General features: G+C 43.9%; 205 protein-coding genes and 1 pseudogene (2 of these 206 cut by a window edge). 112 read left to right on the forward strand and 94 right to left on the reverse strand.

The features are described 5' to 3' along the window. The 3 genes from BCU07_RS05595 to BCU07_RS05605 form a co-directional block, all read left to right on the forward strand. Nucleotides 1-3044, forward strand: partial view of an SbcC/MukB-like Walker B domain-containing protein gene (locus BCU07_RS05595; RefSeq protein WP_102428728.1) — the 3' portion only. 673 nt of this gene lie to the left of the window's left edge; the window shows 3044 of its 3717 coding nt (coding positions 674-3717); the start codon falls outside the window, past its left edge; its stop codon occupies nt 3042-3044. A 305-nt stretch (nt 3045-3349) separates the two neighbouring features. Then, nucleotides 3350-3493 carry a DUF2256 domain-containing protein gene (locus tag BCU07_RS05600; protein WP_017090249.1) on the forward strand — a complete coding sequence of 48 codons (144 nt, stop codon included), beginning with the start codon at nt 3350-3352 and terminating at the stop codon, nt 3491-3493. A gap of 93 nt (nt 3494-3586) precedes the next feature. Next, nucleotides 3587-4471, forward strand: a complete 885-nt coding sequence (locus tag BCU07_RS05605; RefSeq protein WP_029221996.1) for a PA4780 family RIO1-like protein kinase — start codon at nt 3587-3589, stop codon at nt 4469-4471. 147 nt (nt 4472-4618) lie between these two features. Here BCU07_RS05605 and BCU07_RS05610 read toward each other — a convergent pair whose 3' ends face one another. The 3 genes from BCU07_RS05610 to BCU07_RS05620 all read right to left on the reverse strand — a co-directional run bounded on the left by BCU07_RS05610 (nt 4619) and on the right by BCU07_RS05620 (nt 7646). Further along, nucleotides 4619-5359: an SDR family oxidoreductase gene (locus BCU07_RS05610; RefSeq protein WP_102428727.1), complete on the reverse strand. Its 741-nt coding sequence runs from the start codon at nt 5357-5359 to the stop codon at nt 4619-4621. Beyond that, a complete protein-coding gene (locus BCU07_RS05615; RefSeq protein ID WP_102428726.1) occupies nt 5359-6930 on the reverse strand; it encodes a cryptochrome/photolyase family protein in 1572 nt (523 codons plus the stop codon). The genes BCU07_RS05610 and BCU07_RS05615 overlap by 1 nt, the downstream gene beginning before the upstream one ends. A 293-nt stretch (nt 6931-7223) precedes the next feature. Beyond that, complete coding sequence (locus BCU07_RS05620; RefSeq protein ID WP_017063967.1) at nt 7224-7646, reverse strand: universal stress protein; 423 nt, start codon at nt 7644-7646, stop codon at nt 7224-7226. Nucleotides 7647-7881: 235 nt separating this feature from the next. Between BCU07_RS05620 and BCU07_RS05625 the strand changes: the two genes are divergently transcribed. The 9 genes from BCU07_RS05625 (at nt 7882) to BCU07_RS05665 (ending at nt 15664) form a co-directional block, all read left to right on the forward strand. After that, a complete protein-coding gene (locus BCU07_RS05625) occupies nt 7882-9012 on the forward strand; it encodes a PcfJ domain-containing protein (protein ID WP_102428725.1) in 1131 nt (376 codons plus the stop codon). Nucleotides 9013-9236: 224 nt separating this feature from the next. Next, a complete protein-coding gene (locus tag BCU07_RS05630) occupies nt 9237-9671 on the forward strand; it encodes a GNAT family N-acetyltransferase (RefSeq protein WP_017059203.1) in 435 nt (144 codons plus the stop codon). 242 nt (nt 9672-9913) lie between these two features. Then, complete coding sequence (locus tag BCU07_RS05635) at nt 9914-10168, forward strand: DUF3297 family protein (RefSeq protein WP_017059204.1); 255 nt, start codon at nt 9914-9916, stop codon at nt 10166-10168. Between the two features lie 505 nt (nt 10169-10673). After that, nucleotides 10674-12047, forward strand: a complete 1374-nt coding sequence (gene glpT / locus BCU07_RS05640; protein ID WP_029235560.1) for a glycerol-3-phosphate transporter — start codon at nt 10674-10676, stop codon at nt 12045-12047. 77 nt (nt 12048-12124) lie between these two features. Then, nucleotides 12125-13180, forward strand: coding sequence for a glycerophosphodiester phosphodiesterase (gene glpQ, locus BCU07_RS05645; protein ID WP_102428724.1), 1056 nt, complete (start codon nt 12125-12127; stop codon nt 13178-13180). 262 nt (nt 13181-13442) lie between these two features. Further along, nucleotides 13443-13907: an ASCH domain-containing protein gene (locus BCU07_RS05650; protein WP_102428723.1), complete on the forward strand. Its 465-nt coding sequence runs from the start codon at nt 13443-13445 to the stop codon at nt 13905-13907. Nucleotides 13908-14037: 130 nt separating this feature from the next. Further along, nucleotides 14038-14532: an HAD family hydrolase gene (locus BCU07_RS05655; RefSeq protein WP_102428722.1), complete on the forward strand. Its 495-nt coding sequence runs from the start codon at nt 14038-14040 to the stop codon at nt 14530-14532. A gap of 121 nt (nt 14533-14653) precedes the next feature. Next, nucleotides 14654-15034, forward strand: coding sequence for an STAS/SEC14 domain-containing protein (locus BCU07_RS05660; protein ID WP_102428721.1), 381 nt, complete (start codon nt 14654-14656; stop codon nt 15032-15034). Nucleotides 15035-15262: 228 nt separating this feature from the next. Continuing rightward, a complete protein-coding gene (locus tag BCU07_RS05665) occupies nt 15263-15664 on the forward strand; it encodes an NUDIX hydrolase (protein ID WP_017059210.1) in 402 nt (133 codons plus the stop codon). A gap of 53 nt (nt 15665-15717) precedes the next feature. Here the strand turns inward: BCU07_RS05665 and BCU07_RS05670 are convergent, their stop codons facing one another. After that, nucleotides 15718-16119, reverse strand: a complete 402-nt coding sequence (locus tag BCU07_RS05670) for a YkgJ family cysteine cluster protein (RefSeq protein WP_102428720.1) — start codon at nt 16117-16119, stop codon at nt 15718-15720. Between the two features lie 208 nt (nt 16120-16327). Between BCU07_RS05670 and BCU07_RS05675 the strand changes: the two genes are divergently transcribed. The 22 genes from BCU07_RS05675 to BCU07_RS05780 all read left to right on the forward strand — a co-directional run bounded on the left by BCU07_RS05675 (nt 16328) and on the right by BCU07_RS05780 (nt 29241). Continuing rightward, nucleotides 16328-16489, forward strand: coding sequence for a hypothetical protein (locus BCU07_RS05675; RefSeq protein ID WP_012604036.1), 162 nt, complete (start codon nt 16328-16330; stop codon nt 16487-16489). Then, entirely contained in the window at nt 16489-17187 is a 699-nt protein-coding gene (locus BCU07_RS05680) for a pseudouridine synthase (RefSeq protein ID WP_102428719.1), read from the forward strand. The genes BCU07_RS05675 and BCU07_RS05680 overlap by 1 nt, the downstream gene beginning before the upstream one ends. 78 nt (nt 17188-17265) lie before the next feature. After that, a complete protein-coding gene (locus tag BCU07_RS05685; RefSeq protein ID WP_102428718.1) occupies nt 17266-17640 on the forward strand; it encodes a VOC family protein in 375 nt (124 codons plus the stop codon). A gap of 306 nt (nt 17641-17946) precedes the next feature. Then, complete coding sequence (locus tag BCU07_RS05690; protein ID WP_017059216.1) at nt 17947-18360, forward strand: GFA family protein; 414 nt, start codon at nt 17947-17949, stop codon at nt 18358-18360. Nucleotides 18361-18589: 229 nt separating this feature from the next. Continuing rightward, nucleotides 18590-18841, forward strand: coding sequence for a hypothetical protein (locus BCU07_RS05695; RefSeq protein WP_017066550.1), 252 nt, complete (start codon nt 18590-18592; stop codon nt 18839-18841). A gap of 331 nt (nt 18842-19172) precedes the next feature. Continuing rightward, nucleotides 19173-19919 carry a hypothetical protein gene (locus BCU07_RS05700; RefSeq protein WP_017061792.1) on the forward strand — a complete coding sequence of 249 codons (747 nt, stop codon included), beginning with the start codon at nt 19173-19175 and terminating at the stop codon, nt 19917-19919. Nucleotides 19920-20037: 118 nt separating this feature from the next. After that, the gene (locus tag BCU07_RS05705; RefSeq protein WP_017061793.1) at nt 20038-20898 is read left to right on the forward strand and encodes an NAD-dependent epimerase/dehydratase family protein; all 861 of its coding nucleotides are present in this window, start codon (nt 20038-20040) and stop codon (nt 20896-20898) included. Nucleotides 20899-21057: 159 nt separating this feature from the next. Continuing rightward, nucleotides 21058-21546: a GNAT family N-acetyltransferase gene (locus tag BCU07_RS05710; protein ID WP_017061794.1), complete on the forward strand. Its 489-nt coding sequence runs from the start codon at nt 21058-21060 to the stop codon at nt 21544-21546. Nucleotides 21547-21563: 17 nt separating this feature from the next. After that, the gene (locus BCU07_RS05715; protein ID WP_017061795.1) at nt 21564-22409 is read left to right on the forward strand and encodes an MBL fold metallo-hydrolase; all 846 of its coding nucleotides are present in this window, start codon (nt 21564-21566) and stop codon (nt 22407-22409) included. A 56-nt stretch (nt 22410-22465) separates the two neighbouring features. After that, nucleotides 22466-22882, forward strand: coding sequence for a nucleotide triphosphate diphosphatase NUDT15 (locus BCU07_RS05720; RefSeq protein WP_017061796.1), 417 nt, complete (start codon nt 22466-22468; stop codon nt 22880-22882). Between the two features lie 25 nt (nt 22883-22907). Then, nucleotides 22908-23345 (forward strand): NUDIX hydrolase, encoded by a 438-nt coding sequence (locus BCU07_RS05725; protein WP_017061797.1) that lies wholly within the window; start codon nt 22908-22910, stop codon nt 23343-23345. Between the two features lie 87 nt (nt 23346-23432). Continuing rightward, a complete protein-coding gene (locus BCU07_RS05730) occupies nt 23433-23840 on the forward strand; it encodes a bleomycin resistance protein (protein WP_017066549.1) in 408 nt (135 codons plus the stop codon). Between the two features lie 77 nt (nt 23841-23917). Continuing rightward, complete coding sequence (locus BCU07_RS05735; protein WP_029235822.1) at nt 23918-24352, forward strand: GNAT family N-acetyltransferase; 435 nt, start codon at nt 23918-23920, stop codon at nt 24350-24352. Between the two features lie 89 nt (nt 24353-24441). Further along, complete coding sequence (locus BCU07_RS05740) at nt 24442-24798, forward strand: hypothetical protein (RefSeq protein WP_102428717.1); 357 nt, start codon at nt 24442-24444, stop codon at nt 24796-24798. Between the two features lie 36 nt (nt 24799-24834). Next, complete coding sequence (locus tag BCU07_RS05745) at nt 24835-25305, forward strand: GNAT family N-acetyltransferase (protein WP_017066546.1); 471 nt, start codon at nt 24835-24837, stop codon at nt 25303-25305. 88 nt (nt 25306-25393) lie between these two features. Further along, entirely contained in the window at nt 25394-25738 is a 345-nt protein-coding gene (locus BCU07_RS05750; RefSeq protein WP_017066545.1) for a VOC family protein, read from the forward strand. 118 nt (nt 25739-25856) lie between these two features. Beyond that, the gene (locus BCU07_RS05755; RefSeq protein WP_102428716.1) at nt 25857-26273 is read left to right on the forward strand and encodes a VOC family protein; all 417 of its coding nucleotides are present in this window, start codon (nt 25857-25859) and stop codon (nt 26271-26273) included. Nucleotides 26274-26402: 129 nt separating this feature from the next. After that, on the forward strand, nt 26403-26984 hold the full coding sequence (locus tag BCU07_RS05760; RefSeq protein ID WP_102428715.1) for an HD domain-containing protein: 582 nt from the start codon (nt 26403-26405) through the stop codon (nt 26982-26984). A gap of 203 nt (nt 26985-27187) precedes the next feature. Next, a complete protein-coding gene (locus tag BCU07_RS05765) occupies nt 27188-27445 on the forward strand; it encodes a hypothetical protein (protein WP_102428714.1) in 258 nt (85 codons plus the stop codon). Between the two features lie 181 nt (nt 27446-27626). Continuing rightward, complete coding sequence (locus BCU07_RS05770) at nt 27627-28091, forward strand: DUF302 domain-containing protein (RefSeq protein WP_102428713.1); 465 nt, start codon at nt 27627-27629, stop codon at nt 28089-28091. A 259-nt stretch (nt 28092-28350) separates the two neighbouring features. Then, a complete protein-coding gene (locus BCU07_RS05775) occupies nt 28351-28866 on the forward strand; it encodes an adenylate kinase (RefSeq protein WP_017063925.1) in 516 nt (171 codons plus the stop codon). A 132-nt stretch (nt 28867-28998) separates the two neighbouring features. Then, nucleotides 28999-29241 carry a hypothetical protein gene (locus BCU07_RS05780; protein ID WP_029235167.1) on the forward strand — a complete coding sequence of 81 codons (243 nt, stop codon included), beginning with the start codon at nt 28999-29001 and terminating at the stop codon, nt 29239-29241. A 104-nt stretch (nt 29242-29345) separates the two neighbouring features. On the opposite strand, the gene BCU07_RS05785 is transcribed toward BCU07_RS05780, so the two are convergent. After that, nucleotides 29346-29678, reverse strand: a complete 333-nt coding sequence (locus BCU07_RS05785) for a PBPRA1643 family SWIM/SEC-C metal-binding motif protein (RefSeq protein ID WP_017068336.1) — start codon at nt 29676-29678, stop codon at nt 29346-29348. 255 nt (nt 29679-29933) lie between these two features. On the opposite strand from BCU07_RS05785, the gene BCU07_RS05790 reads away from it, so the two are divergent. From BCU07_RS05790 to BCU07_RS05820, 7 genes are all read left to right on the forward strand, one after another. Continuing rightward, on the forward strand, nt 29934-30650 hold the full coding sequence (locus BCU07_RS05790) for an HAD family hydrolase (protein WP_102428712.1): 717 nt from the start codon (nt 29934-29936) through the stop codon (nt 30648-30650). A 51-nt stretch (nt 30651-30701) separates the two neighbouring features. Further along, nucleotides 30702-31085 (forward strand): nuclear transport factor 2 family protein, encoded by a 384-nt coding sequence (locus BCU07_RS05795; protein ID WP_102428711.1) that lies wholly within the window; start codon nt 30702-30704, stop codon nt 31083-31085. A gap of 89 nt (nt 31086-31174) precedes the next feature. Next, complete coding sequence (locus BCU07_RS05800) at nt 31175-31906, forward strand: glucose 1-dehydrogenase (protein WP_017066537.1); 732 nt, start codon at nt 31175-31177, stop codon at nt 31904-31906. Nucleotides 31907-31999: 93 nt separating this feature from the next. Further along, on the forward strand, nt 32000-32632 hold the full coding sequence (gene catB / locus BCU07_RS05805) for a type B chloramphenicol O-acetyltransferase (protein ID WP_102428710.1): 633 nt from the start codon (nt 32000-32002) through the stop codon (nt 32630-32632). Between the two features lie 170 nt (nt 32633-32802). Continuing rightward, nucleotides 32803-33054, forward strand: a complete 252-nt coding sequence (locus BCU07_RS05810) for a Rho-binding antiterminator (protein ID WP_017068339.1) — start codon at nt 32803-32805, stop codon at nt 33052-33054. Between the two features lie 8 nt (nt 33055-33062). Then, a complete protein-coding gene (locus BCU07_RS05815; RefSeq protein ID WP_102428709.1) occupies nt 33063-33296 on the forward strand; it encodes a hypothetical protein in 234 nt (77 codons plus the stop codon). Nucleotides 33297-33363: 67 nt separating this feature from the next. Next, entirely contained in the window at nt 33364-33813 is a 450-nt protein-coding gene (locus BCU07_RS05820; protein WP_102319784.1) for a GyrI-like domain-containing protein, read from the forward strand. 223 nt (nt 33814-34036) lie between these two features. Here the strand turns inward: BCU07_RS05820 and BCU07_RS05825 are convergent, their stop codons facing one another. After that, nucleotides 34037-34627 (reverse strand): glutathione S-transferase, encoded by a 591-nt coding sequence (locus tag BCU07_RS05825; protein ID WP_017061817.1) that lies wholly within the window; start codon nt 34625-34627, stop codon nt 34037-34039. A gap of 173 nt (nt 34628-34800) precedes the next feature. On the opposite strand from BCU07_RS05825, the gene BCU07_RS05830 reads away from it, so the two are divergent. Beyond that, nucleotides 34801-37056, forward strand: coding sequence for a peptidase U32 family protein (locus BCU07_RS05830; protein ID WP_017063916.1), 2256 nt, complete (start codon nt 34801-34803; stop codon nt 37054-37056). A gap of 187 nt (nt 37057-37243) precedes the next feature. Here BCU07_RS05830 and BCU07_RS05835 read toward each other — a convergent pair whose 3' ends face one another. Together BCU07_RS05835 and BCU07_RS05840 are read right to left on the reverse strand one after the other, a co-directional pair. Beyond that, nucleotides 37244-37708 (reverse strand): acyl-CoA thioesterase, encoded by a 465-nt coding sequence (locus BCU07_RS05835; protein ID WP_017061819.1) that lies wholly within the window; start codon nt 37706-37708, stop codon nt 37244-37246. A gap of 149 nt (nt 37709-37857) precedes the next feature. Beyond that, on the reverse strand, nt 37858-39681 hold the full coding sequence (locus BCU07_RS05840) for an ABC transporter ATP-binding protein/permease (protein ID WP_102428708.1): 1824 nt from the start codon (nt 39679-39681) through the stop codon (nt 37858-37860). Between the two features lie 583 nt (nt 39682-40264). Between BCU07_RS05840 and artP the strand changes: the two genes are divergently transcribed. From artP to BCU07_RS05865, 5 genes are all read left to right on the forward strand, one after another. Beyond that, nucleotides 40265-40993: an arginine ABC transporter ATP-binding protein ArtP gene (artP, locus tag BCU07_RS05845; RefSeq protein ID WP_032545343.1), complete on the forward strand. Its 729-nt coding sequence runs from the start codon at nt 40265-40267 to the stop codon at nt 40991-40993. 120 nt (nt 40994-41113) lie between these two features. Beyond that, the gene (locus BCU07_RS05850) at nt 41114-41845 is read left to right on the forward strand and encodes a lysine/arginine/ornithine ABC transporter substrate-binding protein (RefSeq protein WP_004733839.1); all 732 of its coding nucleotides are present in this window, start codon (nt 41114-41116) and stop codon (nt 41843-41845) included. A gap of 3 nt (nt 41846-41848) precedes the next feature. Then, nucleotides 41849-42535, forward strand: a complete 687-nt coding sequence (gene artQ / locus BCU07_RS05855; RefSeq protein ID WP_017063912.1) for an arginine ABC transporter permease ArtQ — start codon at nt 41849-41851, stop codon at nt 42533-42535. Next, nucleotides 42532-43200, forward strand: a complete 669-nt coding sequence (gene artM, locus BCU07_RS05860; protein WP_017087151.1) for an arginine ABC transporter permease ArtM — start codon at nt 42532-42534, stop codon at nt 43198-43200. The genes artQ and artM overlap by 4 nt, the downstream gene beginning before the upstream one ends. A 344-nt stretch (nt 43201-43544) precedes the next feature. Further along, a complete protein-coding gene (locus BCU07_RS05865; protein ID WP_102428707.1) occupies nt 43545-43823 on the forward strand; it encodes a hypothetical protein in 279 nt (92 codons plus the stop codon). Between the two features lie 381 nt (nt 43824-44204). Here BCU07_RS05865 and BCU07_RS05870 read toward each other — a convergent pair whose 3' ends face one another. Continuing rightward, on the reverse strand, nt 44205-45230 hold the full coding sequence (locus BCU07_RS05870) for an IS110-like element ISVisp6 family transposase (protein ID WP_413286082.1): 1026 nt from the start codon (nt 45228-45230) through the stop codon (nt 44205-44207). A 112-nt stretch (nt 45231-45342) separates the two neighbouring features. Here BCU07_RS05870 and BCU07_RS05875 point away from each other — a divergent pair, with 112 nt between their 5' ends. From BCU07_RS05875 to BCU07_RS05885, 3 genes are all read left to right on the forward strand, one after another. After that, a complete protein-coding gene (locus tag BCU07_RS05875; protein ID WP_102428450.1) occupies nt 45343-45591 on the forward strand; it encodes a hypothetical protein in 249 nt (82 codons plus the stop codon). A gap of 9 nt (nt 45592-45600) precedes the next feature. Beyond that, nucleotides 45601-45882 (forward strand): hypothetical protein, encoded by a 282-nt coding sequence (locus tag BCU07_RS05880; RefSeq protein WP_102428451.1) that lies wholly within the window; start codon nt 45601-45603, stop codon nt 45880-45882. Nucleotides 45883-45995: 113 nt separating this feature from the next. Further along, nucleotides 45996-46448 carry a GNAT family N-acetyltransferase gene (locus BCU07_RS05885; protein ID WP_241910056.1) on the forward strand — a complete coding sequence of 151 codons (453 nt, stop codon included), beginning with the start codon at nt 45996-45998 and terminating at the stop codon, nt 46446-46448. Nucleotides 46449-46501: 53 nt separating this feature from the next. On the opposite strand, the gene BCU07_RS05890 is transcribed toward BCU07_RS05885, so the two are convergent. Continuing rightward, nucleotides 46502-46798, reverse strand: a complete 297-nt coding sequence (locus tag BCU07_RS05890) for a hypothetical protein (RefSeq protein WP_133154771.1) — start codon at nt 46796-46798, stop codon at nt 46502-46504. A gap of 249 nt (nt 46799-47047) precedes the next feature. Between BCU07_RS05890 and BCU07_RS05895 the strand changes: the two genes are divergently transcribed. Beyond that, complete coding sequence (locus tag BCU07_RS05895; RefSeq protein WP_413286083.1) at nt 47048-47272, forward strand: hypothetical protein; 225 nt, start codon at nt 47048-47050, stop codon at nt 47270-47272. Here the strand turns inward: BCU07_RS05895 and BCU07_RS05900 are convergent. Continuing rightward, a protein-coding gene (locus BCU07_RS05900; RefSeq protein ID WP_413286081.1) for an IS3 family transposase occupies nt 47269-48803 on the reverse strand; the annotation gives its coding sequence in 2 pieces (ribosomal slippage) (nt 47269-48350 and nt 48350-48803; 1536 coding nt in all). The genes BCU07_RS05895 and BCU07_RS05900 overlap by 4 nt on opposite strands. Before the next feature lie 88 nt (nt 48804-48891). On the opposite strand from BCU07_RS05900, the gene BCU07_RS05905 reads away from it, so the two are divergent. The 6 genes from BCU07_RS05905 (at nt 48892) to BCU07_RS05930 (ending at nt 52062) form a co-directional block, all read left to right on the forward strand. Then, nucleotides 48892-49374 carry an AAA family ATPase gene (locus BCU07_RS05905; RefSeq protein ID WP_102428876.1) on the forward strand — a complete coding sequence of 161 codons (483 nt, stop codon included), beginning with the start codon at nt 48892-48894 and terminating at the stop codon, nt 49372-49374. A gap of 207 nt (nt 49375-49581) precedes the next feature. After that, complete coding sequence (locus BCU07_RS05910) at nt 49582-50004, forward strand: hypothetical protein (RefSeq protein ID WP_102428875.1); 423 nt, start codon at nt 49582-49584, stop codon at nt 50002-50004. Between the two features lie 26 nt (nt 50005-50030). Then, nucleotides 50031-50483: a hypothetical protein gene (locus BCU07_RS05915; RefSeq protein WP_102428877.1), complete on the forward strand. Its 453-nt coding sequence runs from the start codon at nt 50031-50033 to the stop codon at nt 50481-50483. A 104-nt stretch (nt 50484-50587) separates the two neighbouring features. Then, nucleotides 50588-50992 carry a DUF1801 domain-containing protein gene (locus BCU07_RS05920; RefSeq protein ID WP_102428874.1) on the forward strand — a complete coding sequence of 135 codons (405 nt, stop codon included), beginning with the start codon at nt 50588-50590 and terminating at the stop codon, nt 50990-50992. Between the two features lie 194 nt (nt 50993-51186). Continuing rightward, nucleotides 51187-51468, forward strand: coding sequence for a hypothetical protein (locus BCU07_RS05925; protein ID WP_017063905.1), 282 nt, complete (start codon nt 51187-51189; stop codon nt 51466-51468). Nucleotides 51469-51546: 78 nt separating this feature from the next. After that, nucleotides 51547-52062: a GNAT family N-acetyltransferase gene (locus BCU07_RS05930; protein ID WP_102333317.1), complete on the forward strand. Its 516-nt coding sequence runs from the start codon at nt 51547-51549 to the stop codon at nt 52060-52062. A 253-nt stretch (nt 52063-52315) separates the two neighbouring features. On the opposite strand, the gene BCU07_RS05935 is transcribed toward BCU07_RS05930, so the two are convergent. The 17 genes from BCU07_RS05935 to BCU07_RS06015 all read right to left on the reverse strand — a co-directional run bounded on the left by BCU07_RS05935 (nt 52316) and on the right by BCU07_RS06015 (nt 72130). Continuing rightward, on the reverse strand, nt 52316-52975 hold the full coding sequence (locus BCU07_RS05935; RefSeq protein WP_017063903.1) for a sugar transferase: 660 nt from the start codon (nt 52973-52975) through the stop codon (nt 52316-52318). Between the two features lie 9 nt (nt 52976-52984). After that, nucleotides 52985-54172, reverse strand: coding sequence for a glycosyltransferase family 2 protein (locus tag BCU07_RS05940; RefSeq protein ID WP_102428873.1), 1188 nt, complete (start codon nt 54170-54172; stop codon nt 52985-52987). After that, nucleotides 54169-55269: a glycosyltransferase gene (locus BCU07_RS05945; RefSeq protein WP_017059582.1), complete on the reverse strand. Its 1101-nt coding sequence runs from the start codon at nt 55267-55269 to the stop codon at nt 54169-54171. The genes BCU07_RS05940 and BCU07_RS05945 overlap by 4 nt, the downstream gene beginning before the upstream one ends. Nucleotides 55270-55667: 398 nt before the next feature. Beyond that, a complete protein-coding gene (locus tag BCU07_RS05950; RefSeq protein WP_017063900.1) occupies nt 55668-57092 on the reverse strand; it encodes a GumC family protein in 1425 nt (474 codons plus the stop codon). After that, nucleotides 57089-58207: a glycosyltransferase gene (locus BCU07_RS05955; protein WP_017059584.1), complete on the reverse strand. Its 1119-nt coding sequence runs from the start codon at nt 58205-58207 to the stop codon at nt 57089-57091. Before BCU07_RS05955 ends, BCU07_RS05950 begins: the two co-directional genes overlap by 4 nt. After that, nucleotides 58200-58985, reverse strand: coding sequence for an acyltransferase (locus BCU07_RS05960; protein ID WP_017059585.1), 786 nt, complete (start codon nt 58983-58985; stop codon nt 58200-58202). Before BCU07_RS05960 ends, BCU07_RS05955 begins: the two co-directional genes overlap by 8 nt. A 92-nt stretch (nt 58986-59077) precedes the next feature. Continuing rightward, complete coding sequence (locus BCU07_RS05965) at nt 59078-60454, reverse strand: O-antigen ligase family protein (RefSeq protein WP_102428872.1); 1377 nt, start codon at nt 60452-60454, stop codon at nt 59078-59080. 252 nt (nt 60455-60706) lie between these two features. Further along, the gene (locus BCU07_RS05970) at nt 60707-61813 is read right to left on the reverse strand and encodes a glycosyltransferase family 4 protein (RefSeq protein WP_102428871.1); all 1107 of its coding nucleotides are present in this window, start codon (nt 61811-61813) and stop codon (nt 60707-60709) included. Further along, nucleotides 61794-63305: a sigma-54-dependent transcriptional regulator gene (locus BCU07_RS05975; protein WP_102428870.1), complete on the reverse strand. Its 1512-nt coding sequence runs from the start codon at nt 63303-63305 to the stop codon at nt 61794-61796. The genes BCU07_RS05970 and BCU07_RS05975 overlap by 20 nt, the downstream gene beginning before the upstream one ends. 223 nt (nt 63306-63528) lie before the next feature. After that, entirely contained in the window at nt 63529-63933 is a 405-nt protein-coding gene (locus BCU07_RS05980; protein ID WP_017059589.1) for an Hpt domain-containing protein, read from the reverse strand. 364 nt (nt 63934-64297) lie between these two features. Beyond that, the gene (locus tag BCU07_RS05985) at nt 64298-65530 is read right to left on the reverse strand and encodes a quaternary amine ABC transporter ATP-binding protein (RefSeq protein ID WP_017059590.1); all 1233 of its coding nucleotides are present in this window, start codon (nt 65528-65530) and stop codon (nt 64298-64300) included. Beyond that, entirely contained in the window at nt 65523-66422 is a 900-nt protein-coding gene (locus BCU07_RS05990) for an ABC transporter permease (protein WP_017059591.1), read from the reverse strand. Before BCU07_RS05990 ends, BCU07_RS05985 begins: the two co-directional genes overlap by 8 nt. A gap of 147 nt (nt 66423-66569) precedes the next feature. After that, on the reverse strand, nt 66570-67562 hold the full coding sequence (locus tag BCU07_RS05995; RefSeq protein WP_102428869.1) for an ABC transporter substrate-binding protein: 993 nt from the start codon (nt 67560-67562) through the stop codon (nt 66570-66572). A 554-nt stretch (nt 67563-68116) separates the two neighbouring features. Further along, on the reverse strand, nt 68117-68806 hold the full coding sequence (locus BCU07_RS06000) for a tyrosine-protein kinase family protein (protein ID WP_102428868.1): 690 nt from the start codon (nt 68804-68806) through the stop codon (nt 68117-68119). Further along, the gene (locus tag BCU07_RS06005) at nt 68806-70905 is read right to left on the reverse strand and encodes an SLBB domain-containing protein (RefSeq protein ID WP_017067079.1); all 2100 of its coding nucleotides are present in this window, start codon (nt 70903-70905) and stop codon (nt 68806-68808) included. The genes BCU07_RS06000 and BCU07_RS06005 overlap by 1 nt, the downstream gene beginning before the upstream one ends. Continuing rightward, on the reverse strand, nt 70902-71738 hold the full coding sequence (locus BCU07_RS06010; RefSeq protein ID WP_102428867.1) for an OmpA family protein: 837 nt from the start codon (nt 71736-71738) through the stop codon (nt 70902-70904). The genes BCU07_RS06005 and BCU07_RS06010 overlap by 4 nt, the downstream gene beginning before the upstream one ends. A gap of 62 nt (nt 71739-71800) precedes the next feature. Continuing rightward, on the reverse strand, nt 71801-72130 hold the full coding sequence (locus tag BCU07_RS06015; RefSeq protein ID WP_102333326.1) for an STAS domain-containing protein: 330 nt from the start codon (nt 72128-72130) through the stop codon (nt 71801-71803). Between the two features lie 311 nt (nt 72131-72441). Here BCU07_RS06015 and BCU07_RS06020 point away from each other — a divergent pair, with 311 nt between their 5' ends. After that, nucleotides 72442-73284 carry a DNA ligase gene (locus tag BCU07_RS06020; RefSeq protein ID WP_102428866.1) on the forward strand — a complete coding sequence of 281 codons (843 nt, stop codon included), beginning with the start codon at nt 72442-72444 and terminating at the stop codon, nt 73282-73284. Between the two features lie 101 nt (nt 73285-73385). Here BCU07_RS06020 and BCU07_RS06025 read toward each other — a convergent pair whose 3' ends face one another. Next, nucleotides 73386-74756, reverse strand: coding sequence for an MATE family efflux transporter (locus tag BCU07_RS06025; RefSeq protein WP_102428865.1), 1371 nt, complete (start codon nt 74754-74756; stop codon nt 73386-73388). Between the two features lie 161 nt (nt 74757-74917). On the opposite strand from BCU07_RS06025, the gene BCU07_RS06030 reads away from it, so the two are divergent. Next, nucleotides 74918-75526 carry a riboflavin synthase subunit alpha gene (locus BCU07_RS06030; protein WP_102428864.1) on the forward strand — a complete coding sequence of 203 codons (609 nt, stop codon included), beginning with the start codon at nt 74918-74920 and terminating at the stop codon, nt 75524-75526. Nucleotides 75527-75711: 185 nt separating this feature from the next. Here the strand turns inward: BCU07_RS06030 and BCU07_RS06035 are convergent, their stop codons facing one another. Together BCU07_RS06035 and BCU07_RS06040 are read right to left on the reverse strand one after the other, a co-directional pair. Then, the gene (locus BCU07_RS06035; protein WP_004733789.1) at nt 75712-75915 is read right to left on the reverse strand and encodes a CPXCG motif-containing cysteine-rich protein; all 204 of its coding nucleotides are present in this window, start codon (nt 75913-75915) and stop codon (nt 75712-75714) included. A gap of 92 nt (nt 75916-76007) precedes the next feature. Further along, nucleotides 76008-76874: a fructosamine kinase family protein gene (locus tag BCU07_RS06040; protein ID WP_102393724.1), complete on the reverse strand. Its 867-nt coding sequence runs from the start codon at nt 76872-76874 to the stop codon at nt 76008-76010. Between the two features lie 585 nt (nt 76875-77459). Here BCU07_RS06040 and BCU07_RS06045 point away from each other — a divergent pair. Continuing rightward, nucleotides 77460-77804, forward strand: coding sequence for a DUF3802 family protein (locus tag BCU07_RS06045; protein WP_010440912.1), 345 nt, complete (start codon nt 77460-77462; stop codon nt 77802-77804). A 107-nt stretch (nt 77805-77911) separates the two neighbouring features. On the opposite strand, the gene BCU07_RS06050 is transcribed toward BCU07_RS06045, so the two are convergent. Further along, nucleotides 77912-78397, reverse strand: a complete 486-nt coding sequence (locus tag BCU07_RS06050) for a C40 family peptidase (protein WP_102428863.1) — start codon at nt 78395-78397, stop codon at nt 77912-77914. A gap of 104 nt (nt 78398-78501) precedes the next feature. On the opposite strand from BCU07_RS06050, the gene BCU07_RS06055 reads away from it, so the two are divergent. Then, entirely contained in the window at nt 78502-80547 is a 2046-nt protein-coding gene (locus BCU07_RS06055; protein ID WP_102428862.1) for a methyl-accepting chemotaxis protein, read from the forward strand. A 206-nt stretch (nt 80548-80753) separates the two neighbouring features. Here BCU07_RS06055 and BCU07_RS06060 read toward each other — a convergent pair whose 3' ends face one another. Further along, complete coding sequence (locus BCU07_RS06060; RefSeq protein ID WP_102428861.1) at nt 80754-81557, reverse strand: sterol desaturase family protein; 804 nt, start codon at nt 81555-81557, stop codon at nt 80754-80756. A 68-nt stretch (nt 81558-81625) separates the two neighbouring features. Here BCU07_RS06060 and BCU07_RS06065 point away from each other — a divergent pair, with 68 nt between their 5' ends. Further along, nucleotides 81626-82372 (forward strand): tRNA-uridine aminocarboxypropyltransferase, encoded by a 747-nt coding sequence (locus BCU07_RS06065; protein WP_017080483.1) that lies wholly within the window; start codon nt 81626-81628, stop codon nt 82370-82372. Nucleotides 82373-82535: 163 nt separating this feature from the next. Beyond that, nucleotides 82536-83444: an N-acetylglucosamine kinase gene (gene nagK, locus BCU07_RS06070; RefSeq protein WP_017068179.1), complete on the forward strand. Its 909-nt coding sequence runs from the start codon at nt 82536-82538 to the stop codon at nt 83442-83444. 179 nt (nt 83445-83623) lie between these two features. Here the strand turns inward: nagK and BCU07_RS06075 are convergent, their stop codons facing one another. The 6 genes from BCU07_RS06075 to BCU07_RS06100 form a co-directional block, all read right to left on the reverse strand. Further along, nucleotides 83624-83890: a DUF2960 family protein gene (locus BCU07_RS06075; protein WP_004733780.1), complete on the reverse strand. Its 267-nt coding sequence runs from the start codon at nt 83888-83890 to the stop codon at nt 83624-83626. Between the two features lie 281 nt (nt 83891-84171). After that, the gene (locus tag BCU07_RS06080; RefSeq protein ID WP_102428860.1) at nt 84172-85989 is read right to left on the reverse strand and encodes a bifunctional molybdopterin-guanine dinucleotide biosynthesis adaptor protein MobB/molybdopterin molybdotransferase MoeA; all 1818 of its coding nucleotides are present in this window, start codon (nt 85987-85989) and stop codon (nt 84172-84174) included. Beyond that, entirely contained in the window at nt 85989-86573 is a 585-nt protein-coding gene (gene mobA / locus BCU07_RS06085) for a molybdenum cofactor guanylyltransferase MobA (protein WP_004733776.1), read from the reverse strand. The genes BCU07_RS06080 and mobA overlap by 1 nt, the downstream gene beginning before the upstream one ends. Next, nucleotides 86551-87270 carry an energy-coupling factor ABC transporter ATP-binding protein gene (locus tag BCU07_RS06090; RefSeq protein ID WP_004733775.1) on the reverse strand — a complete coding sequence of 240 codons (720 nt, stop codon included), beginning with the start codon at nt 87268-87270 and terminating at the stop codon, nt 86551-86553. Before BCU07_RS06090 ends, mobA begins: the two co-directional genes overlap by 23 nt. Nucleotides 87271-87280: 10 nt before the next feature. Then, entirely contained in the window at nt 87281-87979 is a 699-nt protein-coding gene (locus tag BCU07_RS06095) for an ABC transporter permease (RefSeq protein WP_102428859.1), read from the reverse strand. Nucleotides 87980-88189: 210 nt separating this feature from the next. After that, the gene (locus BCU07_RS06100; RefSeq protein ID WP_017068185.1) at nt 88190-88996 is read right to left on the reverse strand and encodes a substrate-binding domain-containing protein; all 807 of its coding nucleotides are present in this window, start codon (nt 88994-88996) and stop codon (nt 88190-88192) included. Between the two features lie 302 nt (nt 88997-89298). Here BCU07_RS06100 and BCU07_RS06105 point away from each other — a divergent pair, with 302 nt between their 5' ends. Beyond that, a complete protein-coding gene (locus tag BCU07_RS06105) occupies nt 89299-90762 on the forward strand; it encodes a sigma-54-dependent transcriptional regulator (protein WP_065584417.1) in 1464 nt (487 codons plus the stop codon). Continuing rightward, on the forward strand, nt 90752-92779 hold the full coding sequence (locus BCU07_RS06110) for a cache domain-containing protein (protein ID WP_102333335.1): 2028 nt from the start codon (nt 90752-90754) through the stop codon (nt 92777-92779). The genes BCU07_RS06105 and BCU07_RS06110 overlap by 11 nt, the downstream gene beginning before the upstream one ends. 368 nt (nt 92780-93147) lie before the next feature. Here BCU07_RS06110 and BCU07_RS06115 read toward each other — a convergent pair whose 3' ends face one another. Continuing rightward, the gene (locus BCU07_RS06115; protein ID WP_017063876.1) at nt 93148-94035 is read right to left on the reverse strand and encodes a mechanosensitive ion channel family protein; all 888 of its coding nucleotides are present in this window, start codon (nt 94033-94035) and stop codon (nt 93148-93150) included. Between the two features lies 1 nt (nt 94036). Next, entirely contained in the window at nt 94037-96382 is a 2346-nt protein-coding gene (locus BCU07_RS06120; RefSeq protein WP_102428858.1) for an ATP-binding protein, read from the reverse strand. Nucleotides 96383-96844: 462 nt separating this feature from the next. Between BCU07_RS06120 and BCU07_RS06125 the strand changes: the two genes are divergently transcribed. Next, entirely contained in the window at nt 96845-98428 is a 1584-nt protein-coding gene (locus BCU07_RS06125) for an ABC-F family ATPase (protein WP_009846736.1), read from the forward strand. A gap of 222 nt (nt 98429-98650) precedes the next feature. Here the strand turns inward: BCU07_RS06125 and BCU07_RS06130 are convergent, their stop codons facing one another. Beyond that, nucleotides 98651-99472 (reverse strand): formate dehydrogenase accessory sulfurtransferase FdhD, encoded by an 822-nt coding sequence (locus tag BCU07_RS06130; RefSeq protein WP_017068189.1) that lies wholly within the window; start codon nt 99470-99472, stop codon nt 98651-98653. A 397-nt stretch (nt 99473-99869) separates the two neighbouring features. Between BCU07_RS06130 and BCU07_RS06135 the strand changes: the two genes are divergently transcribed. The 11 genes from BCU07_RS06135 to cobB all read left to right on the forward strand — a co-directional run bounded on the left by BCU07_RS06135 (nt 99870) and on the right by cobB (nt 111442). Next, a complete protein-coding gene (locus tag BCU07_RS06135; RefSeq protein ID WP_102428857.1) occupies nt 99870-100331 on the forward strand; it encodes a DUF3305 domain-containing protein in 462 nt (153 codons plus the stop codon). Continuing rightward, nucleotides 100321-100989, forward strand: coding sequence for a DUF3306 domain-containing protein (locus BCU07_RS06140; protein WP_102428856.1), 669 nt, complete (start codon nt 100321-100323; stop codon nt 100987-100989). Before BCU07_RS06135 ends, BCU07_RS06140 begins: the two co-directional genes overlap by 11 nt. Before the next feature lie 299 nt (nt 100990-101288). After that, nucleotides 101289-102956 (forward strand): 4Fe-4S dicluster domain-containing protein, encoded by a 1668-nt coding sequence (locus BCU07_RS06145; RefSeq protein WP_102428855.1) that lies wholly within the window; start codon nt 101289-101291, stop codon nt 102954-102956. A gap of 9 nt (nt 102957-102965) precedes the next feature. After that, nucleotides 102966-103604 carry a molecular chaperone gene (locus BCU07_RS06150; protein WP_017059621.1) on the forward strand — a complete coding sequence of 213 codons (639 nt, stop codon included), beginning with the start codon at nt 102966-102968 and terminating at the stop codon, nt 103602-103604. 76 nt (nt 103605-103680) lie between these two features. Further along, a complete protein-coding gene (locus BCU07_RS06155) occupies nt 103681-103881 on the forward strand; it encodes a twin-arginine translocation signal domain-containing protein (RefSeq protein ID WP_004733728.1) in 201 nt (66 codons plus the stop codon). Nucleotides 103882-103891: 10 nt separating this feature from the next. After that, nucleotides 103892-106747: a formate dehydrogenase subunit alpha gene (locus BCU07_RS06160; protein ID WP_102428854.1), complete on the forward strand. Its 2856-nt coding sequence runs from the start codon at nt 103892-103894 to the stop codon at nt 106745-106747. A gap of 11 nt (nt 106748-106758) precedes the next feature. Continuing rightward, complete coding sequence (fdh3B, locus tag BCU07_RS06165; RefSeq protein WP_004742271.1) at nt 106759-107367, forward strand: formate dehydrogenase FDH3 subunit beta; 609 nt, start codon at nt 106759-106761, stop codon at nt 107365-107367. A gap of 13 nt (nt 107368-107380) precedes the next feature. After that, entirely contained in the window at nt 107381-108454 is a 1074-nt protein-coding gene (locus tag BCU07_RS06170) for a formate dehydrogenase subunit gamma (protein WP_017068194.1), read from the forward strand. Next, on the forward strand, nt 108438-108854 hold the full coding sequence (locus tag BCU07_RS06175; RefSeq protein WP_010440849.1) for a hypothetical protein: 417 nt from the start codon (nt 108438-108440) through the stop codon (nt 108852-108854). The genes BCU07_RS06170 and BCU07_RS06175 overlap by 17 nt, the downstream gene beginning before the upstream one ends. Before the next feature lie 376 nt (nt 108855-109230). Further along, nucleotides 109231-110451, forward strand: coding sequence for an ammonium transporter (locus tag BCU07_RS06180; RefSeq protein ID WP_102428853.1), 1221 nt, complete (start codon nt 109231-109233; stop codon nt 110449-110451). Nucleotides 110452-110707: 256 nt separating this feature from the next. After that, on the forward strand, nt 110708-111442 hold the full coding sequence (cobB, locus tag BCU07_RS06185) for a Sir2 family NAD+-dependent deacetylase (protein WP_017063867.1): 735 nt from the start codon (nt 110708-110710) through the stop codon (nt 111440-111442). 94 nt (nt 111443-111536) lie between these two features. Here the strand turns inward: cobB and BCU07_RS06190 are convergent, their stop codons facing one another. From BCU07_RS06190 to potA, 5 genes are all read right to left on the reverse strand, one after another. Beyond that, complete coding sequence (locus tag BCU07_RS06190) at nt 111537-112574, reverse strand: extracellular solute-binding protein (protein ID WP_017059627.1); 1038 nt, start codon at nt 112572-112574, stop codon at nt 111537-111539. A 210-nt stretch (nt 112575-112784) separates the two neighbouring features. Next, entirely contained in the window at nt 112785-113819 is a 1035-nt protein-coding gene (locus BCU07_RS06195) for an extracellular solute-binding protein (protein ID WP_017059628.1), read from the reverse strand. Between the two features lie 149 nt (nt 113820-113968). Next, nucleotides 113969-114739 (reverse strand): spermidine/putrescine ABC transporter permease PotC, encoded by a 771-nt coding sequence (gene potC, locus BCU07_RS06200; protein WP_017059629.1) that lies wholly within the window; start codon nt 114737-114739, stop codon nt 113969-113971. After that, complete coding sequence (potB, locus tag BCU07_RS06205) at nt 114739-115596, reverse strand: spermidine/putrescine ABC transporter permease PotB (protein ID WP_017059630.1); 858 nt, start codon at nt 115594-115596, stop codon at nt 114739-114741. Before potB ends, potC begins: the two co-directional genes overlap by 1 nt. Next, nucleotides 115580-116695, reverse strand: coding sequence for a spermidine/putrescine ABC transporter ATP-binding protein PotA (gene potA / locus BCU07_RS06210; protein ID WP_017059631.1), 1116 nt, complete (start codon nt 116693-116695; stop codon nt 115580-115582). Before potA ends, potB begins: the two co-directional genes overlap by 17 nt. 329 nt (nt 116696-117024) lie before the next feature. On the opposite strand from potA, the gene BCU07_RS06215 reads away from it, so the two are divergent. The 4 genes from BCU07_RS06215 to ttcA all read left to right on the forward strand — a co-directional run bounded on the left by BCU07_RS06215 (nt 117025) and on the right by ttcA (nt 120680). Then, nucleotides 117025-117852 carry a hypothetical protein gene (locus tag BCU07_RS06215; protein WP_017059632.1) on the forward strand — a complete coding sequence of 276 codons (828 nt, stop codon included), beginning with the start codon at nt 117025-117027 and terminating at the stop codon, nt 117850-117852. Continuing rightward, a complete protein-coding gene (locus BCU07_RS06220) occupies nt 117845-118693 on the forward strand; it encodes a glucosaminidase domain-containing protein (protein ID WP_102428852.1) in 849 nt (282 codons plus the stop codon). The genes BCU07_RS06215 and BCU07_RS06220 overlap by 8 nt, the downstream gene beginning before the upstream one ends. A gap of 122 nt (nt 118694-118815) precedes the next feature. Further along, nucleotides 118816-119466 carry a DUF2987 domain-containing protein gene (locus tag BCU07_RS06225; RefSeq protein WP_102428851.1) on the forward strand — a complete coding sequence of 217 codons (651 nt, stop codon included), beginning with the start codon at nt 118816-118818 and terminating at the stop codon, nt 119464-119466. A gap of 320 nt (nt 119467-119786) precedes the next feature. Next, complete coding sequence (gene ttcA, locus BCU07_RS06230) at nt 119787-120680, forward strand: tRNA 2-thiocytidine(32) synthetase TtcA (protein ID WP_017059635.1); 894 nt, start codon at nt 119787-119789, stop codon at nt 120678-120680. 103 nt (nt 120681-120783) lie between these two features. Here the strand turns inward: ttcA and uspE are convergent, their stop codons facing one another. The 10 genes from uspE to ccoN form a co-directional block, all read right to left on the reverse strand. Then, nucleotides 120784-121734, reverse strand: a complete 951-nt coding sequence (gene uspE / locus BCU07_RS06235) for a universal stress protein UspE (protein WP_017070547.1) — start codon at nt 121732-121734, stop codon at nt 120784-120786. A 132-nt stretch (nt 121735-121866) separates the two neighbouring features. Continuing rightward, nucleotides 121867-122613 (reverse strand): FNR family transcription factor, encoded by a 747-nt coding sequence (locus BCU07_RS06240; protein WP_017059637.1) that lies wholly within the window; start codon nt 122611-122613, stop codon nt 121867-121869. Nucleotides 122614-122699: 86 nt separating this feature from the next. Then, nucleotides 122700-123374 carry a sulfite exporter TauE/SafE family protein gene (locus tag BCU07_RS06245; protein ID WP_102428850.1) on the reverse strand — a complete coding sequence of 225 codons (675 nt, stop codon included), beginning with the start codon at nt 123372-123374 and terminating at the stop codon, nt 122700-122702. After that, entirely contained in the window at nt 123364-123600 is a 237-nt protein-coding gene (gene ccoS / locus BCU07_RS06250; protein WP_017059639.1) for a cbb3-type cytochrome oxidase assembly protein CcoS, read from the reverse strand. The genes BCU07_RS06245 and ccoS overlap by 11 nt, the downstream gene beginning before the upstream one ends. Beyond that, nucleotides 123600-125972 (reverse strand): heavy metal translocating P-type ATPase, encoded by a 2373-nt coding sequence (locus tag BCU07_RS06255; protein WP_102428849.1) that lies wholly within the window; start codon nt 125970-125972, stop codon nt 123600-123602. Before BCU07_RS06255 ends, ccoS begins: the two co-directional genes overlap by 1 nt. Before the next feature lie 5 nt (nt 125973-125977). Beyond that, nucleotides 125978-126457, reverse strand: a complete 480-nt coding sequence (locus tag BCU07_RS06260; protein ID WP_017059641.1) for a FixH family protein — start codon at nt 126455-126457, stop codon at nt 125978-125980. Nucleotides 126458-126565: 108 nt separating this feature from the next. Beyond that, nucleotides 126566-127540: a cytochrome-c oxidase, cbb3-type subunit III gene (ccoP, locus tag BCU07_RS06265; RefSeq protein WP_017063857.1), complete on the reverse strand. Its 975-nt coding sequence runs from the start codon at nt 127538-127540 to the stop codon at nt 126566-126568. Then, nucleotides 127540-127713, reverse strand: a complete 174-nt coding sequence (locus BCU07_RS06270) for a CcoQ/FixQ family Cbb3-type cytochrome c oxidase assembly chaperone (protein ID WP_004733679.1) — start codon at nt 127711-127713, stop codon at nt 127540-127542. Before BCU07_RS06270 ends, ccoP begins: the two co-directional genes overlap by 1 nt. 9 nt (nt 127714-127722) lie before the next feature. After that, nucleotides 127723-128343 (reverse strand): cytochrome-c oxidase, cbb3-type subunit II, encoded by a 621-nt coding sequence (gene ccoO, locus BCU07_RS06275; protein WP_017059643.1) that lies wholly within the window; start codon nt 128341-128343, stop codon nt 127723-127725. An 11-nt stretch (nt 128344-128354) separates the two neighbouring features. Continuing rightward, nucleotides 128355-129788 (reverse strand): cytochrome-c oxidase, cbb3-type subunit I, encoded by a 1434-nt coding sequence (gene ccoN, locus BCU07_RS06280; protein WP_009846707.1) that lies wholly within the window; start codon nt 129786-129788, stop codon nt 128355-128357. Between the two features lie 252 nt (nt 129789-130040). Here ccoN and BCU07_RS06285 point away from each other — a divergent pair, with 252 nt between their 5' ends. The 6 genes from BCU07_RS06285 to BCU07_RS06310 all read left to right on the forward strand — a co-directional run bounded on the left by BCU07_RS06285 (nt 130041) and on the right by BCU07_RS06310 (nt 137413). Next, nucleotides 130041-130406, forward strand: a complete 366-nt coding sequence (locus tag BCU07_RS06285) for a hypothetical protein (RefSeq protein ID WP_102428848.1) — start codon at nt 130041-130043, stop codon at nt 130404-130406. A 114-nt stretch (nt 130407-130520) separates the two neighbouring features. Further along, on the forward strand, nt 130521-131705 hold the full coding sequence (locus BCU07_RS06290; RefSeq protein WP_017059646.1) for an FIST signal transduction protein: 1185 nt from the start codon (nt 130521-130523) through the stop codon (nt 131703-131705). Beyond that, nucleotides 131705-133426 (forward strand): ATP-binding protein, encoded by a 1722-nt coding sequence (locus BCU07_RS06295; protein WP_017059647.1) that lies wholly within the window; start codon nt 131705-131707, stop codon nt 133424-133426. Before BCU07_RS06290 ends, BCU07_RS06295 begins: the two co-directional genes overlap by 1 nt. Nucleotides 133427-133708: 282 nt before the next feature. Next, entirely contained in the window at nt 133709-135055 is a 1347-nt protein-coding gene (locus BCU07_RS06300) for an ISNCY family transposase (RefSeq protein WP_102427886.1), read from the forward strand. A gap of 814 nt (nt 135056-135869) precedes the next feature. Next, complete coding sequence (locus BCU07_RS06305) at nt 135870-136472, forward strand: porin family protein (RefSeq protein WP_017059668.1); 603 nt, start codon at nt 135870-135872, stop codon at nt 136470-136472. 338 nt (nt 136473-136810) lie between these two features. Then, nucleotides 136811-137413, forward strand: a complete 603-nt coding sequence (locus BCU07_RS06310; RefSeq protein WP_017059669.1) for a DUF2971 domain-containing protein — start codon at nt 136811-136813, stop codon at nt 137411-137413. Between the two features lie 100 nt (nt 137414-137513). Here BCU07_RS06310 and BCU07_RS06315 read toward each other — a convergent pair whose 3' ends face one another. From BCU07_RS06315 to matP, 4 genes are all read right to left on the reverse strand, one after another. Next, entirely contained in the window at nt 137514-138734 is a 1221-nt protein-coding gene (locus BCU07_RS06315) for a hypothetical protein (RefSeq protein ID WP_102428954.1), read from the reverse strand. A 144-nt stretch (nt 138735-138878) separates the two neighbouring features. After that, complete coding sequence (locus BCU07_RS06320) at nt 138879-139190, reverse strand: hypothetical protein (protein ID WP_017059671.1); 312 nt, start codon at nt 139188-139190, stop codon at nt 138879-138881. A gap of 105 nt (nt 139191-139295) precedes the next feature. Then, nucleotides 139296-139604: a DUF3634 family protein gene (locus tag BCU07_RS06325; protein ID WP_017059672.1), complete on the reverse strand. Its 309-nt coding sequence runs from the start codon at nt 139602-139604 to the stop codon at nt 139296-139298. 23 nt (nt 139605-139627) lie between these two features. Next, nucleotides 139628-140083 carry a macrodomain Ter protein MatP gene (gene matP, locus BCU07_RS06330; protein WP_102321156.1) on the reverse strand — a complete coding sequence of 152 codons (456 nt, stop codon included), beginning with the start codon at nt 140081-140083 and terminating at the stop codon, nt 139628-139630. A gap of 189 nt (nt 140084-140272) precedes the next feature. Between matP and BCU07_RS06335 the strand changes: the two genes are divergently transcribed. Next, complete coding sequence (locus BCU07_RS06335; protein ID WP_048615970.1) at nt 140273-141925, forward strand: AAA family ATPase; 1653 nt, start codon at nt 140273-140275, stop codon at nt 141923-141925. Nucleotides 141926-141995: 70 nt separating this feature from the next. After that, nucleotides 141996-142511, forward strand: coding sequence for a bifunctional 3-hydroxydecanoyl-ACP dehydratase/trans-2-decenoyl-ACP isomerase (gene fabA / locus BCU07_RS06340; RefSeq protein ID WP_017059675.1), 516 nt, complete (start codon nt 141996-141998; stop codon nt 142509-142511). Between the two features lie 252 nt (nt 142512-142763). Here the strand turns inward: fabA and rmf are convergent, their stop codons facing one another. The 14 genes from rmf to BCU07_RS06410 form a co-directional block, all read right to left on the reverse strand. Further along, entirely contained in the window at nt 142764-142937 is a 174-nt protein-coding gene (gene rmf / locus BCU07_RS06345) for a ribosome modulation factor (RefSeq protein WP_017059676.1), read from the reverse strand. 161 nt (nt 142938-143098) lie between these two features. After that, entirely contained in the window at nt 143099-144790 is a 1692-nt protein-coding gene (locus BCU07_RS06350; RefSeq protein ID WP_102428953.1) for a DUF3466 family protein, read from the reverse strand. A gap of 9 nt (nt 144791-144799) precedes the next feature. Then, a complete protein-coding gene (locus tag BCU07_RS06355; protein ID WP_017063849.1) occupies nt 144800-146716 on the reverse strand; it encodes an ABC transporter ATP-binding protein in 1917 nt (638 codons plus the stop codon). Beyond that, nucleotides 146694-146954: a glutaredoxin family protein gene (locus tag BCU07_RS06360; protein ID WP_019823251.1), complete on the reverse strand. Its 261-nt coding sequence runs from the start codon at nt 146952-146954 to the stop codon at nt 146694-146696. The genes BCU07_RS06355 and BCU07_RS06360 overlap by 23 nt, the downstream gene beginning before the upstream one ends. Nucleotides 146955-146979: 25 nt before the next feature. Further along, nucleotides 146980-149100 (reverse strand): bifunctional 23S rRNA (guanine(2069)-N(7))-methyltransferase RlmK/23S rRNA (guanine(2445)-N(2))-methyltransferase RlmL, encoded by a 2121-nt coding sequence (rlmKL, locus tag BCU07_RS06365; protein WP_102428952.1) that lies wholly within the window; start codon nt 149098-149100, stop codon nt 146980-146982. A gap of 507 nt (nt 149101-149607) precedes the next feature. Continuing rightward, complete coding sequence (locus tag BCU07_RS06370) at nt 149608-150156, reverse strand: cell division protein ZapC (RefSeq protein ID WP_017063848.1); 549 nt, start codon at nt 150154-150156, stop codon at nt 149608-149610. A gap of 206 nt (nt 150157-150362) precedes the next feature. Further along, a complete protein-coding gene (gene pyrD / locus BCU07_RS06375; RefSeq protein WP_017063847.1) occupies nt 150363-151373 on the reverse strand; it encodes a quinone-dependent dihydroorotate dehydrogenase in 1011 nt (336 codons plus the stop codon). A 330-nt stretch (nt 151374-151703) separates the two neighbouring features. Then, a complete protein-coding gene (locus tag BCU07_RS06380; RefSeq protein ID WP_102428951.1) occupies nt 151704-156545 on the reverse strand; it encodes an NAD-glutamate dehydrogenase in 4842 nt (1613 codons plus the stop codon). A gap of 228 nt (nt 156546-156773) precedes the next feature. After that, nucleotides 156774-156992, reverse strand: coding sequence for a DUF2835 domain-containing protein (locus BCU07_RS06385; RefSeq protein ID WP_004733645.1), 219 nt, complete (start codon nt 156990-156992; stop codon nt 156774-156776). A 219-nt stretch (nt 156993-157211) separates the two neighbouring features. Then, complete coding sequence (pepN, locus tag BCU07_RS06390) at nt 157212-159818, reverse strand: aminopeptidase N (protein WP_102428950.1); 2607 nt, start codon at nt 159816-159818, stop codon at nt 157212-157214. 218 nt (nt 159819-160036) lie between these two features. Continuing rightward, entirely contained in the window at nt 160037-160720 is a 684-nt protein-coding gene (locus BCU07_RS06395) for a hypothetical protein (protein WP_017630022.1), read from the reverse strand. 322 nt (nt 160721-161042) lie between these two features. Next, on the reverse strand, nt 161043-163037 hold the full coding sequence (gene prc, locus BCU07_RS06400; protein WP_102428949.1) for a carboxy terminal-processing peptidase: 1995 nt from the start codon (nt 163035-163037) through the stop codon (nt 161043-161045). Nucleotides 163038-163054: 17 nt separating this feature from the next. Next, entirely contained in the window at nt 163055-163678 is a 624-nt protein-coding gene (gene proQ / locus BCU07_RS06405) for an RNA chaperone ProQ (RefSeq protein WP_017057223.1), read from the reverse strand. A 97-nt stretch (nt 163679-163775) separates the two neighbouring features. Next, nucleotides 163776-164267, reverse strand: a complete 492-nt coding sequence (locus BCU07_RS06410) for a GAF domain-containing protein (RefSeq protein WP_017059689.1) — start codon at nt 164265-164267, stop codon at nt 163776-163778. Nucleotides 164268-164356: 89 nt separating this feature from the next. Between BCU07_RS06410 and BCU07_RS06415 the strand changes: the two genes are divergently transcribed. The 4 genes from BCU07_RS06415 to rsmF all read left to right on the forward strand — a co-directional run bounded on the left by BCU07_RS06415 (nt 164357) and on the right by rsmF (nt 171706). Continuing rightward, the gene (locus BCU07_RS06415) at nt 164357-166153 is read left to right on the forward strand and encodes an ABC transporter ATP-binding protein (protein ID WP_017059690.1); all 1797 of its coding nucleotides are present in this window, start codon (nt 164357-164359) and stop codon (nt 166151-166153) included. A 54-nt stretch (nt 166154-166207) separates the two neighbouring features. After that, entirely contained in the window at nt 166208-167491 is a 1284-nt protein-coding gene (locus tag BCU07_RS06420) for a paraquat-inducible protein A (protein ID WP_065585048.1), read from the forward strand. Next, the gene (locus tag BCU07_RS06425; protein ID WP_102428948.1) at nt 167478-170135 is read left to right on the forward strand and encodes an MlaD family protein; all 2658 of its coding nucleotides are present in this window, start codon (nt 167478-167480) and stop codon (nt 170133-170135) included. Before BCU07_RS06420 ends, BCU07_RS06425 begins: the two co-directional genes overlap by 14 nt. 149 nt (nt 170136-170284) lie before the next feature. Further along, nucleotides 170285-171706, forward strand: a complete 1422-nt coding sequence (gene rsmF, locus BCU07_RS06430; protein ID WP_102428947.1) for a 16S rRNA (cytosine(1407)-C(5))-methyltransferase RsmF — start codon at nt 170285-170287, stop codon at nt 171704-171706. Nucleotides 171707-172005: 299 nt separating this feature from the next. Here the strand turns inward: rsmF and BCU07_RS06435 are convergent, their stop codons facing one another. After that, nucleotides 172006-172914, reverse strand: a complete 909-nt coding sequence (locus tag BCU07_RS06435; protein WP_017059694.1) for a S1 RNA-binding domain-containing protein — start codon at nt 172912-172914, stop codon at nt 172006-172008. 28 nt (nt 172915-172942) lie between these two features. Between BCU07_RS06435 and BCU07_RS06440 the strand changes: the two genes are divergently transcribed. After that, entirely contained in the window at nt 172943-174298 is a 1356-nt protein-coding gene (locus BCU07_RS06440) for a hypothetical protein (RefSeq protein ID WP_017063834.1), read from the forward strand. A gap of 108 nt (nt 174299-174406) precedes the next feature. Here BCU07_RS06440 and BCU07_RS06445 read toward each other — a convergent pair whose 3' ends face one another. Next, nucleotides 174407-174892 (reverse strand): PaaI family thioesterase, encoded by a 486-nt coding sequence (locus tag BCU07_RS06445; protein WP_017059696.1) that lies wholly within the window; start codon nt 174890-174892, stop codon nt 174407-174409. A gap of 159 nt (nt 174893-175051) precedes the next feature. Then, on the reverse strand, nt 175052-175939 hold the full coding sequence (locus BCU07_RS06450; RefSeq protein WP_050621296.1) for a putative PEP-binding protein: 888 nt from the start codon (nt 175937-175939) through the stop codon (nt 175052-175054). Between the two features lie 207 nt (nt 175940-176146). Here BCU07_RS06450 and BCU07_RS06455 point away from each other — a divergent pair, with 207 nt between their 5' ends. After that, nucleotides 176147-177205, forward strand: a complete 1059-nt coding sequence (locus BCU07_RS06455; protein ID WP_017059698.1) for a 3-deoxy-7-phosphoheptulonate synthase — start codon at nt 176147-176149, stop codon at nt 177203-177205. A 12-nt stretch (nt 177206-177217) separates the two neighbouring features. Continuing rightward, nucleotides 177218-177700 carry a YajQ family cyclic di-GMP-binding protein gene (locus tag BCU07_RS06460; RefSeq protein ID WP_017063832.1) on the forward strand — a complete coding sequence of 161 codons (483 nt, stop codon included), beginning with the start codon at nt 177218-177220 and terminating at the stop codon, nt 177698-177700. Between the two features lie 185 nt (nt 177701-177885). Here BCU07_RS06460 and BCU07_RS06465 read toward each other — a convergent pair whose 3' ends face one another. Then, entirely contained in the window at nt 177886-178827 is a 942-nt protein-coding gene (locus BCU07_RS06465) for a bifunctional precorrin-2 dehydrogenase/sirohydrochlorin ferrochelatase (protein ID WP_017059700.1), read from the reverse strand. Between the two features lie 480 nt (nt 178828-179307). Here BCU07_RS06465 and BCU07_RS06470 point away from each other — a divergent pair, with 480 nt between their 5' ends. The 6 genes from BCU07_RS06470 to BCU07_RS06495 all read left to right on the forward strand — a co-directional run bounded on the left by BCU07_RS06470 (nt 179308) and on the right by BCU07_RS06495 (nt 184937). Beyond that, nucleotides 179308-180336: an amino acid ABC transporter substrate-binding protein gene (locus tag BCU07_RS06470; protein ID WP_017059701.1), complete on the forward strand. Its 1029-nt coding sequence runs from the start codon at nt 179308-179310 to the stop codon at nt 180334-180336. A 71-nt stretch (nt 180337-180407) separates the two neighbouring features. After that, nucleotides 180408-181613: an amino acid ABC transporter permease gene (locus tag BCU07_RS06475; RefSeq protein ID WP_017066316.1), complete on the forward strand. Its 1206-nt coding sequence runs from the start codon at nt 180408-180410 to the stop codon at nt 181611-181613. A 1-nt stretch (nt 181614) separates the two neighbouring features. Further along, entirely contained in the window at nt 181615-182712 is a 1098-nt protein-coding gene (locus BCU07_RS06480; protein ID WP_017066317.1) for an amino acid ABC transporter permease, read from the forward strand. 22 nt (nt 182713-182734) lie between these two features. Beyond that, complete coding sequence (locus tag BCU07_RS06485) at nt 182735-183499, forward strand: amino acid ABC transporter ATP-binding protein (RefSeq protein ID WP_017059704.1); 765 nt, start codon at nt 182735-182737, stop codon at nt 183497-183499. A gap of 282 nt (nt 183500-183781) precedes the next feature. Next, nucleotides 183782-184447: a Bax inhibitor-1/YccA family protein gene (locus BCU07_RS06490; protein WP_017057206.1), complete on the forward strand. Its 666-nt coding sequence runs from the start codon at nt 183782-183784 to the stop codon at nt 184445-184447. 160 nt (nt 184448-184607) lie between these two features. Next, the gene (locus tag BCU07_RS06495; protein WP_017057205.1) at nt 184608-184937 is read left to right on the forward strand and encodes a TusE/DsrC/DsvC family sulfur relay protein; all 330 of its coding nucleotides are present in this window, start codon (nt 184608-184610) and stop codon (nt 184935-184937) included. 59 nt (nt 184938-184996) lie between these two features. Here BCU07_RS06495 and yccX read toward each other — a convergent pair whose 3' ends face one another. After that, a complete protein-coding gene (gene yccX, locus BCU07_RS06500; RefSeq protein ID WP_017059706.1) occupies nt 184997-185284 on the reverse strand; it encodes an acylphosphatase in 288 nt (95 codons plus the stop codon). A gap of 88 nt (nt 185285-185372) precedes the next feature. On the opposite strand from yccX, the gene BCU07_RS06505 reads away from it, so the two are divergent. Further along, nucleotides 185373-186758, forward strand: coding sequence for a methyl-accepting chemotaxis protein (locus BCU07_RS06505; protein ID WP_102428946.1), 1386 nt, complete (start codon nt 185373-185375; stop codon nt 186756-186758). A gap of 129 nt (nt 186759-186887) precedes the next feature. Further along, nucleotides 186888-188081, forward strand: coding sequence for a class I SAM-dependent methyltransferase (locus BCU07_RS06510; protein ID WP_017059708.1), 1194 nt, complete (start codon nt 186888-186890; stop codon nt 188079-188081). Between the two features lie 84 nt (nt 188082-188165). Here the strand turns inward: BCU07_RS06510 and BCU07_RS06515 are convergent, their stop codons facing one another. Next, on the reverse strand, nt 188166-203762 hold the full coding sequence (locus BCU07_RS06515; protein ID WP_413286084.1) for a tandem-95 repeat protein: 15597 nt from the start codon (nt 203760-203762) through the stop codon (nt 188166-188168). Nucleotides 203763-204164: 402 nt separating this feature from the next. On the opposite strand from BCU07_RS06515, the gene BCU07_RS06520 reads away from it, so the two are divergent. The 4 genes from BCU07_RS06520 to BCU07_RS06535 all read left to right on the forward strand — a co-directional run bounded on the left by BCU07_RS06520 (nt 204165) and on the right by BCU07_RS06535 (nt 208765). Further along, nucleotides 204165-205472 carry a TolC family outer membrane protein gene (locus BCU07_RS06520; protein WP_017062307.1) on the forward strand — a complete coding sequence of 436 codons (1308 nt, stop codon included), beginning with the start codon at nt 204165-204167 and terminating at the stop codon, nt 205470-205472. Further along, nucleotides 205472-206089 carry an OmpA family protein gene (locus tag BCU07_RS06525; protein ID WP_017062306.1) on the forward strand — a complete coding sequence of 206 codons (618 nt, stop codon included), beginning with the start codon at nt 205472-205474 and terminating at the stop codon, nt 206087-206089. Before BCU07_RS06520 ends, BCU07_RS06525 begins: the two co-directional genes overlap by 1 nt. Nucleotides 206090-206224: 135 nt before the next feature. Further along, a complete protein-coding gene (locus tag BCU07_RS06530) occupies nt 206225-206575 on the forward strand; it encodes a DUF2750 domain-containing protein (protein WP_010438559.1) in 351 nt (116 codons plus the stop codon). A gap of 162 nt (nt 206576-206737) precedes the next feature. Beyond that, entirely contained in the window at nt 206738-208765 is a 2028-nt protein-coding gene (locus BCU07_RS06535; RefSeq protein ID WP_102428956.1) for a diguanylate cyclase, read from the forward strand. Here the strand turns inward: BCU07_RS06535 and queC are convergent. Continuing rightward, the gene (queC, locus tag BCU07_RS06540) at nt 208725-209420 is read right to left on the reverse strand and encodes a 7-cyano-7-deazaguanine synthase QueC (protein WP_017063822.1); all 696 of its coding nucleotides are present in this window, start codon (nt 209418-209420) and stop codon (nt 208725-208727) included. The two genes, BCU07_RS06535 and queC, sit on opposite strands and share 41 nt — an antisense overlap. Before the next feature lie 58 nt (nt 209421-209478). After that, complete coding sequence (gene queE / locus BCU07_RS06545; protein ID WP_346762947.1) at nt 209479-210147, reverse strand: 7-carboxy-7-deazaguanine synthase QueE; 669 nt, start codon at nt 210145-210147, stop codon at nt 209479-209481. A gap of 184 nt (nt 210148-210331) precedes the next feature. On the opposite strand from queE, the gene BCU07_RS06550 reads away from it, so the two are divergent. Next, entirely contained in the window at nt 210332-211141 is an 810-nt protein-coding gene (locus BCU07_RS06550; protein WP_102428957.1) for a Cof-type HAD-IIB family hydrolase, read from the forward strand. Between the two features lie 100 nt (nt 211142-211241). Here the strand turns inward: BCU07_RS06550 and BCU07_RS06555 are convergent, their stop codons facing one another. The 11 genes and pseudogenes from BCU07_RS06555 to BCU07_RS06605 form a co-directional block, all read right to left on the reverse strand. After that, on the reverse strand, nt 211242-212654 hold the full coding sequence (locus tag BCU07_RS06555) for a bifunctional NUDIX hydrolase/phosphatase PAP2 family protein (RefSeq protein ID WP_102428958.1): 1413 nt from the start codon (nt 212652-212654) through the stop codon (nt 211242-211244). 86 nt (nt 212655-212740) lie between these two features. Next, nucleotides 212741-213220, reverse strand: a complete 480-nt coding sequence (locus BCU07_RS06560; protein ID WP_009846623.1) for a GNAT family N-acetyltransferase — start codon at nt 213218-213220, stop codon at nt 212741-212743. A 215-nt stretch (nt 213221-213435) separates the two neighbouring features. Next, the gene (locus BCU07_RS06565; protein WP_017062298.1) at nt 213436-213837 is read right to left on the reverse strand and encodes a glycine zipper domain-containing protein; all 402 of its coding nucleotides are present in this window, start codon (nt 213835-213837) and stop codon (nt 213436-213438) included. Nucleotides 213838-214073: 236 nt separating this feature from the next. After that, nucleotides 214074-214520, reverse strand: coding sequence for a hypothetical protein (locus BCU07_RS06570; protein WP_050648228.1), 447 nt, complete (start codon nt 214518-214520; stop codon nt 214074-214076). Between the two features lie 147 nt (nt 214521-214667). After that, entirely contained in the window at nt 214668-216572 is a 1905-nt protein-coding gene (locus tag BCU07_RS06575) for a propionyl-CoA synthetase (protein ID WP_017063816.1), read from the reverse strand. 116 nt (nt 216573-216688) lie between these two features. Beyond that, entirely contained in the window at nt 216689-217861 is a 1173-nt protein-coding gene (prpF, locus tag BCU07_RS06580) for a 2-methylaconitate cis-trans isomerase PrpF (protein WP_102428959.1), read from the reverse strand. A 9-nt stretch (nt 217862-217870) separates the two neighbouring features. Beyond that, a complete protein-coding gene (gene acnD / locus BCU07_RS06585) occupies nt 217871-220507 on the reverse strand; it encodes a Fe/S-dependent 2-methylisocitrate dehydratase AcnD (RefSeq protein WP_102428960.1) in 2637 nt (878 codons plus the stop codon). A 101-nt stretch (nt 220508-220608) separates the two neighbouring features. Next, nucleotides 220609-221822 (reverse strand): annotated as a pseudogene (gene prpC / locus BCU07_RS06590) (2-methylcitrate synthase). Nucleotides 221823-221968: 146 nt separating this feature from the next. Continuing rightward, on the reverse strand, nt 221969-222865 hold the full coding sequence (gene prpB, locus BCU07_RS06595; RefSeq protein ID WP_017071740.1) for a methylisocitrate lyase: 897 nt from the start codon (nt 222863-222865) through the stop codon (nt 221969-221971). Between the two features lie 100 nt (nt 222866-222965). Then, the gene (locus tag BCU07_RS06600) at nt 222966-223685 is read right to left on the reverse strand and encodes a GntR family transcriptional regulator (protein ID WP_102428969.1); all 720 of its coding nucleotides are present in this window, start codon (nt 223683-223685) and stop codon (nt 222966-222968) included. Between the two features lie 391 nt (nt 223686-224076). Next, entirely contained in the window at nt 224077-227250 is a 3174-nt protein-coding gene (locus BCU07_RS06605) for an HD domain-containing phosphohydrolase (RefSeq protein ID WP_102428962.1), read from the reverse strand. Nucleotides 227251-227700: 450 nt separating this feature from the next. Here BCU07_RS06605 and BCU07_RS06610 point away from each other — a divergent pair, with 450 nt between their 5' ends. The 3 genes from BCU07_RS06610 to BCU07_RS06620 all read left to right on the forward strand — a co-directional run. Further along, nucleotides 227701-228672 carry a tripartite tricarboxylate transporter substrate binding protein gene (locus tag BCU07_RS06610; RefSeq protein WP_017080798.1) on the forward strand — a complete coding sequence of 324 codons (972 nt, stop codon included), beginning with the start codon at nt 227701-227703 and terminating at the stop codon, nt 228670-228672. Nucleotides 228673-228917: 245 nt separating this feature from the next. Continuing rightward, on the forward strand, nt 228918-229418 hold the full coding sequence (locus BCU07_RS06615; protein WP_004733594.1) for a tripartite tricarboxylate transporter TctB family protein: 501 nt from the start codon (nt 228918-228920) through the stop codon (nt 229416-229418). Nucleotides 229419-229428: 10 nt separating this feature from the next. Further along, nucleotides 229429-230686, forward strand: the 5' portion of a protein-coding gene (locus BCU07_RS06620; RefSeq protein WP_004733593.1) for a tripartite tricarboxylate transporter permease. It continues 263 nt past the right edge of the window; 1258 of the gene's 1521 nt are visible here — the first part of the coding sequence; it begins with the start codon at nt 229429-229431; the stop codon falls past the right edge of the window.

A 230686-nucleotide genomic window follows, 5' to 3' on the forward strand; every position in this document is an offset into this window, starting at 1 on the left:
GTGAAACGCTAGAAGTAGAGCAGAAGCGTTTAGCCGAGCAATTAAAAGAGTGGCAAGTGCATCTTAGCTGGTGGAAAGACGTGACCAAAGCTGAGCAAACTATTGCGGCCAGTGAGCTCGATCTGAAAACCGCTCAAGATGAACTAGACCGTAACCAACCGTCACTAGAGCGCTTGGCAAACAGTGAGCCGGCTGAAAAGCTGCGTCCAGTACACAAAGATTTAAAGCGTTGCGAACAAGAGGTGAACACTACTCAAGCTCACCTAGATAACAGCACCAAGTTACTTGCCGTTCGTGATGCAGAAATGCAAGACGCGCAAACTAAACTGACTCAAAGCAGTGCGATTGTCGAACAGGTAAAAGCCGAACAGCAGGATCAAGAGAAGATCATCGAGCAGGTTCGCCCGTTAGATAACCAAATTGCCGTACTCAAAGATAAGCAAACTGCGGCCGTTAGTGCAGCGAATACGCTTAACGAGCAACATACGCAGCAGCGTAATCAACAGATTGTTTTAGTCCAAAAAACAGATGCACTGAAGCAACAAGATAAACTCAGCACTGAGTACCTAAATACGCATCAAGCTGACCAACATCTGGAAAAATACCTAGGTCAGTGGCAAGCAAAGGTCGAGCAAGTTCGTACTCTAGAGCGCCAGCATTCAGAGCAGTTGAATTCAGCGAAGCAAGCTTTGTCTGCAGTTGATGCACAGCAAACGATCATCAAATCCGCGCAAGATGCTAAAGCAACGCAAGACAAAACTTTAAGTGAATTGGTTGTGCTAGAGAGTAGTGCAAAGCAACAGTGGGAAGCATTGCAAGGCAACATCAGCGAACAAGTATTGAATGCGCAAAAAGATCTGTTGGAGTACTGGAATCGCAATACGCACTCATTACTTGAGATCAACCGTGGTTTCCTAAATGCCCAGCAACAGCTGCACGCAAAAACTCAGGCACATCAAACCAACACCCAGTTGGTCGACAAGCTTTCGAAAGAGCGTGAAGTGTTGCTTCTGCGATACCAAGAAAAAAAGACCTCACTTGAACGTTTAGTTCGCTTAATTGATCAAGAAGGTGACCTTGCGAAATACCGAGCGTCATTGAAGCCAGGTATGGATTGTCCATTGTGTGGTTCAACAGACCATGCGATCGAACAATCACAAAGTTCGAAGGATTTGAATGCCCAGAAAGAGCTTGAGGAACAAGAATTAGCAGCGATTCAGAAAGAAGGCCAAGAGCATCGTCAGCAGTTAGATTCTCTTACCCTTGTGATTGTGGCGCTTAACGATGACATTCAACGTGCGCAAGCGGATATTCAACAAGCTCAGCTGAATTGGCAAGGCGTTGTCGGCAAGCTTCAACAGAGCTTATCGGATTTCGTTGGCACGGCTCCTGAACTGGCACTGCTAACGATTAACGATTTAGGCAATGAAGCTACAGTCGCGACCTTTGCTCAGCAGTGTGAACTTCAACTAAGTCAGAGCGCGCAGCAACTCAAAGCGTTGGGTGATGCTAAAGCGCATTACGCTGAAGCTGAGAAACAACGCCTGTCTGTAAGTGTTATGGCTGACAAGGCGCAGTCTAATCTCGAGTTGGCCGAGCAGCGCTTAGCGGATCTGAATAAGCAAAACCAAGTCGCAAACGAACAAGTGACTCAGATAACTCAAGCGAAAGAGCAGCAATGGAACGCTTTGAAAGAGAGCATTGTTCAAACTTCTATCGAAGCGCCTGAACTTGAACATATCGATGATTGGTTTACTGCGAAATCGCAAGCATCAAGCACATGGCAGCAAACCAAACAGCAACAGGCCGATATTGAGAAGCAACTGATCACTCAAAATGCCGAATTGAAAACCTTAGATGACAAGCTAAGCAGTGTTGAGAAAGAGCTCGCGACACTGAAGCAAGAGAGTGAGTCTCTAGTGTTAGAGCTGACTCGTGTAACGGCTGAAAGAACAGAATTGTTTGGTGATAAAGACATTCAAGCCACCAGCAATGCGATGAAGCAAAAAGTCACTGAAGCGGTAAATGCATTTGATGCTGCGCAGTTAGTGCTTAACCGTTGCGAGCTGGAACATCGAACCGAGCAAACCAAACACACTGGTTTCTCGGACGAGTTAGTCAGTAAGCAATCGAGCTACATACAAGCGTCGAATGCTTGGTTAGCAGCGCTGAAAACCAGCCCATTCGAAGATGAGGCTAATTTTGAAGCAGCGTTGTTAGATGAAGAGGTTAGAACTCAACTTCAAAGCTTGAAGAAGTCTTTAGACGAAGCGATTGTCAGTGCGCAAGCTAGGTTGAACACCGCCACAGCGACACAAGTGGAGCTACAAAATCACGAAAATGCGAAAGCATGGCAAGAGCAAGACCAACAGCAAGTTGAAGAAGCGACTACTGAGTGTCAAAACGCACAGCAAAGCCATGCGACAAAGATCGGTGCAATTTCCGCCAATCTTGAAACGGATAGCCAGAACCGCAGTAATCAGCAAGATCTGTTCAAGCAGATCGACGAGCAGCAGGTCGAGTTTGATGATATTTCACGTCTGAATTCACTTATTGGTTCTAAGAACGGCGACAAGTTCCGTAAGTTTGCTCAAGGTCTAACACTGGAAAACTTGGTGTACTTGGCGAACAAGCAGCTACAGCGTTTGCATGGTCGTTACGAGCTAAAACGTAAAGCCGATGATGGCTTAGAACTGCAAGTGCTTGATACATGGCAGGGCGATGTGATGCGTGATACTAAGACCTTGTCAGGTGGTGAAAGCTTCTTGGTTAGCTTGGCGTTGGCATTAGCGCTTTCTGATCTTGTGAGTTACAAAACCAGTATTGATTCTTTGTTCTTGGATGAAGGTTTCGGCACGTTGGATAGTGACACCTTAGACATTGCTTTAAACGCGCTCGATAACTTGAATGCATCAGGCAAGATGATCGGCGTAATCAGCCACGTTGAAGCACTGAAAGAGCGTGTGCCCGTTCAGCTTAAAGTAACAAAGCATTCAGGCCTTGGCGTGAGTGAGATGGAGAAGCAGTACAAGGTTGTTGCTTAGGTTCTAGCTATATTCCATCAGCGCAGAAATAGAAACAGAGCTGGGTTAAGCAGATCCCCGATTCAGTCGTTCCTCCTTCTCGAGGATGACGGAGTTTCGGGGGGCTGTTATCAATCACTCCGCCGTCACGTTCTGCAGTAAAGAACGATTAGAGTAGCTGCCGCTATTCCCTAAAATGAGGCGCGAGCGTAACAGGGAATCTGAGTTTGTTGGTATTGCCTTCGTCACTCCCTAGAGCGAGGAATGAACCTAATAGAGAATCTCTAGTAGACGCAGGAAGTGGACTCATCAAAAAGGAAACGGCCATGCACAAGAAGTCTCATTTACCAACTAAGACATGTCCTATTTGCCAAAAGCCTTTCTCATGGCGTAAAAAGTGGCAGCGCTGTTGGGATGACGTGATCTACTGTTCTGAACGTTGTCGTCGTCATAAGCCAACTTTGGCGTAATTTCTGTTCGTTTTTAGAACACGTTAATAGTTTCGTCATTCATTTCTTAAGTTAATATTTCTATCTGTAAGACAACTAATGTATAAAGGCGGCATGAAGATACCTAAAAGAATACAGCCCTTAGTTGACGATGGTTTAGTCGACGAGGTGACAAGCCAATTAATGAGTGGCAAAGAAGCATCGGTGTACATAGTACGCTGCGGCGATACGATCCGTTGTGCCAAGGTATATAAGGAAATAAGCCAGCGCAGCTTTAAAAAAGCAACGGCGTATCGTGAAGGACGAAAAGTCCGAAACAGTCGCCGTGCCAGAGCGATGGAAAAAGGCTCTGGTTTTGGTCGAGAACAGCAAGAGAAAGTGTGGCAAAGCGCTGAAGTGGATGCCTTGTATAAACTGGCCGAAGCGGGTGTTCGTGTGCCTGTGCCTTATGGCTGTTTTGATGGCGTGCTGCTTATGGAGCTAGTCACTGATGATGACGGTTATGTTGCTCCAAGATTGAACGATGTTGTGATGCCGCCAGAACAAGCGATTGAAGATCATGCGGTGATGATGACTTACGTGGTTAAAATGCTTTGCGTTGGTTTGATCCATGGTGACTTGTCTGAGTTTAACGTATTGGTTGATGAATACGGCCCTGTAATTATCGACCTACCACAAGCTGTCGACGCTTCGGCTAATAACAACGCTGAGTGGATGTTGGCTCGTGACATCAATAACATCCGTGATTATTACGCTCAGTTTGCCCCTGAATTGGCGAAAACCGAGTATGCCAAGGAAATGTGGGCTTTATACGAGAAAGGCGACTTAAAGCCAGACAGCAAACTGACGGGCGAGTTTACGGAAACTGACGATTTGGCTGATATCGAAGCTATTATGCAAGAGATAGACGCTGCGCGAATTGAAGAACAACACCGACGCGAGCGTGTTAAAGAAGAAAAAGAAGGTGTAGACGACAGCAAGTTCAATTGGGCTGAGTAGTCGTGAACATCGTTTTTGATCTTTCGTTAAATGTCAGTCATAACGCCTTAAAAAACTAAGACGTTCTTTCAAAAAATAACCCAATAGAGCCTCAACTCTGCTGGGTTATTTTTTTTAGCACTCATAAAAGACGGCCACTGGTATTAACTACCACTTTAACTGCTCACCATCGTAAGCGTAGAAGTGCCCACTTTTATCCGGCGTGGCAGTGCGAATAATATCGACCAATTGATGGGCGACATAGCTCGACTCAAACAACTTACCTTCAGGGACATTGGCCTGAAAAGGCTTCGATAGAGCTGTGTCTGTTGTGCCCGGGTGTAGCGCTAATACCGTGCCATTCTTAATGGTGCGTTGCCATTCGATCGACATGGTTTTGATGAACATATTTAGGGCTGCTTTCGATGAGCGGTAGCTATACCAACCGCCTAATCTGTTGTCTGAAATACTACCTACTTTTGCGGATACCACAGCAAATTTTGGATTGTCACTCGCTCTAAGAATCGGCGTGAAGTGCTTTGCCAATAATAAGCTCGGTAGGGTGTTCACAGAGATGTTTTTGAGGAAAAAATCAGGGTCGATGGACGACAAGTTTTTCTCCGGTCCAAGATCTGGAGTGTGGAGCATACCCACGCAGTTGATCAACCAATCAAGTTGTTCAAACTCAGAACTCAAACGCTTGATATCAGCTTCATTGGTCGCGTCGACTTTGTGCCAGGTCAAGCGATTGTTTTCTAGTTCCGGCTGTTGAGAGTGGTAAGTCGCGTCTACATGCACATCAAGAAAATCAAACCGAGAGAGCTCAGATAATAGGTGTTTAACCACAGCGAAACCAATACCGCCGCTCCCACCGACCACCAATATGTGTAATCTGAGTTGCTCCACCATTATAAGTTCTCCAAGTTTGTGATTCGTTGTTCAGCAGTATCGAGAATCGCTTGTTGTGATTGCTCATCCATGTTGTCCCAAGAGCGATATAACATGCCCATACGTGGGTTGCGGTTTAACGCATCGCGGTGCTGGTCCATAAAGCGCCAATACAAGCTATTGAAAGGGCAAGATTGCTCGCCGCTGCGTTCTTTTATCTTGTAGTGACAGCCTTTGCAGTAGTCACTCATGCGGTTGATATAGGAACCGCTGGCAGAGTATGGTTTGGTTCCTACGATCCCGCCATCCGCAAACAGTGCCATACCTCGCGTATTTGGCATTTCAACCCACTCAATCGCGTCGACGTAAATACCGAGGTACCAACTATCGACTTGGTCAGGGTCTATACCCGTGATTAAACAGAAGTTGCCAGTGATCATTAACCTTTGGATGTGGTGCGCGTAAGCAAACTCAAGAGACTGGTCAATCGCATGCTTCATGCAGTTCATCTTGGTTTGTCCGTCCCAAAAGTAATGGGGCAGGTTATTATGTGCTGAGTAATGGTTTTTGTTGGCGTAAGCAGGCATGTTTGCCCAATAGACGGCGCGTATGTACTCTCGCCACCCCAGTATTTGGCGTACAAATCCTTCGACCTGTGCAATATCGATGCTTGGCTTATCTGGTGAGCTGTCTCGAAGACAGGATGCTTGGTAGGCCGACAGTGCTGCATCAATCACTTCTTTAGGGCTCAGCAGTTTACTGTTCAGCGAGAACGATATACGGCTATGATACAAGCTCCATTTAGAGTCGTGCTCTGTCGTCATCGCATCTTGAAACTGCCCAAATAACGGCAAGCAGACTTGGCAGAAATGAGCGAGTAGAGACAAGCTTTGTGCGCGGTTCACCGGCCATAGTAACTGGTTACCGACTTGACCAATGGTTTGTACTTGGTGACGTTCGATACGTTGCAAAATGTCGGTTATATCATTGGTAAACATCAGCGGCTGAGGTAGGTTTTCGATGTCTTGTTTCTTGAGCTTATTTCGATTGTTCGCGTCGTAATTCCATTTTCCGCCAACGGGCTTTCCGTCTTCTAGCAAAATGTCGAAACGTTTTCTCATTCGGCGATAGAAGTGTTCCATCATGATGTGTTTGTCTTTTGGAAACTGTTGTTCTATCTCCTCGAATGGAAAGAGGAAGTGTTCTGTATCACAACAACCTTTGGTCGCATTGGTCAGCTTGAGCTTGTTCATCTGCTCTAAGAGGCGATATTCATCTGACCTTTGATATTCGAATTTCTCTGCGCCGAATTCGTGTACATAGTGCTTTAAAAGTGTGTCTAGGTTTTCAAATTGCGTTGTGTCGTCAAGAGTAAGGTGGAGTACTTGATGACCTTGTTCTTTGAGTTCGTTAGCGAAGTAACCCATCGCACAGAAAAACGCGGCCACTTTTTGAACGTGAGAGGCAACATAATCTGTTTCTTGTTTTAGCTCAGCAATGATGTAAATAACGTCATCGTTAACCTGTCTAAACCATGAATGCTCAATGTTGAGTTGGTCACCTAATACAAGTCGTACCGTTTTAAATTTCATAATGCGTCCTGGTTTGTGAGGCTTGTTGTGACTGCGTTACCGCCTGTCCATTGATTGATGAAGGCATGGTCTGGGTCGTACATTTCAGTACGTTGATTCAAATCGAAATGACGTGATTTGTTAATTATTAGACGCTTACGAGTTGATAGGCTGACAAGATCACAAATGACTACTCTAAGTGGGAAATAGGAGATTTCGATCAGGATGAGTGTGTTGAAGAGGATATCAAGCCAACCAATAATACCGATAGAGGTTGGCAATGCCGGTTATTTTTGAGTGTCGAACTGGAGCTTCTATTCCATTGGAACAACGAGAATATCGATAGGGGAAGTATCGATGATCTGTTTAGAATGGGAGATGAGCTTATGCCAAAAATCATGGTGATGGCCGCATAGCAATAGGTCAACGCCGTTGGCTTCGATGGCATTTTTGAGCTTATCGTTCAAATCACCCGTTCCCACGAAAATGTGCTTGATTGGGTGCTTGGCGTAGGCTTCAAACTCTTTCAAATGCTTAACGGCATCTTCATTGATGGGTAAATCACCGTCATTTCCCTGAATATCAACGAGCTCTGGATAAATTTCTCCATGCGTACCATCGATATAAACAAATGAAATGCCAGCCTCCAGTTTATCAGCGAAGAAGGTCGCTCTATCAATGAGAATCTTGGTGTCGTCAGACAGTTCAAGTGCGACCAGAATATGTCGGTAATCCATAATTAAAGCCTCTTGTTGTGAGTTATGTAACAAGCATAGTTTCTGTTGACGCAAATGATATCGAAGAGATCTCATATTCCGTAAAATCATCATTCAATGTTCTTCTAAGCACTATCGTATTTATATCGCTTTGATTGGTAAGAAATTTACAAAAGGTTGATATAGTGGTTGAAGCGCTAGCTTATGCTGTTAGATAGGCTTGATAGTTCAATGCGCCAATAACGAAGAGGCATCAATGACAGCACTACTAACCATTCCCACTCGAACATTAGGTTTCGACTACGATATTGAGATCCGAGACTGGTCTCAAAAGCTCGTCGGCTTTCATGTGTTTGAAGATGGTAGACGACCGCTTGATGGAGGCATTGGGCTGAGCCTCAACCTTGTTGAACAGTTTGACGTGAATGGTCGTTGGCTAAATTCATTACCTGCGCGTTATCGTGAAATCACCGACGACTTTCCAGAATACCAATACCAGATGTTGTGGCTTGCTGCGAATACTTATGAAGCCGCGCAATTGCTTGAATTAAGGCCTGTTATTTTGGCTTTGATCTGCATGAAATACAGTGTCGACAACAAGAAAGCACTGGCACTAAGTCGCTTAGGGCAGAAGAAGATCCTTACCAAGTTGGGCTTAGACGGCAGCAAGGCGACACTCAAATTCATCGACAAGCTAGAGCTTCATTACAATGTTGGTGATGAACTCGACCACATTGTTCGTATTCTCGAACCGCTGCAAAGACGAGTCCTTAAGTTTAAGCATTACTCAAAAGTTGGATACACAGCCCTGCGTTTGGACCAAGTTCATCCATTTCTAACTGGTAGCAGGCTAGGGATTGCAATGGTGGAAGAGGGCAGACTTAACGCACCGTCGAAGATGGCGATGTTCCAAGATGCGATATTGTTAGGACTAGATTTGGAGATGGATGATCCACTGCGCGCGATTACCAGTCAGAACTCTTTTGCGATGTTTGAACAACTCCATGACCGCTGGACGGAGCAACGCCAATTACGTCGTTTGGAGGGTAACTGCCCAATGGATAAAGACATCCCTTATCCCGTACCTTTACTCGGTAATGACAACATTCATCCGCTCACGGATTATTACGACCTTGAACACGAAGGCATCGAGCAGAAGCACTGTATTGGCGTGTATCACAACCGAATCATGAGCGATCGTTATGTGGTGTTCCGCATGCTCAAGCCTCAGCGTTTAACCATAGGTTTACGCCGCGTCCCGAGCAAAGCATTTCCTTTTGAAATAGACCAAATCTGCGGAAAACGAAATGCTCCTCCATCAGAATCCGCTCGCCAAGTGATTCACGACTGGCTAGAAGCGAGTAAGCAAAAATATCCTAAGCAATAGCCATTAAGTAGAAGGAATACAGGATGTTTCAACAAGGCGATCTTTGCCCTCATTGTTGTTTGATTATTGTGATGCCTACGGATCTGCAAGGCGAATGCCTAGGATGCGGCGAATAAATTAATCAAGACCCAGCAGACGATTACGACGAAGAAGAGTAGCTTTACCTACACTTAGATTAAACAAGGCTAGGATAGCCGAATTACTCTCTTTAAAAGGACGGAAAAATGCAGAAAGTAATCTTTAGAAATTGCGATGAAAACTCACCTTATTGGCATGAGTTAGAGGGCTTATTTCAAAGTGAATGGTCTGATTTCAAGTTTAAAGATACATATAAAGAAAACGTACAACTCCCTCCAGTAATAACAGTACTTCGCGATAATGTGGTCATTGGTGGCTTGGCGTATTCCTATTTTCAAGAACCTCACCAAGTTCGTGATGTAGTGTGGATCAACGCTGTGTTTGTCGACCCTCAATGGCGCGGTCAAGGCATTGCCAGTGAACTGATTAATCGTGGTGTCAGACAGGTTTCTTCTGCAGTGCAAACTCAACTCTACGCGTACACCAATATCATGGGTCTCTACCAAGGGCTAGGTTGGTCAATCGTAAATATCGAATCAGAACCGAACCATAAAGTGATGAGTATTGAGCTTAATCGATAAGCTCGGAATAAAAGCCTGATATTAGTTTATCTGCCGTTCGAGTAATGAATTTCTCCCTTTCATCCATAATGCATAAACCTGTTAAATTTTCGTTGAAACTCATGCCGATATCGCCTTTAAATCAAACAACTAGCTGTTGATTAAAACGATCAAGACGATTTATTGCAGCAGTTGTTGAGCACAAAGCCTATATTGACTAGAATGACGCACTTTTTTTATTTACGTACATACAGGTAATGAACATGAGCGATACTAATTCAAGACCAGCTTTACCAGATCATCTTGCAGGCAACCCACGCAGCCCACACCACGTTGCTGAGTGTTTCGAATACCCAATCGGCATTCGTCTAAATGGTAAAGAGCGTACTGATGTTGAAGAATACTGCATCAGCGAAGGTTGGGTTAAGATCCCTTCTCCAAAAGCGCTAGATCGTTTTGGTCAGCCAATGCTTATTACTCTAAAAGGCACTGTAGAAGCTTTTTACATCGACGCATAGTCACGTCGTGTGGCTAGCTAATACTTCGAGTAATTAGCTAATGTTTGCTTAATTAGCCAACATCAAGCCACCAAGCGTTATTACCTTAAAGGGGCTAGAGAAATCTAGACCCTTTTTGTTTGCATTGATTTTAGCGAACTTCTTTAACCAATAGCCCAAACCACCTTCATAACTCCACAGATTCAACCAAAATTGTTGTTATTCACTATGCATTCGCAGTAATAACAAAGTTGTTGTTGGTTGATTTATGTTCGCTCGCTCTTTTTGGATTTATTCGTACTCGAAAGTTCTGATGTTTAATTAAACAGATACAAACAAAAATATGAAGCGCAGTCTAATTAAATGAAACTAATATGCTGTATTTAAAGTTATTTTTTGTTAATAACTACCTCTATCACAGAAATTAATCCTGAAGCACATACAATTCCCTTGATTTCGAATGAGCGCTAAATTTTTTCGTTCGAGCATTTAAATTCTTCCTTCGCCCAATAATTATGAGGTTCCTATGTTTGGAATATTCAAACCTATGGCGCATATCGATCGCTTGTCATCAGATAAGATCGATAGCACCTACACACGACTACGATGGCAGCTGTTTCTTGGCATCTTCGTTGGCTATGCGGGGTACTACTTAGTCCGTAAAAACTTTAGTTTGGCGATGCCTTATCTCATTGAACAAGGTTTTAGCCGTGGAGAACTAGGGGTTGCATTAGCGGCGGTATCTATCGCTTACGGCTTATCTAAGTTCTTAATGGGCAGTGTTTCTGACCGTTCTAACCCTCGTTACTTCCTCAGCGGTGGCTTGTTAATGTCGGCGTTGGTGATGTTCTGCTTTGGCTTCATGCCTTGGGCAACAGGCAGCATCACTGCGATGTTTATCCTGCTGTTCTTGAATGGTTGGTTCCAAGGTATGGGTTGGCCAGCTTGTGGACGAACCATGGTTCACTGGTGGTCACGAAAAGAACGTGGTGAGATAGTGTCAGTATGGAACGTTGCTCACAACGTGGGTGGCGGTTTGATTGGCCCAATGTTCTTGTTGGGGCTGTGGGCTTTTAACGACGATTGGCGAACCGCTTTTTATGTTCCTGCATTTTTTGCCACTCTCGTTGCTGTCTTTGTTTGGTTTACTGTAAGAGATACACCTCAATCTTGCGGCTTACCACCGATTGAAGAACACAAAGACGATTACCCAGACGACTACGATACGTCTCATGAGAAAGAAATGACGGCGAAAGAGATCTTCTTTAAGTACGTTTTCTCTAACAAACTGTTGTGGTCAATCGCTATTGCCAATGCGTTTGTTTACCTTATCCGCTATGGCGTACTCGATTGGGCTCCAGTTTACTTAAAAGAAGCAAAAGACTTCTCTGTAGATAAATCATCTTGGGCTTACTTCTTGTATGAGTGGGCAGGTATCCCTGGCACCTTATTGTGTGGTTGGATTTCAGATAAGTTATTCAAAGGCCGACGTGCACCTGCAGGTATCTTGTTCATGGTTCTAGTGACAGTCGCTGTGTTGGTATATTGGCTGAATCCAGCAGGTAACCCAACGGTTGATATGCTGGCACTGGTTGCGATTGGTTTCCTTATCTATGGTCCTGTAATGCTGATCGGTTTGTATGCACTGGAACTTGCGCCTAAGAAAGCAGCGGGTACAGCGGCTGGTCTAACGGGTTTGTTTGGTTACTTAGGTGGCGCGGTTGCTGCGAACGCAATACTCGGCTTTATGGTTGACCATTACGGCTGGGATGGCGGCTTCATTATTTTGGTCGGCGCTTGTGTGGCTTCAATCATCTGTCTGCTTTACGCCTTCTTAGGTGAGCGTGCGCACCATAAACAAAAAGATCTCGAACGAGAGAAAGAAGCGTTAGCTCAGTAGTGTATTTACTGAATCACATCTATAAATAACAACAGAGGCAGGTATATCCTGCTTCTGTTTTATCAAGGGAAACAATAATGAAAACAACGTCACTGTCTCTGACCTTATTAGCACTAAGCTTATCTGCAAATGCATTAGCAGATCCTTTAGTGATTGCGCATCGCGGCGCTTCTGGTTATTTACCTGAACACACTTTACCCGCTAAAGCGCTCGCTTACGCAATGAAACCCGACTACATCGAACAAGATGTCGTGATGACCAAAGACGACCAATTAGTGGTTTTGCATGATCATTATCTAGACCGCGTCACCGATGTCGCGGATCGCTTTCCAACACGCGCTCGCGCAGATGGCCGCTACTACGCGATTGATTTTACGCTCGCTGAGATTAAATCCCTGAAAGTGACCGAAGGCTTTAACCTCGATGACCAAGGTAAAAGAGTGGCAGGGTACCCAACGCGCTTCCCAATGTGGCAGTCTGATTTTCGTGTCGCTACCTTTGCAGAAGAGATCGAGCTGATCCAAGGCCTAAATAAGACCTTAGGTTATGACGTCGGCATCTATCCTGAAATTAAAGCACCTTGGTTCCATCGTCACGAAGGCAAAGACATCTCCAAAGCGGTACTTGCGACCTTGCATCAATATGGTTACCTATCGAAAGACGACAAAGTGTATTTGCAGTGTTTTGACGCCAATGAACTTCAACGCATTAACGATGAGCTCATGCCAGTGATGGAAATGGATCTTAAGCTCGTTCAGTTGATGGCCTATACAGATTGGAATGAAACCATGACCTACCAAGGTGACAAAGCAACGCCGTACAGTTACGACTGGATGTTTGAAGCTGGTGGCATGGAAAAAGTGGCGTCTTATGCGGAAGGAATAGGCCCTTGGAAGCCAATGTTGGTGGACGATGCATCGACCAAAGATAACATCATTATTAAACCGTTAATGAAGTCAGCAAAAGACGCGGGCTTAGATGTTCACCCGTACACGTTCCGTGCTGACCCAGGAAGAATCCCAGCTTATGCTGATAACTTTGATGGCATGTTGGATGTCTTCTACAACCAAGTCAAAGTTGATGGTGTGTTTACCGACTTCCCAGACAAAGCGGTCGACTTCTTGAACCGTTAATACCCCGTCAGTTACGAGCTATTAGTAACGAGATACTAAGAGCCAAAAGCACCGACTAAAGGTGCTTTTGGCTCTTCTTTCACTTTTTGGATCTCCTTGTACTGGCCTCGAAATCCTACCTATATTCTTCTTTCTCAGCCCACATTTTGATATTCACTCGGTTTACAGCTATAACCTGACTTGATAGGTTACTCCCAATGCAGCCAGATGCTTAATCTATAAGTGTTTATCGGCTCAACCTGATATTGAATTTGGAAAGATCATGGAAGAAAGAAGCAAAGCTTATCTTGATAGCTACCTCAACACATTACCAGCAGACGTTGCTTCGCAATACACCTCTTTTAGTGCCGACTATTACTGTGCTGATGAATACAACGCCAACCTCTGCGCCCAGTTAATTGTCAAGGGTGAAAAACAAGCGTCTTGCAGCCTTGAATATTGGTACAGCCATGAAGGCGAGACGAGACCAGTAGTTGGTCACTTGCAAGTCGTCACTGACTGGGATGGCAAGCCAGTTTGCATTGTAGAGATCACTTCAGTCTCACAGTGCAAATATAACGAAGTGACGGCGGAGTTTGCTGCTGCCGAAGGCGAGGGTGACAAAACACTCGAATGGTGGAAAGAAGCTCACTGGAACTTCTTCTCTCGTGAATGTGAAGAGCTCAAGATCTCACCAAGTGAAGACATGCTACTTATGTTGGAGCGTTTCAAAGTGGTTTATCAATAAAGGGTATTTTGTGTTTAGAAGATCGTGCTCCATAAACAGTAACAAGGTTGTCCATAATGAGCCTAACCGTCCGAGAAGTTTTTATAGGCTCGCTTAAACATTAGATAATTCATCGTATGCAGGAGGCAAGATGACAAAGCTAATCGAATTAACAGAAATAGTCTTATTCGACTGGGGCAATACGCTGATGGTCGATTTCCCAGACGCACAAGGGAAGATGTGTGACTGGGAAACCGTACAAGAAGTGAGTGGTGCTCGTGCATTACTGTGGGAGTTGTCGAAAACTCATCTAGTTTATGTTGCTACCAATGCTGGTGATTCCAGTAAAGACGACATCATTCGAGCCTTTGAGCGTGTTGGCCTGTCTCAATATATCTTGGGTTACTTTTGTAAGGCGAGCATTGGCTTTTCTAAGTTCGAGTCGGGGTTCTATCCTGCCATTATTTCTAAGCTCGGTGTTTCACCACAAGAGATCACCATGGTAGGCGACACTCTAGAGAAAGACATTTACCCAGCACTTGAAGCGGGTTTGCAAGCGGTGTGGTTGAACACGGAAGGTGCTGAGCTTAAGTCACAGCATCCAGGTATCGTACAAGTTCAATCCCTAAGCGAACTGTTGGAGTAGCGCGATTAATTCTCTGATATTAAGTTCAGATAAAGCGCTTGTCCGTTTTGACGTAAACTTCTCATCTCTTTGCTGTTTAATCCTCTAAGCTAACTCTAGTTTCCACTATGAGGGCTAGGTTATGAGTGTCGAACGTCACGGAATATCGGTTGGAATTGAACGTGTTAGCGGTGAAACCATCGTTGTGTTCAAAGCGAAAGGCAAACTCACACACGATGACTATCAGGCAATGATGCCAATTCTAAATACCACGCTAGAAGAACTCGATTCATCTAAACTCAAGATGCTGGTCGATATCTCAACCTTAACAGGATGGGAGTTACGTGCAGCTTGGGATGATTTCAAATTGGGATTAGAGCTCAATTCGAAGATAGACAAAATCGCGATTTATGGTGATAAAAGCTGGCAAGAAATGGCATCAAAAGTCGGCAGTTGGTTTGTGTCCGGTGAGATTAAGTCATTCGAAGACCATGACTCTGCGCTTAAGTGGCTAGTCGATTGATTCTATCTACGAACGACTAGAAAGCAATCCGTAAACAACGCCGATGACAGTTGACGAGAATTGTCTCGAACGCTGTCATTTTTCGTTTTGGCGATGATATTTCCTATTCGATTCAATAGAGTATATTCCTTCCAGCGTGTAACATACCCAGGCTTTGTTTGGTCGCGACTAATGGTGTGGCTTGATTCAGTAAGAACGAGAACTAAAACAGAAATAAGGTCTAACGACATGCATAAGGTAATTGATAAGCTGGCTTGGATATTCATCAAAGACGGCAAGCTGTTGATGGTCAGATCAAAAGGCAAAGAACTGTTCTATCTACCGGGTGGTAAGCGTGAAGCTGGCGAAAGTGATGAGCAAGCACTGGTTCGCGAAATCAAAGAAGAGATCTCAGTTGATTTAGTGCCTGACTCCATCAAATACGTCGAGACGTTTACAGGCCAAGCTGATGGCAAAGCGGAAGGCGTATCAGTGCAATTGACTTGTTATCTTGCTGATTATACAGGCGAACTGTCTCCAGATGCTGAAATCGAAGAGCTTAAGTTTGTGGATGGCAACGACAGAGCGGTATGCTCATTGGCGGCACTGGTTGCGCTTGATTGGTTAGAAGCGAACCAGTATTTGGCTTAAGGTTTTAGCGGCTACTAGCTAATACTGAAGATTGATCTTCAAAAGATCATCGCTTACGAATAGCTTGAAGGGCGGCTGTCTTTCATCAATAGGTCGAGTTTCCTTTGAGCTTTCTTCGTGTTTTGTAAATCCACCACCTCAATCATTTCACACTCATCTCGTACCATCTCATTAATCAGACTTGGATAGTGTCTGCAATCTTCTGGTCGGTCTAAGTAGATGCTGCATGTGTACTTGGCTTGAGCCTTGGTGTCTTTCGTCGGAACTAGCTCCAGAAAAGGGCAGCGAGTTAAACGTTCGCCAGATTCAGGGTCAAACCATATCTCGCTTCCTCGAACATATTCAAAGATGTCTGGGTTGAACAACTCCCACAAATCGATCTCTTCTTGAGTCGCGGCAAGGTCGCCATCTCCGTATTTGATACAGCATTTTCCGCATTGATTACAATCTTTCATTATCGACTTCATAAGTTGGTGAGCTTTTATCATTTTACCACTGATAGCCGTGGCACGTTGACTTTGTTGTTCATGGTTAAGCCGTTACGGGGAGGGATCTTGGAATGGCGGTGCTTAAAATCAATTTATCTATTCACCACCACTCCAAACAAGGCTGTAAACAGTGATACAATTTGCGCCTAGCAAGTTATTAAAACAAGGCATAAAAATGAGAACCGTATACACCACCGAAGGCGACATCAACGCAAAGAAACAGAAAGACGCTTACCCAAAATTGGCGCTATGTGATAACTGCGTTCGAGACTATGTGGTGATTGCTCAAGGCGAACGTACTTATAAGCCATGCGCAAAATGTGGTGCTGACGATTAATGCGCCTTGATAAATACCTATGTAAAAGCACTGAACTAACCAAGCCTGAAGCAATTGAACGCATCCATAATGGCGAGGTGAACGTAAACAGTGAGACGGTCACCGATGAATCGACTCAGGTTCATGAAAGCAACACCATCTTGTTAAATGGCACGCCTCTTAAATTACGTGAATTTCGTTACCTCTTAATGCATAAGCCTGCGGGTACTATCTGCTCTAACATCGACGAAGTTTATCCTTCATTGTTCAACTACATCGAGATAGACAAAGCATCAGAACTGCACATTGCAGGGCGCTTAGATGCTGACACCACAGGCTTAGTCTTGATTACCGATGATGGGCGATGGTCATTCAACATCACTCTGCCAACCAAGTCGTGTAAGAAGGTGTATCGCGTGACATTGTCACGAGATATCAAAGACGATGTCGCTGATAAGTTTAAAGCGGGCATTCAATTGCAGGGCGAACAAAAACCGACGCGTCCGGCAGAGCTCGAAGTGATTACCAGTAAAGAAGTGCTGTTGACCATTACAGAAGGTAAGTTTCATCAAGTAAAACGAATGTTTGCTGCGGTCGGGAATCGAGTTGTTGGCCTACACCGTGAACAGATTGGCGATGTACGTTTAGATGTTGAAGCAGGTCAGTGGCGTTATCTAACTAAAGCCGAAGTCGACTCATTTCAGCAAGACTCTGAATAAGGGCTCTCAATAAACGCTGTAAACACTTAAAGCGTTAAGCGTGTCAGGAGCAGAATATCAACACTATAAGGATGTAGGATGGAAAACCTCAAAGTCTCAGAAACTAAGTCTTTTGTACCCGCGAAAGACTTCGATTTATCCAAGCGTTTTTACCAGTCAATCGGCTTTGAAGTGAAGTCTGAATTTCACGATATCGCCTATCTACGACACGGCAGTTGTGCGTTCCTTCTGCAAAATTTTTATGAACCTGCGCACTGTCACAATTACATGATGCACTTGCTGGTTGAAGACGTAAAAAGTTGGTATCAACACATCCAAAACTCTAATGTAGTGTCGGAATTTGAAGTTACCGTTTCCGAGGTTGTTGAGCAACCTTGGGGAATGCTTGAGTTTTGTATCACCGACCCAAGTGGTGTGCTGTGGCGTGTGGCTGAAAACATCAGGCCGCGTTAATTCATCCAACTTGCATTGATAGTATGTCTAGGTTCACGGTGCTTTTCTGTCCTATTTGCTAGAGTGACAATTCAATGAGCATGGAGGTTTTATAATGGGAACTGTAATCGGTTTGGTGATTTTAGTTGCTATAGATTGGTATCTTGTTCGTAAAACAGGGCTTCATATTCATAACTGGATCTCTAAAAAGTATGCCGTGTATTTGTCGGAGAAGGGAAACAAAAAATAGCCTTTCTTATTAAGTCATCGGTATAAAAAGCGTTATCGGCTATTCATTTTACACACATTGCAAAGATTGGAGGATTTATGAAAGGTAAAGGAAAGTGCCTATGTGGCTCGGTTAAGTTGGAAGTAGAGTACGCCAGTAATGAATTGGGGGCTTGTCATTGTAGTATGTGTAGAAATTGGTCGGGCGGTCCGATGTTAGCCATTGATTGCGCTGATTCAGTTAAAATATCAGGTGAATCGAATGTAGTTAGATATAAGTCGTCCGATTGGGCTGAGAGGGGTTTCTGCGGTAAATGTGGTACTCACTTGTTTTACTTTTTGGTGCCAAATAATCAGTATCACCTTCCTGTCGGTTTATTGATGTCTGGGGATGACTACAAGTTAACTCATCAGATATTCATCGATGAAAAGCCCGAATACTACGAATTTAAAAATGAAACAAAAAATATGACTGGTGCAGAAGTATTTGCCCACTTTGAAAGTGGAGAGTAGCACTTAGTTTTTATTAGCTTAAGACTAATTCACAACGCTCGGCATTTTTTAGTTTCGGTCGAGTTTTGTGTTTGCGGTGTAATGGTTTCGGTTAGGTGGTGCTCACGCCTAACATCCCAGCATCAACCCCCAACTTGAAGTACCTCGAAACTCGATTATGTGAACTCCTAATAGCTGAATAGTTACTCTAATATACAATGAGTTTTCTAATGGCTCTGAGGGGGCGGACATGACAGATATGGCAATATCAAGTTACCTTGGCTGGTTGTTACTTCTTATAGGTTGTTATCCTTTCTTGCTTGTTGGTGTCAGTATGTTTTTCTATGATGCAGAGCGTAAACAAGCATTAAGGTGGTTGAACGGAGTTAGTTTTCTATTGGCTGTATTCCTTCTTTACATGCATATGCAGACAGAAGTCATCTATGGTCGGGAACTGCTCGAAGCCTGGTATCATGATAACCCAGAAGATAGGCCTCAATAAAAAGTACATAACAAGTGTTTATTATCCATTTCGGTATATAAAAATGATGCTAAACGATTGGCATTTCCAGCTAGAATCAACTTTAGTGTTTTCGGCACAATGGGTGAGGTGAGGTGATCGCGATGTCAGCTACTTCAAGCGGCGATAACTCTTCTAACCAATAGTGCTTATCGGAGTGAACCATGTTCTCTTAACAAGTATAGCTCACCATTTTTGGCATCAACTACGTACGGTTTTTGACTGGTTAAAAGAGTTATTTAATGTTGGTAATTACTTAGGTTACTATTTAGCTCAGTATTGATTTGATATACAAAATTTTTGGACGAAGGTTATGAGAAAAATAATATTAAACATTGTCTTACTATCGGTGTTTGTTGCGTCTTTATTTCTAACAATTTCATCAGCAATAGACATTTCAAAAGAAGTGACAGTAAAGCTCCATGAGTTTGATTGGAGTGGTGTCTCCGGTGTAATGGATATGGTCATGGTTATTTTAACTTTCGTCTTACTGGTTGGACTGAAACAAGGTTCGAAATCTATTGAGGAATCGACCCGAAGTCGTAATGCCGAATTGTTGAATTGGGCGATGGAAGAGATGTCAGCATTAAAACCTGCGATTAGGTTGGTGACAGACGCTCACAAAAGAGAGCCTTATAGTCAGGTAACTAGTGACGTTAGTGTGGATTATGTATCGACATGGAGCAAAGAAGAATTACAAGCAGCTCAAGCTGTAAGTGTCGCGTTGCAGAGAATGGGGTACTTTGCTACTCATGATTTGGTATCAAAAAAGCATTTTCTGAATCTTTGGGGGCCTTTATATCTATCATGTTGGTATTCACTCGAAGGTTGGGTTAAACATAAGCGACTTCAACTTGATGAACCTTTTGATATCGCTGATGGTGCATACTCGAGACTGTACTTTGAAAAATACGCCATGTACTGTGAAGAAAAGTTACCGCCTTTGTTATTGAATAATACAAGAAAGCAGTTTGGCTTAGAGCCAATGGTTCAACCCAAAGCCCACATTAAGTTGGGCATAAAATTGAAAGCAAGGCTCACAGAAAAGGTTGATATCTAACTATTCACATCACAATACTTTTTGGAATCAAAGGGGCTTGTTAACGCGATCAACACATAAATGCCAAGAGTGTATTGGCTGAGCGTATATTGAAGAATGTTTCTTCAAAGGGAGATGCATGTCATTGGTTATGTGTAATGGAGAGAATAAGGGAATAACGAAAGTACTAATTGCGGGGGCTAGTGGATACATTGGTCGTCACGTTACATCGCTATTCACAAAAAGTGGCTTTGAAGTTTTTACATACGGTAGAGACAAAGTCGTCACTCCTCCTTTAGTTGGGTTAATAAAAGATAGAGCTGACTATGAAGGCTTCTTTGACGTGGTTGTGAATTGTGCGCGTCCACATTGGTCACAATTCTCCGCACATGAAATTGCCGATGTGGAGCAGGAATTGCTCTCTGAGTTAGACCTACTTGCTGCTAAAGGAGCAACAAAGATACATACATCAGGTGTTTGGCTATTTGGCAACGCCTCTAGCGCTGATTTGAGACAGTTTAGACTGAAACCCTTAGACGCCGTTAGATTAGACGTAGAAACGATACATAGCGCTATTAGAAACAGGTGGCACGTCGTTTACTGTCCTAGTTTGGTTTATGGCGGTGAGGATTGTCAGCTAAAACGAATTGTAGAATCTTTCGCTAGCCAAACGATTCAAGTAGGTGTGCCGTCTATCGGCTATAACCAATATGTTCATGTCTACGACATTGCGAAGTTCTATCTACTTTTGGCGCAAGGCCGAACCTTAGAAAAGCAGCATTTTATTGCTGAGACGCAAGGCTATAGTCCTGCAGAGTTCGCTCGACTCTTACTAGCTGCAAAAGCTGTAACAAAAGTAAGAAAGATCCGTTGGGAAGAGTTTGAGGTAGAAAACGGTTCGTTAGCTGTAGAAGTCGAGAAGATGAACCTTACACTTCCAATTAGTTATTCGTTTGAGGCTACTGAGTCAATTAGCGAATATATTGGAAATTACATATAGTTGAGTGCTTATTTCTGATTCCCAACCCTCGGTACTTTTAGTTGAGTTTAGTCTCTCCGGCGTATGAGCTTAAGTTAATCAGCAGCGTCATTTTTTAGTTAGCTCGCATTGAACGACAAGCGCGCTCCACACCTTTATACAGCATGAGGCTTACCAAACATGGAGAAGACCTTGATCGTACGGACTGCGACGAAAGAAGACTCAAGTGTCTTGTTAGAGTTTATTGAACAAAAAGCTGACTTTGACCGGAGTATGAGAGGGTTTAGTGGTGAAATCTCGACAACTATAGAGAAAATCGAACGCACACTATTTGGTGATTACGCATTTGCTCATGCATTAATATTGGAACGGAATTGTGAGCCTTTTGGCTTCGCACTGTATCACTATCGATATTCATCCTTCAGTGGAGAGCCATCAATCTGGCTTGACGACCTATTGGTAACAGGAAATCAAAGATCAAAAGGGTATGGCCATGAACTTATGTTGGCTTTAAAGTCACAAGCGGAGTCATCATATGCCTCTCACATCTCATGGACGGCAAGTCCACATAATAAGAAAGCGCATGATTTCTACAAAAGGTTGGGTGCAGAGGTTGAGCGAATGGATGGTCAAAGACCTTATTTCCGTTGGGCAATGTGCGATTCGTAAATGAATCAAAAGGAACTATGAAAATAACGACGCTGGTTGACAACTCTCGACTGGATAACAGGAAAGATTTAGCCGTTGAGCGCGGACTATCACTGCATATTGAAACTGAATCGCTAAAGATCTTGTTCGATATGGGAAGTGGCGATACGTTTTGTCAAAACGCACCATTACTGGGTATTGATATCAAAGATGTAGACCTCGCTGTCATATCACACAGGCATCATGATCATTGTAATGGCACCGCTGATTTTGTTGCTCATAACTCTAAAGCCAAAGTGTTTCTTAAAAATTGCGAACAGAAAAGCTATCATTTCCGGGCTTTCGGTTTCAAAAGTGATGTCGGGATCAATCCGGACTTACTAGAAAACAGCAACGAGCAGTTAGTCTTCGTTAATCGTACGACTGAGATCGCCTCAAATGTCTTTGCTATCACAGATATTAGCGTGAAACACGAACAACCTAAGGGTAATAAATACCTTTATACACAGTCGAAGAATCGACAGGAGCGCGACTCATTTGATCATGAATTACTGTTGGTGATTAAAGAGAAAGACGGTTTAGTTATATTTACTGGTTGTGCGCATAGTGGCGTTCTCAATATGGTTGAAACAGCGGTTACTATGTTCCCAGGAGCGAGAATAAAAGCCGTTGTCGGGGGCTTTCATCTAGTGGGGTTACCATTATTGAATAGTATTGGTGGCACAAAGCAAGACATTAGAGAGCTTGGATTGACGCTGTCTCAATACCCCATTGATAAACTGTATACAGGGCACTGCACAGGCAAGAAAGCTTATGGCCTGTTGAAAGAAGTATTAGGCGAGCGTTTGGAAGCAATGCCGACAGGTCGGCGTATTCATGTGTAGCGTTGGTCAAACCTTAGCTGTACGTTTGTCACTTGGTAAGAATTAAGGAGTTTTAAGTGAGTCAGGAAGTAAGAGTAGGTGTAGCTGCGGTTATTCTACGTGAAGGACGAGTACTACTTGGAGAACGAATTGGTTCTCATGGGGCTCATACGTGGGCAACGCCGGGCGGACACCTTGAGTGGGGTGAAAGTATCGAAGAGTGTGCCAAACGCGAAACACTCGAAGAGACTGGTTTAGTTGTTAGTGCATTTGAGAAGCTTTCTTTTACCAATGATATTTTTGAGAAAGAGAACAAGCACTATATAACGCTGTTTGTTGTTGCTTCTGACGCTAGCGGCGAACCAGAGATAACAGAACCTGATAAATGTAAGCAGTGGAAATGGTTTAAGCTCGATGAGTTACCAGAGCCATTGTTTCTTCCTCTGACGAATTTGCTTAACGATCCGGTCATCCTTGGGAAGCTAGCGCCGTAAACGTGAACGATTGGAGGGCATATCAATGAGATCACCTTTTCAAGTTTTAGTCTTTCCCTACAAAACAGTCGATAACAAATCTCGATTTTTAATCGCACGCAGAAGGGACAATGGTGTTTGGCAGGCAATATCGGGTGGTGGCGAAGACAATGAATCATTACTTGAAGCAGCAAAACGAGAACTCTCTGAAGAGACTCAGCTAGTCGGTTGTAATTGGCAGTTGCTCGATTCAATGTGCATGCTTCCAAAAGTCTTTTATGCAGGAAATCACAATTGGACTGAGCATCCATTCGTAATTCCTGAGCATTCCTTCTCAGTTAAAGTGACGAAAGATCCTCAATTATCAAATGAACACACAGATTACCGTTGGTGTGACTACCAAGAAGCTATTGAACTTCTAACATATGACTCGAACAGAAACGCGCTTTGGGAGATCAACGAAAGGCTTTACAAAGCTAGCTAAAGTATACAGATTAATTAAATCTATATTAGAGTAGAAATCCTGATTAGATTCTTACTAATCTCTCGCTATTTAGTGAATAGGTAAATCATGACATTACGAGTAGTTCCAGAGCTTTATTGTTTCGATATTAATGTGAGCAAATCCTTCTTTGTCGATGTGTTGGGGTTTGAAGTGAAATACGAGCGCCCAGATGAGGAGTTTGCTTATCTAACGCTTGATGGTGTTGATGTGATGCTTGAAGGGATTGCGGGCAAAAGTCGAAAATGGCTTTCAGGTGACCTGGAATTTCCTTTAGGGTGTGGCGTTAACTTTCAATGGGATGTTATCGATATCGAACCACTTTATCAGAGAGTTAACGAAAGCGCCGCTGATTCTATTTACTTAGCGTTAGAGTCGAAGTCTTATCAATGTGGGGGTTTGATCGCGACTCAGAAGCAGTTCATCGTTCAAACTCCTGACGGTTATCTCTTTAGGTTCTGCCAAGATATTCGTTAACACATAAGTATTATTAGCTACTCATTTATTACGAGAAACACGGCTAACTAAGTACCCGTATAAACAAGGAGAGTAGAGTGGTCAACATTCGGGAAATGGACATTTCAGACTACGACTCAGTGATCGCGTTGTGGTGCCAGACAGAAGGCATGAGTATTCGCGATGCCGATTCGAAAGAAAGCATTGCGAGCTATTTAGAGCGTAACCCCGGTCTGAGTTTTGTGGCTGAAAGTAACAACGAGATCATTGGCGCTGTGTTGGTCGGAACGGATGGACGTCGTGGGTATTTACAACATTTAGCTGTCTCGGCCAACTTCAGAGGGCAAAAGTTAGGTTGTAAGCTTGTTGCAGAGGCGGTCAACGCCCTTGCAGGGTTAGGCATCCCGAAGACCCACTTGTTTGTCTATAACGACAACATCAATGCTCAACAGTTTTACGAAAAGTTGGGCTGGTTTCCTCGAGATGAAGTTCGAATGTACTCGTTTAATAGTTCGGATAATAGTAACGTTTAGCTTTAAAGGTTCGCGCTGGCTGAGCTTGAATTTGTAACAGGTTCGCGCGCATCCGCCCAATATCAAAACAATCCTTGGAGTATTTAGAAATGTTGTTTTCTAGTCTGTCTAAACCATTGGTTCATAGCTCCGAGTTATGTTCTGAGCTGCTCAACTTCTTAACCGAGCATAAGAGTGATTTCGAAGAAAAGTTAATCCCAGACCTGTCATACATCGATGATATGGCACATGTGGTGAACGGTATCAAAATCAAAGACGTTCTACACATCAATGAGAATCAATACCGACTTCAATATTCGTTTGATTGGGAGTTGTTTCTAGGTTGTTCAGATAGGAACGAAACCGGTGTAGAGAATGGAAGTGTTCTATTCACACTTGAGGATGATAACGTTCTTAATATCAACTTCCCAAACTACGGTTCTCGAGACACTAGCGATGAGCTCTAGTCGGTTTTTCGTGGGTGCTATACAGAAGGAAGAGCAATGATAACTATCGAAAGGCTTGAAGAATCCCATGTGGCGTCAGTTCAGGCCATCCAACTCGCCGATGAACAGGTTAAGTTCGCTGGTACAGCTGCAGAGTTTTTATTAGACGGCAGTGAAACGACGCACTTGCACGTGATTAAGTCTGATCACGAAATTGTTGGTTTCTTTAAGCTGGATATCGCTTACGCAGAGCACTACCAATTCTGCCCTGAAGGAAGCATTGGGCTAAGAGCTTTTGTGCTTGATAAAAACCAGCAAGGTAAAGGTTTAGGAACTGGCACGGTCAAAGCTTTGTTTCCATATTTAAAAGCGAATTACTCAGCGTATCAGTCGATTTACTTAACTGTGAATTGCAAAAATCCCGCAGCATTTAACTGTTATCAGAAAGGCGGCTTCGAAGATACCAATGAACAGTATTTAGGTGGCGCAGCAGGCCCGCAATTTATCATGCGCGGTCGAATTGCTTAGTAATATGAAACCGATTAATTGTTGATGGGACACTCCTGAACAGCTATATGCAGGTTGAGAGTCTTAAAGAACACGAAAAGGAAATTTGATGAAGGTTCAATATCTTGAAGTGGTTACCCCGGAAGTCGATGTTGTTTGTGCAACATACGCTCAGCTCTACAACGTGAAGTTCAGTGGTGCAGATGTAAACCTTGGTGGGGCGCGCACTGCAAAGCTATCTAATGGTGGGGTAATTGGCATTCGAGCGCCGCTTCGTGAAACTGAAGAACCAACTGTTCGTCATTACACGCTGGTAGATGATATTCAGTCTGCAGTAAATGCCGCCGAGAAACTTGGCGCCGAAGTTGCGGTGCCGCCAATGGAGTTACCACGTCACGGGATGTGTGCCATTGTTATTCAAGGTGGCGTCGAACTCGGATTCTGGGAGTTATAGCTGATGAATAGCCTTTAGATTGTGAAGGACGAGATACTACGATTTATGATACGACACCTAGTGTCTTTACCTGCTTCATGGCATCATTCCCCGCAGTAAAACCCCAACAAGGTATGTTATGAAACAGAATATTGTCCACATTGCACTCGTGGTAAAAGACTACGATGAAGCGCTTGATTTCTATGTAAACAAGCTTAAGTTTGATCTCATCGAAGACACGTATCTACCACAAGAAGATAAGCGTTGGGTTGTTGTTGCTCCACCAAATTCAACCGGTGTTAGCCTGTTACTTGCTAGAGCTTCCAAGCCAGAGCAACTTGATTTCATCGGCAACCAAGCTGGTGGACGCGTATTCCTATTCTTAAACACCGATGATTTCTGGCGTGATTACGAACGTATGACGTCTTTGGGCATTAACTTTGTCCGAGAGCCCAAAGAGCAAGGCTACGGCACCGTTGCTGTGTTTGAAGATCTTTACGGTAACTTGTGGGATCTGCTTCAGTTAAACCCTGAACACCCTATGGCTAACAGGTAGATAAGCTTAGCCCACAACCATCGGGTGTTGCGTATTACAAAATGTCGGTTCATTGGGAGTAACGCTTCTCTTTCGTTAGGTTAACCCTCCGCACCGCTAAATCATCAACTTAAGTTAAGGAAGCTCATCGTGGAAGAAATCAAAGGCATTCTGCAATTCATGGTCGAGATTGAACAATTAAAGGATGTTCATCGACAGACAAAACCGGTTGGATTGGATCGATATGAAAACTCCGCTGAGCACAGTTGGCACGTCTGTTTGAGCGCTCTTATGTTGAAAGACTATGCCAATGAACAAATCGATATTACGCGAGTGATGAAGATGTTACTGATACATGACCTTGGGGAAATCGATGCCGGAGATACCATCATTTATGCCAGTGAAACCGCAGAAAACAAGCTCAAAGAGAGAAACTGCGTTGAGCGCTTGCTGAAATCATTACCGAGCCATTCAAGAAGCGAGTATTTGGATTTATGGCTTGAGTTCGAAGCAGGTGAGTCACCAGAAGCCAGATTTGGTAAGGCGATCGATAGAGTGCCGCCTTTGCTTCATAACATCCATGGTGGTGGTCACAGCTGGAAGAAGCACAACATATCCAAAGACAAAGTACTGACCTTCAATGGCGAGCGTATTTCTAAAGGCAGTCGTGCCTTATGGAAAGAGCTAGAAGTGCAACTTGAAGGTGCTGCGGAAAAAGGGCTATTAAAGTAAAAGTTAATTTCATACCTTAGCGTAAGAATAGCTTTAGCTTTTCAATGAGGGAGATCTCGATGGTAACTGATTCAAGATGCATGGCACTTACCTTGTGTCTCATTTCTTTCTAATAAAACTCTAGTGGACAACAATAAGTTCGAGAACCGAGTGATAAGTTGTTAGTATGTATCAAATTTATAAATATCAGTTGGCTTATATAAATGCTTGATAATAAGTATATTAAACACCCTTATCACTGTGAGCAGTGCGACGCACTTACCCCGCACCTTGCTGTTAGCGCTTCCGATGCTGAATCTAAAGCGGACGCTGAATCTGAAAAGAAACAATGGAAGTTAGGCGTGTTGATGGAATACCTGATGACGTTATTGTTTAGAGGTGACCATAAAGTTCCCGGTTTTTCTGTCGACAGTGATTACGAATACCAATGTGAGAAATGTGGAACCAAATCGTGGCACTGATCGTGTGTTTAACTTTTGAAAAAATCCCCACCTAAACTGATGATAATAAGACGCATTAGAAAAGTGATCCTCTCTGCAAACTGAGAATGGAATCGCGTCTATACTGACATGGGTTACGTCGCTGAATTTGGAAGTGGCGCTATGAATGTAAGTTTGATTAGGTTAAATCTCAGAGGTGACGATGAAAAAATTACTACCACTATGCGCCATTTTACTCTCGGCATCATTTTCAGCTGCGGCTTCTGATGGTTTGATTAAATACCAAAGTAATTATTCAGTGAAAGAGACCGCTGACCGCTTTGAAGAAATCGCCAAGAGCAAAGGTTTGACCTTGTTTGCGAGAATCGACCATCAGAAAAACGCGAGTAAGGTCGATCTTGAATTGAGACCAACGGAAGTCATCATCTTTGGTAACCCGAAAGTAGGGACACCATTAATGCAATGTGCTCAAGAAGTCGCGATAGATTTACCGCAGAAGGTGTTAGTCACTGAGGATTCTAATAAGAAAGTATGGTTGTCTTACAACGATCCTAATTACTTGGTAGACCGTCACGCGATCAATGGCTGTGACGAGGTCGTTAAGAAAGTATCGGGTGTACTAAGCAAGCTATCAGAAGCGACAGTGGCGAAAAAGAAAGCAAAATAACCAAGATCAATAAGCACTCATTAAGACTATTAATGGGTGCGATATGACGATGATATCGCCCATTAGTCATTGTGTTGACAACTAAGCAACAGTATATAAAAGTAGTTTTATGAAACTGAATTTAGCGCAATCTAACCAACGAATTATCATCATTCCATAGGAATGGTGGGATTGTTGATGCGCTTTGTTTATCGCACCCACCCGTAAGGTGGGTTTTTTGTCGCTGTCTTATGGGTTTTATCTGAATAGAGGAAGTCATATGAAAAAGATCGCGGTTTTTGGCAAGCCTGGGAGTGGAAAATCCACAGTCAGCAAGGCGTTAGCACTAGCTACAGGGATAGAGCTTCACCAGTTGGACTCTATTGTTTACAAGGCCAACGGAGAGTTTGTTGAACGTGAAGTATTTGAGGAGGCTCATGAGAGCATACTTAAGTCAGAAAGCTGGATCATCGATGGTTTTGGCCCTCTAGGCTCGTTCAACACACGTTTAGATGCAGCTGATACCTTGGTTTATATCGACCTTCCTTATTCAATTAGCTACTGGTTTGTAACCAAGCGAATGCTCAAAGGTCTATTCGTTAAACCTGAAGGCTGGCCTGATGGAAGTTCAGTTATAAAAGGCACGATACAAAGTTATAAGACACTAAAACTGTGTCCTAAATTTTGGAATGACGACTTTAAAGCGCAGTTAGAATTGCGCGCTAAAGAGAAAGAGGTTTACATCATCAGAAGCGTGACTGAATTGAATAACTTTGTTCATCAACACGTCACTTAACAGTCGAGAGCTTACCTTTCTTTGAAACGCTTTAATTTGCTCATAACTTCATGAAAATATATAGATTTAACTCAACATGTGGCATATTTGCCATGTGTTGAATTTGTGCTTTGAATTAAGGCTATAGATATTATGTATGGAAGTGAGAAGACGAGAGCGTTCTGCTGTAACTGTAAGGAACTTACACTGCATAGGTACACGATGTTCAGTAGCCAAGTGCAAAAGGCACCACAAGCTGAAGATAAAGAACCGAGCTTACTCCAACGAATTTTATCGGAGTTTCTATCTTTTGGTGTTACAGGTTCGGGCGCGACAGGTGATTACAAATGTACCCAATGTGGAACATATCTGAATACACCAGACAACCTCGACTGAGTTTGTGAGTTTGGCTTAGGCAAATAAAAACGGGAAGACCTCAATGATCTTCCCGTTAGATATTACTTAACTCATCGTGCTATTGGCAGTTTGAGTGAGAAGCCTTATGCACAACACTTCTTGTATTTTTTACCGCTGCCGCAAGAACACGGATCGTTACGGTTAGGGGTCTTTTCAAACGTCATCGTTTTTGGCTTGTTCAGTAGAGTATCAAGCTCGATGGTGTTCTCTTCTTTGTCTGCGTCGACTGTAACAGTAACGAAGATAGTATTTTCAGCGGCTAGTGCTTCAACTTCTGCTTTGCGCGCTTCAGTTTGAACCATTACTGCGATTGGAGATTCTTCAGTACCCGCTTTCACATCGCGGTTTACGTTGTAGCCAGCAAGAACGTGGTTCTGTCTTGTTTCGATACGGCCTTTGAAAAATAGTTTCGACATTGGGTACTCATTAAAAATGTTGAATGGCGCTATTTTTAACGACGATAGCGCAATGGAGCGGGGATTATACGCATATATTGCAATTGATAAAGCAGTGATGTGAACAAAGGCTGTTTGGTTATTGTTTGCTAGTAACGGTTTGCTCTCTAGCATTGTTCGGATTGGACTAATTTTCAAATTCAAGACAATAAGATTTCCCTAAATAGGCTTATGAATGATAAATTCAAATTATTAATCGAAACAAAGAGATAGTGTATGAAGTTAGATGCCATCCTGTGGGATTACGATGGAACCTTAGTCAATTCCGTTCCAAAGAATATCGCAATCACAAAAGATATTATCTCTTTAGTCGCGCCACACTTGTCAGGCGACAACTTACCTAAATATTTGCTTAGCGAAGCGCTTTATCATGAAGCCAACCACGGGGCTAAAAACTGGCAAGCCTTATATGTCGATTATTACGGTTTATCACACGATGAAATGTTGACCGCTGGTGGAATGTGGGCAGAGCATCAAGAGAAAAACCAAACAGCCGTTGCCTTGTTTGAAGGAATGGAAACCGTGGTTAATCAGTTTGCTCATCTTCCACATGGGATCTGCTCTCAAAACTCTCAATTGAATATTCGTGGTGTGCTCGACAGTTATGGCATTGGTGATTTGTTTAAATCGGTCGTGGGCTATGACGATGTCTCGAACGGTAACCAAAAACCCCATCCATTTGGTGGTGTGAAATGTGTCGAGAACATATTTGGCGCCGATCCGACTAACGAGCTTTGTTTGATGTACATCGGTGACCATGAAGCGGACACACAGTTTGCTCGCAATATTGAAGCCGCGCTGGGTAAAAACGCAAAAGTGATTGCCGTTGCAGCAGGTTATAGCCGATCGAAACCTGAAAATTGGCAAACCAAGCCCGATTACATTGCTAACAGTGTCGATGATCTTTTAACGATCATTAGCAAGTGCGCATAACGAAGCAGACATTTAAAAATCACCACACCTGAATGACTTTAAGGAAGAATAATGACACCAAAACAAGTGGTATTAGGTTTTTGGGATGCAATGCGCAGTAATGATTTTGCCAAGGCAAGCGAATGGCTAGCCGCAGATTTTGAAGGCTATTGGCCTCAGTCGTCTGAATTGACGGTAGGCCGCCACAACTTCACGGCAATCAACTCTGAATATCCAGCCAATGGTGTTTGGGAGTTCACGCTCAATTCGATTGTCTGTGAAGGTGATACGGTAGTAACGGACATTTCAGTTACTGACAGTGTGCTGAAAGACCGAGTGATCACCTTTCACACGGTTGTTGATGGTTTAATTCAAAAGCAAACTGAGTTTTGGCCAGAACCATTCGAAGCGCCGGCGTGGCGATCGCAGTGGGTTCAGATCGTATCGAACAATTAGTTTGTATCGATACGATCAGTTTGTCACGAACAACTAGGTCGTATCGAATAATCAGGTTGCACAGAATAAGTAAACATTAGGAGGTTTCATTGAGCAAGGTAGTGGTTGTAACCGGCGGAAGCCGAGGTATTGGCGCAGCGACGTCTAAATTGTTGGCCAGTCAAGGCTATGCTGTATGCGTTAACTTCATACACAATGAGTCGCGAGCTGAAGATCTAGTGAATGAGATTCGCGAACAAGGCGGAACCGCGATTAGTGTGCGTGCGGATGTGTCTGTTGAATCGGACGTGAAATCTTTATTTGAGATTGCTCGTAATAAGCTAGGTCCAGTGACGCACTTGGTCAATAATGCCGGGATCTTGTTTACCCAGTCACCGTTGGTTGATATTGAATTGGATCGCTTTGAAAAGGTGATGAAATCCAACGTATCAAGCTGCTTTCTGTGCAGTAAAGCCTTTATCAAACAAGCCGATGGCGCGGGTTCGATTGTGAATGTATCGTCTGCCGCTTCTCGTACTGGCGCACCGTTTGAGTATGTGGATTACGCAGCATCGAAAGGTGCGATGGATTCACTCACCAAAGGCTTATCGCTTGAATTAGCTTCACGCAATATCCGAGTGAATGGCGTAAGGCCAGGTTGTATTTATACTGAGATGCATGCAGACGGCGGAGAGCCAGATCGCGTAGACAGACTAGCTTCGCAGTTACCGTTACAACGAGGTGGCACACCAGAAGAAGTCGCTAACTCTATCGCATGGTTATTGTCAGACGAAGCTTCGTATGTCACCGGCTCGTTTATTGATATTGCAGGCGGCCGATAGGGCACGTTTGCCTTTACACTAATATAAACAAGTTACAACCATCAACACGCAACAAAAGTACCTAACTAAAAGAACGAAACTAAGAGTACAACCATGAAAAACTATTTTGAAAGCCCGTTTGTTGGAAAGTCACTCAAAGAACAAGTGACCAACCCAAACATCATCGTGGGCGAGCACAGCTATTACTCGGGTTACTACCATAACCACAGCTTTGATGACTGTGCGCGTTACCTATTACCGGATAGAACCGACATCGATAAGCTGATCATTGGCAGCTACTGCTCGATTGGTTCTGGCGCCGTGTTTATGATGGCGGGCAACCAAGGCCACCAAAACCAGTGGGTGAGTACCTTCCCGTTTTTCTATCAAGACGATGAGAAGTTTGAAGGTGCGATAGACGGCTTTGAACGCTCTGGTGATACCGTGATTGGTAACGATGTGTGGATTGGTACAGAAGCCATGATCATGAGTGGTGTTAAGGTTAGTGACGGAGCCATCATCGCAAGTCGAGCGGTTGTGACTAAAGATGTCGCGCCATACTCGATTGTCGGTTCAAACCCAGCACGCCATATCCGTTATCGTTTCAATGAGACTGAAATCGCTCAGTTGCTAGAAATGAAATGGTGGGAATGGAGCGAAGAACAAATCAAAGGCGCAATGTCGCTAATGTGTTCTTCAGACATTGGTGGTTTGTACCATTATTGGAAAGGATTCTTGAAGCCTTAAATTGTCGTTCACAGATGAAATGTGAATGGTGAGAACGAGATTAAATTTAACAAATTACTCAATAATCTGATTATGGCAATGCGATTGTGATACGAGTAACTTATTGATTGTAAAGATATTGCATAGTATGGCGTGTCGCATTAGCGTGGTGGATGAATTGGAGGGATATTATGATTAGTTGCAACGATTACGATTATATTGAAATTGTGTGCATGCACCGATACCCAATCAAGTTAACGCTGAAGTCTGGCGAGCAGATTGAATGTGTCGGGTTAGATACCCAGCGCAATGACAGCCGTGAAGAGTGCATTAAAGTCAGTACTCAAGGCGAGCAACAACTTGTCGTATTAACTCAAATAGCGACATTGGATGTCTGTGTCGACAACCCTCACTTTCAGCATGTTTCATTCAAAACGTCATAGGCTTTCAAATGAATAACACCATAGAACAATGCTATTGCACCGCGTGCAGAGAAGAGACACAACATGTTGTTGTGTTGGTCAGAAAGACGAGTGCGTTTGCAGACAAACCTAACCAAAAGCGAAGTGAGTTTTGGGCAGGCATGATAAAAGGTTGGTTCCTTGGCCCGTTTGTCGCGTCAATGGATGAGTTTTCTCGTCACCTTGTCTGTGAAAAATGTGGCCATAAAGAGATACAAGATTAGCATCGTTATCTTATAAAACATTGGATTCAATACAGTTAGATCGTCAATTGGCTTAGGAATAGAACGAATGAAAGTTGAAACGATAGAAGCCGTAAAGGCGTATGGTTTTTCAGTAAGAACCACCAATACCGATGAGATGGACCCAGCAAGAGCCAAGATAGGGCAATTGTGGCAGGGCTTTTTTGACCAAGCATTTCCGAAATTAACACCGGATTCAAAAGTGTATGGCGTTTACACTAACTACGAGTCTGACTTTACGGGCGAATTTGATGTTATCGCGTGTACTAATGCACTTACGGATCAGAATGTTGATACGCTTGTAGAAACCGAAATACAAGCAGGTAAATACTTAACGTTTTCTGCTGAAGGTGAATTACCACAAGCTGTGATCGACCTATGGGGTGAAGTGTGGGCGTATTTCAGCGCTGCTGACTGCCCACATGTGAGAACTTACACGACAGATTTTGAACTATACAAAGGTGAAACTGAAGTCGAGATTTCGATAGCGATTCAGTGATCAGGTTAAAATGAACAAAAGGCTTAGCTTAGACTGTGTTTGCCAGTTAAGAGACAGTAGTTATCGGTAAAGAGACAACGGAATCCCAGTTAAGCCTTTGAATATCTGTTCTTTACAAAGAAGATACAGTGTCACGTAACTACTTTAATACCTAGGAATTATCTATTCCAGAATTCCCCTAGATCACCCTAGATACCCTTAAGTCACCCAAAATTCTCTTAAGTTATCCAAAAAGACAATCTTGCTTGGTTTCATTCCACAAAGGGTATTGCTTCATGACTTGGGTGTAGAGCTTACTTTCAAGGTGCGCTCTTAACCAACGTCCTACGTTTTGATATTCCGATTTCACAAACCACTTCTTTTCGACTCGCACAAACTGACTGACGAAAGGCATCACCGCAAAATCGGCCAAGCTTGGGCTTTCTCCAAAAAAGTAGGGCTGATCGGTAAGTCGCACTTCTAACTGCTTAATGAAGGTTTCGCAGGCTTGTCGGCGTTGTTCAACATCGATGTTTCGGTAACGAACCGATGCACGATACCTTTCTAAGTGACCAATAAATTCTTCATCGTTGGTTTTAATGAGCTGCTGAACTTGTTCGCTAAGCGTTGGATTGCTTGAACGCAGAAGATCTTGAGGATCGTTTTGTTGAAGTGACCAGTTCATCACATCCAAGCTCTGTTCAATGACTTGTCCATTGGGTAACACCAATACAGGCACTGTTCCTTTTGGCGAACTGGCCAATAGTTCGCTAGGCTTGTCTTTGGTAACGATTTCTCGAAGTAACACTTTTTGCTGTGATAGTGCGATGCCCATTCGTCCGCGCATTGCATAAGGGCAACGGCGTAAAGAATAAAGGATAGGTAGATCGGATTCGTTCGGAATTATTGAGGTCATTTAGTTTGAAAAGTGTTGTACGGTGGTAAAGAGATCGTGATGTGGGTAGAATACGCGGCTTAAAAATTATAAGTAAGTGAGCGACTTCAAAAATGAGCAGAAAAATTGAGTTATTAGCCCCAGGTGGCGATGTAGAAGCGATAAAAGCCGCCATCGTAGCGGGTGCTAATGCAGTTTATTGTGGTTTAGACACATTCAACGCTCGTAACAGAGCCTCTAACCTGTCGTTAGACGAATTGAATGGTGTGATTCGCCTTGCTCATGAATACGGCTGTGAAGTGTTCCTGACTCTTAACGTTGTGCTACTGGAGCACGAGACCAAGAGCATCACCAAACTGCTGAACCAGCTTGTGAACACCAAAGTGGACGGCATCATTGTTCAAGACTTGGGTTTATTCAACCTGGTTAAGAAGCATTTCCCATCGTTAGACGTTCACGCGTCGACTCAGTTAACTACGCACAACGAAGGTCAGATTAAGTTCTTGTCTAAGATTGGCGCGACGCGCGTTAACTTGTCTCGTGAGTTGAACCTGCCTGAAATCAAGATGCTGACGGAAGTGGCACACGATCACGACGTATTAACCGAAGTGTTCGTACACGGCGCTCTGTGTATCGCATTCTCTGGTCAATGTTACTCAAGCTCAGTAAGTGTGGGTAACTCAGGTAACCGTGGTCGTTGTAGCCAAGCGTGTCGTGATGAGTACGAAATCACCAACGCGGGCAACAAGTTCCCACTTAACCTGAAAGATAACTCAGCTTACTACGACCTACCTGAATTGGTTGATGCGAAAGTCGACTCATTGAAAGTAGAAGGCCGTATTAAAGGCGCACACTACGTTTACACTGTGGTAGACACATGGCGTAAACAGATTGATAGCTTTGTAGAAAGTGGTTTGTTGATCGAAGACGATTCGAACCTACACAAAGTATTCAACCGTGATTTCACCAACTCTTTCCTAAAGGGCAACCTAACGAAAGACATGTTCATCGATAACCCGCGCGACAACAGCATGAACTACGCTGTTGAAAAAGCGACGGAGCAGAACAACGAAATCTCAGTTGTACAGATTCAAGAAGTGACCAACGAACTTCACCAAGCGAAAGACGTTCTTGGTAACGAAATGCGTGACAAGATCGAGTTCCTTGATATTCGCAAGACACCAGTAGCACTGTCGTTCAGCGCAAAAGTGGGTCAACCATTTACGGTGACTGTGAACACGCCAAAAGAGAACTTTACTCTTCAATCTAAATCGCTATTGAAAGCGGTTGAAGAGAAGGCGATTACTCAAGAGCTACTTGAGAAGCGCTTCAAAAACGTGAAGAGTGCAGTTCACACGCTAGAAAGCCACGACTTCAGTGAAGTGGATGCAGGCTTGTTGATTCCTCTAAAAGAAGTTTCAGACCTAAAAGACGAGATCGACTTCATTCTGAACGGCTCTGTGGAAGTGATTAAGCACGTTGAAGTGCCAGCACTGCCTCAGCACCCTAAAGTGAACGAGAAGCCGACTATGTCGATGCTTATCGCCGATGTAGAAGACTTACACCTGTGTGACGTGACTGACGCGGATGTTTACTTCAAACTTCCAGAAAGCTTCAAGAAGCGTTGTAACAAGTACATCGACATCTTGGCAGCAAACCCACGTTTGATTCCTTGGTTCCCAGCGGTATTGATCGGTAAAGATTACGACGAAGCGGTTCGTATTCTTGAAGAGATCAAGCCAGCTCGCATCGTAACCAACAACACGGGTATTGCTTACAAAGCTTACGAGATGGGTATTGAGTGGGTTGCAGGCCCGTTCATGAACACGACCAACTCTCACGCACTGGTTACTCTGAAAGAAGAGCTGAACTGTGCAGGCGCATTCATTTCGAACGAGATCAACAAAGGTCAGATTCGTCATATTCGTCGCCCAGAGAACTTCAAACTGTTCTACAGCATTTACCACCCAATCTTGATGATGACCAGCCGTCAGTGTTTCTTCCAAAGAACCGTGGGTTGTAACAAGCCAAGCATCGAAGCAGGTTGTATGTTGAAGTGTGAGAAAGCGACCACGATTACCAACGTGAAAGGCATCTCTTTTGCGGTTGATAAACAGAAGGGTGGCTACCCAAGCATTTACAACCACGAGCAGTTCTTGAACCACGACGCAGTAACTGACTTCTCTGGTCTGTTCGACGAGTTCTTCATTGACCTAACCAACATCGGTGCAGGTTCTAAAGAAGTGAAAGACAAAGTTGAGCTTATCAAGCATTTCGAAGCGCTACTGAACGGCGTTGAAGGTTCACAACAGAACCTAGAGCAGATGGTTGAAGTTCGAACTAATGCTCAGTACGTGCAAGGTCTATAGCGTACAAGGTTTATAGGGTTCAATGTCTATGGGCTGTAAGGCTTATAGCTTCTAACGCAAAGAGCGTTCAAGGTTTATAACGCTCAACCGCTTATAAGCACTCTGAACCAATAAACAAAAGGCCACTCAATCGAGTGGCCTTTTTAATGTCTGAAACTTTCTGAATCTTTCTCAACCAACGAATACGTTATTCTGTCACGGCTTCTTGTTTGAAGCATGGGCTTTTCAACGTGTTCATCTTTTCGATTTCATTGGTTAAGCGCAGCGAGAGCAGGGCTTTCTGGTTCGAAGCAAAATCAAACATCACGATAGTCGCAGTGCCAACGGTCGTCAGTTTCTGTTGAGCCTTACTGACAATCGCGTATTCCATGGTGAATCGGTCATCTTGAATATCGGTAACACGTGAGCCGACCATCAAGGTATCTGGATACGTGACTGGGCGGAAATACTTACAGTAAGTGTCACCAAGAACAGGACCAACTTTGGTAATCGCCATCTCTTCCATCAGCTCGACGTGCTTGAAAAAATCTAAGCGAGCGGTTTCGAAATAGCGAAAATATACAGCGTTGTTAACGTGATTGAGTGCGTCCATTTCTCCCCAAGCGACAGGGATTTCTGTTACTACCGGGTAGTCAGATAATAGTGCTTCCATGCGAACTCTCTTATTGTTATGTAGGGATAAGTTGTTATTGGAATAAAAACCCTACCGCTAAATTAACAAAACTGCAACACGCGTGATTTAAGTTTTTGAAGCTTGAAACCACACAATGTCAGTGACTTAGTTGCACATCCACTCAATGGTTACGCACTAAGGTGTTTGAATTGCAGCTCAACCAAGCGTTGGTACAATTCGCAGCTATTGATGAGAGACTGGTGGTCGCCGATGTCTACTAGTTGTCCTTTATCGAGCACCGCAATTTGGTCGGCGTGTTTAATTGTTGATAATCGATGGGCGATAATGATCGTCGTTCTGCCACGCATTAACTCTTCTAACGCTTGTTGTACGTGATGCTCACTTTCACTGTCTAGTGCGCTGGTTGCTTCATCCAACAATAGAATATTTGGATCTTTCAAGATGGCACGTGCGATAGCAATACGTTGTCTCTGCCCACCAGAAAGCCTTACACCACGTTCACCAAGAAAGCTGTTGTAGCCATCAGGTAGGTTTTGAATGAACTCGTGTGCGTGCGCTTTCTTCGCCGCTTCGATCACTTGCTCGTCTGTTGCCTGCGGGTTGCCGTAGCGAATGTTATGGAACACATCGTTACTGAACAGAGCAGGTTGCTGCGGCACCAATGCCATCTGCTTTCTTAGCTCGTTAGGATCAAACTGATTCAGTTCAACACCGCCTAAGGTGACCTTACCCACTTGTGGGTCGTAGAAACGTTGCAGCAGTTCGAACAGGGTAGTTTTACCTGCGCCAGACGGGCCAACCAGTGCCAACACTTTGCCTTCATGGGCAGTAAGCGTGAGGTTGCTTGTTGCGGGTTGGTCCGGTCTTGATGGATAACAGAAGGTCACATCATCAAATGCAACTTCTGGCGTTACGTTAGCAAGCGAAGTTGGATTCGCAACTGGCGCAACAATATGGCTTTCAACTTGTAGGATCTCGATTAATCGCTCGGTCGCACCTGCCGCGCGTTGCAGTTCACCCATCACTTCAGAAATCGTACCTAACGATGAAGCAACCATAATTGCGTAGAACACAAACGCCGCTAAGTCACCAGCCGACATAGTGCCGTTGATAACATCACTGCCGCCAACCCAAAGCATGCCTGCAATAGCACTAAATACAATCACGATAACGCCAGAAATAAGAATCGCGCGCTGTTTTACACGCTGGCGACCAATCTCATACGCCTTTTCCACTTCTACCGCGAATGATGCTTTCTCTTGCGCTTCTCGGCTATAGCTTTGCACCGTTTTAATGTGCTCAATCGCTTCACCTGCGTAAGACCCGACATCAGACATCGAATCTTGGCTTTGGCGAGATAAGGCTCTTACACGTCGACCGTATACCAAAATAGGAATCAGGATAAATGGCACCGAGGCCAATACAATCAATGTCAGCTTAATATTGGTCGCAAACAGCATGATGATCGCACCAATACACATCAACGCGCTGCGCATCGCCATCGAGAACGACGAACCTATGATGCTTTGAAGCAGAGTGGTATCCGTGGTGATTCGCGACATGATGTCGCCACTGCCATTGGTTTCGAAGTAACTCGGATGCAGCGTCACGACATGATTGAAAACCGACAAACGAATGTCCGCACTCACGCGCTCCCCAACAGAAGAAACCAAATAGAAGCGGAAGAAAGTACCAATCGAGATCAGCACGACCACGACCATGATGAACTGAATCGCGCTGCCTAAATCTGAGAGTGATTGTTGGCTAAAGCCTTGGTCGATAAGAAGACGAATACCGTGTCCGACTGAAAGGGTTAAGCTCGCCGTGAAGATCAACGCGATCAACGCAGCAATAACACAACCTTTATAAGGCTGAATGAATTTACTCAGCTCAAACAAAATACTGAGGCTTTTTTTCTCAGGTTTGGGTTCTGGCGCTTTTTGAGTCGAGCGCTGAGTTGAGTCGAGCGTAGAAGAGACATCGTTTTGCATATGACTGCCTTAATGTGTTGTCGCTTTAAAAATAGATGGCTTGTTGCTTATTGCTTATGACTAATTGCTTATGGCTTATGGCTTATGGTTTATGACTTATTGCCTGTACTGCCCGTTGTTCGCTGGGAAGTACTTGTTGTTGAGAATAGAACCCATTAAAGCATTTATTGCGCTGTGACGCTCCCTAGGAAACTCAATTTCCAATATTTCATCAACACTAAGTGAATAATTCGAAACGACCTTAAAGGAAAACTAAGCATCTTGATCCAGTCAGTTGGATAGGAAACTAAGCTATTTAACCCTAATTTTTATGCAAGTAAATTAGCGTTGATACGGGAGTGCACACATAAACAAGCAACCGTGCGATGATTTATAAATTGATAGAAAAACGTTTGCTTTTTATCTCGATACTAACCTTATCAATAGCTTGCAAATTTTAGTTGTAAGACCAGTTATAGCGACTGTTTTTTGTGGAATATTTGTTACAAAAATTCAACAAAGTAGTTTTTTATACATTTTTCTTGCATAAAACCTCGGATTGAATAGAATAACCAACAAATGACAATTAATGCAGTATTTTGGCATGAGTATTCAAGTAAAGAGCATCAACAAATCATACGGTGATACCCAAGTTCTTCACGACATCAGTTTCGACTGTGAGAGTGGCGAAACCTTGGTATTGCTTGGCCCAAGCGGCGCGGGCAAGAGTTCATTACTGCGTGTATTGAACCTGCTTGAAATCGCGGACAACGGCGAATTAGACATTGCGAATGAGCAATTCGATTTTTCAAGCCAAATCCAAGAGAAGCAGGGGCTTAAACTTCGTCGTAAAGTCGGCATGGTGTTCCAGCAATACAACTTATGGCCACACATGACGGTGATGGAAAACTTGATTGAAGCACCAACCAAAGTGGCGGGTTTGGATAAGCAAGAAGCGATTAAGCAAGCGCAAGAAGTCCTAAAGACACTTCAACTTGCCGACAAAGCAGACGCTTGGCCACTTCAACTGTCTGGCGGTCAACAACAGCGTGTTGCGATTGCACGTGCGCTGATGATGAAACCGGATGTGTTGTTGTTTGATGAACCAACAGCGGCGCTTGATCCTGAGATCACCAACCAAGTCGTGAGCATTATTAAAGAATTGAGCGGAACGGGCATTACCCAAGTGGTCGTGACGCACGAAGTCGATTTCGCGAAGAAGATTGCTAGCCACGTTCTGTACCTAGAGAAAGGGTACATCGTTGAACACGGCACCAGCGATTCATTCGTTAATCCGCAGACACCTGAGTTTGCCGAGTATCTGACTCATTAAGTAAGTCACTTATTAAAAGAAAGTTGACTCACTAGATCTAGCTAAACACAACATCAATTAAAACAATCAAATTATAAGAATGGCCACAGGCCGCTATTACACAGTATTCGGAGTAACAAAATGAAAAAGATTCTACTAGCTTCACTTATCGGCCTTGCTTCTTTTAACGCAGCAGCTCAAGAAGAAATCAAATTCGCGATGGAAGCAACGTACGCACCATTCGAATACATGGATGAGAACAACCAAATTCAGGGTTTTGACGTAGACTTAGCAAACGCACTTTGTGAAGAGCTGAAAGCAACGTGTACTTTCCACAACCAAGCATTCGATAGCTTGATCCCTGCACTTAAATTCAAACGTTACGATGCGGCTATCTCGGCAATGGACATCACAGAAGCGCGTCTTAAACAAGTGAACTTCTCTAACGCATACTACGATAACTCTGCAGCATTCATTTCTTTCGAAGGCAAAGTAGCAGACCAAGCAGCACTAGAAGGTAAGCGTGTTGGCGTTCAAAACGGTTCTACTCACCAGAGCTTCCTACTTGAGCAAATGACTGGCGTAACAGCGGTACCTTACTCAAGCTACCAAGATGCATTCATCGACATGAAGAACGGTCGTATCGATTCTGTATTCGGTGACACAGCCGTTGTAGCAGAATGGTTCAAGAAAGAAGACAACCTAACGTACGTAGGCGACCAAGTAACAAACCAAGAGTACTTCGGTAACGGCTTTGGTATCGCAGTAAACAAGAGCAACCAAGAACTTGTAGACCAGCTTAACGTTGCACTTGCAGCAGTGAAAGCGAACGGCGAATACGACAAGATCTTCAACAAGTACTTCGGTAAGTAATTTATGGAATTAACGGGTTACTCTTTAGGGCTCGTCGAAGCAAGCTGGATGACTGTTCAGCTTGCGTTCGTAAGCCTATTGGTTGGATTGGTTCTAGCAGTTTTGTTTGCAAGTGGTGAGATGTCTCGTCGTATTGCAATCAAATGGCCAACGACTGCATTTGTGACGATTGTTCGTGGTTTACCAGAAATTCTGGTCGTACTGTTTATCTACTTTGGTTCGACACAAGTTCTGTTCATGATCACTGGCGATTTCATAGAAGTGAGCCCGTTCTTATCTGGTGTTGTTGCACTGTCACTTATCTTTGCTTCTTACGCTTCGCAAACCTTGCGTGGTGCATTAAAAGCAGTAAGCAAAGGGCAGAGAGAAGCAGCAAGCGCGCTTGGTATTTCTCAGTCTCGTGCATTCTTTCGTATCGTGTTACCTCAAGCGGTAAGACACGCACTACCAGGGTTAACCAACCAATGGTTAGTGTTACTGAAAGATACCGCGCTAGTTTCGCTAATTGGCGTAACAGATTTGCTGAAACAAGCACAACTAACATCAGCGGCAACGCACGAAGCATTTACTTGGTACGCGACCGCAGCAGCAATCTACTTGGTCATCACTTTAATCACACAAAGATTGGTAAAAGTGATTGATGGTAAGTTATCTATTCAAGGTTTGGGTAACAAAGGGGCAATGGCATGAATCAACAATACCTCTCTCAAATGCTTGAGGGCCTAGCGACCAGCCTGCAACTCACAGGCGCTTCACTGCTGGTTGGTTGTATCTTGTCACTGCTGATGACGGTAACGCTAATCCTAAGAATACCGGCGATTCACTGGTTAACACGTGGCATCATCACGCTGTTCACCGGCACACCATTGTTGGTGCAGATCTTCTTGGTGTATTACGGACCGGGTCAGTTCGATTGGATTCGTGAAAGCTTCATGTGGACTTGGTTAAGCCAACCTTGGTTCTGTGCAATGTTAGCATTAGCATTGAACACCGCGGCATACAGCACGCTACTGTTCAGAGGCGCATTCAACGCCATTCCAGCAGGGCAGTGGGAAGCGTGTCGTGCACTTGGCATGGACAAAGTAGCAACGCTTAAAGTGTTACTGCCATACGCACTACGCCGCGCCGTTCCAGCTTACTCGAACGAAGTGATTCTAGTTTTCAAAGGTACGTCACTGGCAAGCACCATCACCATCATGGATTTGATGGGCTACGCTCAGCGTATTAACGGCCAAACATACGACACGCTAACCGTGTTCGGCATTGCTGGCGCATTCTACTTAGCAGTAAACGGCATATTAACGCTGATCTTCCGCCAAGTAGAGAAGAAAGCCCTCGCATTCGAAGCCGCGTAAGCTAGCCACTCACAAGCTTAACTAACGTATAAAGCCTGCCTTTATGTTCGCATAAATGGCAGGCTTTTTTGTGTTTTGTGTTTTGTGTTTTGGGCATGCGAAGGGGCACTGTGTTTATATCCAACTGCTCGGGGTTTTTACGAAAGTCATACTATATGGAAATATTCTGTATTTTATCATTCAATGAGTTTATCTATGTTTTAAGTCACTGAATTGCAGTGATTAATCGTGATAAATTGATCTAAATATGAAACTAGATGGAATGATTCTGTATTTAAATGCAGAATTTTTCGGTCTAATAGCTGTTAGGCGACAAGCGAGTTAAATACACCATAGGAATAGTTATGAAATATAGATTAGGTTTGAGAGAGATTACTGAGTCCGATATCAGGGTCGATTGCCCGTTTATGCCAGAACCTGAAGACTATCCGATGTATGTGGAAGCTTTTGTGGCTGATTTTAATAACCTTGAAATTGTTGATAATGCGTTTGAGGAGAATAACAGTGTAGTCATTGAATTGGCTGAAGGCGTCACTGGTGAGCAACTGCGACAAGCGAGCATATCAATACATCAAAATTATTGGAAAAAGCTAAGAACCACTGGATTCGATAAAATCGCCTAACAATAAATTTAAGAGTGATTCACAACGCTTGGCATTTTTCGTTCTATCGTTGGGTTACGTGTTTACGGTGGTAAGGTTTAGTTTTGTGGTAGCGTTGCTCACACCCTAATGCGGCTACATGGATTCCCCCGGTTGTCAAACATCCGCTAAACTTATGTTGATGGGTTTTGGACTGCCGCTCTACATTCGGCCTACTTATCGACGATTCGCATACGTCGTGGCCCTGATGACTTTGCGCGACTGCGGTGCCTTATTCGTTAGATGACATCTAGTGTGTCCGCCGCATTAACAGGCTCTCCGCAAGTGGTCTTAACCTATCTCCATCATTAGCGTCTGCAATGACCCGGTGGGTTTAACTCTTTATGCTGCTTAGTTTTTTACTTAAGCAGCATAGTTTTCGTATTCTGTTTGATTGTGTAAAAGCGACCATATAATTCGTGCGTTCTTCGCGGCAAGTGCCACTATCGCTCGGTTCATTCCTATTCGTTCTAGAACGCCTCGACACCACTGACTTAACTTATCTTGCTTGTCGCCAAGGTTGGCAATTACGGTCCTTGCGCCATGAACTAATAGTGTTCGTAAGTATTTATCGCCATGTTTGGTTATCCGACCTAAGCGTGGCTTTCCTCCCGTCGAATATTGTTTTGGTACGAGTCCTAGCCAAGCAGAGAAATCACGGCTTTTATCAAATTGAGAACCATTGCCTATCGAAGCAAGTATCGCAGTAGCGGTTTGCGGCCCAATACCTCGAACTTTCATCACTCGTTGAACATTAGCGCTGACCTTAGCAAAAGAGTCGAAGACTTGTTCAGTATCGGCGATACGTTGATTCAACTCTCCAAGGTGGTGATAAGCATCGGCAATCACCGTTCTTGCGAGATGTGGCAGTTCATTTTCTGCATCTTCAAGCATTAAGGGAACGTGTTTCATCAATGAAGAGCGACCAACGGGAATGATCAACCCGAACTCAGAAAGTAGGGCGCGCATGCGATTCATAAGCGCGGTGCGTTCACGAACCCAATGCTCTCTCATTCTATGTACCGATAAGATGGCTTGTTGCTCTGGTGATTTTACGGGCACAAAGCGAGTGGATGGTCGCTGAACAGCTTCGCAGATAGCTACTGCATCATTAAGGTCGTTCTTCCCTTTAGTTCGATAAGGAACCACGTATTTAACGGCCATGATGCGGGCGTCATGACCCAGTTTATTGAGTGTTCTTGCCCAATAATGTGCACCACCACACGCTTCAACGCCTATACGCATGAGTGGCATATTTGCTATTGTAGTCAGTAGTTTAGAGCGAGTTACCGACTTATGAAGTATGACCTTACCATTTTGGTCTACGGCATGAAGACTGAAGTGGTTTTTAGCTAGGTCGATACCGCAGAAATAAGAATAATCAGACATGGTGCCTCCGATGCATTTAAGTACCACATAAGTGTGGCAGATCCTCGGTAGGGGGAATCCATGTCATTCGTTATGCAATTTTAATATAAATAACTTATGTGAGAAAAATTTAATGACTAAAAATTCTTATTATGTTGAATTAGAAAGTAAAATTCGTGCGATGGATATCCCATCAATGTACAAATTAGACGATGCAGCTTATCGTGAAATGGTTAAGACTGAGCTTTTCTTTGTTGATAGCCATGATGTATTACGTGATGAAATTACGGGGCATCCCATTGCGACTTCGGTAGAACAGCTTGATATTCTTTTGGAGGAGTTGAATATTATGCGCTCAAGAATGGTATCTCGTAATAGTTAGGAATTTTTAATGTTTATAATTAATGTGTTTAAAAATAAATTTATTGATTCAGAAGATTTTTTAATGGCATTAAATTGTGCTCGTGGAGCGCTAGAAATGCTTCTAGATGATGAAAACCTTGAAATTGTAACAGATGAAAATCTTTCTCAAATTTCAGTCAGAGTAATCAGTGGCTTGACACCTGTAAAATCTTATAGTCTTCGTGAATTTGAAGAGTTAAGTAAATATGCATTTATGGAGAATGGTATTGTATATGAACAATTTGAAAGATTGGAAGCGCTGAAAATATAAGTGCATAACGCCTGCATCAACACGATTTACTACACTCGGCAATCTCAGTTTGCTGGGTGTTTCTCGTTTTAAGGCGTTAATTTTAAGTATAATAGCATAGTAGGAAGCGTTCTATGCAGGCGTTAGGAGTAAAATTGGAATTTAAGTACCTAGAAATTGATGACCCTAGAATTAAAGATGTGATGGCTTTATTCGAACAGGGTAAAGATAGTGGAGGTACATCTTCGATGAGTTTAGAGAGTGCTTTAAAAGGGCTCGCTACGTCTGTTGTATTGGTGTGCATCGATGATGAGCGAATTATTGGAGCTATTGAGTTCTCGCCAATTGATAGCGAAGAAGTCCGAATTAGAAATTTGGTCGTTGAAGAAAGTCGGCGAAGAGGTGGAATAGGTGGAGAGCTATTAGCTCGAGCTGAAACCAGAATTAAGTCTGATTACACTCCTGTATTTATTAAAACCATCCCTATGCCATATTCATATGCTTTGTTTTCAAAGTTTGGATACTCTTGGGATAGTAATAGTGAATATGACTGGTACAAAGCTTTTCACTCCATACAAAGCGTTTAACAGTGATTCTGTAGTTGACCCGAGCTAGTGGTGACATCCTTGTCGATATTGTTTTAGCCTTCAGTAACCTTTACTTTGTTGTACTCACGTAGAGCTCGCCCTCCGATCGGATCTATACAGGTTAAGTTGATTAAGTATTCGTTGGTTGAAAGCAGGTTGGCGGCCTCAGTCAGTGTAGACGCATATACCTTATTCTTAGCTTTGTTGGTCCTATTAGAATCGGTGGGCGTATGAACTTTTCCATTTAGTATATATTGACCATCGAGGTTCTGTTTTGCGACGAACTCTAGGCCTTTAACTTTACCGCGTGTACCTATAGCTGAGATTTTTATTACGTTCTTATATGTCATTTTGGGTTTCTCTGAATTGCATCCATAGATCATAAATTGCCAAGCCTGCATAATCAAAAAATAAATTAATACCTAAAAATCAGTAGGACAATGTGTGTTGTAACGAGCATGCAAGAAATTTAAAAGCGATGTCCAACGCTTGGTATTTTCGGCTTACTTCAGTTTAAACGTCTATGTCACAATGGATTAAATTCTAGTCATAACGTCACTCACACCCATACATAGTGTGCTTTCTACGAGGGAATGAACATGAAACAAGGAATTTTCAAGAACCTGAAGCTGGCATTAGGTGTTGGTTTTGGTGTTGCCATTCATCAGTACTTTTTTATGACGGATGGTGTGTTTGATTTCTATCGGCCAATGGTGGCGTTTGCTTTTACGTTTGTAGTGAGCAGTATTGGTACACTTCTAAAAGAAAGAATCATGCGTAACGGTGTTTTTCAAGGTAGTTGTCATCATTTGCTTACTTATTAAGCAGCTTCTCTTTCTGGATTTAGGTGAACGTCACCAACAGGCGCACAGTTCCTGATATCACCAGACCACCGCTCAGGCTTTCGCTGTTTTGCAGCGAGCAATACCTCTACACGACGCTTCAAGATCTCTTTATCTTTTCCATTGTGACGCTCTGAAGGCGTGACGTAATTTAGCTGACTGTGCTTGTGCTCGGTGTTGTACCAGCGTACGAAGGCTTCAACCCAACTTTGGCTACTATCGATTGTTTCAAAGCCTTTCGTTGGCCAGCTTGGCATGTACTTTACCGTGCGGAACAATGACTCAACATACGGGTTATCATCACTGACTCTTGGGCGACTATACGATGAAGTAATACCTAACTCTTCCATTTTTGCTTTGAACGTCAACGACTTCATCGGCGCACCATTATCTGAGTGAAGAACCAGTGCTTGATTGAAGCACTGCTCTCGCATCAACGTTCGTTGCAGAAGTTGTGACGCTAGCTCACCGCATTCATGCTCATACACTTCATAACCAACAATTTTTCGACTGTAGATGTCCTCAATGACATACAGGTAATAGTGTTGGCCTCGAACCTTTGAAGGTAAGTAAGTGATATCCCACGTATAGACTTGGTTTGAGTCCGTCGCTGTGTAACTGGTTGGCTTCGCTTGCTTCTGTCTGCTCCGCTGACGACCTCGCTTGTGAAGTTGCCCCTGCGTACTCAGTACTCGATAGTAGCTCGACTCAGAGGCGATATACTCACCTCTATCAAGCAGTGTCGGGACGATTTGAGTTGGAGGCAAGCTTGCGAACTCAGAGCGGTTACACACCTCGACAATCGCATCACGCTCTTCCTGAGACAGCTTGTTAGCAGGCTCAGGTCTGGTGCATATTGGCCTTTTGTCAGCTTGAACTTCTCCTTGCTGATACCAGCGACGATAGGTTCTCAAGTCAATTTGAACTTCATGGCAAGCTAGCTGTAAACGGCATCCGCATTGCTTCGCTTCAAGGATTAGAGTCACTATGGTCTGCCTTTCATCGGTTGAGGTTAGTCGTCCTCTGGCTCTTCCCCGTAAAAGGCTCTCAGCTTTTTTCTTAGTACCAAGAGAGCGGCCGTTTCAGCGAGTGCTTTTTCTTTGAGTCGTAAATCTTTCTTCAACTCTTTGATTTCAAGTTTGTCAGCTTTAGCCTGCTTCTTTGCTTCAGCTTCCTGCTCTTTACTCGACTTAAACCCTTGCATACATTCGCTGCGCCAGCTTTGGATTTGCTCTGGAAAAAGACCTTTTTCACGACAATATTGGCTGAGTTCACTTTCTGTCATTGAGTAGGTTTCAGCGACAATGGCAAGTTTAGTTTGAGCTGACCACTGCTCTGATGAAGTGTTGCTATTTGGCACGGCGGCTCCTGAACGTCTGAGTTGCTGGCGCCAATTATACAGGGTCGCAGTGCTAATTCCTTCCTCTTCCGACACTTCTTTAACTGACATTGAATAGGGAGGTAATAGCTTCTTCAATATAGCTTCTTTTCTTTCTACTGAGATACGAGACACAATTACTCTTTATCGCCCAAACTGGTTAAATTTTAACAGTGACAACTACCCTGCCAGATAGGGGTAACAAGCAGACTAAAGGGACATCATGACTAAAATCTATTTCGTATGTGGCTTTATCGGCTCAGGTAAGACGACTTACTCGAAAGCGCTTGCAAAAAAGCATGGCGCCTTTCGTTTCTCGATTGATGAGTGGATGATTCCTTTGTATGGCGAGCATATGGAGCGTGAAGTTTTTGACCGCCGGCTGGCTACGCTACAAGGTTTATTCAAAGACTCTGCAATGCAGCTCTTTTCCTTGGGTGTTCCGGTGATTTTTGACTTTGGTTTTTGGCGTAAATCAAACCGAGATTCTTTTACAAGCTGGGCATCAAACCTAGGCGTGGACAGCGAAGTTCACTATCTTGATGTTCCATTTGAGACTTGTAAGGAGAGGGCATTCAGCCGTAACTCGGATCTCAAGGGTAAGTCTTATGAAATGACGCCTGAAATGTTAGATCTGTTTTGGTCTTGGTTTGAGGTTCCAACTTCAAATGAAAATGTTGTTTGGGTTCAACAGGAAGTTCAATAAGGTATGTAGTCAGGCGCGAAGGTGAGTGGTGTTTTTGTTATCTAGCTTGTGTTCTAAGTCTCACATTACATTGGGTTTATGAAAGTCTGAGTCGTCCGTCGAATAGTAGAGTAACAAGGGCATTTCTCATGCCGTATTTTTGGTAATTAGTTCTTCCTGTCGATTATCGAATTTGTCCTAAACCCACTATTAAGGCAGGGAACCCCAATGAATAGAACGCTATGGTTCGCACTCATTTCGCTTTTGTTTTCAATGACAATGGTATTTTGTACATACAGTTATGGCATAGAGAGCCACGTTGAAGTAATCACACTCACTTTAGTACTGTCGGGCCCTCTGATTTTGACCTTTGCGCTTGTTGTCATTTTTTGTGGCGCACCAGTTATTAACAAGTACAAGTTACTTGGAACCATCGCAATTTGTGTGCATGGATTTACAGCCTCACTGCATGTGCTGTGGAACGGTTTTATGTTTGTCGATGTGATTAATAAACAAGGCTTAGGTCCGGGACAAGGTTATTCTGGTTTGATACTTTGGGTTGGTAGTATCAAGGCGATGCTACTTGGTTTGGTTGTGGGAGTATGCCTGCATTACTTGCTACGATTTTTTAGAAAGGCGGCAGTAAGATAACTGTTGGCTAGTTAGTGGATTGTTCGTTGTCTATAGGAGTTGCCACTGTGTTTTATAATAAGGAATCCAACAAGGGATTGCTGCTCATCCTTGTTGCGATAAGTGCTTTCATTGTCGTTACCTCTGATAATAACCCCGGGACATTAGTCGCTCACGCCATCAATGGTTTAATTGCTTTGCTCTTTTTCTCCATGACCATTGAGGTCAAAGACAATGTACTAAGTTGGTATTTCGGCTTTGGCTTTTTGCGTAAGAATGTAGAAGTGTCAGACATTACCGAGACATCGTTCTATCAAAGCAAGTGGTATCAAGGTATTGGTATCCGAATGCTGAGCGATGGTTGGTTGTATAATGCATCGATAGGTTCAGCGCTTAAGTTAAGCCTAAGCAATGGAAAGCATGTTTACATTGGTTGTAAGGATACGGACGGTTTAAAGCTGGCCTTGAAAACCGCTAACGAACAGATAACTCAAAATTGATTTACGAGGCTTGGCACTTTTCGTTTCAAGTTGGACTAATGTTTAAGGTTCTATGCTTTAAGTGAGCTGGACTTTAATATCACAACAAATGAATCGGAGGTTGAATGGACAGAGCAATCAAAACACATTTCGACGAGTATCCCGATGATGTTCGAGCTCGGCTTGAAGAGTTGCGTGCATTAATTTTTGAACTTTGTTCTGATTTGGATTTAGGTGACGTCGAAGAGTCTCTGAAATGGGGCGAGCCGAGTTACAGCGTTAAGACGGGCAGTCCAATTCGAATCGATTGGAAATTAAAATCGCCAAATAACTATTACTTGTTCTTTAACTGTCAAACAAAGCTAATCGACACATTCAGAGAATTGCACGATGACACATTGGTATTTCAAGGTAATCGGGCAATCATCTTGAACCTAACTGAACCACTTCCCAAAGCACCAATCAAGCAGTGCTTAGAGTTAGCCTTAACTTATCAACAACGAAAACATCTACCGCTTCTTGGCGCGTAATTCTTACGCGCTGTCATTATATTTCTTAAACTGGTTATCTGTGTTCTAGCTATCACTCTTTAAAGCGTTAAGAGTGTACCATCTTGATTAGTATCAAGAGGCTAGGGAATCTCTATAACCAACGCTGATTGTATTGCTTACCGTTTAAAAAGGTGTTCTAGTCACCTTGTATTTCAGACTTAAAAGGAAGTTGCATGAATTTAGATAAAGCCAAGAAACGTATCGCAAAGCAGGTTAAAAAAGGCGACCACGGATACCCAAAAATCACGTTAGCGTACTACGGAGCGACCAAAGATCTCGCAACGGAAGTCGCAGTTCAATTTATGCTGGGTGAGGGCGATGGTGTTCAAGAAGAGCGTTTTTCTTGTGAAACCGAAATCCGAGATAATGAGTTAGTTCAAACGACGTTACTCAAGATAATCGAGCGAGCAAATGTTAACTCAGTGATTGAAGTTGAAGGCGTGGCTGTTCTTTAGTTTGCTTTAGCCTGGAAACGAAGCCAACACGAGAACTCAGGTGTATAATCCACATTTTTATCAAATTGGGCAGGACACATGGCGATCTCGTTTGAAACTCAAAGACTAAAAGTAGAAGAAGTCGCAGGTGAACTTACTGTTCCTGAACGTTCGGCTCTGCTTGAGCGAGTACCTGGCATTCTAATCCCGTCAGTCGTTGAAAACCTTCCACCATACTTTCATGGTATTGTGTCAGGTGAGCTGGCTGAAATTTGGCTCGACCGAATGTTGTCGGAGAGCCGCTTACTTCAAGTGAAATCCAACGATAATCAATTAATTGGTTTTCTGTTCGCTTATGTAGAAGACGAAAGTGATGCTCATATTGGCTACTTGCTTGCAGAAGAATGCTGGGGCAAGGGTTTCGCGAGTGAGTTATTGCAGAGTTTCATCACAGAAGTCGCAAAAACCGAGTCATGGTCCACACTGATTGGCGGTGTCGACCGTTCAAACATAGCCTCTACACACTTACTTAATAAGCTAGGTTTTGTTGAGCAAGCCTCTGACGAAAGTGCCGTGGTTTTCTATGAATATAAGCTTTCTCGCCTTAACTCTTAATTCTTAACTCTGAGCTCTCAGCTCTTAATTTCTAATCCCTAACTCAAGCCACATCTGCGTTATACATTCATTGCCAATGTTTACGTCAATTGATAGGGAAGAAACCTTATTACACCATTCAACTGAGAACCGAGAGCAGCGAGTCTAGTTAACGTGGGCTAATTCGGCACTCTGTGTTTCATTAGCGACTCTCCAATCGCCCCCTAAGGCTTTATAGAAAACAGGCTTTGTATCCACATTAGACCATACTGGTTTAGCGACCTCGACCATCTACCATTACGATGATTGTTTTAGAGATGATGCTGAGATCAGCGGCAATCCAAGACTTAACCGAACATAGGCTTAGTGCATAACTGTGGTCAAAACCTACTTTACGACGTACATCATCAATACAGGTGTCGTAACCTTGATTTACTTGTGCAAGCCCTGTAATACCAGGCATTACACCGTATGTACGGTCAGCAAAGTAAGGAATTTCGTTCTCTAGTTTGGTGTAAAAAGTAGGGCGTTCAGGGCGTGGGCCAATTAGAGACATTTCACCTTTCAGTACATTGATCAGTTGTGGCAGTTCATCAAGACGTGTCTTTCTCAAAAAGCGGCCAACAGGCGTGATTCGCGGGTCATTCGCGGTAGCCCAAACTGCACCAGAGCGAGTTTCTGCATCCTCGTACATGCTACGGAATTTCATGATCTCAAAGATTTCCATTTTCTCCGGTGTCGATTTACCAACGCGCAATTGACGGTAGAAAATAGGGCCACGAGAAGTGAGTGCAATCGCCATCGCAATCAACGGAAATACGGGCGCTAGCAAAATCAAAGCAATCAGTGAGCTTACAAAATCGAAAGTACGTTTAGCACGTGAGATTTTGTATTGGTATAGGTTTTGGGTAGATAGCTGTTCGATGTTCATCATAATAAGTCCTTAATGATTTGCTCGTGTCCAAGGTGAGTTTTCTAGTCCGATTAGGTAACGAATGCCACCAATGAAGTTGGCGTAGTGTCCAACTATCAAATAAGAGATTAATGAAATAGGTTTGTTTACTAGACGCTTTGGCAAGATGCAGCCAAGGACGCCAATGGTATAAACGGCAACTTGAGCCCATAACAGCGCTTCAAATACCAAGTAGTTGCTAAGTAAGATTGAGCACACTAAGCACACAATCATTAAATATGGAGTGAGTAGGCGAAGTCCTTTTCCTGAAAAGAACGCAAACGCGATGCCTTTAAACTTCGGGCTGAACAAGGCAAATAATCGAATCGCTTGTTGCATGTTGCCCGCTGAAATACGAAGTCTTCTTTTGAAGTCTGTTTCTAGGTTCGATTCTTCTAGCTCTAATGCCACCATTTGGGTTTCGTATTCGGCGATGTAACCTTGTTTAACGATTTGCATCGGTAAGATGAAATCATCATTAATAGTGTTGAGTGGAAGCAGTTCAAACAGGTGTGTTCTAAACAAGTAGAAAGCGCCATGAGAACCCAAGCTAGAACCTAACGAAGCCTCAGACTCTTTAACCGCGGTTTGGTACTGCCAATACGTGTTTTCGCCTTCATTGCCTGTTGGACAAAGTTGATACGTTGCGTTTACCACTCCAACCTTGTCACTTTCAAAATGAGCGGCAGCTATAAGCAAAGCATCCAATGAAATAAGGGCAGAAACATCACTCATCGCCGTGATATCACTGGTTATACGTGTCACTTCTTCATTAACAACCGCGACTTTACCTCGGTTTACTTGATGGTCATGTATCTCAAAATAGACATCACTGCACATCGCTTCTTGTATGGTCATTTGTGCAATGGCGACTGTGTTATCAGTGCAACCATCGCAAGCGATAATGACTTGCAGCTTCTTTTTGGGGTAATCGACTGAAGCAAGGTTACGAATCTTGTCTGCGATCCACTGTTCTTCGTTAAATGCAGGAACAAGAACGGTGATGGTCGGCAACGTACAATCTTGCTGTTCCTCTTTGTAGCAACGATGACTCTCTTCAACTTTGCGTGCGGGGTGGCTTTTCGCATACCAACGCAGTAACAAAGGGTAGGCTGCGTGATGATAGACAATCAACGCACCTGAAAACAAACAAAGTCCCGCAAGCAACCAATCAATCATGCGTAAGCTCCTTCTGAGATGTCGTTGTAAGACGAAACCATTTTGATGATGTCGAAGTTCTTAAGAACATAGTGTCGAGGTGATAAAAAGCGTTCATTTTGATTCTCTAACAAGGCATTGGCTAATCCCGTGATACTGCCTTTTTTAACGAGTGTTCCGCTGATAGGGCACAAGGTTTCATCGACGGCACCAACGTCCATTGCGACGGTTGGAATATTGCATGCTTGAGCTTCAAGTGTAGAAAGCGGCAGCCCTTCGTGGCGTGAAGGTAGGCAGAACGTATCCAACGCTCCGTAAAACGTGGTCATGTCTTCAACTAAGCCAAGAAAGATGACTCGGTCACTCAGATTCAAGCGGCTAGTCAGTTGCTCTAGTTGATTGCGTTTAGTACCGCCGCCAGCCAATGCGACAACCATGTTTGCAGGTAAAAGAGTCAGTGCTTTAATAAGTTGGTCTTGGCCTTTGACATGTTCTAGTCGACCTGCACAACCGATGATGTGTTTGTCTGTCGGCAGGTTTAGTTTTGCTCTCGCGTGTTCTTTCGACATTGGCTTAAACTTCTCACAATCAACGCCATTTTTGATGGTAATGATGTTCTCATAAGAAAAAGCAGTGCGTAGTTGGTTATAAACACGTGTCGCGTCGGCAACTAACGTTGGTTGAGCAGCTTTTAAAGCAAGCGCTTGTAATCGACGACGTTTGTTGTTGTTCAGATGCCAAGCGTCATGTTCGGTATGGATTCGAGTTGGAACCCCGGTTACGCGAGCGGCATAACCAGCGTATAACAGTGGGCCAATATGATGGGTATGAACCACATCAGGGCGAATCGCGTTGAAGGCTTTAATTAGCTTAATAATGATATTGAATTGTACGCCTGGTGCTTTATCCAAAAAGACGATTTGCTTTTTGTATGGCTCTAGCTTCGGCCAGTTGTTTATAGACTCTTGTTTAGTACCCTCTAAACTGACAATCAACACTTGGTCTGTTGGTTTAGCAAGGCGGAGCAAATCCAGAGTTAGGGTTTCTAATCCACCCGGTGCAAGGTGCTGAACAACGTGTATGATCTTTTTGCCATGCTTCGTTAAATGCGTATTCATAGTTTGGACCCTGCCTTTATAATTGTTGTTTCGCCTTTCTGACGTTTCTCTTGAAGTAACTTCTTTAAAACGTTTAACTACACAAGGAGATTGCAGGAGTTGTGCCAATTAAATAACCGTTATTTTTCAGTTGTTTAGATTATTTAATTCTAGGGCAGTTTTCATTTCTCAAAATGGGAATCAAAACAAAATACAATTGAATGGCAGTTTGAATCATAGGGCTTGGGTAAATCGAAAGTAGCATTAGAACTTGGGGCTCTAAATAAACAAAACGCCAACCGAGTGTTGGCGTTTTGCTCTAGGATGCACGAAGCTTGGAAACTAGAAAGCTAGGAAGCACGAAGCTAGGAAATTAGAAAGCTGTGAATCTAGCAAGTCAAAAATGGCTTTGAGGCTGACTAGCTCATTTTAGGGATCACCGTTATCACAGGGACACCCAAGATATCTTCGATTTCGTCTTTGCGTTTGATTGAAGAATCAAACAGTTCAAACAATACCGCTAAACCAATACCCAAACCGATACCTGCAACGAATCCAGCCAGAATAAAAACAAAAGTCGGCATGTTAGATTTGACACTCGGTGTGAAAGGCAAATCGATAATCTTCACACGTTTGTTTTGCTCGAATACACCAAGCGAACCCGTTAGTTGAGCCATTTCATAACGCTCTGTCAGTTCATCATATAGTTGACGTTTGATTTCAACTTGACGTTTAAGGCGGTACATCTCTTTTGCATTTTCGCCGAAGTTATTGGCCTTGTGTTCTAATTCGAAAATCATAGTTCGAAGGCTTTTGGTCTCTTCAGTTAAAGACTCAAAGCGAGCACGAACCAGCTGTAGGCTGTGTAATTGAGTGACCAGAAGAGGTTGGGTATCAGAAAGTTTGTTCAGTGTCGTACTACTTGCGATGTCCCAAAGCTGGTCGCTGTTCATCGTTGGCTGGGTTACCTCGAGCAAACTCTTACGTTCATTCTCTAGTCTGTCTAGCTCACGCACTTTAGCTTGCACAGCACTGTGCTTGTCCGTGTATTTAGCTTGTAACAAGGTAAGGTCGCTACGAATGTCGATGATCTGGTCTTCTAATTTACCGATCACAGGGTTGGTTCTTGAAAGTTGTTGGTCGATTGACCCTAAACTTTTTTCGACACCCGATAACTCGGCCTCTTTTTCTGCCAATGTTTGTTTGAGTGAAGCTAAGCGATTCAAACTTTGGCTCTGTACCTCAGGCGTCGAATGAACATTCTCATTCATGTATGCAGCTAGCGCTTCTTCTGCTTCTGCAAGCTCTGCGCTACGTTTGTCGATATGGATTTTCAAGAAGTTACTTGAATCTTCAATCGATGAACGTTCCGGTGCAAGTAACTGTTCAATGAAATGTTCACTTACCGAGCGCAGCGTCGCTTCCATTCCATTTGGTGTGTTCGACGTTAGACTTATCTTTAGAAAATCTTTTCCAAGCTGAGTCACCGTTAGACGTTGAGACAGGTCAGTAATGATCTCTTGTTTCTCAATTTCAGGCATATCTGGCGTGGTTAATTGCAGTTCATCAGCGACCGAGTAAAGCACATGTCGACTGTGAAGCAGTGTTCTCAATGCGTTAAGTCGATCTTTGAGCATCGTCGAAACGGCAATGTCTTCCAAGAATGGATTCATCTTGGCCGTTTCTTGAATCAACATACTGGTATGCGCGTCATATTTAGTTGGAGCCAACTTGCTCACACCAAAGCCTACAAAGGGCAAAATAAGCATTGGCAGAACGATAACGTAGCGTTGGCGCCACATCGCATTGATGATGACTAATAACCGCAATTTCAGATTATTCATAATAGCTCCAACATCCAATGTACGAAGTTACCACGGTTCTGCCAGCTCTCTTGTTCGACGACAGAGATAGGTGAGTTGCTTAGCTCGCGTGCATGATCAAGCGCCCAAATCATTTGGTTGGCACTGCCAACCGTGGTTACGTGCCCTTGATATGGAACCAAAGCAGGGAACGGTGTTGTGATAATGGGTGTGCCCGCCGCAAGGTATTCCATTAGTTTGAGTGGGCTACACGCTCGGATCTGCTCGTTATCAACAAACGGCAACAAGCTCACATCCCAGTGTTGAGAATAGCTTGGTAGCGTGTGGTGTGGACGAGGGCCAAGGTAATGTACGTTACTCAACTTAGGCAGCATGAGCGTATCAAGCTCGTTTGGACCTATGAAAACAAAGTCCCATTCCGGCATCGCATTCGCAACATGATCAATCATTTCATAATCAAGCCACTTAGAAAGGCTGCCATAAAAACCAGCAATAGGGCGGTGGTTGCTTGGTAAATCTTTTGCTCTTGGTGCGGGTGTTGAAAATAGGTCTACGTCGACACCATGTGGTAGCAAGTGCGCTTTATGCTTTGGAAATTTATCCATCAATTTTTTGCTAGCCGCGAATATAAGCGTTGATTTTTCGATTAGCTCTGATTCGTGCTGTGCAACGGTGTCATGATCAACACCAGCCAGCGCGCTAAAATCATCACCGCAGTAATAGACCACAGATGACTCGCCTAAGTGTCCGCACAAATCAACAGCGGTCGGAAGAGAAGTCCATAGGATAGGCGCGTTAAGATTAAGCTCTGCAATAACCGGTTTTAGTTGGTGCAACATCATTTGCTGAGCCAACTTTCTAGAAAATTTAGAAGCAGGCGCAGGGATTGTCTTTAAGTTAACGATAGTAATGTTGTCGTGTCCCTCAGAGTCGAGCATGTTTTGAGTTACGGCCTTGGTTTTACCAAACAACTTGTTGAACGCTCGGCTAACATCTTTGGCGGACAGCTTCGGTTGTCTTAAGCCAATTGAGTTGACCCATAAGACTTTGTGCTGCTTAGCAAGGTGACGAACTAAATGTTGAGTCGATGAAGGCAGGCCACCAAAGTCTTCACCAAATACGATTAAATCACGCATGGTCACCTCCATGAGTCTCTAACGAATCGAACATATCGGATTCTGTCACTTCAACGGGTTTGATGTGACCGACAACTCGAGCTGGGTTGCCACCTGCGATTGCGAAGGCAGGAATATTCTTTGTTACTACGCTGCCTGCGGCTATTACGGCACCTTCGCCGATGGTTACGCCACCTTTGACCGTCACATTCGTGCCCAACCAAACATCGGGTTCAAGAATGATGTCACCGATTTGCTGAGGGTCGTCACCTTCACCTAGCGCTCGGCGTTTTGCATCAAGCGGGTGTCCAGAGTATCCAAATAGAAAAGCGCCGCCTGCGATTCGTACGTTGTCAGAGATAACCACTTTACCTCCAACAGCGATAGTCGACTGCCAACCAATGTCGACGTTATTGCCAATCGACAATAGTGGGTGTTCCAAGCCTTCAAGTTGTTGAGTACAACCAGAGAATGTCGTGTGGCCAGAGATACGGCAGTTGTCGCCAATCGTAATTTGCACCGGACCGCTGACGAAAGGCAGTCCACCATACAAATACAGGCGTTTGCCACATTGAGCCACACGACCTTTGAAAGCCGGAGTCCAGTAGAAGAATCGCGTAAAGCCAGAAACCAGATTCACCACTAGCTTGTGCGCTTGATATAGACAGCGATTAAATAGTTTAGGGGTAGGTAGCTCTGCGCTTCTGATGTTTTTTAAAATGAAAAACACATTTCTAATTCGAGAATTAGGATGAAACTTAAGCCAATGTTTGAATTGATGTATAGATACTGACGTCATAATGAAAATCCTCTTTTTTGTTATATAGAAGTACTTTCATATATTGTGCCATCTAATAAATATAATATTTTCAATAAGTTAAAATGTGTCCTTTAGGTTTTCTCATTTTGACAGGCAGTTTGAGATACATTTGAGACGCAAACTGTGAGTGCTGCGAGGATATAAATCGGCCAGTTGAAGCCTTGAGTCAAAAATGTACCCGACACGATTGTTCCAATCAGACCTGCATAGATCGCATAGGCGACCGCATTGAGTTCGGGGGCGATTTCTGTGGCCGAGTTTTTTAACCTCGTTAGCGTAGAGCGAGAGGTTTTGATCAAAGCAACGATAAGGCAGACAAAAATGATCAGACCAATAAAGCCTGTTTCTGCCAACACACCAAACCAGGTACTGTGAACGGCGTGATTCAGTCCGTCCCAATGCGAACTGTAAAAGAAGTAGTTCGAGAAGAAGTTGTTCAACCCTACGCCGGTCAGTGGATTCTCAACTGCCATCTTTATTGCTGCTTCCCAAGCATAGATTCGACCCATTGCAGATTCATCGATACCTTGTTCAGCGGCACCACCAGAAGATCTGTCTGAGATACCAGCAACTAAATAGAGCACCACGGCCGCGACAGTTCCCACTGAGATTAAGAGAACTTTAGAGCGCACTAGCTTCCACGCAAAAATACCAATCACCGCAATACACCCCAGTAGTCCGCCACGGCTTTGAGTGGCAATAATGGCGGCGAGCAGTAACAGACAAACTAAGGCACTGATTAAACGTTTGGATCGTGAGATGCCAGTCGTGGTGGCTTGGCTTATTGTAAAGGCGAGTGGGAACATCAGTACCAGTGCTAGGTCGTTCGGGTCACCTAACATAGAGCCAAAATCGCGGCCAATAGTCACGCGTGAGCCCTCGACAAGCCCAATACCATTTACTGAGTTGTACACGGCAATAGAGCTGACTAAAGCGCCAGCGTAGATAATCGTCATCGCGGTTTTTGCGAGATTTTCCGTGGTGTTTACTAGCCAAGTAATCGCAAGCGTCATCACTATAATTTTCCAATAAACGCCCTTGAATTCTGCTAGTGCTATTGGCCTGTTGGACGCGAAGATAATACCAATGAAAACCAATACCCAAAATATGGCGAGCCAATTTAAACAAGGGTGCCAGAAGATTTTAAGTTCTTTACTGATTAATGCATGCCATAGAAGAGCCGACAGAGCGCCTAATGAAAGCATCAGCGGTATTTTTAGCGAATAGAGCTGAGGTATAGCTTCGTGAATTCGGAAAAATGAAAAGACAACGAACAGTAAAACTAACCAGAATGTTTTGTTTAACACGAATAATCCGGCCAATGGCACAAGAGCGAGCGCCACAATGAAAGCAGGGTGAGGCACAAAGTACCAAACAACACCAAGCCCAACACACAAGGTGCTGATCGTGATGATGACTGGCAATCTATTGGCTTCAGGGTTGACCATTGTGACCTCTATTGGCAAATAAACTCTTTAGGACTCGGCTCGTAATCTTTTTAAGACGTAGTTACGCCTGATGTTAAAGATTGCAAAGTGAGTGCCAGTTATGCATTTTGTGTAACTTACTGATTTAATGTTGGATTATTAAGTGAGGGTGTAGCCTTGAGGTGAGTTTTGTCATTTTGAGAATCAGTATAAAACTGACTAAAGTACTTAAATCATCAAGCCCAAATAACCAGTTATCGACTAAGGCTAGAATTAACGGTCGAGTTGATAGATTTCCAACAACTGCGGGACAACGGCTTGTGGAGAGTATTGGTTTTTCACGGTTTCTATCGCGTGACTCTTGAGAGAGTTACGTTGCTCGTTCGTCAATGACATCCACAAAGATAAAAACTGTTCTAGCTCAGCTTCTGAATTTGCAAGGTAGCCGTTAACTTGATGCTCGATGAGTTGAGGCAAGTTACCAACTGAGGTGGCGAGAACGGGAATGCCACGAATCATGGCTTCTAATGCCGCCATAGGTAAGCCTTCAAAGCGAGAAGGGATGATTAACAGATCGATTTGGCTCCAGACGTCGTCCATATTGGTCTGATGCCCATGAAAGGTCACATTATCAGGCTGCGATTTAACTAAGATGTCCATTTCTGGCCCGTCACCAAAAAGCTCAAACCGAACATCAGGAAACTGTTTGGCTAATGCAACAAATCGATCAGGCGCTTTTTCATGGCTCAATCGCCCCACAAAACCAACATGGAATGGGCTTGATGAAGGGGAGCTTGTTAACCCGGTTGGCATTTTAACAAAGTTATTCAATTGATGGGTTTGACTCGGCACTTTCGCTTTAATCTTTTCACTGACCACGAGCGACTGATCAGAAAGAAAACTGCTGTAACGGTCGAGCCAATCATAAAGCCATACTTTGCCTGTTGGGGTTTCACCTGCGTGATAAGTGGTGATTTGCTTTGTGTTGTTGAAACGAGGCGGAAGCTTGATTAACTTGCTGACCAAACTGGCTTTGTAACCATGAGCATGGATAAGCCTTGGTTGATAATGTTGAACTGCACGTTTCAGCTGTGTCGCGCTATTGCCATTTGAATCTACAGAACATGAGGCTAAATCGGAGAGGTAACTAAAAGGGATGTTCAGCGCATTCAACTTTTCAACGATGATCGCTTCAGGATTAAACTTAGTCAAAAGAACGATACGAACAGCCTCTGAATACTGAGCGCTTTCCGATATCAGGCCTTGTGCTAATTCTAAAACATGCGTTTCTATGCCTCCAAAAGTTTGGCTGTCGATCAACAGCCAAATCTCATGAAGGTTTATGTCGAGTATACCTTGGTTAGGCTTGATTGTACTCATCTTCCGATTCCCAAGCCTGTTTCTTACGATAAACAGTAGAAGGGCTAAGTTCTAACAGCACAGCAGCGTTTAACACATTCCCATCGCAATGATTGATGGCATGTTGAATGGCTTCACGTTCTATTTGCCACATTGGACGAATAGCACCTTCGCTTGTGGTAAATGCAGGCGTCATCGGCTCATTGTGAGCTTGAGCAACTGACGATTGTTCCAACTCTTCCGGAGTAATCGGTGGCAACTTAGCTTCTGGTGCTTCAACAACTGCAGGTTGAGGCGCAGTTACTCGAATTGGTGTCACTGATTTAGATGATGGAGCGGCATCTACTTTATTAATCGGAGGCGGTAACATGTCTTTAGTCACGCTCGTTTCATTGTTCAACACCACGATGTTACGGATGATGTTTTGCAACTGACGCACATTGCCTGGCCACGCATAACGTTTAAGTAGATTCTGCGTTTCTTTGTCTATTGATTTGAACTTCTTCTTGTCTTGCTTCGCGTACAGTTTCAAGAAGTGATTAGATAGGGTGACAATGTCACTTCCTCGTTCACGAAGCGGTGGCATTTCGATAGGCACAACGTGAACACGATAGTAAAGGTCTTCTCTAAAACGTCCTTCTTCTACTTCAACCAGTGGATCGCGGTTGGTCGCACAGATAATTCTGACATCCACTTTAATCTCGCGGTTGCCACCGAGTGGAGTAAACGTACCAGTTTGCAAAAATCTGAGGAGCTTCTTCTGCATCTCCAGTTCCATTTCACAAAGCTCATCGAGAAATAGGGTACCGCCATGCGCTTGCATTGCTGCACCTTTACGGTCGGTTGTCGCACCGGTAAACGCACCTTTAACGTGACCGAAGATTTCACTCTCCATTAGGTCTCGAGGGATAGCGCCGCAGTTAATGGCCACGAAGGATTTACCATTACGCTGACTCTCTTGGTGAATCGCTTCCGCACACACTTCTTTACCTGTACCACTTTCGCCGTTAATAAACACGCTGGCAGTGGTTGGTGCTACCGAATCAATGATCTTGTAAACCGCCTGCATGGGTAGGCAAGAGCCAATGAAATTATGAAAACGATCGCGATCGAATTTGCTTTGCATGTTATCGACGAGGTTTTCGAGTTTCGCTCTTTTTAGATGCAAGCTAACAGAGGTCTTGAGTCGATCGGCTTGAATGGGTTTCTCTAAGAAGTCTTCTGCACCGCGTTGGATAAGGTCTACCGCGATGTTTACTGAACCATGCGCTGTCGCGATGATGACAGCGGTCGGTATTTCGTTAGCAGTAATCCAATCTAAGACTTCTTCGCCTGGCATGTCAGGAAGCTTAAGGTCGAGAATCACAAGCTGTGGAGAGTGCCTTTCAATGAAGGTCTTAGCTTCCGCGCCGGTTTCGACGTGGAAAATATCATAGGGCTCGTCTTTTACGTACTGCTTGTAGAGTACGGCGAGTGAGGTGGAGTCTTCAACTAACAATACCTTAGGGCGCATTGTGTATTCCTTTTGAAACTTTATCCTAACCAATCAATAACATAGTGATATGCAACCATCAATACGAGTCTTGTGTATTTGTTATCTACCACATGCAATCTTTTAAGAAGCGGCCTGTATAACTTCTCGCATTGCTGTTCATGATGGAGCCCATCTTATGGCGACTATATTAATAACGACTGTTTTGAGTTTTTAATCTGATACCGATAATGAACATGCAAAGCTAGCTGAAGCCTGCCTCTTTCCTTTCAAGCAAGGCTTTTATTGAACGCTCTGCGAGCTCTAGTAATTCATCAACTTGTCGAAATGCCGCATCATGACTCTGTTCTAAACATAGCTTTTCTAAAGCTCGAGCTAATTCACCCAAAGGGCGATTACCTAACGAAAGCGCTGTGCTGCCGAGAGTGTGGACCTCGAACTCAAGTGTTTGAGCGTCTTTCTGCGTGACTGCCTCTTTTATAGCGACCAAGCGTGTTTGTGATTCTTCGACATAATGGTCGATCAAGATAGGGATAATGTCCGCACTTGTATCGCGAATCATTTGCTCCAGAACGCTTTCATCGACAAGCTCGCTCACTTGTTGTGAGTTTAGATTTGTAGCTGCGTCTGACGCTAAAGTAGAATTCATCAAACTAAGTCCTTTTATTGAGCTTAATATCTGTTAATACTATTAAGTTTTAGTCATTTTCTAGAATAATTTCAACTGGTTGCCGTACAAATAGAGCATTTAATTGGCATCTCACTCATCTTGCTATTGGGTTTGTGACAAACCTAACGGACTGATTTTATTTTGTTTTCTCTTATGAAATATAAACTTAGGTGCCTATAAAGCCTAAGGTGCGGGTAGATCTCAGAAGAAAACGAGCCCGATACAAATAAAAAAGACCACTGCAGTGAATTAACAACAGTGGTCTTAGAGCGGGGTAAGCAGTTTGGACTAATCTAAATAGCGATAATTTAAACAGCCGAGCTTTAAATCACGAAAAGTAGGACTACGAAGCTTTATCAATCTTTGGCTTTGGGTCGGCTTCTACTTCTTCCTCGCTACTTTCTGAGAAGATATCAGCAACAGCGCTTCTCTCGAGTTCACCTTTTAGATTACCGTCTTCATCAACAACTGGAAGAGAGTAGTCACAAGACATAGTGTCCGGTAGCACTTCTTCAATCACCGCATCTGGTAAGATGGCAGGGACTTCTTCGTATATCTCATCACTAAAATCATGTACCGATGAATCTTCAACGGCGTCTTGTAGGCTCTCTTGTGTGACTAGGCCTTGATAGCCGTCATCCGTTACGTGATAAGCGTAATCGTTTTTCAGCATCTTCATCTGTGCCAGAGCACCTTCAATCGTTTCTGATGTGATTCGATACAGAGGAGGCTGCATAACGGTTTCAACGGTCAGTGCACGAGCACGGTTTACGTCTTTCACGAACGCTTCCACGTAATCATCGGCTGGATTTAGCAGAATCTCATGTGGTGTGCCTTGTTGTACTAACTCGCCGTCTTTCAAAATTGCGATTCTATCGCCTAGGCGGAGTGCTTCGTCCAGATCATGAGTGATGAAAACAATCGTCTTATGAAGCTTCTCTTGAAGTTCGATAAGCTGATCTTGCATTTCACTTCGAATCAAAGGGTCGAGTGCCGAAAAGGCTTCATCCATTAACAAGATTTCAGCGTTAGTACACAGAGCGCGAGAAAGGCCAACACGTTGTTGCTGACCACCTGAAAGTTGCGCAGGGTATTGCTTGCCGTAACCTTTCAAGCCCACGGTTTCTAACCATTCGTTGGCTTTTGCTAAACGGTCTTCTTTTTTGATGCCTTGTACTTCCAACCCGTACGCAACGTTTTCAACCACAGTGCGATGAGGCATTAAGCCAAAGCGTTGGAATACCATCGACATTTTATGACGACGGAACTCTTCTAGCTGTTTAGTGTTGAGGCTCATCACATCAATGCCTTCAACCATGATTTTACCTTGAGTCGGGTCAATCAAACGGTTGAAGTGGCGAATCAGCGTCGATTTACCCGAGCCAGAAAGCCCCATGATAACGAAGATTTCACCACGGTTAATCTCAAGGTTGATCTCTTTCAAACCAACGGTATGACCCGTATCCGCAAGAATCTGATCTTTGTGTTCGCCGTTTTGAACTCGGTTCATAACAGACATTGGTTTCGGTCCAAACACCTTGTACAGACCACTAATTTCAATCAATGGTTTAGTCATGCTTGAATCCTCCTAAATGCGCATTAGTTCTTCTTGCGTACGCTTGTGAAGCGCGGTCAAAAAGGATTGCGAGGGCCACAATGGCGAAGCCATTCATCAAACCTAATGTGAAGTATTGGTTGGTGATCGATTTAAGAACCGGTTGTCCTAGGCCTTTCACACCAATCATGGATGCGATAACAACCATAGACAGTGCCATCATGATGGTTTGGTTAATACCCGCCATGATCGTTGGCATTGCTAGAGGAAGTTGAACACCCCATAAGCGTTGCTTTTTGCTCGCACCGAAAGCGGTAGCGGCTTCAAGGACTTCTTTATCAACTAAGCGTATACCTAGGTTAGTTAGACGAATTACAGGTGGAATCGCGTAGATAACCACGGCGATTAGCCCTGGAATCTTACCGATGCCCAGTAGCATTACCACTGGAATCAAATAAACGAACGCAGGCATGGTTTGCATGATATCGAGCATCGGCGTAACAATTGACTGAGCTCGATTTGAACGAGCCATCGCAATACCAATCGGAATGCCCAAGAATATTGAAACCAAGGTACATACAGTGATGATACTGAGCGTCCGCATGGTGTCTTCCCACATTCCAAAGTAACCAATGAGAAGTAGAGAAGCAACACAGCCTAGAGCCAGTTTCCAAGAACGGCTTGCTGCGTAGACAAGGCTGGTACACACAGCCAGGACTATAATCCAAGGTGTTGAGATAAGGAGTTTTTCAAACCAAACGAGGAATGAAAGAAGAGGGTCAAAGAGAGATTCAATCATTTCGCCGTATTCACGGGAAAATTCACGGTATGCGCCATCTAGCGTCTTTTTTATGGTTCGTAAATCACCGCGTTCCATCTCTGGAAAGCTTGATAACCAATTGCTGTCAGCCATTTTATATCCTTATAGTTCGGAGCCACTTGTCCATGCGATAAGAAAATCGCTAATGAAAAGGGCTCCGAATCATGAATAACATCAAGTATAGCGACGTTATTTCTGTTTTATTGTTGAAGCGTAATCACTTGTTATTAAATCAAGCTCTTACAGCTGAGCTTCAACTTTCTTAGCCACTTCTTCAGAAACCCATGGGTGCCATACTTCTGGGAATTTACTTAAGAAATGCAGACTCGCTTCTTCGCCATCAGCTTGGTTGTCTTCCATCCAAGCAAGTAGCGAGTTCATTTTGTCGTTTGTGAAACCACGTTTAGTAAAGTAGTCGTACGCTTCAGGAGCACGTGACGCAAAACTTTCAGTGGTAATCGTGTGGACAGGTGAAGGCGGGTACATGGTTGCTTTTGGCGATTCACAATCTTCTTTGGTGGTACAGTTAAGGAACTCTTCCTCATTAACGCCACTGCCAAAGTCGACTTTAACCATGTCGTATTTACCTAGAACAGCGGTCGGTGCCCAGTAGTAACCAAACCAAGCTTCTTCACGTTCATAAGCTTTTGCGATAGAGCCAGATAAGCCGGCACTCGAGCCTGGATCAACAATCGTGAAACCGCTGTTTTCTAGCTCAAGAGCATTAAACAAGTTTCCGGCGCTGATCTGACAGTTCCAGCCTGCAGGGCAGCTGTAGAATGCAGATGTATCTGGGTCTTCAGGGTGTTTAAATAAGCTTGCGTTTTTGCGTACGCCTTCGATGGTTGCCATTTCAGGGTACTGTTTTACTAGGTAAGCTGGAACCCAAAAGCCTTCTTCGCCGCCGTTCACAAGTGCTTTACCTGCGTAGCGAAGACGTTTTTCTTCAACACCTTTATCTAATGCGTCTTTTAAGCTGTTGCTCCAAAGTTCAGGTGCAACATCAGGCTGGCCTTTTTCGATCATAGACGTGCCTGTTGGCATAGTGTCGCCAGGGATAAGTTCAGCATCACACCCATAACCATGTTCAAGGATGAATTGGTCGATATTGGCGATCAGTGTTGCAGAGTTCCAGTTCATATCTGCGATTGTTACGCTGCCACATTCTCCAGCGTTAGCATTACCGCTGGCTGCTGCTACTAACAAAAATACGGAGCTTAACTTGTATTTCATATTGAGTTTCCTTTCTCTTTAATAATACAACTAAGGTAACCAAGGTAAATTGATTATCTAAATTGCTCGATGGTGATCCTTTCCGTGTATTTGAACCATTTGAGCAGAAGGAGGGATGGGTGAAGTTTGAATAGATAAACGTGCAAAGTCAGTGAAGTGTGATTTGCCAATTCATCCACTGTGTTTCAACAGCCATCGGATAACTTTGTCAAACTATTACAAATTCGTCAAAAACCACCTCTATTTATAATCTTAGGGAATAATCGTACGAATTCCATCTTTGATGCGATTTACATGGCACTTTAATCGTCTGTGTCACATTACCGCTAAAGTTAGGTATGGGGCTGTTGATTTCTGAAGGGATTTACAGGTGGTAAGACCATGGTTGGCGTGTGTGAAATGCGTTGAATGGTTTTTAAAATCTTATTTTTAATAATAACTTCGCCAAAAATACCCAATTTGGTTTTGAGTTATTCAGAGCTTTTGGAGCTTGAAGTCTAATAGGATAGGTGGCTGTCATGGTTTAATGACAGCCAGAAAGTAGCAAAAGAAAGTTACATCGGAAGGTTCAAAAACTCATTTCGATACAGCTTGTTTGCCAAGCTATCGCGAAGCTTAACGGGGATAAATTTCATTCGATTGATTTGTCTGACCAACTCTTGTGCAAAGCTAGGAGTTTGTTTCATGTTCATCACACTGCCCATTAGATTGATACTCTGAGCATCAAGCAGCTTTTTCGCTTGTTCTAGGTGGTGAGTTGACGTTTCACCATAGGCGACAACCATCAATGTGCTGTCACAGGCACTTGCAACAGACTGTGCAGGGATATTCCCTTTGTTAATGTTGAGAAGCGGTGAGGTGTCGATGATGACTCTGTCGTATTTCTCTAGCCATTTGTTGACCACTTTTTGTAACGTTGTCGGATCTTTATAAGCCAATTGCGTTGAAGCAACTTGTGGAGCAGGTACACCGATAAACGTACGCTGAGATTCAACATGTTCAATCAATTGACCTTGCTGATTATCTTCTAGCATATTCAAATCTTTGAAAGCAGGGTTGAATAAGTTGAGATCAACATAAAGTGTTGAATGACCCGCAAGAAGAAAACGCTCAGCTAGTGCGGTTGCAATAGATGTTACTCCGTCACCTGAATGGCAGGCGGTGACGCATATTGATTTTTGGCCGTTAAGTTCAGAAGCTAAATACAGTTGCTCGACTTCGGCATGGGTCGCTGAAATTGTCATTATAAAGCTCCTATTAATACGATGGTGGTGGTGATACGCAGTATGTCATCAAGTCCGACGCGTGCTTTTTCAATAAAGCTTTCGCGACGGTCTGGGATGTAAATCGTGTCACCAGCGCGTAGCACCGGCAAGTTGTAAATGTTCGCCGTTTTGCTGAATTCAACAAGGTCAAAAGTACGAGCCTGACCTTGGCAGCAAGACATATTGACGATGGTAATTTTTTCTACATAAGCATTGTCGGTAGGTCCTGCTGCTTCTGCCAGAATATCTAGAATGGTCATGTTGTCGTTGAACACATAACGCCCCGGATTGTTAATCGCACCAAGCACACGAACGGTTTCTTCTTTCGGTGTATCTAACCAGTTTTTGCCTTTCTCTGGGATGTAAATCGTGTCGCCAGTGGTTACGTTTGGCAGTAACGATTCGTCACCGGTTTCGAAGTACAGTGATAAGTTAAGTTTGCTTACTTGCGAATAGGTTTTGTCACGATGCGTTACTCGAACGTTGTGGATGTCGGCATCCTTTGTTGGACCGTCAGCCGCAGACAAGATATCAAGGAAGTGCATGTCTTTGGTGAAGCGGTAACGACCGGGTGCATTCACTTGTCCAAAGATGTAGATCGAAGCATCAGAGCTTTGACGAACCCATTGTGATTTATTGTCTGAAGGATCTTGTGGCAAGTCGTGAACACGCACGATAGAGCCCGCTCGAATTTGTGGCATTTGGTCACGTGGCGCACCATTTCGAATAAAATCATCAAGGTTAAACACAACTAGCTTTCTACCAGTAACAACTTCGATTTTCGATGTGTCAGCGCGTAGCGTAGGGCCACCGACGTGTGCCAATAATCCCATGAAATTCATTTCATCTGACCATTCAATACGACCAGGTCGATTCACCTCACCAATCACGTTAACTGCTCTGTCTGGCGTGATTTTCAACCAAGACTTCTCGTTCATGTCGGTTTTCTCGGGAACGAAAATCGCGTCACCAGCTTTGATGCTAGGAGGGTTAGAGTTAGGTAAGCCTTCAGTGTAAGCCGCTAAATCGAATTTAAGCACTCTGCCATCTGCTTTGATAACACGGATTTGTCGTGACTCTGCAAATCGAGTTGGGCCGCCCGCATTCGCCAAGATATCCATAAAGGTCGCGTCTCTTTTGCCTTCAAAAGCACCAGGGGCTGCGACTTCGCCCATTACGTAAACCATGTTGGCGCCGGATTTGATCTCTTCTTCTTGCTTGGGAACGAAAATGGTCGCACCCGGGCGTAAAATTGGAAGCAGACTTTCGTCACCAGAATCTAAGTAACGTTTTAGGTTGAATAGCGTTGGGGTGTTGTTCGAAATCACTCGGATTTGCTCAACACTGGCATAACGAGTTACGCCGCCCGAACGCATAAGTACGTCGACAAGGTCGGTGTTCTCTTTGTAAGTGAACGAACCCGGCGCGTTCACCTCACCAAACACTTTGATGGAGTTACGAGAATCAGCACTGTCACCTGAGTTAGCAAGCTTTGCTGCGTCAAACTCTTGCTCGATGTTACCGACTAATGGAGAAGCTGGAACGAATAGTGAATCCAGTGATTGAAGAGTAGGTAATGCTGACTCGTCTCCTGAATCAAGGAATCGTTTGTAGTTAAACTCTTTCTTATCTGCGCCTCGCTTAAGAATCAGCTTATCCAGTTGCGCGCCCGGGCGTAAACCACCCGCAGCGTAAAGTGCCATTTGGATGCTAGAACCTAATGAGAGCGTGTATTCGCCAGGCTGTTCTACATAACCTTGCACGTAGATGATGATTTGCTGCTCTTTTACATACACTGAAGCGTTCGAAAGATCTTTGTAAGCGGTTGCCAGCGACTCTAGAACGACTTTGTTAAGCTGTTCGCTGTCGTAACCCGCAACAAACACAGCGCCTACTTCTGGAAGAGTAATACGGCCACGCTTATCCACTTGGAACCCCGTGTTTAAGGTACTTTCACCGGGTACGTTAACTTGGATTAGATCACCGACTTGAACCGCGTCTGAAAACTCATCGTTAGCATTGACGACATTCGCAAAGCATAACGATAGGGTGATGATAAAAGCGATCAAGGATTTCATAATCCACCTCCCATTTTCTCGGCATTCTTAGGCGAGACAATTTCAATACTTACTCGGCGGTTCGTTAAACGCGTGCCGTCGGATTCACCTTCAAAAAGAGGGACGGTTTCGCCAACAGAGACGGCTTTGATTCGTTGAGCGCCTAGTCCAAAAATAGTCAGGTAGCGTTCGACTTGTTTCGCTCGTCCAAGTGCTAACTTGTCGTTGTATTCTTCGGCACCCGTTGCATCAGCATGGCCGGTAACAACAAGGTCTAGGGATTTGTGTTCTTTAAGTAAAGTGGTCGCCTCGGCCAGTCTTCCCATATATTTAGGATTTACTTCAGTCGAGTTTTCCGCAAATTGGTTGTCAACATTAAGCAGGTCATACAACTGTTCAATAACCGACAGTTGCATTCTAAATTGATTTTCATTTTTTGGTGGCTCACAGCGGGCTTGTGAAGTTACGTAATCCAGTTGGACCTCAAGTTCATTTAGGCGTTTTCTTTGGATCACTAAGTCGTTGGCTGCATCCAGTAGTAGACCGCCTTGAAGTTCACGAGCAATACGATTTTGCTTTTCGATTGCTTGAACAACAGCAGCTGGGAAACACCAACGAGCACCTTCTTGGATCAAAGCATCAAGGTGCAATTTAGCGAGCTGCCAATCAAAGCGTAATCCATGTTCTGGACCAAGAGGCTCGTCTGGCATGACAGGAGAGAAGTCTGAGTTTTGATAGTTAATAGAATCGTAACTTTCAGCCAAACCCCCTGTGCCTTGTTCAGGATAGCTAGTACAGCCACCCAGAACGAGAGCGGACAGAGAAAGGGCTATGTAGTTTTTCAGTGTTTTCATGCCAACGTCCTATGTTTCTAATTTTTCTTATTATTTTTTGTTACTTCTAGCTTAGTGGGTCTTCATGAATTTGCAGGATTTTTTGAATTTACTGGGATAGCGTGGCCAATACGCAGCAAGCTCATAATTTCAAGCGGTTGCCCCGTCACATTTTCAAGTCGCATATTGCGCTCGCGTTCAGTCAGACGTTTGAACATATAAACAATTGCGCCAACCCCAGATGAATCTAAAAACTCAACTTGGCTAAAATCAACTTCGATTTCAGGGTGGCCATCGTTAGAAATCACATCATCGATGTCGGTTTGTGCATCACGACTGCCTGCTGCATCCAGATCACCGAAAATAGAAAGTATCAGTGTCGTTGTGTTTAAATCAATCTTACGTAGTTCCATAGCGATATCTCCTTTTAAGTATGTATGGACAACTGCACTGAATGTGCCAACTTTTATGTTGTTATTTTTCAATAAGTTATGTTTAGTACGAATTCCTATCTCAAATTGAGAAAAGACGTTTCTCAATATGAGAACTAAAAACGGCGGAATATATGAGAGTTATAGGTCATTAATTTAATGAATAAATGAAAAGGTTAGATAAGGTTGATGAGTGGATCGCATCTTCTAGCAAAGGTTGTCTACATACTTGTCAGAACGCTTAGGATTAAAGGCGTTTGTTGACCACTACAGATATCAATACGGAGCAGATGATGAGATTAACTAAATTGGCGATAGCAACTCTATGGGCGTGTTCGCTCTCTTCTCATTCATCCTATTTACCTCCCGACCATTTGGTACTGGCCAATACATACCAACAAGGCATTGATGTTTCTGAATACTGGAAGAGTGAAAAGCTTGATGGGATTCGGGCTCTTTGGGACGGACAACATCTTTATACACGCAATGGTAATCGCATTTACTCACCCAAGTGGTTTACTGAAAACTTGCCTAAGGTCCATCTCGAAGGAGAGTTGTGGGCAGGAAGGGGCAAGTTCCACCTTGTTCAATCTACCGTTCTCGACCATACGCCGAGTGACACAGCATGGCGCCAAATCGATTTCATGCTGTTTGATATGCCCGGCGCTGCGGGAGATTATCAAAAGCGCTATTACAACATTTTGCATTGGGTAAGCGTGATTGGAGAATCTCATGTCAGCTACATAGAACATGTACCAATTCACAGTGAAGAGGCTTTGTTTCATCAACTTGATAATGTCGATGAGCGTAATGGCGAAGGTTTGATGCTTAGAAAAATCACCAGTCGTTATCAAGCAGGCCGAAGTAATGATTTGGTAAAGCTTAAAAGGCATCACGATGCCGAAGCCACGGTTATTGGCTATAGGGGTGGGACAGGGAAGTACAAAGGGATGATGGGGTCAATTCTGGTTCACACAGAAGAGGGTGTGGAATTTTATATAGGTAGCGGGTTCACTGACCAAATGAGACTTGTACCGCCAGAGATCGGCAGCCGTATTACCTTTCGCTACAATGGTTTTACTCAAAACGGAAAACCCAAGTTTGCCCGCTTTGTACGAGAGAAGAGTGAATATTAAGGCAGATACGATCTACCTAACCATTAAACGAAAAAGAGCCCTGAAAATCAGAGCTCTTTTTTGTGTTCGAAATCAGATAGACCGACTAAGCGAGTGCGAATCTAACGAGAACTAAATTCTAACTGTACGTCATCATCCTGCTTGTGCATCCAGTGTAAGCGCATACCTAGCATAATCGCTGCTGATGTTAGACCGACAATGAAACCAATCCAGAAGCCGTGCGCGCCCATAGGTTCAACAATCCAATCTTTCATTCCTAAGATGTAGCCGATAGGAAGGCCAAGCAACCAGTAAGCAACGAAGGTAATGTTGAAGATTGAACGCATGTCTTTGTAGCCACGCAGAGCACCTGCAGCGATAACTTGGATGGCATCAGTACATTGATAAACCGCCGCGAACAACAGCAACTGCATTGCAACGGTAATTACCGCAGTGTTCTCTGTGTAAAGTAATGCAACCTGTTCTCTGAACAGAATCGTTAACGCCGCTGTCATAAGGGCTGTCACTAAACCAACAATGATACCTACGTGTGTCGCGATCTTAGCGCCTTCGGTGTTGTTTTCGCCCAACTTATGCCCAACACGAATACTCACGGCTGCACCGATACTCATTGGAATCATGAAGACCAGCGAAGAGAAGTTGATCGCGACTTGGTGCGCGGCAACAATCAATGAACCTAATGGTGCAACTAACAGAGAAACCACCGCAAACAGAGTTACCTCGAAGAAGATAGCGGCCGCCACTGGGAAACCAAGTCTAAACAGACGAATTTGAGCTTTAAGTTGCGGCTTATGGAACGTACCGAAGATGTTAATTTTCGCCAAACGCTTTGATGTTAAAACGTAAGCGAACAGCAGAGCAAACATCACCCAATATACGATAGCCGTTGCAACGCCACAGCCAACACCACCCAGAGCAGGAGCACCAAGTTTTCCGTATACGAACATCCAGTTCAGCGGGATGTTTAATAGCAAGCCAATAAAACCAATCACCATCGCAGGCTTAGTTAAAGACATACCATCGGTAAAGCTTCGCAATGTTTGGAACAACAAAAATGCAGGTACAGCAAACATCACCGCATTCATATAGCCGATGGTCTTTTCCGCCATGAGTTGTTCAATGTCCATCCACTCCAATATCAATTGTGTCTGGAACAGTACGCCAATGATTGGAAGGGAAATGACGAGCGCTAAAAATGCGCCTTGTTGAATCTCAAATGGAATTTTGACTTGTCGACCAGAACCATTCAGCTGTGCAACGACAGGAACCAACGCCATCAATAAACCAACACCAAATAGGATTGATGGTAGCCAGATACTTGCTGCAATCGAAACCGCCGCCATATCGATAGCACTTACGCCACCGGCCATTACGGTATCAACAAAACCCATTCCAGTTTGTGCAACGGATGCGATCAATACTGGGGTCGCAAGTTTGATTAGATTCGAGGATTCTTCTTTGTAACGATGCACAAACAACTCCAAATAAGAGGGAAAATTAGAATAATAGTGTAGGAAAGGACATTCTGAAGGAATCAGAGACAATGATCTTAAGCTTCCACTGGACGAATCATAAAGAAATGTCACAATAACTGCTATGAAAAACTGTTACTAGAATGCTAAATAGGAATCTTATGTTTACAGGTATCGTTCAAGGCATGGCAACACTGGTTGCTATAAACAAAAAAGAGTTGTTTCAAACTCATACCATTGAGTTAAGTGACGAAATGGTTGAGGGGTTAGCAATTGGTGCTTCAGTAGCTCATAACGGTTGTTGCTTAACGGTAACGGAAATTTCTGGCAACCAGATTGCTTTTGATTTAATGCAAGCAACATTGCGATTGACGAACTTAGGCCAGCTGAATGTTGGTGACAAAGTGAATGTTGAGCGTGCAGCAAAGTTTGGTGACGAAATTGGCGGGCATAGCATGTCTGGCCACATTACTTTGATGGCTAATCTCGTTGATGTGATTAAGACAGAAAACAACCGCACGCTTTGGTTTGAGCTGCCTCAAGAATCAATGAAGTATGTGTTGAGCAAGGGCTACATCGGCGTTGATGGTTGTTCATTGACGATTGGTGAAGTGGAAGAGAACCGTTTCTCTGTTCACCTGATCCCAGAAACGCTGAATCGCACTCTGTTTGGCGCCCGTGAAGTAGGCGACCAAGTAAACATTGAGTTTGATCCTCAAACACAAGCGATTGTTGATACTGTTGAACGCGTACTAGCAAACCAAAAATAGTAGTTGCGGTTTATCAACAGCACTTGCTTAAAAAGCGCTGACTAAGTAAACCTCGAAGACATTAAAAAAGAGCACATTGAGTGCTCTTTTTCTATTTGTATGTATCTGCGTTTTTCTAGGCTAGCCTCAAAATCGAGGGTAGCTTTAAATCGGGGTGTAGATCCAACTCGACAAGAGAGTAGGTGTTAGAAGACTTGTTCGTCGTCTGCATCAATCGAGAGATTAATCCTGTCTCTTACTTCATCTACCTGCATGTCGAGGTGAATGGCATTGCAACATGCTGGGCAATCGTCATAAAAATCTTGGCTCCCATTAGAAGCATCAAGCGTTATGCTGATGGCATGCCCACAGTGGGGGCAGGAGACATGTTTCTCTGTGTATTTATGCATCGCGAATTCTCCTCACTGTAACTTGTTCCAATCGTAGTCACTTAATAGATCGCTGTAGCTTTATAGAACGACTTAGCTCGCTGTGATTGGTATTAAACAGCCTGTATCTTCTGAATACATGCTTCAGTTTGTGCTAAATATTCGCCGCCAAATTGATTGCAGTGGTTAAGAAGATGGTACAAGTTGTAAATGTCTTTCCGATCAGTATAGCCAACGTCGAGTGGATTGACGCTCTGGTAACCTTCATAAAACTCTTTAGGGAAACCTTCAAACAATTCCGTTAATGCCAAATCGCATTCATGGTCCCCCCAGTAACAAGCCGGGTCGTAACAGATTGGCCCAAAGGCTGAATTTGCTACATTGCCATTCCAAAGATCCCCATGAAGCAAAGAAGGGCGAGGGTTGTGGCCAGCAAGACGCATATTCACCACATCAACGATGTCATCGATATCACCAAACTCGATGCCTTTCTCTTTGAGCAGTTGCAGTTGGAAACCAATGCGTTGCTCAGAGAAAAAGCGACCCCATTTCTTATGCCAAGGGTTGGGTTGAAGTGTGCTGCCGATATAGTTGTCTTGGTCGCAACCAAACTCTTTTTGCTCGCCCCATTGATGAAGCCGCGCAAGCTGAACGCCGAAATCGAAGCTATTGTTGCCCGTCTCGAGCGGTTTGGTCGGCAAGTAATTCAGAATAATGAACGAGCACTCTTTGGTTTTGCCAATAAGCACCAACTCAGGAACGTAAACAGTGGAGGTTTCTCTTAACAAGCGTAAGTTCTCAGCTTCAATTTCAAACTTAGGTAAAAATTCTCGCTGATTCACTTTCACAAAGTAACGCTCATTACCATCGCTGATCATATAGCAATCGTTAATGTCGCCACCAGAAACCTTGGTACGTTCAGTAATCTGAAAGTTAAATAGAAGAGTATCTGAAAGTTGTTGAGAAATGGCCTGCCACATAGGAAATCCTCAAAGACTGAAAGTTAAAAAGATTGAAGGTTAGGAATACTGTTTGTTTAATAGCAATAGTTTAGGATAAATCTGAACAATTTATAGACGCACTCGTCAATGTTCTTAGCTCTTCTTCATCTTACGTAGAATCAATTGGCCGAATTGTGAACTCGAACTGATTCAAGCTCTTTGAAATACAAACATAAATTGAAAACCTAACGTGATGAAATAGTTTGGAACTGGTCTCACAATCGAAACGGTTTTGAACGCCACAAACTGGAAAAGAGGTTTGAGCTTGTTATTGTCTAGCGACTAAATAAAATGAGCTTTTAGAGTAAGTTGAAAGGGCTATTGTTAACTGGCGCAATACTTTGCTTCAAAGTTTGTCTTACACTTCTTTAGCGTGAATTTACTTATGTCGTAAGTAGGCAGGTATACCACATAAAGCTATATCGATTTAATTTTAAGCTGAAATACTAACTAGGATCATTTAAATGTGGTTTTGGGCAATAAAGTGATGACAAATAGCTTCATTTACATAGTATTAGGCAAGTACGTATTAATCTGCTCTAGAGCTTAAAACGGAGAATTATTGTGGTTGTAGAAACCGATGGCTATTTGGCTTTAATCGAGCACCTATCATTCAACCTTGATGTGTTTACCAATAGTAATGGTGATACTGGAAACGAAAGTGTCGAAGACATTGTTACCGACATGATTTCAACAAACATCATGGCTATTTTCGAGCAAAACCCAGAGTTGCATTCGAGCGTTCGTTTTCAACTTTTGAAAGAAGCAGATGCCGTAGTAGCGGATCTTGGTGAAGTATTAGCGGGTGTGTGGGCTAAGAAAGCGACTAACGAACAAATTGTATTCCTCGATGAGTACATCGCGTTAGTGAAGAACCTGTTTGATACTGCTGTTGCTAAATACGATTAACGGTTTGTTTGCTCATTTATCGTCGTAATTAATCAGCATAATAACAACGGGCGTTTAAGTCGTATCTTTCTAGAGTTACCTCGCTCAGCGGTTTATCTTTCGAACCGCTATAAACGCCTAAAGTGCCAAAACTTGGATGCCCAGTAAGGGTTATCTAACCTAGAAATAATGACACCTTTCGATGTCGAGGCATGTAGAAATTGGTTGTTTCCTAAATAAACGCCTACATGTCGCACCGTCATCGAAGTCTTGAAAAACACCAAGTCACCGCTTGTTGCCTGCCCATACGCAATTTCTTTTCCCTTTTTACTCTGGTCTTTTGTGGTTCTTGGTAGAGCTTGTTGAGTCGCATTTTGCACGGCGATTTGAACAAAAGCAGAGCAATCTATACCTCGAAATGAGGTCCCACCGAAATGGTATGGCACGCCTTTCCACTGTTCATACACGCTCATATAAGCGTTTGTAGTCAATTGTTCTGACTTTGATAGGGGTTTGTGTGCGGTTTGACTAAGCTGAGAAGGCGAAGGTGACGAGCTACAAGCAGCCAATGTTGCTAAAGTTATTGTAACTACAGCCATTTTTCTGATTTTCATATGTAACTCTTCTGACAAAAAACTGAAATAAAAACGTCATCAAGGACTTCTAGTATACGACCTAACTTAAGGATATCTCTTTTCGTAGTCAAACTGGATTTCACATGCCCGACACAAATTTATCAATAAAACCCTCACGTTATACATTCTCGCTCATTCAAACCGTCACTGCTGTATTTATTTCCATTCTTTTACTTGTTACTTTTTTATCAATGGTTAGCATTCGGGGCGTTGAACGGGTCGGGGGACATTTTGATGCACTCTCGGAACAAGCATTACCCCTTGCTCTACATAACGCCGAATTAACGCAAAGCGTATTAGAACAAGTAAAACTTCTCACTTACAGCACCCAATCAACCGACTTAGATACACTGAATGCCACAAGGGGCTCAATTGACCAACTCGCTACAGAGAGCAATACCACGCTAGAGGAACTCCTTTTTATCTCCCAATCTTTTCCTGATGCAATCTCTTTAGAGCAACAACAAAACCTTGTCGATGACATGGCGCAACTGCAAACCATGACCAACACGGTACTGCTGGCACAGATCGAAATTCAAAGTAAGCAAAATCTGATCGACAGTAAAATGGGCGAGTTCCGTTATGGCGTTGGATCTATCGGACCAGAAATGAATCGAATCAGCTCATTCTTGGTTGAAGACAACCCAGAAGCGAGCGATGCAGCGAACCGATTCACATCCAGTGCGTCTGCTATGGCGAACACCTTCTTGATGTTGATGATGCAACCTGACATTGATAAAGCACAAGACGAATACCGTCAATTGAGAAACCGAATCGCAGGCCTTAACTTGGCTTACAGCGATTTTGCCGATTGGCATCCAGACATCGTTGAGTTCGCGAGCTTGACGGCGCCTTACGAGATGGTGAAAGAAGGCTTTACCGAAGAAGGCGTAATCAAACAAATCCTCTTGAAACTCGAACTGGTTCAGCAGCAAGAGCAAAACTTAACGCAAGTCATTAACTTAGCGAACACCGTCATTAGCACATTGAATCAGCTGTCTTCCACCGCTTCCCACCTGATTGATGAAAGTGAACTGGTTGTAAATCAAACCATTACCAATATTGATCGTGTGTTGTTTATCAGCGGGCTAGTGATTGCCGTAATCATTGTGATTTCATGGTTCGTGTTACGCCGTTGGATGAATAAAGGGCTTAAAAACATAACTCAACAGTTGAGTTCACTGGCAGATCATGACTTCTCTAAACAGAGTGAATTACTGGGGCCGCTGGAGCTTCAAGTTATTACTTCAAAACTCAATACGGTCGTTGATTCAACCGCAGATTCGGTTCGTTTAGTAACGCGCAACTGTGAGACGCTTTATCAAACGGCAGAAGTAAGCCACGACGCTGCAGAGCAAACCAATTCGAGCCTGAATGAGCAGAACGAATCACTTCAGAATATGATCACCACCATTACGGAGCTGGAAGCATCGATTGGTGAGATTGCTCGTATCTCTAACGCATCGAACGACGATGCTCAAATAGCAGAAGATGAGTCAGTGAGTGGCAGCCAAGTGGTTGGCCTTAACCAACAACGATTACAAGCGCTTGAGCAATCTCTTAGCATGAGTGAAGAGTCGATGGCTGACTTGGATGGTCGAGTGAAACAGATTCGTGAAATGGTCGATATGATCAGCGGAATCGCTGAAAACACCAACTTATTGGCACTGAACGCTGCGATAGAAGCGGCGCGAGCAGGTGAACAAGGTCGAGGTTTTGCGGTAGTTGCAGACGAAGTGCGTAAATTGGCGAGCGGCACATCCCAGCAAACCACCAATATTCGTAGCATGATGAACGAACTAGTAGCGGCAGCAGATCGCTCACGTGCTTCTGTAACGGAATCGAGAAGTGAGATGGCCAATGCACTGGAAACCAGTGGCGATGTAAGACAAGCCTTCGAGAAAATCGAATTTGCGGTTAGCCAGATCAAAGGGCGTGTTGAGCAAATCATGGTGGCTACCGAAGAACAAGCTCGTGCAACTGTCGATGTTACCCATTCAATCACTCGAGTATCTGAGCAGGGCGAGAATACTAAGCTGCAACTTGAATCTATGATCGAGAGTTCAGAGCAAGTCGGAGAGATCGCAGGGCACCAACAAGCCATGCTTCATAAGTACGTGCTGAAATAGACGAGCGTGATAGTTAAGCTAGTGTGCGAAAGAGTTTAAGCACTAGCAGTACTTAATCATTAACTACGCTTATAACGACTATCGATACAGAAGCGCCCTTAAGTTCTCACAAGAATCTAAGGGCGTTTTGTTTTCGGATTAAGATAACTTTGGTATTAAGCTAAGGTTGGTCTCAATATAAGCTTGAGACTCAACTGAATTCGAACTTAATCTTTCGTTGTCGGGAATCGTGCAAATGGCTGACGTAACATTAAATCTAGCCGTTGCTCTTTACCATCTTGAATCTCGGGAACACCAATATGCACCTTGTCATGACCAAGCTTGGGTTGGGCGCGGTAAGTCTTAAACCAGATGTCCCACACTGATAAAAAGAAGCCAAAGTTTGAGTGCGTTTCCTTAACAATGACTGAGTGATGAACGCGGTGCATGTCTGGTGTCACAATCACTTTTCTCAATCGTTTATCGAACCATAGCGGAAGACGTGCATTACTGTGGTTAAACATCGCACTCGCATTAAGAACAATTTCAAATATCACGACCGCAATGACAGGCACACCAAGTGCGATCACCAAACTCACTTTGATGAGCATTGAAAGAATCATCTCAATAGGGTGAAAGCGCGTTCCGGTTGTGACATCAATATCTAGGTCCGCATGGTGAACTCGATGTAGCTTCCACAACCAAGGAACACGGTGAAACACCAAGTGCTGCAGGTAAATGGCGCAATCTAACAGTAATACGCAGACCAGAATGGTGAGTTCTTTCGGAAGTGACAGGGTATTGAACAGACCCCATTGGTTTTCTTGCGCAATGACCGCCGCTTGGAATGCTGCAATAGGAATCAGAGTGGCTAATAGAAAGCTGTTCAAAGCGACCAGCGCAAAGTTGTTTCCCCAACGAAACCACTTGTTTTGAGTCAGTGTTTTACGCGGAAAACGGTATTCCCAAAGCGCACACAATCCAAAAACGACAATAAAACAAACAAGGCGAAGCAGTGATGGGGCTTGCATGGGAATTCCTTCTATCATTCTAAGGACACTGTAAGTACAATCGTGCCACTTTTCTAGAGTTATCGTTATTGTCCATGAGAATCCACGCTTTTCACCGTTTATATCAACATCGTTTATCCATTGCTACCAAACCGTTTAATGCGCGCGGGTGTAAAGTCGTGCGATGTGAATTCTGCAAAATCAAACAAGACAGCTGTATCTGTGAGCATCAACCTAACGTTGATACGAACGTCGCGACTATGTTGATCTTGTCAGACAACGAAATCTTGAAGCCAAGTAACACTGGCCGTTTGATTGTTGATACGGTTAAAGACAGTTACGCCTACCTTTGGCATCGTACTGAGCCAAATCAAGAGATGTTGGATGTCCTCAAAGATGACAAATACCAACCTGTGATCGTATTCCCTGAAGACTATACCGACGACAAAACGCGCGTAGTTCAAGATCTGCCACAAATGCGTGACCCAAACAAAACACTATTGCTGATTTTCATTGATGGCAGTTGGCGCGAAGCACGACGTATCTTCCGTCGCTCAGAGTATCTGCAAGATTTACCGGTGTTGTCGATTGAGCCGGAATCGGTTTCTCAATACATGATGCGTAAGTCAGACAACGAACAACATCTATCAACGGCCGAAGTAGCGAGCTTAGTTTTGAAACAAGCCGGTGAAGAACAGGGCGCTAAGACTTTACAGCTATGGTTTGAAGCATTTCGTGAAAGCTACATGTTGAGTAAGACGCGTTATAAGTCCGATCCAACCAAACCAAGCCTGAATGCTTTCATAGAGCATACTAAAAGTGAGACGTCACTCTAACCTTTAACCGCTTTGTGCTGACTTGTTGTTCAAACAGATTCGAACACGAGATAAGTTTGTTATCTATCACGGTTTGTAGGGGGAGTGTTATGGATAATGCTTCCTAGTTGTTTAATTTAAAAATTTTATTTGCCCGAATTTAGGGAAAAATTGGAGAGATTTCATGTATTACGGCTTCGATGTTGGCGGCACAAAAATTGAATTTGGTGCGTTCAATGAAAAACTTGAGCGAGTAGCAACAGAACGCGTACCAACGCCTACTGAAGATTATCAACTGCTACTTGATACGATTGCCGGTTTGGTGAAGAAGTACGACAGTGAATTTTCTTGCGAAGGTAAAATTGGTCTTGGTCTTCCTGGTATGGAAGATGCTGACGACGGCACAATGCTGGTTGTTAACGTGCCAGCTTCAACGGGGAAACCACTACGTAAAGACCTAGAAGCACTTATTGGTCGTAGTGTGAAAATTGAAAATGATGCGAATTGCTTTGCGCTTTCAGAAGCGTGGGATGACGAGCTTAAAGACGAACCATCAGTAGCAGGCCTAATTCTAGGTACTGGTTTTGGTGGCGGGTTAGTTTACGAAGGCAAAGTGTTCTCTGGTCGTAACCACGTTGCTGGTGAACTGGGCCATATGCGTCTTCCTATTGATGCTTGGTTCCACCTTGGCGACAACGCACCGTTACTCGGTTGTGGTTGTGGCAAGAAAGGTTGTCTAGACAGCTACCTATCAGGTCGTGGCTTTGAATTGATTTACGAGCACTACTTCGGCGAGAAGAAGAAAGCAATCGAGATCATTCAAGCGTACAACGAAGGTGAAGCAAAAGCGGCTGAGCACGTTGATCGTTTCATGGAGCTATTGGCTATCTGTTTCGCGAACCTGTTTACCGGTCTTGATCCACACGTAGTTGCATTGGGTGGCGGTCTTTCAAACTTCGAACTTATCTACGAAGAGATGCCAAAGCGTATCCCTAAATACCTACTGTCTGTAGCGAAATGTCCAAAGATCATCAAAGCGAAGCATGGTGATTCAGGCGGCGTTCGTGGTGCTGCATTCCTTAACATTAAGTAATCGTGACTTAAGTTAAGCTAGCTAAGGTTAGATAGTTAAAAAGTACAAATAAAAATGCCGCAATCTCGAAAGAGGTTGCGGCATTTTTTATTGTTCGGTGCTTTCGTTTCTTTAGCTGTTAGCTGTTAACTACAAACGAAAAGCTAGAAACGACATATCAAGAAAAGAGCCAAGAGGGCTTACTTCTTCTTTTTACCAACACCAAGGTTGTCTTTTTGCTTCAACGTAAGCTTAGTAAAGCCAAGCTTGCGGAAATAGTTGTCTTGGTAGTTACGAACCGCTTTAGTATCAGAAATAAACTCAAGCTGTTGCTCAGTTTTTAGGTACTCAGTGATGTCGATACCTTCGGCTGCAGCTACAGCTTCTTGGATCGTGCGGTGTTCTTGTTTCGAAAACAGTAACTCTTTGTCTTCGTCTTTGTAAGTGTACAGAATGGTACGAGCCATGATGCTCTCCAATAGAATTATTACTTTGCGCGCACTCTACATAAAAACAGTACGTGGCTCAAGGTTATGATAAGAAATCTTAAGATTATCGTTCTAACGTTTAGCGTAATTTAAGCTATTTGTCTTTTAGGCAACGAACAGGTTGTCTTTCACGAAACGAAAAGAACAAAAAGCCCCTTAACATCGAAAGCTCGATAGAAGGGGCTTCGTCTATGTCTTAGCAATGAGCTTCTAAGTCAATTAAAAAGCAGCTAAGTCAATTTAGGTGTTTGAGCTTTGAATCAAACACGACCTTGCAGAGGAATGATCGTCACTGTCTCGCCAACTTTCACAGTATCAACTGCTGGAGAGATTTCGATTAAGCAGTTCGCTTCACTCATTGAACGCAGAATACCTGAACCTTGCTTGCCCGTTGTTTTCACTTCAAGCACGCCAGATTCATTCATCGAGAACACACCACGGCTAAATTCAGTACGGCCTTGGCGTGAGCGCAGTTGTTCAGTTGCTACAGCATTTGCTTTTACTGGTGTCCAGTTCGTTTGACCTTGAAGCTTGCGGATCGCAGGCTCAACAAAGTTAATGAACGACACCATCACAGCAACAGGGTTACCCGGTAAACCAAAGAAAGGTTTGTCTTCAATTTTGCCGTAAGCAAGAGGGCGACCCGGACGCATATTGATACGCCAGAAGTTGATTTCACCCAGTTTATCTAACGCAAGCTTGATGTAATCCGCATCACCAACAGACACACCACCAGAAGTCAAAACCATATCGGTTTCAAGCGACGCAGAATGCAGCACATCCATCATCTTCTGCTCATCATCTTCAATGATGCCGTAATCGACGATGTCACAGCCGAGCTTTTGAAGCATGCCGATAATAGTAAAACGATTTGAGTCATAGATAGAGTTTGGTTTTTGCTCGTGACCCGGCGCTTGAACTTCATCACCCGTAGAGAACACACCCACTTTCACTTTACGCAGAACAGGGCAGGTACCAAAACCTAACGACGCCATCATGCCCATTTCTGGCGCTTCAATGCGTGTGCCACGTGTAAAGACAGGTTGGCCGATTTCTAAATCTTCACCTGCCATACGGACATTTTGTCCAACCGAGATTTTAGCATCAGGGAAGCTAACCTTATCGCCATCTTGGACGGCTTGTTCACGCATCACGACAACATCAACGCCTTCTGGCATTGGTGCGCCGGTCATGATTTTAACGGCTTCACCTTGTTGCACGATTTGCTCGTAGCTGTGACCCGCCATGACTTCAGCAACGATGTTGTAACTGTCCAATTCTAGATCTTCACTACGAATTGCATAACCGTCCATTGCAGAGTTGGTATTCTGAGGAACGTTGATTGGCGAAATCACATCTTCAGCCAGCACGCGGCCGTAGCCTTGCAGTAATTCAACACTCTCTGTGAGATCGAGTGCGTCAATGCTATCAACAATCTTTTGTTGGCCTTGAGTAACGGTTAAACCTGCAGGAGAGAACGAATCACAACAAACAGCTGGCGCTGCGTCTTTTGAAGATGAGCATGACACGGCTCTGCCTGTTGTAGAGACAAGGTCAAAGGACTGCGCGTAATCGATGATGAAATCACGAATCGCTTCTAAGTCGCTGATCGCCATTTGTGGCAGCTCTGATTCAACTTGGCTGTCTGCCGCGATAGCAATAATGTTGTTATCGTTTGGATATAACCAAGGTTTGCCCACTTCATCTCGGTGCAGTTCAATTTTAGGGAAGGCGATGTTCTTACAGCCTTCAACCAAAATCAGATCAAGCGTGTTGGTATCAAATCGAGTCAGCAGGTAATAAAAATCTGCTTCGGCTTCTGGTGTTTCTGTCATCATCACGTGACGATTACGAGAAGCAATCAACATTTGGTTCGCGCCCGCTTTACGTAAGCGGTAACTGTCTTTACCCGGCTTATCGACATCAAAATCGTGGTGAGCATGTTTTAACACGCCAACTTTTAAACCCGCATCAGTCAACAGAGGAAGCAGGGCTTCAAGTACGGTCGTTTTGCCTGTACCGCTATAAGCAGCAAAGCCCAATAAAGGAAGGTTAGGGCGTTGTTTAGAATCTTTCATTATTGAAGCGTTCCGAATTGGGTGAGTTCTTCTGGCGTGTTGAGATTAACAAAGCAGTTAGGAGAATCGCTGAAATCAACGTATTCGGTAACACACTCTTTGTATAGCAAGATGATTTTACGATCACCACGTTCCAAAAACGCTTCTAACTTTGGTAGAACACGTTTGTGGAATAGGGTGAATACAGGTTGCTTAAATTCGCCATCATGCGCGACAAGAATGTCGCTGTCTTCTTTAACTGCAGAACAAAAACGCTCAACAAGGTCGTCACTGATTTGTGGGCTGTCGCAAGGGACAAAGCCGACCCAGTCTGTACTCGCGTTTTTAAGGCCAGCATGAATGCCGCCCAATGGACCTGGATAGTCAGGGAAGGAATCGGAAACAACCGGAGCAAATGCTTGGTAACTGTCTAAGTTACGGTTGGCATTGATAGTGATGCTGACATCTTGCTGTGACAGCTTGTTTATAACGTATTGAATAAGCGGAGAACCGTTGAGCTCAACAAGTCCTTTATCTTTTCCGCCCATGCGGCTGGCCTGTCCGCCAGCCAAAATAACCCAACTAGTTTGCGTTGGAAGCAGCATAAATATTCTCTTGTGCTTTATCTTTCTGAATAACTTGCAGAAGCGGCGATTCGGTCAAAGTATTGTCTTTGATCCACCACTGCTTCTTACATAAATCGGTTAACGCGTTAGTTTGGTGACTGGTGATGACTAAACTCGCGCCTCTTTGAAGAAGATCTTCGGCCATTATCACCAATCTTTCAATAGATTCTTTGTCTAAAGAAGCACTTGGTTCATCCATAAGCAAGATTGAAGGCTTAAGAATCCAAGCTCGAGCCATTGCTACGCGTTGACGCTCACCGCCAGACAACACAGAAATATGCTCATCTGCCAGGGTTTCTAAACCTACCATTCTCAATGCATTAATTATTTGAGCTCGCTTATCTTTTTGGCTCTCTTTGTTAAAGCGAATGCCATAAGCGACATTTTGGTACACCGAGCCATCAAAAAGATAGGGGGTTTGATGCAGGTAGATAATGTCTTTGAACTTGAGCCTAGGGAATAAGATCTGCTGCCAGCTTTGTGTCGGAGACTGAATGCGACCAGAGCTGGGCTGAATCAATCCAGACAATATTTTAAGTAGGGTCGTTTTACCCACACCATTATCTCCTTTGAGATAAATGGCATCGTTGGGGCCGATCGACAATTCGGGAATGTGGAACAAAACACGCTCTTTGTAGCGCATTGAAATTTGCTGCGTTGTTATTTTTATACTCATGACAGCGTTCCTAAGTTCTTAAATAGCCTTTTCCTCTCACACTGGAAAGGAAAAAGTTAAGGGCTAATGCCAATGCTAATAACACCATACCGAGGGCGACGCCTTGAGCAAATGCGCCTTTGTGGCTTTCCATGGCAATAGCTGTTGGGATGTTTCTTGTCATCCCCATAATGTTGCCACCTACCATCATTGAACAACCTACCTCTGTCACGATACGAGAGAAGGCAGCAATGGTTGCAGCCAACAGAGGAAAACGCGTTTCCCAAATCAAGGTACACGCCACGCGTGTTGTTGATACGCCAAGTGTGCGCGCGGTTTCTACCGCTCGGCGGTCACTGGCCTGCAGAGCGCCATGCATCATCGCAACTAGGATAGGGAAACAGATCACCATTTGACCTAGAATCATCGCCTTTTGGGTGAACAGTAATTCCCAATCACCTAACGGGCCAGAGCGAGAGAGCATCATGTACATCAACAAACCGATAACCACGGTTGGGATAGCTTGCAGGGTGTTGATCACCGATAATAATGCCCACTTCCCGGGGAACTCGGTATAAGCCAATAAGAAAGCCATGATGATTGCAGGAATAATCACTAATGAGATGGCGGACAAAGATACGCTGAAAGATACCGCGACGATTTTCCACAATTCGTGGTCAAAACTCACTAGTAGGTTCATTGCATCAATCGTTGTTTGCCATAGGGTCATGAAGTATCTCGTGTGAATCGATAATAGGTCTTTATCGGTAATGACTGATGTTAATCATAGCTGACACAATATTATTGAGCCTATATTGGCCAGCTATTGTTTCTTTAAATGCTTCAGTTAACTGGTTAGTTAAACGTAGTGCTAATTGGAATTAGTACTTACAACAAACCATTCTCAGCTTGTTATAAACGAATCTACGCTGACGAAAAACTACTCTGCGCTCGCTACAAACAGCTGTTTGCCATGCAGTTTAAAGTCGTTAATCAGTTTCTGACCTTTAGGGTTCACCAACCAATCACTGAATACTTTCGCTGCTTGGTAGTTAATGCTTGGGTAGCGCTCTGGGTTAACAAGGATTACTTGGTAAGGGTTGAATAGGTTCTTGTCACCTTGGAAAAGGATTTTAAGATCCAGTTTGTTTTGGTAAGCCAACCATGTGCCACGGTCTGTCATGGTGTAGCCTTGCATTTCAGACGCCATGTTCAGAGTAGGGCCCATGCCTTGACCAACACTGCGGTAGCCACCAAAGTTTGGTTCCATTTTGGTCTGTGCCCAAATGCCCATCTCTTTCTTGTGCGTGCCTGAATCGTCACCACGAGACACAAACGTCGCGTTGTTGGTTGCGATTGCTTTGAATACATCAGCTACAGCTTTTTGAGATTCAATTTTTGCTGGGTCACTTTGAGGGCCCACAATCACAAAGTCGTTGTACATCAGCTTACGAGGTAAAACGCCGTAGCCTTTTTCTACGAAATTCGCTTCAGCTTTTGGTGCGTGAGTCATTACCAAATCAACATCACCATTTTCGCCCATGCGAAGTGATTTACCGGTACCCGCAGCTAGAACATCAACCTTGATACCAGAATCTTTTTCGAACTCAGGCAATAAGTAGTCCAGTAGACCAGAGTGATAAGTACTTGTGGTTGTCGCCAACTTAATATGAGTGGTGTCTTCCGCGCTGCTAGCCGTGTAACTGACGATAGATAGAGCTGCAATAGTTAGGGGAATTGCTTTCATTATTATTATGTCCATTCTGTTATAAATGAATGACATGCCTTCAATTTTAAAGGGCTCAAAGAGGGCATGTGAATAAGACGCTAATTGTTGTAATTAGAAATCTACACCTTATAAGCAATCTTAATGCCAACAAATAATGCATCAGATTTCTTTAAATTGCTGTTATTTCGGACAAAACTGAGTCTTTTACCCCGTTAAAATGAATCAAAACATGAGCTAGGACAAAATGTCGCACATTGTCCCTGTTGGAGAAAAGGTTAATTGGTACACTCTGTCCCAACTTTTCTCACCGGCTAATCATTATGTCTTTACCTAGTTCATCTGCATCCAATCTCAACCCGAACACATTGACTCAGTATCAGGCCTTTTCCGTTTTGGTCGTCGATGATGAATTGGGTATGCAGGCTATCTTAAAGAAAGCACTAGGTAAGTTCTTTGGCAAGGTGTCGAGCGCAGGATCGGTTGAAGAGGCTGAAACGCTGCGTTCGAGCGAACATTTTGATCTGATTGTCCTTGATATCAACCTACCAGGCCGCTCTGGCATTGAGTGGGAAGAGGCGTTTAACGACAACGACAAACGCGCCGATGTGATTTTCATGACGGGTTATGCCGATCTAGAGATGACCATATCCGCGCTTAAGCTTGGTGCTTCAGATTTTATTCTTAAGCCGTTCAACCTCGAACAGATGATACAAGCGGTTCTGCGTTGTATGGATAAGCGACTCGACCAAAGAATGCAGTACGCGTTGAAGCGTGATGTGAGTCGTCATATCAAGACTGAACTGATTGGCAATTCAGACAAGACCAAACAACTTAAATTGCTGATCAGTCAATTTGCACCGTCTCGAGCGTCCGTCTTGATAGAAGGTGAGTCGGGTACCGGCAAAGAGCTGGTTGCTCGTGGTGTACATGAAGCCAGTAAACGCACAGGTCCATTTGTGCCAATCAACTGTGGTGCGATTGCTCCAGAGCTTCTAGAAAGTGAACTGTTTGGACATACATCAGGCGCATTTACTGGTGCGAAGAAAAACCGTGAAGGTCTTTTCCGAGTCGCAAGTGGTGGCACCTTGTTCCTTGATGAAATTGGTGAAATGCCACTGCCAATGCAAGCTGCATTGCTACGCGTGTTAGAGCAAAGAACCATTCGTCCAGTCGGTAACGAAAAGGAAATTTCCGTTGACGTACGAGTGGTGGCGGCGACCAACCGAAATCTTCAAGAAGAGGTCGATAAAGGGCACTTCCGCCGCGATCTGTTCTACCGACTCAATGTACTTAAGATTGATGTGGTGCCATTGAGAGAGCGCCCGTCAGACCTGATTGAACTTGTTCCATACTTTACTCGTCTTTTATCGAGCGAGCTTGGCATGCCAGTTCCAAATTGGGCACATGAAGATATCTTGGCGTTGAACGAATACGAATGGCCGGGAAATATTCGTGAACTTAAAAACTTAGTCGAACGATGCATTCTTTTAGACAAGCCACCAGCACACTATTGGCGCGAGATTAATGGTGATCCTGTTCCCGCTAGCATTTCAGTGACGGTGTCACATGGTGCGGAAATGCCAAACTTGAATAATGCAGACGCTGCCGAGGGTTATCCAAACACTTGGACACTCAAAGAAGTAGAAAAATCTCATATAGAACAGCTGGTTAGTTTTCATGATGGCAATAAATCGGCAGCTGCAAGAGATCTTGGCGTCGCACGTAAAACGCTAGAGCGTAAGTACAAAGATTGGAACACAGAAGGCTCTGAATATGCCGATTAGACGTCGTTGGTGGTCAAAGTGGGCGTTCCGATTCAAAACCATGGTTCGCTACCGATTATTATTCCTAACATCAGCTCCGATCATTCTGACCTTGTGCGCGCTTGTGGCTATCACACTGTATTGGTCAATACGTTACACGTGGCAGGGCGCTCTGATTGATGTTGATGAACGCTTGGATGTTGCCGATAACAGTATTCACCTGATCCAAAATCAGCAAGCATACAACGTTCGTGCGTTCGCCGAGTCTTATAACTTTCGAACCAAACTCGCGAGTGATCTTTCACACGAAGAGCTAACTCGCTGGGTGTCTGAGAACAAATCTCGCTATGAGCTCGATTTTCTGCGCTGGCGCAGTGTCGAGAGCATGGAAAAGAAACTCGAATATCTAAACTTAACTCACAAGCCTTCATTTTTCAGTGTCTTAAGCCGTAATGAACTCAATTATCTCGATCGTGACCTCGCTAAAAAAGCGGAAGTTCCGATGCTCAACGGGCAAGAGGTCGAGACTCGCGGATTGGTAAGCCGAACCGTTGTATCCATCAAAGATGAACATGATCATGTGATTGGTTTTCTGGATGGTGGGATCTTACTGAATAACAGTACTCAACTTGTTGACCAAATCAGTAACCTTATCTATCCACAACGAGAAGGTTTTAATCGTCATATAGGAACGGTCACGGTTTTCCTTGATGATCTTCGTGTTAGCACCAACGTGCCTTTGAGCAGTGAAGACAGTGTAGGGCGCGCCATTGGTACACGTGTTTCTCACGAGGTTCACTCGAAAGTCTTGAATGAAGGTAAAGAGTGGCTAGATCGAGCGTATGTTTACGATGCTTGGTACATCACAGCTTACCAACCAATCCATGACCAGTTTAATAATGTGATTGGTATGCTTTACACCGGTTATTTGATTTGGCCGCTGATAGAAACGTACTTAACCAACCTTGGCGAAATTAGCATTACCATTGTGTTGCTTCTGTTGGCATCCGGTTTGATCGTTCACCGTGGCGCACGTGATCTTTTCAACCCAATCGAACGCATTCATAAAGTGGTGAAGCTAGTACAGATGGGGCAAGACAAGCGAATTGGTACGCTAGGTTTGGATGATCAACACGAACTGACACTGCTCGCTAAACAGTTCGATAAGATGTTGGATCTACTGCACGAGCGTAATCAAGAGATTCAACAAGCGGCGTCTGAACTAGAGTGCAAAGTGCATTCTCGTACCGCGAGTTTGAAAGAGAAAACTGAAGAACTTGAACTGCACATCAAGCTTCTCAATCAAGCCAGAGATAAGCTGGTGGTCAATGAAAAACTGGCCGCGTTAGGTGAATTAACGGCAGGTATTGCTCATGAGATCAATAACCCAACCGCCGTGATTCTTGGCAACGTTGAACTGATGAAGTTTGAACTGGGCGATGAAGTGAGCCGTGTAGATGAGGAAGTCCACGCGATCATGGAGCAGATTGACCGAATTCGAAATATCACACGAAGCCTGCTTCAATACAGCCGTCACGGCGGCGTACAAGACGAAATTACGTGGCAACATATCAACCCAATAGTGGATGAAAGTATTACGCTCGTAAAAACAGGTGCGAAGAAGAAAGGCATTGTGTACGTATCGCAGCTGAACGCTAAAACCTCAGTCGAGGTCAATCGAAACCAATTGCTACAGATTCTGGTTAACCTACAAATGAACGCGATTCATGCAATGGACGGTCAGGGCACGTTAACCATTTCGAGTGAAGACTGGGTTGAAAATGGTGTGTCTCATGGCGCTATCGTTCATGTTCAAGATGAAGGCTGCGGTATTAAGGAAGAACAACTGAAACGTATCTTCTCGCCTTTCTATACCACCAAACGAGATGGCACGGGCTTAGGGTTGTCAGTATCTCAGAGTATCTTGAGCCAAACTGGCGGCGAGATCCGAGTTGAATCTGAGGTAGGTAAGGGAAGTTGCTTTAGTATCTATCTTCAACAGAAAGCGACACCTCAATTGCTTGTATCAAACCTATAAGTTCTAAGAACTCATTCACTGATATTATCATCTGATAATATTTCTAACGCGCTTGGGCTATTACACGAACGTTTTAGCCCAAGCACGAAAATTCTGCACTACTAATCTATCGCAAACCAAATCTCAACTCGCTGCAAATGAGGTACTCCAAGCCTCACAATCGCTCGCAGAAGACAGTCAGAAAATGGCGAACACTACAGAACACCTTACTGAGCAATTGAAATACTTTAAGGTTTAGCATCAATAGGACTATTAGCTTAAAGATAAAAAGCTCATAAAAAACACCTCCGCACTTGCGATAAGTTCGGAGGTGTTTTTATTTATGGCTAGTCATTTGCTATAAGCAACAAACGTCTAAAGCATCAAGCCTAATGCGCCGCTACTGAAATTTTCGGTGGGTTGATGTTGTGCTTCTTAAACTCTTTCATCACACGCAAAGTAATGTCGGTTTCAAACAGCTTCTCATACGCAGTATCCACAACGTAAGCCTTACAAGTTAGCTGTATTGCTAGGTAGTTATCGGTAATCGTCTGTTTAACCAAAACCGTTACAGGTTTCGGCAAGTGGATATAACGACTTGAAGACGCCGCTTCTTGAATCAGATCGCGGGCTAGGGTGATGTCTTCATCCATACCAACGTAAAACGGAATCACCACCTGCATGTCCAACGCACCGTAGTTACCACTGGTGGTCACTTCATTTAAGAACTTGTTGTTAGGAATGGTAATGATGTCATCGTTCAGCGTTCTCATTCGCACTGAACGCAAACCGATGGTAATGATATCTCCGTAGTTGCCTTCGAACGTGACGCGGTCACCAACTTGAAAGGGTCTATCAATCATTACCGTGATGCCCGCGATGAATGAAGCTGCCAAATCTTTAAGCGCAAAGCCGACTGACACGGCGAGGGTACCACCAATCAAAGCCAGTATTTGGTCGTTGATTCTAAAGCTCATCATGAACACGATAAGACCGGTGCTCACATAGATGAAGAACTGAGTAAACGACTGCAGTTTTTGTAGTAGCATTCGATATTGCACGAACTGACTACCAAAGCTGGTCACTAACGAGTTGATGAACTTAAGCAATAACCACATCGCAGCAATAACGATCATGGAGAAGAACACGCCGCTCCATCGCACAAGGCTCGCTATTTTAGAGATGTTTTCTACGTTAGCTAACTCTTCCGTCGCAAAGGTCGGGAAACTGACAGCACTTGCCAAGCCAACAAATAGTAGGATAAATAACTTCTTCATTTTACTTCACCAGTAGATGTTGACGGTCGAGAACGTTCGTAATATGGCGGAACCAGTGCTCAGAAATCCGAGCCTTTTCTTCATGCCAACCAATATAACCACGGCTTTCAAAGTAACGCAGAATCCCCGTTATCTCTGCCGTGCTCAGCTGTGTACATTCAGACAATACTTCCGGAGAAGCGATTTCCAGTTGTACGATAGAACGAAGTACAGCCAGCATAGGTTTCGGCATATTTTCCAGCTCCTGGGCTTCAGGAACATGGAACAGACGCACCACTGCTTGATCTGTCTCTTTGTTTCGGTTCAAAGAGAGTCGGAAGAAACGCAGCGCAACGGTAGGGTTGCCATCAGAATAGTGCCACAAAATTCGATAGAAACCTTGGCGTGCACGTTCTTCTTCACTCATATCATCTTGGTCCCATTGCTTAGGGACTACTAAACCATCAAAAGACAACGGCTTCTCAAGCTCCGTATTGATACGGCTATTTAGAAGTTCACCCACTTGTTTCTCTGTCCAACGCGGAAGGAAACACACCAAGTCAAACAGCAAACGTTCGCCACGCGCTCTATCCACAAATCGCCAGCTTGATTTGGCGATCGATATCACGACACGGTGGTTCTTTTTAGAACGACGCAGAAGGTTGGTCAAACGAATCAAATCAGACAGGCCACCGACCATTGGTTGCACCAGTCGTTGTGCGTTATCAATCGCGATAAGGTAAGTGGTATTGCTCTTACGAAGATGCGCTAATATTTGAATTTCAGTCGCTTCTTCGTCCAAGCCAATGCTCACGGCTAAATGCGCTAAAAGCTCTTGGTAACCCGCATAAGGGCAACTCACGTATACAGGCTCAGCGTTAGAGACTTTGTGCAGTAAGGTATATAGCAGCGTTGTCGCGCCGACACCACGTTCGCCAGACACAATACAGATAGCCGGGCTGTCTGACATTAAGTAGCGTGATAACTGCTTAATTTCATCTCCCGCGTAATCTATCAACGTACTGTCGATATTACCCGGAAGAATGTATTCATAGGTTTGATCGCCTTTGATTCGAACCAAGTTTTGCTGATTCTTATCAAGGTCAGACTGTTTAGCAACTTCAATTCTAAATAGATAAGCTAAGGCCTGGCTAAACAAAGTGTAATTGGATAGCAGGGCCATAATTCGATGTTGAAAGTTGTAAACACTCAACCACACGATGCCAATGGCCGTCGCCAATATATTAAGTAAGAAGGTATCCTTGCGGTTTACTGCCCAATTCACCCAAACCGGGCGATCAGAGATGTGTTGCAACGTATCGAAGACCTTCGCTCTCCATAGTCTGAGAACTGAGATCGTGACCAGCACAAACCAGAAAAACAGAGCGCTGTAAATCCAGCTGTAAATCGTACCTTTGCCTAGCGTAATACTTGATATCTGGAGAATCACACCCGCAACGATGAAGCTCCACACGTAACGACGAATAGTCGATAGGCGTAGTGCTATCACTTCTTGATTTGATGTACGACCTAAACGGTAGGCAAATTCCAAAATAAAGCTGATGGCAATCGAACCACCTAGAATCCACCAAGTGAAGATCTCCAGGAAAATCAAATGTTGAAGACTAGGGATACTAGAAAGCACTCTCAATGACAATGTGATGGCAATTAGCCAAGCAATCGCACGATCAGCGCGGCTGATATACCAAATCACGCGAACCAGAAAAGGAGGGTTCGTTTTCGCTTCAAGAAAGTTAATTCGAAACAGTTCAATCAAGCGGGTGCTGTTGGCAAGCCACCACACTAAACCGAAGTAGATGAATAACACTTTTAGTGAGGCACCAATCACTGGCACTGGCGAAATAAAGATGTCTTTAACAAGCGCTTTAAAGCTACGAATTTGGAAATAAACAAGATACTCAATGTTGAGCTTGGTTAATTCCCACTCTTGCTTAAATTGAGTTACGCCGTAGGGGCCAAAACCCGTTAGGCGCTCTTTATTAGCGGAATTCGTCTGCTCTAACAGGTGTTGCTTGCTCACATTCAAGCTATTCAAAGTGACGTAACTGGTTTGAACGGCAAACCATTGATCGGCGTCGTTGTTCGCTCTGTAGGCTTTTATCTGTTGCTCGAAGGTTTTGATTTCCTGCTTTTGAACTTGTAGCACTTCAGCGAGCAATATATTGACTTGGCGTCTGTCCGACGGTTCCATAAAGAGGGGGTCGGGTAACGAATCAATTCGATCATCGAGATCAACAGCAGAATCGGATACCTGCGGCTGAGATTGTAAGTCATATTCCAAGTTGGCATGACTAGGCCAAGAGAGAATGGCCAAAGTGAGGATTAAGAAGCGCGATAGTGAACGCATAAAAGTCTCTTAGAATTATGAGGTTAGGATTACTATAGTTAGATAATCTGACTTTGTGAAATCCAACCCCGTGTCGGGGGCGAGTACTTTATTCCTGTTTCGAGCGATTTTGTCATGAAATTGTCAGGGATTAGGCTAGTATTTGAGCATCTTTATTATGTCTTCTGTTGCGTTGATCGGGTTGGCTTTTACTGTGACCAATCAGCATACGATATATTCAATGGTTGGCATGATTTGGGACGTTATATACCGCCCATTATGGTGCGCTGTTCGATATTTTGTTTTTCCTTAAAATCGACGGTTTTACGGCGATAAATAGAAAACCAAAAATGTGAGTCAGTTCAAACTATGATTTGGCTAGGTTATCACTCACTTAATGGCCAGTAATTGCAATCAATACTTGCAGTTAAAGCCCTGAACAAGTAACGTTGCGGCGTTTTTCACATTAAAAAGGTAATGGCATTGATCTCCACAGCAAATATCACCCAACAATTCGGCGCTAAGCCACTTTTCGAAAATATTTCAGTTAAGTTCGGCGAAGGCAACCGCTACGGTTTAATCGGCGCGAATGGCTGTGGTAAATCGACGTTCATGAAGATCCTATCTGGTGAACTTGAGCCAAGTGCTGGTAACGTAAGCTACGATCCAAACGAGCGCGTTGCTAAGCTAAACCAAGACCAGTTTGCTTACGAAGAATTCACGGTAATCGACACGGTTATCATGGGTCACAAAGAGCTTTGGGCTATTAAGCAAGAGCGTGACCGCATTTACTCTTTGCCAGAAATGAGCGAAGAAGACGGCATGAAAGTGGCTGACCTTGAAGTTCAGTTCGCTGAAATGGACGGCTACATGGCAGAAGCTAAAGCTGGTGAGCTTCTTCTAGCGGTAGGTATTGAAGAATCAATGCACTTCGGTCTGATGAGCGAAGTAGCACCGGGTTGGAAACTTCGTGTTCTATTGTCTCAAGTACTGTTTGCAGACCCGCATATCATGCTTCTTGACGAACCAACGAACAACCTGGACATGGACACCATCAAGTGGTTGGAAGATACGCTAAACCAACGTAACTGCACAATGATCATCATTTCGCACGACCGTCACTTCCTAAACTCTGTTTGTACACACATGGCTGACCTTGATTACGGCGAACTTCGTCTATTCCCAGGTAACTACGATGAGTACATGACGGCTGCGACTCAAGCTCGTGAGCGTCTACTGTCTGACAACGCTAAGAAGAAAGCACAAATTGCTGAACTTCAAACGTTCGTATCTCGTTTCTCTGCTAACGCATCTAAAGCGAAGCAAGCAACGTCACGTGCTAAGCAGATCGATAAGATCCAACTAGACGAAGTTAAAGCGTCTAGCCGTCAAAACCCATTCATCCGTTTCGAACAGTCTAAAGAGCTATTCCGTAACGCACTTGTGGTTGAAAACCTATCTCAAGGTTTTGAAGAAGACCTATACAACAAGTTCGACGGTATTTTCGAAGTAGGTGAGCGTGTTGCTATCATCGGTGAGAACGGTGTGGGTAAAACAACACTACTTAACACACTAGCTGGCGCTCTTGAGCCTCGCACAGGTGAGTACAAGTGGTCTGAAAACTCAAACATCGGTTACTACGCTCAAGATCACGCACACGATTTCGAGACAGACATGAACCTGTTTGATTGGATGAGCCAATGGCGCCAAGAAGGCGAAGACGAGCAAGTTGTTCGTGGCTTCCTAGGTCGTATGCTATTTGGTCAAGACGACATTAAGAAATCTGTAAAGGTTATCTCTGGTGGTGAGCAAGGTCGTATGCTTCTTGGTAAGATCATGATGCATAAACCAAACATCCTGCTAATGGATGAGCCAACAAACCACATGGATATGGAATCTATCGAAGCGCTTAACTTGGCTCTTGAGAACTACAAAGGCACATTGTTCTTCGTATCTCACGACCGTGTATTCGTAGACTCGCTTGCAACTCGTATCCTTGAAATCAAAGATGGCAAGATCAACGATTTCCGCGGTACTTACGCTGAGTTCTTGAAAGCACGCGGCTAAGCTTTAAGTTAGCCTTAGTTTTCAACTCTATGCGTTGGAAATTAAGCTATAAATTGAAAATTAAAAACGCCGTCATACTAAAAAGCATGACGGCGTTTTTGTATCTAGTTAAGTTTCTATGTATTTATCCTTGATGGGTCACTAACTATTTACATCAGAACTTTACAATTAGAAGCGGTTAGTGAATCACCAATCAAACCTACGCTTTTTTCCGACTGCTGATTATTCACCTTTCACATCAAAGTCAATCTTGTCTGCACCCGTGAACACTTGGAAGCGTAAACCTTTAGCGCGAGCAATCGTAGTGATGCCGAACTTCTGCGCTAAATCTAAGCCCATTTGTGTAACGCCAGAGCGTGACAGTAGAACAGGGATTCCCATCTGCGCAACCTTAATCACCATCTCAGACGTTAAACGGCCTGTGGTGTAGAAGATCTTATCTTCACCTGTCTCTTTGTTAAGCCACATCTCACCAGCCAATGTATCAACGGCATTGTGTCGGCCAACATCTTCAACAAACGATAGAACCTTGTCGTCTTTGCAAACAGCACAGCCATGAACCGCACCCGCTTTCTTGTAGGTGTCGTTATAATGAGTCAGCGCTTCTAGAGCCGTATAGATTTCAGATTGCTTAATCTTGGTTTGAGGCACTTGGTAATCTTCCAATTGCTTCATCACGTTGCCATACATGGTACCTTGGCCACAGCCAGAGGTAACTGTCTTCTTCTTAAGCGCTTGCTCAAGTTGGCTCGTATCTTCTTTGGTGATAACCGCTGCTGAGCTGGTTTCCCAGTCGATGATGATTGATTCAACGGCTTCTGGATCAGAAAGGAAGCTTTGGTTTTTCAAATAACCCAAGACTAATGCTTCCGGGCGTGAACCCAATGTCATTAGAGTTACGATCTCTTTCCAGTTCAACATAACGGTAAGAGGGCGCTCGCACGCAATTTGTTTCGTTAGCTTTTCGCCATATTCATCAAACACTTCAACTTCGATGGTCTGAAGTGGGTTTTCACTGGTTTTTATTATGTTTGGTTTTACCACAGTCACGTCCTACTTAATGAGATAGCGATTATAAGGGATAAGAAGTTAGGCAAGAGTCATCATACGACTCTTTAGAATACATGCGTTCTCTGTCACTTAGTCAGTCTTAGCTTTAACTCAAGCATTTAGCAATTCTCATTCCAAAATAGCGGCTATTCGAGAAAACATGAAGCATTCGATTAAAATAGCGCAAAATATGAGAGTTCACCGAGACTAACTATCTCAAACCAGCGCGATCGACTAACGTTATAGGGGTAACTTTACGACAAACGCACTAAAGACGGAGCAGGACTTAAAATGTATTGGCGTGTTTATTGCTTTGTAGAGGGTATATGATTATGCGAAGTACAAAATGTCCTACGTACGATCAGAATAAAGAAAATCAATTGGGTGCAGTATGTCTGAGATAAAAGAATTCCAAGAACACTACGAAAAAACAGAATCAGCTTGGCCAATAGGTGTCCAAAGAATAGAGAAAGAGATCAAAACTGGCATTTGGGTAACAACTCAATGGGAACTCATCGGTTTTGAATTATCACCTGAACATGAAACCCCAGACGTATGTTCGCTTCAGTTGCACAAAGACGAGCGTACAGACTATCGTTTCAACCTAAGCTCTCAGCAACCTAAGCTATTCTTAGTTATGGATAATGTTGACTCCGGTAAACCTATTATTCAATTACTGACAGCATCACAAACAGTCGCAGGCCAATACATGGACGGAGATAACCAAGTATTGTCATACGACATGCCTTTACCTGTACAAGCTTGGATGGAAGCGTTCATCGGTCGTCATGGTGAGTTATTAGAAGCAAGACGTAAGAAACGTAAAGGCGCGGGTCGATCAAATGGCAACTAACTTTTTTAGCCGTTGGTCTCAACGAAAGTTCGATGAATCGACTGATAAAGCGCGTGAAGCTGAACAGCCTCTTGAGGAAACCTCGGTTACCTCTCCTGAGTCTGCTTCTCAAACACGCACCTCTGCTGAAGAACTCGCACCAAATGACCCAGCTTCTATCGAGCCAACTAACGCTTTAGAAGAGTCAGGTGACACTAAAGAGTCGGCATCAGAGGCGACTGAAGAGCTGTCTATGGCTCAATTATTGGTATCAGAAGCATCAGAAAGCGTAAAAAAAGCCGCATTACGTAAGTTATTTCTCTCAGAAGAGTTTAACGTACGTGATGGCTTAGACGATTACGATGACGATTACAGTAATTTGAAGTCTCTTTCTGAAGGGGTTGCGGAAACCTTGCGTGATTGGGTTAAAGACAAAACGGAAGAAGAAACTGCGCCAGAAGAAGAGCAAATCATTGATAATAAAGACGAAGATGAAGTTTTAGAAAATTCTGAAAGCGATCTTGAGGTATCTGATAATAAACTTGAAACGTCAGAAAGTGCCGAAATAACCGAACAAGAAAAAGAACTGTATAAAAACACAGTATCGGATAATAACGCTACAATGTCAGACGAAGCAGACCTGAAAGAGGTGGGACAAAATATACCACACAAAGAATAGGTACATTTTGACTAAACACTCAATGAACCGCTTGCGACAAAATGTCCCAAGCGGTTTTTTTATACGCACAATAAACGTTATATAGGATTAAGTCACTGAAATATAAGGCATATTAAATTGGCATGGCATTTGCAAAATAACGTTCATTATCAACTTTTTTGTAGATAGACGAGTTCACGGTCTGACGAACGACACACTGGCTAAAGGGTTAGTTGTTAACGGATTACTCAGCAAGTTCTCTCTCGCTTACTACAATAAAGGTTGAACAGATTATCCATGTCCAAAGATGGAACTGAGCAATGCTTAAACAATTATTAGAACAAGCAAATTCAAATAACGCTAAAGCAAGACTGTATGCATTTGAAAATACAGTTGAGTTAACAAATCTGATTCCACCTACTGTTAGCTACGAAAGCGGCGGTAATACACTTGTTATTGGTCCAACTGCGATCATTGAAAGTGCTGCGGCTCAATTACCTCAGTTAACAAGCCTAACACTGCTTTCGACAGATGGTGTGAAGGCGACGAATACTGAGTCAGAGCTTTACTACGCAAATGCTGTTCAGGTTTCAGGGTTCCTTGGTACGTTCGAAGTTCTAATCGAAAACAAAGGCCGAACCAATAACCTTGCAAAAGTAGCAATCAATCATGACTGTTTTGATGTGGTTTTGGACTTATGTCTGAATAGCTGCATGACTGAAGAAGTGCCTGTTCCTGGTTATTACCCAGTAGGTCGTGGTTATCCAAAACTGGCTGAAGCGTTAGAAGAAATTCCTACGTTAATGGGCACGTTTGATAAGCCTAAGTTCTTCCGTTTGGACACAGACCTATGTGCACACAGTTCTCGTGGTGTTAAAGGTTGTGAGCGTTGTGTTGATGCTTGTCCTGCTGGTGCACTTTCAAGTGAAGGCTCAGATAAGACGGGTCATAAGATCGAGATTAACCCTTACCTATGTCAAGGCGTGGGTACTTGTGCAACGAGCTGTCCGACAGAAGCGATTACCTATGCGCTTCCAAACCCTGACGACACTCAAAAGTTTATTGAACGTACGCTAGCGAACTATGAGCAAGCGGGCGGTCTGGATCCCATAGTGCTTATCTGTAGCTCGCGTCATGAAACCTATAACGTGATGGCACTTAAGGCGCTACCAGATAACGTGATTCCAATTGTCGTAGAAGAACTGCCATCTATTGGTATCGATACTTGGTTTGCAGCTTTAGTTAATGGCGCAACTCAGGTTCTGTTTGCCGCATCGCGCTTTATGCCAGAAACGATCATTCGTGTTCTGAATAACGAAGTAGGGATTGCTCAAGAACTACTAGATCAAATCGGTATTCCAAAAGAAACCATCGATATTCTGTACTTAGAATCTCTACGTGAATGTCCTCCAACACTTTGTGTGGATTCATTCGACCTTGCACTTGGCGATCTTCAAGGCAACAAGCGCCAACGTCTATTTACAGCACTTGATGCGATGTCTTCAGCTCGTATTCCTGTTGAAAATATTGTTGAGCTTCCGTCAAACGCACCTTACGGCAACGTTTCGTGTGATAGCAAAGATTGTACGTTATGTATGAGCTGTGTGGCTGTGTGTCCGACACGTGCGCTTCATACCGACGGCGCGTCTCCATCACTTAAGTTTGTAGAACAAGACTGTATTCAATGTGGCTTGTGTGAAAAAGCATGTCCTGAAAATGTTCTGACTCTAACGCCTCGCATGAATTGGGTTAAAGAAGAGCGTCAGAAGGCTGTTGTAATTCATGAAGAGAAAGCAGCGGAATGTATTCGTTGTCATAAGCCATTCGCACCTCAGTCTATGATTGACATGTTACAGAACAAGTTACGCGGTCACTCTCACTTTTCAGATGAAGCAGCGATTAATCGTATTGCTATGTGTGAAGACTGCCGTGTGGTGGATATGTTCGATTCAATGGCTCAAGACCCATTGAAACAATTGAAATACTAGGAGTTAGCCTTGGAAACGAATTTGGATCAGGCACAAGAACAGACACTAAGAACTGAGATCTATTTGGTTCTATCCGCACTGTTTCGCAGCGCACCTTCTGAAGAGGTGATCGACTTTCTAAAAACACTCGATATTGAAGCGTCTGAAAGCGCAATGCAAAAGGCTTGGATTGCCATTCAACAAGCGGCAACAGAATCAAACCGTGAAGCTCTTGAAGACGAATATCAAGATTTGTTCATCGGTATTGGGCGTGGAGAAGTCGTTCCATTTGGTTCTTGGCATCGCACTGGCGCCATGATGGAAAAACCATTGGCAGAGATTCGTCATGACTTAGAGCTTTTAGGCATTGAGCGTGACGATCAAGTGAAAGAGCCGGAAGATCATATCGCAGCACTGTGTGAAGTGATGGCGATGCTAACGGCTGAAGAAGAAGCACTGCAACAGGCGGTATTCAATAAGCACCTTGGCCCTTGGTTTAACTCTTTCACGCGTCAGCTTGAAGGGGCAGAAAGCGCGAACTTCTACAAATCGGCCGCTCAACTGTGTGAAGCATTCTTAACGTTAGAACAAGTGCGTTTTAGCGTTAATACCAAAAGCAGCAAGCATAAATTAAAGATTGATGTGAAAAACGTCACTGATTACGAGTAATCGAGCAGTACGCGATTATATCGATAGAGGGGCATTAAGCCTCCAAAAAGATCTACCGTAAGGTAAGGAAGCAATGATGAAAGATAATAAAGAAATAAACACAAGCCGTAGGGACTTACTCAAAGGCTTAACGACTGCAGCCGTTGCTGGTGCCGTTGTCGCTGGTACAACGAAAGTGGCAACTGCTTCAGAAACGGTTGAAATGCCGAAAGAAGACATGAAGAAGACGGGCTATCGTGAGACGCAACACATTCGCGATTACTACGACACACTTTAGGAGATAACGGATGAAACTTGTCAAACGCTCCGATAGTGTGAGCAAAGAAACCAATCAGCTAGGTGTGTCTCGACGTGCCTTCATGAAAAACACTTCATTAGCTGCTGGTGGTGCAGTGGTAGGCGCAAGTCTATTTGCACCAGGTATGATGAAGAAAGCACAGGCTAAATCAGTCGATCCAGAAGCGAAAACAGAAGTGAAACGTACTATCTGTTCTCACTGTTCTGTGGGTTGTGGTATCTACGCTGAAGTTCAAAATGGCGTATGGACAGGTCAAGAGCCTGCATTCGATCACCCATTCAACGCTGGTGGACACTGTGCGAAAGGTGCAGCACTTCGTGAGCACGGCCACGGTGAACGTCGTCTTAAGTACCCAATGAAATTGGAAGGCGGTAAGTGGAAGAAGCTTTCTTGGGAACAAGCGATTGAAGAGATCGGTAACAAAGCGCTAGAACTTCGTAAAGAGTCTGGCCCTGATTCAGTTTACTTCCTAGGTAGTGCGAAACACAGTAACGAGCAAGCTTATGCATTCCGTAAGATGGCTTCGCTTTGGGGCACCAACAACGTTGACCACCAAGCACGTATTTGTCACTCAACCACAGTAGCCGGTGTTGCGAACACTTGGGGTTACGGTGCAATGACAAACTCGTTCAATGACATGCACAACTGTAAATCGATGCTGTTCATTGGTTCAAACCCAGCGGAAGCTCACCCAGTAGCGATGCAACACATCTTGATCGCGAAAGAGAAGAACAACTGTAAGATCGTTGTTGCGGATCCTCGTCGTACGCGTACTGCTGCGAAATCAGATCACTACGTTTCTCTTCGTCCAGGTTCTGACGTTGCGTTTATCTGGGGTGTGTTATGGCACGTCTTTGCAAACCAATGGGAAGACAAAGAGTTCATTAAACAACGTGTATTCGGCATGGACGAGATCCGTGAAGAAGTCGCGAAGTGGAACCCAGCAGAAGTTGAACGCGTAACTGGTGTTAGTGAAAAAGACGTATACCACACCGCGAAACTACTTTCTGAAAACCGTCCGGGTTGTATCGTTTGGTGTATGGGTGGTACTCAGCACACGACTGGTAACAACAACACACGCGCTTACTGTGTACTTGAGCTTGCGCTAGGTAACATCGGTAAATCAGGCGGCGGTGCAAACATCTTCCGTGGTCACGATAACGTACAGGGCGCAACTGACCTTGGCGTACTGTCAGACACACTTCCAGGCTACTACGGCTTGTCTGAAGGTTCTTGGCGTCACTGGTCAAAAGTTTGGGGTATCGACTTTGACTGGGTGAAAGGCCGTTTCGACGACAACGCATACGGCGGTCAAAAACCAATGAACAGTGCAGGTATTCCTGTATCTCGTTGGGTTGATGGCGTACTTGAAGACAAAGACAAGATTCGCCAACGCGAAAACATCCGTGCCATGTTCTACTGGGGTCACGCGGTGAACTCTCAGACTCGTGGTCCAGAGATGAAAAAAGCGATGCAGAAGCTGGATATGATGGTTATTGTTGACCCATACCCAACGGTTGCAGCGGTAATGAATGATCGTACCGACGGCGTTTACCTGCTACCAGCAACGACTCAGTTTGAAACCTACGGCAGTGTAACGGCGTCAAACCGTTCTCTACAGTGGCGTGACAAGGTTGTTGATCCTCTATTCGAATCTAAACCTGACCACGAAATCATGTACCTGCTTTCTAAGAAGCTTGGTTTCTCTGATCAGCTGTTCAAAAACATCCGTGTTGAGAACAACCAACCACTGATTGAAGATATTACACGTGAATTCAACAAAGGTATGTGGACAATCGGCTACACAGGCCAAAGCCCTGAGCGTTTGAAAGAACACCAACAGAATTGGCACACATTCCACAAAACGTCTCTAGAAGCAGAAGGCGGTCCAGCAAATGGCGAGACTTACGGTCTACCTTGGCCATGTTGGGGCACACCAGAGATGAAACATCCGGGTACACACATCCTTTACGATACGTCTAAGACGGTTGCTGAAGGTGGTGGTAACTTCCGTACTCGTTTTGGTGTTGAGTTTGAAGGTCAAAGCCTACTGGCAGAAGACAGCTACTCGAAAGGCTGTGAGATCAAAGACGGCTACCCAGAGTTCAGTGACAAACTACTGAAACAACTGGGTTGGTGGGATGATCTAACTGCAGAAGAGAAAGCGGCTGCTGAAGGCAAAAACTGGAAGACTGACGTTTCAGGTGGTATCCAACGTGTGGCAATTAAACACGGCTGTATCCCATTTGGTAATGCGAAAGCACGTGCGATTGTTTGGACATTCCCAGACCGTGTACCACTGCACCGTGAGCCACTTTACACGCCACGTCGCGACCTAGTTGCTGATTACCCAACGTGGGACGACAAAGAAGCTATCTTCCGTGTTCCTACGCTTTACAAGTCGATTCAAGAGCAAGACAAATCTGGCGAATACCCGATTATCCTGACCTCTGGTCGTTTGGTTGAGTACGAAGGTGGTGGTGAAGAAACCCGTTCTAACCCTTGGCTAGCAGAACTACAGCAAGAGATGTTTGTTGAAGTGAACCCGAAAGATGCAAACGACATCGGCTTTAAAGACGGTGACGATGTTTGGGTTGAGGGTGCAGAGAAGGGCCGTATTAAGGTGAAAGCGATGGTTACACGTCGTGTGAAACCGGGTCTGGCATTCATCCCATTCCACTTCGGTGGTAAGTTCCAAGGCGAAGATTTGCGTTCTAAATACCCAGAAGGCACTGATCCTTACGTTATTGGTGAAGCTGCTAACACAGCAACCACATACGGTTACGACCCTGTCACGTTGATGCAGGAAACGAAAGTAACCCTTTGTAATATTCGTAAAGCGTAAGGAGTCTTAAAATGGCTAGAATGAAATTTCTTTGTGACACCAAGCGTTGTATCGAATGTAACGGTTGTGTCACTGCATGTAAGAATGAAAATGATGATGCTCTGGAATGGGGTATTCAACGTCGTCGCGTTGTGACACTGAACGATGGCGAACCAGGTGAAAACTCTATCTCAGTAGCGTGTATGCACTGTACTGATGCCCCTTGTATGGCAGTTTGCCCGGCAGACTGTTTTGAACATACAGAAGACGGCATCGTACTTCACAATAAAGACCTATGTATTGGTTGTGGTTACTGCTTGTTTGCTTGTCCGTTTGGCGCACCTCAATTCCCTAAACAGGAAGCGTTTGGTGAGCGCGGTAAGATGGACAAATGTACCTTCTGTGCTGGCGGCCCAGAAACAGAGCCAGGTTCTGTTGAAGAGCGTCAAAAATACGGTGCGAACCGTATTGCTGAAGGCAAACTGCCAATGTGTGCTTCGCTTTGTTCAACTAAGGCACTGCTAGCGGGTGACGCAGAGAAAGTTTCTGATGTTTTCCGTCAGCGTGTTGTTGAACGTGGTGCGAAAGGTGCAGGTTGGACAGACGGCAACGACCTTTCTTACGATGCGACTAAGAGCTAAGTAGGAGAGACATATGCTTACAATGTTTAAGCGTCTCTTCCTTGTAGTGCTGCCAATGTTGGCAGCACTAACAATGCTTTCTCCTATGAGTCATGCATCTGAGACGAACTCATCACAAACTCAATCGAGCTCTGCTCAACGAGAAATCACACAACTTGCTGGCGCCGATTTTTGGCGACAAGTGAGAAACGGTGAGGAAGGTTACACCACATCTCAATCAGCTGAGCATGGTGTGTTGATCAGTACTCCAGGTCAAACGTGGTACATATTGAAAGAGAAGTGGATGTCACCAGCCGGTGCCGTCGCTATCTTTGGCAGTATTGCTTTCGTGACTTTGATGTACGTTGTGATTGGCCCGCTAATGCTAAGCGCGCCAAGAACAGGCCGTAAGATCAAACGTTGGTCTCGACTAGACCGTGCCTTGCACTGGAGTATGGCGTTTACCTTCTTAACACTGGCGTTCAGTGGTTTGATGTTGGTTTACGGTAAGCACTTCTTGAAGCCGTACATTCCAACAGACCTTTGGGGCTTCATCGTTCTATTGGCGAAGCAATACCACAACTACATCGGCCCGATTTTCTATGTGCTGTTGATGGCTGTTCTCATCAAGTGGTGGCGCAAGTCTATTTTCAAGATGGTCGATGTACAGTGGTTCATGAAACTGGGCGGTATGGTTGGGAAACATAAAGGTTCTCATCCATCTGCAGAGTTTTCGAACGCGGGTGAAAAAGCGCTGTTCTGGCTATTGATTGTAATGGGTAGTGTGGCTGCGATCAGTGGCTTGGTTTTAGACTTCCCAATCTTCGGTCAAACGCGTCGTGATATGGAGCTTTCAAACCTAGTCCACATGTTGGCTGCTTTGATCCTTATCTGTGGCTTTGTGTTCCACATCTACATCGGCTTGTTCGGTATGGAAGGGGCACTAGAAGGCATGGTAACAGGCGAAGTTGATGAGACTTGGGCTAAAGAGCACCATGATCTTTGGTACAAAGAAGTGATGGAACAAGAGAAAAACGGCGTTGAACAAAGCGCTAACGCAGCAACAGAGAAAACGGAAGGGGTGAATAAGAATGAACAAACCTCATAAAGGTATTTGGGTCGCTTACATACTAAGCTGCTTTACGCCATTTACTTGTCTTCTCTCTGGTGTGATTGCGATTATCTACGCGGGTTATCGTTTAGACAAAGGCGAAGATGGTGAAGTAGTGGATACTCATTACTACGGATTAATTCGCTCTTTCTTCTTGAACCTGACGTTCTTCGTCGTTCTTATCGTAACGGTAGCGACCTCTAACGGGGTGTTAATCGGTGTGAACGATTACTGGTATCAAAACCATATTATCGATGACATCGCTTACTACATTCCGTATGTAGGCATGCTGTTTGGTGGTGTTGCGATTGTGGTCTGGTTTATCCGCATGTATCAAGGTATGCAGCGTTTAAGTCAAAACCTACCGCAAAACCCGACAACAGGTCCAAACTTGTAGTCGAGTATCGGCTCACTAGATAGCGAATTATCTAGCACAATAGTCCTTTTGAAAGCCCAATGATTTCGGTCATTGGGCTTTTTGTTTCTAATCAGCAACGAAACTTAATGAAGCATAGTATTGACCGCTTCAATATGGTGCAACTCCCTTAATTGGTGCAATTCTTGTTTCCATTTTCACGCTCATTAAGAACCAAGAAAGTGCACCGATAAATTTATTATCAATTAATCAGTAAGTTAAAAGCAAAAACTGTTGCACGAAAATTACCCTTAACACTTGGAACACATCTTGCGTTTACTGTTGAGTCTTTAATTAATTACAACATTGAATCGCACGATATCAGTGCAAATCAGATAAAGCGAAGGAGAATGCTTTAATGAGTGAAACGGTGACTCAAGTTCATAGTGCAGTACAAACCCTTACCCAAAGTTCAGATACTTTATTCCTACTACTTGGCGCAATCATGGTCTTCCTGATGCATGCAGGCTTTGCTTTTCTCGAAGTCGGTACCGTGCGAAAGAAAAACCAAGTAAACGCGCTGGTTAAAATCCTTTCCGACTTTGGTGTCTCCGCCATCGCTTATTTCTTTATCGGTTACTGGGTTGCTTACGGTGCACACTTTTTTGCCGATGCTGAAACGCTCTCACAAGGTAATGGTTACGAACTGGTTAAGTTCTTCTTCCTAATGACCTTCGCAGCCGCAATTCCTGCGATTGTTTCTGGTGGTATCGCAGAGCGTGCACGTTTCTATCCAATTTTGATCGCAACGTTATTTACCGTTGGTTTCATCTACCCATTTTTCGAAGGCATCATTTGGAACGGTAACTTTGGTTTCCAAGATTGGCTAGAAGGCCTGTTTGGCTATGGTTTCCATGACTTCGCAGGCTCGGTAGTGGTTCACGGCGTAGGTGGTTGGATTGCTTTGGTTGCGGTTTACTTCTTAGGTATGCGTAAAGGTCGCATCCGTGCAGGCAAACACACCAACTTCGCACCATCGAATATCCCATTCTTAGCACTAGGCTCTTGGATCTTATGTGTCGGTTGGTTCGGCTTTAACGTAATGTCAGCTCAAGCAATCAATGGTATCAGCGGCTTAGTGGCGATGAACTCACTCATGGCAATGGTTGGCGGTATTCTTGCGGCTCTAATTGCGGGTAAAAATGACCCGGGCTTCATCCACAATGGTCCTTTGGCTGGTCTCGTCGCTATTTGTGCAGGTTCAGACTTAATGCACCCATTAGGCGCGTTAGTGACTGGCGGCGTGGCAGGCGCATTGTTTGTTTACCTGTTCACGTACATGCAAAACAAAACACAGATTGATGATGTATTAGGTGTATGGCCTCTACACGGCATATGTGGCGCTTGGGGTGGCATTGCAGCGGGTATCTTCGGCTCGCAAACATTCTGGGGGCTAGGGGGCGTGAGCTTTGCTTCTCAAGTTGTCGGTACACTAGCGGGCATTGCTGTGGCTTTGATTGGCGCAATGATTGTTTATGGTGTGTTGAGCAAACTAACAGGCCTACGCTTAAGTGAAGAAGACGAATTCAACGGCGCGGATCTTTCAATCCATAAGATCTCTTCTATCAACGAAGACTAACGTTGTTCACTTGGTGGGGTAAAGCACATCAAGTAGACAACTGTTGAACAGAACTAAGCGGCTTCGGTCGCTTTTTTGTTTCTATGGATAGCAAAACAGAGAATTTGAGTAACAACAACCACAACTATCAAGCGAGTTATGTCACAAATAGCCAATGAATTCAGTTGCCTAAGACTATGGTCTAATCCCCAAAACTATTGTTGGAATTTGAACAGTGCTAAGCTGTTACAAAGTGACATATCTAAAAGGACGTTATATGCATTTCCCATATCGAAATATCGTAATTCTTACTGGCGCTGGCATCTCTGCAGAGTCGGGGATACAAACATTCCGAGCACAAGACGGGCTATGGGAAAACCACAAAATCGAAGATGTAGCGACGCCTGAAGGGTTCGCAAAAGATCCTGACTTGGTACAAGCCTTCTATAACAAGCGTCGTCACGGCCTGCAAAGTGAGAGCATTCAGCCCAATTCAGCCCACAAGGCGCTAGGAGAGCTCGAAGACAAGCTTGATGGCAAAGTTACCATCATTACTCAAAACATCGACAATTTGCACGAGAGAGGCGGTAGCAACAACATTATTCACATGCATGGTGAACTTTTAAAAGCGCGTTGCAGTGAATCCAATCAAGTTGTAGAGCACAAAGGCGATATTGAAACGGGTGAACTTTGTCATTGCTGCCAAATCCCTGCACAAATGCGTCCACATATTGTTTGGTTTGGCGAAATGCCACTAAGAATGGGCGACATTTATTCCGCACTGGAAGAAGCGGATCTGTTTATCTCTATCGGAACTTCAGGTGTTGTTTATCCAGCGGCAGGCTTTGTTCACGATGCGAAAATGCATGGTGCACATACTATCGAGATAAACCTCGAACCAAGTGCGGTTGAAAGTGAATTTGAAGAGAAGCGCTACGGCAAGGCGAGTATCGAGGTGCCTAAACTGGTTGGCGAGTTATTATGTACAGAGAAAGGTTCTTTAACGGCCTAAGCCTTGTCTTTAATAACACACATCAGTTTCTGAATCTGAAAAAATAAAGCGGCTTACGCCGCTTTATTTACTTAACTTCTTAACTAACAATAACTTAGTTGTTTACTTTAAGTTTTTGGAAGTACTCGTCATAAATAACGCTCGCTTCACCAACTTCATCTTGCCACACACCGTTATCCATCACTGATTGTGGTGGGAAAACGTTCTTGTCTTCAGCAAATTCTTTAGGAAGAAGAGGGTAAGCGGTTTTAACTGGTGTCGGGTAACCGATCTCTAGAGCAATTTTCGCAGCGTTCTCTGGGCGAAGAAGGAAGTCGATCATCTTATGAGCCGCTTCAGTGTTCTTAGCGCCTGCTGGAATTGCTAGGCTGTCCATCCAGAAGATAGCGCCTTTTTCTGGCCAGATAATGTCAATCGTTGCGCCTTCTTGGCGTGCCATGTAAGCAGAACCATTCCAAAGCATACCAAGAGACACTTCACCTGCTAGGTAAGGGTTCGCTGGGAAATCTGAGTTAAATACCAATACGTTTGGCATTAGCTTACGAAGTTCTTCGTAGGCTTCTTTGATTTCTTCAGGGTTAGTCGTGTTTGGAGAGTAGCCCAGTTTAGATAGAGCGATATGGAAAACCTCACGAGAGTCATCCATCATCATCAGTTGACCTTCCCACTGCGTATCCCACAGATCGCCCCAGTTTTTAACTGAAGACTTGTCTAGCATGTCTGAGTTGATACCAATACCCGTCGCACCCCAGATGTATGGGATTGAGTAGTTGTTATTTGGGTCAAATGGCTTATCTAAGTAATTTGGATCCAAATCTGCAAAGTGGCTTAGCTTGGTTTTATCAAGCTCTTGAAGCATGCCTTCTTTACGCATCTTAGAAACGAAGTAAGTAGAAGGAACCACTAAGTCGTAACCCGTACCTTGAGTTTTTAACTTAGCGTACATGCTTTCGTTAGACTCATAAGTTGAGTAGTAGACTTTAATGCCCGTCTCTTCTGTGAAGTCTTCTAGTACTTCATTTGGAATATATTCAGACCAGTTGTAAAAATACAGTTCTTGGTCAGCTGCGAAAGAGGGTGTAGAAAGTAAAGTAGCAGCACACAATGCGCCGGTATACAGTGTTTTTTTCATTACTGTTCCGTTCATTTGTTTGATTTGGAGCTGGGTAGTGAACCCAAGGTAAAGGATTTCGAAAAATCGCGCTATATTATAGCAGCGATATAATAAAATAGGCAGCCTAAGCTGCCTATTCATTGATATTCTTATTTTTAACTTATTGATTATCTACGTTGACCTGTTAAGTAAACTGGTTACTTAGCCACAGTTAGATAATAAGCTAAATTACTGACCTGCTTTAAGTTTCATGAAGTAATCTTCGTACTTCACTGTCTTATCGCCAACCGCAGCTTGCCATTCAACACGATCAAGGTCTTCTTGCGATGGGAATAGCGCAGGGCTATCTTTGAACTTCTCGTTAGACGCTTTAACGGCCGTTAGGTAGCCTGTGTCACGAGAAATTTGCTCAGCAATTTCAGGGCGAAGTAGGAAATCAATCATCTTATGAGCTGCTTCTACGTTTACCGCACCAGAGCTAATCGCAAAGTTATCAACCCAACCGATACCGCCTTCTTTAGGGAAAACCAGTTTGATTGGTAGACCTTCGTTTTGCGCTGCAGCAGCAGAACCGTTCCACAGCATACCAAGACCCACTTCACCAGACATGTAAGGCGCGCCTGGGTTGTCTGAGTTAAATACTAGAACGTTTGGCATAAGCTTTTGTAGCTCAGCGTACGCTTCGTCGATCTCTTTTTCGTTGGTTGTGTTACCAGAGTAACCTAACTTACGCAGTGCGATGTGGAACACTTCACGAGTGTCGTCCATCATCATCAGTTGACCTTCAAGCTCTGGCTTCCATAGATCAGCCCAGCTTTGGAAATCTTCTGGATCGTACATGTCAGTGTTAACAGCAAGACCTGTGATCGCAACTACGTGTGGAATAGAGTAGTCGTTGCTTGGGTCGTACGGCTTATCTAGATAGTTAGTATCTAGATTCTTGAAGTTGTTCAGCTTAGTTTTGTCGATCTTTTGTAGCATACCTTCGTCACGCATCTTAGATACGAAGTAAGTCGACGGCACAACTAGGTCATAGCCTTTGTTGTGTGTTTTTAGCTTTGCGTACAGGGTTTCGTTCGACTCGTAAGTCGAGTAGATCACCTTGATACCAGTTTCATCAGTGAACTGTTCTAGAATCTCACTGTTGATGTAAGGTCCCCAATTCATGAATACCAATTCTTTGTTATCTTTTGCAAATGATGGTGCAGATAACATTGAAAGCGCACATGCACTACCAGCTAATAGAGTAGCCCATTTTTTCATTGACGTTAGCTCCAAACTAAACGTTGCCCGAAGGCAGTAGATAGAAAAACAGAATGGCAATTTACCATTCTGTTTATGATTAACACTTTTTTTGAACTTGAAGTCTCTTAACTTCTTAATCAAGCCAGTCTCTATATAGAGTAGGAGACTTACTTGATTTTTTCTCTCGCTAATGACTGAGAAATGATCACCAGTATTAACGACACCACTAACATCACTGTTGCTAGGGCGTTTACCTCAGGAGAGATACCCACTTTAACCATTGAGTAAATCTTCAGTGGTAAGATTTCATACGTTGGGCCGGTTACGAAAGAGCTAATGATTACATCGTCCAAAGACAGAGTGAAGCTCAATAACCAACCCGCAGCAACCGCTGGCTTAGCAAGAGGCAGAATGATCTGTTTTAGAATCGTCCATTCACTTGCACCTAAGTCTTTTGCTGCTTCTAGCATCTTCACATCAAAGCCATTCAAGCGACTGTATACCGTTACTACAACAAACGGTAGACAGAAGGTAATGTGAGCAGCAAGTAGGGTAAAGAACCCAAGTTGAACACCCATTACCAAGAATAGCGCAAGAAGCGAAATCGCCATTACGATATCTGGAGACATCATTACGATGAACAGCATGCCATTTACGATGCCTTTACCTTTAAATTGGTAACGGAATAGGGCTACTGCTGTAAGGCTCCCGACAATCGTTGCGGCTGTTGCTGAGAACACCGCTACGTTGATCGAGTGCCACGCAGCCTGCATTAGGCTGTCGTTGTTAATAAGCGCGTCATACCATTTAGTGGTGAAGCCACCCCATTTCATACCAAACTTATTGGCATTAAACGAGTTAGCGATCAATACGATAATAGGTAGGTATAGAAAGGCGTATACCAGCGCCATAAAGCTGAACTTAACTGTGCGCCCCATTAGTCTAGCTCCACTTTCTTGTTCAATAGCTTACCTGCTCGGTAGTAGGCATACAGCATCACAGCCATTGCCATGGTCAGTGCGATACTCGTCGCTGCGCCAAACGGCCAGTCTCGAGCGTTGAGCACTTGGCTCTTAATCACGTTACCAATCAATAGGTTCTTAGCTCCGCCTAATAGGTCAGAGATGTAGAACATACCTAACGCTGGCAGTAGCACTAACAAACAGCCGCCAATAATGCCCGGCATTGTTAGTGGTAGTACCACTTTCAATAGCGTTTGCAGTTTGTTCGCACCTAAATCTTTAGCCGCTTCTAAATACGTATCGTCCAGTTTTTCAATCGCTGAATACAGCGGCAGAATCATAAACGGAAGTAGGATGTACACTAAACCGATCATTACTGCGGTTTCTGAGTACATGATACGTAGCGGTTTATCAATGATATCTAACGCTAACAAGCTTTTGTTCAAGACACCTTGCGTACCCAGTACAATTTTTAATCCGTATGTACGAATCAAAGAGTTCGTCCAGAATGGTACTATCACTAGGAACAACATGATTGGACGCCACTTCGCCGGCATTTTTGCCACGATGTAAGCGAATGGGTAACCAATAATCAAACAAAGTAGGGTTGCGACAATTGCCATATAGAAAGAGTGCATCAACACTTTAAAATACAGCGGGTCAGCCAAACGCACGTAGTTATCGAGAGTGAAGGTCATCTCGATCAAGTTCGCTTCATCACGAGTTAAGAAGCTAGTACCAATGATCATGATGTTTGGAATCATCACGAACAACACTAACCAACCTGTGATTAAAGCAACAATTGCGTTTTGTAAATTAAACTTCTTGCTCATCTTCTAATACCACTTCCCAGCTCTCAACCCAAGTTACTGCAACTTTTTGGCCCAGTGAGTGATCAACATCAGGGTCATCTTCGTTGAAGAATTCGCTAACCATGACACGCATACCAGATTCAAGTTCTACGACTGAATCTAATGTCATGCCTTTATAGGTTCGCTCGACAATGTGGCCAACAATACCGCGTTGCTCTGACTCTTTAATTTCTTCGATTCGAAGATCTTCAGGGCGAAGCAATACTTGCAGTTTTTGACCCGGTGTTACGTCTTTATCGTGATAGATAATGGACTCTTCACCTTCGATTGTCGCAACAATGCGTTTTTCATCTTGACGAGATTTCGCTGTCGCTTCGAATACGTTAATTTCACCAATGAAACGCGCTACAAATAGGTTCTTAGGCTCTTCGTAGATCTCTCTTGGTGTTCCGTCTTGTTCAATCACGCCATCACGCATAACAATAATACGGTCAGACATAGACAGCGCCTCTTCTTGGTCATGCGTTACAAAAATGAACGTGATACCAAGTTGGCGTTGTAATTGTTTCAGCTCGATTTGCATCTGTTTACGTAGTTTGTAATCCAGAGCAGATAGAGATTCATCCAACAAAAGAACTTTAGGCTTATTAACGACAGCACGAGCGATTGCGATACGTTGCTGTTGGCCACCAGATAGCTGGTGTGGCTTTCGTTGTGCCATTTGTTCTAGGCGCACCATTTTCAAAGCATCCATTACACGAGGTTCAATCTCGCTGTTTGGAACTTTCTGCATGCGTAAGCCAAATGCCACATTGTCGAAAACGGTCATATGCGGGAATAGGGCATAGCTTTGGAATACAGTGTTTACATGCCTTTGTTCAGCAGGAACTTGGGTTACGTTTTGTTCAGCTAATAGTATTTGACCACTATCTGCCGTTTCAAAACCCGCAATCATTCTTAGCACGGTTGTTTTACCACAACCTGATGGGCCTAAAATCGTGAGAAACTCACCATGATTTACGTTTAAATCCAGATTGCCGATGACTTCCTTACCATCGAAACTTTTACTGATGCCAGTTAGCTGTACTACTGGCTTTCCTACTGATTTTTTAGCGTTCAACGTCTGTTTTTCTCCACCTTGGTTCTATTTGAGACCTGTTGCTATACACCTTTAAGGCGCGCATCATAATCACCAAAAACGTGAATTCAAAGCATTTTTTACCTTTCGAAGATAAAAAATTTCGCAGGTAAAAGTAAACATCCTTTACCATACTGTTATTTACTGGGTTTACACCCTAACAAGTGTCTAATTATTAACCATCAAGACGCAAAAGCAAGCCTTGTTACAGATTCATATTTTAGTTTGTATCCGACATATGAGTATAATGAAGGTAATTTTTTATCAATAAGTTAGGTGGCTTCGCTTAATCGGCACACCTAGGTATCAATATGAACAACGACATCGAAAAAGATTTTAATTTGGGCGGTAGTATCAACCGTGCACTTTCTGGCGATTATGAGCTCAAAGCAACGGCTGTATTCCAAGAAGCTTGGAAACATACGATAAGTCACTTTCTTTCGTTTTCCCCAGCGATTATTGCTTTGATGTTTGTGCAGCTCGCTATCTTTTATATCGCACTAAAACTACAGCTTGGTGATCCCGCGGTTATCTTAGATGCAGTTATCGACCCAGAGTCGTTTACGCCACAAATCGTTGAATCGATTTTTATCGCGAACTTTAGCTATGAAGTGATCAGTGCGCCTATCTATGCGGGTATCTGTTTAATGGCAATGAGTCACGCCGCTGGCCTACAAACCAAAGTACGCCACATCGGTAAAGGTTTGCAGTTTACGGTTCCGGTTATTCTAGTGACTTTGTTTAGCCTAATGCTTCAAGGCATCGCAGGTATGATTCTGCCGTTCTTGTCTATCTACTTCTCACTGGCGTTCAGCCATTCGATTCTGCTGATTTGTGATAAGAAAGTGCCGCCAATGCAATCGCTGCTGCTTTCTCTGCGTGCTGTCAACAAAAAAATCTTCACCGTTGCTTCTATCTACCTATTAGTAATGCTGATGTTCATCGTCGCGGCAATGATGTACGGCATTGGCCTTATCTTCGTTTTACCTTTCTTCTTCCACGTGAAAGGGATTCTTTACCGTGAAATGTTTGGCATCAAGTTGAAACTGATTGCTTCAGATCGTCCAAAGAGCGATGACGATAACAACGATAGCAATAACGACGACAATAACAAAAACCCACAGGTGTTCGATGCATAAAGACACACAGGCAAGCACAAGCAAATCACTTGCGCTTAAAGTGACGGCACTGGCTCTTGTTGGCTCTATTTCAATGATTGGTCCTTATATTTACCAAGAAGAAGAACGTCGACGAACGACAGAGCAGAGCTCCAACTCAACTGACCAGTTTGGTGACTTGACGGTTTCTTCGAGCACACCGAACTTTGCGGCCATCGAAGATGTGAATGAGAAAAAGGACACGTTCTTTTCGTTCCTACGTCCAAGTATCAATATCGAAAACAAACGTATCACCAAAGAACGCGCGTTTTTAACTAAGCTCTCTGAGTCCGGTTTAAGCAGTATTGATTCTGAAGACGCGTCTTATGCGAAAAGGTTAGGGAAGTTATACAGCTTGCCTGTACCTAGTGAAGGTTTAGATCAAGTATGGCTGACAGAGATGCTTAACCGCGTGAATGTGCTGCCAGAGGCACTTGTACTGACACAAGCTGCGAATGAGTCGGCTTGGGGAACATCGCGTTTCGCCACCAAAGCGAACAACTATTTTGGACATTGGTGTTATACCAAAGGTTGTGGCCTTGTTCCGCTACAACGTAACGAAGGTAGCTCGCATGAAGTCGCAACATTCTCTTCAAGCCAAGAATCCGTACATCGGTATTTCATGAACCTTAATCGTAATCGTGCTTACGCCGATCTAAGAGTGATTCGTGCAAAACTTGATGCGCAAGGTGATGATCTTTTAACAACCGCAACGGCGACAGAGCTCACCAATGGCTTGTTAAAATATTCTGAGCGAGGTTCCGACTATGTGACTGATTTACAAGCTATGATCCGTCACAACGAGGTATACTGGAAAAAGTAACTCATTTTGATACCAACTTGGTTGCCTTCGATAGTCGGCTTATACCAGTAATATCACAAAAAGAGCAGCTCATTGGCTGCTCTTTCTATTTATAAACGCTCAACTTCGACAAGATTATAATAATGAAAAAGACAGCACTCGCTTTATTAGCCTCATTAAGCCTTGGGGTTTCTCTTCCTGCTTCAGCGCAAGAATACATGTTCACGTATTCTAAGCTTTATACTCAGCTGAAAAACAACACCAAAGAAGGGCATGATGATGTCAAAGTTGCGGTCTTCTTTGTTGATCAACAAGCTCAGCAAACCTGTCACATCAGCAAAGCTTGGATGGAAAAAGAAGAGCACTACGAAGAGCTAAAAGTCTCTCCGGCCAATGAACTGCTTCTACCGGTAGATCAAAACCTACGCTCAGCAAACCCTCTTATCTTTGTACAAACTCAAGAACAGGAATGTGCGTATTCTTTTGTGGTGATGACTCAAGAGCCTTTAGCTGGCACAGTAGAAGTTGCACAGATAGAAAACCTATTGCCACAGATGCAGGCGATGCTTGAAGACGTCAGCGGTATGTTCTCTGGTTGGTTCACGCCAGATATCCAAGGGTTAACGCTAGAGTTCGCTAATAAGCTGGAAGGCAACATCGAGCTTTCAAATGGCAAGCAACTACCAATCAAAGAAGGGCGAGCGAAATTCACCTTAGAAGAACTTCATGGAAGTGACAGCATCACGTTACCAGAACCAACAGTTCGCGTATTGCCGTACATTCCCGCGCAATAGTTTTTAACGGAATCATTGTTAGTGAAGTAAAAGCTTAGCGGAATCATTCCCCTAAGCTTTTACGACATATCTTAAAGCAGCCTCATCGAATTAGATCAGGCTGCTTTTCTTTATCTGCGATACCAACCGAGAGCATGTGAAACCGCGTTTCTCTACCAGCTAGGGAGCTTATCGAACAATAAAAGCAGAATCTTTCTATTACTCAGCTTGTTTATCCGGCCGTTACTATTTCAACATCAAATAAAAATCCGTATAATCCACGCCCTAAAACAGTCCCACTAGCAATCTACAGTCGGTAATACGACGGTGTGAGAGTCGCAATGAACCAAAACGATAATAGAAAAGAAACACTTGAATTCAACAAACTTCAGAAACGTCTGAGAAGAAATGTTGGAAATGCCATCATCGACTACAACATGATCGAAGAGAATGACGTAGTAATGGCATGTATTAGTGGCGGTAAAGATTCATTTGCGATGTTAGATATTTTGCTACGTTTACGTGAAGCAGCACCGATCAAATTTGATGTTGTGGCAGTAAACCTAGATCAAAAACAACCTGGGTTCCCTGAACACATTCTTCCTGAGTACTTTGAAACGCTGAACATTCCTTACTACATCGTAGATAAAGACACGTATTCAGTGGTTAAAGAGAAAGTGCCAGAAGGTAAAACAACGTGTGGCCTATGTTCTCGTCTTCGTCGTGGTACTTTGTACTCATTCGCAGAGAAGATTGGTGCAACTAAGATCGCTCTGGGTCACCACCTAGACGACATCGTTGAGACCATGTTCCTAAACATGTTCCACGGTGCGCGCTTAAAGGCTATGCCACCAAAGCTTCGTTCAGATGATGGTCGTAACGTTGTTATTCGTCCACTGACTTACTGTCGTGAAACGGACCTAATCAAATACGCAGAACATAAAGAGTTCCCAATCATTCCTTGTAACCTATGTGGCTCTCAAGAGAATCTACAGCGTCAGAACATTAAAGCGATGCTAATTGATTGGGATAAGAAAACGCCAGGTCGTGTTGAGAAGATCTTCAAGTCAATCCAGAACGTAAGTCCAAGCCAACTGGCTGACCGCGAGCTGTTTGACTTCGTGAACCTTCCACTAGACCGTAGTGAAGACCGCAAAGCGTACGAATTCGAAGAAGCTGAAATTTCATCTTCTAACATCGATGAATCAATGTTCATCGACGTAACGAACGTATAATAAGAATAATCGTTGTAGAGCAATAGATGCGCCTACAACAGACAAACAAAAACGCCTCAAGCAATGCTTGAGGCGTTTTTTTATAAGTTAAACTATCCCTGACCTAACCTTTCGAAAGGTTAGGGTCTAGTGGGCTGACGTAACCAGACGGTTTAAGAGCCAACACATCACAGTTAATCTTATCGATAACATGTTCCGCGGTATTACCAATAAACACGGCAGACAAGCCAGTACGACCCGTTGTACCCAGAATCACCATCGCAGCGTTATTTTCAGAAGCGACGCGAGGAATAACATCTTCTGGCAAGCCTTGTTCAACCACAGTTTGTTCTTCACACATACCGTGCTTCTGGCGCAATGCTTTCATTGCCGTTAAGTGATGGCCACGAACCGCATCGGTATAAGACGTTGGATCAAACTCTGGCAGTTCAATGGTAATATTCGCAGGTGTCACTGGGTAGGCATTCACCAAGAAAGGTTCAGCATCCAAACGACCGGTGATCTCTAGTAATCTGTCGACCATCGTATCGTTAAGCTCTAAATGAGCTTCTGTTTCAGAACCAACATGAACTGAAGCAAAAATCTTCGCGTGATCTGGCCAGAAATCGTTTTTAACCAATAGCACTGGGCTAGGGCACTTTCTCAATAAGTGCCAATCGGTTGGAGTGAAGATGACAGATTCCAAGGTATCGTGCTTACGCGTGCCTTTGATTAAGATGTCGTGCTCGCCGCTGTAAACCTCAGCAATGATCGCTTCGTACGGGCGGTTATGCCAAACCACTTGTACATTAAATTCAATAGAATCATCTAGGTAAGGTTCTGCGACTTTATTCATCCAAATTTCGCGTTGGTGAATTACGCCTTTGCGCATTGCGTCTCTTTCATCGATAGAGAGCATAGATGTCATTTCATACGAGAAGTCGTATATCGACAAAAAGAAAGTGATGTGGCTTGTTGAGGTGCTTTTCTTAGCAAGTTGGATAGCACGAACTAGAGCAGGTTGCTCATCGTGATTAATGTCTGCGACAACTAAAATTTTGTTATAGATACTCATAACTAAGCCTACTTTTCAGACCGAACATATAAATAATGTAGCGTAGTTATGGAGAGATTAAGAGAAATATAAGAGGTTTTAAGAGAGAAACATGATGTAGCTCATTATTGAACTACATCATTGATATCTAGACTATTCTTTTGAAACGCCAGCAAGTTCCATCAACGCATCGTGATCTTCGATAGTGATATATTTGCCTTTAACGCTCAAGATGTCTGCTTTTTGGAAACGGCCTAGAAGACGGCTAATTGTTTCAACAGTCAAACCAAGGTAGTTACCAATATCGCCACGAGTCATCGTTAGGCGGAACTCACGCGGGCTGAAGCCACGTTGAGAGAAGCGAGTAGAAAGGTTGTAAAGGAATGCAGCAAGGCGCTCTTCCGCGTTCTTCTTAGAAAGAAGCAGAATCATTTCTTGGTCACCTTTAATCTCATTACTCATCAGGCGCATAATTTGCTGACGCAATTTAGGCATTTTTCCTGATAGGTCATCAAGAATCTCATATGGGATTTCACATACCATAGAAGTTTCTAGCGCTTGTGCGAAACTAGGGTGTTGGTCACCAGTAATCGCATCGAAGCCAACAAGATCGCCCGCTAGGTGGAACGCAGTAATCTGCTCATCACCTTGCTCAGTAATCGTGTAGCTCTTGATCGTTCCAGAGCGAATAGCATATAGAGATTTAAGCTCGTCACCAGCTTTAAATAACTCTTGGCCTTTTTGAATAGGCTTTTTTCTCTCAATGATCTGATCAAGTTGATCGAGTTCAGATTCATTCAAAGTAAACGGAATACAGAGCTGGCTAATACTACAATCCTGGCAATGGATCGCACAGCCACCAGACTGAACACGTTTCGTCACAGGCTTTTCAGAAATCATAACAATCTTTCACTATTTGATATACGTCAATATTTTAGCATTCCTTTATCCAGTTGGGTAGTAAAAAAACCGGATTTAAAGATTGCCTATACGGTATAAATAATGAGCTGCAATGCCATATATCCGGTATAGAAACCATAAAGGAGGATTAAAATTGCGCCTAATTGGCGAAATAAGTCAGCTTGTTGCATTTTTTTGAGGAAATTAGCGCCCATACCTACTGTGAGCATCGCTGGGAGCGTCCCTAAACCGAAAGCAAGCATAATACCTGCACCGTTGTACCAACTTCCTGATACGGCCGCCCACGTAAGCATTGAGTAAACTAAGCCACATGGTAGCCAACCCCAAATAAAGCCAAACGGCAAAGCGTGGCTAGGGTGCTTCAAGGGTAGAAATGATTTACCTAAAGGAGAGATATAACGCCATAGCTTCTGTCCGACTTTTTCAAAGAACAACAAGCCGAACCACCATTTACCGATATACAACCCTAAGACGATCATGAAGCCAGCAGCAAATAATCGCAGCCAACCTAGCAGAGCGTTAAAATCGCTTAGCTGACCTATCGAAGAGATTGCACCGCCAATCACACCGCCAATCACGGCATAACTTAGCAAGCGCCCTAGGTTATAAAGTAGGGGAATAACAGGGGAAGGTTTACTGTTGCCAATCGAAAGAAGCGACGCAATACCACCACACATTCCCATGCAATGGCCTGCGCCGATCAATCCAACAACAAAGGCTCCGATCCAATCAGGCGTCATCGTTCTTTTTGTCTACGTTAGTTTGGCTTTCGCTGTTAGCTTTCTCATTCTTGACAGGTTTACTATCAGAATGGTTGTGAGCCTTTTCGTCTTCATCAAACAGTATATTGTGACCTTGACGTTCTAGGTCTTCAAACTGTTCGCTCTTCACCGCCCATAGAAAAATACCAACAGCGATGCACACCAGTACAATCGCAATGGGGATCAGGATGTATAAACTTTCCATTATTTACCTTGCTCTTTTAAAAGCCTTAACGAGTTAGACACAACAATAATAGAGCTGGCAGACATGCCCACAACGGCAATGTATGGAGCAACCAAACCCGCGACAGCCAATGGAAGGATAAGTAAGTTATATCCTAATGACCAAGCTAGGTTTTCACGAATTATCTTACGTGTTTTTAACGCCAAAGTACGCGACTTAAGTAATCTATCGAGCTTATCACCCAGTAACACCATATCCGCAGAAGCTTTCGCCACGTCTGTACCGCCGCCCATAGCGACAGAAAGGTGGGCACCTGCAAGAATAGGGGCATCGTTAATGCCATCGCCAACCATCATGGTAATGTCACTTGCATCTCGAGAGTTCAGGTAAGCAAGTTTATCTTCAGGTTTCGCGTTAGCAACAATATCAGTAATACCAATCTCTTCAGCAACAGGCTTCGCGTTAATCAAAGAATCGCCAGTAAGCAGAGTTGTTTTGATGCCCGCTTCTTTAAATTGCTTAATAAACTCGATGCTTTCTTTACGGATTGGATCTTCATAAGTAAATGTAGCGATATGACGACCCGCCATCGACAAGTAAATGCCGTTGCTTTCCGATGGTTGAGCTTCACCTAGAATGAATTCACTACTACCAATCGCAACTTCTTGGCCGTTCCACTCACCAGTGATGCCTGAACCAATTACGTTATTGACAGACTCTACTTCGATATCATCTGAAATATGAGTCTTAAACGCTTTAGCGATAGGGTGGTTAGCGTGTTGTTCCAGGCTCGCCGCTACTTTGAGACAAGTGTCTTTATCAAGTTCAGCGAAGGTTTCAACTTGGCTGATACGAATATCACCCTCAGTCAATGTGCCTGTTTTATCGATGATCAAGTGATTTACTTTGCACAAGGTTTCGAATACGTGGCCTTTGCGCAGCAAAATACCGAAGTTACCCATGCGAGACGTTGAGCAAGTAATCGCCGTCGGTGTTGCAAGTGACAGAGCACAAGGACACGTTGCGACCAATACCGAAAGCATGATCCAGAAAGCGTCTTCTGGTCGTGTTTGGTGCCAGTAGAACCAAGTACCGAACGAAATGATTAAGATCACCGCAACAAAGTATCGAGCCACAACATCAGCAATTTCTGCAATTCGAGGTTTAGACAATTGCGCTTCGTCTTGCAGGCGAACGATGTTGGAAATCACCGAATCCGCTTTTGACGTCATTACTTCCAATTCAAATGATTCATCACCATTCAATGTACCAGCAAAGACGGTATCGCCTTCGTTTTTGACTACATGGATAGATTCGCCAGTCAGCATCGATTCATCGATATGAACTCTGCCAGACAATACTTTGCCATCGGCAGGAATGTGCTCACCCGGTAGAACGCGAATTTGGTCGCCAACTTTTAAGGTTTTGACTGGAACTTGTTCGCCATCTAACGTTGTTGCCATAGCAGGAACGAGCTTAAGCAGGTTACCACTAGCAGCGGCGGCTTTACGACGAGCGCGCATTTCAAGGAAACGACCAAGCAGTAGGAAGAAGGTAAACATCGAGATAGATTCGAAGAATACTTCACCTTTCTCTGTCACCGTTGCGACCAAACTTGCAACGTAGGCAAACAAAAGAGCGATCGACACAGGTACATCCATACCCAATGTTCGACCTTTGAGGCTACGCCACGCGTTGATATAGAAAGGCAATGCAGAGTAGAGCAGAACCGGTGTTGCAAAGATTAAGCTCACCCAACGGAAGTAGCTTTTGAATTCGGGCTCAAGGTTACCAAAGACTTCAAGATAAAGCGCAACAGCCAGCATCATGACCTGCATGGTTGCTAAACCAGCAATGCCAAGACGATAGAGATAATTCTTCATCGATCGATGATAGGCGGCTTCTTGTTGATCAGCCTCAAAAGGTGCGGCTTTGTAGCCTAAGGTATGGATTGCAGACAACAGCTCGCTCAGTTTCGTCTGAGTGTTGTCCCAACTGAGCAGGGCGCGGTTAGTCGTGGTATTAACACGAATACTAACAACCCCTAACTTTGAAGAGACTTGCTTTTCAATAAGCCAAGCACAAGCAGCACAAGAGACACCTTCTAGTGACAATGTCACTTCAGAGGTGTTTTCAGAGTTACGGACGAACTCCAATTGAACATCTTCGTTGTCGTAATGACTGAGTGCCAGAAGTTGCTCTGGCACGAGATCCGCTTTTTCAGCTGGAGCGGTACGATATTGGTAGTAAGAGACCAGACCGCTATCAACGATTGTCTGGGCTACGGTTTCGCAACCCGGACAACACATAGGTCGCACCGATCCTAAGATTTCTACTTTAAAATCCGTTTCCGCTGGTACATCTTCACCGCAGTGATAACAGGATTCACACATAAGATTTAGTTCGTTAGTTGAGTAGGAGTATCAATAGGGAAGTTCATGCGACCTTGCACTAACCATTCAGAATCATGCGGAGAAAGCTCGATAAACCATGGACCTTGCATTTCATGATCCAGAGTCAACGTGTAGTTGCCTCTCGCATCAGCGGTCAGTAGCTGAGTAAAATCACGGTCAGGCAGCGTTCGGTGCACGAACATTGCGCTAATAGCAGGGAAGTGGTCTAGTTTGCCTTTGTCGAGAGTAATGATAACTGAGTTACCTTTCTCGCTAACTGAAGCTGATAAGCCAAGCTCTTTAGCAACATTTACTTTCGAAATGTCGACATTAATACCTTTACCTTTTTTATAGTAATCTTCAGTGACAACGTTAACTGAATGGTTGGTAAGTATCGCGACTCGAACCAATGTTAGCATAGAAACGCCAACGGTTAGGAAGATCAAAAACCACGGCCAAAACTGCTTATACCAAGGTTGTTCCATATTATTATTCTCAATATATACAATGAAATAAAACTAATTTTTACAAACACTTAAGGTTATAACTGTAAAAGAAAGACAGCCCCTTAAGAAGGGGCTGTTATTATTATGTTACTCTTTATCTGAGTTGCTGAGGCTCCAGACGTAGGCAGAGACGAGCTGAACCTTATCCTCACCGAGGATGTCCTTCCAAGCCGGCATTACACCAGAACGTCCGTACATGACTGTTTCCGTCACATCAGCGCGAGAATCGCCAAATAGCCAGTCGCGGTCAGTCAAGTCAGGTGCGCCAACAGCAGGGTTACCCTTACCATCAGTACCGTGACAGGCTGCACACACTACAAAGCGCGCTTTACCAGCCTCTGCTTCACGTGCGTTTACGCTACGACCAGAAAGGCTAAGCGTGTAGCTAACTACTTCTTTTACGCCTTCTTCGCCAAGAGCGTCTTTCCAACCTGGCATTTGACCGACACGACCATGCATGATGGTAGTAACGATAGCTTGTGGTTCACCACCATATAGCCATGCGTCATCAGTTAGGTTCGGGAAACCTTTCTGACCACGTGCATCAGAGCCGTGACACTGAGAACAGTTTTGTAGGAACAAACGTTGGCCCACTTTGATTGCATCGGCATCTGATGCAATGTCAGGGACAGAACGTAGACCATTTTCGTCGTGAGCTAGCTTTCTGAATGCTTCACCAAAGTAGGTGTCTGCATCATCAAGCTCTTTCGCGTATGCGTCTAACTGTTTGTTTGCTTGCGCAGCAGCGATTGCAGAGCGAGACTCTTCTACGCTACGAACTGTTTGGTTTGAACTCGTCCAACCTAGTAGACCTTTAAAGTTGCCAAGGCCTGGGTATAGAGCTAGATAAACAGCTGCAAACACAATTGTGCTAACGAAAAGGTATGTCCACCATTTAGGTAGTGGGTTATTAAGCTCACGAATACCATCGTATTCATGGCCCATATCCTGACCTTCTTCTACACCTGTTTTATCGTTGGAACACCAACGAAGTAAGGCTGCACAGCCAATCAATGTACCGATTGTGATTACTGTTACCCAAATACTCCAGAATGTACTCATTACTTCGTCACTCCTTGATTTTTATCTTTCGCAGGTGCTTCATCAGCGAACACTAGGTTTGCATCTTCGTCGAAGCGCGACTTACGATTTTTACCGAAAGCCCACCAAACGATGCCGATGAAACAAGCAAAAACAGTAACAGTCCAAACACTTTGAAATGTAATAATGTCCATAATTATTCCTTATTTCATTGCGTGGCCAAGCGATTGAAGGTAAGCGATGATTGCATCCATCTCTGTTTTTCCTTCAACATCTTGTTTAGCGTTAGCAATTTGTTCGTCTGTGTAAGGAACACCAAATTGATTACGGAAGATTTCAAGCTTCTGTTTAGTCAATTTGCCATCAAGTACATTCTCAGCAAGCCATGGGAAACCAGGCATGTTTGATTCAGGAACAAGTTCACGAGGGTCGATAAGGTGAACACGGTGCCACTCATCAGAGTAACGATCACCAACACGCGCTAGATCAGGACCAGTACGCTTAGAACCCCATAGGAATGGGTGTTCCCAAACACTTTCGCCAGCTACAGAGTAGTGACCGTAACGTTCAGTTTCAGAGCGGAAAGGACGAATCATTTGGCTGTGACATACGTTACAACCTTCGCGAATGTAAATATCACGACCTTCCATTTCCAGAGCAGAGTAAACACGTAGATTTTCTACAGGTTCAGTAGTCTGCTTTTGGAAAATAAGTGGGGTAATTTCTACTAAAGCACCAAAACTGATAGCAATAACGATAAGAATCGCTAGTAGGCCAACATTCTTCTCTACCAACTCATGGCGATTATTTGAATTTGAGCTCATTCTAAATCTCCTTAAGCCGGTTGAGGGATAGCTTTAAGGCTATCTTTAGGTGCAGAAACAGTTTTGTACGTGTTGTATGCCATTAAGAACATACCAGATAGGAAGATGAAACCACCTAAGAAACGTACAAAGTAGAACGGGTAAGACGCTTCTACAGATTCAACGAAGCTGTAAGTTAATGTACCGTCAGAGTTAACTGCACGCCACATCAGACCTTGCATCACGCCAGAGATCCACATTGCTACAATGTAGAAAACCGTACCAATCGTTGCTAACCAGAAGTGAACATTGATTAGGGATACAGAGTACATACGCTCTTGACCAAATAGTTTAGGAACTAAGTGGTAAACCGAACCGATAGAAACCATTGCAACCCAACCTAACGCACCAGAGTGAACGTGACCGATAGTCCAGTCCGTGTAGTGAGATAGTGCGTTAACCGTTTTGATTGCCATCATTGGGCCTTCGAAAGTCGACATGCCGTAGAATGATAGAGAAACGATTAGGAAACGTAGGATTGGGTCGTAGCGAAGCTTATGCCACGCACCAGATAGAGTCATAATACCGTTGATCATGCCACCCCAAGATGGAGCAAACAGAACCAAAGACATAACCATACCTAGAGATTGAGTCCAGTCAGGAAGTGCAGTGTAGTGTAGGTGGTGAGGACCAGCCCAGATATACAGAGACACGAGAGCCCAGAAGTGAACAATCGACAAACGGTAAGAGTAAACAGGGCGACCAGCTTGTTTAGGAACGAAGTAGTACATCATGCCTAGGAAACCAGCTGTCAATAGGAAGCCTACCGCATTGTGTCCGTACCACCATTGCACCATTGCATCGATCGCTCCGGAATAAATCGAGTACGATTTAAACGCAGAGACAGGAACAGCTAGGCTGTTAACGATGTGCAACACGGCAACCGTGATAATGAAGGCTCCGAAGAACCAGTTTGCTACGTAAATGTGCGATGTCTTACGTTTAATCATGGTTCCGAAGAACACGACCGCATAAGCTACCCACACAAGAGTAATAGCAATATCGATTGGCCATTCAAGTTCTGCGTATTCTTTACCAGAGGTTAAACCTAACGGTAAAGTAATTGCAGCGGACAGGATAATCGCTTGCCAACCCCAAAAGGTAAAGGCTACGAGAGGGCCACCAAAGAGACGCGTCTGACAGGTACGTTGTACAACATAATATGATGTTGCAAACAGCGCACTTGTACCGAACGCAAAAATAACCGCATTAGTATGCAGGGGACGTAAACGACTGTACGTCAACCACGGCGTATCAAAGTTTAGCTGTGGCCAAACTAATTGAGCGGCAATCAAAACACCAACGCCCATACCGACAATACCCCACAAAATTGTAACTAGGGTAAATTGACGGACGACCGTATAGTTGTAGTTTTGTTCAAGCTGCTTTTCTTGGCTCATTTGCATGCTTCCAATTTCTTATTTACTACACTTTACTTCCAACACGACTCACGTCGTAATGCCACCCAAATTAGAAAAGGAAATTCAGCCTATTCAGGGCTTTATTTCCACTTGCTGATTTTAAAAAAAAGTGGCATTTTCAACGCGACACTATACTTGAATTAACAAATCAATGACAGAGTAGTAACCTTACGCTTGGTCTGGAATTGGATTTTTATTTAAAAACTTTGAACTTTGTAACAAGGAGTAAAGATTATAATGGCGGCACAAAAGCTAACAAAAGGCAGGCTTGTTCAAATTATCGTCATGTTGGTTATTTTAATAGCTGCATTTACTTGGAGAACAGTAACATACGATAATAACGAAACAGTAAACTGTATAGTTTCAAAACCTTGTGAATTTGGTATTGATAATCATAATGTTTCAGTTTCAAGCAATAACCTAGGGTATTCGATCGAAACATCTAAAACTGGCAAATTTATCATTAGCTATAATGAAAGCGGAATTCTGGAAGAAAAAGGACCATCAAATTGGCTGTTACAAACTAGTGATAAGACCTCCTCAATAACGGTTACATTTCCACAACAGGTGAGCACGTTTTCTGTAAACCTTTCTAAGGAGTAACAGAGAGAAACTGGGGCACACCTCGGTTCTTTTGATAGAAACATGTACCAAATCAGTGAAACACAATGCATTAAAGTGTTATAAAGAGAGCATTAATAAAGTTACCCAGAATCTATGAAATTTCTATCAAAAGTCTCTTACTCCCTAGACGATAAAATCGCAGTAGATGAGTTGCTCAGCGGGGTGGAAAACCCTGACGATATTGCTTGTCTTATTTGCTACTGCACAGAAGAGTATTCGACACTCGCTGTGCAGAGATATTTCGTAGATGCTCTCCCGAACACTCCCATACATGGCTGTACTACTTGTCACGGCATTATGACCGAAACTGGTTTTCATTCTGGTCCAGTCATTGGCGTCCTCATTATTTATGACTCGGGGATCAACGCCTATGGTACGGGAATCGAACATTTCAGCGACTCCATAGACCGCAGTACCTTCAGCGCGATAGACAAAGCACTCAAGAACGCCAACCGAGAAGGTGAAATTCCTGATCTTATCTTGCTGCATTCCACACCGGGTAACGAAGAAAAGGTGATGGCGGCTATCGATAAGAAATTTGGTACTGAAGTGCCAATTATTGGTGGCAGTGCTGCAGACAACCAGGTTTCCGGAAATTGGAGTATCTTCACCGAAGAGTCGCTGTCTATAAATGGTGTGTCTTTAACGGTAGTGTTTGCGTCTCAGTCCATCTATTCCTCTTTCAGCGCGGGTCATACGCCTACGCGGTATTCAGGCACCGTGACCAAAGTAAGAAACCGAATTTTGTTGGAGATAGACCACAGGCCAGCCGTCACCGTTTACAACGAATGGACTAATTTCCACTTAGATGGCAGTGATGATGGCTACATATTCGAAAAGTCGTCAGTCTACCCATTAGGCAGGAAAGTCGGCTCTTCTTACGATTACCCATATTTCAAATTGTCTCATTCGATCAGAGAGACGGAGTGTAATGGGATTGAGCTGTTCACAGACATCAGTGAAGGCGACACCATCTACCTGATGCAAGGGTCTAAGCAGCAGTTGATTAGCCGCGCCGCGAATATCATTCACTCCTCATACTACAACGACATGGATCTTGAAGAGAAACTAGGGGCGATCAATATCTTTTGTGCAGGCCCAATGTTGAACCTTAAACAAGATATGGATGAGGTTTGTGACCAAATAAATCAAGCACTTAATGGGCTCCCATACATATGTCCATTTACGTTTGGTGAACAAGGCAGGCTCTCTGGTGGCGAGAATGCACACGGGAATTTAATGGTATCGTCTGCAACGTTTTATAGGTTGAAAAAGTAATGGGTTCTGAAGGTCAAGAAGCGCTGCAAGAAGCACGTATTGAACTGCAAAAACTAAAAGCCCGTGAGCGAAAGCTGGCTGAAGAGAACAGGGTGATCTTATCAACCATCTCTGCGATCAGTAAGGCAAGTAACATATCTGAGATATTCTCCAGTCTCGAGTTCGTGCTCAAAAAATACATTAAGTTTGATGACTTTATCGTGGTATCAAGGGTAGGGAACGAAGGCAGTTTCAAAACCCTGCTAAGCAATAACAAAGTCTTCGAACAGATGAATTGGAGTGATTGTGGCAAGTTATCTCGAGTGATCAATGGAGAATGCGCCATCCTTTTTGAACCCAAGTCTCTGGGTGAATTCAATTCCTTACATCCCATTATCCTCGATCAAATCAACTCTGTTCTAATTACTGGTATCGATAGCGGACTAACACAATCCGTCATCATCTTTATCCACTCGAATACCAAGCACTTTAGTATTGAAACTAAGGCCACACTAAACCGTTTTCGACCGTTGATAGAGCGTGCTGTTTTCGATATTGAGAACAAAGAAAAGCTTGAAGCAACCGTTCGAGAACGTACCGCAGAGCTTGTCACAGCAAGAAAAGACGCAGAAAGAGCCAACAAGGCCAAGTCTGAATTCCTCGCGATGATGAGTCATGAATTAAGAACACCGCTAAATGCCATAATTGGCCTAATAGACACCCTAAAATCCACATCATTGAACGAAGAACAACAGTCTATACTGCTTAATATGAGCACATCATCTGAGCTATTGCTGGCAATTATCAGTGACGTATTGGATTTTTCTAAGATTGAATCTGGGTGTTTCTCGTTGGCTCCTCAATGGAGCAACGTAAGAGACACTGTAACTTTTGTATTATCTGAACAAAAGAAGACAGCAGACGATAAAGGTTTGCCGCTAACAGTAACTAGCGATATCCCTGAAGGTGAACTTCATTACATCGACCCAAGTCGCTTGGCACAGATCCTATTTAATTTGATCGGTAACGCGATTAAGTTCACTGAGCGTGGGCATGTCCATGTTTCTATAAAGTACCAGCAGAGCTCTTTCTATATAACGGTGGAAGACACAGGGATTGGCATTAGCTCGCAACAACTTTCGTCGCTGTTCAGTCCATTTGTGCAAGCTGATAGCACAATCACACGTAGATTTGGTGGCACAGGTTTAGGCTTGGCCATCACTAAAAGACTGGTTGAACTGATGCGCGGGCGCATATCGGTAAAGAGTGAGCCTGGAAAAGGCTCCAAATTCGAAGTACAGTTGCCAGTGCTTACTAGAGTTACGAATAATCTGGCTAACAAAGAAGACGAATCTTCACGAGAGTTAAGAAGCCGTTATTCAGTGTTAGTTGTCGAAGACAATCCAACGAATCAAATGGTGATAAAGTTAATCCTTACAAGACAAGGCCACGAGGTTTTCATCGCAAGTAATGGTGAAGAAGCGATTGGCTTTATTGAAAGAGGCAACGAATCAATAGACATTATCTTAATGGATGTGTCGATGCCGGTCATGGATGGATTAACCACAACCAAATACATGAGAGACGCAAACATCAAAACACCAATCGTTGCGCTAACAGCACACACATCAGTAGAAGACAAATGTTCGTGCTTAGATGTCGGCATGAATGATTTCGTGACCAAGCCAGTAAGAACTAAAGAGATCACAGAAGCAATTGATCGATTAATGCTTGAAGTCTAATAAACGTATTCTTAATCGAAGATTAGGAAATATGTTTATTAGGTATTTTATGGTAAATAGCCTTACTGTTAAATAGAACATCGATTTGGTAGATAAACAAGAGGCAGGGCATCGCACAAAGATACCTGACTTATAAATACCAAACACCATTTAACATAATATACATAATACGCAGTCATTGTGTTAGAGCAATTTAGTAATGTCCGGTTTGAGCCATTTTAAAATGTCCTCCTAAGCTTACCTATATTGGTCTGCTTAGGAGTTATCCGGATGCTTATTACTATGAGTGAAAAAGATATTCAGCGATTCAAGGTGCTTACTGACGTACGTGAAAAACGACTACGTCAAGTTGACGCTGCTGTCATTTTGAATCTGTCTGCGCGTCATATCCGACGTTTGGTAAACCAACTTGTCTCTCTTGGCGCTCAAAGTCTTACACACGCAGCGCGTGGACGCCCAAGTAATCGACGCTACTCAGAACATTTCAGAATTGAAATACTGAAACTTATCCGTGAGCATTACTCTGACTTCTCACCAACGTTCGCTCTGGAAAAACTGACTGAACGACACAATCTATCCGTCTCTAAAGAAACACTCCGTCAATGGATGATCGCCGACGGACTGTGGCTTCCACATTCACAACGCAAACCTCGAGTCTATCAGCCTCGTTACCGTCGTGATTGCTTGGGTGAACTTATCCAAATTGACGGCTCCCATCATGACTGGTTTGAAGGCCGCAGCGACAAATGCTGCCTATTGGTGTTCATTGATGATGCGACTGGCCGTTTGATGAACCTAAGATTCAGCGAGACAGAATCCGCATTTGACTACATGTTGACCACGCGTGAATACCTCAATGAGCACGGTAAACCCATCGCATTTTACAGTGACAAGCACTCAATTTTTCGAGTGAATCAGGAGAAACACAAACAAGTTGGCCAAACTCAATACGGGCGCGTGTTGAAAGAACTGGCCATAGAACTCATCTGTGCCAACAGCTCCCAAGCCAAAGGCCGCGTTGAGCGAGCCAACCTCACGCTGCAAGACCGACTGGTTAAAGAGATGCGCTTACAAGGTATCGACACCATCGAACAAGCCAACGCCTGGCTTCCCTACTTCATCGCCGATTTTAACCATCGCTTTGCTAAGCCCGCTCAATACCCAAAAGACATGCATCGTCCGGTTCGAGAGTCCAAGCAAGAACTCGACGATATTTTCAGTTGGCAAGAAACCCGCAAGCTCTCAAAGTCGCTGACATTTCAATACGATAAGGTTATTTATCTCATTGAACCTACTGAAGAAAACAGCCGACTAGCGCACGAACATGTCAAGATACTCGACTACCCAAACGGTGAAATCGCCATCCAATACGGGCATCGAAAACTCGAATTCAAAACCTTCGACAAACTCGAGCACGTTCAACAAACCCAAATCGTCGACAACAAACGCCTCGGCCAAGTTTTAAAATTTGCTCAGCAACAACAAGAAGAATTCGAACAACAACAGCAACGAACCCGCAGTAAGAAAGCCCCCAAGCGCCGTGCACAACAAAGAGCCCTTCAAACAGCCCCTCGAGCCATCAACCCTGTCCTCATCGAACCATTCAAAGCCTCCAGTCGAAAGACCTAACAACGGGACATTTCTATTTGGGGCAAATGAGGACATTTTAAAATGGGATTGACACATTGTATGTGAAATCTGAGAGGTTTCAGTGCCTGTTACTCGCGTAATTTTACGTACAGCGCCGCATGAATCTATCTATTTAATTACTGGCTGGCTTTGACTCCGCGTTAATTGGATTAAATCGTGATGGCTTTATCACATGTCTGCTCAAACTTAATTAAGACTTCTAATTACGGATGCCTCTCCAAAGTTAGTCCAGAGTCTCTGCTGGTTGAGTGTTAAAAGCTATTACCCTGATTTTGCTTACCAAAAGAACCTAGATGATTAACGCTTCCACTAACTCTCGGTCTATTGTCCGTACTACCAATAAACTGAAAAGACTTGGTTACTCTTGTTCGCTAGATTTAACGGTCCCAAAAGACCAAGCGAACTCCCGAATCATCTAGTCTTGTTTACCTATGTTGGCTTGTTCTTCACCAAATTGAATCAACTATCAACGTCATCAGTAACATCCGTACTCGTTTTTCAAACCACTAACTTTGAATTTTCTGATGCCCAACGGTCATTGTTACCAAACTGCGTTGCCATCCAAAACGAACTTCTATAAACGACTTGGCTAATCGTAAGTTACAGTGCAACATAAATTCTATTAACCTCTGTCTGGACTATATTAACTTGTCTCATAACTGCGATAATGACACTTCTATTACCAACAAGTCTTTAAAATCAGATCTTTAGGCTAGTTCTCAATTAGTTAGAGTATCTTTTGTTTGTTAACATATTCTGGAACAGAATAACTTATTATCTTAGAAGGCTTTACATGAAAATCAGTACAATCGCCCTATCGCTATTCACCGCTTTTTTTGGCATCAGCTCGCAGGCGCTTGCTAGTGAAAACGAAAACTCACCTAGAGAGCATGGTCATTTTTATGCTGGTGTTGATATCGGCTTTTATAATGAAACTGAATTAGAATATCGTGGCAGCGCCATTGAAGATTCATCTGATCTATCAGACTTTAGCTATAACTTGGTTGGAGGCTACGAATTCAATACACATGATGTCGTCAAACTGGGGCTAGAAGCCGAGTACCGAAAAATCGGAAAAGTTAGCTATAACGACTTAATGGATATTGAAGGCCATGCTTTCTTCGTAAACATTAAACCAAAGTTTATTGTTGAAGGTGACGTATTAGATCTGTATGTATCTTTATTAGCCGGTGTTGGCTCTATGGATATGGAAGCGAAAGCTTTTGGAGTATCAGACTCTAAGTCTGAAGCAGCCTACCAAGTTGGTGCTGAGCTTGGTGCGATGGTAACAGACAACATCGATATCCATATTGGTTACCGCTATGCAAACGTTGAAATTGAATCCATCGATGTGTCACCTCAAACCGCTTACCTAGGTGCAAGGTACCACTTCTAAACTTGATTCACTCGTAGGCTCAATACTACTAAAGCCGTCCTTTTAAAGCTCGGCTTTAATTTTAATCACCTATTTCCCTACTCGACCTCTACTTTGACAAGACAATTCAACCATAAATAAAGTTACGTTGTATCTTCTGTAAAAAGTTACAACTTGAAAGCTTTGCCCTAACGCAAAATAAACCACTTTAACAGGCTACTATTTCGTGTTTAAATTTTGATCTATCAAACAGTTATACGAATAAATTTGGTGATTAAGCAATCAAATGCTATGCATTCAATCCTTAAAAATAAATTAAAGTGTTAACATCAGGCAATTTTGTAAACTAGGTGTTTGATATGTTGCCTAAACTTTATAAGTTCAGATCGCTCCACGACAGAAACATACAATCTATTTCCGAGTGTTCGTTGTGGTTTGATTACGCTAAAACTTTTAATAACCCTTTTGAATCTAACCACGCATTCAACAAAGAGCTTCAACAAAACTTTAAGATCATGTGTTTCTCTCAGTCGAACGACCACCCAATACTATGGTCGCAGTATGGTGACAACTTTAAAGGCATGTGTATCGAGTATGATCTCAACTGCTATAACGGCGAGGCCAATCTCAACTGTTTTGAAGTCCAGTATGAAGACGAACCGAATATGTTCCGCCCGGCATCGCTAAGAGGTTTACAAACATCAAGACTGGGAGCTGAGATATTCAAAATTAAGCATTCTAATTGGCGTTATGAAAAGGAATACCGCTGGGTATTACCTGATGACGAGATGATCGGAAATAAACTCTACCTTAATAGAGAGTGCCTAAGCTCGGTGATTCTGTCAGAGCACGCTCCTGCCGACAGGAAATTGAAAGTTCTGATGACTTGCCAGCGCCTTGGTATCCCTGTTAAACACGCAATAGCAAAGCAAGAGTCGTTTACCTTCGAAGTGGTCAGTTAAGTAGAGTGTAATCCTACTGTTTAGCGCCAAAACAAGACATTCACATAAAGTTACAGCGCAACAAAAAAGAGAGCGACATTAATGAGACTCTCTCTTTTTATTACATGTTCACCGTAAGCTTTCCCAGTACTTTATCTTGCATCTGCTCAATCGTCGCGATAGACATTTGAACAGTTGAAAACCAATAAGGTCGGTGCTTAACGTTAAATAGTTCACTATTATCTAACGCCTCGAAAACAGAATATTTTCTACCTTGAGCCAAAGCTGCACCATAAACCGTTCGCTCAAGTACTGGAATGTCATTCACTTCCTCTAGAAGTGCCCTCTTGATGAACTGATTTCCAGAGCTCCAATCTATAAATTCAACGAGGTTTTTTAGTAGCTTAAGCTCTAGCTGCTCGACCATTGATTCAAGAAACTGTGTGTTTGGCATCACCTCAGTACAAGCATAATATTCGTCATGCTTGTCACTTGCTTCACGATAACCAAGCATCGTTTTTACCAATGCGTCTTCAAACGTTGAAGAAAAGTGGTTACAAATTAAAAACAAAGGCAGAACTCTCAACACACCAAGTAAAATGCCTACGTTAGGATCTTTAACCGACGTTTCTTGAAGTCGAATTCGAGTCGCATTTGACGTCACGACCAAGTGTTGCCAAACCTTAGGTGTGATGTGTTTAATGTTGCCATCATTCCACTTAATCAGCTGTTGACTCATTAACAATGGGAACAATAAACGACAATTTTCTATTCCTATTTGTCGTGCTGCAACTTTTGGATCGAGAATTACCTTAGATTTCTTTCCATATTTATCTGCAAACTCTTGATTGGAAACAAACTCGATTAAACTTGAGCTCAATGGCCTACTTTTCGCGGATATTTCATGGAGTTTGGAAAAGTTTAAAGATGGCGAATACGCAACACTAGCGAACTGATTGTAATCGGGTAAGTCTGAAAACAACGAACTTATTAAGGTACCTTGAAGCTTCTCAAGCATTAGCGCAGAAGCGGCATTGCTGACATCATCGATAACGTATCGTAAGGTTTGTTGCTTCGCGTCGACTTTTTCACGATGAGCATTGACTCTATCCTGCTCGCAGCGCAATAAAATACGTTGATTGTGAGATATGCGGTCAGATTCATCAAATATGACACTATCACAATACCTATTTTCCAAACTTAGTAACGTGTCTACTGTAGATTGTGCGAGCTTATATTCAGGTGAGATTAACCATCGATTAAAGCGAGCTTCAACATTGATTGAGACCTTCCTTGAGATCTCAACTACTTCAGGGGTATAACTTTTATTTGCTAACAACAACCGTGACTTTCCTTTGCCGTAAATGCTCTTGTATCGGCATATCCTGCCTTTATAACAAAACTAATATTAATAGAAATTAGAGATTGGTTCACGAAATTGTTTCAATAAAATTAAGGATATTTAGTTATAGTGCGTTGAGAGTGGCTAGTGTGTGATATGTAGCCGGATATACTTTTCTGGAAAGCTGTATTTGAACCTTTTCTTCGTCGGTAGGTGTTTTTTCGCCTGCTTGCAAACTTTACTATCTCCAGACGTTCTCACCTTTTTGATTCTTGCATAACCTTTAGAGTGCTTCATCTCAATCATCAGATCGCAATAACCCTCGAAATCAACATTACTCTTGTTGAGCCCTTTCATGACGGTGACTTTTATCTTTTTAGCTACAGGATTAACCAATGCATCGTCGGGAAAAGCGACTGGGGATAAAAAACATAATAGTAATACTAGATATCTCATACTGCTCTCTCTTTGTTGAGGGTGAGAACAGTATGCGGAGATTTAAGAGAAATGAAGGATTAACTTAGTATGAGGATTGACCAGCTAACGCGTAACTCTCAACGATTACGCTTTCTTTGAGCCTTTAGACTTAAAACCATTATGCGGGAACACGTTACGAATACGTTGCTGTACGTTTTTAGGAACATCTTTAGTGAACTTGAGATTGTAACCAGAACGTTTTGCATACACTTTTAGCTCGCCTTTAAAGGTATTGTTATGACCAATCTCTTGAAGGTTGTGCTTAAAGCTCGGTGGAAGATGCCCTTTAACTTGTTCGATCGCCCCGTCGCTAAATTTAATTTTCAATACCGGTCGGTCGACTGCTACTAACCAAAAAACTAATACCGCACCGATTAAGATTACGTACATCATAATGTCACCACTACTGTTGATGGTTATTTATCGTCAGAAAGGAGCTTGCTTAAGTCTTCTTTGAGGCTAGTCACCGTCTTGCTGGCCTGCTCACTACGAGACGCTTCGCTAACCAAATACTCGATGGCATCTGAGAGCGTACAACCTAGCTCGTTCGCACGTTGAGATAGCTTTTCCCATACACGGTAATCAAGGTCGATTGATTTCTTCTTTGTATGAACTTGTTCAGCATTGAAGTGGCGTTTTCGCTTAGCTCTGATCGCTTGTTTAAGCTTGTTATCGAGCTCAGGAGACATGTTGTTAGATATCCACTCAGGGACACCTGTAGGTTGGTGTTCAAGCTTCAATAAGGCTTTAACAGCAACGTCAGCTTCACTTGAATCTATGTGGCAGGTGATCGACTCGCCTTCTTTCCATTTTTTGACCAGATAGTTCCATTTCCAACCACATTCCAAGTTTTCAAGTTGCTGATATTTCATGTCTAATCTCGAGAGTTAATCCTAGTGACAGCGTAACCCAAAATAGGCTATTTAACAATTATGATCTTGAAAGAATAGACCAAGATCATACTTATATTAGCTTAGTGATTAGTAACTACAACATAGAGCTACAAGCGAGATCGGTTTTTCTATATACTCCCTACCTCATTATCATAATCAGAAACTTAAATGACTCAAGTAGATTGGCGACATGTTACGCCTCAGTACGACGAATATAGCGCTCAATTAGAGCAATTCCCTGACATCTCGCCTTTCCCGTTTTCAGATATTCAACATAGATTCAAAGATGCGCTAACCCGCTTTGTCCGTTTGTCTAACCTTTCGCGTGTTTTACTTGTAAACGCTCCAGACAATTCGATCTATCGTCAAATGATTGTTGAATCTCTAGTCACTGCTTTAGATGATCACACTCTACCGGTTATAAAAACTGAGTCTTTAAATGCTGTCTCTCTGTTTGACCAAGTTCAGTCAAAAGACGGTAAAGTTGTAGCGACAAAGCCCGGCCTACTGGCTAGAGCAAACAACGGCTATCTGATCGTTTCAGCAAACTTGATCTTGGCCAACCCAGGAAGCTGGTTACTGCTTAAATCAGCACTGCTTGGTGAAGCCGTAGAACCAATCAGCAGTAATCCAGAGCACTTGAACCAATCCCCGACTTTGCCTTTGACTTACAACATTAAGTTGATTGTTGTTGGAGACAGAGCTCAACTAGGTGACCTTGATTACCTGGACAGCGATATTCAAACCGGCTTTTGCCTATTTAGCGAAATTGAACAAGATATCAAGCTCTCTGAAGAGACTTTGACTCAATATCTTGGTTACCTTAAGTGGCTTCAACAACGCTATGAATTGCCAACCATCACGCAACAGGCGTTGACGGGCATTCTTACTGCCGGAGCAAGAGAAACGGAAGATCAAAGCTATATTCCATTATGCCCTATTTGGCACAATGCATTATTGAACGAAGCTCTGATTGAAGCCGACAATGGTGAGATTGATATTCACCATATCCAACAAGCTCAACAGCACAAATATAACCGCGAATCTTACCTACCAGAACGCGCCCTTGATGATATTCGTGATGGCCAAGTCATTATCGAAACTGAAGGTGAACAAGTTGGTCAAGTTAATGGATTGACGGTCATCGATGTACCGGGACACCCAATATCGTATGGTGAACCTGCACGAATTTCCTGTGTTATTCACTTTGGTGATGGTGATATTGCCGATGTTGAGCGCAAAGCCGAGCTGGGTGGTAATCTTCATGCTAAAGGCATGATGATCATGCAAGCATTTGTGAGCAGCGCACTAAACCTTGAAGATCCATTACCATACGCAGCTTCCGTAGTATTTGAGCAGTCTTACTGCGAAGTAGATGGCGATAGTGCTTCTCTTGCGGAGTTGTGTTCTCTGGTTAGTGCTTTGTCTGAATACCCTATCAATCAACAAATTGCGGTTACAGGTGCAGTTGACCAATTTGGACGTGTGCAAGCTGTTGGCGGGCTAAACGAGAAAATCGAAGGCTTCTACCATGTGTGTAAGCACAACGGCTTAACAGGCGAACAAGGAGTGATCCTTCCAAGATCGAACTTAAGGCATCTTGCACTAAAGCCTGACCTTATTGAAAGCATTAAGAATGAAGAATTCCATATTTGGTCTGTGTCTAATGTAGACGAAGCAATTCCTCTCATTATGAACAAGCCATTTAGAGACGATGAACAAGAAAGCGTTCTGAGTAAAATCGCGGAACGTATTGAAAACTTTGAAAGACATGAGCACCCTATTGGAATCGTTGGACGCATTAAAAACTGGTTTGTCTAGTACTGATCGGACTTGTTTAGCGTACACCTGTTCACTAATATGCACCTATCAAAAATCGGAGTAATTGATAATGCAAAACAAACGTGATTCTTACACTCGCGAAGAGCTTCTAGCATCAAGCCAAGGCGAACTATGGCCACAAGGCCCTCAACTACCAGCACCGAACATGCTAATGATGGATCGCATCACTAAGATGTCTGAAACTGAAGGTGATTACGGTAAAGGTTTAGTTCTTGCTGAGCTGGATATTACTCCTGACCTATGGTTCTTCGATTGTCACTTCCCGGGTGACCCAGTAATGCCTGGTTGTCTAGGTCTTGACGCAATGTGGCAGCTTGTTGGCTTCTACCTTGGTTGGGTTGGCGGCGAAGGTAAAGGCCGTGCTCTAGGTGTTGGCGAAGTGAAATTCACTGGTCAAATTCTACCTACTGCGAAAAAAGTAACTTACGAGATCCACATGAAGCGTGTTGTTAACCGTCGTCTAGTTATGGGCCTTGCGGATGGTCGCGTACTTGTTGATGGTAAAGAGATCTACGTTGCTAAAGATTTGAAAGTTGGCCTTTTCCAAGATACGTCAGCATTCTAATCTAATAGTTAGATTTTTAGTAAAGCAGCCCATGGCTGCTTTATTTTCGTTCCAATAAATTTAGTTATAGTGCATTAAAGTATCCCGTATTAAGCTTGAAACAGGATAAATCCACCAGCGATACGCTTATGATAGCGAAACTAGAATGCTACATAGCTCTGGGAGTCTTTGTGTTGTTCTGAAACTAACAAGGCTCCAGCCGTTGTAATCAACAGACAATGGAGCCCTGACCTTGAATTCTTTACGCCCTATCTACTTATAGAGACCTGATTGCTTGTCATCTTTGGCGTCACGCCATCCACCTAACCAATAAGACCGAGAATCCATTTGGCTATATGGGCAAGCTTCTTGCGACCGTCCATTTAAACCAGCCTTGTAGCCTTGAGATTGTGCTCGTTCTAGTCGATCACGCTTTTGTCTCTTCATAGTGCAGTCCTCATACGGGTGTTACATTTACTAACATACAATGATTACAACTTTACGGAGTTTTTGTGACTCCAACTTTAAGAATCGAACAATTTTTTACTTTTCTCAAGGCGAAAAAAAGCCCGAATTCAGAAATGTGAACTCGGGCTCAAGAGATAAAATTATTTAAATTTTCTACGGAACCCTAATAGACCAAGAACAGTCAAAGTTAACCAACCTAGGCTACCACCTTGACGATCAACTTTCTCTGAGTCGGCACTACGAGTTTGGATATCAGCTTTAGTTGCACCGGCAATTGGTACAAGCTTAACTGCAACAACCTCTTCTACCGCGTTAGATGACGCGCCACCACAGTATGAGTTGTGAGACGTTGTGTCATACGGTTGAGTCGTTCCTCCAACTGTACATTTGATAGCAGTAGCAGAGATCACACCAGCATCGTTAATGTCAGTAGCATCAATAATTCGGAACTTGTTGTTCTCTCCGGAAACATTACCATCATTTGTTAGATCATCTAACCACCAAGCCTGACCGTTAAAGATGTCTACACGACGAGCTTCAGTTGATGAAGACACGTTATAAGGATATATAAAGCCTCTGTGTCTTCTTTCACTACCATCAACCTCACGAGTGGTTTCTGCATCTATTTGGCCAACAAACTCATTAAAGTTGTTAACTGCTTTAGCTTCACCGCTCGAACCACCAAAGAAGATACCACCAGACAAGTACGTTGCTGTTGGGTTTTTGGCATCGGTTACAACGAAAGGCTTATTACCTGCACTACCACTCTCTGGTACATAACCATTACGCTTAGAATAACCAACAGCGAACAAATTATCGTTGATGTCAGTCGCTACAGAGTTACTGTATCTAGCATCGTCATTCGATGAACCAGATTTTACCTCTGCGCCGCTGATAATTTTAGTTTCCCAAGTAGCACCGGTAATGTCTAATGAGTCACTTACAAAGACACTTGCATTCATGTCTTGTAGATCACCATTACCATTCACTGTATCGAAACCTACGCCGTATAACTTTCCTGAGTTTTCCGCAAGGCCACGCATGCTTCCCTGAGCAAAGTAGTCTCCAGTTTGGGGGATATCACCTTGCTTCCAAATAAATTGATGAACTTCTCCGTCTTTCCAGATAGCAGCTTTAGAACTGAATGTCGTATCAGAAGTAACCGTTTTAGGTCCCTGTACCGAAATGCTACCAAAATTGTAAACGATGTCTGTAGTACCATCATTAACGGTTAGAGCGCCCCAAGCACGTGATTCAGATGAGGCTGTAAGAGGCACTGTTGTAACCGCATTATAACGAATATCGTTACCGTTTGACTTAATACCAAGTGGTGCACCTGATTCATCCAGAGCAGTAATTGCTACATTATAAGGACTTATGGAGCTACCGTTATCAATAAAAGCTTTCGCGTTTACATAACTAAGGTCGCTTTCTTTACTCCAAGTAGCCCAACGATTGTCGGCCCAACTTTCACAAGTAGAATATCTAAGCTCGCGGTAGCAGTAGTTTTCAAAGTCATCACGTTCTTGAATGTATTGGAACGGTGCATCCATAGCAAACGGAACTTCTTCGCGATAACCGATTCCATCAACTGCATTGCGAGTTTCACCAGCCAATTTAAAGCTATCACATGCAACTCCGCCAACGGTACCAGTCGTAAAACAACTTTCAGTGTCTGTAACTGTTGCTGGCTGAATCGCTACACCAAAGATTTCAGATGCACCTGTAATCGAAGGCGTTACTTCAACTACTTTGTAAAGTGCAGCGTTGGCATTAGTTGCAGCCAAAACTAGAGCTGCAACTGTTGTTAATTTAAATTTAGTACAAGTCATTATTACTTCTTAACTTTCCTGTTGTAGTGCCTCGAGCTCTTCCCAGCGCTCAAAAGCAACTTCAAGCTCCTGCTCTGCTGCAGATAGCTTATCTAAAACTGGTTGTGTCTGCTCTACAGATTTTGAAAAGAAGCTTGGATCGTTGACTTCTTCCTGAAGAGTTTCAATTTGAGTTTCCAATTCTTCCAAACGCATTGGTAGCGCTTCTAGTTCTCGTTGTAGCTTATACGATAACTTCTTAGGTTTAGCCTTAACTGGCGCAGTTTTGGGAGTTTCCTCAACTACTTTCTCAGGCTTTGATGGCTTTTCAACCTGTCGGTACTCTAATGCTTGCTTTCTTTGCTGCTGAGCATCGTGGTAACCACCAACAAATTCTTCAATAACGCCATTACCCTCAAAGATCCAACTTGTCATCACTGTGTTATCAACAAACTGACGATCGTGACTCACTAAAAGCAGCGTACCCTGATAGTTGGCAAGCAAATCTTCTAAAAGTTCCAAAGTTTCGATATCTAGATCGTTGGTTGGCTCATCGAGAATCAACAAGTTGTTCGACTTAAGGAAAATACGCGCCAATAACAGACGGTTTTTCTCACCACCAGATAGTGCTTTAACAGGAGTGCGAGCACGTTTTGGAGAGAATAAGAAATCTTGTAAGTAGCTTAGAGCATGACGCTCACGGCCACCTACGGTCACTTCTTGCTTACCATCCGCGAGGTTATCAATTACAGACTTCTCAGGGTCTAGAATTTCGCGGTATTGGTCAAAGTAAGCGACTTCAAGCTTAGTACCACAATGCAAACGACCTGAATCAGGCTTAAGCTGGTCAAGAAGCAGCTTAAGTACCGTACTCTTACCACAACCGTTAGGACCAATCAGAGCGATACGATCGCCACGCATGATGTTGAAGCTGAAGTCCTTAACAATTTCTTTGCCTTCAAAGCCAAAGTTAAGATTCTCAGCTTCAAATACAATCTTGCCTGAACGCTGGCCATCGTCGATTTGGATAATCGCTTTGCCCTGCACTTCACGACGGTTCAAACGTTCTTCACGTAGCTTCTTAAGCGCACGAACACGGCCTTCGTTACGAGTACGACGAGCTTTAATGCCTTGACGAATCCAAACTTCCTCTTGAGCAAGCTTCTTATCAAATTCAGCGTTTTGCATTTCTTCTACACGAAGCGCTTCTTCTTTCTCAACAAGATAGTTTTCGTAATCACCCGGGAAAGAGCTCAATTTACCGCGATCAAGATCGACAATACGTGTTGCCATCGATTTAATGAACGCACGGTCATGCGAGATAAAGATGATTGAACCGCGGAAGTCTTTCAGGAAACCCTCTAACCATTCAATGGTCGCAACATCTAAGTGGTTAGTCGGTTCGTCAAGTAGAAGCACGTCAGGGTCACATACAAGCGCACGAGCAAGTGCTGCTTTACGTTGCCAACCACCAGACAAATCCGTCAGTTTGGTTTCTGCAGTTAGCTTAAGCGCCGCCAATACGTTGCTTACGCGATCTTCAAAGCGCCATGCATTCGCATGATCCAATTGCTCTTGAACACGAGTAAGACGATTTAGGTTCTTTTCACTAGGGTCAGTACCGATGAGATCCAGAAGATCATGATAGATCTTCAGCTGTTCACCGATTTCAGCTAGGCCACCAGCAACGTAATCATAAACGGTACCTTGCTCATTGCGCGGTGGATCTTGCTCAAGGCGCGACACAACCACATCTTGTGTGATTTGCATCTTGCCGTCGTCCATGATGATGTTCCCAGACAGGATTTTCATCAACGTAGACTTACCAGCGCCATTGCGCCCTACTAAACACACACGTTCGTTTTCTTGCAGTGCGAAGTCCGCACGATCTAATAACGGGTGATCGCCAAACGCTAATTGCCCATTATGAATTGTAAGTAATGCCATTCTTCTTTAACCAATCATTAAGTTCTAACAAGCCAAATGGCCAGTTAAGCTCTGAGCTTTGAGAAAGGTCAGAGCTTTCAAATTTGAGCACCGGAATAGTGACCCCGTAACGGGAAAAGAGCTCATCATCAAATGCAATGTCAACAACGTTGACGTGATGGCTAATGTTTAACTGTTCCGTGAGTTGGAATGCCATCTCACATAGATGGCACCCTTCTGTACTGTAGAGAGTCAGCACTATATATCCTTATACGATCTCTTAACTACTTATGTGTAATCAACCAGCAGTTATGAATGTGCTTATTGCGAGAGAAGTCCAATGGAAGTGTCTTCGCTGAGATATTCTGAGCCTTAAGACCTAACTCATCTAGAGCTTCCAAGTCCATTTTGAAGTGACGCTTGTTGTTAGAGAACACAATCGTGCCTTCTTCACGAAGAAGACGTTTAAGGTTTTCCATCAGCTGAATGTGATCACGTTGAACATCGAAAGATTGATCCATACGCTTTGAGTTAGAGAACGTAGGTGGATCGATAAAGATCAGATCATAAGAACCCTGCTCTTTAGCTAGCCATTGTAGACAGTCAGCTTGAACAAACTGATGTTGACGACCAACACGACCGTTAAGCTCCATGTTCTCTTTCGCCCACTCTAGGTAGGTATTAGACATATCAATAGTAGTTGTAGAACGAGCACCACCCACAGCAGCATGAACAGATGCACTTCCTGTATAAGCAAACAAGTTTAGGAAATCCTTACCTGCGGCCATCTCACCGATACGACGACGAGTGATCTTATGATCTAGGAACAACCCGGTATCTAGGTAATCATGAAGATTAACAATCAGCTTAACGCCATACTCGTTCACTTCTAAGTTCGATGAGTCTTGAGCCAATTTCTGGTATTGAGAACGGCCTTTCTGTTTCTGACGAACTTTAAGCACAACGTTGTTTGCTTCTACGCCTGTTACTTGAATAGAAGCACGGATGATATCGGTTAAGCGACGTTTTGCCTTCTCTTCCGGTACATCTTTAGGCGCTGCGTATTCTTGAATCACAAGGTGACCTGGGTATACATCAATCGCTACATTGTATTCTGGTAAGTCCGCATCGTAGATACGGTAACAATCTAATTGCTCTTTCTTAGCCCACTTGCCAATTTTACCGATGTTCTTTTTAAGACGGTTTGCGAAGTCAGGAGCAATTAACTGTTCTTGCTCGCCCGTTGGACGTTCTGACATCGGACGATCTGAAATTGAGTAGTTCTTTTGGTGACACGGTAACGCACCGTTATTCAATTTGAACTGTTTGTCTGCACGCATGCGTAAGCAGCTTAGTAGCTCGTCTGAGCTAGAGAAGATAGATGCGTTACAGCCACCAAATTCAGCTTTGAGCTGTGCACCGAATGCTGTGTAAAGTGCAATAAGACCCGGCTCGGTACCAAGACGTTCACCGTAAGGCGGGTTAGAAACAATCACACCATCAGTAAACTCTGTAGGACGCTTAAGCTTTGCAGCATCGCCTACTTCGAATTCAATCAACTCTTCAACACCGGCACGACGAGCATTGTCACGCGCAGTTTTGATCATACGTTCATCATTGTCGTAGCCATAGAACTTACATTCTACTTTCTTAACGCCACGACGGCCTTGGACGTTCGCTTCTGCTTTAACTTCAGCCCAAAGCTCAGGCTCGAAATCTTCTAGTGATTCAAAACACCACTTCTGACGTTTAACACCCGGTGCTAGGTTTGCAGCCATCATTGCAGCTTCAATCACTAACGTACCTGAACCACACATAGGATCTAAGAAAGGTTTCGTTGCATCCCAACCACTACGAAGAAGGATTGCAGCAGCTAGTGTTTCACGCAGTGGTGCTCGACCTGATTCAGGACGGTAACCACGTTGGTGAAGACCGCTACCTACCATATCAACACCAAGAATCGCTTTATCACGGTGTAAACGAACGTGGATACGAATGTCTGGGTTCTCTTTGCTAATAGAAGGACGAGGTAAAGACTTCTTCTCAAAGCAATCAACAACGGCATCTTTTACTTTCATCGCACCGTATTGGCTATTACGGATTTCGTTGTTCGTACCATTGAAGTCAACAACAAAACGCTTAGAGCTATGGAATTGATTTACCCAGTTAACCGCAGTGGTTGATAGGTACAAATCCATGTCGTCCATACAAGTGAATTCAGAAAGGACACGTACAAATCGAGAAGCCAAACGGCTCCACAAACAACAACGATAAATTTGCTCATTGGTCGCTTTGAATTTAACACCTGCTTGAACAGGTTTTGCGTTTGTAATCCCTAGTTGGGTTAGTTCTTCAACTAATAAATTCTCAAGGCCGTTTGAGGTAACCGCTAGATATTGATTCATAGTGTTCTTTTATTGATAAAAATGAGTTCGATTATACCTGAATTTGTAACTAGAGCATCACACTAAACACGTCTTTTCATTGAATCTTTCGACTAACTGGCTAGCAAATGCACAGTCTTGAAGCGATCGCTTACCCACATCCCCTTAGAACATAAGACCTATCAAACCAACTTCATTTCTGACCACTTATTAACCAAAGTAGCAATGTGAATTTATATTCACCTCAAAACTGGTATATACCAAAGGAGGTTTATGGATGAAATTTAGCTACAAAAGACCAAAAACAGGGAATAAAGACGGTAGATTTACTCTTCTGGCGATGAAAACGGGCAGAAATTAAGGTGAAAAAATAGTCGTAAGTTCACTATTTAAATGGTTAAGCCGTGATGTATTTATCAGGATGAGGTTTTTTAGGCACAAAAAAATCGGCTAATGAGCCGATTCTGAGGAAGGTTTATACGTTTGTGTGCTGCGATGCGTGGTTGAAATGATGTGCTAGATTAGAGGTTAACCTACCATCGCTATGTGTGTCTGATGAAGGATAGCGTTCGCGTCTACCATTCTATCGTGCATCACCTTGATTGAGTCTCCAAATCGCAGTCCTTTTGAAGGCGTTAACAGGAACTCTTCTAGGTCAACAAATGCACATAGGCTCGCACACTCTCCCACTTCTAATACAATGAAATACCCTAAGCTATGCTCGTTATTCATTTGTACAATATCCCCTTCTTGAGGATATTCATGGCCAGTGCCTTGTGAGTCGAAGAACCAACTCTTAGGCTGTACAGGCTTATGGAAACGCTTTGCTGCCACACAATAGAGTGCTAATTCAGCTTGACGAGGCTCAGACAGTTCTAAGCCAGAAATTTGTTCTTTGAAGGTTTGGTATGAAGATGCGTCATCAACGGTGAATTCATTATCTCGAAACGCGCAGTCCACCAGCTTATTGCGGACCAGATTCGTTTTGAAAATCATATCCTCTCCGAGGTTTAGCATTAATGAACATTGCTGCTCATCGTAATACCAACTCCATGTATCGCTAGGTTTAAGCATCATTTCGTCTCACACTGTTGAACCATTCCATTAGGTAAAACGCAAAATTACCTTCAATTACAGTAATTTTACTGAGCAATAGGCAAAAAAAAAGAGGAAATGAATTCCTCTTTCTTGTCGCTTTTCTCTACAACTCAGTGAGTTACAGTGTCTCTTTTATTAAGACGATGCCAGATTGTCGCTTTTCAGAAATAAAAGCGTCTTGCCGTTTAAAGATTTTTAACGATGTCACCTACAAGGCCTGGACCTTTGTAAATGAAACCAGAGTAAACTTGTACAAGCTTAGCGCCTGCCATCATTTTCTCTTTTGCAGCAACATACGAGTCAACACCACCTACTCCAATGATCGGCAGTTTGTCACCCAGCTCTTCGTGAAGTTTACGAACTACTTCAGTACTACGAGATTGAACAGGACGTCCACTTAGGCCACCCGCTTCATCACAATGTTTCATACCTTCAACGATTGAACGATCCAATGTTGTGTTTGTTGCGATCACACCATCGATCTTATTTTTGATCAATGATTCACAAATTTGGCGAATTTCGTCGTCGCTTAGATCCGGAGCAATCTTAAGAGCAAGAGGAACATATTTACCATGCTTCTCTTCCAGTTCAGATTGTTTCGTTTTCAGTTCAGACAATAGATCGTCTAGAGCTTCGCCGTATTGTAGAGAACGAAGTCCTGGAGTGTTTGGTGAAGAGATGTTCACAGCAATGTAACCAGCGTATTGATATACCTTCTCCATACAGATCAAGTAATCTTCAGCGCCCTTTTCAATTGGTGTGTCTTTATTCTTACCAATGTTAATGCCTAAGATGCCATCGTAGTTCGACTTCTTAACATTCTCAACAAGGTTGTCGACGCCTAGGTTGTTAAAACCCATGCGGTTGATGATACCTTCAGCTTCAACAAGACGGAATAAACGAGGTTTGTCGTTACCCGCTTGCGGACGTGGAGTCACTGTTCCTACTTCTACGAAACCAAAACCCATTGCGCCAAATGCATCAATACATTCGCCGTTTTTATCTAGGCCAGCAGCAAGGCCAACTGGGTTTTTAAAAGTAAGACCCATGCACTCTACAGGTCGGTGAGGTAATTGTTGGCGATACAAAAGATCAATAGGTGTGCCTGTGAAGCGCTTGAAATTTTGAATTGCAAGATCATGTGCCTTTTCGGCATCAAGTTGGAAAAAGCCAGTTCTGGCTAGACGGTAAAGCATTGTGCCTCCGATAGAAAAAAGCCCCGTGTAAACGGGGCGCTATTATTTACTTATTTACCCAACTATTCAATCTATTACTGTCTGTAAGGGTAAGATAATCAAGTTTGCTAACGAATGAGGTTCATTATTAAGCAAACGTTATCGTTTCTTCAAGTTATTAAGCCATTTCTAATCTCAACCTTAGTACAGCCATCAGGTCACTTAACAACAAACAACGTTTGCGTCGAAGTTTGTTCTTCAAAAGTCGTTAGGCCTATTGTTTCCACTTTACCGAAACGAAAAAGGCAGACCTTTTGGCCTGCCCTTATACTTTTTCGTCTTATCTAGTAACTAGTCTTTTGACATGCAGTTTAGATTCAACAGCATCAATTCACGCAGTGCTACTGAGAACTTAGCAAACTCATGAACAGAACCTACTTTGAATTCGTTTAGGATGCTTTCCCAACGATGTAGAGAAACAGAATTACTTTCCATCCAGTCATCAAGCGCTTTAATCACATCGATATCTGAAGCACAACCACAGTTAAGTACTTGACCAGTTAACTGGCGTTGCTGCCAATCCAGATCTTCTCTGAATGCTGCACGCGCCAGTGCTTGCCAGTTGTTGTCTATAGCTTGGCCATTGATTTGCTTCAAGAACCAGTGCAGTGACAAACGGTCGCCTAGGTTGAAGTAAAGCTTAGACGCTTGCTGTACTGTTTTACCTGTTTCACGAGCCACTGTAGATATATCCAGTGCTGAGTACAGGCTAGACAAACGAGCCACTGAATTAGCCAGCTCAGCGTTTACACCTTGGTCAATCCATACTTGAGCCATTGCTTGATGCTCTTCTACTTCTGAAGCCACTAGGTTTTCATCCAGCTTCTCAGTAATTGCGACGACATCACCTTGGTAAAGCTCAATCAATGCATTCACTGACTGTTTACCGGTACGGTTTCTTAGCAACCAGCGTGCTAGACGACGAAGCGTACGACGTACATGGTAAAGCAATTCGTATTGAGCTTCAGAACTTGAGATGTTGTCCAGTTCACGGATGCTCTTCAATACCTTACCCAGGCCGTAGATTTCACGTGATGCCGCGTAAGCATTCGCAATATCAACAATGTTCGCGCCCGTCTCTTCTTGCAAGCGAGTCACGAAGTTACAGCCCATCTCGTTAACCATTTGGTTAGCAAGCGCAGTCGCAATGATCTCTGCACGAAGTGGATGGTTATCCATGTGCTGAGAGTAGTTACGGCGTAACTCTGTTGGGAAGTATTGCATCAGTTGTTGAGCATGGAACTCATCATTCGCAATGTCATCACTCACAAGATCTTCTTTTAGAACCATTTTACCGTAAGCGATCAATACTGATAGCTCTGGTCTTGTTAGTGCTTGGCCCTGCTTCTCACGTTCTAGCAGCGTTTCGTCATCTGGGATGTATTCCAAACCACGGTCTAAGTACCCGGCTTTTTCCATTGTGTGGATAAAGCGGATTTGCTCTTTCACTAAGCCTACACCTTGATGCTCAGTAACAGAGATAGACTCAGCTTGGCAGTAAGCGTCGTCTAGTACGATTTCACCTACTTCATCTTCCATAGATTCAAGAACTTGGTTACGTTGCTTAACGGTAAGATCACCATTAGACACCAAGCCATTCAAGAAGATCTTAATGTTAACTTCGTTATCCGAGCAATCTACACCACCAACGTTATCGACAAAGTCAGTATTAACTCGACCGCCCGTTAGAGCGTATTCAATACGACCCAATTGAGTCATACCCAAGTTACCGCCTTCACCAACAACCTTAGCTTTCAGGTCACGGCCATCGATACGTAGCACGTCATTTGCACGGTCACCCACATCGGTATGAGTCTCACTAGAAGACTTAACGTAAGTACCAATACCGCCGTTCCAAAGTAGATCAACTTTCATAGACAAGATCGCTTTGATCAAGTCGTTTGGTGCCATTGATGCTTTCTTGGTACCCAGCATTTTCTGAATTTCAGGTGTCAAAGAGATAGACTTCGCTCGGCGAGAGAAGATGCCACCACCTTGAGAAATCAGGTCTTTATTGTAATCTTCCCAACTTGAACGAGGCAGATTAAACAGACGGTCACGCTCTACCCAGCTTGATGCTGATTCTGGATTCGGGTCAATGAAGATGTGCATGTGGTTAAACGCAGCTTGCAAGCGAATGTGCTTAGATAGCAGCATACCGTTACCAAATACGTCACCCGCCATATCACCCACACCAATGGCAGTGAAGTCTGTGCTTTGACAGTTAATACCCATTTCGCGGAAGTGACGTTTAACCGATTCCCAGCCACCTTTCGCCGTGATACCCATGGCTTTGTGGTCGTAACCGTTAGAGCCACCCGATGCAAACGCATCACCTAGCCAGAAGTTGTACTCTTCAGCTACTGAGTTCGCTAGATCTGAGAATGTCGCGGTGCCTTTATCGGCTGCAACAACCAAGTATGGGTCATCTTCATCGTGACGAACAACGCTCTTAGGTGGGATAACCTCACCTTCAATGATGTTGTCTGAAACGTCTAGCAATGCACGGATGAAGCGCTTGTAACAACGTTGACCTTCAGCAAAAATCTCGTCTCGGCCAGACATCATGTGTTGACGCTTACAAACGAAACCACCTTTAGCACCAACCGGTACGATAACCGTGTTCTTAACTTGTTGCGCTTTAACTAGGCCTAGAATCTCAGTACGGAAGTCCTCTTGACGGTCTGACCAACGTAAACCACCGCGTGCTACTTTACCGCCACGTAAATGCACACCTTCAATGTCTGGTGCGTAAACGAAGATCTCAAACGCAGGAACCGGCGCAGGGATATCTGGAATCTCGCTTGGTCTCATTTTCAGAGCCAACCAAGGTTTAGACTGCTTATTCTCGTCTACTTGGTAGTAGTTAGTACGAAGCGTTGCAGTGATCATTTCCATGTAGCGACGAATGATACGATCATCATCCAAGCTTTCTACATGATCCAACTGTTCAGTGATCTTCTTAATAAGATCTTGTTGGCCTTTTACGCTGCCCTTCAGTTTCGGGTCAAAACGCTTGCCGAATAGGCTCACTAGCCCTTTCGCTAATTCTGGGTAATGAGACAATGTGTCTTCAATGTATTGTTGGCTGAATGGGAAACCAACTTGACGCATGTAACGAGCATAAGCACGTAAGATTGAGATTTCACGGCCAGAAAGACCAGCGCCAAGTACTAAGCGGTTGAAACCATCGCTGTCTAACTCACCCGCCCAGATTGCCGCAAAGGCTTGTTGGAAAAGATCGCGAGCTTCACGAAGATCAATGGTCTTATCGCTCTTGTGCAGCATAGAGAAATCAAGGATCCAATAGGTCACACCGTTGGTTTTACGCACTTCATATGGAGATTCACCGATAACGCGTAGGCCAAAGTTTTCAAGCATTGGCATAACATCAGAAAGGTGAATTGGCTCATCGCTGTGGTAGAACAACTTCAAACGAACGGCTTTTGAATCTGCCGCTTCTTCTTGAGGACGGTAGAAAAGCATACCCAGTTTGTTGTCTTCACTTAGCGCTTCTAAACGTTCAATGTCGGCAACAGCAGAACCTGGCATCATGTCTTCTTTGTACGAACGTGGGAATGCACGCATGTACTCTTTCGACAATGGAAGACCTTTGCTTTCACCGAAGTTTGCAATGATAGATTCAGACAGACGGTCATCCCACGTAGACGATACTTCCATTAAATTTTGCTCAATTGTTTTCACGTCCACATCCATGTTGTTGTTATCAACACGAACAATATAGTGCGTTCTTGCTAGCGGGCTTTCAGAGAAGTACGTTGTAAATTCAACCTCTTCTTCACAACCAAAGTACAGTTTCAAGATGCGCTGTGTTTGGCGACGAAGCTCAGTGTTGTAACGATCTTTTGTTACGTAAACCATGCAGCTAAAGAAACGACCAAACGGGTCTTTGCGAACAAACAAACGCAGGAGATCGCGATCTTGCATTTGTACTACGCCCGTACCGACTTCTAGTAGCTCTTCTTCTCGAGCTTGCAGCAGTTCATCACGTGGGTAGTTTTCAAGAATGTTGTGCAGCGCTTTGTAAGAGTATGAACCTTCACGGTAACCACTCGCATCCAAAATACGTTCTACTTTCTCGCGAACAAGAGGAATCGTTTCAACGGTTTGGTTATAAACGGCAGATGTGTAAAGACCAGTAAAGCGGTGCTCACCAATGACCTTACCGTTCTTATCGAACTTCTTAATACCAATGTAATCGTTGTAAGCTGGGCGGTGAATGCGTGAAGCCGTGTTGCCCTTGGTTACGATAAGCACATAAGGCTTTTTCGCTTCAAGACGTGCCGAATCAGAAAACTCAGATAGCTTAACGTTACGTACACGATCTGAGTTCGCAAACAAACCAAGACCTTGCTCCTTGGTCGGTTGCAGTTCAGTGTCGCCGTTAACTGAAACTAGGTCATATTCCTTATAACCCATGAATGTAAAGTTGTGTTCACCTAACCAACGAAGAAACGCCAACGTTTCATCAAAACGTTGGCCATCTACAGGAATGCTCTCTTTCTGCTTTTCTACTTGATTGGTTACTTCTTCAAGTCGTTCTACCATCTTCAACCAATCGTTCACAACTAAGCTAGTATCGGTAAAGATATCCAGTAGCTCCGTTTTAAGAGCTGTCATTTCAGCTTTACTGCTAAGACGGTCAACCTCAATATGGAAAAGCGATTGGAATGCACCTTCGTTATTGCTTACACCGACAACACTGCCCTTATCTGAGCGAGAGATTTGTGTTGGGTTATGAAGCATAAGGTGAGAAGAAAGGTCTAGGCGAGTAAGTGCCATTTTTACGGAATCAACAAGGAATGGGCTGTCTGGAACGACTATCTCAACGATAGTATGAGTAGACTGCCAACCTTGACGACTTACCGTCGGGTTGAAAACGCGTACAGAGATTTCGTCGGCTTTCTTTTCATTGATGTGATGCCATAAGCTAACTACAGCACCGTATAAATCGGATTCGTTTCTCTGAGTCAGATCGTCGTGAGAAACGTTACTAAACAAGTGTTGAGCAAGTTGAGTTACGAGAGGTCGATGAGCAAGGTCAAGTTTGTCTTGAATCAGCTTGTAAACTTTTTCAAGTAAAACTGGAACCACAGTTTCACGTGCGGTCATAGTCACACTCCACAATTAGAATTATATTTTATTATTAGGGGGATCACTTAATCTGGTGTTTGAAACGTGCCGTTGAGCGCTTTTCTACTAACGAGTTAAGCAAAGGTAATGCATTCATTTATTGTAAAAGCATTATTGAAAAATAGTTAATTGTTTTGGAGGTGGTAAGAGCTGAAATGTTTGATTATGTGATTAAGATTCCTTTTAACTCACTAGGCACGCCAAGGTTTACAGAGCTTCTAACTTAATAAACTTATTTTTTTGGTCAGTTGTCAGCCTAAACTGCCCTCTAACCCCTATTTGTGTAAGAAATGGTCTGAACCGAGTTGCAGGTAACTGTAAGCGTAAACCTGTTGTTGTTATCACTTGAACTTTACTTGCGGCGCCAGAATAGCTGGCCAAAAACTGCTGATATGAGATGTTAAGTTGGAAAATATAGCGATTCATACGATACCTGTATAAATATACAGTACCAGTGTTTTTTGGCACTTTTAGATGTCTGACGGTGAAACTGAACTTGAAGCTGCTCTAGCTTATCGAAAATTCGATGAACCAGAAACAAAAAATCAGTGGCAGATATTCTCTACCACTGATGACCTTTCATTATAGCAAACAGTTTATTAGTAAACCGCTTATTAGCAAACAGTTACCTGAATGCGCGCTGACTTAAGCCTCTAGTGCTTTCGTCACTTTCTCAAACAAGTCTTTTGCTAGGTTGTCCATGTTCTTTAACGTCTCTAGTTCTTTTTTGATCAGAGCTTGGCGTTCATCGTCGTACTTACGGAATTTAAGAAGTGGATCAATCAGACGTGAAGCCACTTGCGGGTTGCTGCTGTTCAGTTCACGTAAGATCTCGCCTGCAAATGCATAGCCTTGACCAGACTTGTCGTGGAATTGAACCGGGTTCATGTTTAAGAATGAACCGACCAAGTTACGGGTACGGTTCGGGTTCTTCAAACTGAACGCCTGGTGCGACATCGACGCTTTGATCACTTCAAGTGCGTTTGAACTTGGGTTTGTACCTTGCAATGCAAACCACTTATCCATAACAAGACCATCGTGTTTCCACTTGTCACTGTAATCCACCATCAAGGTTTCACGACATGGTAGTTGTGCACTGTTTGCCGCGCCCATTGCTGCCATCGTATCTGTCATGTTATTCGCTTGTTGATACATCGCAACAACCAAGTCATTACCCTGCCCAGTATGAGCTAAGTAACTTAAGCAAACTTTACGTAGAGTACGCTTACCAATCGAATCGTGATCGATCGTGTATTCTGTTAGTGCGTGGCTGTGATAAACCGCCGCTAACTCGTCTTCAAGTTCTGCAGCTAGTGTGACTTTCATTGAGTTAAGAACCGATGCGACCGCATCAATATCAACGCGCTCGTACCAACCCGATACTTCATTGTGGCTTGGTAGAGAAAGCATTTCTGCAATAAACGCAGGCTCTAGTGAATCACTCAGCAGTACGCCACGGAATGCATCAACAACAGAATCAGAAAGCTCAAACGCTTGACCCTGCTGAACTTTCTCCACGTTACTGCGGATGTACTTCGCTAATAGCATTTGACCCGCATCCCAACGAGAGAATTCATTGCGAGCATTCACCATCAAGAAGATCAGTTCTTCATCTGAGTAGTCATATTCCAATTTCACTGGCGCAGAAAATTCACGAAGTAATGATGGGATCGGTTGCTCAGAAACGTTTTCAAACACGAACGTTTGCTCTGCTTCTTTCACATCTAATACATTATGAACTGGCTTACCGTTACATTGTAACTCAACAACTTCACCCGCAGCTGTGTACAGCTCGATATCAAGAGGAATATGCAGAGCCTGCTTTTCCGTTTGCTCATGAGTTGGCGCTGTTACTTGGCGAGTTGTTAACGTGTACTGTTTCTTCTCTGCGTCGTACTTACTTTCAACAGACAGCGTCGGCGTACCAGACTGGCTGTACCATAAGCGGAACTGAGATAAGTCAACGCCCGACGCATCTTCCATTGCCGCGACGAAGTCTTCACATGTTGCAGCCGTACCATCGTGACGTTCGAAGTACAGCTTCATGCCTTTTTGGAAACCATCTTCGCCCAACAATGTGTGGATCATACGGATCACTTCACTGCCCTTTTCGTACACGGTCAAAGTATAGAAGTTATTCATTTCTATCACTTTTTCTGGACGAATTGGATGAGACATTGGGCTAGCATCTTCTGCAAATTGTGGACCGCGAATGATACGTACATTGTTAATACGGTTTACTGCGCGAGAACCAAGATCAGATGAGAATTCTTGGTCACGGAATACCGTTAAGCCTTCTTTCAGACTTAACTGGAACCAATCGCGACACGTCACTCGGTTACCTGTCCAGTTGTGGAAATATTCATGGCCGATTACTGCTTCAATACCTAGGTAATCTGTATCCGTTGCAGTTTGGTCGTTTGCTAGAACGAACTTCGAATTGAATACGTTCAAGCCTTTGTTTTCCATCGCACCCATGTTGAAGAAATCAACGGCTACGATCATGTAGATGTCTAAGTCGTATTCAAGATTGAAACGTTCTTCGTCCCACTTCATTGAGTTAATCAAAGAAACCATCGCGTGGCTCGCACGGTCTAGATTGCCTTTATCAACAAAGATTTCTAGGTCAACTTTACGACCCGATTGTGTAGTGTATGCGTCACGAAGTACATCAAAGTCACCCGCTACTAAAGCAAACAAGTACGCTGGTTTTGGATGTGGGTCTTGCCACTTCACCCAATGACGACCGTTTTCACCTTCACCTTCATCTACACGGTTACCATTACTTAATAAGAATGGGTTCTCTGCTTTGTCTGCAATTACCGTTGTAGTGAATTTCGCCAACACATCTGGGCGATCCATGTAGTAAGTGATACGGCGGAAACCTTCAGCTTCACATTGAGTACAGAACGCGCCACCCGACTTGTACAAGCCTTCAAGTGCACTGTTCCCTTCAGGGTTAACTTCGGTAACGATGGTTAGAGTAAATTCTTTTGGAAGGTCATTCAGCGTAAGTTGAGTTTCAGACTGCTCGTACTGAGTCCATTCGTTGCCTTCCACCAAAACAGAAACCAACTTCAAGCCTTCACCATCAAGTACTAATGTCGTGCTGTCTTTCTCCTGCTTAACACTAGAAACAGCCGTAACAATGGATGCTGAGTCGTACAAATCGAAAGTAAGATCGATTTCAGAAATCGTGTGAGATGGTGATTGATAATCTTTACGATACTTGGCTTGAGGTGTATGTGCCATGACGGGTTCCTTTTGATCGTTATACGTAATTATTTTTTAACTGTATATATCTAAAGGTTGAGCGCCAATAAAACAAGGGGAATATTAAAAAAAGGAGGCATTGTAAGAAAATGCCTCCATGTTTTGCTATTTTATCAATCAAATCAGACAGGAACGCCTAAGAAATGAACTGTGCACAATATTATCAACGAGTACGCCGTTACTGCTAAAACTCACGATTATCGAATGCGATTGAGTACCGCAAACATATCTCCCTCTTCACCTTGCAGCGTTAACACATCGCTGTTCAGTGTATATCGAGTGCCGTGTTCACCGTTCTCATAAAGTAACACTAGTTGATCGCCTTCTGTGTAATACACCCCGCGACGAATGACTTCACCACCTTCTTCATCTGATACTCGGAACATGAATATAAAGTCCGGCTGAAGGACTAAATCCATTTTTTGAATGTTACTCGCACGTAGATCGCTTCCGGACAGTTCGGCACTTGACCATATTCCTGCCAGGGCGTTGGGCAAGGCTTTGGTGAACATAACACCGTTAAGATTCAGCATATTGTGATTACTGCTGTAAGCGTAAACCTGAGGCTCAGAAGTATTTAATCCCAAAATAATCGTGTCTTCATTGGCGTTATACAAACCTTCCCAATGATCGACACTGTAGTCTTTCTTTTGGATATCGATAGTGAATGAGTAGTTTGAATCAAGAGTGAGCTTGATCGCTCTAAAGTTTTCAGTGCCTTGCTCAGGATCAGGATTCATCAAATACCAATCACCAAGCAACAGAGGAAGGTCAAAATGAGATAGATTACTATCACTTTTTGATTGTTGGCTACTCGAAGCGACCTCGCTCCCAAAAGCCACAAAACTTAAACAAGATAAAAATAGTAGAATCCATTTCATAAGCGTCCCCTCGTTTTCTTTAAGCTTAGGCACGTAATGAATAGAAAGCGAAAAAATATGATCTAAGTCACTAAATTTTAAGTGCGAAGTAACTTAAATGTCATTATCACTCGAAAAAAAATACTTAAGTTTAGTTATTTTTACAGTGTACTTCACAGCCGAAAATCAAATAACAGTGGTTCTGCAGCAAGTTAAAAAGCGAGGAAGCATGCCGTTAACATGACATTATTCGAGGCAAGAACACAGGTACAAAAAAAGCGAGCCTAAGCTCGCTTTTCAAATAGTACGTCTTTAAACAATCACCTTATAACAGGTATTTTGTTTATTTCTTGATCATATCCAGCATGATAGCAACTGATTCATCAAGATAAGCATCCGGGGCTTCGTAGTCTTTTGGAATATCATCCAACGTTTTAAATGCCTCTAACTTAGCGGCTTTTTGACGTTGGTTAATACGCTCTAGACGAAGCGCATCCGCATCATCACTCTCTTGTTGACGAACCTTTTCATTAAGAGAAAGGTCATTGTCGTCTTTATCTGCCTTATATTTTTCAATATCTTGCGCGATAAAGCCAAATTCCATGTCTGTTGCGATACGAGCTTCGTGTTTAGCCGTCAACGCTGCGATCTGCTCATCGTTACGCTGTAACACTGAGTACTTCGCTTTGTCGATGCTGTCCCAAGGAAGAGCGTTGTCTTCAACACTTTCACCAGTATCTGCAGGATCAATTGGCGTTGGGTAAGCAATATCAGGTACTACACCCTTGTTTTGCGTACTACCACCATTGATTCGGTAGAATTTTTGGATTGTGTATTGAACGTAGCCTAACTCTTTATCGAACAAATCATAAATATGATTCAAAGAGCGATGCTGTTGCACCGTACCTTTACCGAAAGAGTTTTCACCTAGGATGATTGCACGGCCATAATCTTGCATCGCTGCTGCAAAGATTTCAGACGCTGAAGCACTGTAGCGATTCACCAATACCGTTAACGGGCCTTGGTAACTGATTTGACCATCAGTATCGCTGTTCACTTTGACACGACCGTAGCTATCACGAACCTGAACAACAGGTCCTTCTTTGATAAACAAACCAGAGAGTTCAGTTGCTTCAGTCAGTGCACCACCACCGTTGTTTCGGAGGTCAACAATAATACCTTCAACACCTTGCTCTTTAAGCTCGGTGATCAGTTTATCGGTATCTTTAGAAAGGCCAACGTAGAAACTTGGTACTTCTAATACACCAATTTTCTTGCCGTCTTTCTCGATCACTTTTGATTTAACAGCGCGGTCTTCTAAACGAATCTTATCGCGAACAATTGTGACAACGTGACTTTTTGCATCTTTACCGTCTGGCAAGATCTGTAGCTTAACTTTAGTCCCTTTCGGTCCTTTAATTAATTGCACTACATCGTCTAAACGCCAGCCGATAACATCAACAATCTCTTCGCCATCTTGACCAACACCAACAATGCGGTCTCCATCACTCAATTGTTTGCTGTTTGACGCAGGGCCACCAGCAACTAAAGAGCGAATAACGGTGTAGTCGTCTGTCATCTGAAGCACAGCACCAATACCTTCTAGAGATAGGTTCATCTCAGATTGGAATTGTTCTGCATTTCTTGGAGAAAGGTAACTTGTGTGAGGATCAACTTCACGCGCAAATGCGTTCATGTAGATCTGGAAAGCATCTTCATTATGCGATTGCGTAATACGCTTCATCGCATTGTTGTAACGCTTTTCCAAAACTTCTTGAATCTCTGGCCACTCTTTACCAGTAAGTTTTAGATTCAACGCATCATATTTAACGCGTTTTCTCCAAAGCTCATTCACTTCAGCGATATCTTTTGGCCACTCAGCTTCACTACGATTGAGCTCAATACTTTCATCGGTATCAAACTTAATCTCTGTATCTAGCAAAGACAATGCATATTGAAAACGTTCAAAACGCTTCTGCATAGACAGATTATAAACATCGAATGCAATCTGGTTATTGCCCGATTTCAGCTGATCATCAATTTGTTTAGATGACGCAGAGAAAGAGTCAATATCAGCTTGAGTGAAGATATTACGATTATAATCCAGCATCTCTAAGTAACGATTAAAGATAGCTTGAGAGAAATCATCGTTGAGATTGAAGTGTTTATAGTGAGAACGAGTAAATCGAGAAGTAACACGTTTACTAGCAGTTTCGTGTTGGACCTCAGGAGCGAGTAGAGGTAAATCGTCCTGATCTAATTTGGCTTCAAGAGCCTGAGCTGAAGCTGCTAGCCAAAAGCTAGCAGCAATCAGTGTCAATTTTGAACGGCATTTCATGCGTAGGAGTATCTCCTTTAAGCGCGCAAGTGCTCCGCTTTAACAACCATTTGTAGGCCGTTTGCTAACTGAACACGCACATCTTCCTTATTGATTTCAACAATGGTCGCAGCCATGTTTCCTTTACCCATGTTCACATTTACTTCTTTGCCAGCGATGAATTCGTCAGCGTTCAAAGCGCGTGTTTCTACAGGCTTTTCTACTTTTGGTGCTTTAGGCGCTTGACGACGAGGCTGTTGAGCTTTCTTCGCCTTAGGTTTCGCTTTGCCTTCTTCACGAGCTTTTTGTGCTTGTTCTTTACGACGAGCCTGAACTTTCGCTTTGCTTTCTGCAAGTGTAGCTTTAGCGTGTTCAACGTGCTCTTCTTCTAGTGTGCCACACGCGTTGCCGTCTAGGTCAACACGTTCTGCGCCAGCTTTTACGCCGTGCAGGTAACGCCATGATGATGTGTACTGTCTTAACGCTGCACGAAGCTGAGTCTTACTTACTTTTTCGTCTTCATTTAGACGTTCAGCAAGATCTTGAAAAATACCAATTTTAAGTGGCTTCGCTTCACCTTCTAGAGTAAAGCATTTAGGGAAACATTCAGCAATATATGCGATAACTTCTTTGCTGTTTTTTAACTTTTCAGTGTTTTCCATGTGGGTTCCTGGTTTTTGCGGTTTTCCGCGAGCATTAAGAAAATATTTTTACGTATTATAGAGAGATGCTTGGGAAAAACCACAGTAAGAGAATAATTTATGCCTTGTTCGCGTGCGAATTAAGCAGCTTTTCCACTTCTGCCATGAAAAATGTCAATCCGTCCTCGTCAATTTGAGAAAAACGACCAACATTTGGGCTATCAATATCAAGAACGCCCGCGATTTTTCCGCCAATCGAGAACGGAATAACGATTTCTGAGTTACTTGCAGCGTCACAAGCGATGTGACCTTCGAACTCATGAACATCATGAATGCGCTGAACTGTATTCGTCGCAACCGCAGTTCCACACACACCACGCCCGACCGGAATTCGCACACAAGCAGGTTGACCTTGGAAAGGGCCCAGTACAAGTTCGTCTTTTTCCTTAGCTAAATCCTGCTTCATTAAATAGAAACCCGCCCAATTCAAGTCATCCAATTCCATGAATAATAATGAACTGATATTAGCAAGATTAGCAGTTAGATCGGTTTCTGATTCAATTAATGCAACGGCTTGTTTGGTTAAGCGTTGGTAATGTTCTATTTTCATATTAACTTCCAATTAAATTGAGACTTCCATTATCAAGAGAACGCAGTAGAATGCGGCCATCAAACTAAATAGGACTTATTCTCATTACAATGAACAATTCAGAAGACACTATTAGCCGTTCTTGGTTAATAACTCAAGTAAAAAAACACAAGTCCAAATTACTGTTTGCTAACATTATTGCCATATTTGCAACTCTCATTAGTGTCCCTATCCCGTTGCTCATGCCATTAATGGTTGATGAAGTATTACTCGATAAGCCCGCTTCAGGCTTAGAGATGATGAACCACCTACTTCCATCTTCATTACAAACACCGACTGGCTATATAGCACTAACTTTGTTGTTAGTGATTATCATGCGCTCCGTTAGCCAAGCGTTGAACATTCTGCAAGGGCGTCAGTTTACGCTTGTGTCCAAAACAATTACCTATCAAATGCGCAGCAAGATGATAGATAAGCTTGGTCGCATCAGTATTAGACAATACGAAACCAAAGGCAGCGGCGGTATCAACGCCCACCTAATAACAGACATAGAGACAATAGATAAGTTCATTGGCTCGACTCTTTCTAAATTTATCATCAGCTTCCTGACCGTGTTCGGTACAGCGATCGTGCTGTTGTGGCTAGAGTGGCGTTTAGGGTTGTTCATTTTACTGGTCAATCCTGTTGTGATTTATTTCTCCCGTAAACTAGGCAGCAGGGTCAAACACCTTAAGAAATACGAAAACCAATCTTTTGAGCGCTTTCAAAACCGTTTGGTGGAAACCTTAGATGGCATTTACCAACTGCGCGCGGCGAATAAAGAACGTATCTTTCTCGATGAACTTAAGGTTCAAGCAAACCAAGTAAGAATCGATGCAGACAAATACGCTTGGCAATCTGAAGCTGCTGGCCGTGTTTCGTTTCTGCTGTTCTTACTAGGTTTCGAGCTTTTCCGTGCCGTCGCTATGCTAATGGTGTTATTCAGTGACTTAACCATTGGTCAGATTTTCGCGGTATTTGGCTACTTGTGGTTCATGTTAGGCCCGGTCCAAGAGCTACTAGGGATTCAATTCTCTTGGTATAGCGCGAAAGCGGCACTACAACGCATCAACGATCTTCTTCAGTTAGAAGAAGAGAAGCGCCCTATCAGTAAAGTGAACCCATTTACTGAAGATCAAGAAGTGACAGTTGACATCGAAGACGTTACATTCTCTTACACATTAGAAAACACTGTTTTAAATAGGCTATCGCTGCACATCCCTGCAGGTAAAAAAGTCGCTTTGGTCGGTGCGAGTGGAGGGGGTAAATCTACGTTAATCCAGTTGCTGATTGGGGTTTACCAAGCAGACTCAGGTTGCATTCGCTATAACGGTGAAACAACCGATGACATCAGCTTTGATGTAATACGCAATCAAATTGCCGTTGTTTTACAACAACCTATACTCTTTAACGATACATTAAGGCATAATCTGACCCTTGGTGCTGAATACGACGAAATGTCGTTGTGGCGTGCGCTTGAAGTCGCTCAAATGCAAGATGTCATCAAGCAACTGAGCAATGGCTTAGATACACAAATTGGTAGGAATGGCGTTCGACTGTCTGGTGGTCAACGACAACGCTTAGCAATAGCTCGTATGGTGCTGAGCAATCCTAAGTTTGTTATTCTTGATGAAGCGACATCTGCACTCGATACAGCAACAGAGTCAGCACTGCATAAAGCGTTGAGCGAGTTTTTGAAAGATCGCACAACTTTGATAGTGGCTCATCGATTATCAGCGGTGAAACAAGCCGATCTAATCTATGTTTTAGAAGATGGACAAGTCACACAGACGGGAACACATGGTGAATTGGTTGAACAACAAGGACTCTATCAAACACTCTACGGTAGTGTGCAATCGCACGCCTGATGTTTGTGGCTCTGAGTCTTTAAGTCGGGTTGCTAACCTAACTTACGTTTCAACTTGGGAGGTCGCGTGACCTCCCCATCCGTAACCAACCCTTTATCAACAAAACACCAATGCGACAGCAGCTCAGTGCGTCTTTGCCAGGGCTGCGAACTTCCCGTAGATAAAATGGACATCCCTTTAGGGAAATCAGCTTACTGCCCAAGATGCGGAACTCAGCTTTATAGAGGCGGTACCCCTAGCCTCTCTGGAAACCTAGCAATCGCAATTACCTGCTTATTGCTGTTTATCCCATCGCACTTTTTTGAATTCATCAGTATTCGCCTGATTGGCGTCATGATACCCGCGACGTTACCATCGGGTGTTTTTACCTTAATGGGCGAAGGCTTTCCTCTACTTGGTTTGCTGATCCTGTTCTGCAGTTCGATCGCTCCGTTGCTCGTGTGTACATCGGTACTCATTACCCATTTATCATTGCGATTCAAATTTTTTACACCATTTAGGTATGCGTTAGCCATCATCCAGACATTAAAACATTGGATGATGTTGGATGTGTTTCTGGTAAGTTTGGCGGTCTCATGTTTCAAACTGCAAGATTACTCAGATATTTTTGTCGGCCCTGGATTGGTTGGCCTCATTCTTCTGCAGCTTTTCAGTGTATTGTTGGTAAGCCGCATCAGCGTGCGTCGCTACTGGGAAGCTTGGACAAAAGAATCTGACTACTCATTTACTGAAAGTAAGAACGTACACTGTCACAACTGCCACCTATCTCAACCGGATGGGCATACTTGCGTGCGTTGTCACCATGACTTATACCACCGCAAGCCCTACTCTATACAGAAGACATGGGCACTGTTGTTTGCCGCATCAGTGGCTATTGTGCCAGCCAACGTCATTCCGATTTCTATCCTTATCACCAACGGACAAAGGCTAGAAGACACAATAATTTCCGGTGTCGCGTCGCTAATAAATAGCGATATGTATGGCATTGCAGCGATCATTTTCATTGCCAGTATCGTCGTTCCCGTCGCGAAAATACTGGGCCTCGCGTACATCTTAATCTGTATCAAGATGAAGCGTACGATTTACCACAGACAACGTATGACCATCTATTTCATCGTGAAATGGGTGGGAAAATGGTCGGTTATGGATCTATTCGTTATTTCGATCATGATGACCTTGGTCGACCGCGGACAAATTTTAAACTTTACACCAGGTTATGGTGCAGTCGCTTTTGGCGTCGTGGTTGTTCTCACGATGCTAGCAGCGGAAAGCTTAGATCCTAGGCTAATTTGGGATAACTACACCTCTAAAGATGAGTCAGTGAATGAACAACGATAACCAATCACAAACGTCATATTCACCAGAAGTAAGGAAAAACAAAGGCATCTCACCTTTGTGGATTCTGCCGATATTAACCGTCGCCTTAGCCGGTTGGTTAGTCATGAAATCGATACACGATGCAGGGCAACGTGTCCAGATATACTTTTCAGATGCCGCAGGTTTAGTCGCAGGTCGAACAACAATTCGTTACCAAGGCTTAGAGGTGGGTATGGTGCGCGACATCACCTTGTCCAAAGATTTATCGAGCATCTATGTCGATGCTGACATCTACCCAGAAGCGAAGAAGCTACTTTCAAAGGGCACACGTTTCTGGCTCGTAAAACCAACGGCGAGTTTGTCTGGTATCTCAGGATTAGACGCGCTTGTTTCGGGTAACTACATTGCTATTCATCCTAGCGAAACCAAAGAAGAACCAGAAACCGTTTTCCAAGCCCTAGAATCGTCCCCTTCTGATTTACTCGCTTCTGAAGGTTTGAACATTTCACTGACAACCAAAGATCTGGGCGGTGTGTCTGTTGGCTCTCAAATCGTTTATCGAAAAATTCCAATTGGTGAGGTTTACAACTACCAGTTAAACGACAACGCGAAGTCCGTTACGATCCAAGCGTCGATTAAAGATGAATACAGCCATATCATTACCGACCAAAGCCGTTTTTGGAATGTCAGTGGCTTAGGTGCCAGTATTGGCTTTTCTGGTGTTGATGTTCGCTTAGAGAGCCTAAGTGCATTGCTTGGCGGTTCAATTGCGGTCGACTCTCCAGGAGAAGGCCAACCGGTTGAGATGAATACTAAGTTCAAACTCTACCCAGATCTGAAAACAGCGGGTCGAGGTATCTCTATCAAGATTGCCGTTCCCGATGATAATAAAATCAGTGCAACGGGTGCTCCGATCATGTATCGCGGCATTGAAATCGGTCAAATCACTGATTTATCGCTAAGTGAAGGGCGTGAAAACGTCGTTGCATCTGCCGCTATCCAACCGGCATTCAGTGACTTTTTAAACAGCGGCAGTAAATTCGTTCTAGAAGAGGCTGAACTGTCGCTTACTGGCATGAAAAACATTGCCAATTTAGTGACAGGTAACTTTTTAACCTTGGTACCGGGTGAAGGTGAAAAGGCGCGTCGATTTACTGCAATCCGCAAAAATGAATTCAGTCAGGAACAAGAGAAATCCGTTGCGATTCGCTTAACGTCGAACAATTCGTTCGGGTTAGATGTCGGTACACAACTTCTCTACAAAGGCATTGCCGTTGGCTTTATCATCCATGTGGGATTAGTTGATGGTGTTGGTACGGGCTCTGATAAACACGAAGTCTTCATGGATGCACTTATCGATAATGAGTACGCGCACCTTATCAAAAGCCACAACCGTTTCTTTGTGACAGGTAGTGCGACTGCAGAGCTAACCGAATCAGGCTTGAGTGTTACGGTCCCACCAGCAAAACAGCTTCTTACCGGCTCGATTAGCTTTGTGAGTGAAGGTAAATCTGAAGCTCGAACGGACTACCAACTTTTCCAAAGTAAGTCGTTAGCAGAAATTGCTAAGTTTAATCAGTCTGGTTCAAAGACACTTTCTTTGTTTGCCAGTGAGTTACCTTCAATTTCTAAAGGCAGTCCACTCCTCTACCGCAACCTACAAGTGGGTAGTATTTCTGATTTTCAGCTTGCCGACGGTGGCGTAAGAATCAAAGTCACAATCGAAAATCGTTACACGCACTTACTCAACAAGCACACTGTTTTCTGGAACCGATCAGGCGTTGAGGTTGATGCGTCGCTATCGGGTATCAGCATTAAAGCGGCACCAGTTAAAACCCTTATCCAAGGCGGTATTGCTTTTGACTCTCTGCCGGGAATCGACAACAAACTTGGTGACGTGTGGAAGCTTTACAAAGATTCAAAATCTGCTCGAAAATTTGGCCGCGCGATTACTATCACCTCTTCTGGCGATCAAGAAGTCAACAAGGGCATGGCGATCAAATATCAAGGTGTCACTGTTGGTGAGGTTACTTTGGTGATTCCGAACTTCAACAAGGGCGGCATTGAAATTACTGCGCGTATTTTACCTGAGTACGTCGACAAGATTGCCGTGACGAACAGTCACTTCTGGTTGGCAGAACCTGAGATTGGCCTTAATGGCATCAAAAACGTCTCTGCGCTGCTCTCTAAACACATCAACGTAGACCCGGGCAAAGGTGAAAGAAACACGAAATTTGAGCTTAGCAAAGGACCTGTGCAGCCTGAAGGCAAGATATTCCAACTGCAAAGCGAAACGCGCGGCTCAGTATCTGAAGGTACACCTATCCTATTCCGTGAACTAGAAATTGGCAGTGTTATAGATGTTCAGCTGGGCGAGTTTGCTGATCGCATCATATCTACGATTCAAATAGAACCTGACTACGCGTATCTAATCCGCGCAAACACCGTGTTCTGGAACGTGTCGGGCGTCGATGTCTCTATCGGCCTGTCAGGCGCAAACATCAAAGCCGGAACGGTAGACAGCTTGTTAAGAGGTGGTATTACATTCTCAACGCCACCGACAAATGAACTTCAACCAGTAGCAAGCGAAGATCAGTCTTTCTACCTCTATCCTCAAGCCGAAGATGAGTGGAAATCATGGAGAACCGCAATTCCTCGTCCATAGAGTGAATTCCCTGACGTTTCTGGAAGATTAATTCTTCATCAAAATGCAGCCATTTGGCTGCATTTTTGTTGTTTGCTATAAATATGGTTTAGGGCGGCCTCATTTTGCTTTAAACTCCCCGCATTAATGCAATAAATCGAGATACTCTTTTGCACGCTAACGTATATATTCCTGAAGAATTCCTAACGCACATCGAAGCAATCATGCCTAGTCATCTAGATATGGCTTCTTTTGTCGCGTCATGCCAAAAACCACTTCGTAAAAGTATTCGAATCAACACATTGAAAATCAGTGTTGAAGACTTCCTAGTACGAGCAAAAGAGAAAGGCTGGGAACTGGAACCTGTACCTTGGTGTGAAACGGGCTTTTGGATTACAGTTGATGAAAGTGAAGCGCCACTAGGTAATACGGCAGAACACATGTCTGGTCTTTTCTACATCCAAGAAGCCAGCTCGATGATGCCACCCTCGGCACTTTTCCAAGGCGAAGCTGATTACCAAGCGGTGCTAGACACTGCGGCTGCACCCGGCTCTAAAACAACGCAAATCGCTGCGCTAATGAATAATCGCGGTGTATTGGTTGCCAATGAGTATGCAGCAAGCCGCGTGAAAGTCCTTCACGCTAACATCGAACGTTGTGGCGTTCGTAATGCCGCTCTAAGTAACTTTGACGGTCGAGTTTTTGGTGGTTGGTTACCAGAACAGTTTGATGCTGTGTTGCTAGACGCACCCTGCTCTGGCGAAGGCACCATTCGTAAAGATGCCGATGCGATGAAGAACTGGACGTATCAATCAGTGGTCGACATTGCCGACACGCAAAAAGATCTGATTGAAAGTGCATTCCATGCTCTTAAACCTAATGGTGTTTTGGTTTACTCAACGTGTACGCTTAGCACCGAAGAGAACCAACAAGTGTGTCATCACCTAAAAGAAACCTTTGGTGATGCGGTTGAATTCGAATCTCTGGAATCACTATTCGACAACGCAAAAGCAACCACGACAGAAGAAGGCTTTCTTCACATCTTCCCACAGGTCTATGACTCTGAAGGTTTCTTTGTTGCACGTATCCGTAAACTAACGTCTGTTACTCCACCAGAAGTTAAAAAACGTATGGGTAAATTCCCATTTGAAAAAGCATCAAAGAAAACTCAGCAAGAAGTCGCTGAACAACTAATGAGTACTCTCGACATCGAATTGCCAAGCGATACTCAGGTTTGGATTCGCGACAAAGACGTTTGGCTATTCCCAGAAGCGCTAGAGCCGATGATCGGTGAGTTCCGTTTTTCTCGCATGGGAATCAAGATCGCTGAAACCCATAAAAAAGGTTACCGCTGGCAGCACCAAGTAGCGACAACGCTCGCAACAGGTAATGAAGCTAATGTTGTAGAGCTTAGTATTGAAGATGCTCGTGAATGGTTCATGGGCCGCGATGTTCGCCCTGAAAACTTGTCAGGAAAAGGTGAAGTACTAGTGAAGTACAATGGTGCAATCATCGGCCTTGGTAAGTGGGTTGGCAACCGAGTGAAGAACGGTTTACCACGCGAACTCGTGCGCGATAAGAACCTTTTCTAAAAGCGTTCGCACTGAATACACCTTAATAAACAAAAAGCCCAAACAACGTTAATTGTTTGGGCTTTTTCTATTCTATCGGCCATATAAGTCAGTGTGCGAGCGCTTGTAAATCAACAGCTAATTATATAAATATCAATTCAAATCACTATTTCCAAAAAGAAAAATCGCACTTTAGAGAATCTAAACTAGACTTCAATCTAACAGTCAAAAGATTAAAACGATTAGCGTAGGCTCTTCGGAGCCCTTTCCCCTAAGCCCAAACAGGAAGGTTTGGGCTTTTTTTTGACCGAAAGGACCGCTTACTTAACTAAGCTGATACCTTCTTTGTCGATAGTGATCTTGCCAGATTTGTATAGACCACCAATTGTCTTCTTGAACGTACCTTTGCTGGTTCTGAATGCAGAGAAAATAACTTCAGGAGAAGACTTATCATTCAAAGGCAGGTAACCGCCTTTCTTCTCAAGCAGGTCAAGAACCTTAGTGCTTAAGTCATCCATCTTAGCCACACCAACCTTCTGAAGAGACAAATCAATCTTACCGTCTTCTTCACGAACGTTTTTAATGTAGCCTTTTAGTGTTTTACCAATGAACAGCTTACCGATGATGTCAGATGGGAAAATCATACCCCAGTGTTCACCGTTCACGATCGCTTTGTAACCTAACTGGCTGCGCTCAGCGATAATGAGATCGACTTGCTCATTTTGCTTATAAGTCGCAGGCGTGTTGTCTAACCATTTGTTGAACTTCGTTGTACCAACGATACGGCTCGATGCTTTATCGATATACACATATACTAAGATTGACTGACCTTCGTTTAAACGGCCACGCTGCTCGCTGAAAGGAACAAGAAGGTCTTTACCTTTCACGCCCCAGCTCATGAATGCACCAGTGCTGTTAACACCTTCAACCGTCATCAAACCAAACTGGCCTACTTGAGCTATTGGTTTTTCAGTCGTTGCAGCGATCTGGTTGTCAGAATCTATGTATAAGAAAACATCTAGCTTTTGACCAATTTCAACACCTTCAGGAGTAAATCGTTTCGGCAGCAACACGGTTCCATAGTCGCTCGCGTCAAGGAATACACCGAAGTCTGCTTGTTTTACTACTTCTAAGTTGTTTATTTGACCAATATTAATCATCAAGGTTGTCTCTACTTTAAATTTGGCGGAGATTATACGTGATCTCTGATATGCTTTCGCTAGTTTCATTCATATTTTTACATTCTAGGAGACATCGTTGATCACCGTTGATAAACAAGATGCGATAACACTTAAAATTAACCATGCCATGGCTAAGACCAAAAAGCTCGACATGGACGTTTATCTATTCATTCCCGGTGAACTTGGACTGACTCCTGAAGTGCTTTCTGAAAGTGCCTTTTTCTACAGCTCAATCACTCAAAAACGTGCCTACTATAGTGACAAAACACTTTTACCTTTGGTACACAGTCGCTTGGCAAAACGTGGACGCTTATCTACAACACAGTATCGTGTCAGTTTGAGTCTGTTTGCCTACCAATATGTTATCGCGTTAGATAAAGCAGTCAGCAGCTTAAATAAAACTGATAGTGACGACGTAACGGCTGATGAAGTAGATGAAGTCATTGAATTGGCTTTAGATATCTTGAAGAAGCTACGCCGAAGCATCCCTTACGAAGAAAATCTCAAGCGCTACTACGCTAATATCGATAACTACCTATCTTGGTATACCGAGCAAAAGTTCCTATCGCTAGTTTCACACATGCCACGAGGTAGTGAGTATTCAACGATTAAAGAACGACTCTTAACGCTTTGTGATAAAGAGACCGCGCACCGTAAACTGAACCGCTACAACTCAGCAAGAGTTCGAGAGGACGTTACCCGCTTGAGTAACAAGATGCGTTTGCTGCGTCGTTTGATTGAACACCCTATCGTGCTTAAAGAAAAGACAACGTCGATGGGTAAGAACGTTAAGCGTGCCGTGAAAGGCATCGCGACCGGTTTGGTGATGGTTGTCGTGACCACTACTGTGATCTTGGCTCGTGACTTTCTTGGTGAGATTACCGCCTCTTTCATCGTGGCAATGTCTTTCATTTACGCACTGCGTGAGATCTTTAAAGATGACTTGAGAGACATCCTTTGGCGCTGGCTGCGTAAAGGCAAGCCAAAATGGAAGCGTCGTTACTATGATCCAACGACCAACAAGTCAGTAGGCCATAAACTGGAATGGTTGGACTACGCAAATTTTTCTAAGCTTGCAGATCGCATTCAGTCGATCCGTAAAAAGCGTGTGGTACAACGTGAAGAGCAAATCTTGCATTACCGCTCTCATACTGAGATGTCGACATCGACCTTTATGAGTGGTTATGAGGAGACTCGTGAAACGTTATCGATCAGCCTAAGAGCGCTGACACGGTTGATGGATAAAGGCTCAAACAAGATCTACCGCTTGAATGAAGGACAAGTGAGCCGCGAATCAGTAGAAAAGCGTCATCTTCTCAACCTGATCATTAAAGAGAACAACCATGATAACGAACCAACCTACTACCGTTGGAAGATCGTTATGAACCGTTCAAAAATAGTTGATATTGAGCAGATCACTCAAGAGTCATAGAGCCGTTATAAAGTTCTCTATAACGGTATGTGGAAACCATTCACATACCGTTGTTTTATCTCTTCAACGTTACCCATGACTTCTAAACCAAAATCTATTATTTAATCGCTATTTTCTTGAAGGGACTTTCTTAATTGAAAGCGTAAGCGTGAACTCCGCCATCGGCTCGTCACCATGTAAAGATGGGCAAGTCGCGATAATGGTTACGGGTTGATTGACCCGTTCTCCGGTCGACATGGTTTCTGCCAGCATAGTGTTGATCAGCTCACCGTCGTTACAAGTGAAATGCACATCACCTTCAGGGCGCTTCAAAAAGTTACCCGTCACCTCTTTAAAAGCCAACGAGATCTTTTCACCTTGCTGCTGAGATTTGCTCATCGCAAGAAACCCACCCGCGACATCCGCACCTACAGCCAAAACGCCAAAGTACATACTGTTAAGGTGATTCTTAGTACGCCTTCTAAGCGGGATTTTCACTTCAACATGTTGGTTGTCCAACGCGAGTAGTTTTGGTCGGCACAACCAGATAAGTGGGACTTTGAAAAAGCCAAACATGCTTAAGTAGAAATTTGCTTTTTGTAGAGGGGTCAACATTCGAATTACCTAGCCAAGTTAGTCATCAGACCAGTTAATCGACTAGCGATAAGAATGTCAAAAAAATGTTACAAAAAAGAGATATCATCGCACAATGATATCTCTTTCATTCTCAAAGCATTAGCGCCTTAAGTCGGCTTATCAGGCAAGCTAATCGGTTTACGCAGTCACGACCGTTTCAACACCTTCAAGGTCAGCAATGTAACCTTGTAGACGTGGATAATCGACTAAACCTTGCGTAACTAGCAGCACTGGCTTCTTCGCGTTCAGGGTTGCTTTAACAATCATATCCAACAAGGTAATAACCGCTTCGTTTTGTGGATCAAAAGCGTGCTGCTGAGCTTCATTGTGTTTGTCTACGCCTAAAGTGAAAGACGCTAAGCTATCAACGTTTACCACTACACCATCGAAGTAATGCAGTAAACGTTCGCTCAGTAGCACTGCAGACGGCACATCGCACGAGAACAGTACTTTCAAACCGTTAAGGCCGCGTGGTAGCCCTTGCTCGGCAAGCAGGTCAATAATCTTAGCGGCATCGCTTAACGCACGAACGTAAGGCACAACTACTTCAACGTTGATGCCCTGCTCACGTAATGCCTTAATAACCTGACACTCTAAAGCGAAAGCCTTGCTGTATTCTGGTGTTGCATAGCGAGCAACGCCACGAACGCCTAGTGCTGGGTTAATCTCTTCAGCTTCACAGTTCCCGCCAAGTAGCGAACGGAAGCCATAGCTGTCTGCACTACTTAATGCGATACGAACAGAAGTGTGATTTGGCTGAACGGCAGCTTGAATGGCAATCACTAAGGTCGAAACAAAATGCTCATCGACAGTTTTATCGCCAAGGATCGCATCTAAAGACGTTTTTTCAATATCAGTCAAAGTATCTAAGTGACTCTCGATACTTGGGTGATAAAAGACACGATCCATCACCAATTCTGATAGTGAAACGTATAAGTGGTTGGAATTATTATTATCGTTATAAGAAGGCAGCACATCACCTAAGACAAGTTCTGGGTGCAAAGTGCTTTGATTTTCTTGAGTCATTGCTGCTCCAGCATTTTTATGTTGTGTTCAAACGAAAATACCGATAGCTGCCTGTTAATACAAGTGAAAATCCCTTATTTGACGCTGGCCTGCTGATAAAAATAAGAATATTAGCAATAACTGAGATAACTTTGACTCAATAGAGTTTATTCCTCTGTTCAATTCCGTTATCTTAACCACTTCGCAATAGAATAAAAAAGCTATCACATGCCATTAAAAACTGATGAGTTGAGAACCCAAGCTCTGGGTCCTATGCCAACTCCTGCCGAACTAGGCAATGCACACCCTATTACTGACGACGTTGCTGAGCGCATTAAAAATTCTCGCCGCCAAATCGAAGATATCCTAACTGGTCGTGATAACCGCCTATTAGTTATCGTAGGCCCTTGCTCTGTTCACGATACAGATGCGGCACTTGATTACGCTGAGCGCCTAAGCAAAATTCAAGACCAGTACAAAGATGAACTGTTCGTTGTAATGAGAACCTACTTCGAGAAGCCTCGTACTGTTGTAGGTTGGAAGGGTTTGATTACAGATCCTAACCTTGATGGTTCATACGCACTTGAAACAGGCTTGAACAAAGCTCGTAAGCTTCTGCTAGATATCAACAAGCTTGGCCTAGCTACCGCGACTGAATTCCTTGATATGATCACAGGTCAGTACATTGCAGACCTTATCACTTGGGGTGCGATTGGCGCTCGTACAACTGAATCTCAGATTCACCGTGAAATGGCTTCTGCACTGTCTTGCCCTGTTGGCTTCAAGAACGCGACCAACGGCAACATCAAGATTGCTATCGATGCAATTCGTGCAGCACATGCTTCACACTACTTCTACTCTCCAGATAAGAACGGCCGCATGACGGTTTACCGTACTTCTGGCAACCCATACGGTCACGTTATTCTACGTGGTGGTGATAAAGGCCCTAACTTCGACGCTGAATCTGTAGATACTGCATGTAAGCAACTGGCTGAATTCGATCTACCTCAACGTTTGGTTGTAGACTTTAGCCACGCTAACTGTCAGAAGCAACACCGTAAGCAGTTAGAAGTTGCACAAGACATTTGTGAGCAAATTAAATCTAACAAGAACCAAATTGCAGGCATTATGGCAGAGAGCTTCATTATTGAAGGCAACCAGCCAATGACAGACATTAACAACCTAGAATATGGCAAGTCGATTACTGACCCATGCCTAAGCTGGGAAGATACTGCAACAATGCTAGACATGCTTGCAACAGCAATTAAAGATAGAAACTTAGCTTAAGGAAACAACACAATGCCATCATTTGACATTATCTCTGAAGTAGAAGCAGTAGAACTGCGTAACGCAGTAGACAACGCAAACCGTGAACTATCGACTCGTTTCGATTTCCGCGGCGTTGACGCAAGCTTTGATTACAAAGATGAATCAGTAAAATTGACTGCTCAAGACGATTTTCAACTGAAGCAAATGCGCGATATCCTTCGCAGCAACCTAACGAAGCGTAATGTTGATCCTAACGCGATGGAAGCGAAAGCGGCAGACCAAACAGGTCGCACTTGGCACCAAACGGTTATCTTTAAGCAAGGCATTGAAACTGATGTCGCTAAGAAGATCGTTAAGCTAATCAAAGACAACAAAGTTAAAGTTCAAGCTTCTATCCAAGGCGACAAAGTTCGTGTTACTGGTAAGAAGCGTGATGACCTACAAGCTGTTATGGCTCTAGTTCGCGGCGGTGAACTTGGTCAACCTTTCCAGTTTGACAACTTCCGCGACTAATTATTGAGTTTGAGCGACCGCCTATTTGGGTTGCTCATTCATCAGCACAATGTCGTGTTTGAAATAGCAAAAAGCCACTTCCCGAAGTGGCTTTTTATTTATCTGGTCCAGCTTTAGTTTTATTCCGAGCCTCTAGCCGATTTCAAACAACCAGAAAGCTCTCATTTCAACTAGAAGCAATTACCTCAACTGAGTACTTGGGCTGCTGACAATTTTAGATCTTTGCCGACCAACAGATTAAACTCTACGCTTGCTGGTGGAATAAACACACACACTCGTAATTTCTCTGCTCTTGCTTGCTCAAGCTTTGTTGATAGCTCTCCGCTGTTGGCGTAGCTCTCTCTTTCTGCATCTCGGCGGCACAGGTCGATAAATTCAAATGGACAATCGCTCGGTGAAAGTACGAGCTCTGCCTCCTGCATCAAACGTAAAGCCTTCATAGACAGCAGCTCGACATCTTGCTCGAATTCAATCCAAGTGACCTGCCCTTCGCTATCAATGCCTTCGGTTAGCGCTTGCTGGTAGTAAGACTCTAACTGCTCTCTGTCATTCACCTGCTCGATAAAGCTGGATGACAAGAAACGCTCCCAAAATTTACGACGCTCGTCGACGGTTGGGAATGACTCTTTGATTGAATTGCGTTTTGATGCACCGAAGTCTGCTATCAAACCTATGTTTTGTGGCAATACCGTTTCGAGTTTTTCTCTGATATTTCTTACTAAAACAGGGGATGCCCCGCCACTAGAGATGGCAATTTGGATTCTGCCGCGATTTATCATCGAAGGTGTGATGAAGTCGCAGTAAGGAAGATCGTCAACCACATTGACTAAAATGCCCAGTTTTTTCGCATCATTATACACTTGGTGATTCAAGCTTGGGTTGTCTGTTGTGGCCCAAACCTGCAAGTAATTTTTCGATATGATCTGTGACGAGTAAAAGTTTTGAACCCAGTGAAGCTTGTTCTCGTCCACAAGCTGCTTTAAGTAAGGCGCTACCTTGGGAGACACCAAAGTCACATCCGCTCCCGCTCGTAGTAAGCTATCGACTTTACGGCAAGCAACCTCACCCCCACCAACCACTAAGATTGGCTTATTTTCTACATCCAAAAACATTGGGAAATAACGCATGTTCTTCCTTGAGACTACTTCAATAACTATTCAGCCATGCTACCAAATTTGGAGCATATTCATAACTATCGAAGTGTAATAAAAATATTTATTGACCAAATTTCAACATTTCTTAAGTTTAATATTTCATCATTGTGATGTTTATTCAGAATATTTATCTAGTCGATTATCAATATAAAAATCTAAATCTCGTTGCACCAACAGTGTGAACCGTTGCACTATTTACATTCACTTAACATTTGGTCATTCTAATTGTGTTCGGATTTGTGATTTCATTCAAAATTCTTTTTAAATTATACATTTGTGAAACTACGGATCCTTTCCTAACCTTATAAACAGTTGTTTAAATCGCACACAGTTTCATTTGCAAAATGCAACTCGTTTAATTTGAACAACAAGGTCATAGAAAACGCAACACATAAGAGAAACTCAAACGAGCACGAGTATCAGGTGTCACCTGGTTAACAAGGAAGGATACAAATGACAAATAAACTAACACTTCTTGCTTCAGTAGTAGCTGCATCAACTGCGATGATGGCAACATCGGCATCAGCGGCAGAAAGCACTCTGGACAAAGTCACATCTCAAGGTTTTCTAACTTGTGGTGTAAGTACCGGTCTTCCAGGGTTCTCTAACCCTAACTCAAAAGGTGAATGGGAAGGAATTGATGTTGAGTATTGTCAAGCTCTTGCAGCGGCTGTACTCGGTGACAAGACTAAAGTTAAGTATGTACCTCTAACAGCAAAAGAGCGTTTTACTGCGCTTCAATCTGGCGAAATCGACGTACTATCTCGTAACACAACATGGACATTACATCGTGACACTGCTCTAGGTCTGAACTTCGTAGGCGTTAACTACTACGATGGTCAAGGCTTCATGGTTAAGAAAGAACTTGGCCTAACAAGTGCTCAAGAGCTTGATGGCGCTTCTGTATGTGTTCAATCAGGTACAACAACTGAACTTAACCTAGCCGATTACTTCCGTAACAGTGGCATGTCTTACAAGCCAGTGGTATTCGATACGGCAGCACAAACATCGAAAGGTTTCGACGCAGGTCGTTGTGACGTACTAACAACTGACCAATCTGGTCTATACGCACTTCGCCTAAACCTAGCTGATCCTAAATCTGCAGAAGTACTTCCTGAAATCATCTCTAAAGAGCCTCTAGGCCCTGTTGTTCGTCAAGATGATGATCAATGGTTTAACGTTGCTAAGTGGACACTTTCAGCAATGATTAACGCGGAAGAATACGGCATCTCTTCTAAAAATGCAGACGAAATGCTTAAGTCAAAAGATCCAAACATCAAACGTATTCTTGGTGTAGACGGTCCTAAAGGTAAAGGCCTTGGCATTCGCGACGACTGGGGGTACCAAGTAATTAAGCAAGTTGGTAACTACGGTGAGAGTTTTGAGCGTACTGTTGGTACAGGTTCTCCACTTCAAATCTCTCGTGGTGTAAATGCATTATGGAATGCGGGCGGCTTTATGTACGCTCCACCAATCCGTTAATAAATTTTCAAGCATCAATTAGGGCGGAGTTTTCCGCCCTATTTATTAAATGGATTTGAGGTTATAGTAGTATGAAACCTAATGAAACTATTTCTCCAGCTCAGGCAAAGCCACAGCCCAAAAGTGCCAACTTATTTTACAACCCCACTTTTCGCTCCATCATTTTCCAAATTATCGCCGTCGGGGCGCTTTGTGCTTTCTTTTACACGATTGTAAATAATGCACTCACAAACTTAGATTCCCGTGGTATCACCACTGGTTTTGATTTTCTCTCCCAAGAAGCTGGTTTTGGTATCGGCTTAACACTGATTGAATACGACGAGACCTTCTCATACGGTCGTACATTCTTTATCGGTCTTCTCAATACCGCTTTGGTTTCAGTACTCGGCATCATGCTAGCGACAGTGCTGGGCTTTAGTATGGGTATCGCTAGACTCTCTTCAAACTGGCTAGTTAGCCGATTTGCAGCTGTCTACATTGAGATATTCCGAAATATCCCTCTGCTATTACAAATCTTTTTCTGGTATTTCGCCGTTCTACAAGCCTTGCCTTCTGCTCGTCAAAGTATGAGTCTAGGTGAAGCAATTTTCTTGAACGTACGCGGGTTGTACTTCCCTGCTCCAGTCTTTGAGCAAGGCAGTAGCATTGTCATCGCATCATTGATTGTCGGTATTATCGCTACGTTTATTATCAACATCTGGGCTAAGAACAGACAGAAACTGACCGGCCAACAAACACCGATGTTGCGAATTGCAGCTGCGTTGATTTTAGGCTTACCGTTGATAACTTACTTTGTTATGGGCATGCCTATCTCTGCAGATTACCCTGTGTTGAAAGGGTTTAACTTCAAGGGTGGTGTTACGATAATCCCTGAGCTTGCTGCATTGATGCTCGCTTTAAGTATCTATACAGCAGCGTTCATTGCTGAGATTGTTCGTTCAGGTATTAACGCGGTAAACCATGGGCAAACTGAGGCTGCGATGTCTCTAGGCATCCCACGTTCTAGAACTCTAAAGCTTGTCATTATTCCACAAGCATTAAGAATCATTATCCCACCACTAACCAGTCAGTATCTAAACCTGACCAAAAACTCATCACTTGCGATGGCCATTGGTTATCCTGATCTTGTCTCTGTATTTGCAGGAACAACACTTAACCAAACTGGACAAGCTATCGAAGTAATCGCGATGACAATGGGCGTCTACCTAACCTTGAGCCTATTAACGTCCGCTCTAATGAACATATACAACCGCAAAGTAGCATTGGTGGAGAGATAAGATGAGTACACATCAATTTCAACCTGATCTTCCGCCTCCAGCGAATACCGTTGGGCCAGTCGGTTGGTTAAGAAAAAATCTATTTAATGGACCTGTTAACAGCGTCGTCACTGTGATTCTTGCTTACTTTGCTTTCACCCTATTATGGGCAATAGCGGATTGGGCATTCATCAGTGCCGACTGGATAGGAACCACACGTGATGCCTGTACTAGCGAAGGCGCTTGTTGGGTTTTTATCAGCGTTCGTTGGGACCAATTCATGTATGGCTTCTACCCAGAAGCTGAACTGTGGCGACCTCGCCTCTTCTATGCAACGTTGGCCATTTTTGTAGCCTTACTGGCTTATGAAAAAACACCTAAACGTACGTGGATTTGGTTGTTCTTCGTCAACATCTACCCATTTATCATTGCTGGCTTGCTATACGGTGGCGTCTTTGGGTTAGAAGTTGTTGATACCCATAAATGGGGCGGCCTACTGGTTACACTGGTCATCGCACTTGTTGGTATTGTAGTGTCACTCCCTATTGGTGTTGCACTTGCTCTTGGGCGCCGCTCAGAGATGCCGATCATTCGCAGTATGTGTACCGTATACATCGAAATTTGGCGTGGCGTACCGCTCATTACAGTTCTATTCATGGCTTCAGTAATGCTGCCACTCTTTTTATCAGAAGGGACAGAAACCGATAAGCTCATTCGAGCACTTGTAGGGGTAGTTCTATTCAGTGCAGCCTACATGGCCGAAGTAATTCGAGGTGGTCTACAAGCAATACCAAAAGGCCAATACGAAGCAGCTGATGCTCTGGGGTTAAGCTACTGGAAAAAGACTGGGCTTATCATTCTACCTCAAGCTCTTAAAATCACGATTCCTTCAATTGTGAACACCTTCATTGGTTTGTTTAAAGATACCAGTCTTGTTTTGATTATTGGTATGTTTGATGTACTAGGAATTGGCCAAGCCGCGAATACCGACCCTGAATGGCTTGGGTATTCAACAGAAAGTTATGTATTTGTCGCGTTAGTGTTCTGGGTGTTTTGTTTTGGCATGTCGAGATATTCGATATGGCTAGAAAACAGACTTCACACCGGTCACAAACGATAATTAACAAGATCAAGGACGTATTATGACGCAGCAGACAGAAAACAACTCTCAAGGTCTTATGATCGAGTTGAAAGACATGAACAAGTGGTACGGTGAATTCCACGTACTTAAGAACATCAATTTAGAAGTTAAAAAAGGCGAGAAAATCGTTATCTGTGGCCCTTCAGGCTCTGGTAAATCAACGATGATCCGCTGCATCAACCGATTAGAAGAGCACCAAAAAGGTCATATCTTCGTTTCAGGTAATGAATTAACGGAAGACCTAAAGAACATCGAAGCCGTGCGTAGAGATGTCGGCATGTGTTTCCAACACTTCAATCTGTTTCCACATCTGACGGTATTAGAGAACTGTACTCTGGCTCCAATCTGGGTCAAAAAGATGCCAAAAGAAGAAGCCGAAGCGATTGCAATGAAGTACCTAGAGCGCGTAAAAATCCCTGAGCAAGCGGACAAGTTCCCAGGTCAGCTTTCAGGTGGTCAACAGCAGCGTGTAGCTATCGCTCGCTCTTTGTGTATGAACCCTCAAGTGATGCTGTTTGATGAGCCAACGTCGGCGCTCGATCCAGAAATGGTTCGTGAGGTGTTAGACGTAATGGTTGAGCTTGCAGAAGAAGGCATGACGATGCTTTGTGTAACGCACGAGATGGGCTTTGCTAAAGAGGTCGCGGATCGCGTTATCTTCATGGATGCCGGTGAAATCATAGAAGAGAACAACCCTGTCGATTTCTTTGAAAACCCACAATCAGACAGAACGCAGAACTTCTTAAGCCAAATCTTACACCACTAATGTGTTATGATGCATAAACTACAGAGGCGGCTTAGGTCGCCTCTTTGTTTTCAGTGTTATAATTAGTTTTTCAAGATTATAAACAGCGATTCAGTGCGATTAAAATTGAACAACGAACCTTAACTGCACTTTAAGAAATACTTTGTTACACCTTCAGAAACACTTAACCGACTATTTTGATTATTATTTTACGTATACAAGAGGAATGAGAGACTTGATTTTTCGAACTTTCACCCCCATAAATGTACTAATAACTATTAAAGTCACCTTACGAGGAAGATTATGAACAGCCCTATGTTTTCACGCACAGCATCTCAAGAAAGTGCTCTGCAAACCAATAAAGTGTTGCGTAACACCTACGCATTACTGTCTATGACACTACTTTGGTCTGCTGTTGTAGCAGGCGTATCCATGGCGATGAACCTTCCTCGCCCGGGTCTTATTATCATGCTAGTTGGCTTCTACGGCCTACTTTTCCTAACAGAAAAGAACCGTGACAACAGCATGGGTCTAGTCTTCACATTCCTATTTACAGGTTTCTTAGGCTACACCATCGGTCCAATCTTAAACATGTACGTTGGCGCAGGCATGGGTGATGTCATCCTAACTGCACTTGGCGGTACAGCACTGGCGTTTATGGGCGCATCAGCTTACGCACTAACAACTAAGCGTGACCTGTCGTTCCTTAATGGCATGCTATTAGCTGGTTTCGTAGTACTACTTGTAGGTATGGTTGCAAACATCTTCCTACAAATGCCTCTACTATCATTGGCAATGAGCGGTATGTTCATCCTGTTCTCGACTGGTGTTATCTTGCTTACAACGCAAAACATCATTCGTGGCGGTGAAACAAACTACATCTCTGCAACGATCAGCTTGTACGTATCGATCTACAACATCTTCATCAGCCTACTAAGCATCCTAGGCATCATGGGCAGCGACGACTAATCGTTCCCATCATTGAAGAATATCTAGCCCAAGAGCCTACCTCTTGGGCTTTTTTGTATCTATAAGTACGATATTTCATTGGATAGCTACAATTTCTGTTGAGAAAGACAAACTTGGTCATGTACCCTATCCGCATAGTTAATTGGATTCTGGATTAAACATGTTTGAATATAACGGCAAGCAAATCGAAACCGACGCTCAAGGCTACCTATTGGATTACACGCAATGGGAAGAAGGCATGATTGAAATTCTTGCTCAAGACGAGGCGATTGAACTTACAGATGCACACTTAGAAGTCGTACATTTTGTAAGGAGCTTTTACGAAGAGTTCAACACCTCACCAGCGGTTCGCATGCTCGTTAAAGCAATGGAAAAAGCTCACGGCCCAGAAAAAGGCAATAGTAAGTACCTTTTCAAGTTATTCAAAAAAGGCCCTGCAAAACAAGCGACCAAGCTCGCCGGTTTACCTAAACCAGCAAAGTGCTTGTAAAACCTAACCCGCTTTAGGTCATTAAGTTACGTTCAATATAAAATACTGTAGTGCTACAACTACAGTATTTTAAACGCCCCTATGCGTACGTCTTGGCGCTCACTATCTTTAACTTGATGCATCACAACGTTGTCTACTGTTGCGCTCGAAGGGCCAATATAGAGCCAAGCATGTAACTTCTCAATTTGCTGACTCTCTCCGACAACTAACACTTCAACTCGACCATCATTTAAGTTCTTTGCATAACCTGAGAGACCCATAGCTTGCGCCTGCCTACTGGTGTGGTAACGGAACCCAACACATTGAACTACGCCTGACACGACAAAAATATATTGTGAACTTTCCATAACGTTGCCTCATAAATTATATGAATGATATAGTCGAGTTTCTATTCATTCACCGCTTATTGGTGGACTTACTTCGAGTATAACGATTATGAAAGAAATCCCATTTCGTTGGATTGACAAATATCTCATTCACCTAAAAATCCAAGAAAAGTTCTATCTATTCTTCTTATTGCCTCTTCTCGCCCTGGTTATATTAACTCTCGTTTTAGATAGTGCCGCGGACTCTTTACTTGCTCACCTTTATCAAGAAGAAATGCTCTTGATGAAAGGGCTTATCGAAGCGGGTCAACTCACTAAAGATCAAGTAGCTCAGCTTGTCAGCAGCTCTGAAACCATCTCTTTAGGCTACGGTGCTGGTTCTGTTTCAGTGATGAATGGAGCGTTCAGCCTAGTTGCTAACCATGACCAAAACCTTTGGTCTGCTCTATCGACGACTCAGGTTTCTATCATCGCTGTAACCCTAACGCTTATCGCACTAGGTGTTTACTACATCATGACCTTTATTGGCGGCGCGATGTTCTCTATGAACAAAGCTCTGAACACGCTTGCGAATGGCGACTTAACTTGCCGCATGAACTACTTCTTAGTTCGTGACGAGTTCAGCGAAATCGCGATTACAATCGATAAAGTTGCGGAGCGTGAACAAAACATGGTTCTATCAATCCAAGAGTCTGTCGCTCTCATGCAGCACATCAGCTCGGACTTGAACCAAGACATCTCAGGTAACCAACAAGAACACCTGAATAGCTTAGCAAGTGCAACGGAACAAATGGCGGCTACCATTCGCGAAGTCGCTACCCTTGCTCATGCGTCTAGTTCACAAACGATGGACGCTCGCGGCGTTGCTCAGAGCGGTCAATTAAAGGTTTCAAATACATTGGAGTCTATCTCTAGCCTATCTCAAGAGATCCAATCCGCTTCACAAGCAGTAGAAGAGCTGGATGCCAACGCTGCGCAGATCGATGAAGTAGTCGCAACCATCAACGGTATTTCTGAACAGACTAACCTGTTGGCGTTGAACGCCGCTATCGAAGCCGCACGTGCTGGCGAGCAAGGTCGTGGATTTGCTGTTGTTGCCGATGAAGTTCGTGCCCTTGCCGGTCGTACTCAGAAAGCAACGGTTGAAATCCAAAGCATGATTGAATCATTACAACGTAACAGTCAATCGCTGACCAAGCTGATGGAAGTCACAGTGAACAATGCTAACGAAGGCCAAACACTGATGTCAGAAGTGAACGTCGAGATCGGTTCATTAGCGGAAAAGAACCAGTCTATTTCAGATAGCAGCACTCAAATTGCTACCGCGGCTGAAGAACAAGGCGCAGTCGCTGACAACATTGCACAGAGTGTTGAAGAGATTCGTCATCAATCAGACAGCATCTGCGAGATGATCAGTAAGAGTAATTCCAATGTTGACCAACTTCGTAAACAAAGCGATGCGATGGAAGGTTTGCTGACAGGTCTTAAAGCTTAATACTGTTCTCCAACCACAATGTGTTGATTAATCATTACTAGGGCTGCTTCTGCAGCCCTTTCTTATTTGCTTTTCACCTGTACTTCCCCGACAATACCCCTCCTTCAAATTCAACAAACAGAGTAAATTATGACTCCTTCAATTCATCTAGCTAAAGGCCGAGATAAATCACTACGCCGCAAACACCCTTGGGTATTTTCACGCGGTATCGATAAGGTCGAAGGCGAACCAAAACAAGGTGAAACTGTAGACGTATATGCTCAAAATGGTCAGTGGCTTGCAAAAGCGGCTTACTCACCAGAATCTCAAATTCGAGCTCGTGTTTGGACATTTGAAAAAGAAGAGATCAACAAGGCGTTCTTCGTAAAACGAATTCAAGACGCACAGTCTTTACGTGAAGACATCATTGAGCGTGATGGTCTAACGGGCTACCGCCTAACGGCCGCAGAGTCAGATGGCTTGCCAGGTATCACAATCGACAAATACCAAGACTTCCTTGTTTGCCAACTGCTAAGTGCTGGCGCTGAGTTTAACAAAAGCGTATTAGTTGAAGCGTTAATCGAGTGCTTCCCTGATTGCAACATCTACGAGCGTTCAGACGTGGCAGTTCGTAAGAAAGAAGGCTTAGAACAGGTTGTTGGCGTTCTTCACGGTGAAGAGCCACCTAAGTCAATTGTGATTGAAGAAAACGGCGTTAAGATCAGCGTGAACATTATGGAAGGCCACAAAACGGGCTTCTACATGGACCAACGTGATAGCCGCAAAGAATCTATGAAGTACGTTAAAGGCAAAGATGTCCTTAACTGCTTCTCATACACGGGTGGTTTTGGCCTTTACGCGCTTAAAGGCGACGCAAAGCGTGTTATCAACGCTGACGTATCTCAACTAGCTCTTGATACAGCTAAATTCAACGCTGAACTTAATGAGTTTGATATTTCGAAAAAGCGCGCTGTGTTCCTAAATGCTGACGTTTTCAAACTGCTTCGTGAGTACCGTGATCAAGGCACTAAGTTTGACGTAGTGATCATGGACCCACCAAAGTTTGTTTCAAGCAAGAATAACCTAACTTCAGGCGCTAACGGCTACAAAGACGTTAACATGCTTGCAATGCAAATCCTGAAACCAGGTGGCACTCTACTCACCTACTCTTGCTCTGGCTTAATGGGTACTGATTTGTTCCAAAAAATCATTGCTGATGCAGCATTAGATGCAGGCCGCACTGTTAAGTTCGTAGAACGCTTCGAGCAAGCAGCCGACCACCTAACAGACACTGCCTACCCAGAAGGTTTCTACCTGAAAGGCTTTGCTTGTAAGGTTTTATAATAGCGACTAAAAATAAAAACCACCTTACACAAAGGTGGTTTCTGTTTGGGCTAGAGACCGAAGCTTATGCTTCGGTCTTTTTATTTACCCATCGGTATACTTTAGACCACTTTGGTCAAACAAGTAGTTGGCTAGGTCATCCGTCGCTACTCCCTCAAACTCAATCGATACTGAATCACCACCTTTAGTAACGGTAACAACAGAACCACCATTACCATTAGATGAGACTGAGTCCTTAATATCACCTAAAAGAGAATCGATTTCACTTGAGTCTAACTCTTCAAATAGTTCAGAAAGGTCAATTTTATCGCCTTCATTCACATCAAAGTCTTTGATGACATCAGCGCTTCCATCTAAGTCTCTGTCTAACCAGGCGAATAAATCGGCTCCTTCCCCACCGGTCAACGTATCGCTGCCTTCTCCGCCAAATAAGAAGTCGTCACCCAAGCCACCATCTAAAGTGTCATCTCCACCTTGACCATACAAGATATCGTTACCGTCACCACCTGACAATTCATCATCAGCATCATTTTCTGACGCAGTGCCGAACTCTTCTTTGTGACTAGTGACGTAATCATGAATCGTCTTAGCATCAACGTCAGCTAAACCCGAACTGAGTTTTTGAGCTACATATTCTTGGAGCGTTAGCTCTGTCGAACCGTCATCAGCAAACAGCACTGGCTGATCACCAAACAATATGTCATCACCACTTTGTGCGGTGATCGTATCTTCTCCCGGAACAGCCTGAACCGTATCTCCAGCGATTGCTTCAGCAAGGTCTTCAACTTTGATGTTGTGGTCAACCACTTTGTCTGTATCAAACATTTCTAAGGTGTCTTTGTCGACATTACCACCAAGGCCAATAGCCTGTACCGCAGACAAACCAGCTAAAATATTAAACATGTGAACGGCTTGTGGGGTCACCTTATTGCTGCCTGTATCGGAAGCGCTGTATTTATCCCTAAATACAAGCTCATTACCATCAATTTTCAACGTACCAAGCCTAACGCGACTACCATTGTTATCTAGATAAGGTGAATATACGTGCGCATGGTTATGGCCATGACCATTATCATATTCAACAACCTTAACACCATTTACTTCTATGCTTCCTGATGGCTGCAAAGATGCTAGGTCAAAATCGGAACCAAGGATATCTTGTAAGCTTAGAGCGTCACCCTTAGATTTATCCGCATACATCCAGAACTGATCAAGTTCATCATCGTCCTCTGTTGCTTGGTTAATTTCACCATCAGTGATAAAGAACGAATGATTAGTCGCGTCATTATCTGGTAGTGAATTAAACCAGTCTATCGCAGAATCGAAGCCAGCCTCATAGTTGGTTCGTCCTGAGTTGTCATCAATTATCGTGTTGAGGGCGTTCTCAAACTGAGTTTTAGGGTTAGCTGAACTCAAATCGATACTAATGACATGAGACGCATTAGTTTCAAATTGTGTTAGCAACACGTTCACAGTACCTGAGTTTTCACCGCCTGCACTTTCAACTAACTTATCAAATGCCGCCTGCAATTCAGGCTTAGCTTCGGCAATCGTACCCTGCATACTACCGGAAGTGTCGAAAATAAACGCGATGTTGTAATCCTGCCCTGGGATAATTTGCAAGCCTGATGTATCGCCGATGACAATGTTACTGTTTTCATCAGTAATGATGTTATCAGATCCACTTTCACCCATTAATATACTGTGATTGCGGACTGATGCAGAAGATGTGGCATAACTGTCCTGCGAAGTACCATCCACTTCAACCGAAGTTGCTGTAGCCTTGAGTTCAAAGTCTAGGTCGCCTTGGTACTCAAAAGGTACTCGAATCTGTACATCTCCAAGAACGTTACCTGCAGCATCAATATCTAACTCATAAGTTGCAACACCATTCTCAGATGATACTGGCTCTACAACCTCTCCATCTATTTCTAGCTTCAACCCTGAAGGAATCCCGGTTAGTTCAACTTTGTCGCTTAAGGTCTCGCTTCCATCGACATCAACAAGCGCAACTGACACATCAATCGGTAGAACTTGCTCTTCTAGAATTTGATAAGTGCCAGATTCATTGTCCAAACTCACGATAGTATCTTTGAATACAATCTGCTCTATCTCATAAAGGTGATCACCAGCTTCTTTATCACTAGCACCTACTTGGTCGGCCGTATCAATGAAACGTTTGTCTTCAACAATCCAATATGGAACTTCACTATGATCATCAGCAGGGAACCAACGTAAAACGTAGTCTGATATGTCCCCTGTATAAATAACACTGTCCACTTGGTTAGGATCATCGATCGAGCCTATACCTCCGTCAAAGTGGTCGTTATAAGCGCTTCCTATAAATGTATCACTTCCCTGTGTACCCGCCGATACATCACCGACAAAGTGGACGGGAGACAATGCTACATCATCTGGATTGCGCTGATCTTTCGCTATAAACAAATCATCTTTGTCAGTACGATCATCAGTAGTATCAGCGTTATTAATCACGTCTCCACTAGAGGTGAGTCCCTCAACAATATTACCCGTGTTACCCATTTCTAGTAGAGTGCCATTATTAAATTGATCTTTAATGGCCTGTTCGTCAGATGTATCGAAGCTAGGTTCCACTCGAATTGTTTTCAAATCACCAATAGTAATAGTAACAACAGGAGCATCAGCCACAGGCGTAATATCTACCGTAAGCGTATGTTCTTCTGACGTACTATTCTCGTTTACAGCCTTGAACTTAATTTCAGCGTAGTCATTCGATTTATTGCCTACACCTTCAACATTGAAGCCGTCATAACCAGATTCGTTAGCATCTGGATTAAAGCCTATCACGCCTGAAGTTAATTGAGCCGAAGTAATCTGAGTCGAGTTTAGTGGCTGCCAATTTGGCTCTTGAACAGTGCCAAGGTTAATCACCAACGCTCCATCGAGTGGTTGATGAGTTATCACTACATCGTTGCCAGACTCAATCCCAAAATCATCAATCGATAGCACTAAAATAGCATCTTCTTGTCCAAAGGCTTCCTTACTTTCAGCATCTGGTCCAACAGGTACTGGATGGACAATTAGCTCGAAGGCCCCATTCGAAATCTCACTGGTATCGCCGACAATCTCGTCTGAAATAGCTTCAACCTTAACGCTATAAGTGCCTGGCTCATCAACCTGAATCATCAGATCAGCGAGCACTGTTTCGGCAGTACCATTTGATGTTAACCAAGCAGATATATCAACTTCACCATCAGCATTAACAACAAGCTCCTGATCTCCAAGTTTAACAATTGAACCTTCAGGTAAACCAGACACGACGAGTCTCAACGTCTCTGAACCATCGGTATCAACAAGCTGCGTAGTTATCTTAGAGACATTGATAAAGGTATCTTCCAGCCCTTCATTAATATCGAACGCTGGGTAATAACCACCCTCTAAGGATTCATGTTCAACCTGTGCCCCGATATTAACTTTATCCTCAAGCGAACTTACATCCGGAACAATATCGAAGTTGTCCGTGTTAAAGTCTACGGGTTCATTACCACCAACTGCGACACTGATAGTGGCATTACCTGGACCAGCCTCGTTGTCGTGGAATGCAGTAATTGTGTACCAACCAGATGCCGATGGTACAAAGGCTGAAGACTCATAGGTACCGCCTCCGCCCCAAGTTTGAGAGGCCATGGTTTCACCACCGACTTCAAGTCTAAATGAATCATCTGCATGACCGCTAAACACGTATGACTCACCAGCAACTAGGAATACCAAACCAGTAAGTTTGCTCGAAATGTTTTCGATAGCTGGAGAGTTCTGAGTGCCAAAGTCTGGCGTCTGTGTAACTTCTGAAGTGTTGGCAACACCTGCAGACTCGATTGCTTGTTCAACAACGTCCGGAGCGACACCGCTACCATTGTTGTAATCAAAGTCTAGGTTCTCCCATTGCTCTAACTTAAAACCTTCATCTAAATCGACATTTGGTGTTTCTACAACTAACTTGGCAAGTGTCGTATCAGGGCGAATATCAATCGACATCGTCGTACTAGAGCTGGTGTTGATGCCATCAGAACTGTGGTAGTTAAACTCCGCATAATCTTGCTGATTATTACCAGTTACTACATTATCTTCATCAAACATTGATGTACTAGATTCATAGCTTACTGGGTTGAATATCAAGAAACCTTGTTCTACCTGCTCTTGGCTTACTGATACACCTGTACCAATCGTTTCAGTATTTAACAGAACCCATTCATCAGTAGATTCGTTGTACAGATACATATCACCCGCACCTGGAGCACTAGTGATAACAATCGACAATTCGCTGGAATCTGCATCAGAAACGTTGAAATCGGCCCACTTAAACGTAATCGATGAACCTTGGGCTTGTGCCTCATCGCCAATGACATGTGAGTCCTGTGCTTGCGGTGCTTCATCGTTATCAATGATCGTCGCAATACCTTGCTTACCATCCACTTCGAGCGTGAAGTTCTCATTTAACTCATCAATGCCGTCTTCGTTAGTTGGTACCTTGATGTCAAACGACGTTACTCCCGCAGGCACAACAAGCTGACCATTAACAAGCGTCACGCCCTCAGTGAACTCTACGTTGTCGGTGAAATCTTTGTTATCACCGAGCTCGGCAGAACCGGAGTTTAACGACCAGTCGAATCGAGTCTCTTGACTGCTTGTGTTAACTAGGTTCACGGTGAAGACGGCTATATCGCCTTCAATTACTTGTTCATTATTTAGATTAACCGCGTTGCTCACTGTATCGATAATTGGAGCTTCATCGTTATCAGTAATGCTACCCACAGAGGATTCACCACCAACAGTCACGGTGTAGGTTTCAGCGATCTCATGGAGACTGTCATCAATTGTCGGAACCAAGATTGCAAAGTCCTTCACTCCAATTGGGACAATCAGTTTTCCACTTTGCTGATCATAGGTGACGCCATTAGTAAAACGAACCTGACTCAGGTCGAGATCTTTTTCGTCACCCGAATCATTCGCAGCATCCGTGTTCTTACCAAAAGTAACGTCCAACGCAGATTCAACAAGTGCACTTGAATCCAAAGTGACTTTAAAGCCAAGTTCATCACCTTCAACTACTGAGTCTGCTAGCAGGTCTACAGACGCAACACTAGAAGGGGTCGGTAGAGGGTTGACGATAACATTAACTTCAGCACTCGCGATTTGGCCATTATCATCAGTAATCTGATATTTAAACGTTGTTTCACCGACAAAGTCATCGCCAGTTAAATCAAAGTATACGATGCCGTCTTTGATATACGCATTACCTTCCGTTTCACCGTATACATAGGTAATACGTAGATTGTCGCCATCTGAATCGATATCGTTATTTAGAAGCTCAGAACCGATAATGCCAGCAAGCTTCGATGTTGGAATCTCAAGAATGCCGCCTTGATTCACTGCATATGCGCCTTCACTAGAGGCTTTAAAACCAGTTAGGAAGTAATCTGACGCATCATTATCATGCGTTGCTTGGTTGGAATACTCAGTTGCTTCAAATACCACAGTATCAAATGCGATTGGCGTACCATCAGGAGTAAGCGGTGTTATTTCGTAAGTACCTTTATTGTTACCGTCTTCAGCAATAAACGTATCACCTGCAACCGCTACGCCATTGAGGTACGCTACCCAACTGCCTTGTTCATGGTTATCAGTGAAATCACCGTCATTACCTTCGTTTTTAAACAAGTTAGATACTGAAAATGTAAACTGAGTCGCAGGGCTATCTAAATTGATTTCAAACTTCTCAGATTGCTGTTCTGCACGATCATATTCAATCTGAGCACCCAATCCACCCACTTTGCCGGCAACACCAATCTTAATACCGCTGTGTGCAAAGTCTTTATCTTGGCCATTGAAGCTGGCACTCAGCTCAGCACCTTCAGCCGACCATGGAGAGTCGTTGTCTTCACTGAACTCACCCAGTTTAACTTCGAAGCCTTGCGGATCGTTATTCGCATTCAGGTCACCAGACTTATCGATAGTAACTGTCTTAACTTCACTTTCGTTACCATCACTGTCTACCGCTTTATATTCGAATGAATCTGACGCCTTAGCTTCAAGAGAAGTCAGCTCCCAGTTACCTGGTCCTTGTGTGCTTGCTTCCACCGAAACAATCTCAGCACCTTCAGGAGCGACAATCGTGACATTTTGATTATTGTGGGTGTCATCATAAAGGAAGGTTTTGTCTTCTGTGACACCATTACCATAATCAAAGGTGACTGTAATCTCGGCTCTTGATTGAACACTATCATCAGCATTTGGGGCAAACCAGCCACCCAAACCGCTTAGACCAACCGTTACTGAGTCCGCTGGACGAGAAGAGAAATCAATGTTGATTACCTCATCTTGGTGAATACCGCGATTAGTCGATGCAATACCGAAACCCATATGGCCTTGCTGGCTGTTGTTCTGTACTAAAGGCTTGGCGTCAACGTTATTTCGACCTTCCGAGGTAATGGTGACGACATCACCATTATCAAACTTCAGTTCGCGAGTATACGCATCTACTTCATCACCCCAGTTATGAAACTCTGCAGTGCTATGAGGGCCTTTATCTAATGTGGATGTATCATCAACACCTAAGAAGAAGCCTGTTGATTCTTGGTCATCTTCATAAACGATGTTGTTAGGATCTGCATACGTCTGCCCAACTACCACTTCAACCTTGTTATTACCATCGACATAGTAAAGAGTTCCTGAATCAGGTAGCTCTGTGATGATCACACCGAGATTTGTATCTGCGTCATTATCGTTATCATCTTCGTCATCAGAAATATGGTCTGTACCACCTCCTTCGATAGCTCCCATTCCGGTATCGAAAATAACTTGCGAAGAGCCATCTGCATTGAGAGAAATAGAGAAGTCTTCAGCTTTTGGCGGGTTATCATGGCTGTCGTCAATAGCTACATTTTTATCAGCGCTAGACGTATCTAGCTTCTCAAATACATCGGTACCATCTTGAGTTACGGATACAACACTAACGTTAAACTCTTGTCCGACTTCGTATTCGTTGTCTTGTTCAGTTTGAATCTCAAAGGTCGCTGTATTTGTATTTGCGTCTACGTTTACAGTTATAACTTCAACAATATCTTCATTGCTCGCGTTTGTGTAAGAGTACTGAAGAGTAACCACACTATCTTCAGGCACTTGCTCACTTAGCGTAATCGTAAATGGGCTTGTCTTATCACCCTCAATAACTGAATCGGGACCAGTCAGCCCAACTGTAACGGTATCTTTATCATTTGTGTCTGTCTCATCGACAATCTTAGCTGTATCTGAGTCCTGTTTGTCATTTTCAACAAACTCGCTAGTTGAGCTAGCTTTTAGGGTTACAGTCTCTTCACCCTCAAGCAATTTATCATCAAGAACCTTGATGAAGACTTCTAAGCTACCCGAGCCGCTAGCAATAATTAGATCGGCAAGCTCCTGCTCTGAAAGCGCTTTATAATCTTGTCCATCTTTAACGTAAATATTGTCTTCGTAATCGACACCTTTAGTTGCAGAATCCCCTGCCGCCCCTAGTGTAAGAGCAAGACCAACGTTCTCAGAGACAAGCTCATCTAGGTTGATTTCAAAAGATAGGAACGCTTCTTCTGCTTCTGTCACTGGTTGGCCTGCCTTAACAGTTAGCTCGGCGACAGGTAATACATCAACATTCACTACAACCGTATCTGTACCACCGTTACCGTCCGACACGGTAACAACAAATGAATCATCTCCATCAAACTCGTTGTTCGGAGTGTACTTCCACTCGCCAGTTTCAGGGTCGATCTCAACACTACCGTTTGTAGGTTGGCTCACCGTGTAAGTCAGGTCAGTGTCGTCAATATCGGTTGCAGTAACCTTACCAGATACAGAGTTATCCTCTTTAGTCGATACACTTATTTGATCAGTATCGCCAATCGGCACTCCATCTTTGACAAATATTGGAGCATCATTTTCTGGAGTGACATTAATCGTAACCACGGCGGAATCAGTACCACCTTTACCGTCAGAAACTGTGTAAGTAAACGTAGCGATACCATTGAAGTCATCCGCTGGAGTGTAACGAACGGTCTGAGAACCATCTTGTAGCTCAACTAACTCAACCTGACCGTATGTTGGATCAATCACTAAACTATCTAAAATGATTAACGTATCACCATCAACATCAGAGTCATTCGAAAGTAACTCGCTACTAGGTATATCGAGAGTTACATCTTCTTGTGTCTGAAGATTTTTAATCACTTCTTGAAATTTGATATTGTCTAGATAAGTCCCACTCTTGTCGCCTTCAGTGCCAACTTCTCTAAATGAAAGGGTATTTGAACCATCTCCACTCCCACCTAATAATTCCAATAACTGGGTTTGCATTATGTTACTTTCAGGGGTGATCGTAGCAACAACTTCGCCGTTCCAAATGACCTCAAGCTCAGCACTCGGCAATCTTTCGTACATTGCCGTATCAAAAGACAGTTGGTATAAGGTACCGCTTTCTACACCTTGAATTTGTTGAGTAAGGGTTACATTGTCACCATTACCTTCCATATCAATCATACGATCGCCGTCTGTTTCATCAACAGCATAGCCTTCTTGAACTGAATCTAAAGCACCAGTTCTTGCATCGTAGGACCAACCATCTAGTTGGTCGATTCGAGAACCCCAACCGGCATTTGATACCGATTCATAGTCTTCAAAGCTACCATTGACGATCAGGTTATCACCTAACGCTCTTGAATCATCGTTCGCGATAGGGTCATCATTTACTGGTGTGACATTAACGGTCACTGTCGTAGTGCTTTTTTCACCATGAGTATCAACAATGGTGTATTCGAAAGTCGCTTCACCATTGAAGTCTTGGTTAGGTTCAAACACGACATTGCCATCTATCAGCAGAACAGAACCGTTTGTAGCATCGGTTGCGTTGACAGAAAAAATGGTTATGTCATCCCCATCAACATCGAAATCATTGGCTAACAGCTCACTACCACTAATAGTAAGAGCCTGATCTTCTTCCGTTATGAGTTTGGGTGCATCTATTCCGGTAACTGTAATGTTATCGATAAATGCACCAAGCGAATCAGATTCACCCGCACCAGCAAAAGCGATTAAAGTAGCATCACTACTAACATCAAACTCAGCATTTACTTGATACCAACCTTTGTTATCCGGACCATCTAGTGTTACAGAAATGCCTTCTGGAGCAGTCACTGTTCCATCCGCATGCAGCGTAATAGTTGTATTCCCAACAGTAAAAGTCATATCAGACGACGAGTTGCCGTCTTGGCGAGGGTTATAATCGAACTCTACCCTCAAAGAGTCTTGATCCGACGTATCAATTGATGTCGTCATCACCGTGTTTTTATGTGGGTCTAGCTCTGCGTAAAAATCACCGTCGGTAGCATCAACAATTAAGCCGTCTCGCTCAATCTCTATACCATTAGTAAAGTCCCATACCTCTGATGGGTCTTTAGAAACAACCGCCCAACCCGCTGGGTTTGCCATATTTTCGAATGACTCAGTGAGCAATATGGTTTCTTGAACGTTTTTGTAAGAATCACTAATGGCTACAGGCGCATCGTTGACTGGCGTCACCGTCAAGTTGAACGAGCTGTCTACCGGTGTGCTGCCATCTTCGTTGCCGTCTTCAACGTTAATATCGAAAGACGCCGACGTGGTTTCGCTGCCGTCATGTTTAAACGTCACTTTACCCGTCGCCAACTGCGCCACCGTAAAGCTGCTCGACGCGACGCCGTTCACTAAGATTGTGCCGTTACTCACGTTGCTGACCGTGAAGCTCACGCCTGTGTCCGTATCGTCAACGTCCGTGTAGCCAAGATCTGCCGCCGTGATGGTGTAGCTGCCTGCTTCATCCATTTCACCCAACAGATCGCCTGTCAGCTCCGGCGCATCATTCACTGGCGTCACCGTCAAGTTGAACGTGCTGTCTACCGGTGTGCTGCCATCTTCGTTGCCGTCTTCAACGTTAATATCGAAAGACGCCGACGTGGTTTCGCTGCCGTCATGTTTAAACGTCACTTTACCCGCCGCCAACTGCGCCACCGTGAAGCTGCTTGACGCGACGCCGTTCACTAAGATTGTGCCGTTGCTCGCGTTGCCGACCGTGAAGGTCACGCCTGTGTCTGTATCGTCAACGTCTGTATAACCCAAGTCAGCTGCCGAGATCGTGTAGCTGCCTGCCTCGTCCACTTCCGCCGCCAGATCGCCTGTCAGCTCCGGCGCATCATTCACTGGCGTCACCGTCAAGTTGAAAGTGCTGTCTACCGGTGTGCTACCATCTTCGTTGCCGTCTTCAACATTCACATCGAACGACGCCGACTTGGTTTCGCTGCCGTCATGTTTGAACGTCACTTCACCCGCCGCCAACTGCGCCACAGTGAAATGGTTCGACGGAACACCGCCGACTAAAATTGTGCCGTTGCTCGCGTTGCCGACAGTGAAGTTCACACCTGTGACAGTATCATCAACGTCCGTGTAGCCCAGATCCTCAGCCGTAATGGTATAGCTGCCTTCTTCATCCACTTCACCCAACAGATCGCCTGTCAGCACTGGTGCATCGTTCACAGGAGTGATATTAAGCGTAACTTCTGCTTCATCTTCCCCACCGTTCCCATCGGTCACTTTATATTTAAAAGTTGCCTCACCGTTATAGTCGGTATCCGGTGTGAATGTAATTGTATTGTCTGTGTAGTCGACAAACAGTTCACCATTAGCCGCGGAGGTAATTGAACCGACAACAATTGAGAGCTCATCACCATCAATGTCAGTATCATTCGCCAACAACTCATCAAAAGAAATCGTGATAGACGTGTCTTCAGCAGTAACAAGTTTAGATTGATTAATACCTGTCACTGTAATGTTATCTAACAACGCACCATAGCTATCTGAAGCTCCAGCACCTGCAAATGTAAGGTCCGTAACGTCCCCTTGGACTTCGAACTCAGCCGTGATCTTATACCAACCATTTGCGTCAGGTTGCCCTATTTGGACATTAAGTCCGTCGGCACCCGATAGAGATCCATCTGCGTGAACAGTAACTAACGTGTCACCGACTTTAAACGTCATGTCAGAAGATGAATTACCGTCTCGTCGAGGGTTGTAATCAAATTCAACACGCACGCTATCTTGGTCTGACGTATTAATATTTGTTGTGATCGCGGTGTTTTGATGAGCATCAAGCTCAGCGAGGTAGTCACCGTCTGTCGCTTCAGCTATGAGACCGTCACGCTGAATCTCTAGACCATTTGTTGCTTCCCAATCATCTAGTTCGTCGCCAGTTACTACAGTCCAACGACCTGTGTTTGTCATGTTTTCAAAGGACTCAGAGAAGAGCAACGTCTCACTATGAGTTTCATATGTGTCATCAATCGCTACTGGAAAGTCGTTGGTGCCTGTCACGGTAATGGTTAAGGTATTGGTTTGATTGACCGTGCCATCGCTTGCGGTGTAGGTGAACACCACGTCCGCGGTCGCTCCTGTGGCCAACGCTTGAGAATCGCTGCCGTCCGCCACAAAGCTGTAGCTGCCATCGCCACGAATGGTCAATGTGCCGTAATCATTGCTTATCACTGTGTCGCCACTGTCTGCCACGGCGGTTGCGGTGCCCGTAGTACCGTTCAAAATACCCGTGACGTTCAATGAGTCGCCATCGACATCGCTGTCATTGGCCAACACGCCGTCTTCTGCACTGACCGTTAAGGTCGCGTCTTCATTCACCTCGCCCACATCGGCGGTTAACTGAGGCGCATCGTTGGTGCCTGTCACGGTAATGGTTAAGGTATTGGTTTGGTTGACCGTGCCATCGCTTGCGGTGTAGCTGAACACCACGTCCGCGGTCGCTCCTGTTGCCAACGCTTGAGAATCGCTGCCGTCCGCCACAAAGCTATAGCTGCCATCGGCACGAATGGTCAATGTGCCGTAATCATTGCTGATCAACGTATCGCCACTGTCTGCCACGGCGGTTGCGGTGCCCGTAGTACCGTTCAAAATACCCGTGACGTTCAATGAGTCGCCATCGACATCGCTGTCATTGGCCAACACGCCGTCTTCTGCACTGACCGTTAAGGTCGCGTCTTCATTCACCTCGCCCACATCGGCGGTTAACTGAGGCGCATCGTTGGTGCCTGTCACGGTAATGGTTAAGGTATTGGTTTGGTTGACCCTGCCATCGCTTGCGGTGTAGCTGAACACCACGTCCGCGGTCGCTCCTGTGGCCAACGCTTGAGAATCGCTGCCGTCCGCCACAAAGCTATAGCTGCCATCGGCACGAATGGTCAATGTGCCGTAATCATTGCTGATCAACGTATCGCCACTCTCTGCCACTGCGGTCGCGGTGCCCGTGGTACCGTTCAAAATACCCGTGACGTTCAATGAGTCACCATCGACATCGGAGTCATTGGCCAAAACGCCTTGTTCTGCACTGACCGTTAAGGTCGCGTCTTCATTCACCGCGCCCACATCGGCGGTTAACTGAGGCGCATCGTTGGTGCCTGTCACGGTAATGGTTAAGGTATTGGTTTGGTTGACCGTGCCGTCGCTCGCGGTGTAGGTGAACACCACTTCCGCGGTCGCTTCTGTTGCCAACGCTTGAGAATCACTGCCGTCCGCCACAAAGCTGTAACTACCGTCAGCACGAATGGTCAATGTGCCGTAATCATTGCTGATCACCGTGTCGCCACTCTCTGCCACGGCGGTCGCGGTGCCCGTGATGCCGTTCAAAATGCCCGTGACGTTCAATGAGTCGCCATCGACATCGGAGTCATTGGATAGTAAACCGTTACCAGCACCAACGGTTAAAGTTGCGTCTTCACCAACCTCGCCGGTATCGACATTGAGTTCGGGCGCGTCGTTTACAGGTGTGATATTTAATGTCACTGTCGCTTGGTCTTCGCCACCATTTCCATCAGTGACTGTATATTGGAATGTGGCCTCACCGTTGTAGTCTTGATCTGGTGTGAATGTGATCGTTTCGTTTACATAGTCAACCGATAATGTGCCATTGACCTCAGACGTTATTGAACCAACAACAATTGAAAGAACATCACCATCGATATCAGTATCATTCGCTAACAACTCTGCGAATGGGATCGTAATAGGCTCATCTTCACGCGTAACGAGCTCAGGTTGGTTGATCCCCGTTACAATAACGTTGTCAATCAAAGCCCCAAGACTATCTGAAGCACCATCTCCTGCAAATGCTAACTCCGTACTATCAGCTTGCACCTCCAGCTCGGCGGTAACACGGTACCAACCATTAGCATCTGGTAGGCTTATTTGAATATCAAGTCCATTAGCACCGGAAAGGGTCCCATCCGCATGTACCGTGACCGAGGTGTCACCGATTTTAAAGACCATATCAGAAGACGAGTTACCATCTTGCCGAGGGTTATAGTCAAATTCAACCCGAATACTATCTTGACCTGAAGTGTCTATAATCGTTGAAATTTCAGTGTTTTTGTGAGCGTCGAGTTCAGCAAGATAGTCACCATGAGTTGCATCAGCAATTAGACCATCACGCTGAACCTCTAGCCCGTTGGTCGCATTCCAGTCGCCAAGATCATCACCAGTCACAACTGTCCATCTGCCAGTGTTTATCATTTGTTCAAATGACTCGGAGAAAAGTAACGTCTCGCTACTTTCGTTGTAACTATCATCAGTTGCTTTTGGTCCATCATTTGTGCCAGTGACCGTAATAGTTAAGGTCGCAGTATCCATCCCCCCCTTACCATCACTTATCGTATAAGTGAACGTTTCAGACACCTGCTCACCAGCTTTTAAGCTATCCGCATTATCAGCAACGTAGTTGTAACTACCGTCTTCGTTAACAATCAGAGTACCAAAGCTACCGGTTAATCCAGATCCTACAGTTCCAGCTGTGCTATTTGATGCATTTTCAGCACCTGTCCGAATACCAATGACTTCGAGGTTATCGCCATCAATATCGCTATCATTTTTCAGTAACCCTATTGATGCATCTACTGCTAAAGTCGCATCCTCGTTAATAGACCCACTGTCATTGCGAGCGATTGGCCTGTCGTTAGTACCGGTGACAGTAATAGTTGCGGTCGATGTGATCGGCTCGCCACTTTCATCGCTCATGGTGTACGTCACCACGACTTGCTCTGTTACACCTACTGGCAGGTGATCAAAATCTTCGCCAGTCGCTTCAAACACAAGTTTGTTATTAACGATAGTCACCAGACCTTTGTCCGAGCTCACACTGTCTAAAGTGAACTTAGCACCATCGTCTAAATCGGTGTCGTTATCCAATACATCAACGGTTACTGTGCTGTTCTCTTGAACCGCCCCAGAGTCTGCATTGGCAATTGGGAGATCGTTAGTACCGGTGACAGTAATAGTCGCGGTCGATGTGATCGGCTCGCCACTTTCATCGCTCATCGTGTACGTCACCACGACTTGCTCTGTTACACCTACTGGCAGGTGATCAAAATCTTCGCCAGTCGCTTCAAACACAAGTTCGTTATCAACGATAGTCACCAGACCTTTGTCCGAGCTCACGCTGTCTAAAGTGAACTGAGCACCATCGTCTAAATCGGTGTCGTTAGCCAGTACATCAACGGTTACGGTGCTGTTTTCTTCCACTGCACTAGTGTCGGCGTTTGCGATTGGAAGGTCATTAGTGCCTGTGACTGTGATAGTTAACGTTGTTGTATCAGTTGCACCTTGGTCATCAGTTACTGTGACTGGTACTTCAATCTTTAGTTCTTCACCTTCGGATAGATAACCATAAGAAGACGCATCGAATTCATAACTACCGTCTTCGTTTAAAGTTAGACCTTCAACTAAGGTGTCCGTAGTAAACACTAATGGTTCACCTACAGGTTGATCTACATCCGTAGCATTGATGCTACCGCTAATAACCTGGTCCTCTAATAAGGAACGGTCCTTAGGCTCTGCTACTGGCGCATCATTTACTGGCGTAACATCAATTGTGACAGTTAACGTGTCTGTCAGACCAGTTTCATCCGTCACGATAACTTGGAAGCTATCTGGGCCGTTATAGTTTGCATCTGGAGTGTATTGCCAAGAGCCATCTTCATTTAGGGTAAGGCTACCGTTAGAAGGGCCCGATTCAACTGAGAAGGTAAGAAGGTCATTATTTGCATCGGTCGCAGTTAACTGGCCGCTTAACAAAGTATCTTCTGGAACAGATGCACTTAGTGCATCTTCAAGCGCGCTAAAAGAAAGGTCTACAAAGATTGGCTCTTGTTGTGCGAAACGGAATTGCTCTAGAAGGCTCAGGCTTTGAGTTCGCGACATGCCCAGCGCTTCAAATCCCGTTGTTATAAATTCGGTTGCTGGGATCGTTTCTTCACCGTCTCGCTCTACAGTCCCACTAGTTGCCAAGCTAGAACCATTTTGACCAGCAGCGGTAGCGAACTCATCTCCTAACTCAGTAGGGTCTTCACCTTCTTCTAATGCGGCAAAAATATTTGCGATATTCTGGTCTAGTTCAACTTCACCGTCTTCAGGTGAAAAACGCTTAACTGATACCTGAGGTTCATTAGGTCCATTTTGAGATTCAAGAGTTACATCTCCAGCCTGTAGAGGCTCTCCCTCTTCGAGTACTCTAACCGTGCCATCAACTGAAATAACAATGCGCTGACCCAATGCAAGAGCACCGGTCAAATTCAATGCTGTAATGTCCATATCAACCCCTAAAAACCATTTTCGCTTGTCACGTCAACTTTGTGACATCTTATTTATAATATTAGCCGAAATATAACATTTAACATCACATAATTCCTAGTTATGAATCGTGCATTTAACATACCGAGTGACAAGGTAATGACGCTGATCACATCACACAATAATGAAAGTGCTCACACTATCAATATAAGTTATTGTGTTTGCGAAAAATAACAGAGCTAAAAACGTAAAATTGACGTTCTCAAAATCATCATAAAACGCACAGCAAACTGTTAACAACTTTACAACCATTTACGGTAGCTTCTCGAGCGAACGTTATTTTTTTGGCGGTTCATCTAAATTTCGTATCTAGCACATTAAAAAGCGTAGGTTTAGATGCAGTCCAATTTGGAGAGATGGAAATTGAATTACATTCAAACGACAACATTAGGGTTAGCTATAGCGCTAAGTTTGCCGACAACAGCACAAACCTTAGAGCAAGCCGTTGCGTTTACATTAGAAAGCAACCCTGAAATCAAAAGTGCTTATAACGAATATATCAGTAAGCGTTATCTTAACGACGCTTCTGGTGGTGCTTATCGACCAAGTATAGACTTAGATGGTGGGATTGGTTATGAACATACTGATCTAGCAACCAACCAAGACACTACCGATCTGACTAGAAAAGAAGCAACGATCACCTTGACCCAGTTAATATGGGATGGCGCTAATACATCCAATGATATTGACCGTACTGCGGCTGATGCAGAGTCCGTGCGCTATCAACTACTATCTAACGCGCAAGACATCGCTTTAGAAGTAACAAAGGTTTATCTTGATGCAGTGAAAGCCTATGAAGTGCTTTCTCTTTCGGAAAGTAACTTAGCGACGCACAAAGAGATATATAACGATATTCGTAAGCGCGTGGAATCAGGTATTGGTTCAACCGCAGATATGTCACAAGTTGAAGCTCGTATTGCGAAAGCGCACGGGAATTTGCTTGCTGCTCAAAACAACCTTTTTGATACGCATACTCAGTTTAAAAGACTTGTTGGTCAATCTCCTTTAGGGTTAACTTTCCCTCGCGCAGATGCGGGTGCAATTCCTTATACCGTTGATGGTGCGTTGGCAAAAGCGTTTAACCAGCATCCAGTCATTAAGATTGCACAAGCCGATGTTGACTCAGCGAAGTTCCAATACAAACAATCTAAGAGTACCAACTACCCGACTGTTTCTTTTGAAGCCGCTCAAACTTGGCGTGATGACGCCGGTGGTACAGAAGGCAGCAGCGATGAGTTTTCTGCCATGGTTCGTTTAAGATACAACCTTTACAATGGTGGTTCGGATCAAGACCGCACAGAAAGTGCAGCCTACCAACTCAACAAAGCCAAGGACCTTCGCGAAAGTACTTACCGCAATGTAGAAGAGAGTCTACGTCTATCATGGAGCGCACTTGATTTAACGGTTCAACAAAAAGAGTTCCTATCTGACCACGTAGACTCGGCATCAGACACGGTAATCTCATATGAGAAACAATACCGTATCGGTAAACGTACCCTTCTCGACTTACTTAACACTGAGAATGAATTATTCGAAGCTCGTAAAGGCTATTTAGATGCTAAGTATGACGAGCAATACGCAAAATATCGCGTAATGAACGCAACTGGTAACCTACTCATCGGTTTACGAGTTGAGATCCCAGAAGAATGGAATGAAAAGGTGGAATATTAATGAAGCTTACCAACACAGTATTATCGCTTTGCTTCATGGTTGTATCTGCCAATGCTTTAGCTGAAAACAACGAAGATGAATTCGAATATCGCGCTCTACCGCCGGTCACTCAAATTTACGATCTTCAAGATGATGACAATGACGGTGTAATAAACGCGCGAGATTTATGTCCCGATACACAAATTGGTGCCGAGATCGATAACGACGGTTGTGGATCATATTTCGAGTCATCGGAAAAGAAAGAGCTGCATATACTCTTCGCTAATAATTCAACGGAAATAAACCCTGTCTTTCTAGGGCAGATACGCCAAATGGCGGCATTTTTAAAGCGCTACGAAAGTACCAGCATTGAATTGCAAGGTTATGCCAGCAAAGTAGGTAACGCGGAACATAACCTAAAGCTTTCGAAAGAACGTGCATCACATGTAAGACGAGCGCTAATTAGCAACGGTATTCAGCCATCTAGAGTCAGCATCGTAGGTCATGGTGATTCTGAATTCAGCAGTGATGACACCCAAATCAATCACGCACTACATCGAAAAGTTGTTGCTTCCGTTGTTGGATTTAAGGGTAATATCAAAGAAGAATGGCACATCTTCACCAAAATTAAAAAGTAGGCGTACCCAGCTTTTACCATACTGAAACGTTATCTTAAGTTAACGTTTCAGTATGGTGATAATTCCTTGAATAGCATATACCTAAGCCGTCTATAATGTTAATCTTGCCACGTTATCAACATAGAGAATTAATCCATGAGCAAACTAACAGCTGATACTCAAGCAAATCTAGAACTTTTCGTTTCTGAAACACAAGAAACTAAACTTGTATGGGGCCTTCGTAACGAAGAAGGTTGGCTAGCATGTGACTCAAGTGAATTCGAAAGCAGCGAAGTGATGCCATTTTGGTCTTCAAAAGAAGATGCTCAGACTCACAACGTTGAAGAGTGGGCTGATTTTGAAGTATTAGAAATCCCACTAGATATCTTTGTAGAAGACTGGCTACTGACTCTTGCTGAAGACGGCGTTCTTGTTGGTACTAACTGGAATGCAACATTAGAAGGCAAAGAACTTGAGCCTTCTGACCTAGCGAAATTATACATCTAATTTCCGATATCGGTCGCACGATTCGCGCGACCGATATACCTCTGATTAGTATCAATAAATTAGAGACCTACCTCGCATAACCACGTAGTCGCACCATTCAAAATTTGAAGCAACATCAAACTAATAATAGAATATCGTTCTTTATCTGATTGATCGTCTCTTGTGAATCACTTCGTTTTTGTTACCTTTCTACTATTCATTAGCTTTTGTTCTTATAGCCAAGTATCAACATCAGATCGTGACCACAATTCACCAGTCTATACCTCCAATCTAAGCTCTACTCCAAATGCTGATTGGAACGCGCTTTATCTCTCTACTTTAAACCACTCTCCTGAGCGCGCATTAAACATGCTGCAAACACGCTACATCGGCTCAACGGTTTATGGAGATAAGCTTTACCTTGCGTCTCTTCTGTATCAATACATGAGCCACCGAGATCAGCCGTTCTACGGAATCGCTTCAAACGACAATGACTACCAAGCGATAGAAACAGCGTTTATTTCTGCTCTGAGGAAAGACGGCAAAGGCCAATATGAACAAGCACAACAAGGCTTTCTAACACTTTTGGCGAAAATGCAATCTCGCAGTGATTTAACTGGTAAAGCCTTACTAAAGTACCAGCTATGCCGATCGCTCAACGAGCAAGCTAAATACCATCAAGCGAACTATTACTGCTCTGCCCTTCAGTCAGATTTACATGACATCGCTGACCCTGTATTACCAAAATTCGGGACTTATCGAGTCATCGCGAACAATCATCATTTCCGCAGTGACTATCAAGCTGCACTAGACACCTACCTATCACTAATAAACGTGTTTCCACAAGGGCATGATATTTCAGGGGTTTACAACGATGTGGGTAACTTGCTCAAAGAATTAAAGCAATATGAAAAATCGGCGGAGTATCTAGAGCAAGCTCTCATTCTCAGAGTAAACGCTTCAGATTTAATGAAAGCACAAGTGCATCACAGCCTTGCGGATCTCTACCTTAACCAAGAGCAAAGTGAACTAGCAATTCACCACTTTCAGACAGCAAGAACACTGCTGAGCTCAACGTCGCATAGCTACGGTATTGCACTCACAAGTCTTGGCTTAGGAAAAGCGTACACTCAAACGAAAAACTATGATGTGGCGAGAACCTACCTAATTGAGTCTCTTTCAGCTTCGAGCGAACTGAGCAATGATGTCATTCGCATCAATGCTTACTTGGCAATCAGCGATATGTTCGAAGAACAGAAATTGCCAACGGAAGCACTCAACTATGCTCAACAAGCGCTAGAATTAGCTGAACGAGTCACAAGGCATAAATACATCGCGCAGTCACTTCTTCAGCTTTCTGATATTCATCAATCACTCAGCGATTACCAACAAGCTTTCTATTTCTACCAGCGATACTCGTCAATACAAATGGAAGCTAGAGATATCGACAATCGACTCGCACTCGAAGCGCTCGGCCTGACGCACGCCAAATATGAACAAGAACTAGAAAGCTCTTTCCTGACACATCAGACGAAACTCGACCGCGTTCAAATTGAAAAAATGGAACATCAAAGATGGATGTACAACATCGTTGTTATTCTGTTGCTTTGCGCTGCAAGCTTCACGGTATTGATAAACAAAACGGTTCGCGCAAAAGCAGCAATTGATGGCTTAACGAAAGCATATAGCCGAACTGAGATAATTCGAAGAATCAAAAGAGTGAAACGCTGTAAAGGGACGGACAAACAGCATGTGCTCGTGCTGCTCGATCTAGATAAGTTTAAGAAGATTAATGATGAGCATGGGCACCCTACTGGTGATCGGGCACTGGTCCATATTAGTGATCAAATTAGAAAACACTTAGTGAATGGTGAATTGTTTGGTCGCTTAGGGGGTGAAGAATTTGTCATCATGTTAACCGATACCCCACCAGCAGAGGTACGAGAACGCGTTGAAGAGTTGCACTACGCCATTTCAAGCACTGTCTTTTTATCAGAAAGCAAAAAGTCACTTAATGTGACCGCGAGTTTTGCTTATCTAGCAACCTCAAACGCATTAAGTGACTTTGATGACTTGTATTCAGTGCTCGACCAAGCACTCTATCAAGCCAAAAGCAACGGCCGAAACTGCATTATTGATGCATATAACGAACCGATTGATTTACCTGAAATTATTTATTCTCAGCCTGTTTGCGAACCAACTCAGCCATGATGCTTTCGCGATCACCGAGGTAATCGTTAAGGCCAACTTTACGCAGTTCACATGCCGGACAATCGCCACAGCCATCACCAACAATGCCGTTGTAACAAGTCAGTGTTTTGTTTCTAACAAGTTCAAGTGCTGAGTACTGGTCTGCTAGCGCCCATGTCTCAGCCTTGTTTAACCACATTAGCGGTGTTTTGATATCAAGCTGCTTGTCCATACCTTGTACAAGTGCAGAGTTCATCGCCTTCACAAAGTCATTACGACAATCAGGGTAACCAGAAAAGTCTGTTTCACACACACCTGTAATCACGGTTTCAGCACCGATTTGGTAAGCGTAAATACCCGCTAGAGTCAGAAATAGAATATTACGACCAGGAACGAATGAATTCGGCAGCCCATTCTCTTGCAGCTCATGAGACACAGGAATATCGTCACGAGTCAAAGAGCTGATAGCCAGTTCATTCAACAGAGTCACATCCATCACTTTGTGCGCTTTCACACCAAGCTCTTTCGACAATGACTCAGCAACTTCAATCTCGAGTCTATGGCGCTGACCATAATCAAACGTAATCGCATGAACTTCATCATACTCTTTTAATGCTTGAACAAGACACGTTGTTGAGTCTTGACCACCACTGAATACTACCACTGCTTTTTTCATCTTAAATCCTTACGTGAACCTTCTACTAGCGACTTATCTTGCCCAGTAAAAATACAACCTATGCGATGCTCAAATATTTGTGAGTTTGTATTGATAAGCGCCAATTGCGCTCAATGCAGGTATCAATACAAAGCTGAGTAGCGCGGTCTTTTTGGCTGATTGGTTGCAGAGCGATAACAGTGTCGTTAGGAACTGCTGCTCGCTCCAATAAACCGTCAAGTTGTTCGATGTCTTTGCTTGTACCTACTGGATGCTTAATTTCGTTAGCACGTTGCAAGGCGCTATCTAAGATTTCCAGTTTCGCTTTCATCGCCACTTTCGGTGACACCGTAACCCAAGTGTCCGGTGTGGCTTTAACTTCTGATGTTCCGCTAGTTTCAATCTGACAGCGACAACCGTGCTGCTCAAACGCTTCAGTAAGAGGAACAAGATCATAAATGCATGGCTCACCACCAGTAATCACAATGTGCTTAGCAGTGTAACCTTGCTTGATATATTCATTCACGATTCCTTGAGCATCGATTGCTGACCAAGTAGGTGAATCTTCTGTCTTAACCATAATATCGCCAAGGCTGGTTTCCTCTTCTGGCAACGCTTCCCAGGTCTGCTTGGTATCACACCAAGAACAGCCCACTGGGCAAATTTGCAGACGAACAAAAACAGCGGGAACGCCAGTAAACACGCCCTCACCCTGAATGGTTTCAAACATTTCATTAATCTTGTACAACTTTCCCTCAGCTCAATCATTTGATGAAATTAATCAACCGCAGACCTTAAAGCACTTCCCCCTTTTGGTCAAACAAATGAGTACTGATAAATGAGTTGATCAAAGCCCTAGCCTGAACTTTCAAGTTCCCTTATCCTTTCGCCCATAGATTTCGTTAGCTTTTAATTTTTTAGTAAGGAACAACATGTACAAACTGATTGCTCTTGATATGGATGGCACACTACTCAACAGTGAAAAAGTGATTTCTCAAGAGAACAAAGACGCAATCGCCAAAGCACGAGCTGCAGGTGTGAAAGTAGTTCTCGCTTCTGGTCGCCCTTTAGAAGGCATGCAAAGCAAATTAGATGAGCTTTCGATTGACGGCGAAGATGACTTTGTACTCTTCTACAACGGCTCTATGGTTCAGAACGTATCGACAAAAGAGATCATTCACAGTGAGATCAGCAACGGCAAAGCCGCAAAAGAGATTGCTGCCCTCGCTCAACAGCTTGGTGGTTATGTCCATGCTTTCAGCAAGATCCACGGCTTAATCACACCTGAGAACAATGAGTACACTGGTATTGAAGCGCGTATTAATTGCTTAGATATAACCGAGTTCGACTTTTCTCAACTAGAAGATGACCACGAAATCATCAAAACTATGATTGTCGCTGAACCAAGCAAGCTGACTGAAATCATCGGTAAGTTGCCACAAGAGCTTAAGACTCAGTTTACTATCGTACAAAGTGCACCATTCTTCTTAGAGTTCCTAAACCCGAAATCAAACAAGGGTGTCGGTATTGAAGCGATAGCGAAACACTTAGGCATTAAAGCGGAAGAAGTCATCTGCATGGGTGATGCTGAAAACGATCACCATATGCTTGAATACGCAGGCCTTGGCATTGCAATGGAAAACGCAATGGAAGAAACCAAGAAACTGGCGGATCACATCACAGCTAGCAACGACGACCATGGTGTAGCGGTCGCGATTGAGAAGTTTATCTTCAACTCATAAACGCTCAACAGGTTCTAATAAGAATTACTTTTTGCTTGTTTCAGAAATGACAAAGGCTGTGCACTGCACAGCCTTTTTGATTTTGTGTTAGTCGAGTCGCTTACTCTCTTTTCCATGGCAGACGAAATGCCACCACACCAAACAGAATCAAGATTGGGAAACGTAACGTTTCAACAATAAATGAAGCAATACCGCTGAAAGAGACAAAGCTTCCAGCCCAGCTAATCAGCAGATTTCCCGCTAACAACATCGCCATCACTCCAAGAACGATCTTGAATGAGAACTGACCAACCAAAGGTTTCGAGTCTGTTAACGTCACTAGGCATGCAATCGTCATCAAAATCGCCACCCAGAATGAGAATGTTGGCAGTGGCCATATCACCGTCAGAACAATCGACAGTAAGCACAATGCCCACCAAACACCTTTAGAACTCAATAAGGCGCTAATATCAACATCCGGTTTCGCGTCTAATCTCACGATATGCCACGTCGTTAAAGCGCCTAATACGCCACCCATTAATACATCACTAAAAAACGCACTACCTGAATAAGACTTAAATAGCATGATCCACAGCAGGCCAGCGAGCACTACCAGAATGGCTTTTTGCTCCAAGAGGCGCTTTAGTTTCCAAAAGACTAACAAGGTTAAACTGACCCACAAGGCAGCCAACAGACTTGGAAAACTATACCCACTGCTCATCACCAGTTTCAATGTTGGCAAGTAAGCGTGTGGACGTGGAAAACCAAAACCTTGGTGCGCGATTAAAGTAAGTAGTGTCACCGAGATCAAAGTAAAGCCAAACTTCAACGCGAAGTTACGGCCAAAGTACCAAGCAATTAACGGCAATATCACAATGAAGACCCATGGCTTGGCCAACAAGTCAGTCAAAAGCACAGTATTCGTAAATACGCTTGGCATCTTATCGAACGTGTTTTGAAGTGACACAATCCAATTTAATTCAACTTGATGGACTTTGGGTGCCGCGCCCACCAGCTCAGTCACATACGTCACCGGTTGATCTGTCGCAGATAAAAACAGCTCGTTAATCTCAGACCACTGTTCTGGGTAGCGGTATTGGTGATCTTGCAATTCAGTAGGAGGAAGTAACATCGCTCGGCTGACTTCCACGCCATAATGAGGAGCAAACCAAATCGGCAGCTCAAAGCCACCTAACTCATTTCGAGCCTTGTAACTGATCACTTCAGAGTCAGAAATACAATCAAACACGACGGCACTGTCGGTATAACCTAGCACATCACCGACCGTTACCGACAAACCAGCCTCTTCCCACGTTTCACGTTGCGCCGCGACGGCTGGCGGCTCACCTGAAACAACAGTGCCTCCCGGTAGAGACAATTGACCGGTGATCAACTCATCAACCAACACGATTTGGTTATCAGCACGTACTACACACAAGGCGCCCGCGATATGATCGGGCAAAGTGTCGTTTGCCCAAGCGGAAGTAGTACTCAAAAGAGACAGTATGAAAACTAATAAATATCGAATAACCAACGAGTTTACCTAAAAAATAATAGAAGAATATTGAAGACTGCTTTTGCAGTTGAACTATTGTAATCAAAGCCACACAAAATCGCTGTCTACGTTTTGTGCAAAGCCTTCCTCATCCATTGAATGTGAGGTGTGAACCCCATTTTTTGATAGAAGTCCTTGGCAGGCGAGTTAAAGTCCCAAACTTCTACAAAGACTTGTTCAACCCCATAATCATCAAAAGTACTTTCAACTTTGTTAAACAACTTTTCAGCAATCGATTCTTTTCGATAATCAGGCAAGACAAACAGTTCATCGACACTTCCCATCGGCACTGGTTTGCTGACCGTTGAGATAAGCTCACAAAAATGCCCAGAGATAAAGCCAACAATGAGCTCACCTTTTAATGCCACATAAACCAAACATTCAGGGTCATCCAAGTATCGTGCAATGCTTTTTTCCTGCTCAATCTCTTCTGCCGTTTTAAAGTGCTCTGGGCTAGCAAGGTGGTGGTGATGGTGGAGATCGAACATTAACTCGTTAAGTTGTTCTAAATCCGCGTGCTTTGCGGCCCTTAAGGTGACATTCATGACTATTGCGCTTCTCAAACCAAATTAATATCTAAACTGAGTCTAGTTTACTTGGCGTGAGTATCTATACAAGTTATTGAATTAATTCATTGTTTGAAGTGTGTATTTTAGATACAAAAACGGCCACATTACGTGGCCATTCTGTTTGAATGATTTTGAATTAAACGAATATCGAAGCTATGGTTTTTGCTGTGGCTTTTGCTGTAGCTTCAGCTTTATGCACCGTTATCTTCTTTCTCTTCTTTGAGATCAGCAAGCTGTTGTTCCAGTTCAATAAGCTTAATTTCCGCCTCTACTTCCGCAACTCGCTTTTCTGCATCAGTGCGATTGTCTTGCGCTAGACCATCAGCAGTAACTTGGGTTCGTTGTGCGTTTCTTGCATCGTCCGTATCTTTCATTGAACCCGCAACACCACCGGTCACACCACCTAATGCAGCGCCCTTAACGGCTAAACTCGCATCTCCAGTTAGAGCGCCGGCTGTTGCTCCTAATAAAGCACCACCTACCGCACCACGATTACGTGCGGCATTCTCATTTTCGTTATCCATTGCTGGTGATGCGCAACCAGAAAGAGTCACAATCAGTGTCGCTAAAAGAAAAGGTTTAGTGAATTTCATAGGAGTCTCGCTTAGTTCTTCGTTTTGAGTAGAGCCATCTTAAGCAGAACCGTTAATGAGATAAATAAAGCCACGTTTAGACGATACATCATGTTCAGCTATGTATTATTCAGCCATCACATAACTGATTAATGATATATAGCTTTGAGCTCGCTTTATCCTCACCAACAAAAAGGGCGACCAATAAGGTCGCCTCAATCGCGCTTTCTCTATAATTCTTGCCTTTCACATATCTCTTAGCCTTTAGACCAAAAGTTTTGCATGTTTGCTACGCTAGGTGGTGGCCTAACACCACAATCTCGATAATGATTTTTATCGCCGATCCCCAGTATCTTGCCATTTTCGTCATCAATCATAGCCGCAACTTTAACACCGTCTCCCACATGGCGAGTTAACACGACAATTTCACCAGCTCTTTCAGACCTTACTGCGCCTAAGATTTGATATTCGTAGCGGCCTTTCCTTGAATTAACGATCATCTTCGAGTTAATAGGGTCGGCTTCATATCCCACACCAATATCAAAAACCGCTTGATAGAGATCGACGCCAGTCTTTGATACACATTTAAATACCTTGGGATGACTCAAAGGTTCTAACAACGCTCTACTCGCTTCATCCTTTGAAATACTGGCACTAGCAGCACCACTGACCAATAAAGCAATCAACAAAAAGTAAGCTCGCATAAAAAGACCTCAATATGTGGGATTCATAATGAGGTCATAGTAAACGCAATGGATAAGCGGATGAATAAAGTAGAGTTTAGGTAAACCATCACGCCGGATTATGTATAAATCAACAAGCCGAAGGTGAGATTACCTAAACTGCGACTTCTATTTGCCGAGCTTTTCAGCAATTTCAGTTAAGCTGGTAGGGTCGTCAATAGTTGAAGGCACCACATATTGTTCACCTTCTGCGATCTGCCGGATCGTTCTACGTAAGATCTTACCTGAGCGTGTCTTAGGTAACCTCTCAACAACCAAGGCTTGCTTAAAACAAGCTACCGCGCCGATCTCATTACGAACCTTGCCAACCAATTCCCTTTGCAACTCAATGCCATCGACTTTTACGCCATCTTTTAACACAACTAGACCTAAAGGAAGTTGTCCTTTCAAGTCATCGTGAATCCCGACTACCGCACATTCTGCAATGGCTGGGTGACCACCCACGATCTCTTCCATTTCTCCAGTCGACAGACGGTGTCCCGCTACGTTTATCACATCGTCGATACGGCCCATAATAAATAGATACCCATCTTCATCGAGATAGCCACCGTCCCCAGAAACATAATAGCCTGGGAATTGGCTCAGATAGCCAGATTCAAATCGATCATGATTACGCCAAACCGTTGGCAGACAACCGGGTGGTAGTGGACGTTTGAGTGCAACAAAGCCTTGCTGATTAGGCTGTGCCGTTTCACCCAATTCATTAAGAATCTCGACTTGGTAACCGGGCACAGGCTTAGTTGAAGAACCTGCTTTCACTGGCAAAGATTCCAGCCCTGTCGGATTGGCAGAAATAGCCCAACCCGTTTCGGTTTGCCACCAGTGGTCAATAACCGGTTTATTGGTATGAGACTCAACCCAATCCAATGTTGGCGGGTCCAAACGCTCTCCCGCCATAAAAATCGACTTGAGCGATGATAAGTCATACTTGGTGAGTAACTCGCCTTCAGGATCTTCTTTCTTGATAGCTCTAAATGCCGTTGGCGCAGAAAATAACACATCGACGTTGTACTCTTCACACACACGCCAGAATGCCCCCGGATCTGGCGTTCTAACTGGCTTTCCTTCAAACAAGATGGTTGTGCAACCATGAATCAATGGCGCATACACAATATAGGAATGCCCCACTACCCAGCCGACATCAGAAGCCGCCCAAAACACACCATCTTGCGGCATATCGTAGATAGTGCTCATCGAGTATTTCATCGCGACCGCATGACCACCATTATCGCGCACCACGCCTTTTGGCTTACCCGTCGTCCCTGATGTATACAAGATATATAGTGGGTCAGTCGCTAGAACAGGCACACATACGTGAGGCAAAGCATCCTCAACAGCTTGCTGCCAAAGTACATCACGTTCGTTGTTCAATTCGGCTAGAGACTGCTCTCTTTGGAATACCACCACTTTCTCAGGCTTCCATCGGCTGTCCATGATCGCGCGATCGACCATCGGCTTATATGGCAGGACTTTATTTATCTCGACACCGCAGGATGCAGTAATCAACACCTTGGGCTCGGCATCTTCAATTCGAACGGCAAGCTCATGAGGGGCAAAACCACCAAACACCACCGAATGCACCGCACCTAGTCGTGCACAGGCCAACATTGCCATCGCCGCTTCAGGAATCATTGGCATGTAGATCACCACACGATCACCTTTGGTAACGCCTTGCGTGGCTAACATACCAGCGACTTTAGCCACTTGGTTACGCAATTGATTGTAAGTGTACGAGGATTGAGTTCCTGTAACTGGAGAGTCGTAAATCAGTGCGGTATTGTCACCTCGCCCATTTTCACAATGATAATCCAGCGCGAGCCAGCAGGTGTTCATCACCCCATCAGGAAACCAACGCTCAATTCCGTTATCGTCAGTTTGTAATATCGTTTTTGGTGGTTCAAACCAATCTATCGCTTGTGATTGTGTTTCCCAAAACGAATTTGGGTCTTCCCTCGCCCATTGATACTCGGTGATGTAATCTGTTTTTCTAGTCATTCGATTCGTAGCAGACATAGTGCCACCTCCATGATTCATCCATTTTCCAAGCGCCTGCCCTTTGGCAGTAGCACTTGATTGCGCTCTTTTCTCAGCGTTGTGTTCGGAACATTTAACCGAACACGAAAATCGCTTTACTTGGGAAAAGGCACACGAATGGCACCTTCCATGATCACTCGGGCACTACGACTCATAATCGCCCTCTCAATTCTCCATCCGCTTTCTGTCTCTAGCGCTTTAGCACCTACCTTCAATGTTCCTGATGGGTGCCCAAAAGTCACAAAGTCACGAGAGCCTCCTCCCGCCGCTAAATTCACTAGCGTGCCCGGAACACTCGCAGCTGAAGCAATCGCAACCGCAGCTGTGCCCATCATGGCGTGATGCAATTGCCCCATAGACAGAGCGCGTACCAGCAGGTCTGTCTCATCCACAGTAACTGACTTGCCACTTGAAGCTTGATAGTCTTGAGGCTTAGCAACAAACGCGACTTTAGGTGTGTGTTGGCGTGATTCAGCTTGTTCTAAAGAATCAATCAGCCCCATCGCTACTGCACCATGTGCTCGGATGGATTCAAACAGAGCCAAAGCTTTGGCATCACTATTGATATCAGATTGAAGCTCTGTACCTTGATAACCAACCGATTCAGCATCAACAAAAATGGTTGGTATCCCTGCATTGATGTATGTTGCTTTGATGCAGCCCAATTCGGGAACATCTAAAAAATCGACAACATTCCCTGTTGGAAACATAGAACCACTCGCATCGGCGGGGTCTAGAAAATCGACTTGGATCTCAGCAGCGGGGAAAGTGACACCATCGAGCTCAAAGTCACCTAACTCTTGGACTTCCCCATCAGCGATAGGTACATGAACAATAATGGTTTTCTCTATGTTCACTTGCCATACTCGCACCTCGACCACACCGTTTTCTGGAATACGATTCGAGTCGACTAGGCCACTATGAATAGCAAATGGGCCCACTGCAGCAGACAGATTGCCGCAGTTACCGCTCCAATCAACGAACGGCTTGTCTATTGCTACTTGGCCGAATAGGTAATCAACATCGTGATCGGCTTTACTGCTTTTCGAAACAATAACGGTTTTGCTGGTGCTGGATGTTGCGCCACCCATGCCATCGGTTTGTTTGCCATAAGGATCTGGACTACCAATCACGCGCAGAAGTAATGCGTCTCGAGCTTCTCCGGCAACTTGCGCAGCTTCAGGTAAGTCACTTAAGTTGAAAAAGACACCTTTGCTTGTTCCGCCCCGCATATAGGTAGCAGGTACTTTTATCTGTTTGATGTTCATAACCAGCTCCTAATTTGCAAGAAAGTCTTTGGCGAAACGTTGCAACACTCCACCAGCGCTATAAACATTCACTTCGTCTGCCGTGTCTAGTCGGCAGGTCACAGGAACATCAAGCTTTTCACCGTTTTTACGAGTGATGACTAGAGCTAAATCAGAACCTGCTTCAATGTCACCGTACACGTCGTAAAGCTCGGTGCCGTCCAACTCTAAGGTATTGCGATTCGTTCCTACTTTGAACTGCAGAGGCAATACACCCATGCCAACTAAGTTGGTTCTGTGAATTCTTTCAAATCCTTCAGCCACAATCACTTCAACACCCGCTAAACGCACACCTTTGGCAGCCCAGTCACGTGATGAACCTTGTCCATAATCCGCACCCGCCACGACAATCAAAGGCTGTTTACGGTTCATGTAGGTTTCTATCGCTTCCCACATTCGCGTAACTTGACCTTCGGGTTCAACTCTTGCTAGTGAACCTTGCACGACTTCTCCAGCGTCCTTAACCATTTCGTTATACAGCTTAGGGTTGGCGAATGTTGCTCGTTGCGCGGTTAAGTGATCACCTCGATGGGTCGCGTAAGAGTTAAAGTCCTCTTCCGGCACTTCCATTTTGGTGAGATATTCCCCCGCAGCGCTCGAAGCGAGAATCGCATTTGAAGGGGATAAGTGATCTGTAGTGATATTGTCACCCAGAATCGCTAAAGGTCTCATACCAGATAGGCTTCGTTCTCCCGCAAGAGCACCTTCCCAATAAGGTGGCCTGCGAATATAGGTACTTTGAGGTCGCCAGTCATAAAGCGGTTCAGTAGTCACCTGCTCCTCGTCTGGCTGGAACATTTTTACGTAGATTTGTTGGAATTGCTGAGGCTTAACATGCTCACCGACAACAGCATCGATCTCGGCATCACTCGGCCATAAATCGCTTAAGTAGATTGGCTTACCATGGTTGTCAGTGCCTAAGCTGTCTTTCTCGATATCAAAGCGAATCGTACCCGCCAAGGCATAAGCAACCACTAATGGCGGTGAGGCTAAAAACGCTTGTTTTGCATAGGGATGGATTCGACCATCGAAATTTCGATTCCCTGACAACACAGCGGTTGAGTACAGGTCGCGGTCGATGATCTCTTGTTGGATAGCAGGATCTAGGGCTCCGCTCATACCATTACAGGTAGTACACGCATAACCGACGATACCAAATCCTAATTGTTCCAGCTCAGGAAGCAAACCCGCCGACTCGAGATAGAGCTTGGCAACTTTAGAACCTGGAGCAAATGACGTTTTCACCCACGGTTTACGAACTAATCCAAGCTGATTGGCTTTCTTAGCCACCAATGCTGCGGCGACCACATTTCTTGGATTACTGGTGTTAGTACAAGAGGTAATCGCTGCGATGATTACGGCACCATCAGGCATCTGTTCATCGCTGTACTGCTTAGCATGCTGCTCTTTCCAAGATGTTTGACTGATACCTTGTTCAGCCAGCTCTCTGGTTGGCAAACGGCGATGAGGGTTAGACGGCCCTGCAAGATTGCGCTCAACCTTCGATAAATCAAACTCAAGTACACGCTCATATTGGGCAGAATCGAGATCGTCAGCCCATAGCCCAGTTTGCTTGGCGTAGCGTTCAACTAGTTCAACCTGCTCAGGCTCTCGACCAGTGAGTTTCAGGTATTGAATAGTCTGCTCATCGATATAGAACATACCCGCTGTCGCACCATACTCTGGCGTCATGTTGGAGATGGTTGCGCGGTCACCAATGGTCAGTGCACGAGCCCCCTCACCGAAGAATTCCAAATAGCTTGAGACCACTCTCTCATTGCGAAGGAACTCAGTAATCGCAAGCACAATATCCGTTGCAGTTATCCCTTCTTGTCTCTGACCCGTCAGTTTAACGCCGACAATATCAGGCAATCGCATCATCGACGGACGACCGAGCATCACTGTCTCAGCTTCCAAGCCGCCCACACCAATCGCAATAACGCCCAGAGCATCAACGTGCGGTGTATGGCTATCGGTACCAACACAAGTATCAGGAAACGCGATGCCTTCTTTAGATTGAATAACTGGAGACATTTTCTCCAAGTTAATCTGGTGCATGATCCCGTTACCCGCTGGGATCACACTCACGTTTTTAAACGCGGTTTTACACCATTCAATAAAATGAAAACGGTCTTCGTTTCTGCGCTCTTCAATCGCGCGGTTTTTATCAAATGCTTCGTTATCAAACCCGGCATGTTCCACTGCCAAAGAGTGATCAACAATCAGTTGAGTTTCGACCACTGGGTTCACCTTGGCAGGGTCTCCGCCTTGGTCGGCAATCGCGTCTCTTAATCCAGCCAAATCTACTAGGGCTGTTTGACCTAGAATGTCATGACACACCACTCGCGCAGGATACCAAGGAAAATCTAAGTCACTCTTGCGTTCAATGATCTGCTTTAAGCTGTCTTCAAGGGTTTCAGGATCACAGCGTCTTACTAATTGCTCTGCCAACACTCGCGACGTATAAGGCAAGGTTTTATAAGCGCCCGGGAAGATTGCTTCTACCGCTTCGCAAGCGTCGAAATATTCTAAACCCGTTCCCGGTAAAACCTTTCGATACTTGTTTTCATCAAGCTCTTGGTTTCTTTCAAGTTTTACATCAGACATACATCCACCATTATCTGTTAAATTCTATTCGTTGTTTCTTGAGGCCTTGTCGTATGAAGACGGAAGTCACCTCAAGATATAAGTCGGCTCGTTATAGAGGGCTAACGTAGATGAATAGGTAGCCAGTCTTGATGCTCTGGCCCGGTGTAGTCTGCACTTGGACGAATGATGCGATTGTTTTCTCTTTGTTCGAACACGTGTGCTGTCCAACCCGTAAGGCGGCTCATCACGAAGATTGGCGTAAACAGTTTGGTTGGGATGTCCATGAAGTGATAAGCCGACGCATGGAAGAAGTCAGCATTACAGAACAGTCCTTTCTCGCGCTTCATAACCGCTTCAACACGCTCTGAAACGGCATAAAGCTGTTTATCACCCACCTCTTGAGCTAGCTCTTTTGACCAATGCTTGATTAAGGCGTTTCGTGGATCGCTCTCACGATAAATGGCATGACCGAAGCCCATGATTTTGTCTTTGTTAGCAAGCATCTGCATGATGTTAGTTTCTGCTTCATCAGCCGTTTGCCAATCTTGGATCATTTCCATCGCCGCTTCATTCGCACCGCCATGTAAAGGACCTCTCAACGTACCAATCGCTGCGGTGACGCACGAATGGATATCAGACAACGTTGATGCACAAACACGAGCGGCAAAAGTCGAAGCATTAAACTCATGTTCCGCATACAGGGTTAGCGAGCAGTGCATCACCTTCTTATGAAGTTCACTAGGTGTTTTATCCGTTAGCATTTTCAAGAAGTAGCCACCCAGACAGGCTTCACTTTGATCTTCAGTATCAATTCGCACGCCATCATGGCTAAAGCGGTACCAATAACAAATAATGGCAGGGAAAAGCGCGAGCATTCGTTCAGTCGCGGGCAGTTGCTCAGAAAAATCAGTCTCTTGCTCTAGATTACCTAGCATTGAACAACCAGTTCTCATCACATCCATTGGATGAGCGTCTGCAGGGATCAGTTCTAAGGCCGCTTTCAAAGGTTGAGGCAAGCCGCGCAGACCAACTAACAAGGCTTTGTAGTCATCGAGCTCTTTTTCAGTGGGTAAGTGACCTCTTAGTAGCAGATGCGCCACTTCTTCGAACTGAGCATGATTAGCAAGGTCGGTTATGTCATAGCCACGGTAGGTTAAACCCGTTCCTGACTGGCCTACGGTACATAGCGCAGTGGTTCCGCACTTTGGCCACGTAGACCAGCACCACCTATTGCAGGTGCGCTTACTGGTGTACTTGCTGTTTTTGCGCTTTGTTGTTGGTTTTCTGTTGAAGCCTTATCGACAGCTGCTTTATCACTCAAAGATACAGACATGGTGAACTCCTTTTCTGTGTTAGTCGCCTGCACTCTTTGGTGCTGCCTGTTTATGTATCCGATGATCTTTATCATCGGTACTGGATATGGCGACTAACCATTTCACGTTATTGGATTAAGTTAATTTTTGATTAATTGAAACCGGTTTACCCTTCGCTTGAAAACAACTGATCAAGCTTGTTCTCGTAGTCGTGGTAATTCAGGTGTTCGTAAAGCTCTTTACGGGTTTGCATTGAATCCAACAAAGCTTCTTGATTACCTTCAACTAACAAGTGTTTGTAAACATTCTCCGCCGCTTTGTTCATCGCACGGAACGCACTCAATGGATAAAGCACCATGTCGACACTTGATTGGGCTAACTCGTTACAGCTGTAGAGTGGTGTTTGGCCAAATTCAGTGATGTTCGCAAGAATAGGCACGTGCTTGCCCGTTGCTGATTTCAGCGCTGCCGAGAACTTCACGTATTGATCGAGTTGATTCATCGCCTCAGGGAAGATCATGTCTGCGCCCGCTTCAACACAAGCTATCGCTCGTTCAATCGCACTGTCTATTCCTTCAACCGCCAATGCATCCGTACGAGCCATAATCACAAAGCTTTCGTCGGTTCTAGCATCAGTTGCAGCCTTAACTCTATCGACCATCTCTTGCTGACTTACAATCGCTTTATTTGGTCGATGACCACAGCGTTTCTGAGCGACTTGGTCTTCCATGTGGATTGCTGCTGCGCCTGCCTTCTCCATAGCGCGAATCGTACGTACAATATTGAATGCGCCACCAAATCCCGTATCGATATCCACCAGCAATGGCAGATCACACGCGTTGGTAATACGTTCAACATCTACCAACACATCGTTCAATGTGGTGATGCCTAAATCAGGCAACCCATAAGACGCATTGGCGATGCCTCCGCCAGACAAATAGATCGCCTGATGCCCCAAGTTCTTTGCCATCATCGCGCAGTACGGATTGACCGTGCCGACGATCTGCAATGGGTCGTTGTCTTGCACAGCTTGTCGGAACTTAGCTCCTGCTGATAACTTCATAATGACGCTCCCTGTTAATTGTTTATTTCTAGCTAACCTTTAAGACTTACGGCTTTTGGTTATCGCCAGCTCTGACCCGCTGACAGATACCAGTCGCCAGTTAATCAAGATCTTTGGATTGGATTTGTTGTTCTATAAGCAGTCGACTTCCCGATATGTGTCTTCGCATAAGCATTTCTGCTAGCTCTTCATCACGGTTACGGATCGCTTGTAGAATGTATTTGTGTTCATCTAGCGCCTCTTTTGGACGAGACTGCGCCCTAGGTGATTGATAGCGATACATGCGTAATAAGTGATAAAGCTCGTCACACAACAACGAAATGAGTTTGCTGTTGCGACTCGCTTTGATAATGCGGTAATGGAAATCAAAATCCCCATGTTGATGAAAGTAAGAAGAACCTTCTACTTCATCGATATGCTTTGAATGTGTCGACAATAACCCTTCAAGCCCGACAAGCTCTTCTTGTGTGATATGTCTCGCTGCGAGTCGAGCAGCCATGCCTTCCAAAGCCTCTCGCACCGCGTAAAGCTCTAGCAGTTTTTCTGCCGAAAAAGTAATCACTCGCGCGCCAACATGTGGAATGCGTTCTATTAGGCCAAGCCCTTCAACTCGCATTATCGCTTCACGTAATGGGCCTCGGCTTACTTCGAAGCGTTTAGCCAATTCAGGTTCCGAAATCTTACTGCCCGGTAGTAATTCACCGCTAACAATCGCCTCAACGAGATACTCAGTGAGATTTTCTGATTTAGTGTTCTCTTTATCGCTAACACGTGTTTTCGTGTTTGCATTTAAGCTGAGATCTTTTATCGCAGTATTCATATTCACGCTGCTCACTTCTATTTGCTGAACCTTAATTGTCAACAATTCCATAACATGAACATAAAATACACGATTAAATTGTCGACAATCAAGCAAATTGTCGACAATTTAGACTAAGGTAGTACTTTCTATAGGCGATAAAAACTTACTTAAAAGGACACTAAAAACAATTCAACCACTTGTTATTTATCGATTTAAGCAAAGAAAGAGCCGCTAAACCCTTCCCTACCCTGAAATCACTCGAAACCAATGTGTCGACAACTTATAGACAGACTTGACAAACGCAGAGCACTTTGAGTCGATCTACCTGTTCACCGATAAACAGATATAAAAAAGGCGCACTCATGTGCGCCTTTCATTCATAGACCCCGTTCTAACAAGCCACCTTTACTCAAGCAATCTGACGAGTAACATCTAGGTATTTGCTGATATCAACGAAATCAATTTGTTCCGGCTTCAGATACTCTTCTGCATAACGCAGGTGAGTGCCGCTGGTTAAGAACAATCTAAACAGTTCGATATCGAGATGCTCGTCCAATGCCATTTTATACATGATGTCGACAGCAACACTGATTGGCTTAGCCTTCTTATAAGGCCTATCTGCAGCGGTTAATGCCTCAAAAATATCAGAGATCACCAGAATACGTTCTGGGATTGAGAGGTCATCACCAGTCAGCTTCCTTGGATACCCTGTACCTTTAAGTGTTTCATGGTGAGTTGAAGCGTAGCGAGGAACACGACTTAGCTCTTTCGGGAATGGCAGGTTCTCAAGCATCTTAATCGTGCCAAGCATGTGCTCGTTTATCTTAAATCTATCTTCAGCAGTCAATGTACCGCGTGCAATACTCAGATTGTAGACTTCGCCTAGGTTGTATAAGTGCTCAGGCACATCCATTTTAATTTGATGTTTCGGGTCAAATTCTAACGGCCTATCTCTTTTCACTATGTGCTCTGGCTTATCACTCAAAAGTGGTTCTGTGGCTGGTAAACTTGAACTCGGCTCTCGATTCATTGCCTCTATCGGTGATAGACCAAGTTGATCATCAAAGTGACGCGTCCAGGTCGTCTCAGCTATCGAGCGAATACGAGTGACTTTGTCATCACTCATGAACTCACCACCAACGTTCGACGTAGCGATAAAGGCAAAGTCATCTTGTAGCTGCTGCTTCGTTGCCGTAAGTTCATCGGCTATCAGTTGCGTTGATAGCGTACCATCAAGTTGTTTTCTCAAAGCGGTGATTTCCGCATCACGCCAAAGTACTTCAAATCGAGTTCTCACCTCGTGGATTCGGTTGTAGTTCGCTTCTAACTTCGTACCTTTATCGACGATGTGTTCCGGTGTCGTGATCTTGCCACAATCATGAAGCCAAGCCGCAATTCTAAACTCACGGCGTTCGTCATCATTTTTAAACTCAAAGTCTTTGAAGTGCTCAGACTGCGATTGTTCCGCCGCGTCAGCCAGCATCAAGCCGAGTTCTGGTACACGATTACAATGCCCTGCCGTATAAGCGGACTTATCATCGATCGCTTGAGCGATGAGCTTGATAAACGACTCAACAAACGCCTCTTGCATCTGTTCATGTCGTTTAATCTCCATAGCCATATCTTTTACAGCAACAGATAATTCCCACACTTCTTTGATTCGAGTATCAAGAATTGTCACGTTGTCATAATCACGCAGCTTAACCTTATGAGTCTCTTCCTCTAATTGGCGAATTGGATGCACTATCGGCGCACCAAAAACCCAAGCAATAGGCAACGTCAAACTCATCAGTAACACCGTTACACCAACAGAGGTTGCTAGACGTTTATTGACTGTACTGAAGACTTCAGATTCGGGAATCAATACCGCAAAATACTCAGAGTAGTGTTCGCCCGTGTCTATTTTCTTTAAATAGAGATGCTTGATCTCGCCATTCAACTCTACCCTTACCATACTGCCTTCAACCGTTGCTTCCTTAGTCAAATCATAAAGTTCAGTATAAGGAACCGTCGTATTCGTATTAAAGCCGGTATCATGCAGCCACTTTTTCGCTAAGGCATCAAGTTGTTCACCACTTAACTTACTGATAGCTTGATCAATGATTGGGAGCAATTGTTTATGCTTGCTCTGCAGCACCAAATGGAATTGGTTTGAGTAGTTCTGTTTTAGATCTTCTAGAGTCCCATTGACAACAAGGCCTGGCTGGAAAAACCTATCTAATGCAAACGAGAGTACGGGTTCTGCTTCTAAGAAAGCAAAGTTCTCTTCGCTTTCAATTGAATTAAATGCAGACTCTAGGTTTTCAAATTCAACTAAATCAATGTTCGGAAAATCCTCTCTCAACTTAGGAATAATTGACCACCCAGATAAAATGGCAACTTTTTTACCCTCAAGCTCGGCATAATTAGTGACAACCTTCGCGCCGACCCTTGTCACGATAGAAAATGGCAATTCATAAATTGGAGTCGTGTATAGGCCATCTATGCCATTATTTTTATAATGTTGAACCGATTGCAGGCCATCAATACTTCCTTCTTGAAACTTACTGACAAGCTCGCCCCAAGAGAAACCATTAACAAATTCAAACCTGATCCCTGTCATCTCACCAATCATTTTAAGAAGGTCTATCGCATAGCCGTTTGGTTTTCCCGCCACTGAAAAGTCCATAGGCCCCCAATCATTTTGATTAGACACTAACAGCGGAGGGGTATCGTTAATCAAGGCTTGCTGCTCAGACGATAGCATCAATGTTGATACATCAAACTCCGATTCCTGATTGTTAACCTTGAGGTTAGACGCAATAATATTACCCGATTTCGAATATAAGAAAGACTCAACCTTACTGTCTTCTGCTAAGCCAAGCGCCGTACCTGATAGTTTGCTAGCTAAAGAAGACAACACAATATCAATACCAATCACATGTTGAACTTCAGATTCGATTTTCGAATCAAACGCTAAAGAATAAGTTTGCCCGGTAATTTGTAAATGCTGGAAAAGATATGGCTGAGTTTTTTCGACCGACTGAACATTGGCAGAAACATACCAAGGCCTGGTTGTTGGAAGGTAGTTGCTCTGCTCCGTAGTTGAGTTTCTTAGCGTAAACTCTTGGTCAAAATATTTCGTCGTACGGACGCGCTCCTCCCCTATATTATGAATCTCAACCACAACCCAACGGTCCTTTTGTTGTGCACCGATTTTTTCTCTAACGACAGGGGCAGATTCTAAATTAATAATTTGGAAGAAGTTTTCATTAGATGAGCCAATGTAAATACTATAAAAGAGAGGGTTATCTTTAATTGCTTCTGAAAGAATACTACGCGACTCTTCTTTCGATATTTTGTTACTTATAGAACGTTTCACTGAAGAAAGTAAACGCGCGGTATTGGCTGCGTCAGAATCAACCGCGCCGATATAGTTACTCAGCTCTTGGGACACCATCGTCAACTTTGATAGGGTATTCTCAGTCGCCATTTTTTTACTGAAGTAATATTGCAGTGAAACCGCAACAACAGCGGTAAGAAATGTCGCGAGTAAAAACATTCCTCCAACAGTAAATCGTAACGAAATTTTTTTGTCTGTCATTATTCGATCCTTGAATAACCACTAGCTCAGAAATGTAACGTGCCAGCTATAATTATATTATTACAGTAGCACTGCACACCTAGCAACATATTATTCTATATATTAAAGAGCGCCTCTCCATATCACTCTTTGTGTCGCAATAAGTACGCTCTTTAATGATACACAGCAGTATAAAGCGACCAACAGTCAAAAAAATTGTTCACATAAACTCAAGAAAAACCTAGTTATTATTGCTAGAAGCAATCCTACAACACCTCCCCGTGAACTTTATGAACAATATTAATCCAATGTTCTTTATTCTCAATATCGCCGCATTACAGACATTTCGTTAACACACCGTTAACTTTAACGTCATCTACTAAGCAATACCCTATTCGTGTATTTAGTAGCTGGATATAAAACATAAGTTTCTCTCCATTGAAGAGATCCCCTATATAAGGAACGTGAACCATGTTCAAGGCACTGAAACCTACTCTTGCGGCTTCTATTATCGCAGCAACCTTTTCTTTCAACACTTTTGCTGCTGACGTAGAAAAAATCCACTTCCTAATCCCTGGCGGCGCTGGTGGCGGTTGGGATATGACAGCTCGTGGTACGGGTGATGTATTGGTGAAATCAGACATCGTAGAAAATGTCTCTTTCCAAAACCTTTCTGGTGGTGGCGGCGGTAAAGCGATTGCTCACCTAATCGAGACGGCTCAACGCCAAGAAGACACGCTAATGGTGAACTCAACGCCTATCGTTGTTCGTTCACTAACGGGGATCTTCCCACAATCATTCCGCGACCTAACTCCTGTAGCAGCAACCATTGCCGATTACGGTGCAATCGTCGCGTCTGCGGATTCTAAGTACAACACTTGGGAAGACGTCGTTAAAGAATTCGAAACCAACCCACGTAAAGTGAAAATTGCTGGTGGTTCAGCTCGTGGCAGCATGGACCACCTTGTGGTTGCGGCAGCGTTCAAAGGCGAAGGTTTTGATGCGAAGAAAGTGCGATACATTGCTTACGATGCAGGTGGTAAAGCAATGGCAGCTCTATTATCTGGCGAAACACAACTGCTTTCGACAGGCCTTGGTGAAGTGCTAGAAATGTCTAAATCAGGCCAAGTAAAAGTATTGGCAGTGACGGCGCCAAAGCGTCTTGACGCTGCACCTAACATCCCAACACTGACTGAGTACGGCAACGAAACCGTATTCGCTAACTGGCGTGGTTTCTTTGCGGCACCAGGCACAAGCCAAGCGAAGATCGACGAGTGGAATGCAGCGCTTGGCAAAATGTACAAAACCGATGAGTGGCAAGTGGTTCGTGACCGTAACGGTTGGATCGACAACTACAAAGCTGACAAAGATTTTTACGCCTTCCTAGAAGATCAAGAAAAACAGATGGGCGACCTAATGCGAGAGCTTGGTTTCTTGAAATAACCAACAACCATAGAGGGCCTATGTGCCCTCTTACTCTTTCCTTGTTTCGCCGTGCATGAGTTAACTTCAAACTCCTTTGTTTATTCGTAGACGTATTACTAACGCTTGCCGATTCGTTGTAAACGCAAGTGGCTGATAAACCAGTACCGTAATTCGCTTACCTTTGGTTAGTGATCCCAGACATTTCATTGACTCGCTCATGTACGGCTTTTTTACTTTTTATACCACCCCAAATGGAGTTGGATATGTCGGACTTACCAACCAAATTTCTGAGTAAGGAATCTTTGCTTTCGAAGGATCGCATCGGAGCCATGCTCTTTATGCTTGCGTGTTTATGCTATGGCTACCAAACCACGCTGATTCCTTTGTTCCCCGGTGACGAGTACGAACCCTTCACAGCAAGAACCTTACCTATCCTGCTAACGTTTATCGGCATTGGCCTTTCGTTGATCCTGCTTATAACCGGACAGCCAGATAAAAAAGTCACATGCGACACTACGCCGTTGAACTGGAAACTGCTTATTGGCTTCTTGGTGTTAATGGCTCTGTACGGTGTTGGGCTGACTTATCTTGGCTTTGTTTTAGCAACCAGCTTCTTCTTACTTGCAGGCTTTTACCTACTGGGTGAGCGCCGCAAAGCTGTCTTATTTGGCGCGTCGTTTCCTTTCGTTATCGCGTTCTTTCTTTTATTAACTCAAGGCTTAGATATCTACCTAGAGCCTGGTTTAATCTTCACTCTTTGGTAGGGATAACATTATGTTAGACGGAATTTTACAAGGACTTTCGACCGCCGTGATGCCAATGAACATCATGATGGTAATTGTTGGCTGTTTTGTTGGTACCTTTATTGGGATGCTACCGGGACTCGGTCCAATTTCAGCAATCGCGTTGATGATCCCGATTACATACGGCCTAGATCCTTCTTCTGGCCTAATCTTGATGGCTGGTGTGTACTACGGCGCTGTATTTGGTGGCTCGACGTCATCAATCTTAATCAACGCTCCGGGTTGTTCTTCAACGGTAGTAACCGCATTCGATGGCTACCCGATGGCACAAAAAGGCCAAGCTGGTAAAGCGTTGGCACTCGCGGCTTACTCTTCTTTCACTGGCGGCACGCTTTCGGCAATAATGCTTTTGATTGCGGCTCCGGCTCTAGCAAGCGTGTCACTGAGCTTCCAGTCTTCAGACTACTTTGCATTGATGCTATTAGGTTTATCCGCTGTAGCGGCGTTTGCAGGCCCAGGTCAGGTAATCAAAGCGTGGATGATGACCATTCTTGGTTTGATGCTATCAACTGTTGGTATCGACAAAGGCGTTGGTGTTGAGCGTTTCACTTTCGGCCTAACGGATCTGATGGATGGCTTTAGTTTCCTACTTCTTGCTATGGCAACCTTCGCTTTAGGTGAGACTTTAATGGGTATTTTGAAACCAGAGAAAGACACTAGCGGCGAAGAAAGCCAAAAGATGGCTGATATTGGTAGCATGAAAATTACCAAAGAAGAGTTCAAAGAAGTGGCGCCAGTTTCGATTCGCTCCTCTATTCTAGGTTTCTTTACGGGTGTTTTACCGGGCGCAGGTGCAACTATTGCGGCATTTCTAAGCTACGGTATGGAACGTAGCCTTGCGCCAAAAGACAAACAGAAAGAGTTTGGTAAAGGCAGTATTCGTGGTCTTGTTGCTCCTGAATCAGCAAACAACGCAGCTTCAAGTGGTTCATTCGTTCCGCTACTGACGCTTGGTATTCCCGGCTCTGGTACTACCGCAATCATGCTTGGCGCCCTAATCGCTTACGGTATCCAGCCGGGTCCTCGCTTGTTCGTTGAACACCCAGATGTATTTTGGTCAGTAATTATCTCGATGTACTTTGGTAACATCGTACTGGTTATCTTGAATCTGCCTCTAATCCCTTACATCTCTAAACTGCTCGCGGTACCAAGAACGGTACTACTGCCAATGATTATCTTCTTCTCAATCACAGGCGTGTACTTGGTGTCTTTCAACACGATGGATGTTT

Origin of the sequence: Vibrio sp. 10N.261.54.E10 (genome assembly GCF_002877735.2) — a bacterium.
Lineage (GTDB): Bacteria > Pseudomonadota > Gammaproteobacteria > Enterobacterales > Vibrionaceae > Vibrio > Vibrio crassostreae_C.

What these genes read in the sequence shown, in the direction of transcription:
- BCU07_RS06215 (WP_017059632.1), top strand. Translation starts at nt 117,025, where the DNA reads ATGAACAACGACATCGAAAAAGATTTTAATTTGGGCGGTAGTATCAAC.
- pyrD (WP_017063847.1), bottom strand. Translation starts at nt 151,373, where the DNA reads ATGCTTTACCGTCTAGCCAGAACTGGCTTTTTCCAACTTGATGCCGAA.
- BCU07_RS06000 (WP_102428868.1), bottom strand. Translation starts at nt 68,806, where the DNA reads ATGACAATTTCAGCGACCCATGCCGAAGTCGAGCAACTGTATTTAGCT.
- BCU07_RS06550 (WP_102428957.1), top strand. Translation starts at nt 210,332, where the DNA reads ATGTACAAACTGATTGCTCTTGATATGGATGGCACACTACTCAACAGT.
- glpT (WP_029235560.1), top strand. Translation starts at nt 10,674, where the DNA reads ATGTTTGGAATATTCAAACCTATGGCGCATATCGATCGCTTGTCATCA.
- BCU07_RS06385 (WP_004733645.1), bottom strand. Translation starts at nt 156,992, where the DNA reads ATGAATCGCTATATTTTCCAACTTAACATCTCATATCAGCAGTTTTTG.
- BCU07_RS05970 (WP_102428871.1), bottom strand. Translation starts at nt 61,813, where the DNA reads ATGAGTACAATCAAGCCTAACCAAGGTATACTCGACATAAACCTTCAT.
- BCU07_RS05665 (WP_017059210.1), top strand. Translation starts at nt 15,263, where the DNA reads ATGCATAAGGTAATTGATAAGCTGGCTTGGATATTCATCAAAGACGGC.
- BCU07_RS05700 (WP_017061792.1), top strand. Translation starts at nt 19,173, where the DNA reads ATGAGAAAAATAATATTAAACATTGTCTTACTATCGGTGTTTGTTGCG.
- cobB (WP_017063867.1), top strand. Translation starts at nt 110,708, where the DNA reads ATGCATTTCCCATATCGAAATATCGTAATTCTTACTGGCGCTGGCATC.
- BCU07_RS05785 (WP_017068336.1), bottom strand. Translation starts at nt 29,678, where the DNA reads ATGTCGAAACTATTTTTCAAAGGCCGTATCGAAACAAGACAGAACCAC.
- nagK (WP_017068179.1), top strand. Translation starts at nt 82,536, where the DNA reads ATGTATTACGGCTTCGATGTTGGCGGCACAAAAATTGAATTTGGTGCG.
- BCU07_RS06415 (WP_017059690.1), top strand. Translation starts at nt 164,357, where the DNA reads ATGAACAATTCAGAAGACACTATTAGCCGTTCTTGGTTAATAACTCAA.
- BCU07_RS06040 (WP_102393724.1), bottom strand. Translation starts at nt 76,874, where the DNA reads ATGTGGCAGGCCATTTCTCAACAACTTTCAGATACTCTTCTATTTAAC.
- artM (WP_017087151.1), top strand. Translation starts at nt 42,532, where the DNA reads ATGAATCAACAATACCTCTCTCAAATGCTTGAGGGCCTAGCGACCAGC.
- BCU07_RS05990 (WP_017059591.1), bottom strand. Translation starts at nt 66,422, where the DNA reads ATGGCTGACAGCAATTGGTTATCAAGCTTTCCAGAGATGGAACGCGGT.
- BCU07_RS05950 (WP_017063900.1), bottom strand. Translation starts at nt 57,092, where the DNA reads ATGAATAATCTGAAATTGCGGTTATTAGTCATCATCAATGCGATGTGG.
- BCU07_RS05795 (WP_102428711.1), top strand. Translation starts at nt 30,702, where the DNA reads ATGACACCAAAACAAGTGGTATTAGGTTTTTGGGATGCAATGCGCAGT.
- BCU07_RS06255 (WP_102428849.1), bottom strand. Translation starts at nt 125,972, where the DNA reads ATGTGTGAATCCTGTTATCACTGCGGTGAAGATGTACCAGCGGAAACG.
- BCU07_RS05975 (WP_102428870.1), bottom strand. Translation starts at nt 63,305, where the DNA reads ATGCGCCCTAAGGTATTGTTAGTTGAAGACTCCACCTCACTCGCCGTA.
- BCU07_RS06020 (WP_102428866.1), top strand. Translation starts at nt 72,442, where the DNA reads ATGAGATTAACTAAATTGGCGATAGCAACTCTATGGGCGTGTTCGCTC.
- artQ (WP_017063912.1), top strand. Translation starts at nt 41,849, where the DNA reads ATGGAATTAACGGGTTACTCTTTAGGGCTCGTCGAAGCAAGCTGGATG.
- BCU07_RS06055 (WP_102428862.1), top strand. Translation starts at nt 78,502, where the DNA reads ATGCCCGACACAAATTTATCAATAAAACCCTCACGTTATACATTCTCG.
- BCU07_RS06120 (WP_102428858.1), bottom strand. Translation starts at nt 96,382, where the DNA reads ATGCGTTCACTATCGCGCTTCTTAATCCTCACTTTGGCCATTCTCTCT.
- ccoO (WP_017059643.1), bottom strand. Translation starts at nt 128,343, where the DNA reads ATGAGCTCAAATTCAAATAATCGCCATGAGTTGGTAGAGAAGAATGTT.
- BCU07_RS05810 (WP_017068339.1), top strand. Translation starts at nt 32,803, where the DNA reads ATGATTAGTTGCAACGATTACGATTATATTGAAATTGTGTGCATGCAC.
- BCU07_RS06610 (WP_017080798.1), top strand. Translation starts at nt 227,701, where the DNA reads ATGTTCAAGGCACTGAAACCTACTCTTGCGGCTTCTATTATCGCAGCA.
- BCU07_RS05600 (WP_017090249.1), top strand. Translation starts at nt 3,350, where the DNA reads ATGCACAAGAAGTCTCATTTACCAACTAAGACATGTCCTATTTGCCAA.
- BCU07_RS06050 (WP_102428863.1), bottom strand. Translation starts at nt 78,397, where the DNA reads ATGAAAATCAGAAAAATGGCTGTAGTTACAATAACTTTAGCAACATTG.
- BCU07_RS06140 (WP_102428856.1), top strand. Translation starts at nt 100,321, where the DNA reads ATGGCAACTAACTTTTTTAGCCGTTGGTCTCAACGAAAGTTCGATGAA.
- BCU07_RS06105 (WP_065584417.1), top strand. Translation starts at nt 89,299, where the DNA reads ATGTCTTTACCTAGTTCATCTGCATCCAATCTCAACCCGAACACATTG.
- BCU07_RS06225 (WP_102428851.1), top strand. Translation starts at nt 118,816, where the DNA reads ATGAAAAAGACAGCACTCGCTTTATTAGCCTCATTAAGCCTTGGGGTT.
- BCU07_RS06240 (WP_017059637.1), bottom strand. Translation starts at nt 122,613, where the DNA reads ATGATTTCTGAAAAGCCTGTGACGAAACGTGTTCAGTCTGGTGGCTGT.
- BCU07_RS06305 (WP_017059668.1), top strand. Translation starts at nt 135,870, where the DNA reads ATGAAAATCAGTACAATCGCCCTATCGCTATTCACCGCTTTTTTTGGC.
- BCU07_RS06175 (WP_010440849.1), top strand. Translation starts at nt 108,438, where the DNA reads ATGAACAAACCTCATAAAGGTATTTGGGTCGCTTACATACTAAGCTGC.
- BCU07_RS05885 (WP_241910056.1), top strand. Translation starts at nt 45,996, where the DNA reads ATGCAGGCGTTAGGAGTAAAATTGGAATTTAAGTACCTAGAAATTGAT.
- BCU07_RS06285 (WP_102428848.1), top strand. Translation starts at nt 130,041, where the DNA reads ATGGCGGCACAAAAGCTAACAAAAGGCAGGCTTGTTCAAATTATCGTC.
- BCU07_RS06060 (WP_102428861.1), bottom strand. Translation starts at nt 81,557, where the DNA reads ATGCAAGCCCCATCACTGCTTCGCCTTGTTTGTTTTATTGTCGTTTTT.
- BCU07_RS05765 (WP_102428714.1), top strand. Translation starts at nt 27,188, where the DNA reads ATGCTTGATAATAAGTATATTAAACACCCTTATCACTGTGAGCAGTGC.
- BCU07_RS06490 (WP_017057206.1), top strand. Translation starts at nt 183,782, where the DNA reads ATGAACAGCCCTATGTTTTCACGCACAGCATCTCAAGAAAGTGCTCTG.
- BCU07_RS06015 (WP_102333326.1), bottom strand. Translation starts at nt 72,130, where the DNA reads ATGGAACTACGTAAGATTGATTTAAACACAACGACACTGATACTTTCT.
- BCU07_RS06180 (WP_102428853.1), top strand. Translation starts at nt 109,231, where the DNA reads ATGAGTGAAACGGTGACTCAAGTTCATAGTGCAGTACAAACCCTTACC.
- BCU07_RS06320 (WP_017059671.1), bottom strand. Translation starts at nt 139,190, where the DNA reads ATGAGATATCTAGTATTACTATTATGTTTTTTATCCCCAGTCGCTTTT.
- BCU07_RS06480 (WP_017066317.1), top strand. Translation starts at nt 181,615, where the DNA reads ATGAGTACACATCAATTTCAACCTGATCTTCCGCCTCCAGCGAATACC.
- BCU07_RS05920 (WP_102428874.1), top strand. Translation starts at nt 50,588, where the DNA reads ATGGACAGAGCAATCAAAACACATTTCGACGAGTATCCCGATGATGTT.
- BCU07_RS05905 (WP_102428876.1), top strand. Translation starts at nt 48,892, where the DNA reads ATGACTAAAATCTATTTCGTATGTGGCTTTATCGGCTCAGGTAAGACG.
- BCU07_RS06460 (WP_017063832.1), top strand. Translation starts at nt 177,218, where the DNA reads ATGCCATCATTTGACATTATCTCTGAAGTAGAAGCAGTAGAACTGCGT.
- BCU07_RS05930 (WP_102333317.1), top strand. Translation starts at nt 51,547, where the DNA reads ATGGCGATCTCGTTTGAAACTCAAAGACTAAAAGTAGAAGAAGTCGCA.
- BCU07_RS05710 (WP_017061794.1), top strand. Translation starts at nt 21,058, where the DNA reads ATGGAGAAGACCTTGATCGTACGGACTGCGACGAAAGAAGACTCAAGT.
- BCU07_RS06395 (WP_017630022.1), bottom strand. Translation starts at nt 160,720, where the DNA reads ATGAAATGGATTCTACTATTTTTATCTTGTTTAAGTTTTGTGGCTTTT.
- BCU07_RS05880 (WP_102428451.1), top strand. Translation starts at nt 45,601, where the DNA reads ATGTTTATAATTAATGTGTTTAAAAATAAATTTATTGATTCAGAAGAT.
- BCU07_RS05715 (WP_017061795.1), top strand. Translation starts at nt 21,564, where the DNA reads ATGAAAATAACGACGCTGGTTGACAACTCTCGACTGGATAACAGGAAA.
- BCU07_RS05605 (WP_029221996.1), top strand. Translation starts at nt 3,587, where the DNA reads ATGAAGATACCTAAAAGAATACAGCCCTTAGTTGACGATGGTTTAGTC.
- BCU07_RS05685 (WP_102428718.1), top strand. Translation starts at nt 17,266, where the DNA reads ATGGAAAACCTCAAAGTCTCAGAAACTAAGTCTTTTGTACCCGCGAAA.
- BCU07_RS05750 (WP_017066545.1), top strand. Translation starts at nt 25,394, where the DNA reads ATGAAGGTTCAATATCTTGAAGTGGTTACCCCGGAAGTCGATGTTGTT.
- BCU07_RS05705 (WP_017061793.1), top strand. Translation starts at nt 20,038, where the DNA reads ATGTCATTGGTTATGTGTAATGGAGAGAATAAGGGAATAACGAAAGTA.
- BCU07_RS05655 (WP_102428722.1), top strand. Translation starts at nt 14,038, where the DNA reads ATGACAAAGCTAATCGAATTAACAGAAATAGTCTTATTCGACTGGGGC.
- BCU07_RS06560 (WP_009846623.1), bottom strand. Translation starts at nt 213,220, where the DNA reads ATGAATGTCACCTTAAGGGCCGCAAAGCACGCGGATTTAGAACAACTT.
- BCU07_RS06095 (WP_102428859.1), bottom strand. Translation starts at nt 87,979, where the DNA reads ATGACCCTATGGCAAACAACGATTGATGCAATGAACCTACTAGTGAGT.
- BCU07_RS05675 (WP_012604036.1), top strand. Translation starts at nt 16,328, where the DNA reads ATGAGAACCGTATACACCACCGAAGGCGACATCAACGCAAAGAAACAG.
- BCU07_RS06270 (WP_004733679.1), bottom strand. Translation starts at nt 127,713, where the DNA reads ATGGACATTATTACATTTCAAAGTGTTTGGACTGTTACTGTTTTTGCT.
- mobA (WP_004733776.1), bottom strand. Translation starts at nt 86,573, where the DNA reads ATGCTGCTTCCAACGCAAACTAGTTGGGTTATTTTGGCTGGCGGACAG.
- BCU07_RS06605 (WP_102428962.1), bottom strand. Translation starts at nt 227,250, where the DNA reads ATGACAGACAAAAAAATTTCGTTACGATTTACTGTTGGAGGAATGTTT.
- potB (WP_017059630.1), bottom strand. Translation starts at nt 115,596, where the DNA reads ATGAGCAAGAAGTTTAATTTACAAAACGCAATTGTTGCTTTAATCACA.
- BCU07_RS05945 (WP_017059582.1), bottom strand. Translation starts at nt 55,269, where the DNA reads ATGAATACGCATTTAACGAAGCATGGCAAAAAGATCATACACGTTGTT.
- BCU07_RS06290 (WP_017059646.1), top strand. Translation starts at nt 130,521, where the DNA reads ATGAAATTTCTATCAAAAGTCTCTTACTCCCTAGACGATAAAATCGCA.
- ttcA (WP_017059635.1), top strand. Translation starts at nt 119,787, where the DNA reads ATGAACCAAAACGATAATAGAAAAGAAACACTTGAATTCAACAAACTT.
- catB (WP_102428710.1), top strand. Translation starts at nt 32,000, where the DNA reads ATGAAAAACTATTTTGAAAGCCCGTTTGTTGGAAAGTCACTCAAAGAA.
- BCU07_RS05755 (WP_102428716.1), top strand. Translation starts at nt 25,857, where the DNA reads ATGAAACAGAATATTGTCCACATTGCACTCGTGGTAAAAGACTACGAT.
- BCU07_RS06160 (WP_102428854.1), top strand. Translation starts at nt 103,892, where the DNA reads ATGAAACTTGTCAAACGCTCCGATAGTGTGAGCAAAGAAACCAATCAG.
- BCU07_RS05745 (WP_017066546.1), top strand. Translation starts at nt 24,835, where the DNA reads ATGATAACTATCGAAAGGCTTGAAGAATCCCATGTGGCGTCAGTTCAG.
- fabA (WP_017059675.1), top strand. Translation starts at nt 141,996, where the DNA reads ATGCAAAACAAACGTGATTCTTACACTCGCGAAGAGCTTCTAGCATCA.
- BCU07_RS05850 (WP_004733839.1), top strand. Translation starts at nt 41,114, where the DNA reads ATGAAAAAGATTCTACTAGCTTCACTTATCGGCCTTGCTTCTTTTAAC.
- BCU07_RS06135 (WP_102428857.1), top strand. Translation starts at nt 99,870, where the DNA reads ATGTCTGAGATAAAAGAATTCCAAGAACACTACGAAAAAACAGAATCA.
- BCU07_RS06515 (WP_413286084.1), bottom strand. Translation starts at nt 203,762, where the DNA reads ATGGACATTACAGCATTGAATTTGACCGGTGCTCTTGCATTGGGTCAG.
- pepN (WP_102428950.1), bottom strand. Translation starts at nt 159,818, where the DNA reads ATGGCACATACACCTCAAGCCAAGTATCGTAAAGATTATCAATCACCA.
- BCU07_RS06190 (WP_017059627.1), bottom strand. Translation starts at nt 112,574, where the DNA reads ATGAAAAAAACACTGTATACCGGCGCATTGTGTGCTGCTACTTTACTT.
- BCU07_RS05740 (WP_102428717.1), top strand. Translation starts at nt 24,442, where the DNA reads ATGTTGTTTTCTAGTCTGTCTAAACCATTGGTTCATAGCTCCGAGTTA.
- BCU07_RS05875 (WP_102428450.1), top strand. Translation starts at nt 45,343, where the DNA reads ATGACTAAAAATTCTTATTATGTTGAATTAGAAAGTAAAATTCGTGCG.
- BCU07_RS05680 (WP_102428719.1), top strand. Translation starts at nt 16,489, where the DNA reads ATGCGCCTTGATAAATACCTATGTAAAAGCACTGAACTAACCAAGCCT.
- BCU07_RS06575 (WP_017063816.1), bottom strand. Translation starts at nt 216,572, where the DNA reads ATGTCTGCTACGAATCGAATGACTAGAAAAACAGATTACATCACCGAG.
- BCU07_RS06080 (WP_102428860.1), bottom strand. Translation starts at nt 85,989, where the DNA reads ATGAAAGATTCTAAACAACGCCCTAACCTTCCTTTATTGGGCTTTGCT.
- BCU07_RS05780 (WP_029235167.1), top strand. Translation starts at nt 28,999, where the DNA reads ATGTATGGAAGTGAGAAGACGAGAGCGTTCTGCTGTAACTGTAAGGAA.
- BCU07_RS05870 (WP_413286082.1), bottom strand. Translation starts at nt 45,230, where the DNA reads ATGTCTGATTATTCTTATTTCTGCGGTATCGACCTAGCTAAAAACCAC.
- BCU07_RS06035 (WP_004733789.1), bottom strand. Translation starts at nt 75,915, where the DNA reads ATGCATAAATACACAGAGAAACATGTCTCCTGCCCCCACTGTGGGCAT.
- BCU07_RS05825 (WP_017061817.1), bottom strand. Translation starts at nt 34,627, where the DNA reads ATGGGCATCGCACTATCACAGCAAAAAGTGTTACTTCGAGAAATCGTT.
- uspE (WP_017070547.1), bottom strand. Translation starts at nt 121,734, where the DNA reads ATGAGTATCTATAACAAAATTTTAGTTGTCGCAGACATTAATCACGAT.
- BCU07_RS06090 (WP_004733775.1), bottom strand. Translation starts at nt 87,270, where the DNA reads ATGAGTATAAAAATAACAACGCAGCAAATTTCAATGCGCTACAAAGAG.
- BCU07_RS05960 (WP_017059585.1), bottom strand. Translation starts at nt 58,985, where the DNA reads ATGACGTCAGTATCTATACATCAATTCAAACATTGGCTTAAGTTTCAT.
- BCU07_RS06410 (WP_017059689.1), bottom strand. Translation starts at nt 164,267, where the DNA reads ATGAAAATAGAACATTACCAACGCTTAACCAAACAAGCCGTTGCATTA.
- BCU07_RS06450 (WP_050621296.1), bottom strand. Translation starts at nt 175,939, where the DNA reads ATGACTCAAGAAAATCAAAGCACTTTGCACCCAGAACTTGTCTTAGGT.
- BCU07_RS06425 (WP_102428948.1), top strand. Translation starts at nt 167,478, where the DNA reads ATGAACAACGATAACCAATCACAAACGTCATATTCACCAGAAGTAAGG.
- BCU07_RS06010 (WP_102428867.1), bottom strand. Translation starts at nt 71,738, where the DNA reads ATGAAAACACTGAAAAACTACATAGCCCTTTCTCTGTCCGCTCTCGTT.
- BCU07_RS06245 (WP_102428850.1), bottom strand. Translation starts at nt 123,374, where the DNA reads ATGACGCCTGATTGGATCGGAGCCTTTGTTGTTGGATTGATCGGCGCA.
- BCU07_RS05615 (WP_102428726.1), bottom strand. Translation starts at nt 6,930, where the DNA reads ATGAAATTTAAAACGGTACGACTTGTATTAGGTGACCAACTCAACATT.
- BCU07_RS06455 (WP_017059698.1), top strand. Translation starts at nt 176,147, where the DNA reads ATGCCATTAAAAACTGATGAGTTGAGAACCCAAGCTCTGGGTCCTATG.
- yccX (WP_017059706.1), bottom strand. Translation starts at nt 185,284, where the DNA reads ATGGAAAGTTCACAATATATTTTTGTCGTGTCAGGCGTAGTTCAATGT.
- ccoP (WP_017063857.1), bottom strand. Translation starts at nt 127,540, where the DNA reads ATGAGTACATTCTGGAGTATTTGGGTAACAGTAATCACAATCGGTACA.
- BCU07_RS06355 (WP_017063849.1), bottom strand. Translation starts at nt 146,716, where the DNA reads ATGGCATTACTTACAATTCATAATGGGCAATTAGCGTTTGGCGATCAC.
- BCU07_RS05935 (WP_017063903.1), bottom strand. Translation starts at nt 52,975, where the DNA reads ATGATGAACATCGAACAGCTATCTACCCAAAACCTATACCAATACAAA.
- rmf (WP_017059676.1), bottom strand. Translation starts at nt 142,937, where the DNA reads ATGAAGAGACAAAAGCGTGATCGACTAGAACGAGCACAATCTCAAGGC.
- BCU07_RS06260 (WP_017059641.1), bottom strand. Translation starts at nt 126,457, where the DNA reads ATGGAACAACCTTGGTATAAGCAGTTTTGGCCGTGGTTTTTGATCTTC.
- BCU07_RS05625 (WP_102428725.1), top strand. Translation starts at nt 7,882, where the DNA reads ATGACAGCACTACTAACCATTCCCACTCGAACATTAGGTTTCGACTAC.
- BCU07_RS06310 (WP_017059669.1), top strand. Translation starts at nt 136,811, where the DNA reads ATGTTGCCTAAACTTTATAAGTTCAGATCGCTCCACGACAGAAACATA.
- BCU07_RS06475 (WP_017066316.1), top strand. Translation starts at nt 180,408, where the DNA reads ATGAAACCTAATGAAACTATTTCTCCAGCTCAGGCAAAGCCACAGCCC.
- BCU07_RS05770 (WP_102428713.1), top strand. Translation starts at nt 27,627, where the DNA reads ATGAAAAAATTACTACCACTATGCGCCATTTTACTCTCGGCATCATTT.
- BCU07_RS06380 (WP_102428951.1), bottom strand. Translation starts at nt 156,545, where the DNA reads ATGACCGCACGTGAAACTGTGGTTCCAGTTTTACTTGAAAAAGTTTAC.
- BCU07_RS05670 (WP_102428720.1), bottom strand. Translation starts at nt 16,119, where the DNA reads ATGAAAGATTGTAATCAATGCGGAAAATGCTGTATCAAATACGGAGAT.
- queC (WP_017063822.1), bottom strand. Translation starts at nt 209,420, where the DNA reads ATGAAAAAAGCAGTGGTAGTATTCAGTGGTGGTCAAGACTCAACAACG.
- ccoS (WP_017059639.1), bottom strand. Translation starts at nt 123,600, where the DNA reads ATGGAAAGTTTATACATCCTGATCCCCATTGCGATTGTACTGGTGTGC.
- BCU07_RS05955 (WP_017059584.1), bottom strand. Translation starts at nt 58,207, where the DNA reads ATGCGTGATTTAATCGTATTTGGTGAAGACTTTGGTGGCCTGCCTTCA.
- BCU07_RS06445 (WP_017059696.1), bottom strand. Translation starts at nt 174,892, where the DNA reads ATGTTGACCCCTCTACAAAAAGCAAATTTCTACTTAAGCATGTTTGGC.
- BCU07_RS06115 (WP_017063876.1), bottom strand. Translation starts at nt 94,035, where the DNA reads ATGAAGAAGTTATTTATCCTACTATTTGTTGGCTTGGCAAGTGCTGTC.
- BCU07_RS06195 (WP_017059628.1), bottom strand. Translation starts at nt 113,819, where the DNA reads ATGAAAAAATGGGCTACTCTATTAGCTGGTAGTGCATGTGCGCTTTCA.
- prc (WP_102428949.1), bottom strand. Translation starts at nt 163,037, where the DNA reads ATGAAATGCCGTTCAAAATTGACACTGATTGCTGCTAGCTTTTGGCTA.
- BCU07_RS06600 (WP_102428969.1), bottom strand. Translation starts at nt 223,685, where the DNA reads ATGAATACTGCGATAAAAGATCTCAGCTTAAATGCAAACACGAAAACA.
- rlmKL (WP_102428952.1), bottom strand. Translation starts at nt 149,100, where the DNA reads ATGAATCAATATCTAGCGGTTACCTCAAACGGCCTTGAGAATTTATTA.
- BCU07_RS06220 (WP_102428852.1), top strand. Translation starts at nt 117,845, where the DNA reads ATGCATAAAGACACACAGGCAAGCACAAGCAAATCACTTGCGCTTAAA.
- ccoN (WP_009846707.1), bottom strand. Translation starts at nt 129,788, where the DNA reads ATGCAAATGAGCCAAGAAAAGCAGCTTGAACAAAACTACAACTATACG.
- BCU07_RS05660 (WP_102428721.1), top strand. Translation starts at nt 14,654, where the DNA reads ATGAGTGTCGAACGTCACGGAATATCGGTTGGAATTGAACGTGTTAGC.
- BCU07_RS05965 (WP_102428872.1), bottom strand. Translation starts at nt 60,454, where the DNA reads ATGGTCAACCCTGAAGCCAATAGATTGCCAGTCATCATCACGATCAGC.
- BCU07_RS06005 (WP_017067079.1), bottom strand. Translation starts at nt 70,905, where the DNA reads ATGAAATCCTTGATCGCTTTTATCATCACCCTATCGTTATGCTTTGCG.
- BCU07_RS05610 (WP_102428727.1), bottom strand. Translation starts at nt 5,359, where the DNA reads ATGGTGGAGCAACTCAGATTACACATATTGGTGGTCGGTGGGAGCGGC.
- BCU07_RS05815 (WP_102428709.1), top strand. Translation starts at nt 33,063, where the DNA reads ATGAATAACACCATAGAACAATGCTATTGCACCGCGTGCAGAGAAGAG.
- BCU07_RS06510 (WP_017059708.1), top strand. Translation starts at nt 186,888, where the DNA reads ATGACTCCTTCAATTCATCTAGCTAAAGGCCGAGATAAATCACTACGC.
- BCU07_RS05910 (WP_102428875.1), top strand. Translation starts at nt 49,582, where the DNA reads ATGAATAGAACGCTATGGTTCGCACTCATTTCGCTTTTGTTTTCAATG.
- BCU07_RS05730 (WP_017066549.1), top strand. Translation starts at nt 23,433, where the DNA reads ATGACATTACGAGTAGTTCCAGAGCTTTATTGTTTCGATATTAATGTG.
- BCU07_RS05725 (WP_017061797.1), top strand. Translation starts at nt 22,908, where the DNA reads ATGAGATCACCTTTTCAAGTTTTAGTCTTTCCCTACAAAACAGTCGAT.
- fdh3B (WP_004742271.1), top strand. Translation starts at nt 106,759, where the DNA reads ATGGCTAGAATGAAATTTCTTTGTGACACCAAGCGTTGTATCGAATGT.
- BCU07_RS05835 (WP_017061819.1), bottom strand. Translation starts at nt 37,708, where the DNA reads ATGGAAGCACTATTATCTGACTACCCGGTAGTAACAGAAATCCCTGTC.
- BCU07_RS05830 (WP_017063916.1), top strand. Translation starts at nt 34,801, where the DNA reads ATGAGCAGAAAAATTGAGTTATTAGCCCCAGGTGGCGATGTAGAAGCG.
- BCU07_RS05650 (WP_102428723.1), top strand. Translation starts at nt 13,443, where the DNA reads ATGGAAGAAAGAAGCAAAGCTTATCTTGATAGCTACCTCAACACATTA.
- prpF (WP_102428959.1), bottom strand. Translation starts at nt 217,861, where the DNA reads ATGAACATCAAACAGATAAAAGTACCTGCTACCTATATGCGGGGCGGA.
- proQ (WP_017057223.1), bottom strand. Translation starts at nt 163,678, where the DNA reads ATGGAAAACACTGAAAAGTTAAAAAACAGCAAAGAAGTTATCGCATAT.
- BCU07_RS05775 (WP_017063925.1), top strand. Translation starts at nt 28,351, where the DNA reads ATGAAAAAGATCGCGGTTTTTGGCAAGCCTGGGAGTGGAAAATCCACA.
- BCU07_RS05995 (WP_102428869.1), bottom strand. Translation starts at nt 67,562, where the DNA reads ATGAAATACAAGTTAAGCTCCGTATTTTTGTTAGTAGCAGCAGCCAGC.
- BCU07_RS05925 (WP_017063905.1), top strand. Translation starts at nt 51,187, where the DNA reads ATGAATTTAGATAAAGCCAAGAAACGTATCGCAAAGCAGGTTAAAAAA.
- BCU07_RS06030 (WP_102428864.1), top strand. Translation starts at nt 74,918, where the DNA reads ATGTTTACAGGTATCGTTCAAGGCATGGCAACACTGGTTGCTATAAAC.
- BCU07_RS05895 (WP_413286083.1), top strand. Translation starts at nt 47,048, where the DNA reads ATGAAACAAGGAATTTTCAAGAACCTGAAGCTGGCATTAGGTGTTGGT.
- artP (WP_032545343.1), top strand. Translation starts at nt 40,265, where the DNA reads ATGAGTATTCAAGTAAAGAGCATCAACAAATCATACGGTGATACCCAA.
- BCU07_RS06110 (WP_102333335.1), top strand. Translation starts at nt 90,752, where the DNA reads ATGCCGATTAGACGTCGTTGGTGGTCAAAGTGGGCGTTCCGATTCAAA.
- BCU07_RS06530 (WP_010438559.1), top strand. Translation starts at nt 206,225, where the DNA reads ATGAGCAAACTAACAGCTGATACTCAAGCAAATCTAGAACTTTTCGTT.
- BCU07_RS06615 (WP_004733594.1), top strand. Translation starts at nt 228,918, where the DNA reads ATGTCGGACTTACCAACCAAATTTCTGAGTAAGGAATCTTTGCTTTCG.
- BCU07_RS06525 (WP_017062306.1), top strand. Translation starts at nt 205,472, where the DNA reads ATGAAGCTTACCAACACAGTATTATCGCTTTGCTTCATGGTTGTATCT.
- BCU07_RS05635 (WP_017059204.1), top strand. Translation starts at nt 9,914, where the DNA reads ATGAGCGATACTAATTCAAGACCAGCTTTACCAGATCATCTTGCAGGC.
- BCU07_RS05980 (WP_017059589.1), bottom strand. Translation starts at nt 63,933, where the DNA reads ATGAATTCTACTTTAGCGTCAGACGCAGCTACAAATCTAAACTCACAA.
- BCU07_RS06075 (WP_004733780.1), bottom strand. Translation starts at nt 83,890, where the DNA reads ATGGCTCGTACCATTCTGTACACTTACAAAGACGAAGACAAAGAGTTA.
- BCU07_RS05865 (WP_102428707.1), top strand. Translation starts at nt 43,545, where the DNA reads ATGAAATATAGATTAGGTTTGAGAGAGATTACTGAGTCCGATATCAGG.
- BCU07_RS06495 (WP_017057205.1), top strand. Translation starts at nt 184,608, where the DNA reads ATGTTTGAATATAACGGCAAGCAAATCGAAACCGACGCTCAAGGCTAC.
- acnD (WP_102428960.1), bottom strand. Translation starts at nt 220,507, where the DNA reads ATGTCTGATGTAAAACTTGAAAGAAACCAAGAGCTTGATGAAAACAAG.
- BCU07_RS06100 (WP_017068185.1), bottom strand. Translation starts at nt 88,996, where the DNA reads ATGAAAGCAATTCCCCTAACTATTGCAGCTCTATCTATCGTCAGTTAC.
- BCU07_RS05695 (WP_017066550.1), top strand. Translation starts at nt 18,590, where the DNA reads ATGACAGATATGGCAATATCAAGTTACCTTGGCTGGTTGTTACTTCTT.
- BCU07_RS06470 (WP_017059701.1), top strand. Translation starts at nt 179,308, where the DNA reads ATGACAAATAAACTAACACTTCTTGCTTCAGTAGTAGCTGCATCAACT.
- BCU07_RS06505 (WP_102428946.1), top strand. Translation starts at nt 185,373, where the DNA reads ATGAAAGAAATCCCATTTCGTTGGATTGACAAATATCTCATTCACCTA.
- BCU07_RS05985 (WP_017059590.1), bottom strand. Translation starts at nt 65,530, where the DNA reads ATGACTAAACCATTGATTGAAATTAGTGGTCTGTACAAGGTGTTTGGA.
- BCU07_RS06570 (WP_050648228.1), bottom strand. Translation starts at nt 214,520, where the DNA reads ATGCGAGCTTACTTTTTGTTGATTGCTTTATTGGTCAGTGGTGCTGCT.
- BCU07_RS06335 (WP_048615970.1), top strand. Translation starts at nt 140,273, where the DNA reads ATGACTCAAGTAGATTGGCGACATGTTACGCCTCAGTACGACGAATAT.
- BCU07_RS06155 (WP_004733728.1), top strand. Translation starts at nt 103,681, where the DNA reads ATGAAAGATAATAAAGAAATAAACACAAGCCGTAGGGACTTACTCAAA.
- BCU07_RS05620 (WP_017063967.1), bottom strand. Translation starts at nt 7,646, where the DNA reads ATGGATTACCGACATATTCTGGTCGCACTTGAACTGTCTGACGACACC.
- BCU07_RS05840 (WP_102428708.1), bottom strand. Translation starts at nt 39,681, where the DNA reads ATGCAAAACGATGTCTCTTCTACGCTCGACTCAACTCAGCGCTCGACT.
- BCU07_RS06565 (WP_017062298.1), bottom strand. Translation starts at nt 213,837, where the DNA reads ATGAAATTCACTAAACCTTTTCTTTTAGCGACACTGATTGTGACTCTT.
- BCU07_RS05690 (WP_017059216.1), top strand. Translation starts at nt 17,947, where the DNA reads ATGAAAGGTAAAGGAAAGTGCCTATGTGGCTCGGTTAAGTTGGAAGTA.
- BCU07_RS06300 (WP_102427886.1), top strand. Translation starts at nt 133,709, where the DNA reads ATGAGTGAAAAAGATATTCAGCGATTCAAGGTGCTTACTGACGTACGT.
- BCU07_RS06295 (WP_017059647.1), top strand. Translation starts at nt 131,705, where the DNA reads ATGGGTTCTGAAGGTCAAGAAGCGCTGCAAGAAGCACGTATTGAACTG.
- BCU07_RS05790 (WP_102428712.1), top strand. Translation starts at nt 29,934, where the DNA reads ATGAAGTTAGATGCCATCCTGTGGGATTACGATGGAACCTTAGTCAAT.
- BCU07_RS06145 (WP_102428855.1), top strand. Translation starts at nt 101,289, where the DNA reads ATGCTTAAACAATTATTAGAACAAGCAAATTCAAATAACGCTAAAGCA.
- BCU07_RS06350 (WP_102428953.1), bottom strand. Translation starts at nt 144,790, where the DNA reads ATGACTTGTACTAAATTTAAATTAACAACAGTTGCAGCTCTAGTTTTG.
- BCU07_RS05820 (WP_102319784.1), top strand. Translation starts at nt 33,364, where the DNA reads ATGAAAGTTGAAACGATAGAAGCCGTAAAGGCGTATGGTTTTTCAGTA.
- prpB (WP_017071740.1), bottom strand. Translation starts at nt 222,865, where the DNA reads ATGAAGTTATCAGCAGGAGCTAAGTTCCGACAAGCTGTGCAAGACAAC.
- BCU07_RS06325 (WP_017059672.1), bottom strand. Translation starts at nt 139,604, where the DNA reads ATGATGTACGTAATCTTAATCGGTGCGGTATTAGTTTTTTGGTTAGTA.
- BCU07_RS05940 (WP_102428873.1), bottom strand. Translation starts at nt 54,172, where the DNA reads ATGATTGATTGGTTGCTTGCGGGACTTTGTTTGTTTTCAGGTGCGTTG.
- BCU07_RS05890 (WP_133154771.1), bottom strand. Translation starts at nt 46,798, where the DNA reads ATGACATATAAGAACGTAATAAAAATCTCAGCTATAGGTACACGCGGT.
- matP (WP_102321156.1), bottom strand. Translation starts at nt 140,083, where the DNA reads ATGAAATATCAGCAACTTGAAAACTTGGAATGTGGTTGGAAATGGAAC.
- BCU07_RS06370 (WP_017063848.1), bottom strand. Translation starts at nt 150,156, where the DNA reads ATGATGCTTAAACCTAGCGATACATGGAGTTGGTATTACGATGAGCAG.
- BCU07_RS06485 (WP_017059704.1), top strand. Translation starts at nt 182,735, where the DNA reads ATGACGCAGCAGACAGAAAACAACTCTCAAGGTCTTATGATCGAGTTG.
- BCU07_RS06465 (WP_017059700.1), bottom strand. Translation starts at nt 178,827, where the DNA reads ATGCGTTATTTCCCAATGTTTTTGGATGTAGAAAATAAGCCAATCTTA.
- BCU07_RS06170 (WP_017068194.1), top strand. Translation starts at nt 107,381, where the DNA reads ATGCTTACAATGTTTAAGCGTCTCTTCCTTGTAGTGCTGCCAATGTTG.
- glpQ (WP_102428724.1), top strand. Translation starts at nt 12,125, where the DNA reads ATGAAAACAACGTCACTGTCTCTGACCTTATTAGCACTAAGCTTATCT.
- BCU07_RS05630 (WP_017059203.1), top strand. Translation starts at nt 9,237, where the DNA reads ATGCAGAAAGTAATCTTTAGAAATTGCGATGAAAACTCACCTTATTGG.
- potC (WP_017059629.1), bottom strand. Translation starts at nt 114,739, where the DNA reads ATGGGGCGCACAGTTAAGTTCAGCTTTATGGCGCTGGTATACGCCTTT.
- BCU07_RS06435 (WP_017059694.1), bottom strand. Translation starts at nt 172,914, where the DNA reads ATGAAACTAGCGAAAGCATATCAGAGATCACGTATAATCTCCGCCAAA.